This is a genomic window from Planktothrix pseudagardhii (assembly GCF_904830925.1).
Lineage (GTDB): Bacteria > Cyanobacteriota > Cyanobacteriia > Cyanobacteriales > Microcoleaceae > Planktothrix > Planktothrix tepida.
In genome coordinates this window covers 4,728,132-4,958,817 of the sequence record NZ_LR882967.1, presented here as the reverse complement: position 1 = coordinate 4,958,817, position 230,686 = coordinate 4,728,132, and the positions used below count along the sequence as shown (strand labels likewise).

Here is a 230,686-nt window from a genome sequence, read left to right as displayed (position 1 = left end):
TCAAATAAAGGCGTTAACCAAATTGCAGTTACTCCTAAGTTTTTTAAATAATCAAGTTTATCAATAACTCCTTGTAAATCACCTCCCCAATATTTTCCCCAATCTTGTTGTTGTGAATCATAAAGTTCAGGATTAGGGCCTTCGCTATTATTGGGATCACCGTCATAAAATCGATCTACAACAATAAAATAAATCGTTTCTTGGCGAAATTCAATATCACGGGTATAAAGAAACTCTAAATCAATATCAAATTCCGCCTTATGTTCTTGAACAAGTTCCTGAATTTCACTTTGAGCTTCGAGGCTAGAAACTTCTTCTTTGGGGGATGTGGTTTGGGGAGGAAAGACTGTATTTGACATGGGGATATTAATAGGAACTAGATTAAATAGATGGGTTTGTACCCTATCCTCAGTATTATTGAATCTGAGCGGATTCAACATCTATCCAAAGAAAGAAGAATAAATAGATTGAGGCAAAATTATAGCCATCTTTTGATTTTTATTAGGGAATTTGATTCGCACCTTCATCTATTTTAACTTCTAATTTACCCATCCGTAGGGTGCGTAAGCTCCGCGCACGCACCAAAAACAGCATCGCGAAATATCAATAATATGAATAAAAGTTGTTATTATTAAAATAGCGATCGCTTTTAATTAATATTGGTGCGTGCGCTTGCGCTTACGCACCCTACGGGGTGATTGATATATATAGAGATGGGAGAGTTAAGGAGATTATTTATGCCGAATTATAGACGTTGGAGAGTTAGTAGAGGAACTTATTTCATTACGATTGTCACTTATCAACGTTACCCTTGGTTATGTAGTGAAATTGGAAGGGAAGGATTAAGAAATGCCTTAAATCATGTCCGTCTACACCGTCCCTTTTTCCTAGATGCTATTGTTCTTTTACCTGATCACGTTCATTTTATTTTAACTTTACCGGAAGGAGATTCTAATTATTCGTATCGAATTTTAGAAATAAAAAAATATGTGACTCAAAATTATTCTGAAAAATTGAATTTAAATTTACCTTTAACAAAATCTCGTCAAAAACGAAAGGAAAGTAACCTTTGGCAAACTCGTTTTTGGGAACATACGATCAGGAATGAAGAAGATTTTGCTAACCATTGTAATTATATTCATTATAATCCTGTCAAACATGGTTTATGTGAATCTCCTGAACAATGGCAATTTTCTACTTTTTACCAATTTGTAGAAAAAGGAATTTATCCTCAAGATTGGGGAAAAAATCTTATTCCTGATCTCCCTAATTCGGAAAACTACGAATAACAAACCCCGTAGGGTGCGTAAGCTCCGCGCACGCACCAAAAACAGCATCGCTGAATATCAATAATATGAATAAAAGTTGTTATTATTAAAATAGCGATCGCTTTTAATCAATATTGGTGCGTGCGCTTGCGCTTACGCACCCTACGGGGGATGATGAAGAATTATGATATTTTATGTTAAAGAATCCTGAATTGGAATTTGCACCTCACTATATTTTAAATGTTCAGGGGTCATCGGAGAGTTATAAAATAATCGACGAGGAGAACCGATAATTTCATATTCAGGATGTTGTTTTAACCAATTTTTTAACCGTTGTAAATGGATTTGATAACTTTCCCAAGTATAAGCACCTTGGATACCAATACTCACTACTTTCATTGTTGGGGTATCGGTGACATTGACATCAGATTGTATTTGTTGAGGGGTAATTTCAGGATGAGAATAGAGGAAAGAAACCTCGGCTTGATTGATAGATTCAGACTCCTGTAAATACCGAGCTTCTACAGGGGTTGTCATGGAAATATTGTTGCTACTAATATGTTGAAATAGGGGATTAAATGCCCTGCGAGTGGCTTGAGTTAAATCCCCTTGATGTAAATAGGTTACCCCTCGATAAGCGGGATATTGTTTAACTTCAATCACTCCAACAGGAGTGGGTTGTGGAAATCCGTCTGGTAAAGAAGCCATAATCTCAAAGCAGGTGGGAAGAACCCACCTCAAAACAACAATTTAAGCTGAAAGTTTCATTAATAAACTTGCTACTTTTGCCCCTAAATTTTCAACATCCTGCTGTTGTTGGGAATCTTTCAAATTGCCATCTTCATTAAAGGTTTCAAACGCCTTAGAAATTGAACGTTGTTCAGGAATAACTAACACCCCAATACTTTCTAAAATTGCCCGAACATGAACTAATCCCCGCATTCCTCCAAACCCTCCAGGAGATGCACTCATAAGGGCTGCAACTTTATTGTTAAAACAGGCTAATCCGGGTAAATTAGGTTCAGGACGAGACGCCCAATCAATGGCATTTTTTAATAACGGTGTAATTGAACTATTATACTCAGGACAGGCAATTAATAAGCCTTGGTGAGCTAACATTAAATCTTTAAATTCACGAACAGTTGCGGGAATTCCTTGTTGCGCTTCTAAATCTTCATCAAATAAGGGCATCGGTAAATTCCGCAAATCAATATAAGTCACTTCTGCCCCGGCTGCTTTTGCCCCGGCTGCGGCAATTTGAACTAACTTTTTATTCACAGAGGTTTCCTTAGCACTACCAGCAAACGCGAGAATTTTGGGGGGATTTGCCATGATTTTATCCTCATCAGTTCTGGGTTTTATTGTAAATGAAAGTCGGGGAATTTGTCGAACTTGTCGTCTGAAAAATCGGACAAAAATCCGATAATTGTTGCAAACTGGTTAAGGTGATTTCGGGTTTATCTCGATACATCGTCACCTGTCCACTGACATAAATATAGCCGCGTCCTAACCCGGTATACCGTTTATTAATTAAATAAACCAGGGGAGCATATTTTTCATCGGTGGCCTCAGGAATCCATAATTTCAAATTGTGGTCTTTTGTTCCCGTATGAATAATAGCACTATTCCCGATCCATTTGGTAATTCCATCTTGTAAATCACAGAAAATAGTTACCCATTGTTGTTTCATGGCGGCGAGTAAAATTTTAGGATAATCTAAACGCACGGATAACACACCATTGGGTTGTCCATAGCGACGAAAATCATCTACAATTGAAGCTCTTAATGACCACCAAGGCATTAAAATTGTATAGTTTCTAAACCCACTGTGTTCATTGGTTTGAGGATTCCAAATCATGCGATTATAAGCTTGGGCTTCGGCTTCAGCTTCCATCATTTCTTGATGATATAAGCGAGAATGTCCATATTTAATATAATAAGGACTCCACCCTTCCTTAATTAATTTTAAATTAAAGTTTTCTCCATATTTATGAACATAACAAATTAATCGTCCGTGATGATCTCGATATTTTTCTAAACAGACTTCTGCGGGTTCATTGCCATCAAATTCAATATCAACTTGGGTTAAAAAACCATGTTCATTTGTAAAATATTGTTGTGCCATTTCTGCCGCAGCAATTCCGGCATTAGTTCGAGGTTTAGAATCATGGTTGAGTATTTCTTCTGTATCCACACAATCGAGTCTTAAAAATTCCCGCTTATCATTGAGTAACACTTTGATAGTGTCCCCATCTACGACTCTTGTGACTTGTAAGTTTTTAATTCGAGTTCCCACAATATTTAATTTTCCTTTGAGTTATAAATGATACAATTTATCTTGACACTAGAATTAATAGCTTTGATTATAATACCATAGAGGATAACAGAGAATAGACAGAAGCTTATTAATTAAAATATAAGGATTGTGGTGATTTAGATCATTATTGCTACTTTCATTGACAACAAGAGCATCAACGCCATCATGAGGCTTGGTATTAAGATGGCGTTCCTCTACTCTTAACTTTTTTGATTTGTGAAAAATAACTGTAAGGGTTGGGAGACCCAACCCCTACAATAAAATATTACGACCTATTTAGAAGTGCTATAATAACTCATCCTGGCTTTAATTGTTAATAAATTTCTCAAAAATATCGCCAAATTCTTTCCGAACATAAGTTTTATGAGCTTGTTCCAACCACTGAAAAGCATACTGGTTAATGGCTTTAAATTGTTCTTCTAAAGCGGAGGCAGTTGTCGAACGGTTAACGGCGTTTGTTGCTGTATTTAAGCTAGTTTTAGCATATTCATAATGAATCGCATTTTCCTGTTGAATTTCCGAAATTTTAATTAATGCTTTATACAAGTCTTTAAGCTTTTCAATAAAAGTTTTTCCAACATCAATAGAATAGGAATGTTCACCCATAGTAAATTTGATTTCAATGTCCATATCCAAAGTTCCTGCTGTTTCTAGCTTCACATTTTTAATGATATGGTGACTGTAACTAAAACGGTGCAACAAGCGTTTTTTGCTAACGGCAGAAGTGCCATCAAGATGAATCAAAGCGCGATTAGTAAAGCAATATTCATCGGTTTTTGACTTAATTAGAAAATAGATTTTTTCCCCTTCTTCATGGATGACATAATCATCGGTATCTACTTTGTCATAGTCTTTGGGTTGGATGACAGCACCAATATCACTTAAACCCAAAACATCCGCCGCAATATTTTTGAACATATATTTGCCTTTGCGATCGCATGAATAACATTAACTTAATTATATCCGACATTCCCCATTTCCAAAAAGTAACGTACTGTGCTACAGAAATTTCGCTAAATCTATAGTATAAATACTTAGAGTGCGATCGCATTCTATCAAGTTTTTCCCTAACTTTCAAGATATAATATTAATCAATTCAGTTAGACAAGGAGATTTTTCTTATGGCACTGATGACAATAAAAGATTTAGAAAATTTACAAGCAACTCTCTCCGAATCTGGACAGGATTACCAATTAGAACTTGAAAATGGTAAAATTATCGTTATGGGGCCATCAGATATTATCTCTAGCGAAATAGGTGTCCGTTTAATTGCTTTTCTTTTCGCTTGGGTTGAACCTCGTCGCTTAGGGCGAATATTTGACTCCGCAGGGGGTTTTATCATGCCCGATACTAACTTAAAAGCACCCGATGTTTCTTTTGTTCGTGCATCTCGTCTACAACAAAGTGTCCGCTATTTTGCCGAATTAGTTCCTGATTTAGTTGTAGAAATTAAATCTCAAAGTGATCGAGTTAAAACACTAGAAAAAAAACTCAAAAAGTTTTTAGAATTAGGTGCAATTGTGGGAATTTTAATTGACCCTGATGAATTGACTGTTACTGTCTATCGACTAACAGGAGAACCCATTATATTAGCAAACGAAGATATTTTAACTTTACCCGAACTATTTCCATGTTGGGAATTATCAATTTCTAACCTATGGCCGCCTATTTTTACAGAAACAGAAGTTTATGATTAATTGATTTTTGATAAAATCCTAATTGATTAAAATTGCATCCTGAACAATGTTAAATTATTTCAACTTGCGAAAAACGGGAACTCGATGGGAATTTGAAAGAGAGGAAACCTTAGAGGATTTTCTATTTACTCGTTTACAACCTGTTTTCAGTTTAACTGTTTTACATCGTCAATATATTGTACAGGGTCAACGGTGTGATTTATTGGCGGTTGATGCTGATCAACGATTGGTCATATTAGAATTAAAAAATGTTGAAGATCGGGGAATTGTTCAACAGTTAACTCGTTATTATGATGCGGTATTACAAGAAAAACCTTATGCTCAAATCGTTGATTATTATAAACCTGTTCACTTAATAGCGATCGCACCTTCATTTCATCGAGATAATTTAACGGATCGAAAGTATCATAAACTAGAGTTTCAGTTTTTACAGTTTGCAGTTATTCAAAACGCTGATCACTTTTATTTGAATTTAAAAGATATTGATACTCAAACTCTATCATCGGTTGAAGTTCCGTATCAAGAACCCAATTTTTCTGACATCCCTAGTCCATCTCAAAACTTTTTTAAGCTGATTAAAAATAGTGATGAACAGCAAAAAAATAAAATCTTAGAAATTCGGCAAAAGTTACTAAGTTTTGATAAAAGAATGCAGGAATTTTCCAGCGCAGGAAGTATTTTATATGGAAATGGGAATGGTAAAACCAGTAAATATTGTGCTGAATTTTGCCGTCTTCCTCAAGGAGATATAATCTTGTTTTTGTGGATTCCTTTAAAATGTGGAGAAAGCGATAGAATCAGTCGAGGTAGAATTTGGACAGATTGGGATGAAAAAGCATTAATTGAGGGTTATGTTGCGAGGGGTATGGGGACTGAGATTAATCAAAGAAAAAGATTAATAAAAAACTTATTTGAAAAAATCAAGGATGGATATGAGTCTCAAGAAAATAGATTTTTAAGTTATTTTTCCTATAATAATAGATATATTCAGCTACAATGTTCTCGAAAATATACCCATAATTATGTTAAGCAAACTGATATGATTCGCAAAAAAATTATAATTTTTAAACCTGTTACTTATGAAGAAATGAAACTCATTGAACTTGATATTAAAATAATTAAAGAAAAGACAGGTATAGAAAGAGAATTAGAGAAATCTCCTTATAAATCTCTGAACTCTTTAATTGATTTAGCTTTAGAAAAATGGTTGGCTAGAATTTAGAAGATAACCAATAAAATTATTGATTCTGATACTCTTGACTTGATTGTACTGAGGTTTTAGGTTCTAAAATGTGCACCGTTAATAAACACCTCAAACACATTAAAGCAGTAGCCCATTATCCTACAAAAAATCCCAGGTTAACCTAGAAATATAGCAATATTAACACTGATAACTGATAACTAATTACCCACCACCGCGCAATATTTATAATACACTCCGATGAAAATACGCTCTAATTAATTATAATCCCCAACGAGAGGTTCTATTAAATCAATAATTTGCTCAAATTGAAATTGACGCACCAGTTTAGTCAAGCTTTTAGCGAAAGCAGCTTCGGTTTGGGGAATTTCTGGGATTAATCTCATGATTTGCTGATCATCTGCTTCAAGAACTGCTTGATATAATCTCAGCACCCATTCTTGGGGCATTACTTGAAATTGTTCTGTAGTGAGTCGAGGTAATTGATTAATTATTCCTGCTGTTTGACTATTTCCATTTGTCATATCTTCATAAATATATTTGACTCCTAAATGCTTTGTTAATACCTCAAAAATGGTAGATTCTTTAAAGGGTTTACGCATAAAATCGTCACAGCCAGCAGACAGAGTAATCGCTTTTTCTTCTTCTAAGACACTGGCAGTTAAAGCAATAATCGCGGTAGCATTACCTTGAGTAGTGGATTTAATTTCTTTTGTGGCTTCATAACCATCCATAACAGGCATTCTCATATCCATAAAGATTAAATGAGGTTGCCATTGTTCCCAAATTGCGATCGCTTCAATTCCATTACTCGCTTGTTTCATCTCAAACCCTAAAGGGGAAAGTAATTTTATTAATAATTGGCAATTAATGGGTTTATCATCTACCGTCAATATTTTGTAAGTCGGTTGTTCGGGTGCTAGTGCTAATACCCGTTGGGGATTAATTCGTTCAATTTTAGTTGATTCTTGACCTAATTTTACGTTAATCGAAAATTGAAAAGTTGTCCCTTTCCCTAATTCACTCTCTACCGTAATATCTCCCCCCATTAACTGCACAAATTGACGACTAATTACTAATCCTAATCCGGTTCCTTCTTGGGCTTCTCGTCCTGATTCTGTTTGCGAAAATGCCTCAAATAAGTTAGTTAATTCTGCTTCAGAAATTCCTTTTCCTGTGTCGCTTATTTGAAAATTTAAACTCTGATTTTGATTGTCTTTATTTTCCAGGCTATCAACCCTTAAAATGACTTCACCTTTTGATGTAAATTTAATCGCATTCCCTAATAAATTTAATAAAACTTGACGTAATTTTACGCCATCAGCATAAATATAACGAGGTAGATTTTCTCCCCGCACAAAAATTAATTCTAATCCTCCATTAAACGCTCTTAAATGTAACATATCTTCCAAATCATCTAACAATTGATATAGGTCAAAATCCTTTTGATTCAGAGTAGTTTTTTGAGCTTCAATTTTAGAAAAATCCAAAATATTATTAATTAAGTTTAATAAATATTCCCCACTACGCTGAATAATTGCCGCATTTTCATATTGTTCAGTAGGTAAATTTTGGGTGCGTAACATTAACTGAGAAAAACCAATAATTGCATTTAGAGGACTCCGTAATTCATGGCTCATATTGGCAATAAAAGCACTTTTAGCTTGATTAGCAACTTCTGCTTTTTCTTTAGCAATAACTAATTCTTCGGTTCTTTGTTCAACTTTTTGCTCCAGGGTTTCTGCATAGTTACGCACATCAGCAACCATTAAATTGAAAGTTTCTGCAAGTTGACCTAATTCGTCTTTACGTTTTAGATCTATTGTTACATTATAATTTTGAGACTGTACTTTTTGAGCGGCGATTTGTAGCTGTTTAATCGGATACCCTAAATAACGAGCCAAGAGAATCGAAAGTAAGATTGAGAGGATAAAAGTAATAGTAATTATGCTGACACAGATATATTGTAACTTTCTGACTTCGTCTTGTTTACTTCCTGCTAGATAATCTAAGCCAAGAACCGCAATGGTTTGACCCTGTTGATCCTTAATGGGAACAGCACCAGTAATAGAAGTATAAAAACTATCTGTAGAATAATCTTCAGTAACCTGTATTTCACCTGTTTTAAAAGCGAGAGCAAAGACTGGAATATCGGAAACATAAAGATTGCCAATTGGGTTCCCTGGCCAATTCTTCCCGTCTGGATCAGGATGAGGTGCGACCAGAATTTTGAGAAATTTGCGATCAGGTGACTCTGGAATTGGAACCATAATATAAGGTACAATCGAATCGGGAGTGGCTGAATATCTTGGCTGTGGATAAAAGTCTTTTAACGGTGTTACTTTATTTAGACTGGCATAGAGAATTTTTCTCATAATTTGAGAGAGACGTATAAATTCTTTTGTAGACTGAAATTTACGAATATTTTCAGACGTTAGACTATTCATTGTGCCGCCAGGTGGTAATTTTTGCAGATCTACCATAGAAAATTGAGCTTGGTTGTTAATCTCTGTTTTTAGCTTGACGATCATTTCCCGATCTTCTTTGCTAAATAAAAAATTACTGTTACTGCCAACAGCTTTAAGTTGTCCTGCAATTTGACGCTTCACTAAATCAGAAGTAATTGAATAAAAATAGTATAGACTGGCTGTGCTAATTCCCGTAGTTAGTAATGTAATTAAAATGCCTAATTTTAGGCCAAAGGAAATACGCATTTTTAAATTTATAAAGGCACTCATTCTATTAATTGAAATGCTCAGTCAAGCTCATCCTACAATTATAAAAAATCCCAGGTTAACCTGGGAACATAGCAATATTAACACTGTTGGTGCGAAACGTTCCTGTCAAAGTCTAGGGATAAACCCCAAACGTAAGCAGGGAGATAGGTGTAGACAATTGATAGAAGGGCATTCAAACCCAACAATAAATCCAATCAAAACCTGTCTTAACTTTGGAAATGTGACCCTAAAGGAAGGTCAATCTCGGAGTCAATGGTGCGGCTTTCCGAACAATAAAGTACGGTAGCCCATTCCAAAGAGATACGGCAATTCCCACAGTGTCAGACTGATTATCAAAACACTGAAGCTGGGAGTAAAGGGGAATCGGATATAAGTCAAATACCTAAGTAATTTCTCTAGCCAATTGCCCAAGAATAACGAAAGTGAACATCCGACTTGAACCGTCGTTATAATAAAGTAGCGAAATTGACTTGATTACGCTGCGTTCAAAAGAACAAAGGGAAAAGATGGAAGTTTCAACGATACTTCTATAAAAGGTAAGTATTTCAGTTCAACACTTACTAAGACTCCCAAAAGTACCTCGGCGGATAGGATGATTCTAAAGGCAATAAACCCATTTCCAAGGAACGTTAAAACCCCTCGTATACTCCTACAGAGGTCGAATACTGTTAGGTAGCTACAAATCTAAAGCGTATGTTATGAGGGCGAGAGATGGATTCTGAAGCTAATGCTTAAACGTAATGTTTAAGATATGCCCATGGAGTCCGGTTTAGTTGTTAGGTAAGGTTTTAATTAGCAGTTAAAACGGTGAAAACGAGTATAACCAAGACTACGACTGCATGGAATACTATCAATTGGGCGAAAGTTCAACGGGTAGTATTTAAGCTGCAAAAGAGAATTTACCAGGCATCATTATCGGGACAAAATGCAAAAGCTCGGAAGCTCCAAAAACTTCTAGTCAAGTCATATTACGCCAAACTCTTAGCAATTAGAAGGGTAACTCAAGATAATCAAGGCAAGAAGACATCCGGGATAGATGGGGTTAAATCCATCACACCCAAACAACGATTAGAACTTGCCCAAAACTTGAATAAATACCAAAAGGCAAAACCACTCCGAAGGAAATGGATACCCAAACCCAACGGTGAGGAAAGACCTCTAGGAATTCCAACTATAAACGACAGAGTAAGGCAAGCCTTGGTGAAATCTGCATTAGAGCCACAATGGGAAGCCAGATTTGAGGGTGAAAGCTACGGGTTTAGACCCGGACGCTCTGCCCATGACGCAATGTCACGAGTCTTCCATAGCATCAAACAAGGGGAATATTACATCCTAGATGCTGACATCTCAAAATGCTTCGACCAGATTAATCATGATTACCTACTGTCCAAAATTGATTGTCCATCAATAATAAAAGCCCAAATCAGACAATGGTTGAAAGCTGGAGTAATGGACAACGGCATATTTGAGGCAACCGAGGCAGGTACACCACAAGGAGGTGTTATCAGTCCTCTACTCGCTAACATCGCACTGGATGGAATGATTAGACTAATTGAACATAAATTTCCAAAAAAGAAATACCGTGTTCAAGCCCTAGTCATTAGATATGCCGATGATTTCATCGTGGTAAGTCCACAATTAGAAATTATTCAACAGTGCATGATTGAAATCGAAGAATGGTTAAAACCTATCGGATTAGAACTGAAACCAGCCAAAACCCGAATTTGCCACACATTAAGAGAAATCGAAATAAACGGCGAAAAGGTAAAACCAGGATTCGACTTTCTAGGCTGGAACTTCCGGCAATATCCAGTTGGTAAACACCATTCTAGTAAAACCGGAAGTCAAAAACCCAAATTATTAGGTTTTAAAACCTTAATCAAACCTAGTAAGAAATCAATCAAAGCTCACTCGGATAAGGTGAAGGAAGTAATTAAAACCCACAAAACTGCACCCCAACACGCATTAATCAAAAACCTAAACCCAGTCATAAGAGGATGGTGTAACTACCATTCCAAAGTTGTTTCCAAAGAAACATTCTCCTCATTAGACTATGTTACATGGCAAAGATTAAGAGCATGGACAGTCAGCCGATGCGGTAAAGCAAGTTACAAAAAACTGAAAAACTACTTCAGAAAAAACGAGAATAGGGCATGGAGTTTTGAAACCAAAGACGGGTATAAACTACTAACCCATGCAGAAATACCTATCACCCGCCATGTAACTGTAAGACCTGACGCATCACCTTATGATGGAAACTGGACTTACTGGAGTACAAGAAAAGGAACATCTTTTGATGTACCTAAAAGAGTAGCAACTTTGCTCAAAAAGCAAAAAGGTAAATGTAACTTCTGTGGACAATATTTTACCCCAGAAGATGTTGTAGAAATCGACCATATTCATCCTACATCTTTAGGCGGGAAAAACGAATATAAGAACCTGCAACTATTACATCGCCATTGTCACGATATCAAAACGGCAACTGATGGGTCTTACAACTCAATCATAAACCAGATGTTCTGATGATAACAGTCAACTAGACTAGGAGCCGTGTGCGGTGAAAGTCGCAAGCACGGTTCTGAATGGGAGGTGAGGGTTGTAAAGCCCTCATCGACCCCTAATACTGATAACTGATAACTGATAACTGTCTACGCCCCACCGCGCAATTTTTCTAATACACTCCGATCTTGTAACGTAGAGGTATCTCCGGTAATTTCCTGACCCGATGCCAACGATCGCAATAACCGCCGCATAATCTTCCCAGACCGGGTTTTAGGCAAATCATCCGTAAACCGAATTTCCCCAGGACGAGCTAAAGCGCCAATTTCGCTGACAACGTGCTTCTTGAGTTCCTTGGCTAACTCATCAGAGGCTTCTTTCCCTTCCTCCAAAGTCACAAACGCCACAATATCCTCACCCTTAATTTCATCGGGTTTCCCCACCACCGCAGCCTCAGCCACCGCCGGATGGGAGACTAACGCTGACTCAATTTCCATCGTCCCTAAACGGTGTCCCGACACATTGATCACGTCATCCACCCGACCCATGACCCAGAAATAACCATCTCGGTCTTGATGGGCTCCATCCCCTGCAAAATAAAGGTTTCCGCCATCTTTCGGTTTCAAATATTCCCAATAGGTGCGGCGGAAGCGATCGGGATCACCATACACCGTCCGCATCATTCCCGGCCAGGGATAACGCACCACCAAATACCCCCCACTGTCATCGGTGACGGGGTTTCCTTCCGTATCCACAATATCCGTTAAAATTCCAGGGAAGGGTAAAGTTGCTGAACCGGGTTTAGTCGAAGTGGCTCCGGGTAAGGGTGTAATCATAAACCCACCCGTTTCCGTTTGCCACCAAGTATCCACAATGGGGCAATTGCCGTTTCCAATCACGCGATGATACCACATCCAAGCTTCCGGGTTAATGGGTTCTCCAACGGTTCCTAACAGGCGCAGAGACGATAAATTACGGGACTTGGGATGATGTTCGCCCATCTTCATAAACGCCCGAATAGCGGTTGGTGCGGTATAGAAAATCGTCACCCCGTATTTTTCCACCACATCCCAGAAACAACCGGGGTTAGAATTACGGGGAGCTCCTTCATACATTACCGTTGTCGCCCCATTGGATAACGGCCCATACACAATATAACTATGTCCGGTGATCCAACCGACATCGGCCGTACACCAATAAACATCCGTATCCTGTAAGTCAAATGCCCATTTATTCGTGATGTGGGTGTAGAGGTTATATCCCCCTGTGGTGTGGACAACGCCCTTGGGTTTCCCGGTCGTCCCACTGGTGTAGAGGATGAACAGCATATCCTCACTATCCATCGGTTCGGCGGGACAGTCGGCGGATACTCCCTGTCTGAGATCATGCCACCAATGATCTCGTCCCGGTTCCATATTAATTTTTTGGGCGGTTCTCTGCACGACTAAAACGTTCTCAACGTTCTTCGCCCCTGCGTCAATGGCTTTATCCACTTGTTCTTTGAGGGGGACAATGGCATCTTTGCGCCAACCTCCATCGGCCGTAATCACCAGTTTAGCTTCTGCATCGACTAAGCGATCTTTTAAGGCTTCAGCACTAAACCCGCCAAAAACAACGGTATGGGGGGCTCCAATTCGCGCACAAGCTAACATGGCGATGGCTGCTTCGGGTATCATGGGCATATAAATGCCAATGCGATCGCCTTTTTTAACCCCTAACTGTTTGAGAACGTTAGCCATTTGGCACACTTCCCGATGCAGTTGCAGGTAAGTTAACGTGCGAGAGTCACCCGGTTCCCCTTCCCAAATTAAGGCGGCTTTATTTTTCCGCCAGGTTGTTAAGTGGCGATCTAAACAATTGTAAGAAATATTAATTTTGCCATTAACAAACCACTTAGCAAAGGGTGGCTGCCAGTCTAACACTTGATCCCATTTTTGAAACCAATGCAGTTCTGTTTCCGCTAATTCTGCCCAGAACGCTTCCGGGTTGGCTTTGGCTTTTTCATAGAGTTGTTTATACTCTTCTAAGCTTTTAATATGAGCATTCTGGGAAAACTCTGGTGTCGGTGCAAATAACCGATTTTCTTGCAAAATGGATTCTATCGTTGGTTGTGACATAATCAGTAATCAGTAATCAGTTATCAGTTATCAGTGTAAGAGTTAAGAGTTAAGGGTTAAGAATGGGCTTGATAATTCTTAACTTTACTGATTACTGATTAAGCTGTGTAGACATTTATAGCCTATAATTTAGTAAGCAAGGACGCTGGCACTACTTATATATAAAGATTTTTGAATCAGAAATTTAGATGCTTAACCGCTTACTGATTACTGTTTACTGATTACTAATTATGGAAATGATTGGTCAACTGTTAGATCGAAGATATCGAATTGTACAAGTCTTAAGTTCGGGAGCCTTTGGACAAACCTATCTGGCTGCGGATACCCGTCGTCCCGGTCATCCCCAATGTGTGGTTAAACAATTACGTCCGCCGAGTAATAATTCTAATGTCTTAAAAACGGCGTTGCGGTTATTTCGTCAAGAAGCAGAAATCCTAGAACGGTTGGGACGACATGATCAAATTCCCCAATTATTAGCTTATTTTGAAGATCATAATCAATTTTATTTGATTGAAGAATTTGTCAGTGGGCATCCGTTGATGAAGGAGTTAGTTCCGGGAAATCCTTGGTCAGAAGAACGAGTGATTTTATTAATTGAAGATATTTTAGAAATTTTGGTTTTTGTTCATGAAAACGAAGTGATTCATCGAGATGTTAATCCTTCTAATTTAATTCGCCGTAAATCTGATGATAAATTAGTTTTAATTGATTTTGGTTCGGTCAAAGAAGCCAGTACCCGACTTGCGGATGGAAATGGACAAGCGTTGCGAACCATAGCCACCGGAACGCCTTCTTATATGCCCATTGAACAGTTCCAAGGTCATCCCCAATATAATAGTGATATTTATGCTGTGGGTATGATTGCCATTCAAGCGATTACTGGGTTAGAAGCGTCTGATTTACCCAAATTACAAGATCCGAGCTTATCGAATAACGGAGAATTAAGTTGGCGAAATTATGCCAAAGTCAGTCCAGGATTAGCCCATGTGATTGATAAAATGGTTCATCCTTATTATAGCAAACGTTATGCAACGGTGATTGATGTTTTAGATGATTTAAGAAAAGCCACAGGACGTTCAGGGTTTAATATTAATAAGTTAAAAAATTTTCCCATCTATCAAGAGGAAAAACCACCGATTGAATGGGGTAAAATTATAGCGATCACGACCACGGGCTTAGTCGGTTTAATCGTGATTTTTGGAGTAGTGCAAGTTGCCAATCGTCCCGATCCAATTAAGGCGGAAAATGCCTTTAAAAAAGGGGTGGAAAAAGCAGAAAATGGAGATTCTAAAGGGGCAATTCGATTTTTTAATCAAGCGATCAAACTTAATCCTAGTAATCCCGAATTTTATCATAAACGGGCTAATGCCTACTATGACTTGAACGAATTTGATCAAGCTTTAGCAGATTATAGCAAAGCGATTGAACTCAATCCTAACTATACAAATGCCTACTTCAATCGAGGTTTAACCCGTTATGATCTCAAGGATTTATCGGGAGCTTTAGCAGATTTTAATCAAGTCATTAAACAACAACCTCAAGATGGAGATGCTTTCTATAAAAGAGGTTTAGTTTATTATGAGATGGAAGATTATGAAAATGCCATCCAAGATTATAATACGGTTTTAAAACTGCAACCTGAACAAGCAAAAGCTTATCGCGCCAGAGGAACTGCACGGGTAAAATCTGGGGATTTACAAGGAGGAATGGCTGATTATACCCAAGCTATTCAGATCGAACCTAAAAACCCGATTGGATATTATGATCGAGGTCGATCAAGATTTCATTTAGGAGATTATCAAGGCGCTTTAGGAGATTATAATACCGTCTTACAACTCGATCCCAATAATGCCGAAGCCTACGCTAATCGCTGTAGCGTTTATATTAATTTATGGAACTATAATCAAGCGATTACAGACTGTACTGAAGCCATTAACCGCAGTCCTAATGAAGTGGCTTATAATAACCGTTGTATTGCCTACTTAAACCTCAAAGATTATTCAAAAGCTATCGAAGATTGCTCAAAAGCAATTGAACTGACCGGGAATGATTATAAAGCTTATAGTAATCGAGGATTAGCTCATTTTGCGGCTCAAGATTATGAAGGATCAATTGCTGATTATACCAGCGGTATTAATATTAATCCGAATGATGCTGAAGCTTATGGAAATCGCGCTCAAGTTTATGTTAAAATGAAAAATTATGATCAAGCGATCGCCGATTATGCTCAAGCCATTCGTCTGAAACCTAATTATGCAGGCGCCTATTATGGTCGGGGATTAGTTCGGGTTGAAATTGGGGATAAAAGCGGTGCAATTAGCGATTTTGAACAGGCGGGAAAACTCTATTTGGAACAAGGCTTAACCGGGGGTTATAAAGATGCCCAGTTCCAAATGAAAAAATTAGAATAAGGGTGTTCGTCGAGTTTATCGACCAATCCGATTTTTAAAACCAGAGGCTTTAAATTGTTTGAGTTGTAAAGGTGGTTCCAGGTTAGAGGGAATTGAAATTCTAAATTCAAAATCACTAATCCCTGGAGGAACAGTATCAATGCTTCCTAAACGTCCTCGATTTTGCATTACGGGATTATTGGTTGCATCATAAATCCGACCAAAAATATCAGCATCGACAACGACTTTCCCCGATGTATTATTAGCTTTTCCCGTAATAATAAAACAGTAAGCATCTTGACTTGAACCACTGGAAACCGCACCTTCTGCCAATTCAGGGGGACAATCTTTATAACTTAAATCTTGGAGTTGAATGGGAATCAAAGCCCAAGCGGGAGGAGTCCAAAAGCTGGTAATTAAGAACCAGAAACAGGCGCCAACAATAACCGATAAAGTTCTGAATTTCATAGACTATAAAAAGGGCGATCAAACCCAAAATTGACGTAAAGGTTGAGTCTTTTTAGGACTCTAAATAGTGCTGTAGAGACTGACGCATGATTTCAACAGGAACAGGTTGCTGTAACCACAATTGTAAAGCGGCGGCTCCCTGCTGTATTAACATGGGTAGTCCATTTAAAATCATCGCACCTCTAGCGGCGGCTAAATTTAAAAATTCAGTCGTTCGAGGAATATAAATTAAATCATAGGCGATCGCACCCAATTTAATCTTGTCCATCACCGATGCTTCAACGGGAGACTCCTCAACGTGGGGATACATTCCCACGGGGGTCGTATTCACCAGTAAGTCGGTTTGAGGAAGTAAGCTGGATAATTGATCCCAAGGACAGGTTTTAACGCTAATTGCTAAGGGAGAGGTGATCCAACTGTGTTGAAAAGTCGCTAATTTCTGAGGGTCACGACCCACAATATAAATTTCCGTTATCCCTAATTCTGCACATCCAGCCACAACCGCCCTCGCCGCCCCGCCATAGCCAAGAATGACTGCAACTTTATCATTCCACTGTTGATGATACACTTCTAAGGGCGTAAGAAACCCTACAACATCGGTATTTGTACCACTCCAACCGTTATGAGTACACCAAACCGTATTCACCGCGCCCACGGATTGGGCCAAGGTTGTCACCTCGGATAAAAAGGGTAAAATTGCCTGTTTGTGAGGAATTGTCACATTAAATCCTTGTACACCAATGGCGGCAAATCCTTCAAGAGCGGTTTTTAAATTAGGGGGAGAAATGGCAAAAGGAAGGTAAACATAATCTACACCCAAATGGGCGATCGCCGCATTCTGCATCACCGGAGAAAGCGAATGTTCAATGGGATAACCAATCACCCCTAATAGTTTCGTAGTTCCTTTAATCATCATAAATATTCATTCGCTCCCCTGAACTGTGAATTATTAACGCTAGATCCGTTATAAAGATGTGGGTGTAATTCAGTTAGAGAATATTCCATTCATGAGGTTAGCGAAGTGAAGCGGACGAGGGGACTCGAACCCACCAACTAAGCTACAACCCCTATAACTGCGTTACTTAGAGTTGCTCAATACCAAACCCCGGTTAAAGGATGAGCAAATAATGAGTAACGGTACATACAACCAATTAAGCGATCTAATCACATTCTACAACCGCAAAAGGAAGGAATGTCCTAGAGGGGTGAGTCTGAAGCTACACGATAACAGACTATTATTCCTTCAGTTCATAGATCCTTCTACTAGCAAGAGAACAAGTAGAGCTTGTGATGTTCAATTCACCGAAAAGGGCATCCTAGAGGCTGTTGATAAAGCCTACCAAGTGTCAGAAGCATTAAAACGGTTTACCACGTCATCTGACTTTTGGGATTGGTATGGAGTAGAGATAATAGATAAAAATATTATTGAGAACGATCTCGTAACTTATCGGGAGATATTCAAGCAAATAGAGGATAACTTTTTCAAAGGTAGACACCGTAACACAGGAAGAAAACGAGAGAGAGATATTAATAAACCAGGAGGGGCATCAGATATCGCAAGTTTTAGAAGACAGTATGGTGTTATTTTTGATATGTTCCCAAACTGGGACACATACCCAACTTGGGAAGAGTTAAAAAATATCTGGTTTACTTTAGAGCAAGGAACTAAAAGTTTTAAAGATGCTAAAACCACGATGTTAGCAATAGCTGAATTAACCCCTAACAACACTAAACTACTTAAGCAGATAAAAAGCGTTAATGCTACTCAAACTAAGTTTAAAGAAAAGCAATCAATAAGTTTAGATGAGTTTTTAAGCTGGTACAAAGAAGCGTATAGCAGTATTGAATTTTTAGACAGGGAAGATAGAAAACTAAGTAAAAAATCATGGCTATGGGTTTCTGCTATGTGTGTTTTATACGGGTTAAGACCGAGTGAAGTAACAGCTATTAAAAACTTAGATAAACCGTATACAAAAGATGGAGTAACGATACATCCAATAACTGATAGCGTTAATAACCCAGAATGTACAATTGTAGTCGGTGAGTTTACTTATTTTGGTACGTCAACTAAAACAGGTTTTAGAGTTATTAATCCAGTACCCTTAAAGCATTTATGGGAAGAATTAAGAATCAGAGATCCGTTACTGCCAATTTATAATCCCAAACCTGACAGTAAACCTGAAACTATAGCTTCTGGCTTTGATCATCTATATGATATGAGAATGAAAAGTTATAAATGTCCGATAACACAAAAATATGCTTTTAGACATTTATATAATCAGTTATTAGAAATGTGCGGAATAAACACATCGATTAGAAGTCGATTAATGGGTCATTCAGAAACCACTAACCAAGGTACATACAAAAAGCGTAGAAACTTAAAAACTGAGTTAGATATTATTAACAGCACAATAAAAAAACAACCGTTAACTTTAGACATCGTTAAAACTCAACTTGAATCATCTGGCTTTGATTTAAATGATCCATCGGTTAAGGCAATGTTAAAAATCATCTACCAGTTAGATGATTAACCTAATTAATACTCTATCAGTGTAACGGTGATTCAAGAGGGGTTAGGTTCCCTTTATAAAAATAACCCACCGAATACCGTGACAAGTTAATCGCGAAAATGACGGGTTATGTGGATAACGGGGTTACTTTAAGCGCATTAGAAGAAATGCAGAAAGACCCCCCTGATGAATCTACCGCAGCGATCTATTTAGGGTTACTAGAAGAATCAGAACGGATGTTGTTTGAGGTGTTAGTAGCGCAATGAATAAACCTACCGGAATTGTTGATTACCTGTTACCTTGGTTTATTCCGTTATTCTGCCTTTTTTTGGGCTGGTTTTTTCTAGCAGGTTGGTTTATCAACAAAGTTGCTGAAATAGAAATTAACCCTACAACAGCCATTATTAAATGGTTAATTGATTAAGCTAGATTAAGTTATCAGTTATCAGTGTAACACTCATTCATTAAGGGTTTACACAAATGTTAGGATTCTTTAAAGGTGATGATTTTAACGGGGGTAATATCGCTCCTGTAGACGGTAAACACTCAAACTTAGACGCTAATTCTGTACATTCTAAATCTGCTCAAAACGCTATTACTCCAGATTCTCCTGGTAGCTGGAAAAGTTATCGCGCTGTACCCGTTGTAGAAGAAGCACGCGCGTTTACCGAGGAAGAGGCTGACGCATTAACTGAGTTAGAAAAAGATACCCGACGTAAACGTAAAGCCAGTAAAAAAGCTTACGATAAACTGCAAAAAATCGGTAATCATCAAACAGCAATTAATCGCCATCATGAAACCTACCGACGAAATGAGGGACGCAATGAACGCCGAATTCAAGGGTATAAAAGCACTAGCGCAAAATACCTTCATTCCTTACGACCTGAGTATGCTCAACTCGGACAAAGCTTGCAAAAAGCAGAACAGTTGGCAGACCAAGCTATTAACAGTTTGATGAGTCAATTGTAGTCTTTTCTATTTTTATTCAATGAATTTTATTGAATAGATTTAGAAATTATAAACCCGTCCTCTTAGACTCAGGACGGGTAAGGGTAATCCATTAGATATCATGAAGGATTGTAACATGACCGTAGTACAAATTGAGCGACAAAAGATTGACTTTTTACTACCAATAAACATTCCGATACCTGAGTACCGTATCGGTCAACTGGTAGAAGCTTATGCTTTAGCAGATTGGTCTAACCCTAACGTGTATGCTTGGTTCCCTGGACGGGTAACGGGTATGGCTTACGCTACCGATAACAGACCTGAACCTGTTTGGGAGTATCAAGTAAAGTTTCTCAACTCATCATCTGACGTTGACAAATGGTTTATAGACAGTGAACTCTGGCTACTAGAGGATTGTTAAGGTGATTCAGTTTTATCGCATTACCGGGTTCCTTTTATTAGTAGCTAGTACCGCAAGCCTAATCAGTTTACTAGCGTTATTAGTTAACCAATTGAAGGAACCTTTTTTTGTTCTTTCTCTTATTATCTCAATCGGTTTAGGTGTTACGGGTACAGCTATCTATTATCGTAAAACCGATGATAAAGAATGGGTTTTAGGTTTACTTTTTCTTGTTGGTTTAGCGACTGCTTTATTAGTAGGGGGGTTAATTCAATGGGTTACTCAGTAATCAATCCTTCTACCAACATAGAAGCGATAAAACAGAACTGGAAATTAAACCACATTATTAACTTATTCCTGTTAACAACCTCACTCCCTTTCTGGTTTTTTACCCCGTTCCTTACCCGTGATGTAAACGCTAACAATTGGCATAAGTTTTTTAGGTTCAGTTCTATTACCTACGCGATAGTCGCAAGCGGTACGTCACTCTACCTAACGACTCAACTCGGTAAACTAAAACCCAAAATTGATGCAATCAATAAACGTGAACAAGCTGAATTTAAACACAGTTTAGCGAGTGATCTATTTTTAGCTCAAAGCACGAATACCGCTATCGCACAATATCTGATTGCTGATAGGGCTACTTCCCTGACTTCTGACACCGGAAATAACCCGGAAGTGACACTATCAGAGGATACTACCGCTTACGGTGAGGAAATTTCCGATACTTCCCATAACCCGGAAATCACTACTACCACACTTCCCGTAAACGGTAGTAAGTCGGAAACTGGGTTAAGCGTAGAAGCGGCGGAAATGTTTGAAATCGTGATAGACGCATTGGAGGATGGATACTCAGATACAAAAATAATCCAGGAATTAATGGGATATAAAGGGAGAAGTTACTCAAAAGGGAAAAATGTATTAAATGAAATTAAACGTTTTATTGATTTAGAGGATTAATCGTTTTTTACTAAAACCCGTTAATTAGTTTTTTATTAAAATCCGTTAACGGGTTATTCCCTCAAAAAATACCGTAATTACCAGATGAATAATTTAAACCTGGTAATGGGTAGGGTTAACAAGAGTGTAGTAGGAAACCTTAAAGGTTTCGTTTATCTTTCCGTAAGTTTCCGTCCTGTACCAAAAGCAGAAATTAAAACGGAAACCCTAGGGTTTACCTGTTCAAAAATAAATATTTTTCTTGTTGAAATTTTCTCGATAGGTATGCTATTTTCAGAGAGTAGATTCTACAAACGCAAAAAGAGGCAACCCCGTTAAAGTTACCTCTCAGAATGTCCAATCAAGGGACTATCTTTGCTCTCATTGACCAATCAAAACCCGTAATCTGCCAAAGCTGCTAGTATCAGCACTATAAGTTAGTTTTGAGTCTAGCGATAAACGATAAAAAAGTTAAAAATAATAGTAAACACTAAAAAGGAGTGATCTCTTATGGATTAACTATACTACATAGCCACAGAAGACGCAACTCTTCAGTTAGAAGCTCATCCGATAAGCATCAAAACAAAAAAACTATGACCCGGCAAGGTCATAGCATCAAAAAAAACATTCTTTTAATTAATTAAAATACAGTATAACACTGATTTCGCTAGACGTGGAAAGTTTAAAGCGTCAAAAAAATCTAACCCGTGTCCCATCTGCAACAACACAACGGGACACTGCAAGTATATCCCCTTAGATGACATTATTTTCTGTCATAACTTTGATATTGATGTCAGTGGCTATAAATTCGTCAAGAAGACACACGATAATCACTGGAGTATCTTTGTACCTGAAGGCAGTTTTAACGCGACTCCTGACACGGAAACTGTACGCTTAAGAGCAGAACGCGAGTTAGAACGGAAACGACTGAGAGAACAGAAGCAAGCGTTAAGCTTGACCGACTCAGAACGCCACATTGAGCATACAAAGCTTATTGATCAGTTATCTCTAAATTTTGAGGATAACAACGACTTAAAGCGACGCGGTTTAACTGATGAGCAAATTAAAAAAGAACCGTTTAGAAGTGTTAAGCAATGGCAGAAATTAAAAGAGTATGTCAATCCTAACCTTGCTGGTGTAAATGTTTCCGGCAAGGGTTCAACTAACTTTCATGATGGGTTACTGTGTTTTACTAAAAACCCGAAAGGTGAAATAACGGGTTATCAGATACGGGTAACTGATAAGGGTAGTAATAGTAGATATGTTTGGGCAACGTCTAAAGCTAACGATAACAGGGGAATAGATGCAACGGTACACCTAAAAGAAACAGGGGAATTACCGTTAACTTGTGAATTTATCAATCCAGAAGATAAAGACTTAAAGCTGTGTGAAGGTATCCTTAAGCCTAAAGTTGCAGCATATCGTCATAACCAAAACTATTTAGGAGCATCAGGGGGAAACTTTACAGCTAGTCCTGAAACTTTTGCAAGTTACGTTAACGCTTTTAGTCCTGAGAGAATTATCCTGTGTCCTGACAAGGGAAGCTTAAACAATCCACAAGTTTTAAACAACTGGAGAAAAACTAGAGACTTTTTAGTTAACTTAGGGTATGACGTATACGTTGAGATATGGGAAAATGCGGATAATTATGATGTAGATGAATACCCAGAAGGGAGTCTTACTAAGATTGTCTCTTATACAGAATGGGACACTGATTACAAGATAACTGCTGACATCTCAAGCGGAAATAATGAAAAGTTTAATGAGTGGTTATCACAGAAAGGGTTTACTCCAAACATAACAATTAATCAACAATACTTAACTAACCCTTTACTGGAATTACCTTGGAAAGATGGAGATACTTATTTTATTAAGTCTGGGTTAGGAACTGCTAAAACTACTTGGTTAATTGACAGACTAAAATGTTTATCACAGCGAAAATTTGCACTTGGTAAAATTAATAACTTACTTTTTCAGTTTATCGCTAAAACTGACGGTGATTTCTGTCATTATCAAGAGCATGATGGACGTTTATTAAGGAAAGATGTACACACTAATTTTGCGCTGTGTATTAACTCACTGATTCACTTTGACCCAGAAGACTTTGATGATTCTATTATCATCATAGATGAGGTTATGAGCGTCTTAAAACAGCTTTATAGTCCTTTTTTGGGGTCAAGACGAAACGCTGTTATTAGATTATTTGAAGAAGCTATAAGGCGCGCTGCGATAGTGTTTTGCTTAGATGGGACACTGGCAAATAACGCGGTTGAATTCATTAAAGAACTTAGGGGTAAAGATAAAAAGTATTATTCAGTCTTGAATGAACATAAATCTAACCCTTTTAACATTACTATCTTGCAGACTACAGACACAAATAGCGGTAAGATTTTAATGAATGAAATGTCAGGAGTATTTAAACGGATATTAAGCCACGATAAACCCGTTTTTGTTACAGCTACATCTCAAAAGAACTGCGAAACTTTAGATAGAATGGCTACAGGTAAAGGCAAAAAAGTAATAAGACTAGATAGTACAACGTCTCCTGATGAGTGTATGAAAAGATTTTTGTCTAATCCTAGTGAGTATATTGAGCTAGAGAAACCAGACTTAGTAATAATTTCCCCTAGCGGTGGTGAGGGTTTAGATATCTCAATCAAAGGTTATTTTGAAGCCGGATATCATATCGGAAATTTTCTTGATGCTGACGCTAACTTTCAGATGATAGCAAGGCTTAGAGATCCCAGCGTACCGCGTTATCTATGGGTATCTCATAAAAGCTTTATTGTAGATAATAAAGATACAGAATCATGGCGTGACATAATGTTAGATTCATTTCACAATCTCCGTGATGATTTAGGTACTTTAAGCTGTGACGACGCTGTAAAAGCATATCAGGAGATGGTAGTTGATTATATAGAGTCTCCACACTCAAGACTAGAACCTAAACTTAACTGGATATCAGAATTTGAGACAAATCACCTTAGAGACTGTTTAATTTTAATGCTACAAAAAGCAGGGCATAAGGTTAAATTTGGAGAGATTAATAACTGTAAAGAAACTAAGCAGGAAATCAAGGAAACTAAAGAAGCTATTATTCAAGAGGAAATTACAGAAATATTTAATTCTGAAGATATACCTGATACAGTCGGTAAACGTTGGGAAAACAACAGCCAGGGGTTGACAAAAGAGCAACGCTGTCAACTTAAAAAGTGGAAATATAAACGAATATTACCCGGTATAGCTGATACGCAACACTGGAATATTTTATTGATAGAGATGCTAGTTAAAAAACCTCAAATATTATCAGCTTTAACTTTAGGGCATTTCCTTAATAACCCTGATAAAGCACGGCTAAACACTGAACAAAGGTTACTCAAACTTCTGGAGAAAGAGGATATTGTCTATTTAGACAGTAAACCCAGTTATTACCAGAAGGTTAACTTTTTACGGGAGATTAGATTCGTGGAATTGATAACTAAGGATAGTGGGTTGATTAATCCAGATGATGAACTGATAAATTTTATTCATCAGGAATGCAAGAAACCAAAGGCCAGACGGCTAGGTTTCTCATCATCAGGCAATGACAAGGTAAAAACGATTAACAAACTACTAAAAGCTATCGGGTTGAGTTGGGAACGTAAACAGTTGAGAGATAAGGGTGATGTTTTGACACGGTATCAGGTTCTACCGTTAAGCGACTTAGAACAAGCCCTAACGGACGCGATAGAGCGACGGATTAACGAAAGGATAACTGAAGCGACTAAACAGGTTAACGGTGAGAATGAGTACCCGGATTTTGCATCCGAACGGGTAGACATAGATGAACCGACAGAACCCACTGAAAGTGTCACAGATGTTTCTGATTATTTCTATAAGGAAGAATCTAAAACAAGTGTGACAGCCACACCTCCCACTGGTAGCAAGATAGAGCTATCTTTACCCATCGATTTTTACTTTAAAAATTCTCTAGTGTTTGACCGGGTTAATGGCAAGAGTTGGGAGATTGTAGAGTATGTCCAGATACACGGTAATCACTATGTTGACCTTAAGGGTAAGTCAGGGGACAAGGCAACAATACCCTTAGACTGGATTCTGTATTGTTGTGACTGTATCCAGTAACTACAAAAAACCCACTGATTTAACGTCAGTGGGGTGAGTGATTCAGTTTAGTGTTCTTTTAGGGTCAGCCTTTGGCTAGTATCTCCAGTACCTTTTTAATTTCCGCTTTAATCGCGCCCCCTTTATTGGCGGGTAGGGTTAACGATTGAGTCAACATTTTTATGGCAGTGTCCAATTCAACAGTAGAGCGATCATTCTCCCCTTTGTCCAATTTATGAGCATAGGCTAGGACATCATCTGCTATCGGTTCAGGTAGACGGTAAACTTTCACAGGTTTATTGACCCATTTTGGTTGGCTTAACCCTTCAGTATTAGGATTATAGTTAGACATATAATTATTCCCTGTTTAGTGTTAACTATTTTATCAGTGTAACACTGATTCAGTATAAAAAGCTATTTAGTCTATTTTTCTGCTTTGTGATTCCTATTTCTATTGAATAGAATCTATTCAATAGATTTTTTTATTACCTATCCTTTAACATCTCAAACTTATCTGTAACCAGTCCAGCCTTACCCTTACTGTGTACCCATACCAGATACTCAATCGTTTCTGACATACCATTGCCGTACTGACTCAAATACTCTCGTGTAGACTTGCTTAAGCTTAATGTAGTCCTTACCTTCTCCTCATCCCCTACATAGCGCTTAACCCTACCCTTCTCTAAGTTCTCAAGCTTGTTCATATTTTTTACCGTTCCTCTAAAAGTTTTGCTTACCTCCCATTGTACATACAACGGGAAGATAACTTTAAAGTTTACGGATTGAGGAGAAAATTTTTACTGCCGACAAAAAGTAAAGTTTGTTTCCAGATGTACATACAAAGGGAAGTAAACCTAGAAGTTGACAGGCACGGGTAAAAGTTCACCCTAAGATATGAAATATCACCTATTGACGGATTATAAGCAAAAGTTAGGCGATCGCTCTAATAACTATAAGTATTATCTATATAACTATATAAGTAAAATACTCAACGAACCCACTATGCTTAATAGGTATTGAGCAACAGATGAGTAATTCAGTGGTAGGATGTAGCGTTACTAAGGTGAACGTCAGGCGGTGAGAGAATCCCAGTGAAGCGGACGAGGGGACTCGAACCCCTGACGTTCACCTTGGGAAGGTGACATTCTACCACTGAATTACGCCCGCAGCTTTTTTTCAGACTATATTTGATTATAACTCAATTTTCCGTATTTTCAATACCCCTCATGGAGAAAAAGCCAAAAGCGGTAGAATGGTTTTCCCTCAGTGAGCATCGACTCTCAGTGTTAGATAACTTTTAGTTATATAGTTTTTTTTTAATGTTAAACGATAATTTTATTGATTTATATCTATAATAGAAAAGAGAGAAACGTTGCAAAGCTTTTATTTCATAACCCTAATGACTCAAGGAGGGATAGACTCTTGATGCAGGCAACCTTACATCAACTGAAAGTATTTGAGGCCGTGGCGCGTCATAGTAGCTTTACGAAGGCTGCCGAAGAAATGATGATTACACAGCCAACGGTTTCAACTCAAGTTAAACAACTCACTCAAACCATTGGTTTACCATTATTTGAACAAATTGGCAAGCAACTGTATCTGACTGAAGCCGGAGAAGCATTGCTATCTACTTGTCAAGATATTTTTGAACGGTTGGATAATTTAGAAATGCAAGTGGCTTCATTAAAAGGAACAAAACAAGGTCGCTTGCGGTTAGGAGTCGTCTCAACGGCTAAATATTTCGTCCCCAGAGTGTTAGGGCATTTTTGTCAACAATATCCAGGGATTGATATTGCTTTACAGGTGACTAATCATGCTACCTTAATTCAACGAATGCAAGACAATCAAGATGATTTGTATATCCTGAGTCAACCTCCTGAAGATTTAGCATTATCCAGTCAACCGTTTTTAGATAATCCCTTAGTTGTTGTATCCCGACAAGATCATCCTTTAGCGGGAGAAAAGAATATTCCGATTAAATCTTTAGCGGGAGAACCCTTTATTATGCGAGAACAAGGTTCAGGAACACGACAATCGGTTCAAAAGCTATTTGAACGGTATAAAGTTGGGGTAAAAGTTCGTTTAGAATTAGGGAGTAATGAAGCCATTAAACAAGCGATAGCAGGAGGTTTAGGGCTTTCAGTTCTGTCTCAACATACTCTGATTGCAGAACAGTTAATGGGGGAACTGACTATTTTAGATGTACAACATTTTCCGATTCATCTGCGGTGGTATGTGACTCATTTAGAAGGAAAACAACTGTCTATTATTGCAGAAACTTTTTTAAAATTTTTATTAGAAAATAGTAATCATGTTCCCTTATTAGGAACCCTGGCTTTACAGAATGGAACGTTGCTCGGAAATCATCATGGAGATTTAGTTAAAATGGGATGAAATCAGTTAGAGTTCGGAAAGAAAATGACATTTTAATTCATCTAAAGATCCCCTGTATCGGCGAGGTTTTCTCGCCCTTAAATGCTTTAAATTTTCCTAAGATTAAAACCCCGGTTTCTTGAAGAAACTGGGGTTTTAGGGTGTAGTCAAAATTATTTATTCATCATCATGGGCAAACCGACGATAGAGGAAATCTAGGGCATAATTTCTGAGGTTATAATATTCAGGATCTTCCATAATTTGAGTGCGATCGCGAGGACGTTCAAAGGGAATTTCTAAGATTTCTCCAATGGTTGCCGAGGGGCCGTTTGTCATCATCACTAAGCGATCAGCCAGGAATAATGCCTCATCAATATCATGGGTAATCATCAATACTGTACAGCGATGATCATTCCATATTTTTAACAATTCTTCCTGCAATTCTTCTTTGGTAATAGCATCCAACGCCCCAAAGGGTTCATCTAAAATTAACACTTCAGGACGAATGGCTAAGGCCCGTGCGATCGCAGCCCGTTGTTTCATCCCTCCCGAAATTTGAGGGGGTTTTTTCTCGGCCGCTTCTGATAATCCCACCATAGCTAAATGATCACGAACAATGGCATTTTTTTCAACTTGTGACTTACTGGGATGAACCGCATTAACCGCCAAATAAACATTTTCAAATACCGTCCGCCAAGGTAATAAGGCATAGTTTTGAAACACCACCATGCGGTCTGGCCCTGGTTTTAAAATCGGTTTTGAGCGTAATGTCACCTGACCATCGGAAGGAGTATTAAACCCAGAAACCATATTTAATAACGTAGACTTTCCGCACCCGGAATGTCCGATCACGCAAATAAATTCCCCTTCATTAATCGTGAGATTAACATCTTTTAAAACCGTGTACGGCCCTTTAGAAGTCGGATAAACCTTAGAAACGTGATCAAACACTAAATAAGGCTGATTTTTGACTTTTGATGTTTTAGTAAATTTTTTACCAAAGGTAGAACCCACATTTTTAACAGTAGTCATGGTTAATTTTTCCTTATTTTTAAATGGTATTTGTAGAGACGTGCCACGGCGCGTCTCTATTGGTTGAATTAAGCAACTTTAATCCGGGGATAATCTAAGACAATTTCTGTCACCGTAAAATCCCGTTTAATCTTCAAATTATTGAGATAACCAATGGGATCTTCAGTATCAAATTTTGTGCCATCAAATAATTGAATAGCGCTGCGACTATAACTAATTTCAGAAAGTCCTAATTCACGGGCGGCGGTACTAAAAGCCCCCACTGCACATAAACGTTCTAAAATTTCCACCCAGTTGCGGGGGAAGGGAGTATGCCCCCAACGAGCCATTTGAACCATGTGCCACAGTTGTTCAGTGCGGCTGGGACGGTTGACGCCTTCGCCAAAAAATTGATGATGGGCATATTGACGCATGGGTTGATCCAGATTGCAAGCCACATCATTGGGGTCAGCCAACTGAATATATTCGGCGCGAGTACCGAGATAAGTCCGTTGGGCTAAAATTTCCCGAATTTCATCGGCATTTTCCGGGTCAGCACAATAAGCAGACGCCTCTAACAGCGATTTCACTAAGGCAATATGGGTATTGGGATAGGCTGCTGCCCAGTCTTCCCGCACCCCTAAGACTTTTCCAGGGTGTCCCGGCCAAATTTCTAAGTCCGTCGCCACGGTAAACCCGACGTCCTCCATCATCGCCCGCAGGTTCCAAGGTTCCCCAACGCAGAACCCATCAATAGTGCCACCTTGTAAGTCCACCACCATCTGGGCGGGGGGAATGGGTAACAGTTCCACATCATGGTCTGGGTCAATACCACCCGAAGCCAACCAATAGCGGAGTAACAGGTTGTGCATGGAACTAGGATGGACTACCCCCATGCGATGTTGCTGTCCAGGGGATTGTAATAACATTTTTTTGAAGTCTGCCAAGGTGTAAATGCCTTGGTCATAGAAGCGACGGGCGAGGGTAATGGCGTTGCCGTTACGGGTCATGGTGAGGGATGTAATCACCGTTGTGGGTTTGGTGTCATCCCCCCCTAACGTCATCCACAGAGGCATCCCAGAGGGCATCTGAGCCGCGTCTAAATAGCCTCCGGCAATGCCATCACTAATGCCGCGCCAACTGCTTTCCCGCACCAGATGAACTTCATCTAAACCGTGTTTTTCAAAAAATCCTAATTCTTTAGCAACGGCGAGGGGGGCGCAGGCGGTGAGGGGAACAAAACCCAGTTCTAAATTAATTTTTTCTAAGCCATGACGGGCAATGACTTTATTCTTTTTAGCCCGCATTTTTTTGATCAGTTTTTGTTGATTGAGAAAATAAATCATTTCACTTCGCAACCGATAGTAACTGGGGTGTTCTACGACTTGCATCCGTTGACGGGGACGAGGAATATCGACATCTAAAATTTGTCCGATTTTTGATTCTGGGCCGTTAGTTAACATCACAATTCGGTCGGATAATAAAACCGCTTCATCGACATCGTGTGTCACCATTAAGGCACTGATTTGATTATCTTGGCAAATCTTCATTAATTGTTCTTGAAGATTACCCCGGGTTAAGGCGTCTAAGGCTCCAAAGGGTTCATCTAATAAGAGTAATTTCGGGCGTAAAGCTAGAGCACGAGCGATCGCAACCCGTTGTTTCATTCCCCCAGATAATTGAGCCGGATATTTATCAACAGCATGACGTAAGCCGACTAAATCAATATGGCTTTCGATGATACTTGTCCGTTCTGCTAACGGTAATCCCTTCATTACGGAATCTACTGCTAAAGCAATATTTTCTCGCACGGTTCGCCAGGGTAATAAGGAATAGTTTTGAAACACCACCATCCGATCTGGCCCTGGTTTGGTGATTTTTTGACCTTCAATGGTAACAATTCCTTCTGAGGGTAAATCTAACCCGGCTACCATATTTAATAAGGTGGATTTTCCGCAACCTGAGTGTCCAATTAAGGAAACAAATTCACCTTTTTTAATTTGTAAATCAATGCCTTTGAGGGCTATATATTGACCGCCTCCGGCTAAAGGAAAGACTTTATCAATTTGTTCAACTTCGATTAAAGGTTTTGCCATGATGTTAACTCCTAAGTAATTATTTTGGAATGGTGCGTGCGCTGGGCTGACGCACCCTACGGCTGTTATTTACTTTCTTTCACCGGGAACAATTAATTGTTGAATGTAACCAATGCCTCGGTCTAAAATTAAACCTACTGCACCGATATAAACGACGGCTAAGAGAATGTCACTGATGTAGTTTTGTTGGTAAGCATCCCAGATAAAGAAACCAATTCCGACGATACCAGACATCACGATTTCGGCTGCAATAATGGCTAACCAAGCTAAACCGATGGCAATTCTTAATCCGGTAAAAATGTAAGGTAAAGCAGAGGGAAACAGAATATTTAAGTAATATTCTTTGCGAGATAATTGCAACACACGAGCAACGTTATTGTAATCATCAGGAATTTGTTTAACACCTTCTTTGGTATTAATTAAAATTGGCCAAACAGAAGTAATAAAAATCACGAAAATAGCGGCGGGTTGGTTTTGTTGAAAGGCAACTAAGGCAATAGGAACCCAGGCTAAAGGTGCAACCATTCGTAAAAACTGGAATAACGGATCTAATGCTTTATCTAATATGGGGTTTGTTCCGACTAAAATACCTACGCTAATCCCAACAATGGCAGCAATTGAATAGCCTTGAGCTACCCGTCCTAAACTGGCTAAGGTTTGCCAAAATAAGCCTTTATCTAATCCTCCTCGGTCATAAAAAGGATACATTAATAAAATGCGAGTTTGTTCATTTGTAACCACACTCAACGGCCCAGGCAAACGGGTAATTCCTGATAGAGATAAAAGTTGCCAAACTATCAAAAAACCCAGGGTTCCTATTAAAGGAAGAATAATATTTTGTGCATTCTTTTTCCAAAATTCACCGAGGTTATCAGCAAAGCTATTTCCATTTGCTCTTCTTTTGGCTACGCTTGTCATTTTGTTACAACTCCTTGAAAGTTTTTCAGTCTACAATAAGAATGGGGAAGGTTTACTTTTCAAGAATTAAGAATCATCTATAATTCCTATAGATTTATTCTTAATTCTGAAGTTTTCACTATACTTTTTTGATAGTTAAACTTTGAAGATAAGCTTCAGGATTTGCTGGATCAAAGGTAATTCCATCAAAGAATTTTTCAACCCCTCTTGAAGTTGAAGTGGGAATATCAGCTGTAAATCCAGCTTCTTGAGCCGCTTCCCGCCAAATATCTTCGCGGTTTACCTTATCAACAATAGCTTTAGCTTGGGCAATATCTTGAATTTGACCTTGATGGAAACCCCAACGAATGCTTTCAGTTAAAAACCATAAATCATGGCTTTTATAGGGATAGGAAACATTACCAATGGGATCTTTCCAATATAACGGGCCTTTATTAAAGTCTTGAATGGCGGGTTTTCCATCTCCCATCTGATAGTTTCCTTGGAATGGAGGGGTAATTACATCTTTGGGAATATTAAAATAATTCCGCCCAGAAACAATCGTCACTAATTCGGCTCGATTTTCTGGTTTATCACACCATTGTTGGGCTTCCATTATCCCTTTTAATAGAGCTTTTGTTGCTTTGGGATGTTTATCAACCCAGTCAGCACGAATGGCTAAATATTCTTCAGGATGAAACGGCCAAACTTCGGTGGTTAAACAGGACATAAACCCGATATTATCGCTAACAATTCGATAAGGCCAGGGGTCTCCTGTACTAAAGGCATCCATTGTTCCATTTCGCATTCCCTGAACCGTTTCTGCGGGAGGAACTGCGATCAAATCAATATCAACATCGGGGTCTATTCCACCCGCCGCCAACCAATAACGAATCCAAAAATCTTGGTTAGCATTGGGGAAAGTATAAGCAGCTTTAAATTTGCGTCCACTGGTACTTGGAAAACTGCGAATATATTCGGCTGCTCCTTTAATATCTAAGCCTATTCCTTTCCCTAAATGGGTATTAGAAATAGCAACACCATTACCATTTGTTACTAATTGAGCTAAGACATACATGGGAACCTTTTTGCCCCCGGTAATAATGCCTTCTGTCATTAAATGGGGCATCGGCATTTGCCATTGTCCGCCATCAATTCCACCCCCACTTGACCCAATGGTAACGTTATCCCGTGCTGAAGCCCAGTTTGCTTGTTTGGAAATTTCAACATCACTCATTCCATACTTAGCAAAAAAGCCTTTTTCCTTAGCAATAATTAATGGAGCAGCTTCGACAATAGGAATAAAACCCAGTTTAATTTTGGTAACTTCTGGAGCTTGTTCCGGGCTAATATTTGCCACAGGAACTGCTGTTGTTGCGGGTGAACTTCCCGTATTAGCAGTGGGTTCGGGTGGGTTGCCTAAACATCCTTTTAAAAAGATGGTACTAGCGGCAGAAACTCCGGCTGTAATTAAAAATTTTCTGCGAGAATAATTGTTTGAAAATTGAGACATAGACCCTCCTAACAACCTGCTTTTAAAACAATAGGTTGCTACTTACAAAATAGGTTTTGTAGTAGTTAAATCATTGAACACAAGGGATCTAGCTTGTCCTGAAAGGCAATCAGCTAGATTAAACATCACCTTACCGTTAAGGTGACTTTGGCTAGAGCCGAATTAATTAAGAAGTCGTGTTAAGACTGTTCTTATCTATAAAGATAACAGCTTTTTCCCAATATGTCACTACCTTTTAGTGTTAAATTTTTATTTTTTCTTAAATATAGTGATCAAGTTTAGCTTATCATTCATCACTTTCTTTGACTAAAATTTATGGCTTTAATAATTTTTGCTTATTAAATATGGCAATTTGAGGCGAAATCGGCGACTAAAACAATAATTTTGTTGTTTAAGTTAACTCAAAACCACTGGATCACAAACATTGATAAGAAACAATACTCAATAAACTTGACATAGAAAACAGTCTATGAAGATAAGACGGGAAGATAGAGCAGGGGGAGTCGGGGAAGCAGGGGAAGCAGGGGAAGCAGGGGGAGCAGAGGGAGTAGAAGAAGTCGGGGAAGTCGGGGAAGTCGGGGAAGTGGAGGGACGTTAGCTCTACCCTCGCTCAATGATTTTGAACCGCAAACTCACTGATAACTGATAACTGATAACTGATAACTGATTATCAAAGCAGACCCAACTTTTGTAACGCGACTTCTGCGGCTCTTTTCTCCGCATCCTGTTTTCGGCGTCCTTTTCCATAACCATATACTTTGTCCCTAACCCGAACTTCAGTCTGAAATTCCTTAGCGTGATCTGGCCCAGATTCTCCGACGACATAATATTTTGGGTTTTCACCGTATTCCGCTAAGGCCCATTGTTGAAAACGGTTTTTACAATCAATTAAGGTTTGGGGTGTTGTTTCTGCTTGGGGAAAGACAATTTCATTCGCAACCGCCGAAAATAAAGGATGAATAAAATCTCGAACTGCATCAATATTTGTATCTAAATAATAAGCACCAATATAAGCTTCAAAGGCATCACTCAGTAACGCTGGGTTAGTGCGTCCCCCATCTCGAATGGCTCCTTTTCCTAACCGTAATAATTCCCCTAAATTAAATTGAATCGCAAATTTAGCAAGTTGTTTTTCATCGACTAACGCTGACCGTAAGCGCGTCATATTCGCTTCACTCATTTTGGTCATGTCTTCGGGATAACGTTTTTTAAATAGCAATTCTCCCACTAAAAATCCTAAGACCGCATCCCCTAAAAATTCTAATCGTTCATTATCTTCTCCAGCATTAGGGTGTTCATTAATATAGGAACGATGGGTGAGAGCTTGTAGTCGTAATTGTTCGTTTTTGATTTCGGGTAATTTTGTCATCATTATATAGGAATCCGTATAAGATTTGTGATTCAATATTGTAGGGGTTTGGAAACCCAACCCAACCACAAAAACGGTTGGGAATGACATTACCCCTACAATAAAATATTACAACCTTGGTGCGGATTTCTATATCGGATGATAGCGATCGCTATTTTTCTACATTCATACTAAAGTTAACTCTCCATTGCAATTTTTTTGAATAATTCCCTCCTGAATTACTGCATCTACAAATTTACCGAAATTATAAACAATCTTTCCATCAGGTTTGCAATATGAGATTTTTTTGTAGCCAGAAAGCCGAGGATGGTTTTTAATGAAATTACCAATTAAAGCAAGAGTCGCTTTTTTCCCTTTCGCTTGAACGGTTTTAATTAAGTCAATTAAGTATTTTTTAGCTTCTTCGTAAGGAAGAATAGTAGAGGAATCTAGTTGTTCTGGAGTTGCCTGATCGATTGCAACAGAGGCGATTACTTCCTCGATATTATAGGTTTTATCAACAGCTTCTTTCAATGCTTGACTAACATTATTACCATAAATCAATATTACTTTTATCCCTAACTCTTGTAACCATTTAACACAGGGTAGATAGTCTTTATCTCCTGTTATTAAAATCACGATTCTAATGCTCCTGTCTGAAATTATATCATTTTTGCAAACTTCCATCATTTTAATATCAACTGCATTTTTTTCTGGGGAAGGAACATTAAAACAATCAAAATTCTCATTAGCGATAGCCTTCTCCAATTGTTCATTTTCTTTCCGCCAGTAGGCAAAAGCTTTCTGAATTAATCTATCACCTTTTTGATTTAACCATTGATTCAAAAGTTTGATTTTTTCAGGAGAAATCCGAACATTTTGAACATCCCAATAAATTGCCAAGCGAGGTTTCATAATACCTTCTTATTTTTTAATAAGTGGATGCCTAGCATTCATAAAGTTTGTAATTCTATACCCTTCAGACCCTTAGTTTATGTGACATAAAGTATATTATTTCCAAGTCCAAAATAGAACTCGAAAACTGATCCTGTCAGCACCAGAGCTAATGTATTGAATTAAAACCTTAAGTTGAGAGTGGTTTTGGCTAAAGTCTCACGTACCGGAATCAGGGAGTACACAAGATATCAATACAAGTAAGATAGAAGTAAAATACTCAACTATTAAACATTGCAACTATTACTGATATCCTAGCTGCATTGTTATCTTGTATATTCCTTGATTCCGGTACGTGAGACAGAAGTCAATTTTCTGCTCAACCTATTGCTAGGTGACTCTACTATAATCAAGCCGTCTGAGAATGTCAAGTCTTTTGTGCCAAAGCTTAAACTCCAACAGAGTCACGACTTCTCCGTTGGAGTCTAAAAACTTGTTACACAGGTAGAGTGGGCAAAAACTAGGCTTAATCTTAAGAAAAACCCAGTTTTTGAGCACTATTTCAAACAGAAGCTTTTTTTAAACACCCAAGTTTGATCTCAATTGAGATTAAACTTTATGGAACCAGATTATGAGTTTTCTTCATTATCTTGATTATTTTGTTCATTATCATTATCTTTTTTATGGCTATTTTTACCTCCTTTACGACCAATAGCAGCCATGTGTTCGCGATCTTGGCTGACTGCTTTACCACCTTTGTGACCCGCTTCTCTGGCCTCTTCAGGAGTAAATTCATGAGCGCGTCCTGACTCATGGGCTGCTTTACCGCCTTTGCTGGCTATCTCCCGTTGTTTTTCTTCATCCATGGAAGCAAATCCACGTTTTTCTGTCGCCATGATTTTCTCCTTATCTTTTCTTGATTGGCTAAACACTACTGTATCTCTCTGATTAAGGTTTACCTTCTACCAGAAGACAGAGTTAACTTCTTCCACTAATAAACTGAAAGATAGAATAATTTAACCGTCAACTTATTCCTTAGTCAACGTCCAATAATCCCTAGAAATTGGCTCTGATCACAAAATTTATCAAATTTGTGATAAATCCTCCATTTCCCTCACTAAAACAGCCAATTCTTACACTCCGTCAAGGTTAGCCCAAAATACTGATAAAAGGATTGAGATTAATCCGAGAGTTTCTACTATTAATTATAGCATTACTCAATTAATTTGTGTATAAGGTTGCCCCGATTGAATCACTAGGCAATTGATCCCAGGCTTTATCGCTTTGAAACCTCCTTAACAATATCACTCTTTTATCTAGGGTATTTTTATATTTTAAAGTATATCAATAAATCGAGATTTTCAGTTAAATATTGCCGAAAGTCAGTCGGAAATCAATAAATAATTGTATAAAATAAATCTTTCATTTTTTCCTTTCCGACTTGAGCAAATAATTCATCAATAGAACTCGCATCTGCAATTAAATTTCCTTTTTCTAATGCCACCCATCTCCCCCGATAATGTTGGCGATGTTGAATCACCCAATTAAGATTTAAGGGTGTATCAGGATTGGGAGCAAGTTGATGAAATGGCAAATTTCGAGAAGCTAAAATTCGAGCATAGCGTTGAATTTTTGCATGATTAGGGTAATCTTGACTCGCTTGGGCACAGAGGGTTTTTGCTTGATTAAAATTCCCTTGACTTAATGCCCAATCAATAGCTCGAATGACTTCTTCGGGTGTATCAGAATTCATACTGTTGACTGTTGATTGTTGACGCTTGACCCTTGGTTGTTGACCAACAACCAAAATCCTCTTTATCCCCTTGTCCCCTCATCCTCAATCTTGCTTTCTGACCTCTGTATCCAATCTTGCCACAAATCAGGACGACGCTCACGAGTGCGCTGAAGTTGCTGTTGTTTTCGCCATTGCTCAATTTTCTGATGATTTCCTGATAATAAAACATCAGGAACTCGCATTCCTCGAAACTCCGCAGGTCGAGTATAGTGAGGGTAATCCAGTAACCCATCTTCAAAGCTTTCTGCTTTGAGAGACTCCTGTTTTCCAACCGTTCCCGGTAATAATCGTACAACTCCATTAATCAGTGCCATTGCTGGAATTTCGCCTCCAGTCAGGACAAAATCTCCTAAAGAAACTTCACGGGTCACTAAGGACAAAATGCGTTCATCGATACCTTCATAATGCCCACAAATTAAAACAATCTGATCAAAATTTAAAGCTAAATTGCGGAATAACCCTTGGTGCATTTTTTCCCCTTGGGGCGTTAAGAAAATCACTTCTCGACGGGGAAGTTGGGATAAGGATTCAACAGCTGCATAAATTGGTTCAGGTTTCAAGACCATTCCCACACCACCCCCATAGGACTCATCATCCACCCGGCGATGCTTATCCGATGCAAAATCACGGGGATTAACTAAATGGACATCAGCAATTTGCTTTGCTAAAGCTTTACCCAAAAGACCTGAATTCAGGGGAGAGGCAAAAAAGTCGGGAAATAGAGTAATAATGTCAAAACGCACAGTATTTAAGATTTACGAGTGGATCATCTGACCCTAAAAAAATTTTAAGCAAAAACTTGCACAGGAGATGTCATGCTATATGATAGTCCATAAACTTAAATATTTCTTAATTCGTATCAAAATATACTAAAATGGATCAGCTTTTTTTGATTGGACAAAGCGACCTAAATCGGTTTTCTCGAAATTTCCCTATCCAATCAGGGGGAGTTTAGGCAAAGCCGAGCAACTCGGTTATCCCGGTTAAAAACCCGTTTCTCTGCTCCTGTTGGAGGAGAACACTCACCCCAGAAACAACTGGGGTTGAGGATGAGATCCGGTTGTTTCTGTCTCTACAGGGAGGTCAGAAACAGTCCTATGGGATATCAGGGGAAACCCTAGCCGAGGGTCGCTGGCCTAAGTTACAGATTAATTCAAAAAGATCTGTACTCATTGTAGCCAAATCGAACAACTGTTGGTAACAAGCCGTAGGTGGTGACAAATGCCCCTAATCTTGAACTTATTCTCATGACTAGGAGATACACTATGCAGCAGTTGACATCTCAAGCCCTTGAACAAATGATTCCCCAACAAACTAAAACCTCTATTCTCATTATTGGTGGAGCAGAAGACAAAGTTCATGGACGTGAGATTCTGCAAACTTTTTTTCATCGGGCTGGTGCTTCCAATGCCAACCTAGCCATCATTCCTTCTGCCTCCCGCGAACCCGCCATTCAAGGAGAAAGATATCAAAAAATCTTTGAGGAAATGGGGGCAAAATCCATTGAAATTTTTGATATTCGGGAACGTCATCATTGTGAAGATCCCAAATGGCACGCTTACTTGGAAGCCTGTACTGGGGTATTCATGACAGGCGGTGATCAACTCCGGCTTTATAGTTTATTAGCCGATACCCTGCTGATGGAGAAAATTCGCATTGCCGCCCGACAAGGCCAAATGGCTTTAGCCGGAACCAGTGCGGGGGCTGCCGTTATGGGTCATCACATGATTGCTGGGGGAGGAAGTGGCGAATCTCCTAACCGTTCTCTGGTGGACATGGCAACCGGCTTAGATATTTTACCTGAATTGCTGGTTGATCAACACTTCCACAACCGCAATCGCATGGCACGACTGATCAGTGCGATCGCAGCCCATCCCGATAAAATTGGCATTGGCATTGATGAAGATACCTGTGCCTTATTTGAAGCCGAAGGTTTATTGCGGGTGGTGGGGAAAGGAACTGTTACGATTGTGGATACCCACGAAATGTCCTACACCAATCTGGTGAATGCGGGAGCGACTGATCCCCTGAGTGTATTCAATCTTCGGGTACATATTTTGTCCTATGGCGATCAGTATAACTTCCATTCCCGGCGTCCGAGTTCTACCCCTAGTGTGTAAACCGTGGACATCGGAATCTGGCTGTGGGAGGTTGCCCAGGTTTTTCCCGGTGATTACGATAAGGGAATCCTAACTGAAGCCATTGAGGATTGAAGGTGAGGGAATAGCCTAGGGGAGTCAGGACAGAAAATTTCTGCCCTTGAACAATTCCTAGGAGCCGGGTTGAAGGTGTTGCTAAACCCTTTGATTGGGGCATCTCTACGGCTCATCAAGCTCCCTGCTTTATTTGATTTTGAGGGTTCAGCTTTCAAAAATTGTAAATCCCCACTGGCCAAACCTCCCAGCATTCAAGGGTTTTAAAAAAACTGTTCACTGCAAACAGTTTCCAAATCACCTTAGCTTGAAATTGAATAAAGCGGACTATTACCCTGGAACATTCCTGCATCACGGACTCACACGGATATGAAAATTCTTAAAATACAAACCTTAAGAGGCCCTAACTACTGGAGCATCCGACGTCATCACCTGATTGTCATGCGCCTAGATTTAGAAGAATTAACTGAACGCTATAGTTGCGATATTCCAGGTTTCTATGAAGGCTTAACGTCTGTTCTCCCTAGTTTAATTGAACATCACTGTTCACCGGGAGTCCGAGGGGGGTTTCTCAGCCGCGTAGAACGGGGGACGTTAATGGGGCATATTATTGAACACGTTGCCCTGGAACTCCAACAGTTAGCGGGAATGACCGCCGGATTTGGTCGCACCCGTGAAACCTCCAGTCCAGGGATTTTTCAAGTCGCCTTTGAGTATGATAACGAACACGCCGGACGTTATGCAGGAAGAGCCGCTGTCCGCCTATGCCAAAGTATTGTGGATACGGGAACCTATCCGGCCGAAGAACTCACCCAGGATATTGAAGATCTCAAGGAATTAAAAGCCCAAGCCTCCCTTGGCCCTAGTACAGAAGCCATTGTTAAAGAAGCGGAAGCGCGTGATATTCCCTGGCAGCAACTGAATGCTCGATTTATGATTCAGTTTGGCTATGGATGTTATCAAAAACGAATTCAAGCCACTCTGAGTAATCAAACCGGAGTATTAGCAGTGGAGTTGGCCTGTGATAAAGAAGGCACGAAACAAATTCTACGGGATGCGGGGGTTCCGGTTCCTAGGGGAACAGTAATTCGCTATTTTGATGAACTGCAAGATGCCATTGATGAAGTCGGGGGCTATCCCATTGCCATTAAGCCCCTCGATGGCAACCATGGCCGGGGGATTACCCTTGATATTACCAAATGGGAAACGGCTGCTGCTGCCTACGATGAAGCCAGTAATGCCTCTAAAACCCACAGTGTGATTTTGGAACGCTTCTATACGGGTCGAGATCATCGGGTGTTAGTCGTGAATGGCAAAATGGTCGCCGTAGCAGAACGAGTTCCAGCCCATGTGATCGGCGATGGTCAATTAACGATTGAACAGTTAATCGAGAAAACTAACAAAGATCCCCGTCGAGGCGATGGCCATGATAACGTCCTCACCCGGATTGTTGTGGATAAAACCGTGCTGTCCATGGTCACGGAGAAAGGCTATACCCTGGAAACGGTATTACCGGCTGGGGAAGTTTGTTTTCTGCGGGCTACCGCTAACTTGAGTACGGGCGGGAGTGCCATTGACCGTACCGATGAAGTTCACCCGGAAAATGCTTGGTTATTTGCTCGCATTGCCAAAATTATCGGTCTGGATATTGCCGGAATTGATGTGGTGACACCGGATATTTCCAAACCGTTGCGGGAAGTGGACGGGGTGATTGTGGAAGTTAACGCCGCACCGGGATTTCGGATGCACGTCGCCCCCAGTGAAGGTTTACCTCGGAATGTGGCCGGGGCGGTGATGGATATGTTATTTCCCCCCGGTCAACCCAGCCGTGTCCCGATTTTAGCCGTAACGGGAACCAATGGGAAAACCACCACTACCCGTTTACTCGCCCACATTATGAAGCAAACGGGGTTAGCTGTGGGTTATACCACCACTGATGGTATTTATATTGGCGATCATTTAGCCGAACCCGGAGACAATACTGGCCCCCAAAGTGCCCAACTGATTCTGCGTGATCCAACGGTAGAAGTGGCTGTCCTCGAATGTGCACGGGGGGGAATTCTCCGGGCGGGTTTAGGGTTCGATACCTGCGATGTTGGGGTGGTGTTGAATGTGTCGGCGGATCATTTGGGATTGGGGGATATTGATACCATCGAACAAATGGCAAAAGTCAAAAGCGTGGTGGCTGAGGTGGTGATGCCGAAAGGCTATGCGGTGCTGAACGCTGATGATCCGTTAGTGGTACAAATGGCTGAACGGGTCAAAGCCCAAGTTGCTTATTTCACCATGAATCCTGAGAATGAAATTGTCCTCAGACACACGGAATCAGGGGGATTAGCTGCGGTTTATGAAAATGGCTATTTGTCGATTTTAAAAGGGGATTGGACGCTGAGAATTGAGCAGGCGGTGAATGTTCCGATCACGATGAAGGGTCGGGCTCCGTTTATGATTGCCAATGCCTTAGCAGCTTGTTTAGCTGCTTTTGCTCAAGGGGTTAAAATAGAGCATATTCGGGCGGGTTTGTCAACCTTTGTGGCTTCGACATCCCAAACCCCAGGACGAATGAATTTATTTAATATGGGTAGCTATCACGCCTTGATTGATTATGCCCATAATCCTGCCAGTTATGAAGCATTAGGGGCTTTTGTGAAAAATTGGCCAGGGCATCGGATTGGGGTCATTGGTGGCCCTGGCGATCGCCGAGATGAGGATTTTGTGGCTTTGGGTCAACTCTCGGCGGATATTTTTGATGAGATTATTGTGAAGGAGGATGATGATACTCGTGGCCGAGAACGGGGTTCGGCGGCGGAATTAATTAGTAAGGGTCTTCAGCAGGTCTTAGGACGAGTTCCAGAACCTCGGATTCGCTATGAAATGATTTTGAATGAAACCGAAGCGATTAATACGGCATTAGACCGGGCTGGGGCGGGTTCGTTAGTGGTGATTTTACCCGAAAGTGTAAATCGCGCTATTCAATTAATTGAGTCCCGGAATCCGATTAAGGAATCAAACAACAATTCCCATTCGCCGAGCTTGAATTCCTCAACAGCCAGTTTAAAACCTTCTCAAGTTTAATTAGATTATCCCTAAAACCCCCGTAGAGACGAGCCATGGCGCGTCTCTACAGTAACGATTTGAGGGGTTAAAATTAATTTTCTTCTAATGCCTTTAACAACATTTCTCCCATTTCCTGACACCCGACTAATTTCATGCCCTCAGACATAATATCCCCGGTACGATATCCCTGATCTAATACTTTTAAAACAGCATTTTCCAACAGATTCGCCGCAACGGGTTGATCTAAACCATAGCGTAACATCATGGCAGCACTGAGGACTTGGGCGAGGGGGTTGGCTTTATCCTGACCCGCAATATCCGGTGCTGAACCATGGACGGGTTCAAAGACCCCAGGGCCAGACTCCCCTAAACTGGCTGAAGGTAACATTCCGATACTTCCCGTTAACATTGCCGCCGCATCGGAGAGAATATCGCCAAATAAGTTCCCCGTGACAATCGTATCAAACTGTTTGGGGGCGCGAACTAACTGCATGGCAGCGTTGTCAACATATAAATGAGATAATTCGACATCGGGGTATTCTGAGGCGAGGAGGGTAATGCGATCACGCCATAACTGAGAGACATCTAAGACATTCGCCTTATCTACAGAACAAAGTCTACCTCGACGCTTCTGGGCGGTTTCAAACCCCACACGACCAATCCGATCAATCTCGGATTCCGTATAGGCCATTGTATTAACGCCGCGTTTCTCCCCGGTTTCCGTCTGAAAAATTCCCTTGGGTTGTCCAAAATAAATTCCCCCGGTCAGTTCACGGACAACCATAATATCCACCCCTTCTACCACTTCTTTTTTTAAAGAAGAGGCATCAATTAAATGGGGTAAAATTGTCGCGGGGCGCAAATTCGCAAATAATTTTAATCCAGCGCGTAACCCCAATAACCCGGTTTCAGGTCGTTGATGACGGGGTAAATTGTCCCACTTGTAGCCGCCAATGGCCGCCAATAGTACCGCATCACTCTTGAGACACTGTTCTAAGGTTTCTGCTGGAAGGGGTTCCCCAGTGGCATCTATCGCCGCTCCCCCCATCAACGCTTGATGAAAATCGAAAGTAATGCTGAGTTGTTTTCCAACGACTTTTAACGCATCGACAGCCACCGCTATAATTTCAGGGCCGATGCCATCGCCTGGAAGAAGAGTAATGCGGTAGTTTTGACTCATATAGCTCGATAGTAACAAAAAAGATTAGTTAGACGATGTTGAGCATTGTCAGCGATCGCCCAACCTTTAAATATAGCATTCTTAGGTCAAAAAGTCCGAAATTGGGTTTAAACTAAGATTATAGGAAATCAATCCCTTTGGGGGCAAAGATTTGAGCTTTTAGCCCATTAGGGAATTAAAACAGATGAAAGAGGACACGGGCATGGAATATCACAAAATTTTAGTGGCAATTGATCGCACTCCCCAAGCAGAGTATGTCTTTCACCAAGGCTTACAACTGGCTAAACTGTATCAAAGTCAGTTAAAAGTCTTTCATTCTATTACTGTATCACCGATGATTTTAGGTTCCCCTGGAGATTTATATGGTCAACGGTTAAACCAGGTGGCACAAATTCAACATGAATTAATTGAACAGGAAATTAATGAAGTGGCAGGATGGTTATCAACCTTTGTCAATTATGCTGCACAGCAAGGAATTTCCATTGAAACCGAATATCAAATCGGAGAACCGGGATATTGGATACGAGAAATTACGAAAAAATGGGAGGCTGATTTAATCGTAATTGGTAGGCGTAACCGTTCAGAATTAGCCGAATTATTTTTAGGAAGTGTCAGTAATTATACGGTGCATCACATTAAATGTTCTGTATTAGTTGTACAGCAACCCGATGATTAGGCAGACGGGTTGTGGGGTGGGTTGAAAAGGATAGTAAAAACAGCAATAATAGAGCAGCAGTCAACCGTTGATTGTAAAAAGCTGGGATTGTTTTATTTTTGGGATAAAAACAGTTTATAGGCTGGGTTTTTATTCTCATCCCAATAGCGATAACCTAAACCGTCTAAAAATGCTTGCCATTCTGCCATTTCTTCAGGGGGAACCTGCATTCCTACCACAATTCTTCCATAGTCTGCGCCATTATTGCGATAGTGAAATAAACTAATATTCCAGTTTGGACTCATGGAACAAACAAACTTCATTAACGCCCCTGGACGTTCAGGAAATTCAAACCGATAGAGTAATTCATGATGGGCTAAACCCGACCGTCCTCCGACCATGTGTCGCAGATGTAATTTAGTTAATTCATCATCGGTTAAATCAATTGTTTTAAATCCATTTTCCTCAAAATTCTTGATCATTTCTGCTGCATCAGCCCGATTTTTAATCTGCATTCCGACAAAAATATGGGCTTCTTTTTCATCGGCAATTCGATAGTTAAATTCGGTTAAATTGCGTTTACCAATACATTCACAAAACTTGCGTAAACTGCCAGGTTCTTCAGGAATTGTCACGGCAAAAATAGCCTCTCGACGTTCTCCAAATTCCGCACGTTCGGCTACAAATCGTAAGCGATCAAAATTCATATTCGCCCCGCAAGCAACAGCAATTAAGGTTTCTCCTTGAATTTGTTCTCGTTCAACATAAGCCTTTGCTCCCGCAATTGCTAAGGCTCCAGCAGGTTCTAAAATTGAACGAGTATCTTCAAAAACATCTTTAATTGCCGCACAAGTATCATCTGTATCTACTAATATAATTTCATCCACATATTCTTGACATAAACGGAAGGTTTCTTCCCCCACTTCTCGCACGGCTACCCCATCCGCAAATAACCCGACTTGTGATAACTTAATTCGATGTCCGGCTTTGAGAGATTGTGACATAGCATCGGCATCAACGGGTTCAACTCCGATGATTTTAATTTCAGGACGTAATCGTTTAATATAAGCGGCAATTCCTGAGATTAATCCCCCCCCACCAATGGCAACAAAAATAGCATGAATGGGTTGTTGATATTGGCGTAAAATTTCCATGCCAATTGTACCTTGTCCGGCAATCACATGGGGGTCATCAAAAGGGTGAATAAAGGTTAATCCTTTTTCAGCTTCTAATTGACGGGCATAAGCACAAGCTTCATCAAAGGTATCGCCATATAAAACGACTTCCCCCCCTCTTGCTTTGACGGCATTTACTTTAACTTGAGGGGTGGTTACAGGCATCACAATAATTGCTTTTGTTCCTAATTGAGACGCACCGAGGGCAACACCTTGGGCATGATTTCCGGCTGATGCGGCAATCACTCCCTGCTTTAATAAATCGGGAGGAAGATGAGCCATTTTGTTATAAGCTCCCCGCAATTTGAAGGAAAAGACAGACTGCATATCTTCTCGCTTTAAGAGTAATTTATTATTCAGACGGGCGGAGAGGTTAGGAGCGTATTCTAGGGGTGTTTCTTGGGCAACATCGTAAACACGGGCGGTGAGAATTTGTACTAAGTAGTCGCAAAGCATGGAGTTGAACCAAGGCAAGGGGTGACACAGGTTTATTTTACAGGATTTGGGTCACTATTTCTTATTTTAATAAAAATGGGCGATCACTTAATTTAAAATTTTGCTAAAGGAATGCGGATTTCTAATTTTAATAGAGTAGGATATTAAGTAACAATTTAGAGGGTTGAGACTCTGATTTATGGATAAATCTATTGTGCAGTTAGTGGATGAACTTCCCGCCGATAATATTACGGTGAAAGTCTTGAAGGCTATTGATTATTTAATGCCGGGACAGTGGACAAATTTAGTCGGATTTGAGAATAGTATCCGTACTATTACAGGGGAAACCGATACTCAAATCATCCAAAAAATTCGAGATCGGGCTGTTGTTTTATATCATGATCCAAAATCGGGTTATCAATCAGCCGTTCAATTATATCAAACCATTGATACGGCTGATGTAGCAATGGCAACAGCAGCTTTAGCCAATAAAGTTGGAGAAAAAATCAGCTTTCTGTCTATTTTAAGCAGTATTACGCCTAAACCTGAAGTTACCCAAAGCTTTGATTTAGTCTTAAAAATTGCGGTTGAGATTATTGCGTTTTGTAAGTTAAATGGCATTCCTCAACCCAACCCTCAAGAATTTGTTAAAGCCCTGAATAATAATTATCAAGATGCTGCATTAATGCGGATGGTGGCTTTAGTTTGTTTAGATGGAATGTTGCCATTAGGCCCTAACTTCTTGAGTAAAATCCATCAAACGATTGCTCAATCTGATACCACTATTTTAACCCAGAATCCAGTCTTTTCAGCCTTGAGTAATTTTATTCCAGGGGGGACACCTTCGGATAAATTGGGTTTTATAACCCAAGGGTTTGATGCAGTTCAGGGTTGGATTAATAATTTAGTGGCTAAAACGGGAATCACCCCCCAATCTATTTTTAATGCTTTGGGAAATTCTATCCAAATTGCGGATGATAATTTAGATTTTGTGGCTGCTTTTATTGATCAAAGCACAAATTATTATCAACATACAGGGATTCAAACCGTTGCGCGTAAAGTAATTTTACAAGCTCAAGAGTCTGTAAAATCGGAATTACCCGCAGCAACTTTACCGATTAATTCTAATCCAGTATCGGGTTCTGTTTCTTCGGGTTCGACTCAATATAAAGTCGGTCAAACGGTAGAAGTTTGGGATGAAGAGGATGAAGATTGGTATGAATCTACAATCCAAAAAGTCAAAGAAAACGAGTATTATATTCATTATGTTGGTTATGGTTCATCGGATGATGAATGGGTGAATGAAGATGAGGTTCGTGTTCGAGATCATCGGACAACGGATGATAATGGATATGGGCTGGGTCAAAAGGTGAAAGTTTGGGATGATGAGGAGGAAGAATGGTATTCCGCTATTATTGAAAAAATTGAAGGAGATCAATATTATGTTCATTATATTGGTTATGATTCTTCCTATAGTGAATGGGTAGACTCAGATGAAATCAGTTAACTCATAGTTGAGAATTTGACACAGTAACAATACTAATACAACCCGCCCGGGCGGGTTTAATTTTATTCTATTAAACTTTTTGATAATCATTCATTCAATTTTAAGCAGTAACATTTTTTATAAGTCACTATCAGAAAAAGCCCTAGTATTAGTTTTTACAGGAACAACGAGCGGGCGACCACTAACCGTATCAATTTTGAAATTAACTATTGTACTACCAGAAGGACAACAGGAAGCGTCAGAATCTCGATAACGATCAAATTTTACTATGAATGTCTTTTCTGTTAATAATTTAAAATCTCTAAAAGCTCCATCAAGGCGATATATAATAGTTGTTGGTGATCCGGTTCCAGCAAAAATACCGTTATGGAATACAAATATTTGAGATTCTGCTAAACGGCATTTTATATCTGTTTGTGATATTGCTAGAAATAGTGTTGTTTTGCCATTAGTTCTTTTATAGTTTAATAGTTTCCAACCTGCTTGTGTAATAAGACGTTCAGTAGTATTACGAGGAGGTTGAATCATCTTTTGACAATTTTCTGGAATGGGATATAATTTGGTTTTAGGAATATTAACCCCAGGTTTATTCCAATTTTGGGGGGTGGTTTGATCTAACCACATTTGGCGTTGACCCAATGCGGGAATAGCCAGACTGAATACAAGAGTTAAAGTTAATCCTAATTTATGGATCATTTTAGTTTGCATAAATATAAATAATTTCTTTACTAAAAATTTTTATTACTAATACAAACTTGCCTCAGTTTCTCTAAAATATCAATAGTCATGGGCTGATATTTTGTAAATAATTATTACACAATATAAGCAGTTTCTCAAAAATAAAGATAAAGATGAGTATTATCGTTCAAATTTTAATATTTTAAATCAATTGCAGTTATAAGTAATTAAAGAATTTTTAGCCTTTATGAGAACCTATAATCAAGGTTAATCGGGGCGGGTTTAGGTAGATGTTTTATGGATATTATCAATTTTTGTGAACCCGCCCCTACGAGGATTAATTATAATAATTGTTGAGCAAAAGCGATCGCTTCTTCAATGGTTGTGATTTTACCTTCAATTTGTCCTAACTGAATCTCTAATAAAAGTTCTCCAATTTTAGGACTCGGACGTAAATTTAAGGCTTCCATTAATTCATTCCCTGTTAATAACAGTTGGGGATGGGCGACGGGATCATTGGGGTTTAGATAACGATTCATTAAAGGAGAAATACTTTCTAAGGAAAATCCATCGGCTATTGCACTTACAATTAACGCTGAAAATAATAATCCTAAATTTTGGAATAAAAAATATTGTTCTCTTAGAGATAGCTCTCTGGTTTTTAACAACTTTAATTGAGATAAACCTTTTAAAATCGCTAAAGTGCTTTTTAATTCTAATTTACTCAATTTTAACCCTAATAATTCTGTTTCTGCTAAAGTAATATCCTGATTTAACAAACAAGTTAATTTTGCGATCGCTAAACGGGATATTTTTAAGGTATAGCTCAATTCTTGAGATAATTCAAGTAAAACTTGAGGGTAAATTTCTCCTACTTTTATTGCAGATATATCTATTTGAGATAATCGTTTAAACTGCTGGTCTGCACCCTTAAAATAAGGAGAAAGTAAACCAACTTCCCAAGCTTGTTGTATCAAAGGTGTTGCATTGGGGGTATTTAATAAATAAACTAACTCGGTGCGAATGCGTTCGACTGCAACCCGACTTAACAACGGTGCAAATTCTTGAATAGTAGCTTGGGTTTGATCCTCGATTTTAAATCCTAATTGGGCAGCTTGACGATATCCTCTTAATAATCGTAATGGATCATCTTGCAAATTTTCTGGAGAAATCATTTTAATTAAACGCCGTTGTAAATCTTCTTGACCCTTGTTAAGATCAATAAAGGTTTGGGTAAATGGATCAAAAGCGATCGCATTAACTGTAAAGTCTCGTCGGCGTAAATCCTGTTCTAAACTATTTCCTTGGGCTTGAGCAAAGTCAACTGTTACTTGGTCAAAGACAACCCGTGCAATATGCCGTTGAGCATCCAACAAAACGAACCCAGCCTGATACTGTTCAGCCAGAGTTCGCGCTGTTTTGACCGCATCTTGTAAGAGGACAAAATCTAAATCTAAAATGGGTGTTGTACGACCCATTAACCCGTCTCGAACTGCACCCCCAACCAAATAGGCAGGTTGAGGTAAATCATTCAGTTCAAACGGCCAAGTGGCAGGAGAGAAGACATCGGCTAAAGCTTCAGGCATTGCAACAAAAATCAATGAGATTGTCAAGCAGGTTAAGGCCTACCTACGCTAAATTAGCATCAAAGGGATGGACAAGTTTCACCCTTGGCAATCACCGAGGAATAGAATCATGTGTATTTGTGTGAATTGTCATTATGTTGATCGCTGTACCACCTACCACGCCGTAGAAACCCAGCATCAAGAACGCCATTTGACCGAAAACCCCACCTTTGAACCCACCGAACCCACCATTAACGTCAATATCCGCACCCCTAACGACTATGAAATTGAAATGGAATGGGATGTAGTCGGATGTTTGAGTTTTAAAGAAGAAAACGGTAAATGGGCGAAATTAAGACCCGGGGAGTTAGTTCCGACTTAAACAGTTATCAAGTATCCGCATTATCAGTTATCAGTAGAGACGTGCCATGGCACGTCTGTACCAGTTATCAGTTAATGGTTGAGTTTTAACTGTTAGCTTTGTTAGTTTTTAATAAAACTCTTCCCATTCGTAATTCGTAATTCGTAATTCGTAATTCCCTGTTCCCTTCTATAAAAAATGAGTTATTGTTTTAATCCGAATTGTTCTAATCCGCAGAATTCTAGTGATGCTAAATTTTGTCAAAATTGTGGATCTAAATTATTGTTGAGTTCTGTTTCTAATGAAGCTGAGTCTGTTGTTTATCGAGGGATTCAATTAATTGGACAGGGGGGATTTGGTCGGACATTTTTAGTGGTTGATGAAAGTCAACCCTTAACACCTTATTGTGTGATTAAACAATTTTTTCCCCAAGGGAGTAATGCGAGGAAAGCCACAGAATTATTTGAGCAAGAAGCTAAACAATTAAAAATCTTGGGGCAACATCCCCAAATTCCCACAGAGTTAGGTTATTTTGAACAAGACGGCTATCAATATTTAGTTCAAGAATTTATTGAAGGAAAAAATTTAGCTCAAGAATTGCAAAAAAAAGGGGTATTTACTGAAGAAAAAATATGGTTTATTTTAAAAGATTTGTTGCCAATTTTGCAGTTTGTTCATGAAAATAAAGTCATCCATCGAGATATTAAACCCGAAAATATTATTCGTCGGTTTAATACGAAAAAACCGATTGGAAATTTAGTTTTAGTAGATTTTGGGGCTGCTAAATTAGTCACCGGGGGAATGTTGCCTAAAACGGGAACCATGATTGGGAGTGCTGCTTATACAGCCCCAGAACAATTAATGGGAAAAGCCGTTTTTTCCAGTGATTTATATAGTTTAGGAGTGACTTGTATTCATTTACTGACTAATGTTCCTCCCTTTGATTTATTTGATAGTGCAGAAGGAAATTGGGTTTGGCGAGATTATTTAAAAGCACCTGTCAGTGATGAATTAGGATATATTTTAGATAAAATGTTGCAGGGTGCAACCCGTAATCGTTACAATTCGGCGGCAGCAATTTTACGCCACATTAATCCTAAACCGGATTATGTTCCAGTAATGCCGGGATTAACAATCAATCCTGAAACGGGATTTAAACCCTTACCAGAACAGCCTCAATTCATTCAGCCTTCTCCTTCTATTCCGAATATTTCTGATGTTTCTGAACCTGCGGTTTCTGAAGAAAAAGTTCCTGAATTACCCCCACCAAGACTCTTAAATAAAATCAACCTAATTTCAGGAATTCTTCAAAAGCGTTTAGAGCCCTATGGGATTATTCAGGTGAGCGTCAATCAAAACCATATCAATCAGTTAACGATTGTTTTAAATCGAGATAAAAATCGCTCTGTAAAATATAAAGAGTTAGTTCCAATTATCGGATATGAATTAACCTATTGCCAAATCAATAATCTTGAGAAAGTCAAACTTTTAGGGCGAGTGAATAATCAAAATGTTCCTGAATGGACATCTTTGTTAAAACTAGATCGAAAGACAAAAATTAGAAATCAAATGATCCGATTTCAGAATCATAAGTTTCTTTGGAAGTTGTTTCAATTGACAACTCGAACGTTTTGGAGCCAGCAAATTAAAAAGAAAGAATTCTGGCTTGATCTGTTAATGGTTGCCATGATTATCTTTATCTTTAGCGATAAAATTATTATCTTAAAACCCATCATGGCTTTAGTGATTGCGGGAGGATTTTGGGGTGTTAAACATCAAGTCACTCACACCAATACTCTGCAACTGAATCAACTGTTTGCAACGATTACCACTCTATTTTTAATGTTTGGCTGGTTAAATTTAAGGATTTGGGCGGACGGAATGTTTGGTATAATCCTAGCGGGCTTGTTTATTTCCATGCCCATCTTTTTTTCCCGCAATCCTTCTTAATTAGATTCTGTGCAACCGATTTCCTCTCAACCCGTTTATGGTTTAGCCATTCACACCAGTAGTCCTGACCTGGGATTAGCCATTAGTAACTTTCAAGACGTTCAGCGCAGTCAATCCTGGGCAATAGGACGGGATTTATCCACCCATCTGCATCACTATTTATTAGAGTTTATTCAACCCCAAACTTGGTTAGATTTAGGATGGATTACAGTAGCTAAAGGCCCAGGAAGTTTTACTGGAACTCGAATCGGAGTCGTCACCGCCCGCACCTTAGCTCAACAGTTAAATATTCCAGTTTTTGCCATTTCTAGTTTAGCGGCGATCGCTTGGAAAGAACAACTTCAACGCAGACAAAATCAGGATGAAAACTTAGTGATTGCATTAGAAATGCGAGCACAACGAGGTCAACTTTTTGTGGCAATTTATGGTCAAAATCCAGAAACCAATTTCGGCTTAGTTCCCCTTTTAGCGGATAGCGTCATGTCCTCTCAACAGTGGGAACAAACCATAGCGTCTTGGCAAACTCCCTATCATCGGGTAAAGGTAGAAGCAGGATTAGGAGAAACCGCCATGCAATTATTAGAATTAGGATATTTAGACTGGAAATTGGGAAAGCATTCTCACTGGTCAGAAGCATTGCCTTATTATGGACAGCATCCTGTAGAATTCTAAGAGAATTCTCATTTTAACCCTCCCTTAAATAAAAGCCTGTTTTAAATAACTTCTTATGAACAAATGACAATTTACTGTTAAAGTTAAGCCAGAGTGTTTTTAACATCAGAGTTCATTGATTAGCTAATCAGGCTATTATTTGATGGGTCTATAGATTGTATCCTGAAATTTCCCTTGTTAAGGGAAATAGGGACTTGTGATGTGTAATCAGATGTTATTGAGTTTGTCTTCTATGATTTCTATGCCTGATTTATTTTTGAATTTAGGAGCAGCAGATGTATTGGCTCAAACGGCATCTTCGGCTTCAATCGGTTCCGACATTAATCTATTAGAGGCATTTTTTTTAGGATTAATTCAAGGAGTAACAGAATTTTTACCCATTAGCAGTACCGCCCATTTAAAAGTCATTCCAGTCATGTTAGGTTGGGGAGATCCCGGTATTGAATTTACAGCCATTATTCAGTTAGGCAGTATTGCGGCAGTGGTGTGGTTTTTTTGGCAGGATTTAGTTCAAGTTGTCCTGGGATCATGGCGAGCGATTCAAAAAAAGGATTATGAGTCTGTAGACTTTCGTTTAGCGTTAGGGATTGCATTAGGAACGATTCCAATTGTCTTTTTTGGATTGTTAATTAAACTGTTGATTCCTGATTATGATAACTCTCCTTTGCGAAGTCTGGAAACGATTGCATTCGCCTCGATTGGGATGTCCATTTTATTGGGATTGGCTGAAAAAATAGGCAAACGACAACGGAATTTTGAACACCTTAAAGTTCGAGATGGAATATTAATGGGTTTGGCTGAAGCTTTAGCTTTAATTCCTGGGGTATCTCGATCAGGATCAACCATTACGGCTGGATTATTTATGGGGTTAGAACGGGCAACGGCTGCTCGTTTTTCCTTTTTATTAGGAATTCCAGCAATTACTTTAGCGGGAATCGTGGAATTAAGAATGGTATTTGCAACTGGTATCAGGAATTCAGACCTGATTCCCATCGGTGTTGGTTTAATTTCCGCCGCTATTTTTTCCTATTTATCAATTGCTTGGTTAATTCGTTATTTACAAAAACAAAGTACCTGGATTTTTGTTTGGTATCGTCTCGCCTTTGGAGTCATGATTTTAGTGGCTGTGTGGGGAGGTGCGTTAAAGAATATTTAGACTACAATCTTGTAGTAGAGTAGAGACGTGCCATGGCGCGTCTCTACGGAGTCTATGATTGTTAATGTTTAATTCCTCCTATGATTCGACCTGCTAAAATTACAACCGTATTACCCGATTCTATTGCTGAAGAAATTGGCTTTGAACCCGGAGATGCGATTGTTTCGATTAACGGACAACCACCTCGTGATTTAATTGATTATCAATTTTTATGTGCTGATGAAGTTTTAGAATTAGAAGTTTTAGATCGATTTGGGAAAACCCATCAACTTGAAATTGAAAAAGACTATGATCAAGATTTAGGCTTAGAGTTTGAATCCGCTTTATTTGATGGATTAATACAATGCAATAATCGCTGTCCGTTTTGTTTTATTGATCAACAACCCCCCGGAAAACGAGAAACCCTCTACTTAAAAGATGACGATTATCGCTTGAGCTTTTTGTATGGTTCCTATTTAACCTTAACCAATTTATCTCAACGGGAATGGGATAGAATTGCACAAATGCGTCTTTCTCCGTTGTATGTTTCTGTTCACGCCACCGAACCTCCAGTTAGAATTCGCTTATTAAAAAATCCCCGTGCGGGTCAAATCTTAGATCAGTTAAAATGGTTTAAAAAGAACCGTTTACAAATTCATGCTCAAGTGGTGGTTTGTCCAGGAATTAATGATGGCAAATACCTCGAACAAACCCTTTTAGATTTAGCTCAATTCCATCGCGGTAGAATCCCGACTGTTGCTTCCGTCGCGGTGGTTCCCGTGGGGTTAACTCGGTTTCGTCCCCCGGAAGATGAATTAATCCCAGTTACGCCTGAAAAAGCTCAAGAAATTATTACTCAAGTTCAGAATTTACAACAAAAATTTCAACAAGAATTCGGTTCAACTTGTGTTTGGATTGCGGATGAACTCTTTTTAATTGCGGGTGCAGAATTACCGCCTGAATCCCATTATCAAGATTATCCTCAAATTGGTAATGGGGTAGGTTCTATTCGCAAATTTATTAAAGAATTTGAACAAACTGTCAAACAACACCCGATTCAATCTTGTTCAACTCCCCGCCAGTTTACTTGGGTGGTGGGAAATGCCGTTGAAAAAGCCTTTCAACCCTTGTTAAACTCCTTAAATGACATTTCAGGGCTAACGGTGAATTTGGTGGCTTTAGCGAGTCAATATTGGGGTCAAGAAATTACGGTTACAGGTCTATTAACCGGACAAGATTTGCTGCAAGGATTAAAAGGAAAATCATTAGGAGATGGAATTTTATTACCATCGGTGATGTTAAAACAAGGAGAACCTGTGTTTTTGGATGATATGACCGTAGCAGAACTCGCAGAACAACTGGAGACAGAAATTTTTCCAGTGAGTCATGTTGAAGAATTAATCTCTATTGCGTTGCAGGATTAATTTTAATCGTAACAGAAGTGGTGTAGATCACTGAATTCTTATTCCATAATAAAGGAAGATTCACGATCAAGCCCATTTTTGTTTCAAAGGGGGTCAGGAGACAATGGTAGTTTCACAAGAAGTTACAATTCATACGACGAGACTGAAAGAACAAAGTCAAAGACATCAGCTTTTAACAGATACCGCTTTACGGATTCGATCTTCTTTAAGTTTAGATCTAATTTTAAAGACAACGGTGACAGAAGTTCGGCAATTGTTAGAATGCGATCGCGTGATCATTGAAAAATTTGAAGCCGATGGCTATCGAAGAGTCATTGTTGAATCTGTAGAAAACCCCCAATACTCACTTCTCGATGCAGGGGTCATCTATCACAATTCTGATTCAGATTTAGCTGTTGAAATTCGATTTGAAAACCAGCTATGGGGTAGATTAATTGCTCAGAATTTTAGGATCATTCAGCCATGGGAACCCGAAGAAACAGAATTTTTAGAAAGTTTATCGGTTCATGTTGCTTTGGGAATTGAACACGCGACGTTACTAGAGCAAGTGCAACAAGCTAATCGAGAATTAGAAGCAAAAGTCCTAGAACGAACGGCTGAATTAGAACAAACCAATGAACGATTAACGCAAGAATTAGAGCGCAGTCAAGAAACCCAAACGGCTTTAAAACACCAACAAGAAATTCTGAATAGTTTTTATAATTCTTCTCCAATAATGATGGGTGTCGTTGAACTATTTGAAACCGATGTTTTACATCTTTCAGTCAATTTAGCAACGGCTCAATTCTTAGGAAAAAAAAATGAGGAAATTCACCATAAATTTGTTAGTCAATTAGGTATAAATCACCCTTTGCTTCAACATTGGATGAATCATTATCGAGAAAGTCAAGATTTAGGAAAACCCGTCAAATTTGAGTGTCAATATGATCAACCTGATGGGAAAAAGAAATGGTTATCAGCAACGGTGTCTTATATTGGTTTATCGGAAAATGATCGTCCTCGGTTTTCCTATATTGTTGAAGATATTAGCGATCGCAAATATTATGAAGAATCCCTAAGACGATATGAACGCATTGTTGAAGCCACTGGGGATGCCATTTGTTTAGTGGATCAGAACTATATTTATCAAGTGGCTAATCCCGCTTACTTGAAATTGGTAAATCGACCCTTAGAAAAGGTGATTGGTCATTCTGTTTCTGAGGTTTTAGGGACTAATTTTTTTGAGCAAACCATTAAACCTTCTCTGGATCAATGTTTAATCGGGGAAGCCATTCAAGATGATTTATGGGTGGATATTGATCCTGTTAAAAAACGATATTTGAGGCGTACCTATACCCCCTATTTAGATGAACAGAAAACGATTTGTGGAATTGTTGGCAGTATTCAAGATTTAACGGATCTCAAAGAAGCCGAAAATGCACTGAAACACAATGAAGAACTATTTGCTTTAACAGTGCAACACGCTCCTGATGTCTTTGTAATTTATGATTCAGAACGTCGATTTGAGTATGTCAATCAACGAACATCCGAATGCACCCAAATTCCCATTGAAAACTTTATCGGTCGTCGAGATGAAGATATTTACCCCCCGGAAGTTTATTCTAAATATCTGCCCTTACTTGATCATGCAATTGCGACCAAAACCGTACAAATTGGAGAATTTACATTGCAAATGGAGGGACTAGAACCTTATATCGTGATTATCAAATACGTTCCCCTTTTAGATGATAACGGAGAGGTTCAACAAATTTTAGGTATGACCTTTGATATTGGCGATCGCAAACGCATGGAAGAAACTCTACGTCAACGAGAAGAACAGTTAAAAGCCGTTGCTGATAATATTCCAGGCGCAATTTTTACCTATATTAAACGCCCCGATGGTTCTGGTTTTTTGGAATATATTAGTGATGGTTGCTTTGAAGTCTTTGGCTTGACCGCCTTGGAATTAATGAACAATTATAAACTTTTAGAACCCGGGTTTCATCTCGAAGATCTCCAGGGACATCGAATAGCAATTTTAAACAGTGCAGCCACCCTTACCCCCCTGTTTTATGAGTTACGATATCAAATGCCCAATGGGGATATAAAATGGATTGCAGAAGCTTCCCGTCCTGAATATCGAGACAATGGAGATATTGCTTGGCGAGGGGTGATTTTAGATGTGAGCGATCGCAAAAAAACCGAATTAGAATTAAATGAAACCAGCGATCGCTTAAATTTCCTGCTCAATTATTCTCCCATTGTTATTTTAAGTTGCAAACCCGAAACCAATTATCCGATTACTTTTATCAGTGAGAATGTTAAAGAAATTGTCGGTTTTGAACCTCAAATTTTTTTAGAAAATTCGAGCTTCTGGATTCAACAGATTCATCCTGATGATGTAGAGTGGGTTTTAACCAACTTAGCGACAAAATTTACCGAGGATTATTATGTTCATGAATATCGGTGGTTGAAAGCAGATGGAACGTATAGCTGGTTTTTAACACAGTTAAGGAAAATTCGAGATGACGCGGGGAATGTCGTGGAAATGTTGGGATATTTAGTTGAAATTAGCGATCGCAAAAGCTTAGAGCAAGAATTAGCCACATTACTCGAACAAGAAACCCGTCGGAGTCAAGAACTAACCCAAAAAAATATAGCTCTCGAACAAGCTCGACAGGAAGCAGAAATGGCAAACCAAGCTAAAAGTGAATTTCTGGCTAATATGAGTCATGAAATTCGTACACCCATGAATGCCATTTTAGGATTTACAGATTTACTACAATCTGTTGTTCATGAACCGAGATCTGTCTCTTATTTAAACGCTGTAATCACCGCTAGTCGAACTCTACTCGCCTTAATTAACGATATTCTTGATTTGTCTAAAATTGAGGCGGGGAAACTGGAACTCGATTATGGCCCCGTTAACTTACGGGTGCTGATTCAGGAAATTCAAAACATTTTTAACCATAAAGCCACAGAAAAAGGGTTAGTTTTACACATCCAAATTGAAGATAATGTCCCCGAATTGATTTATATTGATGAGATACGATTACGTCAAATTTTATTTAACGTTGTCGGTAATGCTCTTAAGTTCACGGAAAAGGGATATATTAGCGTTTCTGCACGAACTCAAACCTATTGTGCCTGCAATAGCGAAAAAGTTTGGTTAGAAATTGCGATTGAAGATACAGGAATTGGGATTGCACCCCATCAGCAGACTCGTATTTTTGAAGCCTTCGTTCAAAGTGCCGGACAAAGTAATCGTAAGTATGGAGGCACCGGTTTAGGATTGGCGATTACTCAACGCTTAACTCAAATGATGGGGGGGATTATATTGCTTCAAAGCCAATTGCGACGAGGCAGTATTTTTACCTTTGTATTTCCCGACATTGCTCAGGCTAAAAATCCGATCTCGGTCAAATTAAATTCTGGTCAAGATCGAAATCTCAACCAATTTCAAGCTAGTACAATTTTGGTTGTTGATGATGTTCAATCTAACCGAGAATTAATTCAAGGATACTTTGCCGGAACTCATCATTTATTATTTCTAGCAGAGAATGGAAAACAAGCAATTCAGATGGCAAATATTCATCAACCCGATTTAATTCTTCTGGATTTACGGATGCCGGAGATGGACGGAAAAATGGTGGCTCAATTTCTCAAACAAGATGAAAAAACTCGACAGATTCCGATTGTGATTTTGACCGCATCTTGTCAAAGTGAAGAACAAGCAAAAGTTCAATCACTCTGTCAAGGATTCTTGCGAAAGCCGGTCAGTTTGCCACAATTAGTCAGAGAAATGAAGCGACATTTAATATGCCAAAACTCTTCTAAAAATACCGAGATTGACAGAGAAAGTCCGCAAGAAAAACTAGGAGTTTCTCCTGTTTCATTCCTCAGTTCTGATGCGTGTACAGAACTCCTGTTTAAACTTCAACAAGAAGAAGAACAGGTTTGGAATACGTTGCGAAAAACATTAAGAACCAGAGATTTACAACATTTTGTTCAACGTCTGGCTGCCTGGGGGCAACAGTATCAATATCAACCTTTATTAGATTATATACAAACTTTAGAAACTCAATTAGAAGCGTTTGATTGGAATACAATTCCTCAAACTATTGAGGATTTTCCTCAGATTGGAGAAAGGTTAAAACTTTACTGCAAAGAAGGACTTTGATTTATGCAACTCAAAACATTTATTCCTGAAAATTTTCTGATTTTAATTGTTGATGATATTACTCAAAATCTGAAATTAGTCGGACAAATGCTTGGCGAAGTTGGATATAATACCACCTTTGCAACCAGTGGTTTTCAAGCGTTAAATCGACTAAAAAATAATCAAACGGATTTAATTTTATTGGATTTAATGATGCCTGAAATGGATGGATTAGAGGTTTGTCAAGTCATAAAAAATAATCCCCAGTTTCAAGACATTCCGATTATTTTCCTCACCGCTAGTCATGAAGAAGAGAGTTTAGTCAATGCCTTTGAGATGGGGGCTGTTGATTTTATTACGAAACCTTTTATCAAAACTGAATTGTTAGCACGGGTCAAAACTCATTTAACCCTAAAACATACAACCGATATCTTAAAAAACACTTTGTTACAACTCGAACAATTATCTCAACTGGATTCCCTGACTCAAATCTTAAATCGTCGCAGTTTTTTTAAAGTGGCTGAAGTCGAATTTAATCGATCAATTCAACAGGGAAAAATATTTTCTTTATTGATATTAGATTTAGATCATTTTAAACAAATTAATGATCAGTATGGTCATCTCATGGGCGATCGCGCTTTAATCACCTTTACATCAGTAATTAGGAATTACCTCAGAGAAGGTGATTATTTTGGACGCTATGGGGGAGAAGAATTTGTGATTTTATTATTAGATACTAATCTCGAAGATGCAGTTAAAATTGCCCAAGATATTTGTAGTTTAATTGCTGATTTATCTATCCCAACGGAGAAAGAGAATTTACAAATGACGGTAAGTATTGGAATCGCTATTTCTGAACCCCAGGATACCCGCATTGAGGATATTCTTTCTAGGGCAGATCAATCCCTATACCAAGCAAAAGCTCAAGGAAGAAATACTTGTTTTGCTGATTCATTAAAACCGGGTTAACTCTCTTTTCTTTTAATCAGCTTAAAACCGGAATTACTTCTTTTCCAAATACTTGAATAAACTGTTTTTGCTCTCGATTGACGTTATGTAAAATAATCTCATTAAACCCTAGTTCTATATCTTGTTTTAACCAGCTAATATGTTGTTGAAGATCGGAGGAAATGCGGACATTGTTTTCAACTTCTTCTAAGGTGACAAATTTTCCCATCGCATCAAATTGTTCAGGATTTTTTAAATCTGATAAAACCAGACTTTGAAAAATATTATTTCGCCATTGATCAAACGCTCCTTGTTTAGCAATGGTTTCATTAGCATGATAGGATAACTGCACTTTTAAAATCATGGGTTTTCCCTCTCCTCCTCCTCGATAAAAGGCATCAACCACTTCTTTTAATTGTTCAGGGGGACGAGATGTAGTAATTAACCCATCAGCCCAACTTCCTAACCATTCGGCGGTTTTAGCGGTAATTGCAGCGCCAATTATTAAGGGATTAATTTCAGGACGGGTATAGAGTTTTGCTTCTTCAATTGTTACTAAACCTCGATGGGTCACAGTTTCGCCAGCCCATAAAGCTCGAATAATATCAACACATTCTTTTAAACGAGTATTGCGATCGCTTTTAGACGGCCATTTATCCCCTGTTATATGTTCATTTAAAGCTTGACCACTGCCTACGGTTAACCAAAATCGATTCGGAAAAAGTTCCGCTAAAGTTGCAGCAGCTTGGGCAATAATTGCCGGATGATATCGTTGACCTGGGGCGCAAACAATTCGATAGGATAAATTCGGTGTGGCTTGCATTGCCGCCCCTAACCAAGACCAAGCAAATCCACTTTGTCCTTGCTTTTCACTCCAAGGATAAAAATGATCGGAAGATAAGGATAAATCAAACCCCGCTTGTTCAGCTTTTTGAACATAATTTAACAATTCACTGGGTTTAAATTGTTCGTGGGACGCATGATAACCAATCTTAACCATGATCAACTTTCCTCTTAACAAAAAAATCCCTTAAAGATTGATAATTTTTACTATAGTTCTACCCATTACAATTAAGATACTTCTCAATTCAGCCAACTCATTTCCTGTTCCCTAATTAACGATAGGAATAAGCAACGGTACTGAGTAAAGCGTTTTCCGACTGTCGAGAATCGAGGCGAGTATGTTGGACAACAATCGGAACATCCGACTCAAATACACTGGCATAATCTGTATTACGGGGAATAGGTTCAGGGTCGGTTAAATCGTTAAATCGTAGGTGTTTTGTTCGTCTTGCGGGAACCGTCACACAATAGGGGCCAACGGGTTCACGATCGCTAAAATAAATGGTAATTTTCACAGAGGCATCTTGATCAGATGTATTTAAAATACAAGCTGTTTCATGACTGGTAAATTGAGGTTCTGGGCCGTTACTATAGTCAGGAATATAGCCTTCAGCGATCGCCCAACGAACACTTCCAATGGGTAAATTATCTCCAATTTGTAAAACCATACTTTATTTTTCCTTAATAATTAAAGCCTAATATTTCATTAAAATCGAATGATTTATCTCGCTTTAATAGGAGTTAATCATATTTTAAAATTACTTTCTTCACCCTTAAGATGGAAATCAAAAATCAATATTAAAAACCCAGCTTTTTGTAGAAACTGGGTTTATAAAATGATGGGTTTGAATACCATAAAATCTAAGGAATTTTATCGAGCATAAGGTCTACCCACTCCGGGTTGTACTGTAGGGCTTGCATAGGGTTTATGAACACCGACGGATGAGCCAACCAAAGTTGAAATTAATCCTAACAAAGAGCCAAAGGAAAATGCCCAACTCGCTTTAGCTGCATTCGAGGCTATATCTTGAGCCTGCTGTGCTGAGACATTGGGAGCCCTCGCCGGAACATTCACACCGCCTTCTTGAACTTGATTAATCACTTCTCCCGCATTGGACGCAACAATGCCAAAAATACCGGATACTCCACTCGAAAGTAACCAAGCACTAATGGCTAAGGTTGTAGCCCACAAAATAGCACCATTCAAGAGGGCGGTGGTACGATTCATTGGCCCACAAACACGAGCCATTAACCAACCCCCAACAAACAAAGCAATTAATAAACTAATAATTGACCAAATCCCAACGGCTGTTCCCGTATCTCCCGCATTAGAACGAGGTGCGCCGGAGTTGGCAAGTCCAGTTAAACCAATAGCCGCACCAATTCCACTCAGTATTAATTGAGTTCCAATGGCAATAACTAAACCTGCAAAAATGGGCCCCCAACGGACACGATCATGATAGTCTGTTCCCACAGCAACGGGATGATCAATAATTCGGCCGGATTCATCAGTGTATGCCATTTTTTTTAGCTTCTCCTAAAATTAAAAAGTCTGAAGGGTTGAAGTTTATGTAAGAAATGCCTGATTAACAGCATTTGTTGATTCGGTATTTTTCAGCCAATAATCAACGTGCTTATACATTAACCTTTGGACAGAGAACTCATCGTCTAGCAAAAGTTATATTATTAATTGTGTTTCGGGTTTCTTTCTCTAACTTAAGGAAGAGTTTTAATCAAATTTAATTTATAATTCTAATTTTATAACTTGGGATAGATGTTTTTTTATAAGATATAAATAAATTAAGTATTCTGAGAATTTCATAAAATTCTTTCAGGTTTAGAGATCTTTAAATGGGGAGAGGCGGGAGTCTATCTTTATGAAGTTATTAAATCTAGCTTCAGTCAGATACCGTGCAAATAGCAGATATAAATAGGAAAACATCATGGCTAATCGAACTCACCCATCTAAAGGGAAAAAAAATCAACTGCCTCACAATCAAAACTTAATTCAAGAGATTAAAGATGAGATTGAATTGAATCAAGATGAAGAACCGACATTAGCAGAATTAGCAAGCATTGAGGAGGAAATCGGTTTAATAGAAATTCCCGTAGATCCCGAAGAACTCAATACGGTCATGATTGATGATACGGATGATAATTGGGATACCAATGATGATGATGTAATTGATGAAAGTGATGCTCCAGAAATGATTAGTGATTTACCCCCAGAAATTACCCAATCATTAGGGACAGGACTACAAGGACAACCTACTGACCGTGCGGGTAGACGCGCTCATTTAAGCCAAAGTGATCAATTTAATCAAGCCAGTGCAGTTTTAACAGGTGGAGATATTGATGCTAATTTTGAACAAGCCAATGCTGTTGGGGATGAAGCCGTTGGCGGGACGGTCGCCACACCGGATCAAGATATTGTAGAGGAAATTGCAGCCGCAGTGGGTTTAGAAATGCGTGATCGCTCTTCCCTTCGGACAACAGAATTTTTAGAAAAACGAGATGAGCAACGCTGGGAATTAGATCCGACTTCTTCTGAGGATTATGAAGAACGGGAAAACGAAAGTTTGTAGTCTCAATTGATAGGGGAGAACAAAGCCTCTAAAAAAATCCCATTCCGTCACGAATTTAACAGTTTTTAGAATTATCTCTCTCCCAAGCAAATACGGTTTCTTAGGAGAGGGATAAAATGGTTATTATCAATATAGAATTTTATACAAACTGATATAGAATTTTAAAGAAAACACTCAAATGATATTCAGCATCACTCTGTTCTGAATAAAATTTTCCTATCTCTAATAGCAGTTGATCTCTGTAAACTTCTGGTGAACGACTCCAATCAGGAGGCGGGTCGATTTTACGCCAAAAGTTTTTAGCTTTTATTAGACTTAATAGCACATAAATTAATTCATTTTTGTGGCTGACATCTACCGTAGAGTTAAATTCCTGAATCCAAGAGATTTTTAATTGATTAACATCAGTACAGTTTAAACCCTGACAATAGTTAATTCTTTGGCAGGAAGTTATTAGATGATTGTTTAAATCAGAATCTTGATTAATTAATTCAGCCATATCTTTATAGATATCTGTCAGTAAAAGATTGTTTCCTTTATAAATGGGAATGGGAAGCCTGAAACAACTATCAAAGGTTTCTTGCAATTCAGGTATAATAAAATAGGATTCTTTATGAATTAAACCTGTTACCCAAATTCGATGCTTAGGTGCATTTTGCTGATTAACCTTTAAACCTTGATAAAGGTCATAAAAAATGGTTTCGGTATCTGGAAATTGGTAATTATGACCAATCTCTTTAGATTGAAGGTCTAAATCAACAATAGAAAATAGTTTTGTAGGGTCTAAATAGGAGTTAATCGGATCTTGTTTATGTAAATCTAATAAACTAAAATAAGTATTAATCACATCTTGGCGATCGCCACAATTAAAAAATTCAGGTCGGTATTGACTCCATCCTTGAGGGACACAAGCTTTATAAAAGTTCGCATCAGGCATCTGCTCCATTTTACTATAGCTTTGTGGTGAAGATCTGCCCTCAAGTTTAGGAATATCCCCTTCACAGAGAATGACAATTTTATTTTTAATTCTGCGAGATTGAAGAATCGTTTCACAATGTTTTTGTAATCCCTCTGGGTTCAGACTCATGTTTCTCAATATTAATCTTTATTTTTAATTAATTTGGGTTCAATTTCTTTAACGTGAGCAGGGGTTAAGGCTTGGCATAATTCGTAAGAGTGGGTTGCTAAAATATATTGGTTACTGGGTTCCCATTGTTCTAAGTCAGAAATAATTTGATATTGCCAATCTGGATGTAATGCTATTTCAATTTCATCCATTAAAACAATAGCATCTTTAATTTCATAATATTTAAGTAAAGCATAAATTGTTAGGCGTTTTAATTCACCATGGCTCAGATCTTCAGGATTCAGTTTGATAATTTTTCCATTCTTTTGCAACTCAAAAGTCACGCCTTCAAAATCTTCAGTAAGATTAATTTTTTTATCAATTAAGACTTGGTTGAGTTCTTGGAGTAAACTTTTATAATGATTACCATAGTGACCTGTTTTGATAGCTTCTCTAAAGTCTTGATCTCGGACAAATTTAAAATAGTCGATTAAAACCTCAACTGCTAAAAAATCATAAGTAAAAAAGTTATTAAGTTTTGATTTTGCTGAATTTAATTCTGAATAATAATCAGGATTATCGTGATCAGTCTGTCTAAATAAAAGTTTTCTAGTAGTTGGAGGAAGAAATAAGAAAACTTGTGTTGATGGAGCAACCATAAATATTTTTTCCGAAATTTTACTTAAAGAAAAATTTTGTAATTTTTGTTCTAAAATACTGATAGAATCTTTTTTTTTGTTTTCTGTTGATTCATTTTTTAAATTATTGTTTATATTGCTAATATTATTAGTTTCACAAACAAAAATTGCATTTGGTGGATAGTGACTATTTATAAAATAAATATCATCTTCTCGATATTTAAAAATTGGTATAACGTTATTTTGATCATCAGACTCATAAGTACCTTGCTCTACAGTTTTATAAGTGCCTCCTCGCTCTACAATATTTGATAGAGTCAATACCCTATATCGTCTACACCTAAAAATTAACCTTATCATATTACCATTGTCATCAACGTCTATTTCTGCTAAAGTTCTACTTTCAGAACCTTCAGGAATTTTAAAATCTAATAATAAATTTTTTAAAAAATCAAATTGCTCAGGATTTCCTGAACAATGTAATAATACAAAAATTAATTGCAACAGTGTACTTTTCCCCCCTCCATTCTGGCTTCCTAGGGGAAAAATTTTAGGAAAAAAATCTTTTTCAAAGGTAATATCGACTTGATTTAAAGCCCGAAAATTTGGAACTTGAACTCGGACTAAGTGCATACTAGACTCCTGATTGTGTGGAGTTAAAACGATACCTTAATAAAATATAGAATATAACATTGCGATCGCTAACCCCCCAAACTCAGAAACCCTATTTCTCAGCTAGTTTAAAGGGATAAAATCAAAATCTTTGTTTAGAAACCCAGTTTCCGGGGAAGTACAAACCCTGGGTAGGGACAAAAGGCTTGTGACTATTTTTTGCCAAAGCTGCGATCTCAGACAATCCAAGTGTTCCTATAATATTAACAATTGAAACAAACATCCCAAGAAAGCAATAAATCCGCGTTAGGGAACACAGATAAGATTATGAGCAGAATAGAAACCCGCACAGAACCGATGGTCTTGAACATGGGGCCACACCATCCCTCCATGCACGGGGTCTTGCGGTTAATTGTGACCCTGGATGGGGAAGATGTGGTGGACTGTGAACCCGTCATTGGGTATCTGCATCGCGGTATGGAAAAAATCGCCGAAAATCGTACCGTTGTGATGTACGTTCCCTATGTTAGCCGTTGGGACTATGCGGCGGGAATGTTCAACGAAGCGGTAACGGTTAATGCTCCAGAACGATTAGCCGGAGTCACCGTCCCCAAACGGGCTCAATATATTCGGGTGATTATGCTGGAACTCAACCGCATCGCTAATCACTTGTTATGGCTTGGGCCGTTCTTGGCTGACGTCGGAGCCCAAACCCCATTCTTCTATATTTTCCGAGAACGGGAATTAATCTATGACCTCTGGGAAGCCGCCACGGGATACCGGATGGTCAATAATAACTATTTCCGCATTGGGGGGGTAGCGGCAGATTTACCCTATGGTTGGGTGGATAAATGTCGAGATTTCTGCGATTATTTCGCCCCCAAAATTGATGAATATGAACGCTTAATTACCAATAACCCGATTTTCCGACGTCGAATTGAAGGGTTAGGAACCATTACCCGTGAACAGGCGATTAACTGGGGGTTATCTGGCCCAATGTTACGCGCCTCTGGGGTGAAGTGGGATTTACGCAAAGTTGACCATTATGAATGTTATGACGAGTTAGACTGGGATGTCCAGTGGGACACGGGGGGAGATTGTTTCGCTCGTTATATCGTTCGGATTCGGGAAATGCGGGAATCAGTGAAAATCCTGTATCAAGCCTTAGAGGCTCTCCCTGGTGGCTCCTACGAGAATTTAGAAGCAAAACGGATGATGGAGGGGCCAAAATCCGAATGGAATGGCTTTGATTATCAATTTATTGGTAAGAAAATTGCCCCAACCTTCAAAATCCCCAAAGGGGAACATTATGTACGGATTGAAAGTGGAAAAGGGGAACTCGGCATTTATATCATTGGGGATGATAATGTGTTTCCCTGGCGGTTCAAAATTCGGGCGGCGGATTTCTGTAATTTACCCATTCTCTCGGAATTAGTTCGCGGAGAAAAAGTGGCTGACTTAGTAGCCATTCTCGGTAGTATCGATATTATCATGGGTTCCGTTGACCGTTAGAGCTTGATAGGTAGAAATGGGATTTGGGGCGAGGTATTCTTGTCCCTATCCTAAAAACAGAATTACTCTCAAATCGCTGCATCTCGTCAAAAAATTTACAAAAATTTATAAAAATAAAATTCCAAAAGTATTGTTGTATACTAAATACTAGATTGAAAATAACAGTTGTGTTGAAAAAAACGAGTCCGTTTACAGAATAATTTTTAAGGGTGATCTTCATCGAATTGCTCACAACTCAAGTTGAAATCGTCTCAATAGTCTTGATTCTTTTCAAAAGTAACTAACTTTTAAAAAGAAAATATTAGGTATTATGAAGTTAGAGGCTATCACTATGAAAAGCAATGAAATTGTTGAACGCTATCTTCGGGGAGAACGAGATTTCAGAGGGTTAGATTTAACGGCGGAAAATTTAATTGGAGTTACCCTCAATCAAGCTAATTTCTCAACTTCACGTTTAAAAGATGCTTCTCTGGCGAGAGCTTATTTAGAACGTTGTTTTTTAATGGATGTTAACTTAAATGGAGCGTTTTTATATGGAACAAATTTAAGTTTTTCTAAATTAAAAGGCAGCTATTTAATTGAAGCTGATTTAACCAAAGCTAACTTACAAGGAGCGCAATTAAATGGAGTCGATTTAACGAATGCGAAACTGAGTGGAGCTATCCTATTATCGGTTAATTTATTTCGGGCGAATTTAACTGGGGTCAATTTATGTGGGGCAAATCTCAACGGAATTAACCTGCGGTCTGCCAATTTAGAAAGAGCCAATTTAAACTGGACAAATTTAAGTGGTGCTAGATTAAGTGGGGCAAATTTAAAAGGAGCGCAACTCAATGGTGTTAAACTCAATGGCGCGTTTCTGAATGGCTTGCAATTAGAAGGCGTTGATTTTAGTGGGTTAGACCTGAATGACGCTAAAATGAGTGGCGCAAAATTGGCGGGTGCTAACTTAGGAATGAAAAAGTAATAACTTGATGGGCTTCAGGTATAATGAAGTATAGGCACTGATGGCAGATTTTACAAAAATTGAGAGAACCGGGCAACGGATTTTTCGATTAAACTACACAACTTAACTTAAAACCTATGTTTTATTCTAGTTCAATTGAGGAAGAAATGAAAAAGTTTTATAACTCTTTATCAGAAAAGGATAAAAGAAGATATGCAGCGATAGAGGCTCAAAAACTGGGATGGGGAGGAATTAGTTATATCATCAAACTGTTGGGTTGTACTCGAAACACAATCGTCCGAGGAATAAAAGAGTTAAAAGAACTGGATGAACAGACTATTAATGATGTAAGAATTAGAAAAAAAGGAGGAGGAAGAAAAAGTATTTTTTCCACCCAAATTGGAATAGATGAAGCCTTTTTAGAAGTGTTAAAGTCCCGCACAGCCGGAGATCCTATGAACGAGTCAATTAAATGGACTAATTTAACCCACAAAGAAATTGCTTTGGGACTTAAGGAAGCCGGATTTAATATCAGTCCTCCCACCGTAAAGAAACTCTTAAAAAAGCATGGGTATGTCAAGCGAAAAGCACAAAAAAAGCAAACTACAGGAATTAATAAAGACCGAAATGCTCAATTTGAAAATATTGCTAGACTCGATACCCTGTATAGAGAAGCCGGTAATCCTATTATTAGTTTTGACACTAAAAAGAAAGAAGTTTTAGGGAATTTATATCGTCCAGGTACTCTGTATACAACTGAGCCTGTTACTACTTGGGATCATGATTTTTGGAGCTTAGGTCATGGAAAAGTCATTCCCCATGGCATTTACGATACTCAAAAAAACCGAGGATATGTAACATTAGGTAACAGTAAAGATACCAGTGAATTTGCTTGTAATGCTCTTAAACATTGGTGGAATCATTATGGAAAAGCTCTCTATCCTCATGCCAATTCGATTTTAGCTAAGTGTGATGGGGGTGGCAGTAATAATGCTAATCATTATATTTTTAAACAAGATTTACAAAAGTTAGTGGATGAAATTGGAATTGAGATCAGAATTGCTCATTACCCTCCCTATACATCTAAATATAATCCCATTGAACATCGACTTTTTCCTCATCTAACTCGAGCTTGTCAAGGAGTGATTTTTACCAGTCTTGGTTTGGTCAAAACTCTCATGGAAAAAACTCGTACTAATACAGGGCTATCTGTCGTTGTTAATGTCGTTGATCAGGTCTATCAAACGGGTCGGAAGGTAACTGATCATTTCAAAAAAACTCTGAAAATTGTTTTTGATGAATATTTACCCAAATGGAACTATCGAGCCGTACCTCAACTCACTCATTAATCCATTTATTGATTTTTCATTCCTTATTTGTGGGGGGCTAATTTAGATGGGACTTGTTTAAAAGGGGCAAATTTAACAGGTGCAAGTTTGCGAAATGCTAAACTCAATGGGGCTGATTTACAAGATACCATTTTATGCGGTGCAACCCTGCCAAATGGTCGAATTTATTAACTCTTTAGCCCTATTTTGATGCGGAATAAGCCTACAAAGCTACTGTTAATTCAATCCAAAAATAGGCGATTAAAAGCGTTATTAAAGTAACAGGAACACCAAACTTTAAATGGTCTATAAATGTAATTTTATAACGCAATTTAGCAGCAGATTCTACTATAATTAAATTCGCAACGGAACCAAATAATGTTAGATTTCCGGCTAAGGTAGATGCTGCTGCTAACATTAACCAAGATTTCGTATCCTGGGGGTTAATTAAAGGCTGCATCATTAACACCGCCGGAACATTAGAAATTAAATTAGAAAGAATTACGGTTACTCCTAACAGTCCGGCGGTAGTTTCCGCAAAGGGTGTAAAAATTTGTAGCAGATTTAAGCGTTCGGTGGCGGCGGTGAGAATAAATAAACCCGAAAACATCACTAATAAATCCCAATCCACTTGTTTTAAGATTTTTTCGGGTTTAATGCGACGAGTCATCAATAATAAAGCAGCGGCCGTTAATGCCGAAATTCCTAATGGATATCCCGCTATAAAAGCAACAAATAATCCACTGGTAATCACAACGGTTTTGATTAATAAAGGTCTAACCATTTTCACCCGAATTCGGGGAGGAATCACAAGCGGTTTTAAGGAACGAACATCAGGATAAAATAACCACAATAAGGCAATTTGTACCATTAACCCCAAAATCGCAACGGGAGTTAAGACTTGGGCAAATTCTAAAAAGGGAATTTGGGAAAAAGAACCGATTAAAATATTCTGAGGATTCCCGTTAATTGTTGCTACAGAACCAATATTAGTCGCCGCTCCTAAAGCAAGTAAATAAGGAATAGGATTCAGGCGTAGAGTTTGAATTAAACTCAAAATTAAAGGGGTAAATACTAAGGCTATTGTATCATTTAAAAATAAAGCAGACAACAACCCACAGCTAAAAGTTAAAACAACTAATAATCCAAATGGAGTATGAGTAATCCGAATTAAACGATTGAGAAATAATTGGAAAAAACCGGAATAAGCTAAATTAGCATTAACGACCATCATACTTAATAAAAAGATAATCGTATTGGCATCAATGGCTTGCCAAGCTTCTTCTAAAGTTAAAATACCTAAAGTAACTAAAAAAGCTGAACCAACTAAAGAAATTGTCGCTCGGTTCATCCGAAGACCAGGGATTATTCCTAATGCTAATCCTAGATAAGTTAAAGCTAAAACTAAATATTGAATCCCAAAAATAAACTTCACATTTCCTTTCACTAATAGTGTTAAATTTTAAAATATAGAAACATTAAATAAATTGATGATTATCCCCATTATGCAGATAAAAATCCAGAAAATAATAAGGTTTCATAGTGAATAAATCCCCAATAAATTAAGGTTTAAATTCCGAGGATTGAGGCAATTTCCGAAATAAGGATTTTTTCCAGATAAAAATTGCGATCGCACCCAAACAAAACAACCCCATTAACCCAGCTAACGGATTTTGATCAATTCCGGTAATCGCCTCAGAAACTGTGTCAGAATAATCAATCAGTTTCCCCACATTAATCATATAATAACCCCAAACTAACCCCCCATGCAACCCCATCGGTAAACCCAACCAACCAGACGGACTTAACTTTAAACGAGGTGAAGAAGCCGGAAACCAAGCTAGTTTAGAGATAACTAAGATTGAGCCTAATAACACTAACCCTGGAAATTGTAAGGCTGTTCTTTGAATTTCGGATAACGGTTTAATAAAATGTAAACTTGCAAAGATTAAACTATTAATCACTAATGCTATTTTCGGTGAATAATCTCGGTTTAATTCATCCAGTAACCATCCTCTAAAAAATAATTCCTCTGCAAACCCCACTCCAAAAGCGACTAAAAACCCTTCTAAACTAATTCTAAAAAAATTAGGGTTTGGAGATTGCCATTGTACCCAACCGAATAGGGATTCTATGAAAAATAATCCTATTAAACTGATTAATCCTAATCCTAATCCTTTAAAATAATTTTGATAATTTTTAGAATTAAAGACTAACCCATAACGAGTTAAGGGGTGAGATTCTTGATAAATTGCTTTGACCCAAAAGTGAATTAAAATCAGAAACTCGACATAGAGAAAAATTAATGTAATAATACTAACAAAATTGCGATCGCTCACCCATAAATAAAAAGGTGCTGCCAAGGGGAGCCAAAGCAACACCAACATTAGGAGAAAAATAATAATTCTCAGAAAAGCAGGATAATTTCTTAAAAATTCAAGATGGTATTTCAAACCTATTGTCCTATCATTGAGGAAGTTTATTCATCGGGTTCAATCGTGCTGATGAGTCCATGAGTTTTTAAGGTTTCGCAATAAAATTCTGCGTGTTCTTGAGCACAAGTAATCACCAACGCTAGGCCATTGGTATGGGCTTCCATCATAATACTCACCGCCTGGGGTTGAGTCAAACTCGGAACCGTTTTCATCAACACCTGAACAACATACTCCATCGAATTAAAATCATCATTATGCAGCAAAACCCGATAACGGGGTGCAAGTTTACGAACAGTCTCACTCTTTTGTACGGTCTCAACAGACACAGTTTTTTCTCCTTTTTGAACAAATGGAAAGGGATTAGGATTAGTAAAATCAATAAATTATTAGACTTTATACAGTTTAATGAATCCTTGCGGGAGCGACAAGGTTGTTGAGAGTTGACCGTTAACCCGACATCTCAAACCGGGACACGATAACATATTAGAAGCCCCAGGGCTGTTTCATTTTCTCTGAAAATTTCTATGACCTAATCCCCCAGACCCCTTCCCTTGCAGGGAAGGGGGAGTAATTAATATTTTTAAATCTAACTTCTTATTTAAGAGTAACAAAAATTCTCCCCTCTTCATGGGGTCGAGGGGCTGGGGGAGTGTGTCAAACGAGATTAGATTTATTGAAACCGAGAAAGCCTACAAATTAGATTAAACTAATTCTGTCCGCAGAAACGAGAGTGTCAATAATTCACAAAATCATCTTTGAGCAGCAATTCCTGAGCAATCTAACGCTGTTGGTTTAACAAAGGACGAACAATCCAATACCCAGCACCAAAAGCAACGACAACAATCACCACAATCGACACAATTAACCAAAATCCACTCAGTTCAGAACGCTGAGATTTAGACAGGGGGCGTAACCGAGCTTCCGGTTGTTCTGTAAAAAAGGGTTCTGCGACTTCTGGTATTAAAGGTTGTTGTTGAGGAGGCTGGGGAAAGGGAAAATTCGGTTCAGGAGCTTGGGGTTGGGAGGTAACGCCAGGGGCGATGTCGAGAAACGGAGAAGTCGCAGCCGTCCCAGAACTACTCACTGGGGATGAAACATCCAAATTGAAAGAATGAGATCCTGGGGGTGTAAAGGAAGATTTTTTTCCTTGACCTACATTTTGAGCTTTATTAATCGCTTGGTGCAACTGAATTGCGGCTTGAACCACGTTTTCCAGTTCTTGACGAAGCTGGTGATTTTGTTGTGTTAACTGGTGATTTTGGGTTTTGAGGGCTTCTAATTGAGATTGAACCGTTTGTAACTCAGCCGTGACTTCTCGATAGATAGAAATCGGAATAGATGGAGAGTAGTTACTCGATGCCACTGACGGAGTAGGGCTGGAGGTGTCAGCATTTTGCATAGGGCGGGTGATCAAGGGTGAACATCAATTGGGAACTGATAAAATTAACCTGGTGGGTCAGGTTAGTTTGTTATGTTTCAGGATACCTGTCATTAGAACGCTTTGAACCAATTTCTTTAAGAAATTTCAGAAAAACTTCCGTTCTATTCACTAAACTTTAAAGAGTCCCTGTTGAATCTCAATTCCATGAGCCACTCTTACACTGAAACTCCAGAATCTCCCGCCACAAGTCCAGAAGCATTAAAGTATGGTGAACGGGAAATTGCCGAAGGACAATTGATTACCTTCCCAAATCCCAGAATTGGCCGTCGCTATGAGGTTCAAATTACCTTACCCGAATTTACCTGCAAATGTCCGTTTTCCGGTTATCCCGATTTTGCCACGATTTATTTAACTTATGTTCCTAACGAACGAGTTGTGGAATTAAAATCCATTAAACTGTATATCAATAGTTACCGAGATCGCTATATTTCCCACGAAGAATCGATTAATCAAATTTTAGATGACTTTGTAACTGCTGCTGACCCCCTAGAAGTCAGAATTAAAGGAGATTTTAACCCGCGCGGTAATGTTCATACCGTTGTTGAAGTCCAGCATCTGAGAGTCAACCCAGAATCCTAGTATAGCTGTTCCTGATTAGACCCCAGGGCCGTGAAATTCCTGTTCGTAATTCGTAATTCGTAATTCGTAATTCGTAATTCCCTGTTCCCTGTTCCCTGTTCCCTGTTCCCTGTTCCCTGTTCCCTGTTCCCTGTTCCCTCCCCTTGTGGGAATTTAAACTCCCATGATATAATTGTAGGCTGTGTCGAATTTAGGCGAATCCATGCCCAAACTCAAAACTCGTAAATCCGCAGCCAGACGTTTTAGAGTCACCGGCAGTGGAAAAATTGTACGTCGTCGGGCTTATAAAAGCCATTTATTACAACATAAAAGCCCTGCTCGCAAACGTCATCTGTCTAATATGGCTTTAGTGAGTGAGACTCAAGAAGACAACGTGCGTTTGATGCTGCCCTATTTGTAAGCCTCTAAGCAAATTTTAATTAAAGGAAACGTAAAATGACCCGAGTTAAACGCGGTAATGTTGCTCGCAAACGCCGCCAAAAAATACTGAAACTTGCCAAAGGATTCCGGGGGTGTCAGTCTACCAACTTCCGCACCGCGAATCAGAGAGTTATGCAGGCGTTGAAAAATGCCTATCGAGATCGTCGGAACCGCAAACGGGACTTTAGACGGTTGTGGATTACTCGGATTAATGCAGCGGCTCGAATTAACGGTATCAGCTATAGTCAGTTAGTTGGCAATATGAAAAAAGCCAATATCTTAATCAATCGCAAAATGTTAGCCCAACTCGCCGTTTTAGATCCTGAAACCTTTGGGAAAGTGGTTGATCTGGCCAAAAGCGGAGCAAAGTAGTTTTAATAAATTAAAACAGACTGTCATAGCAGTTGCGCCGGGGGTGTTAGGACATAGACTGATGCTAAAACCTAAACTTATATCCCTCTTTTCCTTTCTGTTCCCTGTTCCCTGTTCCCTGTTCCCTGCTATAAACGAAATAGACAGATTGCCAATTATCGGCTAAGGTGAAGGATCGATTGCATTTGATCCTTCTCCTTTGTGTTTCAAGCTAATTAAAATTTTACAGTTTCAATCATGGATACTAATCTTCCCATTGCCTATCTATTACTTTTAGTGGTGTTACTTTCCGGGGCCATTGTTTTCCTGATTCGTCAAATTCTGAAAACTCGTCGTACAGAAATCACCCTCTTTGATCTGCAAACTAAATTAGCAAAAGAACCGGGAACTGCACAAGAATACTATCAATTAGGAAGTATTTATAACGATAAAAAGCTCTATTCCCAAGCCGTAACCCAATTACAAAAAGCCTTAAAAGCTGGGGAAGAGGAAGATCCCCAAAATTTAGCCATGATTTATAATGCTTTAGGATATGCTCATCTAGCTAAAGAACAATATGATATTGCCATTCGCCAATATAAAGAAGCCTTAAAATTAAATCCCATTTATCCCACTGCTTCTAATAATTTGGGTTATGCTTATGAGAAGAAAAAACTAACCAGCCAAGCCTTAGAAGCTTATGAGCAAACCCTAAAAATTGATCCCAATAATCAAACCGCAAAACGTCGGGCTGAATCTCTACGCAAACGGGTTGGTATTCCCACAGAAGTCGCTTAATCAGTGATAACTGATCAGTGATCAGTTATCAATTGACAGCTTTTAGTCAAATCGAGAAAACTATTAGAATAGGATTGAGAAATCTTTAGGTTTGGGTTCCTTCGGCAGTAATCACTTATAAACTGATAACTGATAACTGATAACTGATAACTGATAACTGTTATGGCAAATTTTCCCCAACCTGCCCATCCGAAAACGGCTTTACTTTTGATCAATCCCCATGCGCGCAAAACCCAAAAGAATTTATCGCAAGTGGTTTATCAACTTCAAGCCTTAGATTTTGATATTATTCAAGAGTCGCCTGAACATCCGCAAGAGTTTACCTCAACCATTCAACGATATAAAGATCAAGTAGATTTTGTGATTGTCGGAGGGGGAGATGGAACCCTCAATGCGGCGGTGGATGGGTTGGTAGAAACCGGTTTACCCCTAGCAATAGTCCCTTTAGGAACGGCCAATGACTTAGCCCGTACTCTAAAAATTCCCGCCTCTGTGACCGAAGCGTGTCAAATCATTGCCTGTGGACATCAACAAAAGATTGATTTAGGCTGGGTGAATGGTAAACACTTCTTTAATGTGGCCAGTTTAGGATTGAGTGTAAAGATTACTCGTAAACTGACCAAAAAATCTAAAAAGCACTGGGGGGCCTTAGCTTATGTATGGGCTGCAATTCAAGCTACGCTAACGGCTCGACCTTTTCGTGCTTTAATTGAAGTAGATAGTCAAATACAACGGGTCAAAACTTTACAAATTGCCGTTGGGAATGGCAAATATTATGGGGGCGGAATGTCCATTGCCCATGATGCCACGATTGATGATCAACGTTTAGACCTTTACAGTTTAGAAATCAAACATTGGTGGCAAATTCTCTGGGTGTGGTTAACCCTGAGAACAGGAAAACATCGGGAAGAATTAGGAGTCAGAACCGTGTCTGGCTCAGACTTTCAAATTTATACCAGTAAACCCTACCCGATTAACACCGATGGGGAAATTACCACCTGGACACCCGCTCATTTTCGAGTTATTCCCCAAGCTTTAACCGTTTTAGTACCCCAACCGAAGTAAAAATGGGATGGGATACCCGGTAAAAATACTGATATAGAAAACAAAATTTTCAAATCTTAACTCTACATTCAACCATTTGTCAAGATTTAATTCACTAGATTAAGAGAGTTGTAATTGTTGTGACATCTTGTGTTTTTTTCCGTCAAATTTGAGTAAACTCGGTTATTCTTGAAATTTAAAGAAAGTATTAAGCCTCCTGATGACGGAGAAAGACTACTTTCTGGCTCACGCAGAATAACAGCGTTTTTTTCTGTATAAAAACCGACAAAACTGCATCCATCGGAGGTTTTATGACTCCTACAATGCTTCGTCAACTTTGGTCACTGGTCGAAAAGACCCAAGCATCCACTCTGGTTACTCTTGATGATGCGAGTCTTGTCCAGTGTTTACTGAAACAGTTCAATAAAGAAGCTTCTATCAACGGAAATGAAGCTGATCTCTTAACGGATTATATTTGCTCTCGCATTTCTTTGATTCGGGATATGGCGGAAGCACGCTTATCTGGAGAGGCTTCAGCTTAAAATCCATTTGTTGTGTATTTTTCGGTTCGGGGAAATTTAAGGTCATCCCCTGAGTTGGAGGAAAACCATGATGATCTTAACCCGCTACCCGATTGAATTTTGCTCAAAAAATTGCAGGGAAAATTCCCACATTAAGGTAAGCTTAAAGTGTTTGAGGTAACTCCTGGGGAGCTAATAACCTCAACACCTTTAGAACTCTAAACTTACCTAATCTATACACGAGCAATATAAAACTATGCACAAATGCGGTTCTTTGCTAGTAGCAACACTCTTGTTAGTGGCATCCCTAACAGCCTGTGAATCATCCAATACTACTAGCACTAATACAACTTCACCAGGGGGAAACTCAACACCTGCTAGTAATTCGGGAACAGGTCAAAGTCGCCTTGATATTGTCAAGCAACGTGGAAAGCTGATCTGTGGTGTTGATGGTAAAATCCCCGGATTTAGCTTTGTGAATGAAAGTGGCCAATATTCCGGCTTAGATGTGGATGTGTGTAAAGCCGTAGCTGCGGCTGTTTTGGGTGATCCTAATGCTGTGGAATTTCGCAATTTGGATTCTACAGAACGATTTGAAGCGTTAAAAGCGGGAGAAGTGGATATGCTCTCTCGCAATACCACCTGGACGATTAGCCGGGATACCTCCGTTGGCTTGGAATTTGCCCCGACAACCTTTTACGATGGTCAGGGGATGATGGTTCGTCAAGATAGTGGGATTACCAAATTAGAAGATTTTCAAGGAAAAGCGGTTTGTGTAGAAGCAGGAACCACAACGGAACTGAATTTAACCGATGCGATGCGTCAACGGGGTATCCAGTTTGAAACCGTTACCTTTCAACAAGCTGATCCCGCTTATGCTGCTTATGCTGAAGGTCGTTGTCAAGGAATGACGTCTGACAAATCTCAACTGGTCGCTCGTCGCAGTACCCTCCCTAATCCCAATGAGCATATTCTGCTGGATGTTACGATGTCGAAAGAACCTCTTGGCCCTGTAACAGTCAATAATGATTCTACTTGGTTTGATGTCGTTAAATGGACAACCTTTGCGTTATTTGAAGCGGAAGAATTAGGGGTGAAGCAAGCCAATGTTGATCAACTTAAAACCAGTGATAATCCTAATATTAAACGATTCTTGGGAACAGAAGGCGACCTGGGAAAAGGGATGGGATTAAGTAATGATTTTGCGGCTAATGCGATTAAAGCCGTTGGGAATTATGGTGAAGTGTATGAACGCAACCTCGGTGAAGGTTCACAATTTAAGCTTCCCCGTGGACAAAATGCCCTGTGGACAAATGGCGGTTTAATGTATTCTCCGCCTTTCCGTTAAAATCAGTTATCAGGGAACAGGGAACAGGGAATAGGGAATAGTTTACTGATAACTGATAACTGATAACTGATAACTGATAACTGATAACTGATAACTGATAACTGATATGACAACCAACAGAGATCAGAAAATCCCCCTTTGGCGAGATGACCGATTTTGGCGCATTGCCTTACAAATTTTAGTGATTGTGATTGTAGTTAGCCTATTCGCTCTTTTAGGCGGAAATCTAACTCGAAATCTTAGACAAACAGGAAACAATTTTGGCTTTGATTTTTTAAATACATCGGCAGGATTTAATATTCTCGATAGTTTAATTCCCTATACTCCCACTGATCCCTATAGTCGCGTTTTATTCGCGGGATTATTGAATTCTCTGCGGGTGATGTTTTTTGGAATTATCCTCACAACATTATTGGGAATTGCTGTTGGTGTTGCCCGTTTTTCTGATAATTGGCTATTGCGTCAGTTATCATTAATTTATGTTGAAATTGTCCGCAATACTCCCCTTTTATTACAGCTAGTATTTTGGTATGGAATTTTTGTCCAATTTCCACTGATTAAAGAAAGTTTAAACATTTTAAATTCAATTTATTTGTCTAAACAAGGAATTTTTATCCCTTGGCCGTCAGGAATTCAAGGGATAATTGGGTTAGGAATTTTAGTGATTTGTGCGATCGCTGCTTTCATTGTGTCCAAAAGAAGAACCAAGGTGATGGTAGAAAGAGGAGAATCTGGACAACCTCAATTGATTACTTTGGGAATCATTGGAATCATTGCCTTATTAACATTAACAGTCGGATTAAATTGGCAACTTCCAATGTTTAATCCTACCACCAATACGATTGAAGGAGGATTAAGACTCACCATTGAATTTACAACACTTCTAGTAAGTTTGGTCGTGTATACAGCCGCTTATATTGCTGAAATTGTGCGGGCGGGAATTCAATCTGTTCCTAAAGGTCAATGGGAAGCCGCCCGATCTTTAGGGTTAAAATCAGGTTTAGTCATGCAGTTAGTCGTATTTCCTCAAGCGTTACGGGTAATTATTCCACCGTTAAATAGTCAGTATTTAAACTTAGCAAAAAACTCTAGTTTAGCGGTCGCCGTTGCTTATGCGGATGTCTATAATGTTGCCAATACTACCTTTAATCAGACCGGAAGGGCGATTGAAGTCATGTTAATTATTATGGCAACTTATCTCACCATTAATCTATTTATTTCTTTGGGAATGAATCAATTAAACCGCAGTGTTCAATTACGAGAAAGATAAATTAAGGTTTCAACTGTCAACCATTAACATCTATTCTTAACCATGACTTCTGTACCATCAACACCATCATCTCAGCAACCGCCTCAGATCGCCGTATTAAGCGCAAAGGAATGGTTACAAAAGAATCTATTTAATACTTGGTATAATACCCTGATTACCTTGGGAATTAGTGCCTTATTATTGTTCATGTTAACAAGGTTTATTTCATGGGCATTTACCCTGGCTAAATGGAGTGTAATTCCTGCGAATTTGCCTTTGTTTTTTGTGGGAAGATTTCCCGGTGATCAATATTGGCGTTTATGGGTAATGTTAGGGATAATTTCTGTTCTTTCGGGTATTACCTGGGGATTTTTAGCCCGAAATTCAAGACTTTTATTTAGTAAAAATATCTTGGTTATTTTGGGATTTGTTGGAATTCTGGCAGTTATTACTCCAGTTCCCATTATTTTCCGTTTCCTCCTGATAGGAATGCTATTATTATTAGTAGCAGGAGCTTGGGGCGGTAAAATCATAGGAAATACTTACCCAAAGTTAGGCAAGTGGTTGCCTTTTTCGTGGTTTTTATTATTAATAATTTGTATTTGGTTTATTGGAGGTGGGCTCGGATTAAAAGTCGTCCAAACCAACCTGTGGGGAGGGCTGATGTTAACCTTATTGATGTCAATTGTTAGTATTTTACTATCTTTTCCTATTGGTATATTATTAGCATTAGGGCGACAAAGTAGTTTACCGATTATTCGTATCTTATCAACTATTTATATTGAAATTATTCGGGGATTACCCTTAATTACAATTTTATTTATGGGACAAGTTTTACTTCCATTATTCCTCCCCGAAGGCTCACGACCCGACCGCATTTTACGCGCTATTATTGGATTAACAATGTTTAGTTCAGCTTATTTAGCTGAAAACATCCGAGGCGGGTTACAAGCCATTCCCAGAGGTCAAACAGAAGCGGCTAAAGCATTAGGATTAAATACACCCTTAACGGTTAGTTTAATTATCTTACCCCAAGCCTTAAAAGTTTCTATTCCTTCGATTGTGGGACAGTTTATTAGTTTATTCCAAGATACAACGTTATTGTCAATTGTGGGATTAGTGGAATTATTGGGAATGAGTCGATCTATTTTAGCAAATCCCAAGTTTCTCGGACGCTACTTAGAAGTTTACCTATTTATTGGAATTCTTTACTGGGTTTTTTGTTATGCGATGTCTGTTGCAAGTCAAAAATTAGAAAAAGAGTTGAATACGGAGCATCGATAAAGAGAGAGTGGCAAAGAGAAGGGGTACAGAGGAAAATTATTCAAACCCTATACTCACTCTTATTCTTACCAGTCAACGCCTCTCTGTGTTACACCGCATTTAAAAATCAGTTAGTGTGAAGTGATTGTACTAGGTTGCATGATCAACTCTTGTTCCTGTTGGCGCTCACCGAAGATTGTAATATTACAACTTCCAGGATGGGGAAAGCACTTGGCGTATCCAGGTCGTTAGCAGCACTTGAGGAGAAAACAAACTTAAACTTTCGCGAGGCTCAATAGCATTCAATTCCCATAAACCAATGGATTTATCAGAATGTTCTCCTGTATCATCACTGGGATCGCTAATGATACTCAGAGGAGTTCCACAGTTATAGGGTGGTAAACAAAGATTGAGCGGTCGCCAGGAGCCAGCTGCTACATCAATGTTGACCTTCACTTTCGGGTAGGTTGTTGATAAAAGATAAGTAGATCCACTGCGTTGAAATTGCTTTAAGGCTGAACACCCATACAGCAATGGCAAATGTACCATGCAATCGCGACAAATAATTAGATCTACTTTTGGCAAATCGTCTTTCGTAATATCTCCCGGCTTGAACTCAATGGTATCTGTGCTGTATTTTTCTTGATTGTGTTGAATAATATCTGAAACTATATCAATACCCAAGTAGTTGATTTTATCAAGTTGAACACGGCGCATCCAGTTAAAGTCACCGCAGGGAGCATCCAGAATAGATGTAACCTTCAATGCCTTAAATAAATCTGGCAATGCAGATCTAATTGAAGTTGTACAATAGACATCTCCAAAATAGAAAAAAGGAGGGGTAAAAAGATGATAAAATTAAATTTTACCCCGGATTAGAGATGAGTAAATTAAGAGACTATCTGGACAAGAATCCCCAGCAAGCAAAAAGGCTATTAGGGATGGAATATGAACAGATGATAGAACTCATTCAAGCTGCGGAGTTATTAGAAGAAGAAAAACGACAGGAAAAAGAAAAAACTAAAATCAGGTTGATTAAAGCAGGTGGGGGTCGTCGGCAGAAATTATCTGTGGAGGAACAAATCTTACTGACTCTAATTTATCTGCATCAAATGCCGACATTTCAAATGTTAGGGTTACAGTTTGAAGTCAGTGAATCAACAGCGAATGATATTTTCCATAACTGGATAAAAATCTTGAGAGAATTACTACCAGCGAGTTTGCTAGAGCAAGTAAAAAAAAACGAGAGTGATTGGGAGTGGGTAGAAAAAATTCTGGTGGAATTTGAGTTAGTAGTAGATAGCTATGAACAGCCCAGGGAAAGACCAACAGACAATGAAGAGCAGAAAAAATATTACTCAGGAAAGAAAAAGACACATACCTTTAAAAATCAAGTCATTGTCATGCCAAATGGAAAAGAAATAGTGGATGTAGCTGTGGGTTATACCGGAGCAACAAGTGATCTGAAATTGTGGAGAGAAAGAAGCCAGGAATTGGGGAATAATCAAAAATACAGAGGGGATAAAGCTTATGTAGGAGAAACAGCAATTAATACACCGTATAAGAAACCGAGGAATCAAGAGATGTCGGCGGAAAAGCGAGAAGAAAATCGGTTAAAAGCCCAACAAAGGATTGTAGTTGAACATTTAATAAGACTGATAAAAATTTATCGAGTTGCTTCAGAAAGATTTCGGTTAAAGAGGCAAAATTATGAAGCAGTAATCTTGACAGTATGTGGATTAATAAGATGGCGAATAGGAGCGATTGTATTACCATCTAAGAATTGCCCAGAATTCTTTTGAGAAATAATTGTATATCAGAGATAAAATTCATTAGTTATTATTAATGTGACTGAAAAAGCCTATGAATCCGTTACTTTTGGAGAAGCCGGCACAGGAGTGCTAGAGATTCCAAAAGTAGCGATAGAGGGCATTTGGAGATTTTCGGAGATGTCTAATCTATTTCAGATCCTCTGCCAGACTTTGATTCTGAACTTTGCCATAAATTGGATTGGCTGATATAAGTAAAAATTTGTTTCATTTGCTTGCAACGGTTATTGAATAATTAAGCGACGATTTGTTAGCCTAAGTGCTTGGCTGGTTTGCTCACCAGAAAAACGTGGGAAGGCTGAAAGCCTCGTCTCTTTAGAGTGAGTAGGGAATGTAATTTGTTAAATTATTATCTTATCAGGAATTATTAGTTTCTATTCAATTAATTTCCCTAACGAGTAGGGAATATCAGAACTTACTTTGCTGTTTCCCTTTATGTTAGATTTAGACCCGAACTGGATTTAAAATTATCTCCATCTTCCTTCCCTGGGATTTGATATGAGACTTAGACTCCTAAAAACTGTCCCCAGGATGGGAAGGCTATAGAGAGCGTACAATAGATGACAAACTTAATTGCCTGACCACTAACCCCAAATTAAAGCCATGACACAAACACAACCCACTACCAACTCAGTTCAAGCGACAGCAGAAGATTATGCCATTCTGGCGACCGATGTGCATAAGTGGTATAGCAATAATTTCCATGTTCTCAGGGGAGTTAGCCTTTCCGTCAGACGGGGGGAAGTTGTGGTGATTATGGGGCCATCGGGTTCGGGAAAATCGACTTTTATTCGCACTTTTAATGCGTTAGAAGAATTTCAACAGGGTAGTATTGTTATTGATGGAATTAATTTATCCCATGATTTGAAAAATATTGAAGAAATTCGTAAAGAAGTGGGAATGGTATTTCAACAGTTTAATTTATTTCCCCATTTAAGTATTTTACAAAATGTGACGTTAGCTCCCATCTGGGTACGGCGTTGGCCACAAGCAAAAGCGGAAGCAGTGGCATTACAATTATTAGAACGGGTGGGAATTTTAGAACAAGCCAAAAAATATCCCGGTCAATTATCTGGGGGTCAACAACAACGAGTTGCGATCGCTAGAGCATTAGCAATGCAACCTAAAATTATGTTATTTGATGAACCTACTTCTGCTTTAGACCCGGAAATGGTACGAGAAGTTTTAGACGTGATGCGAACCTTAGCTGACTCCGGGATGACGATGGTTTGTGTCACCCATGAAGTCGGATTTGCAAGAGAAGTAGCGGATCGAATTGTATTAATGGCCGATGGAATATTAGTAGAAGAAGGAACCCCAGAAGAATTTTTTAATAATCCTCAAGAAGAACGGACTCAAAAATTTCTGTCTCAAATTCTTTAAATGTAGGGAACAGGGAACACTTCGACAGGCTCAGTGCTTCGCAGGGAACAGGGAACAGTTTAATTAGGAATAGGAAATGAGTTTGCTGTTCCCTGTTCAAGTTCAATGAACTATTGATTGGGTTGGGTATAGTTAGCCAGACAACTTGTAATAGCACCCTGAATCGCTGAATCTTGCATAATTTGTTCTTCTGTTAAAACTGCTAAAGACTTCAATTTTTCATCGGGAAGCTGGAGCAAATTTGTCAGGGTACAACGACAATACTGTTCACCTTTTGTCGGATCAAGACCCGATTGATTAATTCCTTGCAAACAGCCTTTCATGTATTCGCTACTAAAGGCTTGTGCTTCCTCATTCGTTAACGATAACGCTGGATAAGCAGGAATGAAAAAACCAGCACCTAGCACTAACACAATTAGAGGCTGGAAACAACGTAAATAAAAAGAACTCAACATTGAGATGAATAATTTTAGAGGTGGATTAGACAATCGCTTTCAATTTTAGAAGTTTTTGCTGGAATTAGTGGAAACCAGAATTTGAAATCGTTATTTATCCTTGTCCGAGAATATTATTGTCAACGGAGACAAACTGAAGTTGTGTAGGTGCAACCCCTTTAACTAACCCTAAAATATTTCCCGTATTGGCTATTGTAATCACCGTTACAGATGCCGTCTCAATTTGAAAATCCAGGGTTCTGATGTCACCCGGAGGGAAGGGGCCACTACTCTGATAATCTCGCAGATCTCCATAGGTTAGCGTTTGTTGGGTTAAGACAATATCATTAACCGTTAACCCTGCGGTTAACCCAATTACATCGCCTTGGGCTGCATTGTAATCGAGAATAAAGTCAGAAGTAATCGTGTCCAGATTTTCAATCCCACTGCAACCACAGTCTTCAGCCGGGGAAGTTGCGGTCTCTTTTCGTAAAACAAATACATCTTTTCCGTCACCTCCCCAGAGACGGTCAACCCCCAGATCACCCACTAGGGTATCATTTCCCGCTTCTCCAACTAACGCATCGTTTCCTTGACCGCCTCGCAGAAAATCATTCCCTTCATTTCCATAGAGATAATCATCGCCTAAATTACCGTTAAGCCAATCATTACCCGCACCGCCATACAGGATATCAAAATCCTGACCTCCCCGCAGGGTATCATCTCCCCCTTGGCCATCGAGGGTATCTTGACCTTGATTTCCGACTATGCGTTCTGAGTCGATAGACCCTCGAACAGAATCATTTCCACCCAAAGCAGCTAAACCGTTAGGATATTTGGAGATAGCGACAGGATTAACCCCTAAGACCCCCGGTGCAATTTCAACACTATCGTCATTTTCCGTTAATAAAAATAATCCCGATAGTAGATCAGATGGGGTTAGGGGTTGGGAAATTACCGTCATATTACTCGATTGTCCTGTAGTTGTATGATCCTCTCCTGCGTGTCTGGGTTGGGGGAGATTAACAGATTGTGATATCGGTTCCATAAAATTGTTGTACCTTAGAGAATTAATATCTATAGAATTCCCAACAATCCAAAGAGTTCCAACAGAGGATTAAAATAAAGTTTAAAATTAATTCAATGGATTAACATTGAAGTTGTAATAAAGAGGCTATTGAATCATGAGTTATGATTATGATTTGTTTGTGATTGGTGCAGGTTCGGGTGGATTAGCCTCTTCAAAACGGGCAGCATCTTATGGGGCAAAAGTTGCGATCGCAGAACATGATTTAGTCGGTGGGACTTGTGTAATTCGCGGTTGTGTGCCTAAAAAATTGATGGTTTATGCGTCTCAATTTTCCGATATGTATCAATATGCTCAAGGTTATGGATGGGGAGAAGTTGAACCCACATTTAATTGGAATAAATTAATTACGGCTGTTGATACAGAAGTTAAACGCTTAAGTCAACTGCATATTAGTTTTTTGGAAAAAGCTGGAGTTGAATTAATTTCTGGCTATGCTAAATTTATTGATGCTCATACCGTAGAAGTGGGCGAGAAAACAATTACAGCCGATAAAATTTTAATTGCTGTAGGTGGAGAAGCTGTTAAACCCAATCTTCCCGGAATTGAACATAGTATTACCTCCCGTGAAATGTTTTTACTTCCTGAACAGCCGAAACGGTTTGCAGTTTGGGGAGGGGGTTATATTGGAGTAGAATTTGCTAATATTCTCAAAGGATTAGGTAGTGAAGTTACCCAAATTATTCGCCGAGATTTAATTTTACATGGCTTTGATGAAGATATTCGCAGCAATATTCAAGCGGGAATGGCAAATCATGGGATTAATTTTATAACCCAAAAATTTATTGAAAAAATTGAAAAAAATGAAGAGGAATTAAAGGTATTTTTGAATGGAGATGACACAGAACCCTTAACGGTTGATGCGCTGCTTTGCGCTACAGGTCGTAAACCGAATTTAGCGGGATTAATGTTAGAAAATGCTGGAGTTGAAGTGAATGGAAAAGGAGCTATTCAAGTCAGTCTTGATAGTCGCACAAATCAGCCTAATATTTTTGCGGTGGGAGATTGTACCGACCGGATGAATTTAACCCCCGTTGCGATCGCAGAAGGACGAGCGTTTGCGGATACAGAATTCGGTCATCAACCTCGATTTATTACCCATGAAAATATTGCCACGGCTGTATTTTCTAACCCAGAAGGAGCAACGGTTGGATTAACAGAAACCCAAGCACGAGAAAAATTTGGTGATAATATTAAATGTTATACCGCTCGGTTTCGCCCGATGTTTCATAGTTTCACAGGCTCAGAAGAAAAGGTCTTCATTAAATTAATTGTTGAAATCAATACGGATCTGGTTTTAGGCGCTCACATGGTGGGAAAAGATGCCGCAGAACTCATTCAAGGAATTGCGATCGCTGTTAGTATGGGAGCAACTAAAAAAGACTTTGATAACACAATGGGAATTCACCCCACCAGTGGCGAAGAATTTGTAACACTTAGATAATCAGTTATCAAGTATCCGCATCATCAGTTATCAGTTATCAGTTGTTCAGTCTCTAAATGCTCGATTTTAAAATTGTGACATCGTTGATATTACTAGAGTGCGTGACTAGGAATTAACGTGCTCTTCTTTTTTTAGATATATCGTAAGTTTTGTTAAATATTCCTAATGGGTGAAGCATTCAGCCGTTGAATCGGCTTATAATAGGAATCAGATAACTATCAGGTGTAGGTTTTGGGTGGCAGCTATTGGAGGTTGACACTCCCTAGCCTGAAGGCGTAGGGATTCTTGGTTCAACGAAACCACTTAATCAAAGTACCTTGCAGTGCTTTAATTAGAGGTGGGATTCTCCCCAAGCGTAAATTCGGGTATGCCCTACCCTATTCGCAGTTACGCGAGTTCTTTTTTCTTACTTGAAACTAATCGTTTCAAAAACTGTTCGTCTAGCTCCCATGAATCTTTTACCCACTGCTGGGACAAACTAGAACTGTGCAGTAGAACCGCCTAGATTCAATTGTCAAGGTGAGCGTGTTTTGCTGTTAAGCAACTAGGTTTTTAGACAGGTTTTTTACCTTTCCTGCTATGGGAAATAGTAGCACGATCAGATGTCAATAGACAACCCACCAATATAAAGCCTAACTAGAAGTTAGGGGTTTTAAACCCATTCTCTTGATAAAGTTATGAAAATCCTATCCACAGCAATGTTTGGAACCGCCACAGTGCTTCTACTCGGTTTTGGAGTCACGACTCCAGCCTATTCTCAGAACCCTAATGATCTTAAACAATTATTAGAAACCCGGTTTTGTCAAGGGTGTGATTTGAGAGGAGCTAATTTAAGCGGTGCTCATTTGATTGGTGTAGATTTACGAGATGCTAATCTCGCAGGTGCAAATTTAGCCAATGCGAATTTAGAAGGTGCAGATTTAAAAGGTGCAAATCTCAAGGAAGCGAATTTAAAAGGTGCATTCTTAAATCAAGTTGAATTTAATGATGCTAACCTTAGTGGGGCTAATTTAACCCATGCAAATTTAGTTCAAGCTCAATTAAATGGTGCAAATCTATTAAATGCTGATTTAACCGGATCTGAATTTGCAATTCCTACCCTACAAAGTGCTGAACTTCCTAGAGGTTTCGCCGATGATTTAGGAACACCTGAAATGAGTGCAGGGAATAATTCTCGGTTAACTTTCCCTGTAGGGGGGCCAGAATTAGATGAACCATTTGAATATAGCCAAGAATATCTGGATCAAACGGTTAATCCCACTTTAAACCCATCACAACCAATTGATTCTGATCCTTTTTTACGCCAAACAACTACCTTTAATGATGGTATGAGAGGAGATGTGAATCCATCAGGAGCAGGTGTGTTAAAACTTGATTTTTAGCTTTCATCTATGAGCAGTATTTCTGTTCTCGTTAAACCCAAATTACTCATATCAGGGAAGAGAATTTAATCATTTTCTTCCCTGTTTTAGCTTCAGTCTTATATTATAATGAATCTGAGTACGGTATAAATTAACAGCAGACGGATGAAGAATTTTATCGATTTATTTTCTGGCGCAGGGGGAATGTCCTGTGGATTAGAAATGGTAGGAATGAACTGTTTATTAGGAATTGATTTTGATAAATCTTCTTTAGATACCTTTCAAGCTAATCATCCTACTTCTCAAACAATTTTAGGAGATTTGCGGGAAATTACAGTTGAATTAATTCAAGAAAAAATAGGTGATCAAACAGTAGATTTAATTTGCGGTGGGCCGCCTTGTCAGGGATTTTCAACCATTGGGACTAATGATAAACAAGATCATCGCAATTTTCTATTTTTTGAATTTTTGCGGATGGTCAAAGCGTTTAAACCTAATTTTATTATTTTAGAAAACGTTACAGGTTTATTAGCAAAACGCAATGAAAGTACATTAGCATTGATGATTAGCAGTTTTAACCAATTGGGTTATACTGTAGATGTTAAGGTATTATCAGCCCATCATTATGGTGTTCCTCAAGCCAGACGACGAACAATTTTATTAGGAAATCGTTTCGGAGTTAATAACATTTATCCTGAAAAAAAATTTAAAGATTCCGAAAAAGATCCTGATTCTTTACCCTTACCTCGAACTGTTGAATGGGCTTTTAATACCTTATTAGAGTTTGAAGATCAAACCTTTAACCATGATTTGAAAACGGCTCAAATTAAAAATGAATTAGAGCAAAAAAGAATTCATTATATCCCAGAAGGTAAAGGAATTCGTTATGAACGAGATCAGTTAGCCTATCTTCCTCCTTCATTATGGTATGATATAGATTGGAAAAATATTCGAGAAGAACGGTTTAGAGAAACAAAATTAAAGCGTTTAGATCGTTACTCCCATTCGGGTACAATTAATACGAGTAAAACGACTTATTATCATCCCACAGAAGATCGTTATCTGACTCCTAGAGAAGCAGCAGCTATCCAATCTTTCCCACCTAATTATATTTTTTATGGGACATTATCTCAACAATGGCGACAAATTGGGAATGCAGTCCCTCCGTTATTAGCTGCATCCATTGGAACGGGAATTTTAAAGTTAGATAACTTGAAAAATAATTTAGAAAAATCTTATTCTTTACCGGATTTTAAAACGGTTCGTTCTGATGCGTTTAATTATAGATTTAAGGAAACAAAAACCGAACAACAGCACTAAATTCGGGTAATAACGGTGATGTAATTGCGTCTGTTTCTAATAAAGTTGCAACTTGAACTAATTGTGCTTGTTCTCGACGATAAATTTCCACTTGTTTAGTGAAATAATTAACAATCCAATATTCTTGAACTCCTGTAATAGAATAAAGTTTTAATTTAGCTTGTTTATCTCGGCGTTCATTTTGTTTTCCGGGGGATAAAACCTCAACGACTAATTCAGGTGCACCTGTTAAATGTCCGGCTTCATCTTCAATTTGTTCAAGTCGTTCATGACTAACCCAAACGACATCAGGAATAACGCTATCAAATTCGGAAAAAATTAAACCCGGAGCAAAAATTGTTACACCTAAATTATTCGACTCCGACCAAGTATCAAGTAATGTAGAAATCTTAACGCAAGCCTGTTGATGGCGACGATGGGGAGAGCGAGTCATAAACAGTTCTCCATCGAGAATTTCATAACGTATCCAGTCATTTTCCGGTAGTCCCTCAACATCGTAAATTGTCCAACGTACTTGTTCAATAGTTTGGCTCATCATGACCCCCTTTTTGGGTTTGATAATTGTAATTATAGTAAAAAATTGTGCGTGTGTTAACACTTACGCAACCTACAGGTTAATACATCATAAATTCGGGACTTCCTAAAATTAATGCACCTCTTAAATTCGGGTCAGTTTTTTCTAAAACAGAACGAGTTTGAGGTGAGAAATTATTCTCTAATGTGGAGGCTAAAAATTCTGCATCAATGGGTTTTCCATCGTGTAATAATCCTCTGGATAAAGGAACGGATAAACTACTCCGACGCACCATTGCATCAGGATTTAACCAAGCAGATTGAATGTTTTTATAGCCATCAGGAGACGGACAACCATATAAAGGCATTCCTAATTGATTGAGGATACCATCTAAGGGTTCAAAATTGGTGACAGTTCCAACTACTCGCATAATAGAAACAATATATCGATAAGGAGTTTTAAATTTAGTCTGATAAATATTAGGCTTCCAAAATTCATCACTTTTAAATAAAGTTTGCAGAACAGTTGCAATATTACCCTCACTGTCTAAAAAGGTTTTAGCAAGAAGTTTAACTAAAGACTCAGGAGGATTATCACTGACAAAATTTTGAGCTAATTTATAACTAATATGTTGAGCCGTAGAAGGATGTTGTGCTAGAATATTCAGGGCTTCTTCCCCTTCATTAATACCACTTCCTTTAATCGAATATCCTAAAAACACTTTATTAGTAAAATCATGACGAGCTTCTTCAAAATAAAATCCGGCTTTGGTTGAAGTTTTTTCAATGGGTTGGAAGAGTCCCCAGCCTGTTAAAATCTTCGCTAACGCAATAATATCGTTTTGAGTGTAACCTCCATTAACTCCTAATGTATGTAACTCTAATAATTCACGAGCATAATTTTCATTTAAACCTTGAAATTGCCCCTTTGCACCCGGACTTCCTGGTGCAGTATTTCGCCAATTATCTAAATAAACTAACATCGCGGGATGTTTAGCAGTAGCTCCTAATAATTGTCTAAATTTCCCTAAAGCATAAGGTCGAATAGCGTGTTGTTCATAAGAACTAAAAAACTGTCGGGTAAAGTTATCTTTTGCTGCAAATACATTAAAATGGTTATACCAAAACTCAACCATCACTTCTTCCAATTGACGCGGACTTGCAAAGGCTCTTAACAAACGTCCGCGTTTTGCTTGCTGCATAATTTTTTGATTAAAACTTTGCTTAATTTTATCCATCGATTTGTTATCTAAACCTAGAGTTTTGGCTTGTTCTACGGTTTGCTTTTCTGCTAAAATTACCTCGCCGGGTTGCCAAACTAATGTATTTAAAGGGTTCAATCTATCGTTTAAATCGGCTGGATAGGAAATTGTTTGGGATTGAAGTTGAGTCTTAATATAAGTTTCAATCCCCATCTGTTGTATCTGTTGAAGTTGTCCAGGGGTAATTCCAAAACTGACGCGGTTTATTAAATGAAAAAGTTTAGGATCGCTCATAATAGTTAATCATTATTTAAACGAGATCTTGAAACCAACCCTGATTAATTCGTAATTCGTAATTCGTAATTCGTAATTCTCTATTGCTGATATTGAGCTTCAATAATAAACTCTAACATTTGACCTTGAGAACTGCCAAATTTTAACTGCATTCCTGATATTAATGGAATTTCTTGATGATGAATTCGTTGCCATTGTTGAGCATTAAAAACTAACGTTCCATAACGGGAAAAATCCCTTAAAAAATAATTCGGTTGTGTTTTCCCATCCGAGCTATGACGACAAAAAATTTCAGCGTGCTTGGAAGAAACCCATTGTTCAGAAACAATCACATCATTTCCTTCTCCTCGTCCCACCCGGACTAACCCCGTATCAACGGGCCAAGCTTGTACCGGGGTATTTCCCACTGAACTCATTAACCGTAACCATGCTCTAGGAATATCCCCAAACCCTGTTACCGCCGTATTTGGCATTTCTGTCTTAATTTGTTCTAACGGCTGCACTAACACCCCGTCAAATTCCGGGTGCATATACAATATCGGTAACGTCCAGGCGGGTTGATTGAATTTATATAAAGCTAACAACTGCTGACGGGCTACCGCAACAGCTTGATCTACCGGAAGCCGTTCTCCTAAAGCTCTCGCAAAAGCCTGAATAAAGCTTAACGCCTCTGCGTCAGTAATAGAGTCCCGCATTCCCAACACTGCCGGAACTCCATGATGGATTAAAACCTTTGCTAAACTACTACTAGGAATTGCTTGAAATAGAGAATTAGAAGCGGTTGAGACGGCTTCCACCGCAGGTTGAGCACTCCAACAGGTATTAAACACCGCTAAAACAATGCCACATCGGACTAAGACCTGGGCGAGTTCGGTGCCATTAACGGTGGTATCAGGACGTAAAAATAATAACCCCCCATCGGGGGCAGGAACGCCATGTCCGGCATAAAATAAAACGTTATAGCGATCGGTTTCTAACTCGGCAATTAAGTGTTCAACAGTAGGTTGAATTAAGGTTTTGATTCCACAGGAAACCTGGGTATCGATTTGATTTCCTGGAGGAGCAAGACTACACTGTTCAAAGGCTTTGCTTAATGCGATCGCTTCTTCTTCTAATTTTAGTTTTAACAGGTAAGATGCCTGTTCCACAACACCAGTGTCAATTTGATTTTCTCCTAAGATTAATAAAATATTTAACCCTTGGGCTGCTACCCGTTGAGGCAGAGGGTTAACATCAAAGGTGGTGCGACTAAACCACAGATTTTGACTCAGGGAAATGGCAGGTTGACCGGCTTGGGGTTGCATCGTTTCCCAAGGAATGGGAATTAAATCAGCATCTCTTAAATCTAAACGGATTCGTAACGGTTGATCCTGTCCAATGGCAATGCCTTGACTTCGATGTAAACTGGCTTGAATTGACCCTTGAAATAACCATTGCCAGAGATTAATTCCTAATTGTTGCATTAAACGGGTGCTATAACTCAATTGTCGCCCTGAGTCAGAGGTGGCAATTAAGGCTAAATTCCTGGTTGGTGGAGAACACAGACGATTGGGAATACTATGGGGTGAGAACAGTTCTAGCCAAGCTTGCCATGTTTGGGAAAGGGGGTCTGGCCAGCTACTATCATGGTGAACATATCCATTCCAATCAGGAGATTGTACCACCCAAGTTGCAAAATGGTTAGCAACGGAGGTACTCATCCGGGCGATGGCAATACTTAAGCAAGGAGTTTCTGACGGCAACATTCAACTTATAGCAAGGAATAGGGAACCCGGAAAAACCATTGATCCTTTAGGTTTTATCATCAATTCATGTTCTAACAGTTCTAGGGACTGGTATATCACGCAGTTTTGTTGCTATAAACAGGGATTTTCTGCTAGTTTATCCTGTTTTTAGCACTTGCGATCAGTTGTCTAAGCAATGTACCCCAATTAACGGTAATCTAAGTTAACGTTACAACTTAGAAAGCAAAATTTCTGTTCCACAGAGAATTATTCTACAAGAAATGGGGTACAACAATTGAACTTAGCCATTGACAATACCGAAAACCAGCAAGGAGTTAAAGGCATGAATTTTGATGTCTTATCCGGTCAAAGTTTCCCCTTGGGGGCTACCGTTTATCCCAAGGGGGTGAATTTTTGCGTTTTTTCTAAAAATTGTCTTGCTATAGAATTATTATTGTTTGATAGCCCGGATGCGGCTGAACCCACTCATATTATTCCCTTTGATCCCAAACGAAATAAAACCTTTTATTATTGGCATATTTTTGTTTCGGGAATTAAACCCGGACAAATTTATGGCTATCGAGTTTATGGCTTATTTGAACCGGAATTAGGATATCGATTTGATCCCGACAAACTGTTATTAGATCCCTACGCTACAGCCATTGTTAATACAGAAAATTATAGTCGAGTTGCTGCTTCGGTTCCTGGGAATAATTTCGCCCAAGCTTTAAAAGGCGTTGTGGTTGATAATAGCACCTATGATTGGGAAGGAGATAAACCTTTAGAATTACCTTACTCTCAAACGATTATTTATGAACTTCATGTCGGTGGTTTTACCCGCAATCCTAATTCAGGAATTTCTCCTGAAAAACGGGGAACTTATGGTGGATTAATTGAAAAAATACCTTATTTAAAAGATTTAGGAATTACAGCCGTTGAATTATTACCGATTCATCAATTTGATGAACAGGATGCAGTTCCTCCTCGTAATAATTATTGGGGATATAGTACCATTTCATTTTTTGCCCCCCATCGCCAATATAGTTCTCGTCGGGATGCCTTTGGCCCCTTAGATGAATTTCGAGACATGGTGAAAGCACTGCATCAAGCGGGAATTGAAGTTATTTTAGATGTCGTTTATAACCATACGGCTGAGGGAAATGAAGACGGGCCGACGTTATCCTTTCGAGGATTAGATAACAGTATGTATTATATTTTAGAAAAAGAGAATCCTGCTTTTTATAGTAATTATAGTGGCTGTGGCAATACGATTAAAGCCAATCATGAAATTTCAGGACGATTAATTATTGATAGTCTGCGATATTGGGTTTCAGAAATGCACGTCGATGGATTTCGCTTTGATTTAGCTTCGATTTTATCACGAGATAAAGAAGGAAATCCCATTGATGATGCTCCGATTTTATGGATTATTAAATCTGACCCCGTATTAGCCGGAGCTAAATTAATTGTTGAAGCTTGGGATGCAGGGGGATTATATCAAGTTGGGTCTTTAGCAGGCGATCGCTTTGGAGAATGGAATGGACAATTTAGAGATGATGTCCGCCGTTTTGTTAAAGGAGATGAAGAACAAGTTGAAAAGTTAGCCTATCGGATTATGGGGAGTCCCGATATTTATCCCCATCCTGATCGAGAAGTGCATTGTAGCGTTAATTTTGTCACCTGTCATGATGGCTTTACTTTAAATGATTTAGTGTGTTATAATGAAAAACATAATGAAGCTAATGGCGAAAAAAATAAAGACGGTTCCGACTGTAATTTTAGCTGGAATTGTGGGGTTGAGGGGCCAACCGATGACTTATATATTCAAGCGTTACGCCTACAACAAATTAAAAACCTTTGGGTGATCTTATTACTTTCTCAAGGAACCCCAATGTTATTAATGGGGGATGAAGTTTGCCGCACCCAATTCGGAAATAATAACGCCTACTGTCAAGATAATGAATTAGGATGGTTTGATTGGAGTGATGTGGGCAAACATCCTGATGTTTTGCGGTTTGTAAAGAGTTTAATCCGCTTTAAAAAAGAACTTCATCTTTTTCAATTAGATGATGTTTTAGAAGTGGATATTGAGAGCGATTTGCCTCATATTATGTGGCATGGGGTTCGCATCGGGAAACCGGATTTAAACGAAAACTCTCGCAGTATTGCTTGTAGTTTATATCATCCCGAAAAAGGCGAACATCTACATATTATGTTAAATGCCTATTGGGAACCCTTAAAATTTCAAATTCCTCCTCTGTCTAAAAATGAACGTTGGCATCGTCTCGTTGACACCGCTTTAGTCGTTCCCAACGATATTAGTAGTTTAAATGCGGCGTCTCCCATTTCGGGAAAATACTATCATGTTAGTCCTCGTTCTGCCGTTGTTTTAATGGCTCAATCGTTGATATGAAGTATCCCACGCTGATCACGTCAAACGTGGGATACTGGTTACAGAAGAAACTAAAGTCCTGGGGGGAAAGGTTCTTGGCAAAGACTGTGAATTTCCTTGATCCGTTCAAATAGCCAAGGGTAATCCTCTCGATACTCTGGGATCAAGGCTAAGGGGCTCAGAAGTGCCGCAGCCGTTATATCAGCGATACTGATTTGATCCCCGACTAAATAAGGCTGATGTTTCCAAACAGCTAAGACTTCAAAGGCTCTTTGTAAGCGGGTTTTAGCCAGTTCAACCGTAGCTGAATTAATCTGATATTGCCAACGGACAACTTGAATGACCAATTGACTCGATAGGGAGGGATCAATAACTTTCCCGTCCCCAGAACGAAACTGTTAGAGTCGATAGAAGCGTTACCACTTCTACCTCTCCTTCAGAACCGTGCGTGAGACTTTCACCTCACACGGCTCCTTGATAATTCCACCTTTGTTATAGGTACGATTCAAAACGGGTTATTGTCATGATTCTTGATTAAAGAACCGTCGTGGGCCGTTTTTATGTCGTGACAATGTTTGTGTAGAAGTTGCAGATTATCATAAGTGTCTTTTCCACCTAATGATGTTGGTTTAATATGATCAACCTCTACAATGTCTGTACTTGTGAAATACAGACCACAGTCAGGACAAATACCCTTTTGTTTCTTGATTAATTTAGAAACCCTGTTAGGAGTTTCAGGATATTTGCCTCTTCGTTTACTCCAATAAGTCCAGTTGCCATCATACGGACTAGCTTCGCTTTTAACCTTTGTATGCCTTACGATTGGCGTACTAGCGTGAGTGATTAATTCTAATCCGTCTTCTGTACTGAAACACCAATTTTTGTTGCCTACTGTTCTCCAGTATTTATCTTTATTGATGTCCCCTTTTCCCCTTGTTCTTGCCCATGTTCTCAACTTATCATAAGTTAGATGATCAACTTGTGAGAAAGTTTTTTTACTAGCAACTGTTGAGTAATAGTTTGACCACCCTTTAATTATTGGGTTTAGCTTACTAATTAAAGTAGCTTGTGGGGCGGTCGTATAAGTATCTATTACTTCAGCTATCTTGATAAGATGAGTTTTGATTTTGGTTTTTGAGGGTGTGATTATTGTTTTAAAACCTAGTGGAATTCCTTTGGAATTATTGGCACTTCTGTAGTTACCTACTTCGTGTTGTTGTATATGGAATCCTAAAAAATTAAACCCAACTTTTCCGTCAATTTCATTGAGGGTGTGGGTTATTTTTGTTTTACTGGGTTTTAATTCCAATCCCATATCACTCAACCATTCAGCGATTATCTCTTGACACTTTCTGACAACGTTTACATCCTCATGGATGATCACAAAGTCATCAGCGTAACGGATTAAACTAAGGGCATTACGGTTATTTTGTTTATGTCCTTTTAGAGTTTCTGCATATTGCTTGACTCTTTCTTCCATACCATGTAAGGCAATATTTGCAAGTAGAGGTGAAATCACCCCCCCTTGTGGTGTTCCCTCATGGGCAGGAAAAAGTTGTTTTCCGACGCAGTACCCTGCTTTGAGCCACACTTGAATTTGACGGCTTAAAGTGGGGTATGTATGTATTTTGGAGATTAACACTTGATGGTCTATACGATCAAAGCATTTTGAGATATCAGCATCAAGCACATATTTGGCTTTTTGATGGATGCTATTGAATATTGCTTCGATTGCATCGTGGCAGGAACGTCCTGGTCTGAAACCGTAACTGTTAGGTTCAAATTTAGCCTCCCATTCGGGTTCTAATGCTAGTTTGACTAACGCTTGTAATGCACGGTCGTCTATTGTGGGTATTCCCAATGGACGAGTTTCAGTTGTTCCCGGTTTGGGTATCATTACTCTACGAGTAGGTTTAACCTTACCTGTTAACTTTAATCGTCCTACAAGGCTCATCCGTTGTTTTGGGGTCAGAGATTTAACTCCGTCCACTCCTGCGGTATTTTTGCCTTGATTGTCCTGTGTTACCCGACGTACAGCGATACATTTTGCTGACCAAGACCTAATCAGGGTCTTCTGAAGTTTGCGAACTGCTTTAACATCGCCTCGTTCACTCGCTCGAAATATGCGCTTTTGCAACTTGAAAGTCACCCGTTCTAGCTTGCGCCAGTTGATGTCTTTCCACTCCACCGTCTGATTTTTGTTCAGCGTTTTAGATTTATTCATTGCTACTTGTTCTATTTCTTTGGAATTACCGAGTATCTGTCAGCATATCCCTTGCATTACCAAGGGCATTCGCTTTTGATACCATCCCTCCCCTAATTACCATTCGTTAGCTACTTACTGGTTATCGACCTTTTACCAGAGATAATTAGGGGTTACTTCGTTCCGATTACACATTTGTTTGAAGTCTTTAGCGTGATGCTATCCACCGGGTTTATTGGGCGGTGCTTATAAGTCGGATTATCAACCGCTTATGCCCTAATCCTTGCCTTTTGGCTTGGTGTTTATCAAGTTTTATCTTGAATTTAGCCCATTACACCATTTCTGTTAACGATGGTTCAAACGCATCTTTGCTTTCGCTACACATGGACTTCTTGCTCGATAGTTACCAGATTTGGCTACCAGTAGTTCTACCTTTTAACCCCGCTTTAGTCTGTTAGTTGCTACTTAAGCAGACTAGGGGTTATGCTTTCACCTCAGCACTTGAGGGATGGGACTTAATTCACAGAATTTCACCCATAAATGTAATTAGTTATCTCTAACTACCTAGGTAGCTAGGCTAACCGTCCCATAAGCTTTTTGGCTTATTTTAGGTTAAACGAATCGCACGATAATAAACAAATCGAGTCGCCGTTCCAATACTTTCATCTAACCAATCTTCTAATAGCGCAGCTTGGGTCTGTTGCTGAAGATCACTGAGAAATAAAGGAGGTTGAGGATAATGGTGTTCTAAATACTTAAAAATTTGAGTAGAATCTGCAATAGCCTGGGGTTGACCCTCTAATTGAGGCAATAAAACGGGAACCGTTGTCAGTCCCGTTAAAGGTTTTAGTTTGAGAGTATGAAGGCCAGGGGTGAGATTTTCCACTTGATAAGAAATCCCTTTGTAGCCCAAGGCTAAACGAGCCTTCCGACAGTAATGGGATGTACTAAACTGCAACAGGAGCATAAAAAAATAAAACTGATCAACGATTAATAGGGGAAACTGCAATTTAACAATATTTTGGGGTTTTTTCGTGATTAGATAGTTACTAAGTCAGTTTAAAAATAAAAGGTTAGAGGGTTCTGTTGGACATAATTCCTACCGAGCCTGACCCCTGTTTCCATTGCCCCACACTGAAAGCTGAAGTCAAGGTAGGTAAATTGTATGGCTGTTGCGTTTAAATCCACTTCTTCTCCTCAACGCAGACCTTCTCGTCCCGTTCATCTTCCTTCCACTCAAAATAAAGTTGTTTCCTTTGACCAAGCTCGGAAAAAACGGGTGACAACTCGCGTAACAAATTCTGCACCGTTGGTTGAGCCTATGTCTCCCCCACCCACACCAACCGTCGTCAAAGTGTTGCCCAAGCCGAAGCCACAACCCTTATGGTTAAGCTCTATGATTGCTTTACAACGGGCTTCATCTGTTGTCACATCTTTAATTATTGGCTCAACTTTAACGGTTTATGGTTTAACGGTTTATGGGGAGTCGAGTTGGACACAAGAATATCCGAGATTAGAACAATTGCGTGCTACCGAACAACAACTCCAAGCCGCTCAAGAAGTCTTAAAAAATGAAATAGCCATCCAAGCTGATCAACCAACAACAGGGCTTGTCATTCCCCAACCCGGTGATATGATCTACGTTGAACCCGCAGCCCCCCGTCCCGAACTATCTCCCGCCACCACTCCCCCCTCAGAACTCCAGCCTTCTGCTAACTCATTCGTCAACAAACCTTTAGGATATTAAGGTTAACCATTAACACAAAACCCATAACCAAATTCATCTCTTTCTCCCCCCCTCCTCCCCCCTAGTCCCCCTATCCCCCTGTCCCCTAGTCCCCTAGTCCCCTTGTCCCCCAGTCCCCCCGTCCCCAGTCCCCCAGTCCCCCCGTCCCCAGTCCCCCAGTCCCCCAGTCCCCCAGTCCCCCCGTCCCCTTGCCTACGACTCTATGGCTTCTTCAGACTACTCCTCAAGTTCCCGTTCTCAACGACGTGTTTCTTCTCCTGCTCAACCGGGGGGGAATAAATCAGCTATGGGGCGGAAAAAAACCACCGTTGGGGGTCAACGGCGAAAGTCTACATCACGGAATACCGTGACCGTTGCGCCATCAATGGTGTCTCCAAAGCGAGGGAGAACCTCCAAACCCTATCCTCGGCAGTGCGATCGCAACCGTTTAATATTAGTTTGGTTCATTATATTAGGTGGAATTTTCGGCCTAGCCCTTAATTTATTTCGTTTACAAATTGGTCAAGACTCTTCCTTTCTCAGAGAAAAAGCCAAAGCACAACAAGAACAACGAATTTTACCTTTTGTTCCTCGCCGTCCCATTACGGATAAAAACGGAAATATTCTGGCTTTAGATCAGCGAGTTTATACCCTTTATGCTCATCCCAAACTCTTTAAACAATCTCCAACGGAAATTGCTGAAAAGTTAGCTCCTGTGTTGGTCAGAGAAGATTTAACAACGCCCAATGCTAACGAACTTGTTCAACTGTTTAGTACCTCACCGAGTGGAATTAAAGTTGCAGATTTTATTCCAGAAGAAGTCTCAAACCGCATTCAAAATTTAGGGTTTGATGGATTAGAATTGCTGGAAAATCGTCAACGACTTTATCCTCAACAGGATATTACCGCCGATGTCGTGGGTTATGTCAATCCAGAAGGAAAAGGTCAAGCCGGAATTGAATACAGTCAGGAAAGTTTATTAGAACGTGTCATGCCCTCCTTATCCTTTCAACGGGCTGCAAATGGAGCTTGGGTTCCTGAACAAATTGCGACCGGATTTATTCCCGTTGATGATTTACAATTACGGCTAACCATTGACACTTCTTTACAACGAATTGCGCGTAAAGCACTGCAAAAAAACGTTCAAGAATATAAAGCCAAACGGGGAACAGTCATTGTCATGGATGCCCGCGATGGCTCAGTATTAACCCTTGTAAATGAACCCTCTTATAACCCCAATCAATATTATAAATTTGACTTAGAACGCTTTAAAAATTGGGCTTTAACAGACCTTTATGAACCCGGTTCAACCTTTAAACCGATTAACGTTGCCTTAGCTTTAGAAGCAGGAGTGATTCAACCCGATACGGTGGTTAATGATGAAGGGAATATTCAAGTCGGAGGCTGGCCAATTCAAAATGCTGACGGTTCTGCTAGAGGGGCCATTAATATTACCGATGTGGTGAAATATTCTAGCAACGTCGGTATGGTTAGGATTATGCAACGCCTGGAGCCAGAGGTGTTTTATGAAGGCTTAAAACGATTAGGTTTAGGAACAACTCTAGGAATTGATTTACCCTTTGCTGCCTCTAGTACCCTAAAAACAAAAGAACAATTTGTCTCCGCCTCCATTGAACCCGCAACAACCGCTTTTGGTCAAGGTTTTTCTATTACTCCGATTCAGTTAGCTCAACTTCATAGTGTTTTAGCCAATGGCGGTAAATTGGTAACTCCCCACGTTGTTCAAGGGTTATATAACAGTAAAGGTCAACTGTATTGGAAACTTCCCCTTCCTGAACCTAAACAAGTGTTTTCTGATAAAACCACCAATGCTGTTTTAAAAATGATGGAAAGTGTGGTTAAAGAAGGCGGAACCGGGACAAGAGCCGCAATTGAAGGCTATCGAATTGGGGGAAAAACCGGGACGGCTCAAAAAGCATCTCCCGATGGTGGTTATTCCTCTAATGCTTTAATTACCAGTTTTGTTGGGATTTTAAGTGTTGACCATCCTCGTTATGTGGTTGTCGCGGTGGTGGATGAACCCCTCGAAGGTCGCGCCGGAGGAATTGTTGCCGCACCCATTGTTAAATCGGTGATGGAAGGGTTAATTCATTTGGAAAAAGTTCCACCCTCTGAAATTCCCTCAGATTCTTAGAAGAGGGGACAAGGGGACAAGGGGAGAGGGAGAGAGGGATAAGGGGACAAGGGGAGAGGGATAAGGGGATAAGGGGATAAGGGGAGTGTCCTGGTCTTTGGTTGCTAACAGTCAACTGTCAAGAATCAATACCCTTCTGGTTCTGAGTTCGTGGATGAATATAGAAGAAAAAAATCTTAGCTGAGGAAGAAAAGGGATAATCTTGGGTTAAATTAAGATCCAGGAGTGAGTTGCCACTGGGTGAAATCTGTCTTTACCCAGCCATCAAAAACTCAGGGCGAGGCGACACGACTCAATGAAAACACGCTCTGTTTCAACTGATAAGGGTTTAGGAGGGCTGCTGTGCCAACAAACCAAGACCAAAAGATCTTTGCTATCTTCATGGAAGAAGCTGAGGAGCGTCTTGAAACCCTGCAAACGGGGCTAACAGAGCTACCTGCAATTATGGCTGATGCAGACCGGGAGGGTGTAACGGCCATCTATCGGGCTGCCCACTCCATTAAAGGAGCCGCCGCGATGTTGATGGACAAGATGCCCAGTCTCACCAGCATTAATAAGGTGTCCAAGCGCTTAGAAGATTGTTTTAAGATGGTGAAGGACACGCCACTTAAAATTGATGCCACAACCCAAACCCTCTATACTAAAGGGTTTGAAGTGCTGAAAAATTTAATTGATCGCGCAGCAAGTCCAGCAGGGCTTTCCGAAGAAATGGGGGAGAAAATTCTACAAGCGTCCCTTCCCCTTTATGATAAGTTGGAAAATAACTTAAAAGGCTTGATGAGTGGTAAAGCATCCCCAGCAACAGCCCCAGCAGCACCCGCGACCGGAACACCTGGGGTTGCTAATGCTGTTAATCAAGTCATGACGGTTCTTAAACCGATGTTGCAGGGATTTAAACAAGCAGAATCCCCAGAATCTCGTAAACAATTGGCGGGTTTGTGCGCTCGATTAACGAAAATTGGAGTCGGAATTGAACCTTGGCAAACCTTAGTTAAAACGGCTCATGGTGCGATCGCTAATCCTAAAAATTCTTTTAAAGTTTTAGCGAATCCCATTATTAACGAGTTAAAGCAAGGAGCCGAACTCTTACAAGCTGGAAAAGCAAACACAATTGCTCCGAGTGCAGCGTTATCAACCTTAGGGGGAGCTAAAGCAACCGCTAAACCTGCCTCTGGAGAAATTACAATTCCGGCTGATCCGAAAGAGGTGGTTAAAGTTCTCTTGAAAACGTTTAATAAACAACAATTACAAGCGATCGCTCAATTGTTAATTAAACACGTTAAATCTTAAAAAGCACTCTTTTAGACTATTCCATTTGGGGATATTCTTCCCATAAGGAAGTTGTAGAGCGCAAACTTAAATAATTACCATTTCCTAAAATAAGATGGTCTAAAAGTGGAATGGATAAAAATTGCGCTCCTTGCAAGAGTTGACGAGTTAAATTAATATCTTCTGCACTGGGTTCTACATTCCCCGATGGATGATTATGAGCCAAAATTGCCCGTGTTGCGCCACTTTTGAGCACTTCTCGAAAAATATCACGGGGATGGGCGATGGTTTCCGTTGCACTACCAATGGTAATCACTTGAGTTCCTAAAAGGCGATGTTTGACATCTAACAACAACACCGCAAATCGTTCCTGGGGTTGCCACATTAAATCATGACTTAACGCATCCGCCGCCGCTTGGGGAGTCTCAATGATAGCTAAATCGGGCGGTTTAGACTGAAAAACTCGCTTTCCTAACTCCACCGCCGCTAAAATAGTGGTGGCTTTGGCTGTCCCGATGCCATGAATTTGAGTTAATTCGTGAACCCCAATATCTCGCAATACCGACAAGGGATCTCGCTGATGCTGACTTAACTGGTTTAACACATATTGTCCTAAACCCACCGCAGATAATTTTCCTTTTCCCTGACCCGTTCCCAACAGAATTGCAATCAATTCAGCCGTTGCTAAATTTCTGGAGCCAATGGCCATTAGTCGTTCACGGGGACGCTCATCACTGGGCAAATCAGCAATTCTGAGGCTATAGGTCATTTGGGCAGCACCCCACCAACGCAAAATGTATGGTATTAAATATTACTAAATTTTTTCCATAAGTTCAAGGTGAATCCACCTTAAAATTCCCTACTTTAAGCCTTTTTTTTCAAATAAGTCTCCGCAATTCTAACTCGCGCTTGTAACAAAAGTGAAGTGTCCAATACCAACAAGGCGGAACGCTTTTGGGGTGGGTCTTCTGACTGCTATTATTGATCAAAGTGAAAGCTTCAAAGGATTTCGACGACCTCAACAGAATCACCGACTTGAATTGTCCCGGTATTTCGAGGAATCATATTAAAACCAAACATGACTCCGCGCGGCTGTTGTCGAAAGGTTGCTAAGGTTTTCAACGGTTCTTTTAATTCATTGCGTTCCCCACTTTTTTGATTGGTTGTTGTCACAATACAACGGCTACAAGGTTTGACTAAATCAAAATAAACCTCTCCAATTAAAATTGTTTTCCAATTATCTTCAATAAAGGGTTGATTGGTATCGATCACAATATTAGGTCTAAATCGATTCATGGGAATTTCTTGTGATGATGTTGAATAGGTTTCTTTGAGTTTCCGATTCAATTCTGCTAAAGAAGCCGTATTCGTTAATAAACAAGGATAACCATCGGCAAAACTGACCTGATTATTAGGATTAACGGCATAATTTGGATCAACAGGTCGGATAAAATCAGGAGATTGTCGCATTAATCGAAAATAAGGTTGTTCATCTTGTTTTAAAGCATTTTGTAGCCAATCTGCAACGGCATCTCCTTGATCAATTGCAACGGTTTGATCCCGCCAAACTTGTACCGTTTTGGAGGTTCCTGTTAATGTCGGTTGCAGTTTAAACGGTTCAATTTCTTGATTGTCAACGGACAATTCAATCTCATTCTCTAATTGTTGAACTCGAATTTTAGTTAATTGGGGATAAGTTCTCTGGGTAACAAACTGACCGGATTCATCAACCCACATAAATTCTCGATCCCCTGCTAACCCCTTCAGCGTAACTTCAGCTTGGTTCAAAGGAATTTTGCCACAGGATTTAATCGGATAGATAAAAAGTTCAACCAGATTCATCAATGAGATCTCCATAATAATCTAATCGCTATTTTAGGACTAACTCATCTATCATTCAAGAGACTATATAGTACAACTTTTTGATTCCAAAATTATTGTAAGGGCGAGGTTACCTCGCCCCTACCTTGAAATCGCAGTATTTGGGGGATTAATAAATGGAATATTATTTTTTTTAAAAGCGAATAGGAAACCAAAAAATATTACTATTTTATGTTCCCTATTCTAAGCTTACTGTTCCCTGTTCCCTATTCCCTTGAAATGAGCTTTTATTGATAAGCGTCCATTGGCAAACAAGAACAAACAAAATTGCGATCGCCAAAAGCATTATCAATACGTCCCACAGACGGCCAGAATTTATGTTCTTTTGTCCAGGGTGCAGGATAGGCTGCTTGTTCACGGGAATAGGGATGATTCCATTCACCACAAATTAACGATGCTGCGGTATGGGGAGCATTTTTTAAAACGTTATTTGTGGTATCCATAACCCCGGATTCAATTTCAGAAATCTCCGCACGAATAGCAATCATGGCATCACAAAATCGATCTAATTCTGCTTTAGATTCGCTTTCAGTAGGTTCTACCATCATCGTTCCTGCCACAGGCCAAGAAACCGTTGGCGCATGAAATCCATAATCCATTAAACGCTTGGCAATATCATCAACTTCAATGGCTGCGGATTTCTTCACAGAACGCAAATCTAAAATACATTCATGGGCAACAAATCCATGATTTCCTTTGTACAAAATTGGGTAATATTCATCTAAACGACGGGCAATATAATTAGCATTTAAAATTGCCACTTTTGTCGCTTCTGTTAATCCTTTTGCCCCCATCATGGCAATATACATCCAAGAAATCACCAGAATACTCGCACTCCCCCAAGGCGCGGCGGAAACAGCCCCAATGCGATCATTTCCTTCTAATTCCACCACCGCATGACCAGGGAGGAAGGGAACCAAATGAGATGCAACCCCAATTGGCCCCATCCCTGGCCCACCGCCCCCATGAGGAATACAGAAGGTTTTATGTAGGTTCAGGTGACACACATCCGCCCCAAAATCCCCTGGACGACATAACCCGACTTGGGCGTTCATATTTGCCCCATCCATATAAACTTGTCCGCCATTAGCATGAATGATATTACAAATCTCTTGAATTCCGGTTTCAAATACCCCGTGAGTTGAGGGATAAGTTATCATTAATGCTGCTAAATTATCTCGATGTTTTTCAGCTTTTGCTTGCAAGTCAGCAATATCAATATTGCCTTGGTCATCACACACAACCGGAACAACTTTAAACCCACACATCACAGCACTCGCAGGGTTTGTTCCATGAGCAGATTCAGGAATTAAACAAATATTCCGGTGAAGTTCCCCTCGATTTTCATGATATTGACGAATTACTAATAATCCGGCATATTCTCCTTGAGAACCTGCATTCGGTTGTAATGAAATCCCTGCAAATCCTGTAATTTCAGCCAACCAATTTTCTAACTGTTCAAACAGAATTTGATAACCTTGGGTTTGGGATTTTGGGGCGAAAGGATGGAGTTTTCCAAATTCTGGCCAAGTCACCGGAATCATTTCGGCGGTTGCGTTTAATTTCATCGTACAGGAACCTAAAGGAATCATCGAGGTATTTAACGATAAATCCTTGGTTTCCAAGCGATGAATATAGCGTAAAAGTTCCGTTTCTGAATGGTAACTGTTAAAAACCGGATGGGTTAAATAGGCAGATTTACGAGTAAAAGGGGTAAGATTATCTGAGGCTTTTAATACCTCTTCAACGTTAAAAGGTAACTCAGATCCCCGAAAGATTGACCACAAATCAATCACATCTTGAATAGTTGTGGTTTCATCTAAACTAATCCCAACAGTTTGCTCATCAATCACTCGCAGATTAATTTCTTTAGCTTCGGCTGCTGACAGAATTTCCGTTAAAGATTTTCCCCCTAATTCTACTTTTATTGTATCAAAAAAGGGTTCTGTTCCCATTGAATAGCCTAAACGTTTTAACCCTTCTGCTAAGGTTAAGGTTAACTGATGAATATTTTGGGCAATTTGTTGAAGTCCAGACGGCCCATGATAGACTGCATATAAACTTGCAATCACCGCTAATAAAACTTGGGCCGTACAAATATTACTGGTGGCTTTATCACGGCGAATATGTTGTTCACGGGTTTGTAAAGCTAACCGTAACGCCGGGTTTCCTTGGGAATCTTTAGAAACACCGACCATCCGCCCTGGAACGTTGCGTTTATACGTTTCTTTCGTGGCAAAATAAGCCGCATGGGGGCCACCATAACCCAAGGGAACCCCTAACCGTTGGGTACTTCCGACTGCAATATCTGCTCCGAATTCCCCAGGTGGAGTTAACAGCGTTAAACTTAAAATATCCGCCGCCACTGTAACTAAAGCATTGTGTTGATGGGCGGTTTCAATAAAATTACGATAGTCATAAATTGACCCATCACTCGCTGGATATTGCAGTAAACATCCAAAAATAGGAGTATTAAAATCAAACGTGCGGTGATCTCCAATAATAATATCAATGCCTAATGGAATTGCACGGGTTTTGACGACATCAAGGGTTTGAGGATGGCAATCTTTTGAGACAAAAAATCCGTTAGCTTTGCTTTTAGAAACGGCATAACTCAAACTCATGGCTTCCGCAGCCGCCGTTCCTTCATCTAATAAAGAAGCGTTAGCAATTTCTAATCCGGTTAAGTCAATAATCAGGGTTTGAAAGTTTAGTAAAGCTTCTAAACGACCTTGGGCAATTTCCGCTTGATAGGGAGTATAAGCCGTATACCAACCGGGATTCTCTAATATATTGCGTTGAATCACACCCGGAGTGATACAATCAGAATAACCCATACCGATAAAAGAACGATAAACTTTATTTTGAGAAGCGATCGCTTTTAATTGATTCAGGGCTGCATATTCACTGAAAGCTTCGGGTAATTTTAAGCTTTGATTGAGGCGAATCGTTGAGGGAATCGTTTGATCAATTAAATCCTCTAAACTAGAAACCCCCAATAATTCTAACATTTGTTGAATTTCATCAGCATTGGGGCCTAAATGCCGTTGAACAAATCCCTCTTGTCCCGTAGTTTGTGGATATTTTCCGTTATCCGTAGCAGCAGAAGATGACATCGTTTCAGTCTGGGTGTTTGCTGGGGAAGTAATCTCTAACATGAAACTCCGAATGAGGGTTGACGGTTAATAAACAACCAGATATGAGGGTTGATACCCGGTGGAAAAATTCTGTAAACCTTTGATACAATCAGATTCTCGGGTTCAGCTTGAACCGAATCTCAATTAACAACTGTTTACATTATCTTAAAAATAGTTTACCAAAAGTTGAGATAGGGTGTAGCGAAATCGTGACTTGTATCGCACCTCACCTCTAGGAAGGTTAACGGTTAGCCCGTAATAGGTTGTCATAATTTACAACTGACCTAAAACAGCCAGAAGTATTATCTGGTATTCCCTATTCGTAATTCGTAATTCGTAATTCGTAATTCCCTATTCCCTGTTCCCTTTAAGATGATGAATATTATTGAAATTCTCAAACAAGATTATCAACAATTTCCCGATAACCAAAGTTATCAGATTTATGCGGATAACGTTTATTTTAAAGACCCCATGAATCAATTTAATGGGTTAGAACGCTATCAACAAATGATGGGATTTATGAAAACTTGGTTTTGGGATATTCAACTGGATTTACATAGTATTACTCAAACTGAGAATTTAATAGAAACCCGTTGGACACTGAGTTGGACAACTCCCCTCCCCTGGAAACCCAGAATTTCTATCCCTGGACGGAGTGAACTCAAATTAAACCCCAATAACCTGATTGAAAGCCATATCGACTATTGGGACTGTTCGCGCTTGGACGTAGTGAAACAGCTATTCTTGCTAAAAACCCGCTAAAGTTAAAGAATGTAAACAAATTTTAAGCTTAAAATCGTATGCGCGTAATCTTAATGACGGGTAAAGGTGGCGTAGGTAAAACCTCCGTTGCGGCTGCAACAGGGTTGCGCTGTGCGGAGTTGGGGCATAAAACCCTGGTGTTGAGTACCGACCCCGCCCACTCCCTCGCCGATAGCTTTGATATGGAGTTAGGACACGAACCCCGTCAAGTCCGACCCAACCTTTGGGGGGCTGAACTGGACGCTTTAATGGAACTCGAAGGCAATTGGGGGGCGGTGAAACGCTATATTAGTCAAGTATTACAGGCGCGAGGACTCGATGGAGTACAGGCGGAAGAATTAGCCATTTTACCGGGGATGGATGAAATTTTCGGTTTGGTGCGGATGAAGCGCCATTATGACGAGGGAGATTTTGAGATCTTAATTATTGATTCTGCCCCAACGGGAACGGCGTTGAGATTGTTAAGTTTACCGGAAGTGGGCGGTTGGTATATGAGAAAATTTTACAAACCGTTACAAGGAATGTCGGTGGCGTTGCGTCCTCTGTTTGAACCGATTTTTAAACCGTTAACGGGGTTTTCCTTACCCGATAAAGAAGTCATGGACGCCCCTTATGAATTTTATGAAAAAATTGAAGCCTTAGAAAAGGTGTTAACCGATAATATGCAAACCTCAGTGCGTTTAGTAACGAACCCTGAAAAAATGGTAATTAAGGAATCTTTACGCGCCCATGCCTATTTAAGTTTGTATAATGTTTCGACAGATTTAGTCATTGCAAATCGAATTATTCCTGAAGAAGTCACCGATCCCTTTTTCAAAAAATGGAAAGAAAATCAACAACAATATCGTCAAGAAATTCATGATAATTTTACCCCCTTACCTGTTAAGGAAGTTCCCTTATTTTCTCAGGAGTTATGTGGATTTGAAGCGTTAGAACGGTTAAAAGAGACGTTATATGCAGATGAAGATCCCAGCCAAGTTTATTATAAAGAAAATACTGTTCGAGTCGTGGAGGATAAAAATCAATATACCTTAGAATTGTATTTACCCGGAATTCCCAAAGAACAAATTCAACTGAATAAAACGGGGGATGAACTTAATATTAGAATTGGTAATCATCGCCGGAATTTAGTGTTACCCCAAACCTTGGCTATGTTGCAACCTTCTGGGGCAAAAATGGAAGATGATTATTTGAGAATTCGGTTTTCGGATGGGGTGAAAGCGTAAATTTTAGGAATCCTGTTTCTTAGATAATCAGTAGGTGGACGCAATTATGCGTAAAAGGTAAAACGCTATAAATTTCTCTGTCTAAGGAATTGATGTTTACAGGTTTAACCTTTATTCGTGACCACCTACTGACCTTTGCCAAATCAAAATGAGATATCATAGAAAATAGGGTATCCTAAAATTAAACTACAACTTTAATAGATTAGATATTAAAACTGGCTTATGATTTCTGAATTTCCAGAACACCTAGAGGAAGAAAAACCAGAGTTAACCGAACCGATTGTTAAACCTCATAGACAATCTAATCCCCCATCGTTAACCGAAACTTACATACGATCTAATCGCTCATGGTTAACCGAAACTTATATACGCTCTAATCGCCTATCTCCTTCTAACGTGATTGTTGACGAGGATCTTGAACTAGATGCTAGAAAAGGATTGTCTGAAACTGAAGCATCTAATGCTTTAGATATAGCTAAATACTTGATTACCCTGGCTTCTCCTGAAGAAGAAGATTTAATGACTAATCTAAGACTTCAGAAATTGCTTTACTATGCTCAAGGTTTTCATTTAGCTCTATTTGGGAAACGCCTATTTTCTGAAAAAATAGAAGCTTGGCAATATGGGCCTGTTGTGCCTGATGTTTACCGAATATACAAGCAATATGGATCAAATCCTCTTCCACAGCCTGACGATTTTAATATAGATCAATATAGTCAAGAAACACAAGAATTACTAGATGAAGTTTATGAAGTCTATGGACAATATACGGCTCCAATACTCAAGCGTTTTACTGATCAAGAACCCCCCTATAAAGAAACTGATGTTAATGAAGAGATAGCCCTTGATTTGATGAAGGCATATTTTGAGACTCAAGTGGTGAAGTAGTCATGGCAAAGATGAAGGGTAAAGACCCTAAAAAAGGAAAACGTATTGCTCCACCTCCACCTTTGCCAAGTACCCCAAATTACGATTTAGAACCTCCTGTTTTCTGTTTGCGATATCTTGATAAAACACACGGCTTAGATAGTTGTGATCAAGATGAAAAAGCAGCTTTGGTATCTACATTTTACAAACTCAGTCAGTTATCTTGGAGGGAACTTCGTCGCGCACCTCGTCATGGACTTGGGTATGAAATCATTGATCGTAAGAGTTTTCGTGTTACTATTCCCAAACATATTACAGAAGATGTAAATCTGATCGCATTCCGATTTAGTGGTTTAAAACCAATGGTCGGTTATAGGGATGAAGCAATTTTTCGGATTATATGGCTAGATAAATCTTTTAAAGTGTACGATCACGGAAGTTAAGGAATAGAAATCTTTTCTTAACTCTACAAATTGCCAGGAAAAAAGTCTCAGTTGATAGATTTTTAGGAATAACGAAAATGGAAGACGATTATTTAAAAATTAAGTTTGCGTCTGAGGTAAAAGTTTAACGAGATCAGGTGCGTGCGCGATCGCTTACGCACCCTACTTTTATGTTTTTTTAATAAAGGGTTCAAAAACAGATACTAATTCCGGTTGACTCACCACTAATGTTGGATAGGATTGAGTGCCATAATTTCGTCCAATTTCTAAGGGAAAAGGTTCGGGAGACAGAGGACACCAAACCGCCCCTGCTGCTTTAACAATGACCCAACTTCCGGCGATATCCCAAATTTTAGGAGTGGCTTCAACTCCCCCTAAAGTTGCACCTGCGGCGACAGTGAGGAAGTTATAAGCCGCCATGCCTAACATCCGAATTTTACACGGAATTTGAGGAGCGATCGCAATACTTCGAGAACAGAGGTTAAAAAAGTGATTAGAACTTAACGCATCGGAACTGGCGTGAATGGGTTGACCATTTAAAAATGCTCCTTGGGTGCCTGTTAAACTTGATGAGCCGAACCAAAACCCGTGAAAGGTTTGGTTTAAAGGAGGTAAATGAATCAAACCAAAAACCGGATTTCCTTGATACAGTAATCCTAAAGAAACCCCCCAAATGGGAATCCCTCTGGCGAAATTCGTTGTCCCATCTAAAGGATCAATCACCCAACACCAGTCTGTATTCGGAAAAATATGTTCCGCTTCTTCACTGAGAACCCCGTGTTCGGGAAATGTGGTGGCGATACGGGTGCGAATTTCAAGATCGGCCCATTGGTCAGACCGGGTGACTAAACTCCCATCGGCTTTTTCATCAGCTTGGACTGTGCCAAAATCGAGGATTAACTGTTGTCCAACATCGTTAGCCGTTGTTGTTGCAAAGTTCAAAATTTGATTCCAGAAATTACTCATGATTTCCTAAAGTAATGTCAAAATAAAAAACAATCCAGATAAAAACTATTTCAGTTAAACCGCTTATGCTGTTGAAATCGACCACTCGCCATATCCATATTTATACGGCGGAAATTCAGAATGAAGAGTTAGTGGACAGCGAACAAGTCCTCACCTTGGATGTTGATCCCGACAATGAATTTAACTGGAATGAGAAAGCTTTGCAACAAGTCTATCGGAAATTTGACGAGTTAGTCGAAACGTTCAATGGCGAAGACCTCACCGAATATAATTTACGTCGGATTGGATCAGATTTAGAGCATTTGGTGCGATCACTGATCCAAGCGGGTGAAATTAGCTATAACCTCAACTCGCGTACTGTGAACTATAGTATGGGATTACCTAGGGTTCAGTAGTGAATGTGGGGTGGAGGGTGTAGGGTGGAGGGTGTAAGCAAAAGAAGAGTGTAGGGGTGGGTTCTAAACTGGATGATCAGGATCAACACCTGAAGGATCGGGTTGCTGATTGGGTATAGGAGATTGTTTTTGCGATCGCTGACGTTGTAAAAATTGTTTCATGGACAATTGACGGTTGGTCATGAATCGATTCCAAGAACCCGGAAAAAACTGATCCATCGTTTCAATTAATGCCCAAACCTCCAAATTAATCATTTGGTAGTAGTGACCGTGAGACTGTTTCAATTCAGTTAGCCGTTCATTAATTTCCAAATACGGTAAGAATTTAGGGTCATTGGACGGGTTAGGGGGAGAATGACTCATGAGGTGAGTAGCCTTAAATGATGTTGTTGATTCCCAATCGGTGCTAATTTTTAGCTTCTTCCGCACTCGTACCCCAAGTCTGACCCGTGATTGGCGGTGTAGGTAGTTCACAATCGGGCATCTACTGCACATCTATTGTGATTCTCTGTTGTCACCTCGTACCGATGGGGTAGAGAGTAACGCTGATCTGTTAGTTGACACTCTCACCGTCAATCGCCAAGCGATGTGACGGGAGATTCTTTGTTCAACGAATCGACTTGCCCCAACAGGATTGCTCCCGTTAAAGTAGAGGTCAATTCTCCCAAAGCGTTTATCGGTTCTAAACCGAAGGTTCCGGTATGTCCTGCCGTACTTAATCCAATTCTTAAAATGTTTTTTGCAGCATTTTCATCCCTATCTAACTGACATCCACAATTACAAACGTGGGTTCTTGTTGATAGGGATTTTTTGACGATTTTTCCGCAATTTGAACAGTTTTGGCTTGTATATTGAGGAGGAACAGCGATAGTAGCCTTGCCGTACTTTCTCCCAAAATATTCTAACCAAATACGGAATTGATACCAAGCTGCATCATTAATTGACTTAGCCAGACAATGATTTTTAACTAAGTTCTTAATCCTTAAATCTTCGTAGGCGACCAAATCGTTAGATTGGATGACGGAGTAAGCTGTTAAGCATCTAAATAGGGTATAATGAAAAACCAAGTTTAGAAAAATCAATCAAAAGATGCCTGCTAAAAATCATTTAAATGAAAAGCAAGTAGAGAAACTACAGAAAAGATTGAAAGAGGAAGAAAATGGACAAATCCGAGAAAGAATCTTGATTTTATTATTGCTAAATGATGGTAAAAAGCAAAGTGAAATTGCCAAGTTTTTGGGCTGCTCATTAAACAAAGTATGTTATTGGTGTGTACATGGAGACCCTGACAAATTAGAAAGCCTAAAAGATGAAAGAATGAAAGGAAATTATAGAAAAGCCACAGACAAATATATAGAGATATTATTAGAAACAGTAGAAAAAGAACCGGAAGAATTAGGATATGAATTTGGGAGATGGACAGGAGAAAGATTGGCAACTTATTTAGAACAAATCACAGGAATCAAATTAAGTAGTTCACAAGTGAGAAAGATATTAAAGGAAAAAAAGTATGTTTATTTGTGGGCAAAGTATAGCTTAGAAGAGAAAAGAGATCCAGAAAAAAGAAAATTATTTAAAGATAAAATAGAAGAATATTTGAAAATAGCAAAAGAAAGTCCAGAACAATTACAGGTATGGTTTTGGGATGAAAGTGGATTTAATTTAAGAGTGATAAAAAGAAAGAATTGGTGTAAAAAAGGGAAGAGGAAACAGATTAGAGGAGACAGGAGGAAAGGAAGAGTTAATGTGATGGGAGGATTGAGGTACTCGGATAAAAAAAGATTTGTAGAATTTCTGGATAAAGGAAATGCAGATAATTTTTATCAAGTGTTAAAAAGTTTTTATCAAGAGCTAATTTATGAATGGGTATTAGCGGGAAATCAAGCAGAAGAATTTGTAGAAAAAGGAGCTAAGATCCTGATTATTCTTGACAATGCAAGTTTTCACAAAAAAGAAGAGTACCTAGAAAAAATTAAAGCAGAAATGCCGAATGTCTATTTAGAATTTCTTCCAGCATATAGTCCAGATTATAATTTAATTGAATTAGTCTGGCATTCAGCTAAAGAATATATAGCTCATCGACTCTTTAAATCAGTTGATGAGCTAGAGTGTTTATTACATCAGCTTTTAAATGAAGGACAGTTATCTATTAAATGGGGACGTAAACTTAAAAACAAAGGTAATGCTATAATCACAGTTTAAATACACAACAGCTTATGCAACAAGCTTGCTAAACTCTTTTCGTTGCCGACTGATTTTTAGATGAGCCTTAGATAATCGCTGTCTGGCTTTTTTGCGGTTATTAGACCCTTTCTGTTTACGAAAAAGTTGTCTTTGTAACCGCTTAATTTTCTTCTCTTTTTTTCTTAAGAATTTGGGGTTATCTACTTTATTACCTTGATCATCGGTGTAGAAAGCAGATAATCCTACATCTAAACCGATTGTTTTATTAGTTGGTTCAGATTGAATCTTAACGTCAATTGAGAGTAGAAATTGGCAATAGTAACCATCTGCACGTCTAACTAATCGAACTCGTTTAATTTGTTCCGGTTGATAGAAATGCAGATCATAACTTCCCACTAAACGCAACCGCCCAATTCCTTTCTTATCAGTAAAGGTAATGGCTTTACGAGTTTCTAAATTCAATTGCCATCCGGTTGTTTTATATTCAACCGAACGGCAATTTTTCTTGAATTTAGGGAAGCCTTTTTTACCCGGAACTTTCCGCTTGCAATTATCGTAGAATCGAGCGATAGCTGACCATGCTCTCTCTGCACTAGATTGTCTAGCTTGAGAATTCAGTTCATTAGCGAATTTAAAGTCATGAGCTAATACACGGCAATATTTGTTCAAATCGTACTTATTAACCCCTTTGTTATCCATCCAATATCTTAAACATTTGTTTTGGACGAATTGGGCTGTACGAATCGCTTCATCTATTGCCTTGCGTTGTTGCAATGCGGCTCTAACTTTAAATTCTAAAACCAACATTTATGCTACCTATCTCGACCTAAATCTAAGTTAGCACAAGTTTTCTGTTTTGTGCCAACTGTTTCTATATCGTGCTACGCTAGTTTTGTTGCTCGGTTTTTCATCTCACCGTTAACCTGGCGGTGTAACGGGAGTCTTCAAACCGAGATCCTAGATAACAAGAAACGCAATCCTGTTGTAGCGTAGAAACATCATGATCAGAGTCAAGGCACGCTGTTAGGCGAGTCTTTACGAAGCCAACCTCCTAGAGGTAAATTATTCCAATTTTAGACGATGATCGTTGAGTGGCAACAGAGGCGTGAGGAAACCAAATGCAAAATGCTGTGGCAAAACACTATCTGTGGGCTGTAGGTGAAGGGATCGAAGCAGTACCTTCGGGAACGCTGATCGCCGAGCGCTACCTCCTCAAAAGCAGCAAAATTGTGGTTGATACTCGACCCGAACTGCTGCCGGAAATACCAAGCGAGATTTCTGATCAAATTGCCCCCTATCTCAAATTATTTTCCTATCGGTTGCACATTCCGCAGGTATATGGAATTATTTCGCCCACGAAAGGAGCCAAGAATAAATCCATCCTCCTGTTAGAAAAAGGGCCAATTGCACCCCATGGGGAGACTTTAATGCCAACGTTAACGGCCCTGTGGCCGGATGCGAGTGCTATGCGTCAACTCAATTGGTTGTGGCAAATAGCTCAACTCTGGCAACCTTTTAGCCGTCAGGCTGTCGCTTCGAGTTTACTAGAGGCTGATTTACTGCGGGTTCAGGGGCCTTTTGTGCGGCTATTGCAATTAAACTTAGATGGACACAATATTTCTCTAACGCAGTTGGGTTATTTTTGGCAACAGTGGGTTCCGACCGCACACCCCCGGATTCAAAAATTCCTCCAACAACTCACCCATCAAATGCTTACGGGAGAGTTACGCACCTCAACTCAATTGATTCAGCAATTGGATCAAGCTCTCTCGATCTGTGGACGAGGGTATCATCGACGGATTGAAATTGCGACCGGAACAGATGCTGGCCCCACTCGTTCTCACAATGAAGATGCTTGTTATCCCAGTGCACAAACCTCCATCCGAGTCCCCTTAACGGAACCTGCATTGGCTGTTGTTTGTGATGGCATTGGCGGACAGGATGGCGGAGAAGTCGCTTCTTCCATGGCAATTGATGTTTTACGTCAACAGGTGGAACAAATGCCCCTGCATCAAGCCAATTGGGATCCTTTATCTTTAGTTCCTAAATTAAAACGGGCAACTTGTATTGCTAATGATGTCATTTGTCAACGCAATGATGATGAAAACCGTCAGGGTCGCGAACGCATGGGAACCACGCTGGTAATGGCGCTGGCTCATGTTCATGAAATTTATTTAACCCATTTAGGGGATAGTCGCGCCTATTGGGTGAGCTCTAGTGGTTGTCATCAAGTGACGGTGGATGATGATGTGGCTTCTCGACAGGTGCGTTTAGGTTGTGCACTTTATCGAGATGCTCTCCAACAAGGGGCTTCTGGAGCGTTAATTCAAGCGTTAGGGATTACCTCATCGGTGACACTGCATCCCACAGTACAACGTTTTCCCCTGGATGAAGATTGTGTATTTTTATTATGTTCTGATGGGTTAAGCGATCGCGATCGGGTTGAACAATATTGGGAAACGGAAATTTTACCGATTTTGCATCGAGAAGCCGATTTAGGGACAATTCGCGATCGCTTGATTGAGATTGCTAATACTCAAAACGGCCATGATAATGTCACGATTGCTTTATTATTTATTGAAATTGTTCCCAAGGATGATAACGAATCTTTAAAGGAAGTGTCTGTGGCGCCTGTGGTTCCTTTAAACGATGGGTTGGGTGATGATTCTTCCGATACCAATGATGCGGATGATTCATCGATGGAAACAGAAATTGCCCGCGCTCGACAGACAAAACCTGCGATGTCTAGGGTTTGGTTCCTATCCTTGGGAATTGCTATTTTATTGGGAATTTTAGGCGCTTTGCTGTATGGGTTAGGTTTGTTTAACCCCAATAACCCCGAAGCTCAACTCACAACTCCATCCCCCACTAGCAGCCCATCTCCTTCTCCAACACCCCCTCCTTTACCGGCTCCGATTAGTACCTTAAAATTACAATCTTTTATTCAACTGGGAACTCCTACAGCCAATTCAACCCCGATCATTCTCCTTCAAGAATTTGGGAAACCGGCTCTCAAAGGAAATGTACCACCGGGAACAGTCTTTCAGGTTCAACAAAAACAATCTACTCCTGAAGCCGGAATTTGGATAGAAGTCAAAATTTGTTCCCTTCCTAATTCTACAAATGGACAACCTCTGGATGGGAACTCCCCTGAAGTTGATTCAACGGTTATACCCCCTAACCCTGGGGAACCTCTGGATACAACAACTGCTCCCCCTCTAAAAGTGGGAGATCTGGGCTGGTTAAAGGAACAAGATGTGAATAACCATTTGATTCCTAACTTTACCCCTAGTGCAAAACAGAAGGGACAGTGTACATTAGCACCGTAATCAGTTATCAGTTATCAGTTATCAGTTATCAGTTATCAGCGACTGTCCATTGTCCATTGTCCATTGTCCATTGTCCATTGTCCATTCTCTATTAACTGATTACTGCTTATGGCAACTGAACCAAAATTTATATTAGATTTAGTCACGGCTTTGGGGTCGGCGACTGTAGGGGGGTTTTTAGCCAATCGTTTGCGTCAACCTGTACTGTTAGGTTATTTATTAAGCGGTTTAATCATTGGGCCGTTTGGTTTAAAGTTAATTAAAGATGTCCCTCAAATTCAGTCTTTAGCTGAAGTGGGTGTCGCTTTTTTGTTATTTGCTCTAGGCGTAGAATTTTCTATTGCTGAACTGAAACGAGTTAAAGATATTGCCTTAAAAGGAAGTTTATTACAAATTGGTTTAACAACGGGTGCAATTGCACTCATTTCTTTAATATTCGGATGGACAAAGACACCCATAGAGGGAATATTTTTAGGATTTTTACTCTCTTTATCCTCTACGGCTGTTGTTCTTAAAACGTTAACAGAACGGGGAGAAACGAATACCACTCATGGTCAAGTCATGTTAGCAATTTTAATTGCTCAAGACTTGGCATTAGGACTAATGTTAGCAATTCTTCCCGCCTTAAGTCAACCGGGATCGGCGTTAGGAATAGCCCTATTACAAGCAGGGTTAAAAGGGGTTATTTTTATTGCTTTTGCTATTTTTGCTGGAATTTGGTTAGTACCGCCATTAATCAAAACCATTGCAGCAACGGAAAGTTCAGAGTTATTTTTATTATCGGTAATTGCTTTATGTTTAGGAGTGGCATTACTCACTGATGCTTTAGGATTATCGATTGAAATGGGGGCCTTTATTGCTGGATTAATGATTGCTGAAGTTGATTATTCTGATCAAGCATTAGCGAAAGTTTTGCCCTTGCGAGATACCTTTGCCAGTCTATTTTTTATCTCGATAGGAATGTTAATTGAACCGTTAGTAATTTTAGATAACTTTGGATTGATTATTTCGTTAGTTTTAATTGTCATGTTAGGAAAAGCCTTAATTGTAGCTCCGATTATTTTAGGGTTTGGCTATTCCTTTAAAACCGCAATTATTGCCAGTTTAGGATTAAATCAAATCGGAGAATTTTCTTTTGTTTTAGCTCAAGAAGGCTTAGATTTAGGGATATTAGGAGAAAAAAAATATTTATTAATTATAGGAACAACAGCAATTACATTAGTCTTAACTCCGGTATTATTGAAAGCCGCGCCTCAGTTAGCGGATCAAATTGCAGCGTTACCCGGAATTAGTAGTTTTTTAAAGAAATTTCGAGATGTGAAAGCCATCGCCCTTCCCGAAACTTTACAAAATCATGTCGTGGTTGCAGGTTATGGACGGGTAGGACAGGTGTTAGTAAATATGTTAAGAAATCAAGGACAAACGGTGTTAGTGATTGAAAATAGTGAAGCTGCAATTCAAAAATTAAGACTACAACAAATCCCCTATATTTTTGGTGATGCTGACTCAGATTTAGTCTTAGAAAAAGTTCATTTAGAACGGGCTAAAGCTTTGGCTGTCGCCCTTCCTGACCCCGCCAGTACCCGAATTTTATTACAACGGGCGTTATCCCTCGCCCCCGATTTAAAAATTGTGGTTCGCGCCCATGAAAATATGGAAGTGGAAATTTTAACTCAATTAGGGGCCTGGGAAGTGGTACAACCGGAATTTGAAGCCGCCTTAGAAATTGGGGCGAATTTATTAGCGGTATTAGGGAAAAATACGGATGTAATTCAATCCGTTATTCGGTCAATTCGTACCGGACGTTATCGTAGTGTTCTCCCTGAAAAAATCACGAATTTAGAATTAAGAGCATTACAGGAAGCAACGGAAAATTTAAACACAAATTGGGTCGGAATTCACCCGGATTCTCCTTTAGTGGGGTTAACCTTAGCTAAAGCAAATATTCGTCATCTCACTGGGGTAACAATTATGGAAATTGAACGGGAAAACGAAAGGTTAAATTATCCAACACCAGATACTGAATTTCAAGTCAATGATCGAGTTTTAGCTGTGGGTTCAAAGGATGAAATTGATCTATTTAAAACCTTAATGGGTCAAGCTTCTTGGTTAAGTCGAGATAAAATTCGTTGGGTTCCTTTAGAGGAAACGTCTCCGTTAGTGGGTTTATCGTTAACACCTGAAGAGTTAACCAATAATTCAACGGGAATTATTGCTATTAGACGACAAGGAAACCTTTATAAATCGGTCAATAAACCCTTTAAGTTAAAAGAGGGGGATGTTTTATTATTACAAACGCCCTTAGAAGATGTGGAAAAATTGATGCAAGAACGCTCAGTCAGTTCCGTTTAAATTTGTTAAAATAAAAGCGATCGCTGATTAATAATATTATTATGAGTCCTGTTCAAACCCAACTCCCAACTGATACCTGGGTAACAGCAACCTGGGAAGAATACCTCGCTGCATTGGATAATCCCGCCTATGCTAAAGCCAGAGGTTACTATTTTAATGGACGCATGAGGTTAGAAATGTCACCCCTTGGAAACCCCCATTCTCGTGATCACGCCACCATTATTGCAGCCCTTTATCTATTTGCTGCATTGCGGAATATTGATTTAGATGCTCATGATAACTGCACCTACCGTAAACGAGGGTTTGATGACGCACAACCGGATGCTTCTTTTTATATGGGTGAAAATGCAGAAATCATTCCTTGGGAAACTACAATTATTGATTTAGATCAGTTTCCTGCGCCTGATTTAGTGATAGAGGTTGCCTATTCTTCTTTAGCAGATGATCAAGGGGAAAAACGGTTACTTTATGAATCTTTAGGGGTAAAAGAATATTGGATTATTGATGTACAAGCCGTTAAAATTATTGCATTTAAGGTTGAGAATAGAGGTAGTTATAGAATTGAACAATCGCAAGTTTTACCAGGGTTAGAGATGGGAATATTAGAAGAAGCATTTCGTCGCAGTCGTCAAACGAATCATGGGAAAGTTAGTGCTTGGTTGTTATCGCAATTTCAGGGTTAATTTTTGTGAAAAATATTAAAATATTGTAGGGTGGGTGAGAACATGAAGCTTTGAAGCTAGTCGCTAATTTTATTAACTCACCCATCCTAAAAGTTAGAAACTTACTAAAAATGGCAATTGATAATTTAGGCAAAGAATCAATTATTGAATTTGGATTGCAAAAAATTCTAAAAATATATGAACATATTTATGATGAATTATATGACTGGTATTATGCTTGGTATGAAGATATTTTATTTGATTATATTTATTTTAAATTCGATCTGGACTTGTTTAGAATCCCCAGAAACTATGTATCCAATATAGTAGATATAGAATATGAAACGAGTTATTTTGACTTTAGGATATTAGACTGGCTTAAAACAAATTGGACTAAATTGGTTCAATCAAGATTTTATAACTTTATAGATCATTGTGAAATTAAAATAGATTTAGTTGTTTTTGTATTTGTTTATTTTAAAAAGATTTATGATTTTGATTTTAATAGTAATTTAGACATATTTAAAGAAGTATATATACGTCTATTCCAAGAATTGGATATAGAGATTTATTCTGTAATAGAATTAATTAATTTTAAATTGGGAATAAATGAAATAGACCCAGGAAAAGATTACGAAGACAATCAATTATTAGATATTATTAATAATAATATTGTTGATTTAATTATTTTACAAACTAGAAAAATATCTGAATGTTTAGAATTGGTTTTTGGAGGAAAATATTATTTAGATAAATCAATGGAAGAAACACTAAAAATAGAAATTGATCATAGCTTTTTGGAAAATGAATTTGATGATTTTGAAAGAGAGAATACAGAATTTTATGAACAAGAAATAAAAATAAAACAAATTTTAGATAATTGGGAGGAAGTAGAAATTGATGAGTCATTGTTAGCGGCTAGAAAATTGGCTTACTATTTTGATGGTCAAATTATTGACTTATTAGAATATAATGATAAAATTTTTTTTACAGGAGACAAAAAAAATATGCAATCTAAAAATTTACCCGCATTCAGTTATGATTCTGTACTTCCTAAGTATTTATTTTCTAGTCAAACTTTTGAAATTATAGAGCAGTTATCTATTAAGTACAATCAAGGTTTGTCATCATTCCTTAGTTTTACTCAAAAAAACAATGAGAAAATAGAGGAATTTATTGAACAACCTTTTAATCAACTGTGTTGTGCTGTTTTTAATAAACTTCCTAGAATAATAACTTCCCGTTATACACAGCCAAAATGGTATCAAGCAGAATTAAAGCAAGCATTAGGGGTTGATAATATTTTATATATCAAGCTTAATCAAAATTCTTTATCTTTTGGTGTTGACAAAAATAAGCAGAGAGATTTACTTTTCAATAACTTAATTAATAGAGAAACTTCATGGGAGTTAGGGAATTGTGTTGATTTAGAATCTTTATTTTCCTTATCTCATCATGAAATAGTTATTAGCAAAAATGATTTAATAAATTACTCAACTAATAAAATTATTAATTTAATTGAAGAAAAATTTAGAAATCACCATAACTTGATTAAATCTGACTTATTGATTAAATATAACTTACACGAATGTTCTAAAGAAACAGGAATTGATGAAGCTGAACTTCAGAGATGGGTAAACAATATTAACCGTAAAGGACAAATTATTTTACAAGGGCCACCGGGAACCGGAAAAACCTTTATTGCAAAAAAATTAGCTGAACATTTCACTAGAGGTAGAGATGGTTTTTCAGAAATCATTCAATTTCATCCTTCCTATAGTTATGAAGACTTTATTCAAGGAATACGTCCTCAAACTGAAAACGGACAATTAACTTATGATCTCGTCCCTGGTCGGTTTTTAGAATTTTGCCAAAAAGCCGAATCTTATGATGATATTTGTGTTTTAATTATTGATGAAATTAATCGAGCAAATTTATCAAATGTGTTTGGGGAGTTAATGTATTTATTAGAATATCGAGATCAAGAAATTAATTTAGCGGGTAGTAATGAACCCTTTAAGATTCCTGAAAATGTTAGAATTATTGGGACAATGAACACAGCAGATCGTTCTAAGCTGTTGTGTATTTAAACTGTGATTATAGCATTACCTTTGTTTTTAAGTTTACGTCCCCATTTAATAGATAACTGTCCTTCATTTAAAAGCTGATGTAATAAACACTCTAGCTCATCAACTGATTTAAAGAGTCGATGAGCTATATATTCTTTAGCTGAATGCCAGACTAATTCAATTAAATTATAATCTGGACTATATGCTGGAAGAAATTCTAAATAGACATTCGGCATTTCTGCTTTAATTTTTTCTAGGTACTCTTCTTTTTTGTGAAAACTTGCATTGTCAAGAATAATCAGGATCTTAGCTCCTTTTTCTACAAATTCTTCTGCTTGATTTCCCGCTAATACCCATTCATAAATTAGCTCTTGATAAAAACTTTTTAACACTTGATAAAAATTATCTGCATTTCCTTTATCCAGAAATTCTACAAATCTTTTTTTATCCGAGTACCTCAATCCTCCCATCACATTAACTCTTCCTTTCCTCCTGTCTCCTCTAATCTGTTTCCTCTTCCCTTTTTTACACCAATTCTTTCTTTTTATCACTCTTAAATTAAATCCACTTTCATCCCAAAACCATACCTGTAATTGTTCTGGACTTTCTTTTGCTATTTTCAAATATTCTTCTATTTTATCTTTAAATAATTTTCTTTTTTCTGGATCTCTTTTCTCTTCTAAGCTATACTTTGCCCACAAATAAACATACTTTTTTTCCTTTAATATCTTTCTCACTTGTGAACTACTTAATTTGATTCCTGTGATTTGTTCTAAATAAGTTGCCAATCTTTCTCCTGTCCATCTCCCAAATTCATATCCTAATTCTTCCGGTTCTTTTTCTACTGTTTCTAATAATATCTCTATATATTTGTCTGTGGCTTTTCTATAATTTCCTTTCATTCTTTCATCTTTTAGGCTTTCTAATTTGTCAGGGTCTCCATGTACACACCAATAACATACTTTGTTTAATGAGCAGCCCAAAAACTTGGCAATTTCACTTTGCTTTTTACCATCATTTAGCAATAATAAAATCAAGATTCTTTCTCGGATTTGTCCATTTTCTTCCTCTTTCAATCTTTTCTGTAGTTTCTCTACTTGCTTTTCATTTAAATGATTTTTAGCAGGCATCTTTTGATTGATTTTTCTAAACTTGGTTTTTCATTATACCCTATTTAGATGCTTAACAGCTTAGCAATTTTTTGAATAGGAGTGATGCGGTCAAACCATTTAGGAGTAATATCGCTTGATGATCCTCTTTGTAATCCCATACTAGGAGTAACAACAATAGTGATTAAATCTGGGTTTTGTTTTCGGAAAGTTGAAAGAACTCCGTCTACATGCATAGGCCCGCCATCAGGATGTCCTGCGGGTCTTCTTTGTATTTCCTCAAAAAAATTCACTAATCGCTCTAAAATTTTGCCATTTACCCCATAAAAATGGGCCGTTTGTATGTCCTTTACCCAAGGTTTTAAACTAACCATCGGCTCGGTTTTAATATTCTTATCCTGGTCAAGAAAATGACCAAAATAAACTAACGCCCAATCTATTTGTTGTAGTTCCTCAAGTAGTCTAGCTTCGTTTTCCTCGAAGTATTTAGAGATAGCTAAGTCATCTTCCAAAATTAAAACCCGGTTACATTGGCGTTCCTTCGCTTGCTTCAAGATATGATAGTGACTTAAAAGACAGCCCCTGGCTCCGATGCTAGGAAAAGATTCTGCACTTTCTGGTTTGATAGCGGGAAAGATTTCAACTTTTTCGGATGTGAGGGGTATATTCATCTTAATCAATTCCCTCTTCATTTGCTCTAGTCTATCCTTTCTTTCCGGTAGGTTAATTACATAAACATGATCAAAAAAATCGATAAGTTGCATAGGTGTAATCCTGTTTTATATTTGATATGTATTTTAACTTCAATCAAAGCAATTACCATAATAAGTTTAGCAGCGATCGCCACTATTTCGTTGCGATTATCCCAAAACTATGCCCAGACAGGGATTCCGTGAGTTGACATGGAGTCGTTTTCGTTATTCCTCCCAAACTAATTGAGATTACACTACATCAAGAATTCTGGTAAGTGTGTGAGAATACTGCAATCTCACCTTTTCTTTAGAAAATGATTTAGAACAATCTGGTCAAAGGTTTCTAAAAGCATTATTGAACCCTGAGTAGCGTCTACTAAATACAGATAAAAAAAACGCTTAAAGTTTGCCAAAAGCACCCCAAATTAAACCCGAAATCATTCCCCAAATACTACCAATTCCAGCCGATACAATAATTGAACCTATTAATAGAGAAGTTGTACCTGTTGTTGAGGAAGTATCTAAAACATTAGCAAAAGTTGTTGCTCCCAAAACCCCTAATCCTGCGCCAGAAATTGCCCCTAAAAAATTCCCCCAAATTGCACCGATAAAAGCCCCCCTTCGTCCTGATAAATGCAGGGATAAGGGTAAACTAGGGGCACCTCCAATCATTCCAAATATCCCCCCAGCTAAAGTACCACCAATAGTTCCAACACCCGCCGCCACAATAGTAGTAGCAATTATTCTGAGGGTAATTTCCCAGGAAGATGATGTTGAATTAAGATTAGGTTGTATCGCTTCAAATTGCTGCCAACCAACAGCTAAAATTCCTAATCCCATTCCGCCTAATGTTCCTAAATATGACCCCCAAACTCCTCCCACAAAAGCACCTCGTCTTCCCCACAACCGCCCAATATTAGGGAGGGATAAAGGAGGTTTAAATAAATGCCAAATAGCACCCCAAACCATGCCCATTACAGCCCCCCACATTAAGGTTTTACCAATCAAGGGTTCCTGTTCCATAACACCAAAGATTAATCCAGCAATGACCGCCGCAATAAAAATCCCTGACCATCCCCCCAAAATTAATGCAATTCCTCGATTTATTCCCCCAGGGGGAGGCAAATACACACTAATAACCACCCCTAAAAAACTCCCCCACATTGCGCCTACGATTAAACCGCCTAAAATTCCTTGTTTCCCATCTACAAAAGCAAAAATTAGCGCAATAATTGCGGATAAAACTGAGGTTCCCCAGAGTCCCCCTAACACAATTCCTGCCAATAAACTTCCGAATAAATTTTGTAGGTGTAAATGAGGAATTTGGGACAAAACTAATGATTTTTTAGCCGTTGGTGAGGGAACACTAGAACGATTTATCGGTGAAAATAAAGGACGCTGAACTGGAGCGGGTTTCGTGTTTAAGACTCGTTTTCGTTTGCGTTTGAGGGGTTGTAAATGTTGTTTTTGGGTAACGGCTTGACGGGAAGGAAAGGGATCTCGTCCTCCTAATTTTTCCGTGCGATCGCACCAAGGACAATCGTTTAAATGATTTCCATACCGATGTTCTAATTGTTGACTACAGGTAATTAAATTCGCTTCAGCTTCCTTTAATACCATTAACCAAGTTTTAGCATCGGGTCGAGCTTGAGGATTATTAAATCCGGCTTCAAAACATTGAATAAATAATTCCCGTATTTTTGGATATAATAATTCAAACGGTGGTGCAAAAGGCATCGGTTGATAGGGAACCTGCCTTGTCCCATAGACAAAATGACCCGCTCTCACCCTAGACTCAATGGCTGGAGGGTCGCCACTTCCTTGATAAACCCCAGAAAAGGGGTGTGTTCCTTCCATCAGGAGGAGAAAGATTAACACCGCCAGTCCAAACCGATCTTGTTCTGGGGTGCGGTTTAACTCCCGAAAGGCTTGTCCTTGGAGTTCTGGGGGGGTAAATTCAGCTTTACCGACGGGACAGCGATAAATCAACCCCGTATCGGGATCTCGAACTTGGAAAGAGTCGGTATCAACAAGGGTAACTAAGGCGGTATCACTCACTAAAATATTAGATTCATTAACATCCCCAATCACATATCCACTACTATGTAAATCGGCAAAGGACGCAACTAAATTACGGGCGGTGCGATGGAGATATAAATAATTAAATAAAGGCTTTTGTTGGCGGCGACTTTTCGGGGTATAGAAAATATGAATGGGGGTAGCTTTGCTGACACGCGGCATTAAATAACCCAGGATTTGCCGTTTATGATCGGTGGTATGCAGCAGGTCAATGGGCCATGCGATCGCCGTCATTCCTGGGGAAACCATCGCCGTTGCGGGGGGATAGTTATACATGACGGTGAGTTTATCAGCGTCTTCGTCAGTAGGTTTATGGTAGATTTTGGCAACTAAATTCGGATCTTCTAAAACCCTATAGATGCGTCCTTCTCCCCCACTCCCTAGCGGGGTGCGGGTATCAAGGGTAATGGTTTGTCCGTTGAACTGGCGTTGCAGCCGCATAGCAAGTTAGGGGTTGAACCGTTGCACCTGTTGAATGGTACTTAAAGCATAGCGCGTTGAGGAACAGGGCAGATTAAAGCATTTGCACTCTTTCTCTGACGGGTAGCCCTTGATTAAACCGTTAAAGAAGAGTTGGCCATCGGTATTTTGCAAAATAATGTAAACTTACAAATATTTCAGTTAAGGTAGTTTAATTAATCTTAACTTGCCTTGAAAGGCTGGTTGGTGACTCAAAACGGTATACCCCCTGAACAAGAAGGATTCAATTCCCTAAACTCAGGCTAATATCAACCGCGTTCTTCCGACGAGTTAGGTTAAATACTTTTCTCCTAGAATTTTAAAGCCAAATTTTGGGGAGAAAAAACAACTGCCTGATCGTCGGTAGAACTTAACCAGGGAAATAACCGTTGTCCGACATTAAGCTTTAAACTTAATGAGTTCAGTGGTAAAAGCGACATCCCAGAATAAAAAAAATTATTGAATTCAGACTCGGAGACATAATGAGATCAATTGTTCGTTTGGGCGCGGTATTGGGAATTGTGGGCAGCACATTCTTGCTGAGTCCTGACCCGACATTGCGTTGGTTTGCTTCTCTTCCTATGGGAACTCAACCCGCTTATGCACTGCCCGAAAACCAAATTCTGGAGAAACTCCGCTCCATTCCGGTATTTACCATTACCGATACACAGGGAGCTCCTTTAGTCGCTACTGTACCCCAAGCTGATAATAAAAAAGCGTCCGTTGCGGGTGTGTTTATTAGTCGCAATGATGCTGTTGCGTTTGTGGATAACTTAAAAACTCGTAATCCTCAGTTGGCTTCCACTGTCCAAGTTACAACGGTTTCCCTCGGTGAAGTTTATCGCATGAGTCAGCAAGCTCAAGGAAATCAAGACGACATTCAGTTTGCTTATGTCCCGGTGCAAAAACAGGTGGATTTAGCCAAGTCTGTTCTACAAGAAAATGGACAATCAGTTAACGAGTTTAACGGTGTTCCTTTGTTTATTGCTAAGGGGGGGCCAGATCAAGGCTACCTCACGATTCAAAATGGGAATGAACAGGTGATTCCGATCTTCTTTAATAAAGAGGATCTACAAAATATGTTGACTCAATTTAAAACGCAACAACCTGATTTAATCTCCAGTATTAAAATTGATGTGGTCAATTTAGAAGGGTTGTTAGATGCGTTAAAACGGGATAATGATCAATTTTTAAACCGAATTGTACTCATTCCGCCTCGTGAAACCTTAGAGTATTTGAAACAAAATCAACCCCAAAGTCAGCCCCGTCGTTAATTAACTTGATCATTAGGAACCGGGGATAATGCAGGAAACCATATCAGGGTGGCGACTGGGACAATGGTTAGAGGACGCAAAGGCAGAATGTCTCGTCCTTGGAATTTCTGCTCATGAAGTTCATTGGTTTCTCCAAGAGTTAACGGGTTTGGATCGGTTGACTCTGCGTTTACAAACCTTCAAACAGCAACCCTCTGTTCCTCTCCAGGTTCCTTGGTCAGAATTGACTCAACTTTGGCAACGACGCCTCACCGAAAGCATCCCCGTTCAATATCTCGTGGGAGTCGCTCATTGGCGTCAGTTTACCTTAAAGGTGTCTCCTGCTGTTCTAATTCCCCGTCCTGAAACAGAGTTAATCATTGATTTAGCTCAATCTGCGGCTGAAAATCTGGATCAGGATGGGATTTGGGCGGATTTGGGAACGGGAAGCGGTGCGATCGCTTTGGGTTTAGCTGAGAGTTTCCCCCAAGCTGAAATTCATGCGGTGGATACCAGTTTAGAGGCTTTAGCGATCGCTCAATATAACGCTGAAACCACAGGGTTTGCTGACCGTATCCAATTCCATCACGGATCATGGTGGCAACCCCTAGAGTTTTTACAAGGACAACTGACGGGAATGGTCTCTAACCCCCCTTATATCCCCTCTAACCTCATTGCGACCCTACAACCGGAAGTTGCCCACCATGAACCCACCTTAGCCTTAGATGGCGGTGCTGATGGATTAGATTGTATTCGCGATTTAGTGGAAACAGCCCCCCGTTATTTGCGCTCAGGGGGCCTTTGGATTGTGGAAATGATGGCCGGACAAGGAGAAGCCGTTGCAGGACTCTTACAGGCCCAGGGAAGCTATTCTGGGATTAAAATTATTCCCGACTTGGCAGGATTCGACCGTTTTGTTATAGCTTATTTGAAATAATTGTCCTAAGCCTCATAACTGATAACTGATAACTGATAACTGATAACTGAATTTATGGTTCAAGTTTCTATTGATGCGTTAATTGATGTGGCGATTTCGGGTAATAGGGTGGTTAGTTTCCCGACAGATACTGTACCTGCTTTAGCGACACGTCCTGATCAAGCTGAGTTGATTTTTAAGACTAAAAAACGCAGTCAAGATAAACCGTTAATTTTAATGGGAGCTACACCGGAAGCATTATGGCCCTATGTGAAGGGAACAGTAGAAGAATTATTAATTTGGCAACAAATTGCTCAATACTATTGGCCTGGGGCGTTAACTTTAGTGTTACCTGCTTCTGAAAAAGTTTACCCAGCGATGAACCCTATCGATCCCTCTACGATTGGTATCCGGGTTCCCAATTGTGCGATCGCTCAACATATTTTATCCCGCACGGGCCCAATGGCAACCACCAGTGCCAATTTATCAGGACAACCCCCATTATTAACACTGGCAGAAATTAATACTCAATTTCCTGATGTTGTCACATTGTTTTCCTCAGAATTTGATACAACCCTCACCGCTTCCACTATCCCTTCAACAGTAGCGAAATGGCAAGGGAATAGTTGGAAAATCTTACGACAAGGAGCTATTAATTTATAGAGTAAAAATGGAGATTAAAAATCAATTTTTTGTTAAATTAAATGATCTGTTCCATAATAACTGATAACTGATAACTGATAACTGATAACTGACAACTGTTCCCTGTTCCCTATTCCCTGCTATATCATGATCCTGATATGGCTAACTTTATAGAGTGAGTGAGACTAGGCAGATGGGTTGGAGCGAATTTGTATATTTAGGGTTGGGGTTGGGGTTAGGGGTCGTCCTAGCTCGGCTATTGGGGGGGAAAGGGAAACAATCATCTGAGTCCCTCACCACCGATGACTCCGCCAAAACGAGCAATGATGAACAACAGGTGCAAGCCCTCTCTTATCAATTAAAACAAACTCAACTCGCTTATCAAATGGCGGCGGAGATGAGTTTATTTAAAGCGGGATTTTTGGCTCGGACATCCCATGAGTTGCGCTCGCCTCTCAATAGTATGATTGGCTCATTACAACTGATTTTAGGGGATCTGTGTGAAAGTCCAGAAGAGGAGCAAGAATTTATTCAACACGCTCATGCTTCTGCTTTGAAAATAGTGGCATTATTAGATCAAGTGATTTTTGTGGCTAAAACAGAATATGGCACAGAAACAATGGATATTCATGCGATTCAGTTAGCTAAAGTCCTGGATGAAGTGGAAGATTTAACCTGTATGCAGGCGGCAAATCGCAGTATTCGATTAAAAATCGAACCCCCGAATGAAGATATTTATGTTTTAGCCGATTTACCCCGACTGCGACAAGTTTTAGTAAGTTTAGTAGATACTGCCATTGCTCAAATGAGTGAGGGAAGTGTAAAGGTTTCTGTCCATCCGTCTCCAGAAACAGGATTTATTCATATTTGGGTTGAAGATCAACGTCCCATTAGTGCTTGGAGTGAGTCTTGGGATTTATTAAAATCAACATTAGAAAAGGATCAAACCCCTATCGATGAAATGACATTATCCCCAGGAATGCGGTTGTTAATGAATCAAACCTTATTAAGTTTAATGAATGGACGTTTAGAAGTTTTAGCAATTCCTTCAGAGGGAGAAGAGTCTAATTTTAATCGGACTCAATGTTCGATTCCTATGGTTAAATAAGTCAGTTACTCAAGTTTTCAATATTTACATAATTCCCTAAATATTCTTGATTTTTGTTGAAATCTTGTATATTATAGCATAGGGAACAGGGAACACTTCGACAGGTATTACAGTGAGCGTGTCGAACTGCTCAGTGCAAAGCAGGGAACAGGAAACAGAGAATAGGGAATAGAAAGAAATAGGTTTGAGCATTAGTGTTTGTTCTAAGTGCCAGACGTGACTGTTATAAATCCTTAAATTGTTATATTACAACCTCATAGCAATTCCTATTGTCAGCCCGAATTAGAGTCAGAAAACTTGGACAAAATTTAGGGGTTAAAATTATTGGAATGTTTATTGTTTTTAAGCATTCCCACTCTAGTTTTGCCTGATTTCCTCAAAAATTCAGTATTTTAACACAGAAATTATGATGCTCAAACCATTGTAAAACAACTTTATCCTAGAGATAAACCAATGGCACACAGAAACCATGATTTTGCGCTCAATTTTTATCAAACTCTGCAAGGGACTGAAGGAAACCTTTTCTTTTCTCCCTACAGCATTTGTACTGCATTTGCGATGACCTATGCGGGTGCGCGAGGACAGACAGAACAACAAATTGCTCAAGTCTTCGGCTTTTCTCAAGGAGAAGATTTTCATGCCGCATTTTCTGGCTTAGAAAGACCATTAAAGGCAGGACAACAAAGCAATGATGTTTTGTTCCTGAGTGCTAATTCTCTATTTCCCCAAATTAAATATCCTTTCCTAGAAAGCTTTTTAGCTTTATTAGAAAAATATTATCAAGTCAAAATTACCCCTGTTGATTATTATAATGATTTCCAGGCTGCACGAAACACAATTAATCAATGGGTTGCCGAACAAACTCAACATAAAATTAATGAATTAATTCCGCCAAATGCTCTAACTGAGCTAACACGATTGGTACTGGTTAATGCTGTTTATTTTAAAGGAAGTTGGGCGAATCCATTTGACAGAGATGGAACAGAAACCAAACCCTTTTGGCTAACATCAGACCGTGAGATTCCAGTTCCGATGATGAATATAACAGGACAATTCAACTATGCTCAAACTGAAGAAGTTCAGGTTCTTGAGTTACCTTACAGGGGTAATAATTTCTCAATGATGATTCTGTTACCTAGAGAAAGAAATGGATTGATGGAACTGGAAAAAAACTTGAGTCTTAACAATCTTTATCAGTGGATACAGCCAATGTATACACAACAGGTTGAAGTTTCTTTACCCCGCTTTGAGATAAATTTTAAATCAGAACTTAGTAACACCTTAGCTCAGATGGGGGTTACAGATGCGTTTGATGAGAATAAAGCTAATTTTTCGGGGATGGATGGTCGAGAACACTGGTTGTATATTAAAAATGTGTTTCATCAAGCTTGTATTGAGGTAAATGAAGAGGGGAGTGAAGCCACCGCAGCAACAGCAGTTCAGATAGAAGCCAGGTGTTTGCCTCCCTCGTTTAACGCTAATCATCCCTTTATTTTTTTAATCTCTGAAAACAACACTGGGAATATTGTGTTTTTGGGTCGATTGGTGAACCCAGAAATCTAGGGATTATTAAAGATGAGTTGCCTCTGGATATCAGAGAATGGGATTGTCCCAATCGGGTTTAGAAGTCACCAAGCCCATACTGTACTGCAAGGTCAGTGTGGGGAGTTCACACTTAATTGTGGTAAAGATCTAAAAATCGAGTACCATAATCCCAACTCCAAACCTGCTATTCCATGGGAATTCCCCAAAAATGCAGAGGTAAGAGTTTTCTGAAACTGTTAAAAAATGTAAAGTAATAGCAACCGTAGCGTCGATTAGTAACCCGTTTGTAGTAGAGCAGTAGAGACTCATGACGACCATTGCGATTGATCAAGTTAACAAAATTGTCTGGAACCACCACCAAGACCCCTTTGAAGTGCTAGGGGCTCACCAAATTGAACAAGATGGTAAAACGGTGTGGGCAGTCCGAGCTTATTTACCCAATGCAGAGGCGGCATGGGTTCTCTTGCCTGAACAACGACAGGAATACCCGATGGAGTCGGTACATAACCCCCATTTCTTTGAATGTGTCATTGATACTCCCGAACTCGCTAACTATCAACTGCGAATTAAAGAAGGTGAACATGAACGGGTCGCTTATGATCCTTATGCGTTTCGTTCTCCTCAATTTACCGACTTTGATATTCACCTGTTTACCGAAGGCAACCATCACCGCATTTATGAAAAATTAGGTGCTCATTTAATGAGCGTCAATAATGTATCGGGGGTTTATTTTGCGGTTTGGGCTCCCAATGCGCGCAACGTTTCCATTATTGGAGATTTTAACTATTGGGATGGACGCAAACACCAAATGCGGAAGTTAAGCAATGGGGTTTGGGAACTGTTTATCCCTGGGTTGGGAGTCGGAGAACACTACAAATATGAAATTAAAAACTGGGAAGGACACATCTATGAAAAAACCGATCCCTACGGGTTTTATCAAGAAGTACGTCCCAAAACCGCCTCAATTGTTGCTAATTTAGATAGTTACGAATGGCAGGATCAAGATTGGCTCGAACAACGACGCCACACCGATCCTTTAAAATCCCCGGTTTCTGTTTATGAATGTCATTTAGGGTCTTGGAACCGCGCGCCCTTCGATCAACCCCATGTCCTCCCTGATGGAACCGTTGAAGCGGCTGTACAAGCCACTGAGCTTGATCCAGGCGGTCGTTTTTTAACCTATCGGGAACTGGCGGAACAGTTAATTCCCTATGTTAAGGATTTAGGGTTTACCCATATTGAATTATTACCCATTGCCGAACATCCCTTTGATGGGTCTTGGGGATATCAAGTCACGGGATATTATGCCCCCACGTCTCGGTTTGGCAGTCCCGAAGATTTCATGTATTTTGTCGATCAATGCCATTTGAATGGTATTGGGGTAATTGTTGACTGGGTTCCGGGGCATTTCCCCAAAGACGGACATGGTTTACCCTTCTTTGACGGGACTCACCTTTATGAACACGCTGACCCCCGCAAAGGCGAACATAAGGAATGGGGAACTTTAGTCTTTAACTATGGTCGTAACGAAGTTCGGAATTTCCTGGTGGCTAACGCCCTATTTTGGTATGACAAATATCATATCGATGGAATTCGGGTAGATGCAGTCGCTTCCATGTTGTATCTGAACTATTTACGTCCCGATGGTCAATGGGTGGCGAACCAATATGGCGGTTGTGAACATATTGAAGCGGCGGACTTTTTGCGCCAAACCAACCATGTTTTATTTAGTTATTATCCAGGAACTTTATCCATTGCGGAAGAATCTACCTCATGGCCGATGGTGTCTTGGCCGACTTATGTAGGGGGGTTAGGGTTTAACTTGAAATGGAACATGGGATGGATGCACGATATGTTGGATTATTTCAGCATGGATCCTTGGTTCCGTCAGTTCCATCAAAATAACGTTACCTTTAGTATTTGGTATCACCACAGCGAAAACTTCATGTTGGCGTTATCCCATGATGAAGTGGTGCATTGTAAGAGCAATATTACTAACAAAATGCCGGGAGATGATTGGCAAAAATTTGCTAACGTCCGATGTTTGTTTACCTATATGTTTACTCACCCCGGTAAGAAAACTTTGTTCATGGGAATGGAGTTTGGTCAGCGTCAGGAGTGGAATGCTTGGGGAACCTTGGAATGGGAATTAATGCAATATCCAGCCCACCAAGGCATTAAACGGTTATTCCAAGCGTTGAATGAATTGTATCGCAGTGAACCTGCATTATATGAACAGGATTTTGCAGAAGCGGGGTTCCAATGGATTGATTGTACTGATAACCGTCATAGCGTAGTGTCGTTTATTCGTCGGGCAAAAGATCCTGAAGAATTTGTCGTTGTGGTCTGTAATTTTACCCCTCAACCCCATAGTCATTATCGCATTGGTGTGCCTGAACCTGGATTTTATACCGAATTATTTAATAGTGATTCGGGTGAATTTGGTGGCAGTAATATGGGGAATTTAGGTGGAAAATGGACTGATGAATGGTGGTTCCATAATTATTCCCATTCGTTGGATTTATGTTTACCTCCTTTAGGGGTTCTGGTTCTCAAATTAGACCGCCCGAAAACAGAAGCTGCACTACAAGCTGATGCGGTAGAAGTAGAATCCATAGAAGCCTAGGGTATTCTATTAACGTCGCTGTACAGAAAACAGCGATCGCTATTGTTAAAAAAATGGCGATCGCTGTTCATCAATAGTAACGAAATTAAGATATTATAAGGGGTAACTCAAATAACAATAAACTTGCTTTTGTTTGGGCAAAATGCTAAAAATTGAGGAATCAAAATCATGTTTTATTGGTTAAGTACATCGCTACGATGCTGAGGATCACTGGCTACTGACATTACTTCAGCAATCAACTCTTCCGCAATTTCAAAATCCTGAAGTGTTAGCTCTAAATTTTCAGCAATGGCATCAAAATGTTCGCCTTTTAAACCTTGCTCTTCTACCAAATGTTTGTGCGCTTCACGCATTGCCCGTCCATCATACTGAGGTGTTCCCCCAAAGGCATAAGTTAAAAATGCTCGTTGATGGCTTTTTTGTTTGACCATATCCATGCCATTAAAGAAGTGCTTGATCCGATTATCCTGCAACACACGATCATAAAAATTATCAACAGCCAGTTTAACAGTTTCAGCACCACCAAGCTTTTCATATAAAGTTGACATAGCTTGTTTGTCCTCAAATTTTGACATACTTATCTTAACTTAAATTTCATATTAAATCAAGACTTCGGACAGTTTTTAAACAACTCAAGTATTGATGGTATTATTAAATAGAAAAAATACCCCTAAAAAATAATCAGGAACGAATCATGCGAGAAGCCAGAAATGTTTTAGGTGGCGAATTAGAATTGTGTTGCTCTGATCCGATAACCGGATTTTATCGGGATGGGTTTTGTTATACTGGAGGACAAGATTTCGGCGTTCATGTGATTTGTGCCCAAGTTACCGCAGAGTTTCTGGAATTTACCAAAGCCCAAGGAAACGACCTCAGTACCCCAGTTCCCGCCTTTGGCTTTCCAGGGTTGAAACCCGGTGATCGTTGGTGTTTGTGTGCCTCTCGTTGGCAAGAAGCGATGGATGCAGGTGTTGCACCTCCTGTTGTGTTAGAAGCCACTCACGCGAGAGCCTTAGAAGTCGTTTCTCTCAAGGAGTTAAAACAATATGCCGTTCAGGGTTAACTGAAAACGATATAGTAAGAAATTGAAATTCTTAACTGTTTTTGAGATCCTATGTTCACCGTAGACATTATTGTTAAATACACAGCCATCCCGTTGTCCATTCAAAAAAAATCTGCCGAAGATGCAGAAGCCGTTTACAGTCACATTTTAGAGGTCTTACGGGGAGGAACGCCTCAAATCTTAGAATTTACCTGTGATAAGATGACCGAGAAAAAACTAGCAATTCTCAGCAGTGAAATTTCTGCGGTGCAAATTTCGGACAAATTGGGGGGAAATGCCGCCGGAAGAACGCCTGGGTTTGTTGGTTTAACCGCAGAGTAAAGGAAATCACAACAAGCATGGAATCTTCCAGTCCAGCGATACGGGTACAAGACCTATGCTTTAGTTGGCCAAGCGGGGCACAGGTGTTAAAATCCTGTTCCCTAGATGTCCCCCCAGGAGAATTTTGGATGCTTTTGGGGACAAATGGAAGCGGAAAGTCAACCTTATTACGATTATTAGCCGGATTATTAAAGTCTCAGTCGGGGGAAATTCAAACCCAAGGACGGGTGGGGTTTGTGTTTCAAAATCCTGATCATCAGTTAGTGATGCCAACGGTGGGGGCGGATGTTGCCTTTGGATTAGTTGAGGATCAATTACCTTGGATAGAAGTGAAACAACGGGTAGAAGATGCTTTAGCTGCGGTTAAATTATTAGAGTTACAACGTCGCCCCATTTATGCCTTAAGTGGAGGACAAAAACAACGCATTGCGATCGCAGGTGCATTAGCGAGACATTGTGAAGTTTTACTCTTAGATGAACCCACGGCTTTACTAGATCCTGATAGTCAAAATGATTTAGTGATTGAAGTTCAACGGTTAGTCAAAACCAGAGGAATAACAGCATTATGGGTCACTCATCGTTTAGAGGAATTAAATTATAGTGATGGCGCGTTTCTATTAGAAAATGGTGAAGTGGTTGGTCAAGGTGATCCAGAACCCTTAAAACAGCGATTAACTCAACAACAAAAATAAATCAAGTTTAATATAGCAAGTCTAAATGAATTGTATATTCATAATGATCAAGATTATTAACCTTTTTTTCATCAACCACCGGAACGATTATCTGCTATTATCTTGTTGATTTGAGGCTTGCACTTGAATTCAGGATTAAAATACACTCGCTATAGCATATTAACTATTCAATTCTTCTCCATTTTGTTAATCTTAACGACCCATATCAGGGAATTTTGAACTATGACAAGCCCTACTGTAGGTAGAGACACCGATCAATCTCAATCTCCTTCATCCTGGCCAGAGGTTTCATCCAAGCCTGTACCCTTTTGGGTTCGGCGTTGGGGGGCGTTTGTGGCGGAGGTTTCCTTAGTTGCGGTCAGTGGGTTAATTCCCTTTACCCTGGGCGTTGTCTCCAACCGCAGTGATCAACCCGTCCCTCTGAATCCCGTTGTGCGGGTGACATCCCAAACCGTTGCGGCGACTTTAGGAATTCCAGTCCGTGATCGCAGTCCCAAAGTAGCCCCCTTAACGAATCTATTGTGGTCGGGTGCATTACTTTTACCCCTGGTTGTGGGAGGGTGGCAACTTTATCTATTAGCCAAACGGGGTCAAACCTTACCTAAATTGTGGTTTGGGGTACAAGTGATTAATCCGAATGGTTTTCCCCCAGGATGGGGACGGGCACTCCGTCGAGAATTAATCGGACGTTGGGGAATTCCATTCGCCATTGCTTATGGTCTTTGGCAAGTCACGGGGGCTTATCCCAATTTATTAATTTTAGGGGCTTTATCCGGTGCCACTTTATTAGGAGATGCGTTAATCGCCAAACGATTTCAAGGTCGAACTGGACATGATTTATTAGCAGGAACTTCCGTACAAGAAGCCCCCCCTATTTTAGTGTTTAATCCCTTTACTAATTATGATTGGGTCGCAGAAGATGATGCGGTTCATGCCCTTGTTCTCACCCCAGAAACCCCAAAATCGGAGTTTAATTTATGGGCGTGGATGCGTCAACATCCGGGGTTAACTTTAATTATTGTCAGTAGTGCTAGTATGGCAGCAGTATTAGGAACCTTTGTCGGGACTCAAATTTATATTCAAAATCAAGCCAATCGTCGAGAATTTCAACAACAAGATAACGAAGTTTTTCTGGCTTTAGTCAGTAAATTATCCCCTAACGCTTCTACGGATGTTGCTCAAAAACGGGGGGCAATTTTAGCGTTAGGTGCGATTAAAGATCCCCGTGCAATTCCCTTATTAGTGGATTTATTAGCTCAGGAACAAAACCCCGTCTTAATTGATGTTATCCAACAAGCATTAGTCAGTACAGGCCCCAAAGCTTTACCGGATTTAAGAAAATTAAATCAAGCTCTAAAAAATGATTTAGATTCGATGCAATTTGGGGCAGAAAATCAAGAAAAACTTTTAACGGGGCGACGACAACAAGCCACCCAAAGGGCGATCGCTAAAATTCTAAAAGTTTATGGCGGTTTTGTTTATAATGTTGATTTAAGTCGCATTGATTTAGGACAAAATACAACCCCACCCGTTCAATTTACTTTAGTTTTAGAACAAACTGATTTATCGGGAATTAACTTTAAAAATACCAGCCTGACAAAAGCCAGCTTGAAAAATAGTCGGTTTGCGAGTGCGGGTGAAGATGGACGGCTAGGAACCTTTGATGATTGGATTTCAGATTTAAGTGGGGCTGATTTAACGGAAGCTGATTTAACAGGTGCTTTTTTAAGTAATACGCTGTTAAAATACAGCAACTTTTTAAAAGCAAATCTTAATAAAGCTAATTTATCGGAAGCTGATTTAACGGGAGCTAATTTCAGCAGTGCTAAATTATTAGGAGCAAATTTCCAACAAGGGAATTTGACGGATACAAAATTTACAGGTGCGGAATTATCCAGCGCTAATTTCTCGAAGGGGAATTTAAAGTTAGCTCGGTTCAGTGAAGCTAAAGCTCCGGGTGCTAATTTCCAATTTAGCAATTTAAGACAAGCTAACTTCAAAAATGCTGACCTATCGGCGGTTAATTTTATGGGAGCAAATTTGCAAGAAGCCGACTTAACCTCCGCTAAACTTACCGGATCTAACTTCAAAAATGCCCGCTTGCAAGATGCTAATCTAAAAAATACTAATTTAAGCTTCGTTAATTTTCAAGGAGCCAAATTAGACGGAACCAATTTTAAAGGTGCAATCTTTGTTTCTCCTCAACAAAATAAATCTGATCAATTTATTTCTAAACCCGACGAAACTGCTCAATCAAACCGTCTCAAAAATGTAGATTTTAGCAACGCAATTAATGTGGATGAGAAGCAAATTAATTACATTTGCGCTCAAGGTGGTATTCACCCCGACTGTCCACCGCCACAAGGTAAGAAATAGGGAAGCAGGGGACGCAGGGGGAGAAGGGGAAACAGGGGAAGAAGAGAAGTTCCTTGACACTCCGCACTCCGCACTCCGCACTCCGCACTCCGCACTCCGCACTCCGCACTCCGCACTCCGCACCCCGCACTCCGCACTCCGCACTCCGCACTCCGCACCCGACACCTGTTAACAGTCAACGGTCAATCCCCTTCAGTGGTAAGCTAAGGATTGGCCTAAAAACTGTTTTAAACTTTTAGTAACGATGACCGAATCGACCCAAATTCCCTATCTGTTGCGTGCTGCTCGTGGTGAAAAACTAGCTCGTCCCCCCGTGTGGATGATGCGACAGGCGGGTCGCTATATGAAAGCATATGTGCGATTCGTTTAACCTAAAATAAGCCCAAAAGCTTATGGGACGGTTAACCCAGTTGTTTAAACTGGTGATAACTGATTACATTTGTGGGTGAGTAAGGAAATATTACAAAAATCTTGAAGAGTAACGAAATGTTACGAAATTTAGAGATAAGTAATAAAAATTTACAAGTCCCATCCCTCAAGTGCTGAGGTGAAAGCATAACCCCTAGTTTGTTTGGGTAGCAACCAACAGGCTAAAGCGGGGTTAAAAGGTAGAACTACTGGTAGCCAAATCTGGTAACTATCGAGCAAGAAGTCCATGCGTAGCAAAAGCAAAGATGTGTCCGAACCATCGTTATCATTAATGGTGTAATGGCTAAATCAAGATAAAAACTTGATTAACACCAAGCCAAAAGGCAAGGATAGGGCATAAGCGATTATATGAACGACTTATAAGCACCGCCCAATAAACCCGGTGGAGAGCATCACGCTAAAGACTTCAAACAAATGTGTAATCGGAACGAAGTAACCCCTAATTATCTCTGGTAAAAGGTCGATAACCAGTAAGTAGCTAACGAATGATAGTTAGGGGAGGGATGGTATCAAAAGCGAAGGCCTTGTTGTAATGACAAGGATATGCTGACAGATACTCGGTAATTCCAAAGAAATAGAACAAGTAGCAATGAATATATCTAAAACGCTGAATAAAAATCAGACGGTGGAATGGAAAGACATCAACTGGCGCCAGCTAGAGAAGGTGACTTTTAAGTTGCAAAAGAGAATATTTCAAGCGAGTTCTCGAGGCGATGTTAAAGCAGTTCGCAAACTTCAAAAGACCCTGATTAATTCCTGGTCAGCTAAATGTATTGCTGTACGTCGGGTAACACAAGATAATCAAGGTAAAAATACCGCAGGTGTGGATGGAATCAAATCTCTAACACCAAAACAACGGATGAACCTTGTAGGACGACTAAAGTTGACAGGTAAGGTTAAGCCTACTCGTAGAGACGTGCCATGGCGCGTCTGTACTAACATACCTAAACCGGGAACAACCGAAACTCGCCCATTGGGAATACCCACAATAGACGACAGAGCATTACAAGCGTTAGTCAAACTAGCATTAGAACCCGAATGGGAGGCTAAATTCGAGCCAAACAGTTATGGTTTCAGACCAGGACGTTCCTGTCACGATGCAATACAAGCAATATTTGACAGTATTAAGCAAAAAGCCAAATATGTGCTAGATGCTGATATCTCAAAATGCTTTGACCGCATCAACCACAAAGCGTTAATCTCAAAAATACACACATACCCTACATTAAGCCGAACAATTAAAACATGGCTTAAGGCAGGGTATATGGACGGAAAAAAACTTTTTCCTACTCATGAGAGTACACCACAAGCAGGGGTTATATCACCTTTACTTGCAAATATTGCCCTACATGGTCTGGAAGAAAGAGTTAAGCAATACGCAGAAACTCTGAAAGGAAATAAACGAAATAATCGTCAAGCCTTTAGTTTAATCCGATATGCAGATGACTTTGTGATAATCCATGAGGATTTAAACGTCATCAAAAAGTGTCAAGAAATAATCGCGGACTGGTTAAGTGATATGGGACTGGAATTAAAACCCAGTAAAACAAAATTAACCCATACCCTCAATGAAATTGATGGAAATGTTGGGTTTGAGTTTCTAGGATTCCATATACAACAGCATAAGGTAGGCAACTACCGGGCTGCATCAATTGGATATTCCAAACTAGGTTTTAAAACACTAATCACACCCTCAAAAGCCCAAATCAAAACTCATCTTGTCAAAATAGCTGAGATAATAGATACTCATAAAACCGCACCTCAAGCTGCTTTAATTAGTAAGCTGAATCCGATTATTAGAGGATGGTCAAACTATTACTCAACAGTTGTTAGTAAAGAAACCTTTAACAAGGTTGACTCACTAATATATAACAAATTGAGAGCCTGGGCAAGAACGAGGGGAAAAGGGAGCATCAATAAAAACAAATACTGGAGAACAGTAGGTGACAGAAATTGGTGTTTCAGTACAGAAAACGGATTAGAATTACTGACCCATAACAGTACGCCAATCGTCAGGTATATTAAAGTTAAGGGTAAAGCTAGTCCGTTTGATGGAAACTGGACTTATTGGAGTAAACGAAGAGGTGAATATCCAGAAACACCCACAAGGGTCTCAAAATTAATTAAGAAACAAAAGGGTATTTGTTCTCACTGTGGTTTGTATTTCACAAGTACAGACATTGTAGAAGTTGATCATATTCAACCCAAATCATTAGGTGGAAAAGACACTTATGATAACCTTCAACTTTTACACAAACATTGTCACGACACAAAAACGGCTAATGATGGTTCTTTAATCAAGAATCACAATCATAAAACCGTTTTGAATCGTACCTATAACAAAGGTGGAATTATCAAGGAGCCGTGTGAGGTGAAAGTCTCATGCACGGTTCTGAAGGAGAGGTTAAGAAGGTAACTTCCTAATCGACTCTAACCGTGATCTACGGGAAAAATACCCTTCCTTCCGTGAACGCTCCGAAAAAACGGAGATCGCCGTTGAAATTTCCCTGCAACCCTTCCGTGCTTTTCAACCGGATGGCGTGATTTTATTTTCTGATATTCTAACGCCTCTGCCTGGAATTGGCATTAATTTCGATATTATCGAAAGCAAAGGGCCAATTATTGAGTCACCCATTTGCAGTTTAGAACAAGTTGAAAAACTGCATCCCATTGAACCGGAAGAAAGCTTATCTTTTATTCGGGAAATTTTGCAAACGTTACGACAGGAAGTGGGAAATCAAGCTGCTGTTTTAGGGTTTGTAGGCGCTCCTTGGACGTTGGCGGCTTATGCCATTGAAGGAAAGAGTTCTAAAGATTATGCTGTGATTAAAAAAATGGCATTTTCTGAACCTGCAATTTTGCATAAATTCTTAGAAAAAATTGCAGATGCGATCGCTGTTTATGTGCGTTATCAAATTGATTCTGGCGCACAAGTGATTCAAATGTTTGATTCTTGGGCGGGTCAATTAAGCCCTCAAGATTATGAAGTTTTCGCCCTTCCGTATCAAAAACGAGTGGTTGATCAAGTCAAACAAACCCATCCTGATACGCCTTTAATTCTTTATATTAATGGAAGTTCGGGATTATTAGAACGAATGGCTAAAACCGGGTTTGATTTTGTCAGTGTTGACTGGATGGTTGATATGGCGGATGCGCGTCAACGGATGGGTCAAAATATTGGGGTTCAAGGAAATCTTGATCCTTGTATTTTATTTGGCTCAAAAGAGATGATTCGCGATCGCATTTTAGATACCATTAAAAAAGCCGGAAATCAAGGTCATATCCTGAATTTAGGGCATGGTGTCCTCCAAAAAACCCCCGAAGAAAACGTTGCCTATTTCTTTGAAACGGCAAAACAAGCGGATCAATTATTGAGCGTTCACGCTTAAATTTGTTGTTTTGCTTCCGCGTATCAAGGGCGGGAAAACCCCGCCCCTACCCGTAAAAAAAGTACAAACGAAGGAAAAAGAATCGTTGATTACTGAAATCATCACTACGTTTTATGAAAAAGCGAATTTTTATTACAGGTGCGAGTGGTTGTATTGGTCATTATCTTGTAGAAAAATTAATTCAAAATACCGAACATGAATTATTTTTATTAGTTAGAAATCCTGATAAATTAGGTTTTAATTATAACAGTCGTCCCGATATTCATATTCTTCAAGGTAATTTAAGAGATATCAATCAATTTAAAGATTTATTATCTACTGTTAATATAGCCATTTTAATTGCTACGGCTTGGGGGGGATATCAAGAGGTTTTAGAGATTAATGTTAAGGCTAATTTAGAATTAGTTAAATTATTAAATCCTGAGATTTGTGAGCAGATATTATATTTTTCAACGGCTAGTATTTTAGATCAAAATAATAATTTATTACCTGAAGCGGGAGAAATTGGAACGGATTATATTAGGACAAAATATGAATGTTTACAGGAATTATTAAAAATAGCTTCTAGTTTACCTCCATTAAGGATATTATTTCCGACTTTAGTATTAGGAGGAGAGGAGAATAAACCCTATTCCCATTTATCAGGAGGTATTTCTGATGTGGTTAAATGGATTAATTTAATTCGATGGTTTCAAGCGGATGCGAGTTTCCATTTTATTCACGCTGCTGATATTGCAACAGTGGTATATTATTTAGTGAATCATCCTCCGATTTACCCGGAAACAGAACAATTTGTTTTAGGAAATCCAGAAATTACCTTAAATAAAGCTGTAGAAACGGCTTGTCAATATTATAACAAACGAATTTATTTCCGTTTGAATTTATCTCCGAGTTTAGCCAACTTTTTTATCTGGCTATTTAAAATACAAATGGCAGATTGGGATCGATTTTGTCTTAATTATCGTCATTTTACCTATCAAAATCCAGTTCACCCTGGGGTCTATGATTTACCCGGCTATTGTGCAACCTTTACGGATGTTTTAAAATTAAGTTAAGTTAAAAATTAGATGGGTTTGGATGGGTAAAAATAGGATATAATTGTATTAAACAGGAGATTCAACGATGTTAGGGAGTAAACTGGAAACGTTACTTAATTCCGAAGAAAACTTACAAGGTTCAGAGGTTCGCTACATTACGGATAAGGTGACTTGGCAATATTATGAAACATTATTAACTCAATTAGAAGATAGTTTAGAGTTTCGTTTAACTTATTTAGATGGTATTTTAGAAGTTATGTCCCCCAGTCGCAATCATGAAAGTATTAAAACCCGAATTGGGGATTTATTACTGATTTATTTTTTAGAAACAAATACAGAATATTATCCCACAGGTTCGATGACCTTACGAAACCCAGAACAACGGGGGGGAACTGAACCGGATGAAAGTTATTGTATTGGAACTAATAAAGAAATTCCTGATTTAGCGATAGAAGTTATCATTACCAGTGGGGGAATTAATCGCTTAGACGTTTATCAAAGATTGGGAGTGCGAGAAGTTTGGTTTTGGCAAAATAATCAGTTTCAAGTTTATCATTTTCGGGCTGAAACGATAGAACAATTTCAGCAAACATCAGGCTATGAATTAATTAACAATAGCGAACTTCTTCCCTCTCTCAATTTAACTGTATTGGCGGAATTTGTACAACATCCTAATCCTTTAGTTGCTGCAAAATCTTTCCGTCAAACCTTAAATCAGTAGAGACGCGCCTTAAATCAGTAGAGACGCGCCATGGCGCGTCTCTACGGGGGGAAAAGATGAATTTACTGCTGACTCAATTCAAATTTTAATAACGTTTTACCGTGAATCACGGCGGCAATGGTAACAATGTCGTCTTGGATTTGATAAATGATTCGGTAGGTGTAAGCAAATTGTTCACGGATGGTTTCGTCGCCAAATTCTTGAACAATAATTCCCGCTTCAGGAGATAATCTCAAGTTCCGTGTAACTTCAATGATTCTCTGGACAACCGCCGCCGCATAAGAAATTGAATCTCGTGCAATGTAAGCAGCAATTGCATCAATATCATCAATGGCTTGAGGCGACCAAACTACTTGATAACCCATTTACTTAATAAACCTTCTGCTTCCTCTTGTATGAGATTCCTGGTCGTTTCGTGAATCGTAAGCCCATGACGGACTTTTTCGATTACATAAAGATGGTATTGCACATCTTCCAGAGAACAATCATCCGGTAGGTTCTTCAACAAAGATTCTACTTCCTTTTTGGTTGTACTCATAATCTTTTTGGGTTTTTTTTATAGTTATTATAGTTTTCAATAACTGAAGCACCCGAAATAAGCGGTTAACCCCGACTTCATCAAGGGATGAGGGGGCTACAATAAAACATAAATTATATTTCCTGATGGGAATTGTCCCCAGAAGGTCGAATGCTTCAGTCATGATTTCAAATCCAGCGTATAGTCATGCCAGACCGATAATATCAGATTTCTAGGTCTGGTTCTCGCTCTGCATCTTGATCAGATTCAGAAATTGCTGTAATTAGAAATAGCCTGTTGCATCCGTGTCATCACATCTTCAACAGGAATAGCGCCTAATTCTCCATTAGCACGAGTTCTAATATTCAAGCAATTGGACTCAACTTCCTTAGCCCCGACAACGGCCATGACCGGAATTTTATCCTTCTCAGCATTGCGAATTAATTTCCCTAAGCGTTCATTACTGGCATCCGCTTCGGCACGAACGCCAACAGACCGTAATTTCAGGGCAATTTCTTGGGCAAAGGGTAAGAAATCTTGACTGACGGGTAAGAGCCGGAACTGGACTGGGGCTAACCATAACGGGAAATCCCCGGCATATTCCTCTATTAATATTCCCACTAATCGTTCCAGAGAGCCAAAGGGCGCACGGTGTATCATCACCGGACGTTGACGACTGCCATCTTCGGCTACATATTCTAAGTCAAAACGTTCGGGTAAATTGTAGTCCACCTGAACTGTTCCCAACTGCCATTCCCGGTCTAAGGCATCTTGGAAAATAAAGTCTAATTTGGGGCCATAAAATGCAGCTTCTCCAATTCCCTCAAAATAGTTCATTCCCAAGGTTTCCACCGCCCGACGAATGGCTGATTCGGATTTATCCCAAACCTCATCCGACCCGATATATTTGTCAGAATTCGGGTCACGGAAACTTAATCTCGCTTTAAAGTTCTTGAGTTGTAGACTTCTAAATACAGAGAGAATCAAATCCACAACTTTGATAAATTCATCTTCCAACTGTTCAGGAGTGACGAATAAATGGGAGTCATCGACGGTAAACCCTCGAACACGAGTTAACCCCCCTAATTCTCCTGATTGTTCATAACGATAGACTGTCCCAAACTCCGCTAACCGCATGGGAAGTTCTCGATAGGAACGTAATTCACTCTTATAGATTTGGATATGAAAAGGACAGTTCATCGGTTTAAGGACAAACCCTTGTTCCTTTTCCTCCGCTTCGCTGTCCTCAGCCATCATCGGAAACATATCTTCTTTATACTTCTGCCAATGTCCCGATGTTTTAAATAAATCGACTCGACCAATATGGGGAGTCGTGACACCCAAATAACCCCGCTTGATTTGTTCTTGTTTGAGGAAATCCTCTAAGGTACTACGTAATAAAGTTCCTTTCGGTGTCCATAAGGGTAATCCTGGCCCGACTAAATCAGAAAAAATAAATAATCCTAACTCTTTTCCTAAGCGGCGATGGTCACGTCGGAGGGCTTCTTCCTTCCGGCGTTTATATTCCGCTAATTGTTCGGGAGTTTCCCACGCTGTCCCATAAATCCGTTGCAGTTGAGCTTTGGTTTCATCTCCTCGCCAATAAGCCCCGGCTACACTTTCAAGTTCAATGGCATTATGGTCAATCTCAGAGGTATTTTCAACGTGGGGCCCTGCACACAAATCCCACCATTGATCTCCTAAATGATATAAGGTAATGGGTTCCTGTAAGCCTTCGAGGATTTCCAGTTTATAAGGTTCTCCAAGTTTCTGAATTCGTGCTTGGGCGTCTTCCCGACTGACTTCTTCTCGAATTACCGGAAGTTTACGCTTGATAATCTTAACCATTTCTTTGTGAATGGCTTTCAAATCCTTCTCAGTAAAGGGTTCAGGACTATCAAAGTCATAATAAAACCCATTTTCAATCCAAGGGCCAATGGTAACTTGTGCCTTGGGAAACAGTTTTTGTACTGCCATTGCCATAACGTGGGAAGCAGTATGGCGAATCCGCTTTAAGGCTTCAGATTCACTGGTTTTTGGCAAATGGACTTTTTTCTCTAATGGCTCTTGAGAACCATCGGACTCTGCTATAGACATCGATTAAGATTACAACTCTACAATAAAAGTTTCTTGATTCAATTGTACAGAAGATAGGAGTTGTTGACGGTTGACGGTTGACCGATGACTGAAATTGAACAGGCAAGATGCCTGTTCCACATAACTCCTAAAACTTTCGTTAAGAAAAATATTAAGAATTGTAAAGAGTGTTAATATTGTTTTAAGTCAAGTCTTCATCAAACAATCCATGATCAGTCCCAACTTGCCCGAAGAATCAGACCTCCTCAAAGCGATATTAGAACCGTTGCTGGAGGATTTGGAATACTGGTTTCAACGGTCACAGCATCTTTTAGAAACTGAAGAGATGTCCTTTTTAACTCCGTCACAACAGTCTGACCTCCTGTACCGGGTTACAGAAGTGCAACGAGAGGTGAGAGTTGCTAAAACGTTGTTTCAGGCAACGGGGGGACAAGTTGGAATTGAAATGGCAGTATTAATACCTTGGCATCAACTTTTAACGGAATGTTGGCAAGTTGCCACGCGATTTCGCATCGAACAGGCTAACCCAGCTAAAAATTAAGTTTAAAGGCTGAATACCAGGAAAAACAAGTTTGATTGGGACAAATGCAATTTTTATTTTCGGTGAATTAATCCGAATCAATCCGATAAATAGTTTACAGAAGTTTCTCCCCTTAAGCTCTATCCTCAGTAGAACATTGATTATTCTAGTTCAATAAAAAGGTTTGACTCCTGGCTAGAATATGTCAAAATTAGGGACAGGAACTTCTCAACGGACTCCGGCTAAACCTTTAAGATAAAAATCCTTTCTGACATAAAAATGGTGTTCGATTAACCGAAAACCCCCTACCCTTAAGGAGATAACAATGCTACACTTAGTTTACATTCTGGCTTTTACCGTTATAGCGTTTCTGGCTGTTCGTAATTTAATTCATAGTCTTTTAACCGTAGGAATGGAATCCCAAAAGCTTCCAGATTCTCGCAATTATGGCGGGTCAATGAACTCAGGACGGATGCAAAAAATTCTCCATCCAGAACTGCTGGATGAAGCCGGAAATTTAATTAATGAACCGTTGTTAGTCATGCGTTCCTTGTCGGTTCAAGATGCTCGAAATCAATTAGATAATTTATATAAATCTTCTCCGGGTTCAATCGATGATATTCGGGATGAAGATTAGAAAAAATAAAGAACTTTAGAATTAAGAATAGGGTTGACAATTGATTATAAATCGTGAAAATTTTACAAAAACTTATCATTGTTAGCCTGGAAAAACAATCTATTTTTACACAATTTAATTCCCCCTATTAATGGAATGAAAATCAAGGGGGGATTTTTTAATCAGGCAATGGGATGAAAGTGACTTCTAATCGGTTAAAATTTAGAAGGGAATAGACAACTCTGACTTGTTTGCCTCTAGTTCCCCTGGGCATATACCTTGCGATGCTTCAATTTTCTGATCGATTAAGCTTAAATATTGTTATTCAACTATAATTTTTAGTTAAATTAGGGATTATCAGCTTGCGATTCTATCTATGTTGTTAAATAAAAAAGATACATCGATAGTGACCTTAACGTTATTGTTATCAATAGCGACAAGTCCCGTTGCCTGGGCAGCCTCTCGATGGCCTTCTAATACCAGTGTAGCGGATTCTACTACGCTTTCAGAGTCGTCCTTGCTATCCTCAAAACAAGTTAGGAAGCTTAATATTGAGCGACAACCCTTGAGTAGTCAGGATGAATGGGATGTCAAGCTGAAACCTATGTCAAAATCTGAGGTAGCCCTGAGTTCTCAACAACCCATCCTGTTGAGCCAGCTTGATTCGTCTCCACTTCCACCTAGAACAAAAAAGAATAGTGTCGTTAGCCAATCTTCCCAAGTGCAGCAAGCAACGGTTCCTGCAACGGAAGGAGAAATCCCAAGTTGGTTATGGTGGTTACTACCGATGATTCCGGTTTTAGGATTTTGGCTGGGGTTACAATTTAAAACTCAACGTTCTAAGTCTGGGGATAAACAATCTAAGGAGTCTATTACTCCTGTATTATCTACAGAATCTGATATTTCTAGGAAGCAACATCAGACTCCTTCTAGTCCAGTATTAGTGGGAGGAATGGAGTTAAACGAGTCTACAACAGAATCCCTGAAAACCTCCTTTTCTCCTATTGTTTCTTCTGTTTCTACTCCTCGTACTGTTCTTAAAAAACATAATCAGACTGAAAAAGAATTTGCTTCTATGGAAGATAGGGCAATTCAGCAAGTTGCAGAAGCGGTATTAATTGCAGAAATTGATGAGAGTGAAGCTGAAGCCGTAATCGCAGAATTTTTGACGACAAAAGCACCCATTGAGAAACTAACAGAGTCGGAACTCTTGGTTTCCCCAATATTAGAAACAGAACCCAATATCCCAACAGAACCTGCTATTGTAGAATCGGATATTGAGGAAGAACCTTCAATAATTGCAACGGTTGGTGAGGAATTAATAGAACCAGAATTATCAGTTTTTGAAATAGTAGAAACTGAACCGAATATCCCCACTGAATCTACTATTGTAGAATCGGATATTGAGGAAGAACCTCCAATAATTGCAACGGTTGATGAGGAGTTAATAGAACCAGAATTATCAGTTTTTGAAATAGTAGAAACTGAACCGAATATCCCCACTGAATCTACTATTGTAAAATCGGATATTGAGGAAGAACCTCCAATAATTGCAACGGTTGATGAGGAGTTAATAGAACCAGAATTATCAGTTTTTGAAATAGTAGAAACTGAGTCTGATATCCCCACTGAACCAGCTATTGTAGAATCGGATATTGAGGAAGAACCTCCAACAATTGCAACGGTTGATGAGGATTTAATCAAACCGGAATTATCGGTTTCCCCAATATTAGAAACAGAACCTAATATTGCAACAGAATCAGATATTGTAGAATCAGATATTGAGGAAGAACTTCCAACAATTGCAACGGTTGATGAGGATTTAATCAAACCGGAATTATCGGTTTCCCCAATATTAGAAACAGAACCTAATATTGCAACAGAATCAGATATTGTAGAATCAGATATTGAGGAAGAACTTCCAACAATTGCAACGGTTGATGAGGATTTAATCAAACCGGAATTATCGGTTTCCCCAATATTAGAAACAGAACCTAATATTGCAACAGAATCAGATATTGTAGAATCAGATATTGAGGAAGAACTTCCAACAATTGCAACGGTTGATGAGGATTTAGTTAAACCGGAACTGTTGATTCCTAAATTATTAGAAACAGAACCTAATATTGCAACAGAACCCGCTATTGTAGAACCGGATATTGAGGAAGAACCTCCAACAATTGCAACGGTTGATGAGGAGTTAATAGAACCAGAATTATCGGTTTCTGAACTCGCAAAAACTGAACCCGAAGAAATAGAATTAGGAGTAGCCCATCAAGATGTTCGTTCAGAAGCGGATGTAGCAGCCACTAAATTTAACCTCGGAAAAGAGATTACATTTGAACCCTCTCTTGCAGATGTAGACCAAGGACTCCCAGCATTACCCGATGGTTATGGCCAGAGTCAGATTTTCCTGCTTCCCCGTGACCCCAATTGGGCCTATGCCTATTGGGATATTCCCAACGAACATAAAGAATATTTACGTCAGCAAGGCGGAATTTATCTGCTGCTGCGGGTTTATGATGTTACTGCTATTGATATGGACACTCAGCCACCCTTGTCCATGCAAGAATATGAATGTGATGAGATAACGCGAGAATGGTATATTCCTATTTCCATGAGCGATCGCGATTATATTGCGGAATTGGGTTATCTGACGAGAGATGGACGTTGGTTAGTCCTGGTTCGATCTAATCATATTCGCATTCCCCCCATTTATCCGACGGACTGGGAAAATGATCAATTCATTAATGTTCCTTGGAACAAAGACCTCAGAGGAAAAACCCAGTTTAGACTCTAAAACTCTCATCATTTGGGACATTGAACAAGCTGTTAGCGGAAGCTGACAGCTAATTTTTTCTATTAAAGACGGGGAGGAATGCTAAACCTGCTAAACTTGCTACTAAAATGGGTAAATCTAACTCCATCAGCATCAAAGTCAAGACAAGCCGTTCATCCCAATTTTACTGAACGAAGACACCCTAGATGAGTATCTCGACCTCGGTACTAACAGAATTGGTGCAGTTCCTGCCCAGTTTAAAGCCCCAAATTTATTTTAAATCCTCTTTAACGGCTCTATCTCATGCGATGGAGGATCAAGTTTTGGCGGGATCTGACCAACCTCTGGTAATTGCGACCTTTCAACAGGAACGATTTTATCGTCAAGAAGCTCACCGTTACCGCAGAATTTCTGAAATCACACCCCAAGTCTATGTGATGGCGGCTTCAGAAACAGCCTTTACAAACTCTTCTGACCATCATGAAACAGTGGCGTTTAACCCAGAAGATCAACTGCGTCAAGAATGGAATTTATTGGTTTTAGGACAATATTATTCAACCTGTTTAGTCTGTATTGAACGAGAAGATTTAGTTCAAAATTCCCAGATGCCAGAACAGTTATTAATGGATCAAGCTCGTCCCTTTGAAGGGATTTGGACATCAGATCGTCAAGTCTGTATTAAAGTTGCAGAATTGCTGTTTGAACGCATTTTACATTACCGCCCTGAATTAACAGAAAAGGTAGAACAAGGGTTTAGTAGTTTTGGGATTCGTTTAGGAACTCGAAAAGGCAAAAAAACAACAACTCGGAGCAAATCTAATTCGATTTCTCAAGATTGTTCTTCTCTTAATGATCCCTTTGCTTATCGTTTAGTGACTTATTTACAAGCGGGTCAACATAAACTGTTACGGGTCTATCGTTCCTTAGCCGCTAAAGAACGAAAGGAACGTTTAGTTAATTCGATTACCGCTACTATTCGGCAATCTTTGAATCCTCAAGAAGTGATCAAAGTGGCAACCCAAGAATTAGGGGAAGCAATGGGAGCTTGTCGTTGTTTAATTTATCGCTGCAAAGCAACAGATAATTCCGTTAAAATTTCAAATGAATATTTATGTAATAATATGATTTCTCTGATAGGAAAAACCTGGATTTTGCGAGAAAATCCTTTATTTCAAGAAGTTGTTAAAGGGCAAGAACGAATTTATATTAATGACATCAATAAAAATAATTTTACCAAAATCAATCAAGCTAATGAAGCTGCCGAAAAAACGCTATTAGTTTTAACAAAGTCCGAAGAAGCTTTAACAAAGATTGCTCAAAAATGGCAAATTAAAGGCTGGTTAATGATTCCAATTTTATACCAGGGTCAACTTTTAGGCATGGTGGAACTGCACCAATGTAATTGTAATCGTTCTTTATGGCAAGAAGATGATTTATCGATGGTAGATGCGATTGCAACGCAATTGGGAGCCGCTATTATTCAAGCAGAAACCTATGCAAATTTAGAAGACTTAAATCAACAATTAGAAGCTTTAGAACGTACCCGCAGTAATTTAATTGCCATTACCGGACATGAATTAAGAACACCTTTATCGACGATTTTAGTGTGTTTAGAAACCTTAAATCAAGAGCCGGATATGCCTGTAGAAATGCGAAAAGTTATGTTAGATACGGCTTTAGAGGATGCTGAACGCTTAAGAAAATTAGTACAAGATTTTTTAAAATTATCCCATTTAGAAAGCGGTCGAGTCGATTGGAATCCTGAATCATTACGATTGAAAGAATGTATTGATTTAGCCATTAGCGGCATTCGTACCCATCATGTAGCCCATGAAGTCCCTGGAATTGAAACCCAAGTTCCCTCAGATTTACCTTTAGTTCAAGCCGATGGCGAATGGTTAGTAGAATTACTGTCTAAACTATTAGATAATGCCTGTAAATTTACAAATCCTGATGGGAAAGTCACGATTAGTGCTCAATGTAATAGCGATCAAATGGTCGAAGTCACAATTTCCGACACGGGACGGGGAATCGAACCGAATCGACTAGACGCGGTATTTGAGCGTTTTTATCAAGAAGAAGGTTCTCTACGTCGTAGTGTGGGTGGAACAGGCTTAGGATTAGCGATCGGCAAACAAATTGTTAATGGTTGGGGAGGGGAAATTTGGGCAGATTCCCCTGGGAAAAATCAAGGAAGTCAGTTCCATTTCACCATTCCTTATATTGAAAACAATGATTGATAGCCATTCATTTAACACAATCGAATCACTCTGAGTCCTGAAGGACTCGCTACAATAGTGACCCCAAAAAATGGGTACAAGCCCCGTCCTTATAGGGCGGCTTTTTTATGTTAGACTATTTGGCTTAGAGGTTCCACGTCAAATGATGATTTTGGAGTTCAAGGCACAAGGGAAAACAACTCAATACGCAGCGGTTGAGTCTATGAATGAAGAATCCCCTCGCCTTTAGGTAGGGGAGTGTCAATCAGTGTGATAAAACATGAGATCCTAGAAAGAGTCAACGATGGTCAATTGAGTTAAAATCCTATGGCAAATCAAGCAACAGTTGTAATTACGGGAGCGTCTTCGGGCGTTGGTTTGCAAGCCGCTAGAGCCTTAGCCCAAAAGGGTTGGTATGTGGTTATGGCGTGTCGGGATTTAGCTAAAGCTGAACAGGCTGCTCAATCTCTGGGAATGTCCCCCGACAGCTATAAAATTCTTCCCATAGATTTAGGATCTTTAGCCAGTGTAAAACAGTTTGTTGCGGATTTCCGGTCTTTGGGTCGTTCCCTGGATGCGTTAGTCTGCAATGCGGCGATTTATATGCCTTTAATTAAAGAGCCTTTATGGAGTCCAGAGGGGTATGAATTAACCGTAGCCACCAACCATTTAGGACATTTCTACCTCTGCAATGTCATGTTAGAGGACATGAAACGCTCTTCCTATCCTGATCGCAGAATGGTGATTTTAGGAACTGTTACCCACAACCCTGATGAGTTAGGAGGGAAAATTCCTCCCCGCCCCGATTTAGGAAATCTTGAAGGGTTTGAACAAGGTTTCAAAGATCCGATCACAATGATTGATGGTAAAAAATTTGAACCTGTTAAAGCTTATAAAGATAGTAAGGTTTGTAATGTTTTAACGATGCGAGAATTACATCGCCGTTATCATGAGTCTACCGGAATTACGTTTACTTCTTTGTATCCGGGTTGTGTAGCAACAACGGCTTTATTCCGCAACCATTATCCCCTATTTCAGAAGATTTTCCCCATCTTTCAAAAATACATTACTGGGGGATTTGTTACCGAAGAATTATCGGGCGATCGCGTAGCCATGGTTGTCGCTGATCCTGAATATAAACAGTCGGGAGTCTATTGGAGTTGGGGAAATCGACAAAAGAAAGATCGCAAATCTTTTGTGCAGAAAGTCTCTCCCCAAGCCAGTGATGATCAAAAAGCTCAAAAAATGTGGGATTTAAGCGCTAAATTAGTGGGATTAGCGTATTAAAACCTGAGTTGGATTGTTAGCTGTTCTTAGTAGATAGTTAACAATCCGCTTAGTTGAGAAATATCTAATAGAGGTTATGTTCAGTCAACAACAAACTTCTCAGAATATAGATTTGTGGCAATTAGTTGTCACTAGAGAATGGGATTATATCCAAAGCCGTCAAGCCTTTCTGAACAGTTGTACAGACAGAGTAGAAATGCTGCAAAAAGCATTACAAAATCCTAGAGAAAGAGGGACTGCATTGCGATTGCTTTTTTACCTTACTTTACCAGAACGTCAGCATTTATTCAATGATTTGGTGGCTTTAGCTAGTGTTTCTCATTCGGATATTGAACTCTGCCGAGAAGTTTTCTTTCTTTGCCAAAAAGTTGGTTGTTGAACAATATTGAAAACGCTGCTGAAGAGGTGTTAGCTGATGGTACAGATGAAGAATATAGACGGTTGTTAGAACTGTATATTAATATTGACGATCACCTCACTGAAAGGCTAGTTAAACGAGCTTTAAGTCATGAGGATGAAGATATTAGGGAAGCAGGAGAGGATTTCCAAAAATATCTAAAGCTAAAAAGGTTTAACAGATCAATTGAAAATAACACCTAAAAAAATTAACGTTCTAAAGTTCTGTTTTTAACATTAATTTTGCTCCATAATTCTTCTTTAATTCGATTCAAAATAGAAGTTTCATCTAAGGTTTCTAAAATATGTTGAACAACAGCTTTCGGCCCTTCTTCTCCCCAGGATGCACCATTAGCTAAATAAGCTTTTGTTACCTGTCCAATGGCATAACAAGAGACTCCTGCGATCGCAGCTTGGGGAATGGCGACGGATAAATAGGGAACTAAGGATAATCCCCCGGTTACGGGTGCGGTTAATCCCAATACACTTTTTAACGAACTTAAGCCAAAATTTGCTACCAATTCACTGGCTGTAATTCCTCCCATACTTAAGGCAATTTTTTGTAATAATTCAACTGCACCTTGTTGAGTCATGGAAATTCCATAGAGTTTAGATAAGGTTAAAATGAGAACCACATCAATCATCGCCCCACTTAATAAATCAATCATCATCAGGGGATTTAAGGCGATCGCAATGGATTTTGTCATCACTCCATTCCAAATCACTCGGTTAGCACTTTGTTCCCGAATTTCCATTTTTCGCTGCACTAATTTTTCATTCACATCTCCCGCATATAACATTGTATTTAAAGCGACTAAAGATTTCCCTTCCCGATCCAAAACCTCTAAAATTTTTAGCTTTAATTCTTCAATTTGAGGTTCTCCCCTCGTTAATTGAGCACTTAAACTTCCATCAGGACGACGAATCGCTTTCGCCACTAAAGGAGAAGCGGCTGCCATTACAATTTCATTAGGAGATAATAATTCTTTGACTCGTTCATCGCGAATTTTTTCATAAATTGCTTGTCGGTCAGCTTCTGGATATTGATCAATTTTATTAAACACTAATAATATCGGTTTTCCCGCTTCCCGCAATTGAGAAAGGGCATCATATTCAACTTGAGTAATATCTCCCGCAATCACAAATAATAATAAATCCGCTTGTTGTGCCACCTGACGAGCAATTTGTTCACGGGTTTCGCCATCAACTTCATCAATTCCTGGAGTATCAATCAGTTCAATTTGAGAAATCCGATAGGAAACCGCCGGAATGGGAGATGCAGAATTTTCAGTGACTTGCCATTCCTGCATTTGGGTGGTTTGAGTGACACCATGAATGGGGCCAGTAATAAACACCTCTTGACCTAATAAAGCGTTCAAAACCGAAGATTTCCCCCGTCCCACCATGCCAAAAACGGCAATTTGTACAGAGGTACGGTCTAATTTATCCATCATCCTCTGCAACCCCCCAATATCGGGTTCTAAACCCTCTCGTTCTGTGGGGGTTAAGTCCAGATGCTCAACAATCTCGCGTAAGGCATCTTGAGCGTGGCGTAAATTTAATTCCGCTTGCAGGTCAGTAAAACTCAGCAGCGTTGTATTCAGTTCATCATCCAGATTCATTTTTTGTTAGATAGCAGGGAACACCGAACAGGGAACACCGAACAGGTAGGAAAAAAATTCTCTGCGCGCGGTTTCAGCATCAGTTGATGCCCTAACGACCCAGGCGCGACTGTTATTGTCAATTACTCTTTCTATTTTGCCAAATTAATAACGGGTCTTACCATTGGCAAAACCCGTAATTGATGGAATTAAATTTCTGTTCTAATAAGAATTATTGCGATAGCCTCCCCGTGACTGTCGCTTACCGCCACCGCCTTCATTCTCTTCACGCGGTCTTGCTTTGTTGACTCGCAGATGACGCCCCATCCATTCTGCTCCATCGAGAGCCTCAATTGCAGTGTTTTCGTCTGCTTCATTCACCATTTCTACAAAGCCAAAACCACGAGATTTCCCAGTTTCTCTATCTTGAGGAACAGTGGCTCGTCTGACTTTACCGTATTCTTGAAAAACTTGCTCTAGGTCTCCAGAGGTAACCTCATAGGCTAAGTTACCGACATAAATCGACATGGAATAACTCCAACCTTAAACTCGGACAAAATTCAATTTCGGCAACATACCCGTCCCTACAGAAGCTTATCAAATTAAGATTTCTGTAACTTCAAACAATGTACATAACCGAATTTGATTAACGATCCATATTATAACATAGAATCGTCAATTGAGTTTAGTCGCGATCAATACAATTAGGGTTTTTAAAGCTTATTGGATGAACGATAAATCAACTCCTCCAAAGTTAGCACTTAAGGCAACATTCAAATTTTCTAAGACTTTTACTAACCAGAGCACTCCATCTTGGGAACAAGACTCGTAATGATTAAATAAAATAGCAAACCGTTTTTCCAGGTAAGGTTTGACTTTTCGACAGATTAATACAATTTTGAGTAATAACCCAACGGTCATGGTAGGCCCGACATTAGCAATCAAATCAATAAAGACAAAATGATTGGGTTTCTGTGGACTCTCAACCACTAGAAAATTTAACATTTGGTTACAAGTTCGCAGCAAGAGAAACTCACTAAATTTTTCGTCATCACTGTGGGGAATGGTATTTTGTAATAATTTATATAATTTGTCGTTAAACTGGTTACGGATGTAGGATGAATCAATTGATGTTGGCGTGATATATTCATACAAACTCTCTTTAAAAGAGCGAAAAGATTGATTGGGTTGAGTTTGAGCAATAAAGTTTTGAGCTAAATCTCGATAGCTTTGTGATCCTTCTACTTTTCCAACAAATTGTTTGAGGGCTACAAACAGTTCTCGATTATTTAAAAGAGTGGGGTTAGGAATGGGGGAAGCAAATTTTTTAGCTTCTTCTACAGAAGTTCGACGGGCGATAGTGGCGAGTCGAATTTGATGGGCGGCATATTGAGATAAATCGAGTTCAAATTTGCGTTGTTTTTGCGCTTGAATTTGTTGAATCATCTGTTGATGTTCATAAGAACTATCCTCACTTAATAAACAATGTTTATAAAGATAGGGATAGCGAGGAATTAATATTCTTAAAGGTTCGGAAGATTGAGCTTTATAATCTAATTCAGTTGGCTGATTAATAACGGCTGCAAAGCGTTTTAAAGCTAAATATTGATCACTTTTTGTAAATTCATAGACTAAATCTCCCAATTGACGAACTGTTTTAGAGTAGGAGTAAACTTTACGGATTTTGGGAATCGAGTCATCAAAAAGTTGAATTAATTTATTAATCGCGGCTTTGCGTTGAGGAGACGTATGCCAACGATTAATTAAAATATAACAACAGCGATTCAGAATATGATTAAAATCTTGAGCTTCTAATTTAGAGATGACTAATTTATTTAAGGCTCTGGAGATTTCTACATCAGGATACCCCGATCCTTCAATAAATAATAAATTAAGTCGCTCTATCAGTTGATACGGCTCATCTATTTCGACCCGACTGAGTAAGTGATCATAAATCGTCTGTTCCTCTAGGGCCGTAGCTCGATGTAAAGAATTAACTAAATTGTTGTTCATTTTTGATTACCCATCTGCTCAATTTGAGTTGTCTTGTCTGGTGAAATCCCTTCATATTCTTCAGTGGCTATCTTGACTTCATTCTAGGGATTTTAATTCCCTCGATTTTTGCGGTAACAATGCCTCTTAAGATTAGGGATAACTCCTATTGGGAAGAATGACCAGAAAAATGTTTATCCGTTGTCTGAATTCCCATCCCTCATGGACAGATCTGAAAGTTAACGCCTAAACTTAAAAGTTAAAAAGACACAATAGAATTGTGGCACACGAACAAGAGAAAGTTCTAGTATTGAGTATAATAAAATTCACCGAGGCAAACTTTGAAACCAATAATTCCACTGAAAAGCCTACAGAAACGATGTGACTTCATTGATAAGATTCGACTTTGCAACTTTTTCGCCTTCAATCCTCCTCACGAAACAGAAGCAAGTTGATCTGAAAATCAAGCTGATTCAGTTTTTCATGGCTTTCAGTCTTAGAAGGACTTGAAGATTATGCACCCTGGAAAAATCTGTCCTCGATAACAGGCAATCCTGATAGCCCATTCAAAACTAATATCAACATTTTGTTCAAAAGTCTCTTAGCAAAGAAACCACTGCTTGGAGTTGTTTCGATTAAAAATAGACTTTTGTATTAGTCCGGTATTATGTCCAAATTAAGGCTGAAATCATACTCCATTTCGCTCAAAATGGCTATAAAATCAGTGATGTTTTATAATACCATAACAGGCTGACACTCTCTGCACAATTAGTACGGAGATTGTGGATTCTAAGAGTCCACTTAAAAGATAGGTTTGCCGTTCAGGCGAGAGAGGTTTCCCGTCGCTGCCTGTTCACCTCAGGGGAGAGATTACCCAGGGTAAGCCCTACCCGGAGCCTGCTCAAGTCAGGACGGGGCTTTAAACTCTTTTTTTGGGTAATCAATAATGATCAATCAATTTTATTTATAGAGTCAGAGAATGTCTAATCTCATCACTATCGGCCAGCTTGCTAAAATTGTAGCGATTAATGAACCCTTTAACTGTGATTTCCCTGATTCCACCCCCGTGATTGGGATCACAACTGATACCCGCAGTCTTCAACCCGGAGAAGTATTTTTAGCATTACAGGGGGAACAATTTAATGGCCATCATTTTGTAGAACAGGCCCTTAACCAAGGGGCGATCGCGGCAATTGTTACACCGGATTTTGCCGAAACTCACCCGAATTTACCGCTTTTAGCTGTTACCAATTCCTTAAAAGCGTATCAAGAGATTGGCCGATGGTGGCGAGAGCAATTCCAAATTCCGATCATCGGGGTGACAGGTTCGGTGGGGAAAACCACAACCAAAGAGTTAATTGCATCGGTATTAGGAACTCAAGGCAAAGTCTTAAAAACTCAAGCCAACTACAATAATGAAATTGGCGTTCCTAAAACCTTATTACAACTCACGGCTGATCATGAGTTTGCGGTGATTGAAATGGCCATGAGAGGAAAAGGACAAATTGCTGAATTAACCCAGATTGCACAACCGACCATTGGATTGATTACCAATGTAGGAACCGCTCATATTGGACTGTTAGGGTCAGAACAAGCCATTGCTGAGGCGAAATGTGAACTGTTAGCAGAAATGCCTAAAACCAGTGTGGCGATTTTAAATCAGGATCAACCCCGTTTGATGAATACCGCAGCAACGGTTTGGTCTGGAACCACAATTACCTATGGGTTGGAAGGGGGAGATCTGCGAGGAGAATTAATCGACTCCCAAACCCTACGAGTTGAGGGAGTGAATTTGCCTTTACCTTTACCGGGTATTCATAACGCCTCTAATTTTTTAGCAGCATTGGCTGTATTGAGGGGAATTTATGGTTGGGATATGTCCCCAGAAACCTTGTATGCACCGTTTCTGCAAGGGATCGCGGTTCAGTTACCCGATGGACGAGCAAAACGCTATGAATGGGGAGAAGATATTGTTATTTTAGATGAAACCTATAATGCGGGCTTGGAATCGATGTTGGCTGCATTACGGTTACTGGCGGATACACCGGGAAAACGCCATATTGCTGTGTTGGGAACGATGAAAGAGTTAGGAGAGCGATCGCTAGAATTCCATGAACAGGTGGGGCGCAAGGCACGGGAACTCAATTTAGATGGATTATTTATTTTAGCCGAATTTGAAGAAGCAAATGCTTTAGCAACCGGAGCCGGAGGTTTACCGTTGGTGGAAATTGTGGATTTGCAAGCGTCGGATGCTCACCCACAAATGGCACAACGGTTAAAAGAGTTTATCCAACCAGGTGATCGGATTTTATTTAAAGCGTCTCATTCGGTGCAACTGAATCGAGTTGTAGAATTGTTATAACAGGCAATAGGTAATCAGAATTAAAACAGTGCGATGCTACGCGATCGCATAAATTGAACATCTGTTCTGGAACGCCCTGAACTTAAGCTGAGATTCAGGAAAGATAGGAAAATATTAAGTTTTATTTGCCTAAGACAATAAAGGCTGAAACTTTTCCCTATAGTGGATTCAATCAAAGCTGGTCACTTCAAATGCAAGGGATAGGTGTAAAATAGCTCAAAAACCTTGTCTGAGTTTGCAAACTCATGACTCTTTACAAATCATCCGCTTTTAGATAGATGAATGAACCTAGAACCTTCAGTTAGGGTTAGTGAGAAGTTCTCTCATGGAGTCTAACCGTATGGTTGCCACAAACAATGCCAAGGTTATTAGTGATCTGGAGTACGATTTGTTGGCTGTTTTGAAAAACAAAACAGAAGCCATTGAAATTTATAAAACCTATATGCAAGATGCCCAAGAGATGGATTCTCAGCCTTGTGTTCAATTGTTTGAAAAGTTGCAACAAGAAGAAATGAGACAAGCTGAAGAAGTCCGCCACCATCTTCAGGAAGTGATGCAGAAGGGCAAAATGTAATCCATTAAGAACATTACCACTTTCTTAACAATTAATCATCAGTTATCCGTTATTAGTTATTACAAATTGTAGTGCATAAAATCTTAAAAATTTATATTCCATTCTTTAATGTTTGCTACAAAAACTGATCAGATGGCTAATAACTTCTTTTTTCCACCCCCTATACCCTATTTTCTTTTTCCTTCTGTTCCCTGTTCCCTGTTCCCTGTTCCCTTTTGTAGCATTCTGTTCGAGATTTCATATTAGTTTCTAAGGATTGACTTTGATTTGAGTTTTCGATGGTAATGGATATTATTTTTAACAGTAGATAAAGTTGCTTTTTGAGCTTTATAGGCTTGCCATTGAGTCAACAATTGATACAAAACAACAGTTAATAGTAATTCATAGGAAAGGGATACAAGATGACTGGGATGAAACCATCCTAGGGAATAATGAACCCCTGGAAACAAGAGAATTGGGGATTTAAAAAACTGATCTAAAAAGGGTAAAAACAATTTAATTCCTCGCCCTTCTGCAAAAAAATCTAAAATTAAATGGGAACTATAAAGAATTAAGGTAAATCGGAATAATTGTTGATAGGATATTTTCCAAATTTTACTGGCAACCCAACTGATAATTAAACTAAAACCCAGGGTAAAGATTAAACTATGGGAAATTCCTCGATGAAACTCTATTCCTGTTAAAATTTGGGGCATAAAATCAAAATCTGCACAGGTTGCTATAAAAACTGGATATAAAATATTCAGATCAAAACGGCGAAATGGATAGGATTTGGGGATGATATGGGAAGGTAAATATTTGCCGAGAAAATATCCAGCCGTTGCATGAAATAAAGGAGAGGGCATAATTGCTAATAGACGAATTGATCCTGATCACCATCATCTTGAAAATCCTAAAATTCCTTGATTTTGGAGATTAACCTAGACTAACTCTATTATGACAATTTTTTTTAAAGTTGCAACAAAACCCGGTTTCTGTATAAAAGCCTTGAGTTGACTGGATGAACAAAAGCTAGAAACCGGGTTTTTCCCATCTAAGCTAACACTAAATTAGGTGTTAATGGTGAACCACATTCCGAACAACATTTATGATTTGCTGGATTTAGCGTTCCGCAACTCGGACACCCTAACGCCTTACCATTGGTTTCTACAATTGCAGGTTTTAAACCCATCATATCATCATTACTGTGACCGGGAGCTACCATTGGGAAACAATCTTCATTCCGAGTTACCCGCACATCTAATAACATCGGGCCATCATAAGCCAACAATTCAGTAATGGCACCTTTTAACTCTTCCCGTCGAGAAATATTCAAAGAGCGAATATTATAAACATCGGCTAATTTTGCAAAATTGGGACTGCCTTTTTCTAAGTTTGTGGCTTCATAACGATCATCATAAAATAAATGTTGCCACTGTCGTACCATTCCCAACCAACCATTATTTAAAATAATCGCTTTCAGCCCAATATTATATTGAGCAATGGTTCCCAATTCCTGCATATTCATTTGGAAACTTCCATCCCCACTAATACAAATGACTTGTTCATGGGGTAAAGCCATTTTTGCACCCACCGCCGCCGGAATTCCATATCCCATTGTGCCTAAACCGCCACTAGAAATCCATCGACGCGGCCCCGTTTTCAGAAATTGAGCCGACCACATTTGATGTTGTCCGACATCCGTTGTATAGAAAGCATGGGGAGCTTGACGAGACACTTCTACAATCACTTCTTGGGGGGAAATGCCTTGTTCTGGGTGAGGGATTTCTAAGGGATATTCTAAGCGCAATTGGCTTAAATGTTGACACCAAGCTTGTGTTTTTTCGGGGTTAATACTATCGCCTAATTCATGAACATGACGCAACAAATCAATTAAAACTTGACGCACATCTCCAACAATGGGAACATCGGGTGTGCGGGTTTTTCCAACTTCTGCTGGATCAATATCAATATGAATCACTTTAGCATTTTTCGCAAAGTCATTGCCTTGACCCGCCACGCGGTCATCAAACCTTACTCCTAAAGCAATTAATAAATCACATTCTGTTACAGCAAAATTGGCATAAGCTGTGCCGTGCATTCCCAACATTCCTAAAGATAAAGGATGATTTTCATCAAAAGCGCCTTTTCCCATTAAAGTTGTTGTCACCGGAATTTGAAAGCGTTCAGCCAGTTCGTGAATTTCCGCATGGGCACTGCTAGTTATAGCACCTCCGCCTACATATAATATGGGTTTTTCTGCTTCTTGAATTAACTTTAACGCTTGATGAATTTGGCGAGGGTTTCCTTTAATAGTGGGTCGATATCCAATGAGTTTCACTTGACCGGGTTCAACGGGTTGATAATCAATTTTAGCAATACCAACATCCTTGGGAATATCAATTAAAATTGGCCCCGGTCGGCCACTATTTGCTAAATAAAAAGCTTCGGCTACAATGCGAGGAATATCAGCCGGATTTCGCACTAAATAAGAATGTTTAACAATGGGTAAGGTAATGCCATAAATATCAATTTCTTGAAACGCATCACTTCCTAAAGAACTGCGTGGGACTTGTCCGGTAATGGCGACCATCGGTACAGAGTCTAAGTAGGCCGTTGCTAACCCGGTGACGAGGTTGGTAGCTCCTGGGCCAGAGGTGGCTAAACAAACGCCGACTTTACCCGTTGCTCTGGCATAACCATCGGCGGCGTGGGCGGCACCTTGTTCGTGGCGCACCAGAATATGTTGTAAATCTCCCGCCTGTTCGGCTCGATAAATTTCATCATAAAGGGGTAAATTTGCCCCCCCTGGATAGCCAAAAATATGCTTAACGCCATGACGTTTAAGGCTATCAATTAAGGCAAAGGCTCCCGATACTTGTTGCTGAGTTTTCATCTTGTTCTCCTGAGATTCAAAAAATTTTGCTGAGAAATTCAATTTCTGGGCAAGAGGGTCATTTTAGGGCTGGCTATTGTTTAATTTGTCTTAATCTTAAAATAACAATTCAATTTCCGCTCTTGTCGAAATATTTTTGCATTTCCAGTTTAAATAGAGATGTTTCTATTTGTATATTAGAGCAACTTTATCCAATAAAAACTATATTTTTTATTAAGTTTCAGAAAATTAAAATATTCTAAAAAATGGGTTCTGTTCAGCACTATTTGATTATACTCAGTAGATCTCACCCAGAAACCCATTTTCTATCTCTTCAATGAATTAACTCACCGTAACAACGGATACAGATTGTTCCTGTTGTTGCAGTAGTAACCCATATTCTAGTCCTTCCACAACGGCTTGATAAGACGCATCAATAATATTAGTAGAAACCCCTACCGTTGTCCAACGTTGCTGACCGTTACTCGACTCGACTAAAACACGAGTTTTCGCGGATGTTCCTGAACCTCCATCAAGAATTCTAACTTTATAATCCCGCAATTGGAATTCAGCAATCATCGGATAAAAATTCATCAAGGCTTTTCTTAAAGCGGCATCTAAGGCTGACACCGGGCCATTTCCCTCGGCGGCTTCTAAAATATCTTGACCATTGATGGTAACTTTTACCGTTGCTAAAGCATGGCAAATTTCATCACTAGATTTATCACAATGGACTTGAAACCCTTTTAAGGTAAAAAAGGTTTTCCGTGTTCCTAATGCTTCTCGCATTAATAAATCAAAACTCGCTTCCGCCGCTTCAAATTGATAGCCTTGATTTTCTAAATCCTTTAATTGTTGTAAAATTTTGCGGCTGGTGGGATTATTTCGATCTAAATCAATACCAAAGGTTCTGGCTTTTGCTAAAACATTACTTAATCCCGCTTGATCTGAAACGACAATGCGCCGTTGATTTCCAATTGCTTCTGGGGGAAGATGTTCATAAGTTAAGGGATTTTTTTGTACCGCCGAAACATGAATTCCTCCCTTATGGGAAAAGGCAGATAATCCTACAAACGGCGCATGATCATCTGGGGCTAAATTGGCAACTTCACTGACAAATCGACTAACTTCAGTGAGTTTTTTAATAGCTTCATCTCCAATACAATTATAGCCTAATTTTAATTGTAAATTGGGAATTAAAGTACAAAGATTGGCATTTCCACAACGTTCGCCATAGCCATTAATAGTTCCCTGTACCATATTAACGCCTTCTAATACGGCTGCGATCACATTCCCAACGGCCGTTCCTGAATCGTTATGAGTATGAATTCCAAATTGTAGAGGAAAAGGGGTTTCTAAGCCTTTGAGAGCTTGAATTACTTCTTGGACAATTTGAGTAATTTCATGGGGTAATGTCCCACCATTCGTATCACAAAAAACCAACCATTCAGCCCCAGCTTTTGCTGCCGTTTTCAAGGTTTCTAGGGCATAATTTGGATTAGCTTTATACCCATCAAACCAATGTTCTGCATCATAAATTACCCGTCTTCCTTGACTGCGAAAAAATTTAATGGTATCCTCAATCATGGCGAGATTTTCGGTTAAAGTTGTTTGCAATCCTTCGGTAACGTGCAAATCCCACGATTTCCCAAATAACGTTACCCAAAGGGTTCCCGCCGATAAAATGGCTTTTAAATTATCATCTTCTTCCGCATGGCTATTCGGTCGTCGAGTCGAGCAAAAAGCAACAACTTCAGAATGCACTAACGGTTGTTCTTGTAACTTCCAAAAAAATTGAACATCTTTAGGATTCGCACCGGGCCATCCTCCTTCAATAAAGGGAATTCCTAAACTATCTAATTGACGCGCAATTCGCAATTTATCATCCAAAGATAAGGATAATCCTTCTCGTTGTGCGCCGTCTCTTAAGGTTGTATCGTAGATCCAAAGCGGTTGAGTCATGGCTTGTAAATTTAACAGTTAACAATAATTTTGATCACCCGCAAATCAAGATGAGATCGATGAATGATCGAGATGCAGATGTCAGCATTCCATCACATTGTTATTGTGGCGTTCTGCTCTCTAACTGCTACATTATTATAAATCTGTTAGCTATATTTTCCTTTTTAACTCTTATTTTACTTTTAAAAGTCTAGTTTTGATCTTGAAAAAAAGTAACAATTCAGTTAAGAATCATTGCATAACTTTTATTAAGGGAAAAATGGTACAAATTCAAGCTCAAGGAAAAACCATCACTTGCGAACCGGGTGCGAATCTGCGGAAAGTCTTATTAGAGAATGGCGTTGATCTCTACAATGGTCAAGCTTCCCTGATAAACTGTCATGGATTTGGTACCTGTGGGACGTGTTGCGTCGAAATTGAAGGGGAAGTCTCTGAACCCCAAGGGAAAGAGAAAATTCGTCTTTCTCTTCCTCCCCATTCCTCCAAGAACCAGCGCCGTTTAGCGTGTCAGGTTAAAGTTTTGGGGGATATCAAAGTTAAGAAATATGACGGGTTCTGGGGTCAGGGTTCGCAAACCACCTGGACTCCATAATTAAAAAAATAAAAATGGGGTTTCTTGATTATTCCAGAAACCCCATATAACTTTTCATAATCTATTACCCGAAAAAAGTAATTGAATAAAAAAATTGACCCCAAAATCTGTCTAAGGATGACTGGGAAATTTAGCCCCCATCTGCGGAATGTGGGATATAAACAACAAAGACACAAAGAAAAGATTTCAACCTTCTTTTTTGTGTCTTTGTGATTCTTTGATTAATGCAGATAGGTATAACGGCGCAAACTGCGTTCGTAGTTTTGTAATAAGAGTTGAGATTCCTCTAAACTAATGCGATTATGCTCCAATGCTTGTTCAGTTTGGCGACGAATACTTTCGATTAAATCTTCTGTATCATATTGAACATAACCTAAGACTTCGTGCATGGTATCCCCTCTAATTACAGATTCAATTTGATACCCTTGGGGGGTGAGTTTAATATGAACAACATTGGTATCCCCAAATAAATTATGGAGATTTCCCATAATTTCTTGGTAAGCACCAGCTAAAAACATTCCTAAATAATAGGGTTGTTTTTCATTGGGATTTTGAGCAGAATTTGAGGGATGTTCTAAAGGATGTAATTCTAAAACATATTTGACATCGCGTAGATCAATAAACTGATCAATTTTGCCATCACTATCACAGGTTAAATCCGCTAAAGTTGCCCGTTTTGTCGGTTCTTCATCTAATCGATGAATCGGTAGAATGGGGAATAATTGATCAATAGCCCAGGTATCCGGCGCTGATTTAAAAACCGAAAGATTGACATAATAAATCGAAGCCATAATCTTTTCTAAGTCTTCTAATTCATCGGGAATATAATCAGAATTTCTGACGATTTCTAAGATTTTTCGACAACAAGCCCAATGGAGTTTTTCCGCTTTAGCGCGATCACTTAACCTTAAATAACCAAAATTAAATAAACTAATGGCTTCTCCTTTAAATTGGGTTGCATCATGATACGCTTCTTGATAGTTATCTTCATTAATAGATTGATAAGTATCATCCAAATTTCTTAAAATTAGATGATCTTTTTCGGAAATAGTCGGAGGTTCTCCCATGGGGATATCACTGGTTCCTAAAACATCAAAAACTAATACCGATTGATGGGATGCGATCGCTCGTCCACTTTCACTAATTAATGTAGGAACTGGTAATTTTCGCTCCTCACAAGCTTCTTTAACCTCCGCAACTACATCATTGGCATAATTCTGCATATTATAGTTTTTAGAGGCATGGAAATTAGTTTTAGAGCCATCATAATCAACCCCTAAACCACCCCCCACATCCAAATATTTCATGTTTGCCCCTAATTGAGCTAATTCTACATAAATTTGGCTGGCTTCTTGTAGGGCATCTTTCAGGACGCTAATGGAAGAAATTTGAGAACCAATATGAAAATGTAACAGTTGCAAACTGTCTAACATTTCAGCTTTTTTCAACTTTTCAACAACTTCCATAATTTCAGGAATCGTTAACCCAAATTTAGCGCGATCGCCCGTTGATCCTCCCCAACGTCCCACGCCTCTTGTACTTAATTTAGCCCGAACTCCCACAATCGGACGAATCCCTAATTGTTGACTCGCCACCATGACTAAATCGACTTCTTCAATTTGTTCTAAAACAATAATCGCCGTTTGTCCCAGCCGTTGCGCTAAAAGGGCGGTATTAATATATTCTTGGTCTTTATAACCATTACAAATTAACAAGGAATCGGGATTTTTTAATAACGCTAAAGCAATTAATAATTCTGGCTTTGAACCCGCTTCTAAACCAAAATGATAGGGTTGACCAAACCGGACTAAATCTTCTAGTAAATGCCGTTCTTGATTACATTTAACCGGATAAACCCCCCGATAAACCCCTGGATAACTATAACGAGCGATCGCTTTAGCAAAACAAGCATTTAATCGTTCAATTCTATCTTCGAGAATATCAGGAAACCGAATTAATAACGGTAACTCAATATTGCGACTTTTTAAAGATTCGACTAATTTTAATAAATCTAAAGATCCCCCTCGGTTGGCTTTGGGAGAAACCGTAATATGACCTGCGGCATTAATGGAAAAATAAGGATCACCCCACCCTTGAATGCGATAGAGTTTTTCACTGTCTTCAATTGTCCAGGTTTTTTGAGGTTTTCCGTTGGGGGAGTCCGTCGAAACCTGGGGTGTTTGTGTTGTGGGGGTAAGTGCGTTGACGTCCATATTTTCTATCCTTGCCGTTGAGCAACCATCAGACAGTTTAACGGGTTAAGTTAAGAATGACTAGCAATCTGTCACCTGGGATACGGTAATCTAAATTGTGAACTTTAATGACAACTAAGGAGATTCCCTTGGAACGGACATTTCTTGCGATTAAACCCGATGGCGTTCAGCGTGGACTCGTGGGCGAAATTATTCGGCGTTTTGAAACCAAAGGGTTTACCCTAGTCGGTTTGAAACTGCTCATCCCCTCTCAGGAATTAGCAGAAAAACACTATGCAGTCCACAAAGAAAGACCCTTTTTCAAGGATTTAGTGTCTTTTATTACCTCTGGCCCAATTGTGGCAATGGTCTGGGAAGGAGATGGTGTGGTAGCTTCTGCGCGTAAAATGATCGGCGCGACGAACCCGTTAAACGCTGAACCCGGAACCATTCGGGGAGATTTTGGAATCAATATTGGTCGCAATATTATTCATGGTTCTGATGCCATTGAAACCGCACAAAACGAAATCAGCTTATGGTTTAGTGATGCCGAATTAGCCAATTGGGAACCCACGATTAAACCTTGGTTAGTTGAGTAATTTTTAGGGTGTTAGCGGTTAACAATTGAGAGTTAACCGTTAACGATTAAGAATTACTCGGAGAATCAGTCACTCGTTGGGAAAATCCCCAAGCAAATAAACTCAAGGTCAGGACAACCATTAACCATTCCGGTGGGACTAACGCTGAATCAATTACTCGTAGTAATAATCGTAATCCCACTAAACCAACCGTTAAATATCCGGCTGTTTCTAAATAGACATATTCTTTTAGCCACTGAATAAATAAACTTGCCATAAATCGCAGAATAATAATCCCTACCGTTGCCCCGGTAATCACTAACCACGCTCGATCTGAAATAGCGATCGCAGCAGTCACACTATCGAGAGAAAAGGCTAAATCTGTAATAGCAATCAGGACTAGGACTTGTCCAAAAGAATGATAACGGACGGTTTCTTCTGAATTTTCTTCCTGATTTTTCTTGGTAAAATATCGAAAAACTAACCAGAGTAAATATAACGCTCCTAATAGCTCAAACTGCCAATATTTAATTACCCAAGTAGCCGTAATAATCAAAATAATCCGTAAAATAAATGCTAAAAATAACCCAATATTTAGAGCTTTATTTTGAAGCTTGCTATCTTCTAAACCACAGGAAATAGAAGCTAAAGCAATGGCATTATCCGCAGACAATACGGCTTCTAGGGCAACTAAAATAGGCAATAATACAAGAAGATTTAACTCTAAATTCCGAGAAAATTCAAAAACGTGATCAAGGTCTAACATTAACGATTGATGATTCCTAATAGTGTCCTAATTTCAAATTATAGAGGATAAAGGATTGACACTCCGCACTCTTCCCCCGACACCCCCCGTTTGTCCCCGCTTGTCCCCGCACTCTTCCCTCATACCCCGCCCCCCTGTTCTTGGCTTTTTCAACTTTTTGTTACAATGCTCTTCCCAAAATGCCCAAATTAGTTGACATTGGTGAACGATTATCTCAATTTGTCAGCACCCCGCTCTAAAGAGACGGGGCTATGCGCGGAGCGCAGGCTTCGCCAACATGCCTCTAACTTTGGATAGCTGACCAGCTATAGTCTTAATTGACTACGTTATCGGCAAGTGTTAAAGACCCACCAATGGATGCGAAGCTAGTCCGTTGCTCTGGAACTTAAAAGTTAAACAGTTTTACGAGGGGTAAGACAGTGCTTTTGAGATAGTTACCGACCGATAACATTGGCGAAGCTAACATTACCCTAGTAATAGGAGTGGGAGAAATCCCAAAAAAACCGGGAATCGGCAAATCAAACAATTTGTGTCGGTTCCCAATCCAATATTCACGGGGAATTTATCCCCTGAGTCGTGTTTCCTCTGTTGTCTAAAGAGGCGCTCGTTTACACACTCCCATCCTACTTTTATGAAGGAGCTATTCAAAAATGACAGATACTCAGGTGTTTATTGCCCTAGTTATTGCCTTGATTCCTGGAATTTTAGCCTTCCGTTTGGCTACAGAACTGTATAAATAGAAATTTGGAACTTACTGGTGAGAATTCACTGGTAACGGGTCACTTCCTCAAGCTGTCTCGACAGAAAATGTTAAGAGTGCAGACAATGACTATCCGAATGGGATAGAGTATTGTGTGTTAACTCGGTCAAACTGTCGAGACGGTTTTTTTATGGGAATCCGAATTCGATGTTATAGCAGGGAACAGGGAACAGGGAATAGGGAACAGGCAGGAAAAGAGTTTTCTGCGAACAGTTTTAGCATCAGTCTATGTCCTAACTGCCTTGGCGACTGCTGTAATTTTTAAGTTGTTTTCGGGAAACCTAAAATTTACTCCGACCGTTGCTGATCTCAATTGTTACCCGAATCAAAAGATCATGTCTGCGACTCGACCTATTCCCCAAACGATTCCATCTGCTTCTCCCTTTCGTCGTCCCCGTACCCGTCGAATTTCTCAGCAACGACGCACCCAGCAGAACCGACGCCTATTGACGGTGGAAACAACAGTTAAGTTAGGGGTAAATTTAATTTTATCGGCTTTTTCTATATCAGCCTTAATTCAGATGTTACCCCACCATCGTTCAGTCTCGGAAAAAGTTCAGGATATTCGGGCTGAGGTGAAAATGACCGAAGAACGAGTAGCCAAAGAAAGGGAAGAATTCAGTCGCTATTTTGATCCCCAGCAAACTCAAAGTATTATGCAGGAACAAGGCAACCGAATTGATCCGAGTCAAAAGCCGATTATTTGGATAGAACCCAGCCCCAAAGAAGCCGCAGAAGTGCCGGATGATTCTGCAACAACCTATGCAGGTTTAGAATAAAAATTACGGGTATAAATTAAGGAATTTGACGCAAATCTAAGGTTAAGGGATATTCAGGATTAAGATGTAAAGGCGGAATTTTCATCAATCCTGATGTATGCCCCATTTCCATAAATCGTTCTAACATTCGGCCTTCAGCTTCTCGATGATTAACGGGAAATTGTTGATAGATTTTCCCGTCGGGAGGGTTAACAAAATAAGTACAGCCCCCAATAGAACGCTCTGCCCAAGTATCAACAATATCAAAAATTAAAGGATTATGGGGCTCAAGATCGGGATGTAAAATTGAGGCATATCGTCGCGCCCGAAATCGCACCGCCCCCACATATTCCCCTAGATTTCCAGTAGATTTTAACGGAATGGCACGACCTTGACAAGTGACAATATATCGAGCCGAATAACTGTCAAAATTTGGGGAATTTCCTAACGCATTCGTTAATTTAACTTGCAATCTTTCCATGGAAGAATCCACATAACGGGCTGTATTTCCCGATGCAGTTTCTTCCCCTAAAACGTGCCAAGGTTCAATGGCATGACGCAGTTCTAGTTCAATTCCTTCTTTAATAATTTCTCCATAACGGGGAAACCGAAATTCAAAAAATGGGGCAAACCAATCAAAATCAAAATCATAACCAATAATTTGTAAATCCCTTAAAATCGCTTTTAAATCTTCTCCTAAATAATACGGTAACATAAATCGATCATGTAGAGTAGTTCCCAAACGAATTAATGGATAATGATAGGGTTTTTCCCAAAACCAACTCACTAACGCCCGAATTAATAACAATTGTAATAAGCTCATTTGGGGGTGAGGAGGCATCGCAAAGGCTCGAAATTCTAATAATCCCAATTGATTTCTATGATTTTCAATGGGGTACAATTTGTCAATACAAAAAGCAGAACGGTGAGTATTACCCGTAATATCAATTAATAAATTCCTTAATAATCTATCGACTAATTCAGGAGAAATATTTGCATTATAATTTAATTTTTGGAACGCGATTTCTAAATCATATAAACTCTCATGTCTGGCTTCATCTACCCTGGGTGATTGACTGGTTGGCCCAACAAATAAATCAGCGAATAAAAATGTTAAACAAGGGTGATTTTGCCAATAAGTAATTAAACTTCTTAATAAATCAGGACGGCGTAATAATGGACTATCATAAACCGTTTTTCCACCAATGGTAACATGGGCACCACCCCCCGTTGGAATCCGTCGTCCATCTAAGAGATATTTTTCCGTTCCTAAACGGCATAATCTCGCTTCTTCATATAACGTTGTGGTAATTTCAACTAATTCTTTCCAATTAGAAGCGGGATGAATATTAACTTCAATCACGCCGGGGTCTGGAGTAATTTGAAACCCAATAATCCCGCTATTCGCTGGGGGTGTATATCCTTCTAAAATAACGGGATATTGAACCTGGGCGGCTGTATTTTCAATCGTGGCGACTAAATCTACAAAACTTCGCGCCGAGCTTACAGGAGGTAAAAAAACGTGAATTTTTCCCTGTCTTGCTTCTACACTTAAAGCTACTCGAATAGAATTAATGGGAGATTCTAAAGGTTCAGAACTGGGAACAATGGGGGGATGAGTTAAGGGGAGAACCGCTTCTTGTTCAAGTTCATCTGCGTGCCAATTTAAAGAGCTTAAAGGTAAACGAAACCCAATGGGAGAATTTCCGGTTAATAGTTCAATTTTATTGGAGTTAGGCAACCGCCAACGACAACTACTCCAGCGAATTGCGTTATTTTTAACGATTGATAAAATCGGTAAGGTATATCCAGCAATGGTATTAGAGTTAGGTTCATACGCCTGAATAATACACTCGGATTTTACGCCTAAATTTTTAACTAAAGCTTCAATAAACGTTAAAACATCTTGTTGAATATAACCATAATCTTGCTCCTCTTGGGCATAGAGTTCGGGATTTCGCCATAAGGGAATTCCATCTTTTCGCCAATAACACCCTAACGCCCAACGGGGTAGTGCTTCCCCCGGATACCATTTGCCTAATCCATAATGAAGTAATCCCCCCTTTTGAGTAAATTTATCTTGTAAACGGGTGAGCAATTTTCCAGCCAGTTGACGTTTTTCTTCTCCGAGTGCTGCAATTCGCCATTGGGGAGATTCAAAATCATCAATAGAAACAAAAGTCGGTTCTCCTCCCATAGTTAAACCCACATTTAAACGCTGTAAATCAGCTTCAACTTTTTCCCCTAAATCATGAATATTTTGCCATTGTTCTTCTGTATAAGGTTTTGTTACCCTAGGAATTTCATGATAACGAGAAACCGTGACAAAAAAGTCTAATTTTGACTCAGCAGGTTCAAAGGTTCCGTAAACGGGACGAGCTTCTAAGGGGTCAGCAACACAAACTAAGGGAATATGACCTTCTGCTACCATTAAACCCGATGTGGGGTCAAGTCCAAGCCAACCCGCACCAGGTAAATAAACCTCCGCCCAAGCGTGTAAATCAGCATTATCATTCGATGGCCCAGGTTGCCCATCCAGAGGGGGAATATCATTACTCAGTTGGATTAAATATCCCGAAACAAATCGCGCTGCTAATCCATAATGGCGTAAAATTTGTACGAATAACCAAGCTGTATCTCGACAGGAACCGATTTTTTTCTCCAGGGTTTCTTCACAGGTTTGAATTCCGGGTTCAAATCTAACTTTATATTCAATTATTTCCGCTAATTTTCGATTCAAATCTAGTAAAAAATCAAGGGTATAAACATTATTTTTATGATTAATTTTAACCCACTGAGTTAATAATTCTCCTGCTTCCCGAATTTCTAAAAAAGGAATTAATTCTTGAGCCAGACGAGGTTGATATTGAAAGGGATAGTTTGAAGCATCGGGTTCAATAAAAAAATTGAAGGGATTAATAGGCTGAATTTTAGCTATTAAATCCACTTCAATTTTTAAAGAATCAGTGCTTTGAGGAAAGTTAACTCTAGCCAAAAAATTTCCATCATGATCTTGTAACCATGTTAGTTGATGGTCAGAGGGGGCAATCTTGAGAGCATAACTCAAAATTGGTGTCCGGCAATGGGGAGAGGGGCGCAACCCAATCGTATGAGGCCCTAGAATCACAGAACGTTCAAACTGATAGCAAATCTGGTGGTTTAAACTAACTTTAATAGACATTTTCTTGACTGATGACTGATGGCTTATAACTGATGTCCACAACTGGAGCAAAATCGGTCTTCGGGTTTGACCGATGTTCCACATTGGCTGCAAAACTTCTGTTTATTGGGTGCAGATGCCCCCATTCGCAGTTCCATATTCCCCATTCGCATTTCCATCGGGTTCATGCTCATCTGCATATCTCCCATTTTTAGGTTCATGGGTTCTAGGGGTTTCATCGGTTCCATCGGACTCAGGGTCATCGGAGTCATCGGTTCCATCGAACTCATGGGTTTCAGGGGTTTCATCACTTCTATTCCTGGCATCGGGGACACAGGTAAACTGGTGACTTCATGCACAGGTAGTTGTTCAGAGTTGTTCATCGAGGGGGTTCCACTGATGACACTGACACTACTTCCTTGAATTTGTAAGGTTTTTTCCCCTTGCTCGGATAGGATTTTGAGCATCATACCATAAGGAGTTTGGAACACCTGGGGAGGTGAACTCCAAACTCCGGTCGCAAAACTGCTACTGGCTTGTTGCTGTTGTCCTGGACTACTACTAATCAAGGTGACAACGGTTTGCACACCCTGATTTTCTAAATAAACTCTTTGACCCGCCCCTAGTTCGCATACATACGCCATAGGAAGGCTCCTTTGTCAAGTTATTGTTCTACTGTGCATTGTAGGACTGTGTTTTGCAAAGGAGAAAGGTTCTTAACAATTGTATTAGAAATGACCCCAGCCAAAGGTTATTGATAGGTGTATTCTTCACCGCTACAAACTTTTTGTGCGGCATCTACAGATTCAGTGCCATCTTGAAAGATAGCTCGAAAGTCATAGTCACAATCTTCTCGGCCATCATTTATGTTGATAGTTATACTCTCGCCAGGGTTAAGAACATCAGCACCAAGAATATCATTTTCCCAATCTGATGTACTGGGAGGAGAGGCATAAAAGTGGGTCATCACTTTATCAGTTCCATTGATCAATTTAATCGTTACAGCCCCTGGTTGTGCCATCGCTTTTGAAGATATTAAGCTAATTCCGGGGCTAAATACGGCTGTTGCTAGTAACAAGATAGAAAGGGATTTATTTTTCCTCAATAGACTAATCATGACTGACTCCTCACCAAAAACTAGAATTGGTATAAAATTATATTTATCATGATGAATAGTTTTGTCAAGAGGGGGAATTTATTTCAAGAAAGTTTAAAATTAAAGACGATCCACTCCTTATCTACAAAGGCGATCACTCCTCCTGGAAACGGATCAGTTTGGCTGCAATTGGGGGCTGAAATTAAAGCTTTTAATTTTTCAATATGTTCAAAGTTAGGAGTTTTTGACATAACCTGTTGTAAAATTTTTCGACTGACTCGACGTTGTAAAGCTTCATGGGTTTGACGTAAGATCAATCGATTTATTTTTAAGGGTTTTTGACTTTCCTTTTCAAAGACTACAACCTGCTGAAAAAGGGTTTCTGTTAATGAGTCTAAATAGTCAACTTCTGCTCGTAATAATTCGGCTGTTTGGGCGAGATGGGATTCAACTTGAGGATTAAAATGAGTTTGTAAATACGGTAAAAGTTCTTGACGAATTCGGTTGCGCGCATAATGTAAATCTTCGTTGGTAGTATCAACCCAAATTTTTAAGTGATGTTCTTGACAAAACTGCCCGGTTTGTTCACGAGAAATCTCTAATAAGGGACGCACTAACTGAATAGAAGCCGTTAAATCTGGCTTAAGAATAGGAGATTCTAAGTGTAGAGAACGTTGCCAAGTTAAAGCTTGTAAACCATCGGAACCACTACCCCGGATTAAATTATAAAGTAAGGTTTCCGCGCGATCGCTTTTTGTATGACCTGTAACAATAACTGGATAATGATATTCTTCGGCAATTTCAGCCAAAACTTGATAACGCCATTGCCGAGCCGTTGCCTCACTATTAGGAATTTCCGTCGCCACCCTTCGATAAAACGGTAATTGCCAAGACTCGGCAAGGTGTGCGATATAGTCCCCATTAGCACCGGAGTCAGACCGCCAACGATGGTCACAGTAAACCACCCCTAATTCCCATCCCCACTTCGGTTGCAGGTCTAACAACAATTTCAGTAAACACACAGAATCTTGACCCCCCGATACCGCCACCAACAGCCGTTGAGACTGAGGTAACAGTTGACGATCTCGTAAAGTTTGGTGAAGTTGGCTGTGTAAAAAAGTCCAAATTAAAGAATTTGACATTAGTTTAAAAATTGACACTTCCTCGTCAAGCTGACGCTGTTCAAATTCTCTTTAGTCATAAAAGAAGGATAGAATCTTTAGCTTATTGATGAAATCGTTTATTTCATTTATTAGGCTCATTTTTTTTACCACTTTTGGGGGATGCCCGCTAACTTTACATTGATTATTATAACTCCTTGGGTATAGGTATATAGGGGAAGCTTATGCAATTAAATCAAGAATTGGAGTTAAATCAAACGAACCCTGTTGAGAGCATACTTTTTCAAACTTCATCCCCATTATCCGTTTCTAACAATAAAACGCATCTTAATATATTATTTCTGATTCCTCACCCTTTTTATGAAGATCGAGGCTCTCCCATTGCCGATGATATGCTTCTAAAAGTTTTATCAGAACGGGGAGACAAAATTGATGTTGTTGCCTATCCTGAAGGGCAAAATGTAACTTATAGTAATACAACCTTATATCGCACCACCAAATTTCCAGGATGTAGCAATGTTCGACCCGGGTTTTCTTGGAAAAAGTTAGTTTATGATGTTTTGATGCTATTTAAAGTTTTACAACTAACATTTCAGAAAAAATATGATTTAATTCATGCCATTGAAGAAACCGTTTTCATTGCCCTCCTGATTAAATTCCTCTTTAAAACCCCCTATATTTATGACATGGATTCTTCTGTAGCCCAACAGATGATCGAAAAATATCCAAAATTATCTCCCTTGAAATCAGTTTTCAATACCTTTGAAGGATTAGCCGTTAAACACGCACAAGCGGTTGTCCCAGTGTGTCAAGCTTTAGCAAATGATATTGCTGAGTATAAGCCACAAAAAGTCGTTCTGCTTCCCGATGTTTCTTTGTTGAAATCAAATCCCAATCAACTCACTGAAGATTTGAAACAGAATTTAAACATTAATCATCTACTGATGATGTATGTGGGGAATTTAGAAAGCTATCAAGGCATTGATTTATTGCTCGATAGCTTTGCGCTGACCCTTAAACAAACTCAAAAAGCAGATTTAGTCATTGTTGGGGGAGAACCAGAAGACGTTGAATTCTATCAACAAAAAGCTCAACAACTCGGTATTGATCATAACGTTCATTTCCTGGGTAAAAAACCTGCTAGCGAACTCGATATCTATCTTTCCCAAGCCGATATTTTAGTTTCTCCCCGCACCAAAGGGAAGAATACACCGATGAAAATTTATTCCTACCTCGATAGTGGAAAAGCCGTTTTAGCCACCGATTTATTTACCCATACTCAAGTTTTAAATCCTGAAGTTGCTCAACTCGCAATACCCGAACCTGAAGCATTTGCTCAAGGGATGGTGAATTTAATTACCAATGAAACCTTGAGAACAAAACTCGGTGAAGCAGGAAAAGCTTTAGTTCACGAAAAATATAGTTATAGTGCATTCCGTCAACAATCAAATCGCCTTTATAATGAATTGACACAGGAACTCTTGCCAAACTCCGTGTCAGTCGGATATAACCAGGAGTAACTTGTCACGGTTTCAGTTTCCTATCATTAGGTTATGAAAAGAAATTTAACAGCCTTGACCGAAAATAATTATGATCTTTTAATTATTGGAGGAGGCATTTATGGAGCGTGTATCGCTTGGGATGCCAGCTTGCGGGGGCTATCAGTTGCTTTAGTCGAAAAAGCAGATTTTGGAGGGGCGACTTCTGCTAATAGCTTAAAAATTATTCATGGTGGTTTGCGCTATTTGCAAAAAGCCGACTTTAAGCGAATGCGAGAATCAATAAAAGAACGCACCACATTAATGCGAATTGCACCGCATTTAATCCATCCTTTACCCGTTTTAGTACCTACCTACGGACACGGAACAAAGGGGAGAGAAGCACTGACTCTGGGAATGTTCATTAATGATATTATCAGTAGCGATCGCAATCAACTCAACGATCCCCAAAAACATATCCCCAATGGTCGAATTATTTCTCAAGCTGAATGTCAAGAATTGCTTCCTAATATTCCTGAAGCTGGACTAACTGGGGGAGCAATTTTTTGTGATGCTCAAGTTTACAATTCAGAACGTTTAACCCTATCGTTTCTCAAGTCTGCTGAACAACAAGGAGCAACTTTAGCTAACTATGTAGAAGTCACCGGATTTTTATTCACAGAAAATCGAGTAACTGGGGTTAAAGTTAAAGACGAATTAACCGCATCAGAACTAGAGATTCGCGCGAAAACCGTTGTTAATACCAGTGGCCCTTGGCTGAATCAAATTCTCAATTTTTTACCCCAAAAATCACCGCTACCGCCCCTGAATTTGGCAAAAGCGATGAATTTAATCACTCGGCCTTTATTTAATACCTATGCCGTTGGTCTTTCCGGTGCAAAATGTCAATTACCTAACGGTTCAGTTCAGAAAAGTCGTTTCTTTTTTATTGCCCCTTGGCGCGGTAAATCTATGATTGGAACCTGGTACAGTGTTTACGATCAAGATCCCAATCAGTTTAAAATTACAGAAGCAGAAATTCAAGAGTTTATTAGCGAAATTAATCAAGTCTATCCCGCCGCAAAATTACAGCGAGAAGACATTTCATTTGTGCATGGGGGACTGCTTCCTAGAATTGGAATTGATGCCAAAACAGGAGAACCCAAATTAGCAGATCAATATCAACTCCGAGATCATACTCAAGATGGATGTCCAGGATTAATTTCCGTGCTAGGTGTAAAATATACAACCGCTAGAGATGTGGCTCAAAAAGCTATTGATTTTGTGTTTAAAACTTGGGATCAATACCCCCCTGAATCTAAATCAGCGATTACACCAATTGACGGCGGAAAAATCGAAAGTTTTAATAATTTTTTACACCAAGCTATCTTAGAGGGAAAAACTCAAGGATTAACAGAAAGTCAAATTCATCGATTAGTTTATAACTATGGTTCTAGTTATCCTAATGTGTTAAACTATCTCAAGGATTCCCCAGATTCTCAAGGAATTCTGAATGAGACAGAATTGATTAAAGCAGAAGTGCTTCATGCCATTCATGAGGAAATGGCACAAAAATTAAGTGATGTTGTTTTTCGTCGGACAGAATTGGGAAGTGCAGGAGATATCTCTCAGGAAACCCTTAATATTTGTGCTAAAACAATGGGTGAAGCTTTGGGATGGAGTCAAACCCGAATTGAGGAGGAACTCAAAGATATTAATTTGAGTAATGGAATACAATCTTTAGCGATCACTTAATATTTTTCTAAAGTATAAACGATAGCCAAGAAAAAAATGAACCTTCTTAAAACTCAAGCTTTTACCCAAAATAGTCAGAAGATATGGATTGATGCTCATGTTCATATCCATGACTGTTTTCCCCTCGATCAACTGCTGAACTCAGCTTTAAAAAACTTTCAACAGGTTTCCCAAATAGAATCCCCAACTTCTCTACTTTTTTTAACAGAAATTCAAGGAATAAATCAGTTTAAAAAGCTTCTAATTTATGCAGAATCTCAACCCAATAATATTGCAGGATGGACATTTCATAAAACTCAAGAGATCTTTTCAATAGAAGCTAAAAATCAACAAAATCAAAGTATTTTTATTATTGCAGGTCGCCAAATCGTGACCGCCGAAAAATTAGAAGTTCTGGCTTTAATTACAGACAAAACCGTTGAGGATGGTTTACCCATAGAAACAACTTTAACTGAAATTCAAGACAGAGGAGGAATTCCAGTTCTGCCTTGGGGTGTTGGAAAATGGATCGGGAAACGAGGAAAATTACTGAATCATTTATTAAATTCTGATCAAATTCCCTTACTATTTTTAGGAGATAATTCTGGTCGTCCTGTCTTCTGGTTACGACCTCCCTATTTTAAACTAGCCGAACAGAAAGGATGGCAAGTTTTACCCGGAACTGATCCCTTATCCTTAGCAACACAAGCATCTCGACCCGGAAGTTTTGGCTTTAATATCGAGGGAGAATTTAACCCCAAAAAACCCGGAAATAGCATCAAGCAAATTTTACTTAATTCTCAGACAAAAATTCAACCCTATGGCCGTTTAGAAAATCCTGTACGGTTTATTCAAAATCAGTTAGCAATTCGTTCTCATTCATCAGCAAAAATGCCACCCCAAGAACAAACTATCGTTTCAACAAATGGCTTTCCTGAAACTGCCGATATTGAAACCTCCTCAGACGGCTACGCCTCACGTTTTGCGGGAGAATTGGGACAATGGTTACTGAAAGTTCAAGAAGAAGCTACCTTAAAACTGTTAGCAGCCTATCCCCAAGCAACGGTATTAGATGTGGGAGGCGGACACGGACAAATAACAAAACCCCTGATTGAAAATGGTTATCAAGTCACGGTTTTAGGAAGCGATGAAATCTGTAAAAACCGCATTCAAACCCTCATTGATGCCAATTTATGTTCCTTCAAAGTGGGTAATGTTCTGGACTTACCCTATCCTGATAATGCCTTTGATGTGGTGATTAGTTATCGATTTTTAGCTCATGTTACCCAGTGGCAAAAATTTCTTAGTGAACTTAGCCGCGTTGCTAAAAAAGCCGTCATTATTGACTATCCCACCCTACGGAGTGTTAATTCCATTGCCCCCTATTTATTTAAATTTAAAAAAGGTTTAGAAGGCAATACTCGAACCTATATTACCTATGATGAATCAGAATTGGTAGACTTTTTTAAATCCTTGGGATTAAAACAAACGGAACGTTATCCCCAATTTTTTATCCCGATGGTGCTGCATCGTGCGTTAAAATCACCTACAGTCTCATCTGTTTTAGAACAGCCCTTTCGAGTGTCTGGGTTAACTTATCTTTTAGGTTCACCCGTCATTGCTAAATTTATCAAAAGTTGAATTTTTGATTGTCCTATAGGGGAAAAATAATGGAAGAGTCTAGCTATAAACTACCACCTGGTTCTCGCGTTTTAGTCACTGGGGGAACTGGATTTACAGGTTCAGTATTGTTACGAAAATTAGTCAATCAAGGAGTGAGTGTTGTGGCAATTGCCCGCCCTACTTCCAACCTCAAACCCTTCGAGGGAATGCCCATTGAATGGTTACAGGGTGACGTTTTTGATCCTGACTTGGTTAATCAAGCCATCCAAAATGTTAATTATATTTTTCACATGGTTACACCCTTTCGGGAAGCCAAATCTCCTGATCAGGGATATTATAATGTTCATGTTCTGAGTACCCAACTGTTAGCAAAAGCAGCGTTAAAACAACCAGATTTTAAGCGCTTTGTTCATGTTTCTACGATTGGAGTTCATGGTCATATTGAAAATCCCCCAGGAGATGAAAATGCCCCTTTCGATCCAGGGGATATTTATCAGCAAAGCAAATTAGAAGGAGAAATTTGGATTAAAGAATTTGGTCAAACTGAAGGATTACCCGTCACCGTTGTTCGACCTGCTGGAATTTATGGCCCCGGAGAGAGACGACTCTTAAAAATCTATAAATGGGTTGCTAAAAAGTGGGTTCCTGTGATTGGAAATGCTCAGAATTTACTGCATTTTATTCATGTTGATGATTTAACAGACTTCTTTATTTTAACCGCCCTACATCCCCGTGCCGTTGGAGAAGTCTTTATTTGTGGTAGTCCCCAAGCCATGACCTTCCAAAATATGGTTAATTTAATTGGGGATTATTATGGCGTTTCTCCTAAATTTATTAAATTTCCAGCCGCTCCAGTTTTTGCCATTGGAGATCTATTTGAGATGATTTTCCGACCCTTGGGAATTGAACCTCCCATCTATCGGCGACGGCTGGCTTTTTATACCAAAGATCGCTCCTTTAATACGTCTAAAATGAAAAATCTATTAGACTTTGTACCTCGTCATTCAGACGAAGAAGGATTAAAAGAACTGGCTCAATGGTATCTCGACCAAGGTTGGATTACCCTCAAAAATACTTAAACCTATTCTTGAACAATAAATTATGGTCGCCCCTGAAGAAAAACAAAAAATTAATAAAGTTCCCCTTTCGGAACAACTCAATCAAAGTCAATCCTCGGCTTTAAAACGCTATCAAGAAAAGGCCGTTGGCACAACAAAGTTTTTGCCGTTTCTGACCTATGAACTTGCCTTATTACTGGGCAGTAACCTCCCCGGCAGTCTCGGTTATATCACCCGTAAACTGCTTTATCATTCTCTGTTTAAACAGGCTGGAAAAAGCTTGATTTTAGGGCAAGGCGTTGTGTTACGTCATCCCAACAAAATAACACTCGGAAATCGGGTTGCCATTGATGATTATGTGCTCTTAGATGCCAGTGGTTCAGGGAATGAGGGAATAACTCTAGGAGATGATGTGATTATTTCCCGAAATTGTGTGATTCAAGGCAAAACGGGGGGAGTTACCATCGGAAATAAAACCGATATTGGATGCAATACTGTGATTACATCAGGGGCTGGAATTATGATAGGTCGTTCCGTTTTAATTGCAGCTAATTGTTATATTGGTGGCGGACGCTATATTACAGACCGTTTGGATATTCCGATGATCGAACAAGGAGTTTATACTAAAGGTGCGGTGGCGATTGAGGATGATGTTTGGTTAGGGGCAGGTTCAACGGTTTTAGATGGGGTAAAAATTGGCAAAGGTTGTATTGTCGGGGCGGGTGCAGTGGTTACAAAAGATTTACCAGAATATGCGATCGCCACTGGAGTTCCCGCTAAAATTATAAAAACCCGATAAGATCTAGGGCTGGTGATATTCAAGGGATTTTTAATCTCAACTATAATAGGAATCTGGTCTTACTATCTGGTTGAAATCGGCAGGCTTAAAGGTAGGAATACTCTTGCCTACCGACTTAGATAAAATCTTTAACGGTTTGCGACTGATAATTGATGGGCTGGCTAATACCTTATTCTGATTCCCCATTTCCCATTAAATCAAGGGGAATACAAAACGTCAAGCTAGATTGACACTTAACCGCAACAATTTTGTCAGAGATTATTTGAACAAATCGGCTCGATACATGATTAATTGGTGTATTGAACACCAGATTGGAACGGTAATTGTTGGCGTTAATCCCGGTATTAAACAAGAAATCAATATCGGAGCTAAAAACAATCAGAATTTTGTTCAAATTCCCTATTGGAGTTTGAGACAAAAACTCAAAAACTTGTGTGAACGATATGGATTGAAATATCAGGAACAGGAAGAATCTTACACCAGTAAGGCAAGTTTCTTGGATGGTGATCATATTCCCGTCTACAATCCTGACCCGTCCCAAAAATATCAATTTTCTGGAAAACGGGTTAAACGTGGATTGTATTGTTCTCAACAAGGACATTTGATTAATGCTGATTGTAATGGCGCTGCCAATATCGGAAAGAAAAGTAGCCACAATGGTTTTGCCGGAGTGGGTAGGGGTTGTTTGACTCAGCCTTTAAGAGTGAAAATCTCTTAAGAATCCCCGTCTCTTCAGAGCGGGGAGTGTCAATGGGCATTTATTGGGTCAGTGATGTTCCTAAAAATTGTTTGGGTTGCATGAGGAAGAGGATTGTAATTAAGCTGATCCCTATCAGTCCGATCCCAATAACAGGAGATAAACCCATCAACAAAAAAGAAGGACTCATAGTTAAAATCAAAGAGCAGATCACAATGATTGCCAGACGTGTTGTAGAGCGTTGATACCCCTCCCGAATCATAATAGTGAACCCGGCACTGCACAAAATAATCTCACTCATTAAGGTGGCAAAAGCGGCTCCTGCTGCGCCCCACTGAGGAATGAGGAGGGTATTGAGAAAAATGTTTATACTGGCTGTTAAAAATAGCATTCGGGGTAAAAAATGCTCCCGGCCCGTTGCTTGTAAAAAATTTTGAGTAAAAACACCAAACATACTCACACTCAAACTCGAAAGCAGAATTCTTAGAGAAGCAACAGAACCTGAATATTTCGCGCCATAAAGCACTTCTACTAAAGTTCCCTGCATAGAGATAGCAACTAAGAGAATGGGCAAAACTCCCACTAATAAAAGGCGTGTGGCTTTGTAGATTTGTTCTGGAACTCGGTGAGGTTCACTGACGTGATAACGAGCTAGGCGCGTAAAGATGACATAAAAAATCACACGCGGTAATGCAGAAAAAATTTCTAAAATCCGATAAGAGGCACTATAAAGTCCCGCTTGGTCATCGAAACCCATGCCTTTAATCATGACTAAATCAACCTGGTAGTAGAGAACCCAGAGAAGACCCGACATGGCAAAGGGATAAGCTATTTTCAGGGAGGCTAGACCTGTGTTGAAGTTCAAGCTAGACCAAAGATTGACCTTACGGTTGAGGAAGTAAAGCAGTCCTAAGATGTCTAAAAAACGGACAATTACGATTGTGCCAACGACAAATACTAAATTGTGAGTTAAAAACAGAACTGCTGTGGAAATGAGAACAACAGCAGAACGTTCGATGGCGACCGAAATACTTTCTGCTCTAAACCATCCCATCCCCTTGAGAGTTCCCCGCAGCGTCAATTTGGCAGCACGGGCTATTTCTGAGAAAACGGCTAAATAACAAACGATTAATCCATTCCCTTCATAACCTAAGACTAATGCTAAAGGCAGTAACAGCAAGAGGACGGGGATAGAAGTTAAACCCTCCAACAGTAGAAAACGAATGGTGTATTTAGGCCCTTCAACAGGATTCGCTGCGACTTCACGGTTAATCAGGGTGGGGAAACCAAATTGAATAAATAGGGAGAGAATCGCAGCCAGGGCGATCGCAGCCGCAAAAACTCCATATTCTGCTGGCCCCAGAACACGAGCGATCGCAATATAAAATACAAAGGTTAAAGCAAGAGTGGCTTCTCCTAAGAAAGCATAGAGGTAAGACCAATCTAAGCGGCGAAGTTGGTTCACAAAAAAATTTAATTGCATAAAAAGTTCACAACTTACTATAGCAACTCTTGGATTTGTAGACAAACCTCTAGCTTAATTAAATTCATGAAGCTTTTATTATAAAGTAATTTCTTCTCCCTGTTCTGTAAAAATGACATCATTAATTTGCCAGTCAGGATTACTGGTAATCGTTTGGCGTAAACTCCCAAATAACGCTAATTGTTCACAACTCGATAAAGAATTGAACGTCCGTTCAGCTGTTGTGGGAACCCGAAAATCAATCGTGACAATTTGTTGATTTTTATCAACATTTATGCGATAATTTAAGGGAAAATCAGAACTGCTTTGTTGTTCTAAAACCTCAGAAATCGCCGTTTCTAAGGCTTGTTCTTTAGGAACCGTAATTTGACGAGGAATTAACTCAGAACATTGATTATCGACCTGATAAATAGTCACTGGAACCGTGTTAGCTGGGGAAAGAGCTTGTTTTTGAGGTTCAGGTGGGGTTGAAGGAGAAATTGTGGCTTCAGGAGAGACTTGCGGTTGAGTTGGGGTGTCAACGGGAGGAGTACCACAACTGCTTAAGCTAAGAATAGTAACGCCAACGAGACAACGGGTCAAAAACTGTTGGATACGGTTCATGGTTCAAAGGAGATTCTGGAAGTAACTGTTACTTTATTATTCAAGTCTTCCGATTCCTATTCCGTTTTGAGCAATCACCCCGTATGATTAAACGTTGGATCAAAATCCTCATCATTTTGGATTGACAATGGCTACTGCTCCCTGGACTCGCCGTCATATTTTATCCCTAGCTGATTTTACGGCGACGGAATATAACACAATTTTGCAAACAGCAACAAGCTTTCAAGAAGTGTTAGGTCGTCGTACCAAAAAAGTTCCGGCTTTACAAGGTCAGGTGGTGGCAAATTTATTTTTTGAACCTTCAACTCGGACTCGGAATAGTTTTGAACTCGCGGCTAAACGACTCTCCGCAGATACATTAAATTTTGCGCCGGGAACCTCTTCTCTAACGAAAGGCGAAACAATTCTTGATACTGCTAAAACCTATTTAGCAATGGGAACGGATATGATGGTAATTCGTCATAAAGAAGCTGGAGTTCCCTTTGCGATCGCGGCTGAATTAGACCGTTTAAATGCTAAAGTTGCAGTGTTAAATGCCGGAGATGGTCAACACGAACATCCGTCTCAAGCGTTATTAGATTTATTCACAATTTGCCGAACTCTGGATTCTGATCAACCTAAAATTGAATTATTACAAGGTAAAAAAATAGCGATTGTGGGAGATATTTTACATTCTAGGGTAGCCCGTTCTAATATTTGGAGTTTAACCGCAACGGAAGCAGAATTACATTTAGCAGCACCTCCAACGTTATTACCCGAACTGTTTGCAGAATTTGGCAAAAATCGCCCCGGAAAATTATTTTTACATTGGAATTTAGAACCCGCTTTAGAAAATGCAGATTTTGTCATGACGTTACGGTTACAAAAGGAACGAATGACCGCCCATTTATTACCCAGTTTACGCGAATATCATCAATTATTTGGCATCACCCATGAACAGTTAAAATCCTGTAAACCGGATGTTAAAATATTGCATCCTGGGCCAGTTAATCGAGGGGTAGAATTAAGTTCAGAATTAATGGATGATCCAGAATTGAGTTTAATTTCTCAACAAGTGACCAGTGGAATAGCCGTGAGAATGGCACTGTTATATTTAATTGGAGGGGGGAAATTAAATTAAACTGAAGCTGGTAAATATTCCCTATTGTCGTGAACTTTCATAAGCCGATTCTATGATTTGTAATAACTCCAAAATGTCAAAGGGTTTAGAAATAAAATGGGTAATTCCCATAGATAAAGCCAGTTCTTTTAGATCACCGTAACCTGTGGCTAATACCACTGTTTGTTTAATTCCTGCTAATTGAAGTTGTTGATAAGCTGTTGTGTATTTAAACTGTGATTATAGCATTACCTTTGTTTTTAAGTTTACGTCCCCATTTAATAGATAACTGTCCTTCATTTAAAAGCTGATGTAATAAACACTCTAGCTCATCAACTGATTTAAAGAGTCGATGAGCTATATATTCTTTAGCTGAATGCCAGACTAATTCAATTAAATTATAATCTGGACTATATGCTGGAAGAAATTCTAAATAGACATTCGGCATTTCTGCTTTAATTTTTTCTAGGTACTCTTCTTTTTTGTGAAAACTTGCATTGTCAAGAATAATCAGGATCTTAGCTCCTTTTTCTACAAATTCTTCTGCTTGATTTCCCGCTAATACCCATTCATAAATTAGCTCTTGATAAAAACTTTTTAACACTTGATAAAAATTATCTGCATTTCCTTTATCCAGAAATTCTACAAATCTTTTTTTATCCGAGTACCTCAATCCTCCCATCACATTAACTCTTCCTTTCCTCCTGTCTCCTCTAATCTGTTTCCTCTTCCCTTTTTTACACCAATTCTTTCTTTTTATCACTCTTAAATTAAATCCACTTTCATCCCAAAACCATACCTGTAATTGTTCTGGACTTTCTTTTGCTATTTTCAAATATTCTTCTATTTTATCTTTAAATAATTTTCTTTTTTCTGGATCTCTTTTCTCTTCTAAGCTATACTTTGCCCACAAATAAACATACTTTTTTTCCTTTAATATCTTTCTCACTTGTGAACTACTTAATTTGATTCCTGTGATTTGTTCTAAATAAGTTGCCAATCTTTCTCCTGTCCATCTCCCAAATTCATATCCTAATTCTTCCGGTTCTTTTTCTACTGTTTCTAATAATATCTCTATATATTTGTCTGTGGCTTTTCTATAATTTCCTTTCATTCTTTCATCTTTTAGGCTTTCTAATTTGTCAGGGTCTCCATGTACACACCAATAACATACTTTGTTTAATGAGCAGCCCAAAAACTTGGCAATTTCACTTTGCTTTTTACCATCATTTAGCAATAATAAAATCAAGATTCTTTCTCGGATTTGTCCATTTTCTTCCTCTTTCAATCTTTTCTGCAGTTTCTCTACTTGCTTTTCATTTAAATGATTTTTAGCAGGCATCTTTTGATTGATTTTTCTAAACTTGGTTTTTCATTATACCCTATTTAGATGCTTAACAGCTTAGTTCAATTGAATCTTCAGCCTGTCTTACCAATTGCATCGCGTAGTCTAGGCGGTTAACCGCTACCATCCGCGATACCACTTCAAGTTTTAAACGGGCTGCATGATGGGCTTGAATGATATCCTGACGCAAATCTTCCAAGGGCTGATATTCATCAGGATTAGACTTTAATACACGACGAACATCTTTTTCTAAATTAGCGCTCAATAAGTCCGCTTCAACGCCGTGAGAGGCACAGAGCAATATCTCTTTGAGCCTTTGTCCAGCATCCTGACGACGCATAGAGATACTGAGCACACCAATAATTTCCTGTTTGTCATTCCGCAAAGGAATTCCTTGACAAGTGAATGGATGAAACCCCTCAATAAAATGCTCGGCGCTAATAATTTCTACATAATCGGCTTCTGCTAGGGGTGTACCAATTCCATTTGCACCTGCGACCGATTCGGATAACCAAGAACCTGGTTCTGGAAAAGCTTCTGTCCCGTGTACAGTCTGCTGGTCACCGACAACATCCAGTAACAAAGCTTGGTTATCACTCAACATAACAGCATGACGCTCTGTACCCGCCGCCTGTGACAGCATACGGATGTAAGGTTTAGCCAGTTGCATCAAATCACTATTTTTCGTGATTAGATGTTCGGTATCTGAACGGGATAGTTTTTCCGCTTGGAGCGCATAGGGGTTAGCGCCTTGCAAATGTGAACGCTCCCAAGCTCGATAAATTTTTGAGCGCAACATCCGAGACGGAATAGCTCCAGTGGATTTGTAGATGCGTCCGGCTTCTAAGACATCATGGTGGGAAGCTTTCATTTCTGTTAGTTCATCCTTTTGATTAAAGGTTAACTCACTTCCTGCACGACTCAATTACGGCTAACCTAGACGGTTTTCGTCTGCAACCATCATAAACCTAATCCTACTCATCTTTACCTATTGCCTATTATCCATTACTTTGTGATCCCATTAACGAACGGGAACAAAATCATAACCAAATCCTGAACGATTTCCCGGTTCAACCTTGACTAATTGTAAGGGTTGATTGCGATCGCCGGACGGTAAAAAACGAATTATTCCCGTTGCTCCTTCGGGCGTAAAATCTGAGGCGGAAAGTGTTTCTTGAACCCCGGTTCTAGTGGGATTTTTACTAATGGCAATCATTAACGCTTTGGCTGCATCATAAGCTGTTGCAGTCCGCCAGTTCACATCTCCTCCCCACAATTGATTTGCGGCTTGAGCAAATTCAGAATTAGGGTTGGCTAAAATATGCCAAGGAATGGCAATCACCATCCCCATTGTATCACTTCCCACCTTCAACGTTTCCGGTCGATATAAACTATCTCCCCCTAATAAAGGTAACTGTTTGCGATTACTTCGTACCACTTGTAAGGCTTGTTCAATGGTTGAAGAATCAGGGGTTAAAACAATAGCTTCTGCTCCTTGTTGACGGGCTTGTTCTAAAGCTTGAGTTGGATTCAAGTTGGGTTTAGCGATATCAAAAACCGTGACGACTTCGCCCCCATCCCCATTTAATGCGGTTGTAAATTCCGTTTGTAAAGAGTTACTATAATCATTAGCACTATTAAAAAAGACAACCGCTTTTTTTAAGTTTAATGTATTTAAAAGATATCGCGCTAAGGTACTTCCCGCAAAGCGATCGCTGGGAACAGTTCTAAAAATAAAGTCTCCTGCATTAGAAATAGCTGTGGAGGTACTGGTGGGAGAAATCAAGACTAATTTTCCCGCTTCATAAATGGGTGCTGCTGCTAAGGTGGCGTTACTCCCAAAATGACCAATTACCCCTAGAATTTCAGAATTATTGACTAATTTTTTAGCCACTTCTGAAGCCATTTCGGGGCTATTATCATCATTAACAATAATTATCTTGAATAAATTTCCGTTTAATCCCACTCCTTGGTTAACTTCTGTTTGAGCTTGAGCAACGCCTCTTAAAATTTCTTGGGCGGTATTGACTGAAGTTCCAATGGGAATTGAGACTGCTATCGTATAATAGGATTGATTATTTTGCAAAATTTGAGCATTATTTCTATAAATTAATGCTTCAGGATCATTTTTATTTTGTTGTAAAGCTGCATTAAACTGTTGAACAGCTTCCTGATATTGACCCGCAGCTAAAGCAGTCGTACCTCCTTGTTTGAGAGCTAAATCTCCTGATGGAATTAAAACTTTTTCTCCTTGACTGATGCGAGTTTCAATAGTTTGATTAGGAGCGGAAGTTGAGGGAGAGTTTCCAGAGGGGGATGGAGGGGAATTTTGATTGAGTAGGTAAGGAGAAGAAGACTTAAAAAATAAAAAATAACCTCCGCCTAATAATGCTCCTGTAATTACAAGGGCTAAGACAAAGATTAGAGATTCATTTTTTTGAGACATTGGATTTTAAAAGGGTATAATTTTTTGAAATTAAAGCTTATTTTATATTTTAACATCTTTAGGAATTTTTAACCCCTACAGAAAGCGAGGCTTAATAGATTTTAATAAATCCCAATTCTTCGATTAAATCTTGACCTTGAGAAGTTAACAAAAGTTGACTGTAGGCTTCTCCTGCTTGTTGATCTATAGGGTTATTCTGTTTAACAATAATAAATAAACGTCGGGTTAGAGGGTAGTCTCCTGTTCTAAAGACCACAGGATTAATTTGATTGCGTTGTTGAGGACAAGCTTCAGAAGGAATTAACGGGTCTTGATACGGTTGAACTAACGTATCAGGTGTTAAACCAATAGCGATAGGTTTAATAGTACATTGTGCGACCACTTCCGGCGCAGACGCATAATAAATTCCCCCCGGATGATTAGCAATTGCTCTTAAGGCTTCTGTAGTCGTCGGAATCAATTTTACGGATTTTCCTAATTTTTCTCCTCCTAATACATTGAGGATAAAAAAATCTGTTGTTCCCCCGGATTCTTGAGGACGAGAATAAGCAACAATCGGAATATTTTCGCCTCCGAGTTGATTCCAATTATCAACTTTACTCGTATAAATTTGCTTTAATTGATTAATCGTTAACCCTGGAATCTTTAAATTAGGATTAACAGCCACCACAATTCCATCAATAGCAATCGGAATTTCTGTTAAATTTAATCCCCGTTGTCTAGCTTGTTGATATTCTAATTCTAGTAATGGGCGGGAAGATTCAGCAAAAGTAATTTGATTTTCAATTAATAATTTAATTCCACTCCCTGAACCAGGAGATTGACTAGGTTTTTGGAAATATTTTAATTTAAATTGAGGAAAAACAGTTTGAATTTCTGAATTAATAACTTTACGCAGTGGTGCAAAAGTGGTACTTCCCCCATAAGTAAAAAGTCCGTTAGGAACATTAGGAACTTCAGCAAAGGTTTTAAAATGTGTTGCTGAAGATTGAACGGGTGGCGAGTTGGGGGTAGGGAAAGCAGAAGGAGAGGAATTAGAATTAAACAGGGTTGATAAACTCATATTGCGGCTAAACCACCACAGTCCCCCGCTTATTAATCCACCGCTAATCAGTAAGGCTAAGATTAAAGTTGTAGCATCATTTTTTTGAGCCATAAATTTAATGAATTTTCGGTATTAAGGAAAATTTTATCACTTTTGGGGTTCTCCTATACTTATGGTGATCAGTAAAGCTGATATAAAAAGGCAAGCTAGTAGCTTTTCACGCATCATCTCAAAATTTTTGAAGCCATAGCTTTGACGAATAATTAATTTGATTTCGATAATTAACCAACAACGTTAATCAGGAGAATCTATCTGAGCAGAACATAGAGCTAAGGCTAAAGTTGAACCAGAGGAGTTGACCCGCATCAAATTGATTACCTAATCAATATTATAGAAAATGTAGTAAATGCGACATTTAATTTGATAATCGACAAATCCAGAAAGCCCTGAAGGGCTGACTACATTTTATTAGGAAGGTAAGGTATAAATAACACCTAAATATTCTCGGTAACTGCAAATGCGATCGTCTTGAATATCAAAGACAATGGCGGCTTGATTTTGGTAGGGTTGACCCCACATTTCCCCATCTGAACTGACTTCAAAAATCACCGTTGTTTGATTATGGGTTATCCGTTGTAACGTTAACATTAAACTCTTTTTAAACACACATTCACTGGCATAATTTAAGAACTTGGCTAACGTTGTTTTTCCTTGATGTAAGCCTTTGTAGGAGCCCGCAGGAAAAGAAAAGGTACAATCTTCCATCACCATTTCTAAAAAAGGTTCCCACTGTCCAGTCGCTAAACCTTGCTGAAGTCGAGCAAACCCTTGTTGAGCAACGGCTAAGATTGAAGACGATCCAGATTCCATAAATCCTCCTTAATTTTTATAATTAGAACTATGTTCTTGTAAACGTTGAGCAAGATCGGGATTATAAATTCTGAGATAATTCCAGTAATTTTCAAACACCGATTTTACATAACCTTGGGTTTCAGGATAGGGGATTTTAACTACAAATTCATCAGGGTCTTGAAAACCAAATCGTTTCAGCCAATCTGAAACCGCACCTGGCCCAGCATTGTAACTGGCGACGGCTAACATCGAATTATTGTTATATTCACGATGGGTAAAATCCAGATAATAGGTTCCCAAATTAATATTATCATTGACGTTTTCTAAGGAATAATCCTTCAATTTAATTTGTTTAGCAACATCCGCCCCCGTTTCTGGCATCACCTGCATTAATCCCGTCGCGCCAACAACGGATTTAATTTGAGGCATAAATCGGGATTCTTGACGAATTAAAGCCGTTACTAAAACTGGATTTAATTGCCGTTCTTTTGACCAGTTGACAATGGTTTCTAAATAGGGAAAAGGATATAATGCTTCCCAATAAGCGGGTCTTTGTTTTAAGTCTAAATATTGTGATCGCTCTTGGGGATCATCTCGCCGATTTAAACTCGATAACATCCAAATTCCATCTAAATTATCCCCCACTCCCATTCGCATTAACCCATCGGTATATTGTTCAGAAACCGAAGGCTGCATAGGGTTTTTAAACTCCGTTTGCCATAGCGTCCAAGCATCTTGATTTTGTCCTAACGCATACAGTTCTTGTAAGGTTTTAGAACCTGCTGGAGGCACTTCTCGAATCTCAGGATGTTCAACATGGGGAGAGAGGGGTCGAACGGTGGTAAAATCTCCCACAGGCCATCCTAAATGAACCGCAGAACGCCAAGCATAATAAGAGGAAGGATAACGTACAATTAAATATTCATAAGCTTTTTTTGCCTCTTGAGAATTGCCGATTTTCTCTGCCCATTTCCCCACCCAAAATGTTGCTTCTGGGGCAAATTCACTATCGGGATTCTTCAACGAAACTTGTTTAGCCCAGTCGGATGCTACTTGTAAATTCCCGGCTTTTACTGCTTGTTGGGCGAGTTCCCAACGCAATTGGGCGGCGGCTTCAGATTCACTATATTGGCTGAGTAATTGTTGACGAGTTTCTGAAGCAGATTTTTCCGATCGCATTTGATCTAAGAGTTTAGATTTATCTAATAAAGCCTCGGCTGCATGGCGAGGAAATTGAGTAATCACTCGATCTAAATAAACTAAAGCTTCTTTTTGATCGGAAAGACGCGATAATCTTAATAAACCAAATCCGGCATCTTCTCCTTGGGGATCAATCTCATTGGGAAAGGTATTGATTAATTGTTTATAAGCAATTCGAGAATCAGGAATTTTATCATCTAACCATAAGCCTCTGGCATAACGATAGAGATTTTTAGGGGTTTTTGGGGCTTTGGAATAGGCGATCGCGGCTTTCCCATAATCTTGTTTTTCCCAATAACCAAAAGCTATAATTTCCCATTGTTCCGGTGTGAGTTGATTGCCAAATTTTGCCTTTAATTGTTCTAAATAAGTTCCATAGTCTTTTAAATATAATCCATGTTGGGCAATTAATAATAATAAATCCGGTTGGTTCGGATTTTGTTTCAGGCGACTTTGAGCAATTTCTAGGGTGCGGGGATGACTGGGAAATTTTGCGATCGCTTGATCCCAATATTGAGGATTCGTTTTTCCCAAAGCAAATAACGCTTCTACGACAACAGGTTGATCACCATAATTCGCTAACAGTTCCTGCCAAGTTTTTTCAGCTTTTTCCGACTCTCCCATTTGTTCATAAGCTTGCGCCCGTTTAACTAAAATCTGACCCGCCAATAAAGGATAATCTTTTTCTAATCCTTCTAATAATTTGAGTGCCGTTTCCGGGTTTTCCTTTAAAGAATCGCTGGCTAATAAATATCGCGCCCGACTGGTTTCTAGGGAATCATTTTTAGTTTTGGCGATCGCTTCTAATTCGGGTTGACGTTGAGAAACAGGCAATAAAGCCAGTTTTAAAACTTCCGATTCAGGAATTTGTGAAACGGAAGCCGGACTTTGCTGGAATGATTTTTTCCACTCTTGAAATTGAGTGAGGGGGAAAAATACACCCACCAACAAAGCCCCAGACGCGATCGCTGGCAAAATCCAAACTTTCGAGATTCGTCGCTTAATCATGATGGATGTTTAAAAAGAACAGAGCGGAAAAATAGACAGAGCAATTCTGATTTTAACTTACTTGATTTCCCGATAGCAGGATTCTCGCTGTCTTCTCACTCGCTGACGAGGGGGGTTTCCCCACCCTGACAACTCCTGTTATAGTAGCGATTCGCTCCAGAGAATGGCAAAATTGAAAGGGTTTGGCTTTTATTCGCCATATTACCTGCACATCTAATACAGTTGTAGGGGTTCGGTTTTTAGGAGGTTGTGCCAATTCCATGAATATTCAAGAGATTTTTGCCAAGGGTGGGCCAGCAATGTGGCCTTTGCTGATTTTATCCATCTTATCGATGACTGTGGTTGTAGAACGCATTTGGTTTTGGATTACCACCCTCACCAAAGAAAAGCAAATCGTCAACCGAGTGATTGATTCGGCGCGGCGAGGACAATGGGGAAAAGCCCATCAAATTGCTAAACAATCCAGCAATCAACCCATGGGACGGTTTCTCTATGCACCCCTGCGGTTACAGTCTCCAGACCCGGAGTTATTTCGCTTGGCCTTAGAAGCCGCAGCCGATGAAGAATTAGCCTTCATGCGTCGGGGAGACAAAGTTTTTGAGGCGGTGATTGCCATGGCCCCACTATTGGGACTCTTGGGAACCGTATTAGGGTTAATTAACTCCTTGGGTTCAATTCGCTTAGGAGATATTGGCACTTCATCCGCTTCAGATGTGACCTTGGGAATTGCGGAAGCGTTAATTTCAACCGCAACAGGATTAATTGTTGCCATTTTGAGTTTGGCTTTTTATCGATTGTTTCAGGGTTTAATGTTTGGTCAAGCTAAAATCTTCCGCAAAGCGGGAAATGAATTAGAACTGCTGTATCGTCAGAATTGGCCCTATGCCAAATCTCAGTTACAAATTCCTGAAACTGAAGAGGAAGAAGAACAGGAAGTAGAAACAGATGAACCGATTTTCAAACATTTGTTCGTAGACCGAGACAATAATCATAATGCTTCGGTAGAACCCGAAAAAATCATTAAACCGGGAGAACCGTCTGAGGTTTTGGATGAGGAAGAAGATAAAAAATAAATGGTTTTAACAGCTAATACTGCCCTTTTTTCCGAAAAAAACAAGACATTAATCACAAAATTTTATGAAAATTAGAACCGATTCAAGCGTTGATGAAGCCAGAATAGAATTAATTCCCTTAATTGACGTGGTGTTTTGCATTCTCACGTTCTTTATTTTGGCTTCCTTACAATTAACTCGTCAACAAGCGATTAATGTGGATTTACCCAAAGCCAGTACCGGGGAAACCCAAATGCAAAAAATGTTAATTGTGGGGATTGATACGGCTGGACAAACTTATATTGAGCAACAACCTGTTAATCAAGATCAATTAGACCGAACCTTATTACGATTTCGTCGTTGGAATCCCAGTGGATTAATTGTATTATATGCGCCGAAAGAAGCCCGTTACAACGATGTTGTTCGGGTTTTAGATCGTTTGAGGGCGATTGGTGGGGAACGGGTCGCCCTAGCCACGTTACCAAGCTCTCAGGAAATTCAACCGCCCACAAACCCCTTAAATCCTAGTGTAACTCCTCCTGCCAATCCGTCTAATATTCAGCCTCCCTTTGCCCCGACAACGCCCAATTCTGGCGATGCTTTACCTCCCCTTGCGCCCACCTTACCGAACGCGCCTAATAGTCTTCCGTCTCAGGATAGTCCAGCCTTAACTCCTTCTATCCCCCCATCGGATAACGTCAACCCCTTTGTCCCTCAAATTCCTCCGGCTAATAATACCCTTCCCTCTGAAAATCAAGGACAACGGAGTTTTTAATTCAATATATTCACCTGTCCTTACGGGTAGATTTTGAGCAAGATTCAGAAGTCAAATTTATGATTAACACCCTAACTTTCTGGGTGGTTGCTATAACTTGAAGTCATGGTTTTTGCTAAAGTCACTAACGGCAAACCCGGAGGATAAATTCCTTCTTCTTTAATACTGCGAATACTCGCTTCGGAAATGGGAACTTTCAGATAATTTGCCACAGATCGTACCACATCCCCCCGATCAATCATACCTGCTACGGCTCCAGCCGGAGATAATACGGTAATCCGGCGGAGTTCTTTCTCTTCCATAGCATTAATAACTTCAACTAATGAGGCTTTTTCCGATACGGTAATCAGTTCATTCAGAGGTTGAATAATTTGATGTAATTTCTGAATATCCCATTGACTTCGCTCAATGATTCGCAGTGCATCCACCGACACTAACCCTCGATAGCGACCATTAGAGGCGGCAAAATATACAGGAACAACATCAACCCCAATTAAATACTCATCCGCAAATTGACGTAAGGTTAAATCAGCATCTACCACTCGAAATTCACGGGTCATTGTATCGACGGCTTTAATCTTAACTAAGGCTTCTTGTAAATCCGTGAGGCGATTATAGGAACCCGCATTTTGTAACACAAACCAGCCAATTAAAGCAATCCATAATCCACCATAACTTTTAGCAAATAAAACCGCCGATAAGCCCAAGGAAATTGCTAAAATTCCTAAAAATTGACCTGTTTTTGCTGCCCAACGGACTCCGGTAAACCGATCTCCTGTGAGTTTCCAGATTATTGCTTTGAGGACTTGTCCGCCATCGAGGGGCAACCCTGGAATTAAATTAAAGATGCCTAAAACTAAGTTAATTCTCGCTAATTCTTGAATCAGGGAATAAATTAAACTTGAAGTGGGTAAAAATTGGACAACCAGATTGAGAATAAAAAATAAGCTAAAACTCACCATAGGGCCAGCGATCGCCACTTGAAACGCTTGACCCGGTGTTTTGGATTCTTCATCAATGGAAGCAACCCCTCCGAAGAGAAAAAGGGTAATCGAATTCACTCGAATTCCTTGGGATTGAGCCACTAAACTATGGCCAAGTTCATGTAAGAGCACTGAAGCAAATAACAACAATGCAATCGCTAACCCAGCAATCCAAGATAAAGTCGGCCCCCATTGAGAATAATCTTGGCGATTGGCGACTGTAAATAATAAAACAATCACAAACCAAGACGAATCAACAAAGAGTGGAATTCCAAATAAAGATCCAATCCGCCAACCTGCCTGCATGAGATGCCTTTGACTCCGTTTATTTCACTCTGCTCGATAAGGTGGGTTTAGCCTCCCTATTAATAGTGTATCAAGAACCTCAAGCTCTTGAAGTTATTGTTAATAACGCGAATCGCGCAAGCTGTTAATTCTTGAGCCTGCGCTTAATTCGCATGGGCAGGTTAGAAGGTTGAACCGAGGATAACAGAGAAAATCCCAGAACGGTTAAATTTCCTGATTCTTTTTAACTTTGCTTGGGAAATGGCGATCACAGCACTCCAGCGTTACCTAATGCTAAAATCACCCCAGCCCCTAAAATATGTCCAAAGCTTGCCGTTGCCAATAATTCAGGAACTCCAAACCCCGTAAACATCCGAGGTAAACCGGGTAAATTTGGCCCCTTGCCCCGATTTTCTTTAGAAATGGCGTAGAAACCGATGAAAATCGCTAACAAGTTACAGGCAATCATAACAATTGCCACGCTGGGAGACCAATTAACGGTGGTGGGAACTGCCCCTTTTACCGACATGAGTAGGGAAGTGTAAATCAAGTTTCTATCTCCTGATGAATTGACAAATTTGTTAATTGCAAGGAATGGACTGAATCTTTTCCTAATCGTTAGCCGTTGAGGAATGACCGTCTTTAACTCCCAGGATTATAGAAATCTGATTGTAAAAACTTCTAATTTGTTGAAAAAGTTAATATTTCATGTAAAATTTTGATACGAATTGCCACCAGGAATCAGACCGTAAACTCAACAGCAAAAGGATGAATGCGAATTAAAATTTGTGGAATTACCCAACCGGATCAAGGGTCTGCGATCGCTCAACTGGGTGTTACTGTGTTAGGGTTTATCTGTGTGCCTTCTTCCCCTCGTTATGTCACATCCGCACAAATTCGCAACATTTTAAAGGATTTACCGAACGCGGTTCAAACGATTGGGGTTTTTGCTAATGCCAGTTTAGAGCAAATTCATCAAACCGTGATGGAAACGGGATTAACGGGTGTACAACTCCATGGTCATGAATCCCCCGATTTTTGCGATCGCCTACGTCAAATATTACCCCAAATAGAATTAATCAAAGCATTCCGCATTCAATCTCAAGCAACCTTACTCCAAACCCAAAATTATTTTAACTTTATTGATACCCTCTTATTAGATGCCTATCACCCTCAACAGTTAGGGGGTACAGGTCACACTTTAGATTGGCAAAGTTTACAACAATTTTCTCCCCCTTGTTCTTGGTTTCTCGCCGGAGGATTAACCCCTGATAATATTCAGGACGCATTACAACAGTTAAAACCGGATGGGATTGATCTTTCAAGTGGTGTTGAACGTTCTCCCGGTGATAAAGATTTAGCTAAAGTTCGTCAATTATTGAAAGCTATTGAAATGAGTTCATTAAGATTAAAAACTCCTAATATTGCGTAAAATTATATCTTAAAACGTGTTAACAAACAATTTAAATTTTTATTAGTAGAGGATTTTATATTACTTCTATGGCTTCAAATTCTTCCCCAGTTCAATTAATTCCTGATCCCGATGGTTCCCTGCGATTATTAGCAAGTGATACCTCCGAATATATTACCTTATTTCAGGGAGAACTAACAAACTATCCCGATGGACTTTGGAGTTTAGCTGGAGACGATCAAATTACCGGAAGTATCGATAATGAAAATATCTTTGCTAATCAAGGTCAAGATAGCATTTATGGCGGAGAGGGAAATGATCAAGTCTTTGGTGGTCAACAAAATGATCAGATTTTTGGAGAAGCCGGAGATGATTTTCTCCGAGGAGATATGGACAATGATGTTATTGATGGTGGAAGCGGAACTGATCAATTATATGGGGGTAAAGGAGACGATCAAATTTTCGGTCAAGCCGGGAAAGATATTCTATCGGGGGATTTAGGCATTGATACCTTAACAGGAGGGGAAGGCGGTGATATTTTTATTCTCAGAACCGATGAAGCCAACTCCAACCCACAGCAAGTTGATGTGATTGCAGACTTTGAATGGTTTAGCCAAAATGATAAAATTGCATTAACAGATGGGCTAACCAATGCTGATTTAAACTATCAACAATTAATGGATTATGAAGGCGATGGTTTAGTGAACGATACCGTTATTGTCCTCGTTCAAACTCAGGAAATCTTGGGTGTGGTTTTAAATGTTGATGACTTTGCATTAGATGGCGTTTTTCTCGCCGCCAACTCCCTCAATTTCTTGTAAACTCACCCCCTCTTTCTCCAGCCTATCCCTGAATTTCCTCTTGTCCAGATGCTTCCTCTAAACCCATGACGGGAGACTCTTTCTGTAAGTGTTCCATAACAGATTTGAGAGAACTTCGGGGAATATAGGGCCACCCACCTTTGGATTCAATCTCTCGCAATAAATGATAAAGTTGCTGACGATTATCGGGTAAAGATTGTTGAAAGAGACTATCTCGAATGTCTTGGTGTAACTGTTCTAAAATTCTAAGTATTGCCAAAAGCTCCAGACTATTTCCTTCCGCCGTCTTCGCTAATGTCCAAACCTCATCCGCTAAGGATTCAAGCTGAGTTAACGACGCTGATAAATGCAATTGAGTGTGACTATCCATAATCAATTAAAACGTTCTTCTCTCCATAAATTGGCAGACCCCCACTTCAAGATTGCGATCGCCAAATCAACTTAAGTAGTTTAACTGATCTCCTGTTCCCTGTCTCCAGTCTTCTTCCCCCAGATACCACCGCGCTTTTGCTTCCGAGTGAACGAATTTGTACTTGTGGTAAAAAAAGAGTCACAAGCCGTGTAAAATCTCTATTGGGTTATGTTTCAGCTACCCAATAGCTCCCTGATTCAACGTGACTAACCCCGTTGAAGCAAAAGTCCTTATGTCTTTAGACCGAGGAGTTTGAGAACGCACCCCTAGAAGTGTTCCCATTTGTGGCTTTGTCGCCGAAAACGATTTCAACGCCACAATCCTAATTTCACATATCAATTTTGGATATTGAGGTTGACAATGAGATATCGCGCTTTGGTTGCTGCACTGTTAGCAATCTGTTTAACTGTAATCACTGCTTGTTCTGATGGCCCACAAGCCAAAGATCCTAAGTTACTGACCTATGATGATATTAGAAATACAGGATTAGCTGTAAACTGTCCGACCTTACCGGAAACAGCACGAGGTTCTATTCCTCTTGATCCGAAAAAGTCTTATACTCTGAGTGGTCTGTGTCTGCAACCCACCAACTATTTTGTGAAAGAAGAACCCAGCAATAAACGCAAAGAAGCCGAATTTGTTCCGGGTCGTCTTTTAACTCGTTTCACTTATAGCTTAGATCAAATCAGTGGTAATCTTCTGATTGGTTCCGATGGAAAACTAACCTTTCAAGAAAAAGATGGAATTGATTTCCAACCCATTACGGTTTTATTACCCGGTGGTGAGGAAGTTCCTTTCCTGTTTACCGTTAAAGGTTTAGTCGCAAGCTCTAAAAATGCAGTCAGCAGTATCAATACCTCTACGGATTTAAGTGGAGATTTTAACGTTCCCTCCTATCGAGGTGCTAACTTCTTAGATCCCAAAGCTCGTGGGGTGGCTTCTGGCTATGATAATGCTGTGGCTTTACCCGCAACCGCCGATGAAGAAGGTTTAAAATCGGCTAATGTCAAGTTGGCGGATACAAAGGTCAAAGCGGGTCGTATTTCCTTACAAGTTTCTAAAATTGATGGCGAAACTGGAGAAGTTGCTGGCATTTTTGAAAGTGAACAGCCTTCTGATGACGACTTAGGCGCCAAAGAAGCCTTGGCTGTCAAAGTTCGGGGTGTGTTCTATGGTCGCATTGAATCTGCCGTCTAAGCTAACCTATCCATAAATTGATCTCTTCATGAGAGACTTTGAGGTTGGAAGACAGGGGGATTGACGGTTATCTATTTCCCGTTCATCGTTGACCATCCCTTGACAATGGCTTGACGGTTAACGGGTCAGGGGTAACACTTTAACCCTCTATCTTCCGACACCCAGACCCTATACCCCACCATCATCAGCTTTCCTGAATGAGGAGTCGCGGTTAGGGGGTCTATTGACGATTGAGTCAATCCATTAATTTGTATAAAAATCTTGTGTCAACCCCAGAAGTAGAGCTAAAATAGTATATTGTTCCCCTTAATCTGTATAAATTGATTCAAGCTAGGCTTCCAGGGTACTTCCCAAAAGTCCTCGTTTAGTGCACAGCCTCGACCCCATATTGACTGTAGTATCTAGGTTAAGCGTTCTGTCTTTCCCAGGTACTCCCCTCTAACCTCACCTCCCATATTAAGCCGAGTGTGGTCAAGATTGATACTGAACTCATTAGCCAGCCCTACCAACGCAGGATCTTGTCATGCCTACTCAAGTCATCAACTATCCCAGAAGCGAAAGTTTGGAACTGTTACGCCAATATCAACAGTTTCCTTCTAAGGATGTCCGTAACCGGATTGTCCAGTTAAATATTGGATTAGTGCGTAAGGAGGTACATCATTGGGTAAACCAGTGTACCGAAAGTTATGAAGACTTACTTCAGGTCGGGTGCATCGGCTTGATTCGGGCCATAGAAAGATTTGATTTGTCTAAAGGTCATGCCTTTAGTTCCTTTGCAATTCCCTATATTCGGGGTGAAATTCAACACTACTTAAGAGACAAAAGCCCCTCGGTTCGAGTTCCCCGTCAATGGTTGACCCTGCAACGGCAATCCTTGAAGGTGATTCAACAACTCCATTTAGAACTCAAACGGCCCCCCACCGATGCCGAAGTCGCCGAAGTATTGGGGATTTCGGTAGAAGAATGGAACGAAGTTAAACTCGCTAACCGCAATCGTTCTTTACTGAGTTTAGATGCTCCCATTCAAGATGAAGAAGAAGGGACAACTTGTTTAGGGGAATTAGTTCCCGATAGTCGCTATCGTAGTTTTCAGTTAGCTCAAGAAGATCAAATTCGGTTACAGCAAGCTTTAGCTAAATTAGAAGACGGAACCCGAAAAGTGTTGGAATTTGTGTTCCTCTATGATTTAACCCAAAAAGAAACCGCAGAACGTTTGGGAATTAGTTCCGTAACAGTTTCTCGTCGGGTGAAAAAAGGCTTAAGTTCCTTACAAAAACTCATGGCGGGTGGCGAGTAGCCCTGCCCTGATGATCCGAGTCTTCCCATCCCTAAAATTTCAGAAACACTAAAATAAAGACACCCTGATTTTAATTGGGGCATAACTGTTAAAAGGGATTGGGCTTGTGGATTTAATTCAAGATCGGCTACTGACAACGATGGCAATCTACCAAAATCAGGTGGATTACCTAGAAATTCGGTTACAACAAAGTGAATCAACGGCTATTGCCTATCGAGGTTCCCAACTCGATGCGGTAAACCGAAATTTTTCCCTGGCTGGAGGAATTCGAGCTTGCCAGAAGGGAGGATGGAGTTTTGTGACTTTTAATGGTTTAGATGAGTTAAATAACCGTGTTGAGGAAGCAATTTCTCAAGCTCATTTAGTCGGGGAAGAAACCACCCAACTCGCCCTTGTTGAAGGGATTATTGATCAAGTTAATGTGGAATTGAAACGTGATCCCAGGGGAATTTCGCTCCAAGAAAAACGTCAACTGATTGAAAATTATAACCAATTGCTGTTAGATTTTGATCCTCGAATTCAAACAACCACTGTAAGTTATACCGATCAATTTAGTCAGACTTATTTTGTCAATTCCCTAGGAAGTTGTATTATCCAAGAACGGTTAGATGTTAATGGTCGGTTTGGGGCGATCGCGAGAGGAGAAGGAAATATTATTCGTCAAGGATTTGAATCCGTTGCTTCTCGGTGTGATTATAACGTGCTTCAGGGCATTGAAGATCGGGTGCAAAGTGCAGCAGAACGAGCAATTCGGCAGTTAGAAGCCAAACCTGTTAAAGGGGGTCAATATACTGTTGTTTTAGATCCCTATTTAGCTGGGGTGTTTATTCATGAAGCCTTTGGTCATTTATCGGAAGCTGATTTTGTCTATGAAAATCCCCGAATGCAGGAATTATTAGAATTGGGAAAACCGATGGGAATTGAACAATTAACGGTGGTTGATGATGCCACCATTCCCAACCTTCCCGGTTCAATTTGTTATGATGATGAAGGGGTTCAAGCTCAACGCAAATATTTAATTAAAGATGGAATACTAACTCAACGGTTGCATAATTTGGAAACAGCCGGAAAAATGAAAGAAAAGCCAACAGGAAATGCTAGAGCTTTAAGTGCAACCTATCCCCCGATTGTGCGAATGACAAATACGGCGATTGAAGCAGGCGATCACACCTTTGAAGAAGTCATTAAGGATATTGAAGAGGGAGTTTATGCCGTTAGAATGTTGGGAGGACAAACGAACGGGGAAATGTTTACGTTCGCCGCCGCCGAAGGCTATATGATCCGCAACGGTGAAATCGCTGAACCCGTGAGTGATGTTACCCTCAGTGGCAATGTGTTTCAAACCCTCAAAGATATTGAAGGGATAGGAAATGACTTACTGTACACCAATGGTGGCTGTGGGAAAGGGGGACAAATGCCCTTACCCGTCAGTGTTGGGGGGCCTCATATTCGGATCAAAAATGTAGTGGTCGGGGGTCGTTAATTAGACAGTAACTAGAAAGCCTGGTGATGTGATTCAACCAGGCTTTGGGGAAATTTTTAATCATATATTCTTCTAGGGCTAAGGTTAACACGACTGGGTTTCACCACTGCCTAGCTGAATGCAGGTATTATTTGACAGAATATCTTTCTAAATTTAGCCTAAATTTGGCGCATTTCGGCTTCGAGAAGACGGATCAGATTTTCATCTCCATTCGTTCTAGCAACTTCCAGGCGATGTTCTAATCTTTTTTGGATGTTAGCCCGGTGGACATCGGAGAGTTTAACTGAATTTCTGCGTGAGTTTTTGTTCAACATGGACTTTTTTTAATAATCTTTTGTGCTTACTCCTCTATTATATCCCCCCTTTCGCAAAATTTGGATGACATTGCTGCAAAATCTTAAAATTTTGTAACGTAAGCTACAGCTTTATTTAAAAAATCTGTATCGAGTATTTCTACTTACGACTTTTAGCTTCTTCCACACTCGTGCCCCACGACTGACCCGATTAGGGCGGTGTAGGTAGTTCACGCTGATTGATTGGGTAGTCTCAGCTTGCTCTCGGCTCTTGTATTAGAATACAACACACAAACCTCAACCCGTGTTCCTGACTGACGGTTGAGGAGGATAATGGCTGAAATGGATTAAACGGGACTGGGCGGACTTGAACCGCCGACCTAGCGCTTCAGATTTGTGTGAGTTTCCCCACTCTCTGGACTATCCCTTCACCCTAGGCTGACGCTGCCTGTAGGTGGTGGCCGTTATGTCTAAAGAATAAAATCAATTATTCTGTAGAACCAGTCTCTGCACCTTCTTTCCTCCATAAGAGGTAAAGCTTGGCTCAAGATTACCTTATCTGTTCCCAGACTTAGGCTTCCTTGAATTTGACCACATTCACTCACGAGGTTTCCCCACATGGTGCCCGATTGTTCAGGAGGCGCTTGCTCTATCCACCTGAGCCACAGCCCCAAATTGACACTATTTCCATAGTAGCATGATTTTATACAAACACCTTGATCAATTTTCAGGGTCTGCTGGGTGAATTCGTTAAATCTTGAATGACAGATTGTAATCCTGATACAACATTCGATGATATTCAACCTATTCCTTAATTTTTAAGTCCCTTTTGTCGTTTTTGGCTGAGGAAAATAATCATTTTTTGATCTTCATCTTTAATATGATCAATCAGCCAATGGGTCAAAAAATGAGAGACGTTGATGCTAAGTTCTGAACTAGATTCTGTTTTTTCCTGTTGATTAAACTGTTCCACTTGTTCCCGCAGCCGTTGATGTTTAGCTTTATGTTCCGAATAGCCCGGATAGCCATAGTGGAGCATAAATTGTTCTTCTGTCTCAAAATGAATAGTTGTGTAATTCCTTAAACTCTTGAGGGTTCGTTGGATTAATTCTTCTGCTCGTCCTGCCAGCATTGCAGTATTAAGTGCATTAATCGCATGGAAGAGGCTTTTATGTTGATCATCAATCAAAGTATAACCCGTTTCATATTTGGAATGCCAACGAGCAATCTCAAACTGGGAAGAAAGTGTAGCCGAGGAATGAGTAGAATCTGAATGAGGCTTAAACCAACAGCCGTGACAGCAAAATCTAATCATTTTTCGATCTTCATCTTTGATGTGATGAATTAACCAATCTGTTAAAAAATGGGAGACTTCAATGGTTAACTGAGATAGGTTATTGTGATTTTTCTGTTCAAATTTCAAAACTTGAGTTTTGAGAGCTTCATGCTTAATCCGATGTTGTTCATAACCCGGATAGTTGTGACGAAGCATGAATTCTTCTTCAGTATCAAAATGAACAGTCGTGTAGTCTTTTAAACTCTCCAGGGTTTTTTGTAGTAACGCTTCACCCTGTCCCTCTAACATGGCATTATTCAGGGAATTGATGATACTAAATAGACTTTGATGTTGTTCATCAACAAGGTCATCCCCTGTTTCATATTCGGGTAGCCATTGCGCGAGTGTAATCCCCATAAAATCAACTCCTGAATAGTCTGGAAGAAATTTAAAAATAATTCAGGGCCTTTAGCCTTAATTGAGTCTATACCTCTATAGTACAGGATTATCAAAAAATCAACATTATTAAGAATCTTTAAGTGAATGCGATCGCCCGAAAAACTCCTGCTCAAATTTCCCCTACAACCCTAACAAACCAGAGGATTAGCACTGGCGCAATTGATCAAGACTCGCTATATAATAGGATTTAACAATAACTGGAGATAAAATTATGATCAAAATTATTAAACAATTAACACTTGTTTTTTGCGCTATTTTTCTGTTAAGTGGCTGTGTTCGATATGATGTAGGAGTAGAATTTCAGGATCAAACCCACGGTCAAATTGTTCAAAAGATTCAATTAGGAGAACAATTGACCAGCTTTAGCCATGACGTCGTAGATGAATGGATATCTACGATGGAACAACGAGTTAAACAGTTAAAAGGGAAAACCAAACGACTCTCTAAACAAGAAATTTTAGTGACAATTCCTTTCTATAATGGTCAGGATTTAGAGAAAAAATTTAATCAATTCTTTAATCCTGCCGAATTTAAATCTAAAAAATCTAAGAAACAATCTCATATCGAACTTCCTCAATTTTCTTCAGATTTTAACGTTAAACAAAATAATTTTATTTTTGCCTTACGCAATCATCTCAGCTTAGAATTAGATTTGCGATCGCTTTCTCTACTCTCCACCTCAGATAACGTATTAATCAGTTCAGGCAACTTATTAGAACTGCAATTTGTATTAACAACGCCTTGGGGTGCAACGGTGATTAATCCAGTCAGTCTTTCTGACCCATCGGGTGAACCGTTGTTAGTCAATGTTGAGTCTAATGGAAAACAGGTTATCTGGACACTCAAACCCGGAGAAATTAATCACCTCGAAGCCATGTTCTGGGTTCCGAGTCCGATTGGAATTGGAAGCGTTTTAATTATTCTCGTAACGGCTTTAGGAATTTACCTGAAATCGAGTACCTACCCCAAGATTAAAACAGAGAAACCTTTGATTCCGACGAAGGTTTAACCCGATTCAAAAGTCCCAAAAACCCTTAAAATTAAAACAGGTTTTTACGACTGATATATCCCCCTTTCAAGACTGCCAATATTCTCATGGCATCACTCCGCCCTTAGCTTGTCTTGACGGGGCATCGGTACAAACTCAACATTCCCCTGAACGGAGAAAATACTCATGCGCGCGCTGAATTTTTTGTTTATTTTTATTATCTGTTTAGGATTAGTTTTGTTTAGTTTACAAAACACTAATCTGGCCACCGTTCAACTCATCGAAGGAGTAGAAGTACAAGCCCCCATTGCGATTGAATTAATAATTGCTACCGGATTTGGTGCATTTTTAGCTTGGATTTTTAGTTTATGGTCAAGATTGCAACGCACCCTTGCTAACCGGGAAGCATCCCGTCAACTGCGACAACAAGAAAAACGAATTCAAGAGTTAGAAACGAATCTGCAAAAACAACTCAATGATTATCAAAACTCCTTAGAAACTCAACAAAAAACATTGATTCCCACCGTTGAAGTTTTAACCCATACTCCTGAAGTCCTTTCAAAGGAACAACCCGCCGACGGTGTTGTCGGGTAAGAAACGAAAGTTTTGGTTTACAATAGGTAGGCATTAAGTGAACTACTGAGTTTTGTACCTTCAGTGATTTCAGGCGATTCTATTCTTTCGAGTCCTGATCCGCTCTCTAACTTTCCCTTGGCCGTTGCCACCCCTCAAGATGCCTTAACGGCTCTATCCGAGGGAATTGCACTCCTAATTGACTTGGCGCAGAGGGGAGAAATTGATCCTTGGGATGTTCAGGTGATTGATGTCATTGATCGTTATCTCAGTAAACTGACACCCCCAGAGGAATCAACCTCTAGCAATAATTTTACCGAGTTGTCCCAGTCCGGCCAAGCCTTTTTGTATGCCTCTATGCTCGTCTTGCTCAAGGCAGATAGTTTGATGGCAACGGAAATAGACCCGAATGCGACCTTACCCGAAGCAGAAGAGTTCCTCGAACCAGAAGAGGAAGGCAATGGCATTCAACGGCCCCAACAACTGGAACGACAACTGAAACGACGGGCCGTTGCTAAAATTCCCCAAAAACGGCGAGTCACGTTGTCAGAACTGATTGAACAGTTGCAACTGATGGCTGCTACCATTGCAGCCCAAAAAGCTCGCCCCCGCCCCCGTCCCAGTACCGCCAAAACCAGATCAACAACCGCACGGGCGATCGCTGAGTTGGCCCACCAGGAAAACTTAGTGGAAATGGCGGCGCAAGTTGAACGACTTTTGAATCTCGAAGGAGCACAACAGAGTCAGGAATGGTTTGAGCTTGACCAGCTATTAGCCCTGTGGTTACAGACGAAGCCACCGCAACCCCCCCCCGTTTCGGAAGAAAACCCGGTTCACTTAAGTCCAAATCATGATCGGGTGGGGGTGTTTTGGGCCTTATTATTATTATCGGCTCAATCTAAAGTCGAGCTAGTCCAAGAGGAATTTTATCAAGACCTTAAAATTCGCTCTCTGACTGAGCTATCACCAAACTCTTAAATCCTTTTAACGACAACTTTTCAGGAATCTCACGGATCAATCCTAATAAACCTTGATAGGCTATTAATTGATCAGGATTTCCTAGATCAGATTGTAATATGAAGTCATGCTTCTAGGACAGTGTTGCATAAACAAAAAGCCAACTGATTTTGATCCATGAGTTGTATCTCATTTGATAACTTTAAACATAGCTTAGGGTTGAGGAAGTGAACATGAAAGCCATGATTTTGGCCGCTGGAAAAGGAACTCGTATCCGTCCCATTACTTATACGATCCCGAAACCTTTAATTCCTATTCTGCAAAAACCAGTAATGGAATTTTTGGTGGAATTACTGCGAATGCACGGGTTTGACCAAATTATGGTCAATGTTAGCCACTTAGCAGATGAAATTGAAAACTATTTTCGAGATGGTCAACGGTTTGGGGTTCAAATTTCTTATTCCTTTGAAGGAAGAATTGAGGAGGGAAATTTAATCGGACAAGCCTTGGGTTCAGCCGGAGGGATGAAACGAATTCAAGATTTTAATCCCTTTTTTGATGATACCTTTGTGGTTTTGTGTGGGGATGCGTTAATTGATTTAGACTTAGCAGAAGCGGTGAGGTGGCATCGAGAAAAAGGTTCTATTGCCACCATTGTTATGAAATCTGTTCCTCAAGATCAAGTTTCTAGTTATGGGGTTGTTGTTACGGACAAAACGGGTCGTGTTAAAGCTTTTCAAGAAAAACCTTCCGTAGAAGAAGCTCTCAGCACAGATATTAATACGGGGATTTATATTTTTGAACCAGAGATTTTTAAATATATTCCATCCGGGTGTGAGTATGATATTGGTAGCCAATTATTTCCCCATTTAGTCGATATTGGTGCACCTTTTTATGGCATTTCTATGGATTTTGAATGGGTGGATATTGGCAAAGTGCCCGACTATTGGCAAGCGATTCGCAGTGTGTTATTAGGATATATTAAAAACGTTTCGATTCCCGGTCATCAGGTGTATCCAGGGATCTATACGGGGTTAAATGTGGCTGTCAACTGGGATCAAGTCAATATCCAAGGCCCGGTTTATATTGGAGGGATGACTCGTATTGAAGATGGAGCAACGATTATTGGCCCGACGATGATTGGCCCTAACTGCTGGATTTGCAACGATGCTTATGTAGACAATAGCGTGATTTTTGAATATTCTCGTTTAGGCCCAGGAGTGCGTTTAGTCGATAAATTGGTATTTGGGCGCTATTGTGTAGATAAACTCGGTGCTTCCATTGATGTCCAAGCAGCGGCCCTTGATTGGTTAATTACAGATACTCGTCAAGTGTTTAATTCAGATTCTTCTGAACGACAAGCCATCGTCGATTTATTGGGTAATTCTTAATCTAAGCGGTGTCGGTGTCCGGTATTCGGTATCCGTCACCCGTCGCCTTTCTCCTTATTAATACTCAACAAAAACTGCTGATGTCTTCTTTGATTTGTGATCAATCTAAGTTTATTGTTGCTGAACCGGGTGCATCTTACTCTCAAGATAATTCCCGTGATTCTGTTTGGGGTTCAGAACGATTTGTTGAAGTATTAGTTGATGTTCCTTATAGTTTTAACTCAGAAGATCAAGAGGAACAAAAGTTATTTATTTATCGAGTTCCTTCAGATTTAAGGGTAAAGCCTGGAGATATCGTTAGTGTTCCCTTTGGAACTCAACAATTAGGAGGAATTGCAATTCAGTTGCTTGAACAACTGTCTCCTGATTTACCCGAACATCGAGTCAAAGCAGTTGAAGATATTATTTGTAACGGTTTCTTCCCTTCAACCTATTGGCAACTCTTACAACAGGTTTCTAATTATTATCAAACCCCTTTAATTTCAGTGATTCGGACGGCTTTACCCCCTGGGTTATTAGGAAGAAGTCAACGTCGCATTCGTTTAACCTCTGAACCTATCCCCAAGGATGCTCAATTATTTTTAAATCCGCCTGCTGCTTCTATTTTAAATCTTTTAAAATCTTCAGAAACCGGAGATTTTACTTGGAAATATTTAAAACAAAATGTGATTAATCCTCAACGAGGATTAAAAGATTTATTACAACGAAACTGGGTGGAAAGTTATTTAGAACCTCCTAGTCCCCCTCGTCCAAAATTAAAACAAGCGGTTACATTAGTTGATGATATTATCCCCTTAGATTTAACTCCCCGCCAACAGGAAGTTTTAACGGTTGTGATTAAAGTTCTCAAACAACAGGGAGGAGAACTTTGGTTCAATGACTTAATTAAAATTTGTAGTACCAGTTCTAGCTTATTAAAAAATTTAGCAGAAAAAGGCTGTATTGTTATCACTGAAAGAGAAATTTTAAGACAAAATCAAGGAATTTTTCAAACTTCCGATCAGCCTAAAGTTTTAAATCAATATCAAACGGAATCTTTACAAACCATTAACTCTTTATCCGGTTATGCTCAAGTTTTATTACACGGGGTTACAGGGTCAGGAAAAACCGAAGTTTATTTACAAGCGATCGCACCTATTCTAACTCAAGGGAAATCTGCATTAGTCTTAGTTCCTGAAATTGGCTTAACCCCCCAATTAACCGACCGATTTCGCGCTCGTTTTTGCGATCAAGTTTTCGTCTATCATAGTGCTCTTTCCGATGGAGAACGTTATGATACCTGGCGCAATATGACCTTGGGTTTACCTCAAATTATTATCGGAACTCGTTCAGCAATATTCGCCCCCTTACCGAAATTAGGATTAATTATTTTAGACGAAGAACATGATAGCAGTTTCAAACAAGATCAACCTTCTCCCTGTTACCATGCTCGAAAAGTAGCGCAATGGCGGGCGGAATTAGAAAATTGTCCTTTAATATTAGGATCAGCAACTCCATCCTTAGAAAGCTGGTTAGAAATTAAACACAAAACCCAACAAAATCGGTTTTATTTATCCCTTCCTGAACGCATTCAAGCCCGACCCCTTCCCCCCATCAAAATCGTTGATATGCGTCAAGAATTGCGTCAAGGAAATCGATCTATTTTTAGTTATGATTTACAAACCGCCTTACACCAACTCAAAAAAACTCGCCAACAAGGAATCTTATTTATCCATCGTCGGGGACACAGTACCTTTGTTTCCTGTCGCAGTTGTGGTTATGTGATGGAATGTCCCCATTGTGATGTGTCATTAGCGTATCATCATGAACATCCCGATGCAGCCCAACTGTTAAGATGTCATTATTGTAATTATAGTCAATTGTATCCCCAACGTTGTCCTGATTGTGACTCTCCCTATTTTAAACATTTTGGCAGTGGAACTCAACGGGTAACAGAAGAATTAAACCGCTTATTCCCTGAGTTAAAATGTATTCGATTTGATAGTGATACCACCTCTCGAAAAAATGCTCACCGCACTCTATTAACTCAATTTGCAAATGGAGAAGCCGATCTATTAGTGGGAACCCAAATGTTAACCAAAGGGTTAGATTTAGCCTCCGTTAGTTTAGTCGGAATTGTATCCGCCGATGGGTTATTACATTTATCAGATTATCGCGCTAGTGAACGCGCCTTTCAAACCTTAGTCCAAGTCGCAGGACGAGCAGGAAGAGGAAATGATCCAGGGCGAGTGATTTTACAAACCTACACCCCCGAACATCCGGTGATTCAAGCGGTACAACGTCATGATTATAAATCCTTTGTCGCCACCGAATTACAACAGCGACAGGAATTAAATTATCCGCCTTATGGTCGTTTAATTCTATTACGGTTAAGTAGTTTTAATCAGCAAGATGTTGAAGAAACTGCTCAAAAATTAGCAGAATTTTTATTAGAAAATAATCTTAATTCTGATTTTGAATTATTAGGCCCTGCTCCTGCTCCTATTCTTCGAGTTGCAAATCGTTATCGCTGGCAAATTTTAATTAAAACTTCTCAAGAATCTTCTATTATTTTACCTAAATTCTCTGAGTTTAATTCCAGTTCTGTTTATATTACCATTGATATTGATCCTCTGCATTTGTAGGATAAGCGTAAGCCATCAATTTTATTTGATTAAAGCCGAATTACCCTAGCTTCATTAATATTTTCTATTAAATCATTAATTGATACTAATTTACCGATAATTTTCTTGTTTTCATTGTCTATAACTTTTGATGAGAATTGATTAAGATTGTCTTTCAGCCAATTTCGCGTTTCTGGTAGAGGTAAGAGATAAAGCAAACGAGAATTAACAAAATAATAAAATAGCCAATCAGCTTGAGAACTCATAAAAGCTCCTGAAGGATTGGTTTCAAAGAAGAAATTTTCTGTTGTATTGCATGAATCAGGTGTGATCTTGATTTTAAAAGTTCCTTTATTCGTGGTCAATAATAAATCGATTTTTTGTGCTTGATATTCAGGTTGTGTTTCAACAATTTGTAAATCTGACGTTTGAGGTAAATTTTTTAACCAATTCAGCACGTCATCAATTGCTTGTTTAAAAATAGCCGATTCCTGACTTTCTACTCTTTCGATTTTAGGTTCTATTTTAGACTTCTTGACTATTTCGATTTTAGGCTTCTTGATTGTTTCTAAGTTTGAAACTTTTTCTTCTACAGCATTATCGCTGGGTAGATAATATTGTACTGCATCTGATATTGCTTGTACTTGTTGAAGATTAAGACGCACAGGTGTATCTTGTATTAGCTGCATTAATGCTATACTTCCTTGTACTACAGGAACAGAACATTGATTAGTCCCTATCCATTTGGTTAAGGTAAATACAACAGGTGCTGTTATGAAATCTGATGGTAAATCAGCAACTTGTTTGTGAATCCATTCAGTAAAAACCTGCTGATGATATCGACTTTGTTCACTAGGACTTTTAGATAGAGGAACCCAGTGTTTCCCATCTCGCATTTTCCATTGATCTTTGTAAGCACTATATGATCCTTTCCAAGCTTTAACCTCGATTAAAAAAACACCTTGAGTACCGATAATTAAGTGATCAATTTCTGTGAACCTCCCAGAAGATGCAGGAATTATCGCATTGCTAAACATAACCCAGCTATCTGGTAAAGATTTTAATAGGAATGAAATGATTGTTTCCCCTAATTTTCCTTTAAATTGATTTTTAAACTGCTTTATATCAAAGAAAAATCCGGCAAATTCACCTATAAAATTATTATTGAAATTGCTTTTTATAGATTGTTTAAATTCATCTCGATTCGCAGAATTTTTTTCATTAACTTGCTCCGAGAACTTTTTTTGAAGTACACTTGATTGTTGTAAATATTTCATAAATTTAGATTGTAATAGTTAATAATTATGGTTATTTAGCAAAAACTATGCTAAAGTGTTAGTTGAAATGCCAATTGAGTCAATATCGACGTTGAAAATTTTTAAAATTTCTAAACCCATAAGCTGAACATTTAATCAATTTTACCTTATTATTAATGCCTTCCACTACCCCACTGCTTGTTCTGTGATCAAAATCTGCAATATAATCTCATCCAACCAATGCCTAATCATCTTCTGAGTTTTGGGAAAATACTTTTGAGATTGTAATAGTTCAGAGGGTGACAACAGAGCTAAAATTAAGGAGCCGTGTGAGGGGAAACTTTCAAGCACGGTTTTCCAGAGGAGTCGCAGAAGTGACTCTCCAACTTAGTTGACCAGCATTTTGCACCGAAGGTAGAAACGCTATGACTGATCCCACAGTGGCTTTAACTCAACTCAAAGTCGCCGAGAAACGGGAATATGTAGTTTATATTCCCTACTATGATGAAAAGAAACGTAAATATTTACCTTATTCGATTAGCCTTTATAAAGAAAAAAGTTTAGAAGGTGCTCGCAATATTGATGGCGGAGATGGCATTCCTTTTGTAGCAACTTGGAACGTCTCTTCTTTACCTGCGGATTTAACCCGTTGTCGGGTTCAGTTTGATGGCAATGCCGATCTCAGTTATGAGGTGATCCTGTGCAACCATGAGTTTATTAAATATTTAATTGAAGTTTTGCAAAATTTTAGCCGGACTCGGACGATTGATTTTTCTCAGGAGTTTTACAAACGGCTCTTGCATTTGGATCATTAATATTGGTTGTTGTTATCTGTTAGGCGTGGAAACCTCTGTTGTTGGGGTTGCGTTCACTAAGTCGTGATCAGTTCAATCAGCAGGTGAGTTTCCTCCCTAAAACAGACCCACCCCCGTTGTTCTATTCATCAATGTTAATCTGTTGACCAATTAAAACCCCTCCTCGCCATTAAAAAATTAAAAAATCAAGAAAACCCCAAAGTTTAAGGAATGGGGTTAAGGATTCACCCTACAATAGAAAAGCTATTGTTCAACTATCTCAATTTCCTTTACAAAGGCTCCTTGCTCTAGTATTTGAAGAGTTTAGACCGCCAAAGGAAAATGTCATCATTTGTTGAATTTAATGAGATTAAATTGAGGAGTAAATTGCGTGGCTGAATCCGTCAAGTATTTATTAATCGGGTCAACAGAGCCTTATACCGGGAAATCGACAATTGCCTTGGGTATGGCTCATCTGTTTCAGGGTAAAGGCTTAGACATTGCTTACGGTAAGCCTTTAGCCACCGATTGGAGTGATGGAGATGAAAAGAACGATGCTGACCTTCAGTTCGTTGCTCAAACGTTAAAATTGTCTGAGGGACAACTTCGATTCCCTATTTTGACTTTGGATGAAACAACCATTCATCGGCGTTTGCTGGGTGAAGATCGGGCTAACTATAGTCAAGCCCTCATGTCCTATCGGCAAAAATCCTCGGCGGATTTAATTTTTCTTGAAGGGCCACGAACCTTGCAAGAGGGACTGTTATTTAATTTATCTGTACCTCAAATGGCCGAGCAATTGGATGCTTGCGTTCTGTTGGTCGCTCGTTTACATTCTCATCTGGCTGTGGATGATTTGCTCTTAGCTCAACAACGTTTAGGCGATCGCTTATTAGGTATTGTTATTAATGATGTTCCCCCGGAAGAACTAGAAATTACAACCACTCAAATGCAACCGTTTTTGGAAGTGCAGGGAATTCCTGTCTTTGGGGTTATACCGAGAAATCCAATTTTACGCAGTGTAACGGTTAAAGAATTAGTCAACCAGTTGAAGGCGCAGGTACTTTGCTGTAAGGAACGCTTAGACTTGATGGTCGAAAGTCTCAGTGTCGGGGCGATGAATGTGAGTTCCGCCATGAAATATTTTGATAAATCTAGCAATATGGCTGTTGTCACCGGAGGCGATCGCACCGATATTCAATTGGCGGCTTTAGAAAAATCTACCCATTGTTTAATCCTCACGGGTCAACTTCCCCCCGCACCGATGGTATTAAGTCGGGCTGAAGATTTAGAAGTTCCGGTTTTATCGGTTGATCTCGATACATTAGCAACGGTAGAAATTATTGATCGCGCGTTTGGTCATGTTCGCCTCCATGAACCGATTAAAGTAGAATCAGTGAATCAACTGATGAAAGAACATTTTCATCTGGATCGCTTTATTCAACGGTTAGGAATTTCTTTTCCCGTATCCGTGATGAATTAAGATTATGAGCAAGGTGGGTGAGGTGATTGTAGGGACGTTGTACACAGCGTCTCTACCAAGCAAGAAACAATTGATCAATATCTTTTCAAAAGATTGTACTGCTTTAAAATTGGAATATCGGTTAAAAGATATACCCAATGACTCACTGTTTAGATGTATCTGCCTAGTTTTGCTCGATTTAGCCAGATAATAACTTTAGCAGGTCGATAAATTTTAGCAATAAAAGGAGCTTGATTTCCTTGAGTTATTTTCTCTATTTTATCAATTGCATTAACAAAAATAGTAATTACATCTTGACGAGAAAGATTACCTGATACCAGAATAAAAACTCGTGCCTGAGACTGGGCAATTTGTTCAACTTCTAAAATATTTCTACTAATGTTGTCATCTTTCGTTAGTACCACCCATCCCCGTTGACTAACAATAGGTAGCCATTCTGTATCAGGAGAATCAGGAGGAAAATGGTTATGATGAAATTCAATTTTAACCCCTAATGATTGTAAGGCATCACCCAGAGATTTTCCTAACGCACGATCTATAAAATAGGTGTAATGATATAGTGCTACGCATTACGGTTAGGACATTTTTAAACCCTGAAACCCTTTCAATTCTTACTGTTCCCTGTTCTCTGTTCCCTGTTCCCTGTTCCCTTGCGCGTAGCGCTATAGGTCATGCTACCCGTAATTTGGACTCGAATAAAATTGCTGTTTTTATCTGTAAAATAGTACAGTTATAGTCTGAGGCAATTTCTTCTAGGGAGTCCCCTGCATCGTAAAGTTCAGTTACAATTTTTGTAGGAACTCCTGTTTTAGAAATTGTAGGTTTTCCAAAGGAGATATTAGGATCAATCGTTATTATTTTTTCGGGGGAGTCTTCCCCATAAGCTTCAATAAAAGGGAAGAGTCTAGCAGCAATGTTTTCCTCATCCCATTCTATACGGTTAAGAAGATGGTTTAAGACTTGTTTCATGGCTAATTGTCCAGAACGAGACGCATTAATTAAATGTTCGACTTGTTCGATAAAAAGGTCAACGCCATCGCTACTAAATTTTTTGAGAACTAAGGGATGTTCGGTTTTAAATTGTTCACTGATATAGTCAAGAGCAAGTCTGACTTTATCAAGGGGAATATTATGAACGGTACGAATAACTCTCAACACATGGGCTTCTATTAGGTTAGTAAAAGAGAGTTGAGAATAGTCGGGATCTGGACGTTGGATCAGGGGTCTAAAGTCTTTGTGTCCTGTTTTTGTTGGGTAAGAGCGTCCTTTTATCCAAGTTCTAAGAGTCGATACTGGTATATTAAGATATCGGGCAGCATCTACTGTTGAATAAATCGGAACATGATAGGGATATTTTGGGCGGGATATTTTGCTCATTATTAATTTTTAAATACGAGATAGGAAAAGGCTAGAACCCTGATCATAAAAGTGTTCTCAGTAGCTAGGATATAGAGTTTTAATGCAGAACCGATAATCCCCTCCTATCACTCTTTATTCTGATTATTTTTTAACTTCAAATTCACGCGATTTCGATGAATGACCGCTTCAGCAGAATTGGGTTGCATTTCTAAGGCGACACCATAGGAACGATTCGCATCCTGATAACAATTCATTTGTTCAAAGGTCATTCCTCGACGAATCCAAGCTTGATAATAGTCGGGTTTCTGTTGAATAATTTTGTCATAAACATTTAACGCATCTTGATAGCGTTGGGCTGATTCTAAGGCTAATCCCCATTTTAACCAAGTAGAATAGGATTCCGGCCAAATTTTTACCGCTTGCTGAAAGGCTTCTGCGGCTTCTGAATACTTTTCAACCTTTTCTAAAGTTTTCCCTAAATGTACCCAGACATCAAAATTATCCGGTTGTACCCGAATCACTTTTTTATAAGCAATAATCGCCTCATCATAGCGTTCTAATTTTTCTAATGCTTCCCCCCGTTGTAAGCCTGCTTTTGTTGCTAAGGCGGTATCTTCTGTGGTCATTTGTACCACTTTATCATAGGCAATTAACGCTTCTTCAAACCGATCTAATTGTTCTAAAGCTTCTCCTCGACAATTCCAAGCATCCAGAAAATCCGGTTGAATTTGCAAGGCATTATCATAGGCAATAATCGCTTCTTGATATTGTTTGAGTTCACACAGGGTTTTGCCTCGACCTAACCAAGCTTCAGGAAAATTAGAGTTTAATTGGGTGGCTTTATCAAAGGATGCGATCGCGGCTTGATATTGTTTTAAGTCTAATAAGGCTTGAGCGCGACTAATCCAAATTGCAGCCGAATCAGGATTAATTTGTAAGGCTTGATTTAAACAAGTTAAGGCGGCTTGATGTTGTTGATGATGCAGTAACGCCATGCCTTTATAAAACCAAACTTCATAATCCTGGGGTTGCAGTTGAATTACCGTATCATAGGACGTAATCGCTTCTGCATATCGCCGTAATTTTTGTAAAGCAATTCCTCGATTAAACCAGGCTTGATAACTCTTGGGTTGCAATTGAATCGCTTGTTCATAAGACGCGATCGCATCGGCATATTTCTGTTGACTTAATAACATTTCACCCCGATTAAACCAAGCTTCATAATTAGCAGGCTGTAATTGAATTGCCCGATCATAAGAAGCCACCGCATCACTATAACGTTCTTCATTCATTAAAGCATTGGCTTGATGATACCAAATCGAAGAAACATTCGGTTTAATTTCAATAGCTCGTTTATAAGAAGCTGCCGCTGCTTTATATTGTAATAATGCTTCTAACGCTAAACCCCGTTCATACCAAGCTTCAAAATTTTCCGGTTCAATAGTAATCGCTTTATCAAAGGAAGCCACCGCTTCTTCACATCGTTCTAATTTAGCTAAAGCAATACCCCGAAACGTCCACGCCCAATAATCTTCTGGTTTAATTTTAATCGCCCGATCATAAGATGCTAAGGCATCTTTATAACGTTTTAATTTCCGCAAACTATTTCCCCGTCTTAACCAGGCAGAATACCAATCGGGTTTATAATTTACCGCTTGATCATATCGTTCAAAGGCAAATTCATAGCGTCCTAATTTATAAAATCGATTGCCTTTATTATATTCAGGCCATGCTTTAAAAACGCCTAAAAATCCTAATTTAGAGGCGGGTTGAGTGGGTGGAGGAGAGTCCACAGGAAACAGGGAGGGGGTTAACTCTTCCGACATGGGCTGTTTGACTCCTGACCAATGAGTGCTAATATCTTCTATCCTACGGTGTCAAGTTGATTTAACAATCCCCCCTATTGTAACCAACGGGGGAATCGACAATCGGAAACGGCTGAATTATCAGAAATCCCGAATTATTTTTTAACCCGACATAGTAGCCAACGCAGAGAGATGGGCGGGTTTTGGATGGGAATAATATCTCGACCCTGTGACCAATGTTCAAACCAATTGGTAGGCGGCCAAGCTTCCGGGGGAAGGTGAGCACGTTCATATTCATAAACTGACTCATCGGATATCAGTTCTAGAGGTAAACTTTTTAAAAGCAGATTAATTTCAGGACGGGTAATCAAGTATGACCATTGAATTTGCCCCATTTCCCGCACTTTATTATTGGGTTCATAGTTGTCATGGGTGATAAACGTATTGAATAAAATTAACCCCCCAGGAACAACCGCATCACAAACTTTTGTTAATAGAGTTTGCACATCTTCTAAGTTGCGAAAATGGGAAATCACTTCCGCAATTAAAGCTAATCGATAATAATTAGCGGGTAAAACTAAAGCCGGGTTGAGAATATTGCTTTGAATCACCCGAATAGGTAAGTTGTTTTCTTTGGCTTCCTTAGCAATAATTTGAGCAAAGTCTGGGGTCAGTTCGACAGCATCTACCGGATGTCCTTTTCGCGCTAAAGGCAGGGTATTGCGACCGACACCCGCCCCAATATCTAAAATGGGACTGCGGGCTGGGTCAGATAAATCGGACGCTACCGCCATTAATTTGGCATCGGGATGTGACCCAAACAACGGCCCTTCACGGGTGGTTAACCAGCGTTGATATTTATTTTCTAAAGAGGCTACTTCCGTTGTCACCGTGATTTTTAATCCACTGGTTAATCCTTGGGTGGGGTCAGGGGGTTCATATTTAAACACTAAACGAGCATGGGGTGAAGCTTGATATCCTTCATTGAGTTTTCGTTCTACAAGCTGACGTAACCCATTCAATTCATCCGGGGTAAAGTTCTGCCCCAATGCGATTAACAAAGCGTTAAACTGACTCATATATTCATCGAGCAAAGCAGGGGCACAAGGAAGCACCAGTTGTCCTCGTGCAGAAGTCAGTCGTTTCACTTTGAGCAAAAGTGCTTTTTCAATTAGATTTTGATCATTGACTGTAATCGGTTGATTCACGGCTACCACGAATACAATATCCTCTTAATGCTGTATAGTAACTTGCCCTGTTGCTCTAATGTATCAGGAAAAGCAAAGAAATCAACAGACTTGTTAACGATGTATTCAAAAAATCTACGGTTTTAAGAACTTAGGAGTCTAATATTTTTATGTGCTTTTCAGCAACGGCAAGTTTTACCGCCAGTCTCTCCTTATCAGTATTAGGAATTGCGACACTAACACAAACGACCTCGAAAAATCAGCTTTTATTAGCTTCTTTTCCGTTATTAAGTAGGTAGGCGAGAAAATCGACAAGTATGTAACGAAAAGTTAACTGGGTTGTTGCTGCGAGTGAAATTTCATCCGTTGTGTGCTGTAGTTTCCTCTTTCTCCCCTAGCTTGAATACCATTCATTACCGCATAGGCCAGGTCTAATTCATCCTCAAATGTTTGTCCTGATAGTTCATCTTTTTTGAGATGTTGCCACTCTAATTCAATCGGATTCATTTCCGAACAATATTTAGGCAAATAGAAAATATACAAACCCATACTTTCCCATTTTGGCCAGAGTTTTTTGACTTCATGGCATTGATGTATGGGGCTATTATCTTGGACAATGACTCTCATCCGTCCGGCTTTTTCAGCCTCTGCTGCTTCTTGTTCCATCATTTGGATATAACACTGGCGATTGACACCTCCAATCACCAAGCCGTAAACAAAACTGATTTGCTGTTGCAAAAACCCAATAATGCTTAATCTTCGACCCCGACGACGAGTTTGTTCTAAACGTTTTTGTTCCCCTCTAAAATAATAGGTATACCCCGGTTCACTCCACAGACAAAAACCCGATTCATCTAAATACTTTAAGTCAATTTCTCCGGTGGCGGCTGATAATTCCAACATTTCTAAATCCGCCTGTTTCTGCGCGCGGACTATCGGGTCTTGCTTTCCTTTGTGGCTGTTTCTGGCTCGCTTCCAATTCACCCCCTTTTTTTGAGCACCCGTCTTAATCTATCGGGACTCAATTTAACTGACCGTTCTTGTTCTAATTTTTGGGCTAATTGCTCAGAGTTGTATGTCCGGGGTTCTCTTCTGAGACATTCTTCTAAAAATACTAAGTCCTCTTCTTTCCACTTGGCTTTTCCCCCGCGACCGGGTTTTTCCCATAACCCTTCTAGTCCTAACTTTTCCCATTTGTGCAACACTTCTCTAACTGTCTGTGCTGTCCAATTAAAATAAGCTGCTATTTTTTCCACGTACCAACCTTGTGAGTTTAATCGAATCACTTCGGCTCGGTCTTTAACTTTCTGTGGCACATCTGCTGTTCTGAGCTTGAACAGGGTTTTGTCTTGCTCACGAGTTAGAAATACCCTTAAACGAGCACCCATATTTTCATGACCTCGGTAGATTTCTTCTCTCTCTTCATTTATCTTTACATACTTTCGTTTCTTCCTGCCTACCTACTTATTTGCAACTCAGCAATTTTTGGAGGGAATGGTCTGGTTAAATTTGGATCATCAATCATCTCTTCTCTATTTTATAGGAGCTTATGGTTTTTTAGGCTTTGCTACAGGAATTTGGTTAATTTTATGCCCGGTTTCTGTGTATTTATTAGAAAACAATCCGCTTCGCAAAAAAGTAATTTTAACCTTGGCTATCATTGGATTAAGTTTAGCAATTTATCTTCTGAGTTGCGTGATTAGAGAAGGGGTTTTAGCTACTAATTATTCAGGAAATTTGTTATATAACCTTAATTTGCTATATGATCTTAAATTTATTTCTTTCTATGATGTTTGTAAATATTTATATTTGCTAGTAATTAGTGTTCCTTTTTTGATATCAAGCCAAAGGTTATTAGTAATATTTGGCATTGTGGTCATTCTTTCTTTTATTTTGGCGGATAGCTTTTATCAAACTACTTTTATTTCAGTGTGGTGCTTCTTTGCCGCCGCTCTTAGTAGTAGTTTATGGATCATCTTTTTTGACTGGAAAACACATAGCCCAGAACTTAAAAATTAAGACAATACTGACAGTTTTTTCGCCCCATTTTACAAAATTGGAGAGTCAAATTGAGTCGCCAATTTTGTAAAATGAAAACCCCCTGCTTTTTAAGGGGGATTTAGGGACATCTGATCAAAGCTGTAATCAGGGCTTTTTGGCGTTAAGTTAAAACGGATGGAGCTCCTCGCCCTAAAACGATCTTAATTCTATCCTAGGTTTAATCCTGATTAACTCGGAGAAATTTATTGATTCAATACCGATAAAACCGTATCATGAATAATGCCATTACTAACTAAAATCCCCCGATTATCTAACATTTTAGGATTAGAGGCAAAATCTAAAGGTTTACCAAACATATCACTGACTCTTCCTCCCGCTTCTTCAACAACAATTGCCCCCGCCGCGTGATCCCAAATATTTTCTCGATAATTAGGAGTTTTAGGAGAAGGAAGTCGCAAATATAACGCCGCTTTTCCAGAAGCAACCGCCCCATATTTTGCTTGAGAATCCATTTTAATTGCTGGGGCAATAATTCCTACTGCTTTTGCTACAGCATCCTGACGATCAATATCTCCATGACTGGCTTCAACACTGCCCACAAACCGAAGATTTTCTACATCATTTGCCTGCACAACTTGAATCGGAATTTCTTCACCCGTTGCCAAAATTATCATCGTTGCGCCTTGTCCTCGCACCGCAACAAATAAAGCTCCCGGTTCATGATTTTCCACCGGATAAGCCGGACATCCCATCACCCCAACTTTGACTTCCCCGTCTTCAATTAAAGCTAAAGCAATGGCATATTGATCTTGTCTTAAAAATCCTTTTGTTCCATCAATGGGATCTAATGTCCAAAAGCGGTTTCCAACTTTTCCATTCCCTTTATTAATCCAATCTGTAACCTGTTCTGAGGTGGCATCAGGAATAATTTCCTGTACATATTGGGTAATTTTTGCTAAATTTTCTGCCATTTCTGGAGTTTGCAATTCCGTTGCATCTTCTTCCCCGACAACGGGATCATGAGGAAATACTTCTGCGATGGCTTTACAAATAATTGCTTGAGAACCATAATCGGCAACCGTCACCGGACTTTTATCACTTTTCTCCATTGCTGGTGGGATATTCCGACGCACTTTTTCACATAGTTTCCCAGCCGCTAATGTAGCTGCAATTGCAATTTGCTTTTCTTGTTCGTAAGACATAAAAACTCCCATTAGAGGCGACTTACTACGGATTCTATTATTTTAAACAATAAAACGTTAAAGCACAATTTCCATAGATTTTTTCCCGACAAATTTCTAACCCCATAATGGGTTGAATTTGCCAACGATGGGGATGATGCTCAACCGCAATTTCTCCATCCGCAGACAGAAGTTGATATTGGGCGATCGCCTCTAAGGTGGGTTGATAAAGATTACTATCATAGGGTGGATCAAAATAAATACAATCAAATTGTTGCCCAGATAAAGTTTTTAACTTTCCTAAAATATCCCCTCGAATGACTTGAAACTGTTGGGAAGAATCGGCAATTTTTTGCCAATTTTCTTGAATCACTTGACAAGCTTTTCTATGTTGTTCTATCCCAATCACAACTGATGCTCCCCGGCCTAATGCTTCGGCTCCCATTGAACCACTACCCGTACATAAATCTAACCAGCGACAGCCTTCTATTTGACCCTGCCAAATATTAAAAACTGCTTCTCTAACCCGCGCTAATGTGGGACGTGTTTCTTCCCCTGGTAAAGTTTTAATTAAGCGATTTCCTGAGATTCTTAAACTCAAAAATAAAGTCCTCCACTGAATAAAATCGGAGAGTCTACCTTCAAACTATGTTTTAACCGCCCGGTGTGATGAAGACCCCAAAAATAGCTGTTTTTTAACCTAAAATTATTAACTAATCTAATAAATCTAGTTAAATAATTTTAAATTTCAAAACAATCGTCGGTTTACAATTCTTAATAAAAGCAAAATTAATGAGAATTATTTTTATTAAGGGGACGACTTGACAAGGTTTGGAGCAAATGTTAGCATTTTAGTAGATAGACTAAATTGTTATTCTTGTATCTTAGCTCCAAAAAATCAGCCCGAACAGCCATTCTATCGTTAAAAATTAATTCAAGCCTTCAAAAATCCCCTAAAATCAACTAACCTCGCGCACAGCTTCAATTCCCCCCTTAGCGACCCCTCCTTGACAAAAAAGCAAAAATGTGATAACAAACTCGAAAGTTATCGAACTGACGGGGAAGGAGTTAGAAGTCAGAACTTGAATTTTCCCCTATCTTATCCCAACAGTCCAAACCCATCTAACTACCATTACCTTCTCGACCATAGGCTTGCCAAGCCAGATCAACTAAGGCATCGACTAAGGCCACCGCCACAACTGCACTACCCTTGCGTCCGTCAATGCGGACATGGGGAACCATCGAATCATTTAAACGGGACTTGGCGACATCAGCCCCGACAAAACCTGAAGGAGTCGCAATTACTAAAGCGGGTTTAATCTCATCCGCTTCAATTAAATCGACAATGGCAGAAAGGGCTGTTTGTTCTTGACCAATAACAAAAATCGCTTCAGGATAGCGCTTTGCTAAGGTTTCAATCCCCCAAGCCGAGCGGGTTTTTTCCCGTTGGGGTCGTGTTACCGCCTCCATCGAACAATAAACAGGATTAGCAAAGGTTGAAAGAATGCGGGGAGTAATCCCCACCTGTACCATGGGCACATCAACAACAATCGTTGTCCGAGCCGCTAAAGCCGCCGCCCCCCCTTGTAACGCTTGGTCAGAAAAACGAACTAAACTTTTATATTCAAAATCCGCCGTCGAATAAATCACTCGACGAACAATTTCGTATTCGGCTGGCGAAAATACATGATCGCCAATTTCGTCATCAATAATTCCTAAACTCTGGGCATCGGTAATATGCCATTCCATTGTGACTCGCCGATTGTTAGCTTCTTCAGTTCTGTGGCTAAGGAAAATTGACTTAGCACAACCAGATTACAACTTATTCAGTGTATCAGGTTGTTGGCGTTGTGACGAGAAATAGGGTGTAGGAGTAAGGTCGTGCCAGCGTCCGCGCACCTTGACAATCAACCGTCAACCGCCAACGGTCAAAGCCCTTAAGCTTCTGGGGAGGAGGAGTGATTGAACACCGGAGTCAGAAAAGCCACTAAGAAACCAATCAGGAAGCCAGAAATATTGCGAACAAGGGGAAGCCATTCCTGGGTACGAGAAACAACAGGGCCAATTCCAAAGGCAATGAATAAAATCCCCCACAAAGGAGAGAAAATTAACGCCCATTGCCATGCAATCACTTGTCCGGGTTTGCGGGGAATACTGGCGATACCACAAATCACTCCACCGAGAGCCGAGGTAATTAAGGTTAAAATCCACTGTTCTTGAGGAAGTCCGGGAACAACTCGACAGCCACCTTGAACTAAACAGCCTTGAATCGTATCAATGGATTGGAGTACCGATTGGTCTTCTCCATTTTCTCGAATAAAATATTGATTTCCGAAGCGGGTTTGTAATTCTACCCAAAATGTCCGAGACAGAAACGGGTAAACCTGACGACCGACGCTAAAGTTGAGAATATTCCCACCCCGTTCATCGGCGACTAATAAAACGCTTTTATCATCCAGTCCCCAATAGTCTTTAACGGCGCGCCCTGGGGTTTGGTCAAATTGAGTTAAGACTCTCAGTTTCCATCCTGTTTGGGTTTCAAACTCTTCTATATCTTTTGCTAATAGGTTTTCCTGAACGTCGGTCAGAATTCCGGCGAGGTCAATAACGGGGGTTTGAATTTTAGGCAGTAAATCAGGATTATTAAACGCATGAGCAACGGGTGCAAATGCCCAAGTCGAAAACACTAGAGCAAATACAGCAAGAGAGAGAAGCAATCTGTGCAGCCAATTCTGTTGCATGGAAGTTCCTATCAATGTCTATAAATGTAAGCAATATGGGTTTTTTGTTAACCCGGAGATCATCCGACTCTCATATTTCTTTACAATTTTTAACTTTATCACAAAATCGGCAATCAGGATTACAGTTTCTGGGGTTGTCATACCGTTCAAAGCCCTACTCCTAGGAGATTGAGGGAAATTAAGGGAAAAGATATAGTGCTACCCATTACAGTTAGGACATTTCTAAATCCAGCAAAAGGATTCATTGCTGACTGTTCGGTGTTCGGTGTTGCCTCACTGGGTTCAGGGATTTTATCAAGAACAAAAAACAGTAGAGATATTGAATTTAAACTTCATATCTCTACTGGGGGGATGAGGGTTATTAGAATTTGTTCCAGTAATGCCTGGGCTGATCTTTAATATTAATCTCGTGGAGGTCTACCCGTATCTTGAATGATTTCCTGACCTTCCTCTCTAGCTTGGCGGCACAGAGAAGGTAAAAGCTGTTGTTGGGATGTAGTATTCAGAATAGGACAGGGAGACTCTACAGAAAAACTCGACCGAATAAACTCCGAAGCTTTCGCTGGCGTAGAGGTTATCATTGATGACAGGGTTACGGTTAAAATTAGCAGACTTTTGTGTAACATCATTGACTCCTTCTGGGATGATTAAAGTGTTAATCCGCCTTGTAAACCCGTGAATTATTGAACTCAAATAAGGGTTTCAGTCAACTTAAAAGGTTTAATTTAGAGGGGGGTATTGGCGGATTTAATTGCT

196 protein-coding genes, 1 tRNA gene and 6 pseudogenes (1 of these 203 running past the window's edge) are annotated in these 230,686 nt (G+C 39.4%); 109 read left to right on the top strand and 94 right to left on the bottom strand.

Features of this window, described 5'->3' with window-relative positions; genetic code table 11:
* Nucleotides 1-359, bottom strand: the 5' end (the start) of a protein-coding gene (locus NMK36_RS21370; protein ID WP_254174575.1) for an alpha-amylase family glycosyl hydrolase. It extends 1,597 nt beyond the left edge of the window; the window shows 359 of its 1,956 coding nt (coding positions 1-359); it begins with the start codon at nt 357-359; its stop codon lies beyond the left edge, outside the window.
* A 378-nt stretch (nt 360-737) separates the two neighbouring features.
* Between NMK36_RS21370 and NMK36_RS21365 the strand changes: the two genes are divergently transcribed.
* A complete protein-coding gene (locus NMK36_RS21365; protein ID WP_254174574.1) occupies nt 738-1,289 on the top strand; it encodes an REP-associated tyrosine transposase in 552 nt (183 codons plus the stop codon).
* A 171-nt stretch (nt 1,290-1,460) separates the two neighbouring features.
* Here the strand turns inward: NMK36_RS21365 and NMK36_RS21360 are convergent, their stop codons facing one another.
* From NMK36_RS21360 to NMK36_RS21345, 4 genes are all read right to left on the bottom strand, one after another.
* A complete protein-coding gene (locus NMK36_RS21360; RefSeq protein WP_199314039.1) occupies nt 1,461-1,976 on the bottom strand; it encodes a heme-binding protein in 516 nt (171 codons plus the stop codon).
* 42 nt (nt 1,977-2,018) lie between these two features.
* On the bottom strand, nt 2,019-2,600 hold the full coding sequence (locus tag NMK36_RS21355; RefSeq protein ID WP_254174573.1) for an NADPH-dependent FMN reductase: 582 nt from the start codon (nt 2,598-2,600) through the stop codon (nt 2,019-2,021).
* A gap of 13 nt (nt 2,601-2,613) precedes the next feature.
* Nucleotides 2,614-3,564 (bottom strand): thermonuclease family protein, encoded by a 951-nt coding sequence (locus NMK36_RS21350; RefSeq protein ID WP_190517203.1) that lies wholly within the window; start codon nt 3,562-3,564, stop codon nt 2,614-2,616.
* A 327-nt stretch (nt 3,565-3,891) separates the two neighbouring features.
* The gene (locus NMK36_RS21345) at nt 3,892-4,503 is read right to left on the bottom strand and encodes a PH domain-containing protein (protein WP_254174572.1); all 612 of its coding nucleotides are present in this window, start codon (nt 4,501-4,503) and stop codon (nt 3,892-3,894) included.
* Nucleotides 4,504-4,706: 203 nt separating this feature from the next.
* Here NMK36_RS21345 and NMK36_RS21340 point away from each other — a divergent pair, with 203 nt between their 5' ends.
* Complete coding sequence (locus tag NMK36_RS21340) at nt 4,707-5,282, top strand: Uma2 family endonuclease (RefSeq protein ID WP_254174571.1); 576 nt, start codon at nt 4,707-4,709, stop codon at nt 5,280-5,282.
* A gap of 46 nt (nt 5,283-5,328) precedes the next feature.
* Nucleotides 5,329-6,504 (top strand): endonuclease NucS domain-containing protein, encoded by a 1,176-nt coding sequence (locus tag NMK36_RS21335; protein WP_254174570.1) that lies wholly within the window; start codon nt 5,329-5,331, stop codon nt 6,502-6,504.
* A 236-nt stretch (nt 6,505-6,740) separates the two neighbouring features.
* Here the strand turns inward: NMK36_RS21335 and NMK36_RS21330 are convergent, their stop codons facing one another.
* A complete protein-coding gene (locus NMK36_RS21330) occupies nt 6,741-9,221 on the bottom strand; it encodes an ATP-binding protein (RefSeq protein ID WP_254174569.1) in 2,481 nt (826 codons plus the stop codon).
* 807 nt (nt 9,222-10,028) lie between these two features.
* Between NMK36_RS21330 and ltrA (NMK36_RS21325) the strand changes: the two genes are divergently transcribed.
* Nucleotides 10,029-11,744: a group II intron reverse transcriptase/maturase gene (ltrA, locus tag NMK36_RS21325; protein WP_367997175.1), complete on the top strand. Its 1,716-nt coding sequence runs from the start codon at nt 10,029-10,031 to the stop codon at nt 11,742-11,744.
* Nucleotides 11,745-11,869: 125 nt separating this feature from the next.
* Here ltrA (NMK36_RS21325) and acs read toward each other — a convergent pair whose 3' ends face one another.
* Nucleotides 11,870-13,837: an acetate--CoA ligase gene (gene acs, locus NMK36_RS21320; protein WP_254174568.1), complete on the bottom strand. Its 1,968-nt coding sequence runs from the start codon at nt 13,835-13,837 to the stop codon at nt 11,870-11,872.
* A gap of 230 nt (nt 13,838-14,067) precedes the next feature.
* On the opposite strand from acs, the gene NMK36_RS21315 reads away from it, so the two are divergent.
* The gene (locus tag NMK36_RS21315) at nt 14,068-16,248 is read left to right on the top strand and encodes a serine/threonine-protein kinase (protein WP_083579966.1); all 2,181 of its coding nucleotides are present in this window, start codon (nt 14,068-14,070) and stop codon (nt 16,246-16,248) included.
* 15 nt (nt 16,249-16,263) lie between these two features.
* Here the strand turns inward: NMK36_RS21315 and NMK36_RS21310 are convergent, their stop codons facing one another.
* Nucleotides 16,264-16,695 (bottom strand): hypothetical protein, encoded by a 432-nt coding sequence (locus NMK36_RS21310; protein WP_072718759.1) that lies wholly within the window; start codon nt 16,693-16,695, stop codon nt 16,264-16,266.
* A 52-nt stretch (nt 16,696-16,747) separates the two neighbouring features.
* The gene (locus tag NMK36_RS21305) at nt 16,748-17,608 is read right to left on the bottom strand and encodes a shikimate dehydrogenase (RefSeq protein WP_254175215.1); all 861 of its coding nucleotides are present in this window, start codon (nt 17,606-17,608) and stop codon (nt 16,748-16,750) included.
* Nucleotides 17,609-17,822: 214 nt separating this feature from the next.
* Between NMK36_RS21305 and NMK36_RS21300 the strand changes: the two genes are divergently transcribed.
* From NMK36_RS21300 to NMK36_RS21265, 8 genes are all read left to right on the top strand, one after another.
* On the top strand, nt 17,823-19,226 hold the full coding sequence (locus NMK36_RS21300; RefSeq protein WP_254174567.1) for a recombinase: 1,404 nt from the start codon (nt 17,823-17,825) through the stop codon (nt 19,224-19,226).
* Nucleotides 19,227-19,324: 98 nt separating this feature from the next.
* Complete coding sequence (locus NMK36_RS21295) at nt 19,325-19,471, top strand: hypothetical protein (protein ID WP_254174566.1); 147 nt, start codon at nt 19,325-19,327, stop codon at nt 19,469-19,471.
* A complete protein-coding gene (locus NMK36_RS21290; protein ID WP_254174565.1) occupies nt 19,468-19,629 on the top strand; it encodes a hypothetical protein in 162 nt (53 codons plus the stop codon). The genes NMK36_RS21295 and NMK36_RS21290 overlap by 4 nt, the downstream gene beginning before the upstream one ends.
* A 56-nt stretch (nt 19,630-19,685) precedes the next feature.
* The gene (locus tag NMK36_RS21285) at nt 19,686-20,174 is read left to right on the top strand and encodes a hypothetical protein (protein WP_254174564.1); all 489 of its coding nucleotides are present in this window, start codon (nt 19,686-19,688) and stop codon (nt 20,172-20,174) included.
* 115 nt (nt 20,175-20,289) lie between these two features.
* Entirely contained in the window at nt 20,290-20,574 is a 285-nt protein-coding gene (locus tag NMK36_RS21280) for a hypothetical protein (RefSeq protein ID WP_254174563.1), read from the top strand.
* 1 nt (nt 20,575) lies between these two features.
* Nucleotides 20,576-20,842: a hypothetical protein gene (locus NMK36_RS21275; protein ID WP_254174562.1), complete on the top strand. Its 267-nt coding sequence runs from the start codon at nt 20,576-20,578 to the stop codon at nt 20,840-20,842.
* Nucleotides 20,827-21,513, top strand: coding sequence for a hypothetical protein (locus NMK36_RS21270; RefSeq protein ID WP_254174561.1), 687 nt, complete (start codon nt 20,827-20,829; stop codon nt 21,511-21,513). The genes NMK36_RS21275 and NMK36_RS21270 overlap by 16 nt, the downstream gene beginning before the upstream one ends.
* Before the next feature lie 933 nt (nt 21,514-22,446).
* Nucleotides 22,447-25,614, top strand: coding sequence for a plasmid replication protein, CyRepA1 family (locus tag NMK36_RS21265; protein WP_254174560.1), 3,168 nt, complete (start codon nt 22,447-22,449; stop codon nt 25,612-25,614).
* Between the two features lie 64 nt (nt 25,615-25,678).
* Here NMK36_RS21265 and NMK36_RS21260 read toward each other — a convergent pair whose 3' ends face one another.
* A complete protein-coding gene (locus NMK36_RS21260) occupies nt 25,679-25,945 on the bottom strand; it encodes a hypothetical protein (RefSeq protein ID WP_254174559.1) in 267 nt (88 codons plus the stop codon).
* Nucleotides 25,946-26,688: 743 nt separating this feature from the next.
* Nucleotides 26,689-26,760: transfer RNA gene (locus tag NMK36_RS21255), tRNA-Gly, on the bottom strand.
* A gap of 255 nt (nt 26,761-27,015) precedes the next feature.
* On the opposite strand from NMK36_RS21255, the gene NMK36_RS21250 reads away from it, so the two are divergent.
* A complete protein-coding gene (locus NMK36_RS21250; RefSeq protein WP_072718563.1) occupies nt 27,016-27,987 on the top strand; it encodes a LysR family transcriptional regulator in 972 nt (323 codons plus the stop codon).
* Between the two features lie 156 nt (nt 27,988-28,143).
* On the opposite strand, the gene NMK36_RS21245 is transcribed toward NMK36_RS21250, so the two are convergent.
* The 4 genes from NMK36_RS21245 to NMK36_RS21230 form a co-directional block, all read right to left on the bottom strand.
* On the bottom strand, nt 28,144-28,998 hold the full coding sequence (locus NMK36_RS21245; protein WP_254174558.1) for a nitrate ABC transporter ATP-binding protein: 855 nt from the start codon (nt 28,996-28,998) through the stop codon (nt 28,144-28,146).
* Between the two features lie 68 nt (nt 28,999-29,066).
* Nucleotides 29,067-31,073 carry an ABC transporter ATP-binding/substrate-binding protein gene (locus NMK36_RS21240; RefSeq protein ID WP_254174557.1) on the bottom strand — a complete coding sequence of 669 codons (2,007 nt, stop codon included), beginning with the start codon at nt 31,071-31,073 and terminating at the stop codon, nt 29,067-29,069.
* A 69-nt stretch (nt 31,074-31,142) separates the two neighbouring features.
* On the bottom strand, nt 31,143-31,991 hold the full coding sequence (gene ntrB, locus NMK36_RS21235; RefSeq protein ID WP_072718566.1) for a nitrate ABC transporter permease: 849 nt from the start codon (nt 31,989-31,991) through the stop codon (nt 31,143-31,145).
* A gap of 118 nt (nt 31,992-32,109) precedes the next feature.
* Complete coding sequence (locus NMK36_RS21230; RefSeq protein ID WP_072718567.1) at nt 32,110-33,483, bottom strand: CmpA/NrtA family ABC transporter substrate-binding protein; 1,374 nt, start codon at nt 33,481-33,483, stop codon at nt 32,110-32,112.
* A gap of 469 nt (nt 33,484-33,952) precedes the next feature.
* Between NMK36_RS21230 and NMK36_RS28855 the strand changes: the two genes are divergently transcribed.
* Nucleotides 33,953-34,081 (top strand): hypothetical protein, encoded by a 129-nt coding sequence (locus NMK36_RS28855; protein WP_302184675.1) that lies wholly within the window; start codon nt 33,953-33,955, stop codon nt 34,079-34,081.
* A gap of 72 nt (nt 34,082-34,153) precedes the next feature.
* On the opposite strand, the gene rnc is transcribed toward NMK36_RS28855, so the two are convergent.
* The 5 genes from rnc to trmD all read right to left on the bottom strand — a co-directional run bounded on the left by rnc (nt 34,154) and on the right by trmD (nt 38,263).
* Nucleotides 34,154-34,855 carry a ribonuclease III gene (gene rnc, locus NMK36_RS21225; RefSeq protein ID WP_367400268.1) on the bottom strand — a complete coding sequence of 234 codons (702 nt, stop codon included), beginning with the start codon at nt 34,853-34,855 and terminating at the stop codon, nt 34,154-34,156.
* 162 nt (nt 34,856-35,017) lie between these two features.
* On the bottom strand, nt 35,018-35,746 hold the full coding sequence (locus tag NMK36_RS21220) for an NYN domain-containing protein (protein WP_254174556.1): 729 nt from the start codon (nt 35,744-35,746) through the stop codon (nt 35,018-35,020).
* A gap of 608 nt (nt 35,747-36,354) precedes the next feature.
* Nucleotides 36,355-36,621, bottom strand: a complete 267-nt coding sequence (locus NMK36_RS21215) for a KGG domain-containing protein (RefSeq protein WP_254174555.1) — start codon at nt 36,619-36,621, stop codon at nt 36,355-36,357.
* A gap of 497 nt (nt 36,622-37,118) precedes the next feature.
* Nucleotides 37,119-37,478: a hypothetical protein gene (locus NMK36_RS21210; protein ID WP_072718747.1), complete on the bottom strand. Its 360-nt coding sequence runs from the start codon at nt 37,476-37,478 to the stop codon at nt 37,119-37,121.
* Between the two features lie 62 nt (nt 37,479-37,540).
* On the bottom strand, nt 37,541-38,263 hold the full coding sequence (gene trmD, locus NMK36_RS21205; RefSeq protein ID WP_072718570.1) for a tRNA (guanosine(37)-N1)-methyltransferase TrmD: 723 nt from the start codon (nt 38,261-38,263) through the stop codon (nt 37,541-37,543).
* A gap of 522 nt (nt 38,264-38,785) precedes the next feature.
* Between trmD and NMK36_RS21200 the strand changes: the two genes are divergently transcribed.
* Both NMK36_RS21200 and cphA read left to right on the top strand, forming a co-directional pair.
* On the top strand, nt 38,786-39,640 hold the full coding sequence (locus NMK36_RS21200; RefSeq protein WP_072718571.1) for a cyanophycinase: 855 nt from the start codon (nt 38,786-38,788) through the stop codon (nt 39,638-39,640).
* 402 nt (nt 39,641-40,042) lie between these two features.
* Nucleotides 40,043-42,748, top strand: a complete 2,706-nt coding sequence (gene cphA / locus NMK36_RS21195; RefSeq protein WP_254174554.1) for a cyanophycin synthetase — start codon at nt 40,043-40,045, stop codon at nt 42,746-42,748.
* A 73-nt stretch (nt 42,749-42,821) separates the two neighbouring features.
* On the opposite strand, the gene leuB is transcribed toward cphA, so the two are convergent.
* Nucleotides 42,822-43,910, bottom strand: a complete 1,089-nt coding sequence (gene leuB / locus NMK36_RS21190) for a 3-isopropylmalate dehydrogenase (RefSeq protein WP_072718574.1) — start codon at nt 43,908-43,910, stop codon at nt 42,822-42,824.
* Between the two features lie 184 nt (nt 43,911-44,094).
* Between leuB and NMK36_RS21185 the strand changes: the two genes are divergently transcribed.
* Nucleotides 44,095-44,586: a universal stress protein gene (locus NMK36_RS21185; RefSeq protein WP_245824207.1), complete on the top strand. Its 492-nt coding sequence runs from the start codon at nt 44,095-44,097 to the stop codon at nt 44,584-44,586.
* Nucleotides 44,587-44,678: 92 nt separating this feature from the next.
* Here the strand turns inward: NMK36_RS21185 and ilvA are convergent, their stop codons facing one another.
* On the bottom strand, nt 44,679-46,196 hold the full coding sequence (gene ilvA, locus NMK36_RS21180) for a threonine ammonia-lyase, biosynthetic (protein ID WP_072718576.1): 1,518 nt from the start codon (nt 46,194-46,196) through the stop codon (nt 44,679-44,681).
* A 178-nt stretch (nt 46,197-46,374) separates the two neighbouring features.
* Here ilvA and NMK36_RS21175 point away from each other — a divergent pair, with 178 nt between their 5' ends.
* Nucleotides 46,375-47,682 (top strand): hypothetical protein, encoded by a 1,308-nt coding sequence (locus NMK36_RS21175; RefSeq protein WP_072718577.1) that lies wholly within the window; start codon nt 46,375-46,377, stop codon nt 47,680-47,682.
* Nucleotides 47,683-47,799: 117 nt separating this feature from the next.
* Here the strand turns inward: NMK36_RS21175 and NMK36_RS21170 are convergent, their stop codons facing one another.
* Entirely contained in the window at nt 47,800-48,390 is a 591-nt protein-coding gene (locus NMK36_RS21170; protein WP_254174553.1) for an LppP/LprE family lipoprotein, read from the bottom strand.
* Nucleotides 48,391-48,701: 311 nt separating this feature from the next.
* Nucleotides 48,702-49,946 (bottom strand): CCA tRNA nucleotidyltransferase, encoded by a 1,245-nt coding sequence (locus tag NMK36_RS21165; protein ID WP_254174552.1) that lies wholly within the window; start codon nt 49,944-49,946, stop codon nt 48,702-48,704.
* A gap of 109 nt (nt 49,947-50,055) precedes the next feature.
* Here NMK36_RS21165 and NMK36_RS21160 point away from each other — a divergent pair, with 109 nt between their 5' ends.
* The 7 genes from NMK36_RS21160 to NMK36_RS21130 all read left to right on the top strand — a co-directional run bounded on the left by NMK36_RS21160 (nt 50,056) and on the right by NMK36_RS21130 (nt 60,574).
* Nucleotides 50,056-50,307, top strand: coding sequence for a Ycf34 family protein (locus tag NMK36_RS21160; protein WP_072718580.1), 252 nt, complete (start codon nt 50,056-50,058; stop codon nt 50,305-50,307).
* A gap of 177 nt (nt 50,308-50,484) precedes the next feature.
* Nucleotides 50,485-52,236, top strand: coding sequence for a serine/threonine-protein kinase (locus tag NMK36_RS21155; protein WP_254174551.1), 1,752 nt, complete (start codon nt 50,485-50,487; stop codon nt 52,234-52,236).
* A gap of 9 nt (nt 52,237-52,245) precedes the next feature.
* Nucleotides 52,246-52,908 carry a tRNA (adenosine(37)-N6)-threonylcarbamoyltransferase complex dimerization subunit type 1 TsaB gene (tsaB, locus tag NMK36_RS21150; RefSeq protein ID WP_072718582.1) on the top strand — a complete coding sequence of 221 codons (663 nt, stop codon included), beginning with the start codon at nt 52,246-52,248 and terminating at the stop codon, nt 52,906-52,908.
* A gap of 232 nt (nt 52,909-53,140) precedes the next feature.
* Nucleotides 53,141-54,064 (top strand): undecaprenyl-diphosphate phosphatase, encoded by a 924-nt coding sequence (locus tag NMK36_RS21145; RefSeq protein ID WP_437126712.1) that lies wholly within the window; start codon nt 53,141-53,143, stop codon nt 54,062-54,064.
* 80 nt (nt 54,065-54,144) lie between these two features.
* Nucleotides 54,145-55,467: a TIGR03279 family radical SAM protein gene (locus tag NMK36_RS21140; protein ID WP_072718583.1), complete on the top strand. Its 1,323-nt coding sequence runs from the start codon at nt 54,145-54,147 to the stop codon at nt 55,465-55,467.
* 103 nt (nt 55,468-55,570) lie between these two features.
* The gene (locus NMK36_RS21135) at nt 55,571-59,626 is read left to right on the top strand and encodes a PAS domain S-box protein (RefSeq protein ID WP_254174550.1); all 4,056 of its coding nucleotides are present in this window, start codon (nt 55,571-55,573) and stop codon (nt 59,624-59,626) included.
* 3 nt (nt 59,627-59,629) lie between these two features.
* Nucleotides 59,630-60,574: a diguanylate cyclase gene (locus NMK36_RS21130; RefSeq protein ID WP_254174549.1), complete on the top strand. Its 945-nt coding sequence runs from the start codon at nt 59,630-59,632 to the stop codon at nt 60,572-60,574.
* A gap of 16 nt (nt 60,575-60,590) precedes the next feature.
* Here NMK36_RS21130 and NMK36_RS21125 read toward each other — a convergent pair whose 3' ends face one another.
* From NMK36_RS21125 to NMK36_RS21115, 3 genes are all read right to left on the bottom strand, one after another.
* The gene (locus NMK36_RS21125; RefSeq protein ID WP_072718586.1) at nt 60,591-61,553 is read right to left on the bottom strand and encodes a TIGR03885 family FMN-dependent LLM class oxidoreductase; all 963 of its coding nucleotides are present in this window, start codon (nt 61,551-61,553) and stop codon (nt 60,591-60,593) included.
* A gap of 115 nt (nt 61,554-61,668) precedes the next feature.
* Nucleotides 61,669-62,064 (bottom strand): sensory rhodopsin transducer, encoded by a 396-nt coding sequence (locus NMK36_RS21120; RefSeq protein WP_072718587.1) that lies wholly within the window; start codon nt 62,062-62,064, stop codon nt 61,669-61,671.
* Nucleotides 62,065-62,267: 203 nt separating this feature from the next.
* Nucleotides 62,268-62,918, bottom strand: coding sequence for a hypothetical protein (locus tag NMK36_RS21115; protein WP_254174548.1), 651 nt, complete (start codon nt 62,916-62,918; stop codon nt 62,268-62,270).
* A gap of 421 nt (nt 62,919-63,339) precedes the next feature.
* On the opposite strand from NMK36_RS21115, the gene NMK36_RS21110 reads away from it, so the two are divergent.
* The gene (locus NMK36_RS21110) at nt 63,340-63,981 is read left to right on the top strand and encodes a DUF6335 family protein (protein WP_254174547.1); all 642 of its coding nucleotides are present in this window, start codon (nt 63,340-63,342) and stop codon (nt 63,979-63,981) included.
* 139 nt (nt 63,982-64,120) lie between these two features.
* Here the strand turns inward: NMK36_RS21110 and NMK36_RS21105 are convergent, their stop codons facing one another.
* Nucleotides 64,121-65,068 carry a hypothetical protein gene (locus NMK36_RS21105; RefSeq protein ID WP_254174546.1) on the bottom strand — a complete coding sequence of 316 codons (948 nt, stop codon included), beginning with the start codon at nt 65,066-65,068 and terminating at the stop codon, nt 64,121-64,123.
* An 11-nt stretch (nt 65,069-65,079) separates the two neighbouring features.
* Nucleotides 65,080-66,318: an AAA family ATPase gene (locus NMK36_RS21100; RefSeq protein ID WP_254174545.1), complete on the bottom strand. Its 1,239-nt coding sequence runs from the start codon at nt 66,316-66,318 to the stop codon at nt 65,080-65,082.
* A 306-nt stretch (nt 66,319-66,624) separates the two neighbouring features.
* On the opposite strand from NMK36_RS21100, the gene NMK36_RS21095 reads away from it, so the two are divergent.
* From NMK36_RS21095 to NMK36_RS21080, 4 genes and pseudogenes are all read left to right on the top strand, one after another.
* A complete protein-coding gene (locus NMK36_RS21095; RefSeq protein WP_072718591.1) occupies nt 66,625-67,809 on the top strand; it encodes an NAD(P)H-quinone oxidoreductase subunit H in 1,185 nt (394 codons plus the stop codon).
* 331 nt (nt 67,810-68,140) lie between these two features.
* Nucleotides 68,141-68,761, top strand: a pseudogene (locus tag NMK36_RS21090) (pentapeptide repeat-containing protein); the annotation flags it as partial.
* Nucleotides 68,762-68,892: 131 nt separating this feature from the next.
* Nucleotides 68,893-70,104: an ISAzo13 family transposase gene (locus NMK36_RS21085; protein ID WP_072721577.1), complete on the top strand. Its 1,212-nt coding sequence runs from the start codon at nt 68,893-68,895 to the stop codon at nt 70,102-70,104.
* Between the two features lie 27 nt (nt 70,105-70,131).
* Entirely contained in the window at nt 70,132-70,275 is a 144-nt protein-coding gene (locus NMK36_RS21080; protein WP_254174543.1) for a pentapeptide repeat-containing protein, read from the top strand.
* Between the two features lie 31 nt (nt 70,276-70,306).
* On the opposite strand, the gene NMK36_RS21075 is transcribed toward NMK36_RS21080, so the two are convergent.
* The 4 genes from NMK36_RS21075 to NMK36_RS21060 form a co-directional block, all read right to left on the bottom strand.
* Nucleotides 70,307-71,518, bottom strand: a complete 1,212-nt coding sequence (locus tag NMK36_RS21075) for an anion transporter (protein ID WP_072718593.1) — start codon at nt 71,516-71,518, stop codon at nt 70,307-70,309.
* 127 nt (nt 71,519-71,645) lie between these two features.
* Nucleotides 71,646-72,470, bottom strand: coding sequence for a CPBP family intramembrane glutamic endopeptidase (locus tag NMK36_RS21070; RefSeq protein WP_254174542.1), 825 nt, complete (start codon nt 72,468-72,470; stop codon nt 71,646-71,648).
* A gap of 92 nt (nt 72,471-72,562) precedes the next feature.
* On the bottom strand, nt 72,563-72,844 hold the full coding sequence (gene clpS / locus NMK36_RS21065) for an ATP-dependent Clp protease adapter ClpS (protein ID WP_072718595.1): 282 nt from the start codon (nt 72,842-72,844) through the stop codon (nt 72,563-72,565).
* Nucleotides 72,845-73,296: 452 nt separating this feature from the next.
* Nucleotides 73,297-73,917, bottom strand: a complete 621-nt coding sequence (locus NMK36_RS21060; RefSeq protein WP_072718596.1) for a hypothetical protein — start codon at nt 73,915-73,917, stop codon at nt 73,297-73,299.
* 186 nt (nt 73,918-74,103) lie between these two features.
* On the opposite strand from NMK36_RS21060, the gene queF reads away from it, so the two are divergent.
* The 9 genes from queF (at nt 74,104) to NMK36_RS21015 (ending at nt 81,553) form a co-directional block, all read left to right on the top strand.
* Entirely contained in the window at nt 74,104-74,538 is a 435-nt protein-coding gene (queF, locus tag NMK36_RS21055) for a preQ(1) synthase (protein WP_072718597.1), read from the top strand.
* A gap of 202 nt (nt 74,539-74,740) precedes the next feature.
* Nucleotides 74,741-74,938, top strand: a complete 198-nt coding sequence (gene rpmI / locus NMK36_RS21050) for a 50S ribosomal protein L35 (protein WP_072718598.1) — start codon at nt 74,741-74,743, stop codon at nt 74,936-74,938.
* A 35-nt stretch (nt 74,939-74,973) separates the two neighbouring features.
* Nucleotides 74,974-75,330, top strand: a complete 357-nt coding sequence (gene rplT / locus NMK36_RS21045; protein WP_072718599.1) for a 50S ribosomal protein L20 — start codon at nt 74,974-74,976, stop codon at nt 75,328-75,330.
* Nucleotides 75,331-75,567: 237 nt separating this feature from the next.
* Nucleotides 75,568-76,107 carry a tetratricopeptide repeat protein gene (locus NMK36_RS21040; protein WP_072718600.1) on the top strand — a complete coding sequence of 180 codons (540 nt, stop codon included), beginning with the start codon at nt 75,568-75,570 and terminating at the stop codon, nt 76,105-76,107.
* A 162-nt stretch (nt 76,108-76,269) separates the two neighbouring features.
* A complete protein-coding gene (locus NMK36_RS21035) occupies nt 76,270-77,172 on the top strand; it encodes a lipid kinase (RefSeq protein ID WP_072718601.1) in 903 nt (300 codons plus the stop codon).
* A 290-nt stretch (nt 77,173-77,462) separates the two neighbouring features.
* Nucleotides 77,463-77,693 carry a hypothetical protein gene (locus NMK36_RS21030; RefSeq protein WP_072718602.1) on the top strand — a complete coding sequence of 77 codons (231 nt, stop codon included), beginning with the start codon at nt 77,463-77,465 and terminating at the stop codon, nt 77,691-77,693.
* Nucleotides 77,694-77,928: 235 nt separating this feature from the next.
* The gene (locus NMK36_RS21025; RefSeq protein ID WP_254174541.1) at nt 77,929-79,020 is read left to right on the top strand and encodes an amino acid ABC transporter substrate-binding protein; all 1,092 of its coding nucleotides are present in this window, start codon (nt 77,929-77,931) and stop codon (nt 79,018-79,020) included.
* Between the two features lie 106 nt (nt 79,021-79,126).
* Complete coding sequence (locus tag NMK36_RS21020; protein WP_254174540.1) at nt 79,127-80,290, top strand: amino acid ABC transporter permease; 1,164 nt, start codon at nt 79,127-79,129, stop codon at nt 80,288-80,290.
* Between the two features lie 42 nt (nt 80,291-80,332).
* Nucleotides 80,333-81,553, top strand: coding sequence for an amino acid ABC transporter permease (locus NMK36_RS21015; RefSeq protein WP_072718605.1), 1,221 nt, complete (start codon nt 80,333-80,335; stop codon nt 81,551-81,553).
* 183 nt (nt 81,554-81,736) lie between these two features.
* On the opposite strand, the gene NMK36_RS21010 is transcribed toward NMK36_RS21015, so the two are convergent.
* Nucleotides 81,737-82,318 carry a class I SAM-dependent methyltransferase gene (locus NMK36_RS21010; RefSeq protein ID WP_254174539.1) on the bottom strand — a complete coding sequence of 194 codons (582 nt, stop codon included), beginning with the start codon at nt 82,316-82,318 and terminating at the stop codon, nt 81,737-81,739.
* Nucleotides 82,319-82,413: 95 nt separating this feature from the next.
* On the opposite strand from NMK36_RS21010, the gene NMK36_RS21005 reads away from it, so the two are divergent.
* Complete coding sequence (locus NMK36_RS21005) at nt 82,414-83,334, top strand: IS5/IS1182 family transposase (RefSeq protein ID WP_072717485.1); 921 nt, start codon at nt 82,414-82,416, stop codon at nt 83,332-83,334.
* A gap of 630 nt (nt 83,335-83,964) precedes the next feature.
* Nucleotides 83,965-84,744, top strand: a complete 780-nt coding sequence (locus NMK36_RS21000; protein ID WP_072718607.1) for an amino acid ABC transporter ATP-binding protein — start codon at nt 83,965-83,967, stop codon at nt 84,742-84,744.
* Between the two features lie 110 nt (nt 84,745-84,854).
* On the opposite strand, the gene NMK36_RS20995 is transcribed toward NMK36_RS21000, so the two are convergent.
* Both NMK36_RS20995 and NMK36_RS20990 read right to left on the bottom strand, forming a co-directional pair.
* Nucleotides 84,855-85,199 carry a hypothetical protein gene (locus NMK36_RS20995; protein ID WP_254174538.1) on the bottom strand — a complete coding sequence of 115 codons (345 nt, stop codon included), beginning with the start codon at nt 85,197-85,199 and terminating at the stop codon, nt 84,855-84,857.
* A 94-nt stretch (nt 85,200-85,293) separates the two neighbouring features.
* Complete coding sequence (locus tag NMK36_RS20990; protein ID WP_072718609.1) at nt 85,294-86,226, bottom strand: calcium-binding protein; 933 nt, start codon at nt 86,224-86,226, stop codon at nt 85,294-85,296.
* Between the two features lie 136 nt (nt 86,227-86,362).
* Between NMK36_RS20990 and gor the strand changes: the two genes are divergently transcribed.
* From gor to NMK36_RS20975, 3 genes are all read left to right on the top strand, one after another.
* Nucleotides 86,363-87,709: a glutathione-disulfide reductase gene (gor, locus tag NMK36_RS20985; protein WP_072718610.1), complete on the top strand. Its 1,347-nt coding sequence runs from the start codon at nt 86,363-86,365 to the stop codon at nt 87,707-87,709.
* 677 nt (nt 87,710-88,386) lie between these two features.
* On the top strand, nt 88,387-89,091 hold the full coding sequence (locus NMK36_RS20980) for a pentapeptide repeat-containing protein (RefSeq protein WP_072718611.1): 705 nt from the start codon (nt 88,387-88,389) through the stop codon (nt 89,089-89,091).
* A 144-nt stretch (nt 89,092-89,235) separates the two neighbouring features.
* Nucleotides 89,236-90,390 carry a DNA cytosine methyltransferase gene (locus tag NMK36_RS20975; RefSeq protein ID WP_072718612.1) on the top strand — a complete coding sequence of 385 codons (1,155 nt, stop codon included), beginning with the start codon at nt 89,236-89,238 and terminating at the stop codon, nt 90,388-90,390.
* Here NMK36_RS20975 and NMK36_RS20970 read toward each other — a convergent pair.
* The 3 genes from NMK36_RS20970 to NMK36_RS20960 form a co-directional block, all read right to left on the bottom strand.
* Nucleotides 90,359-90,925, bottom strand: coding sequence for a Uma2 family endonuclease (locus NMK36_RS20970; protein WP_072718613.1), 567 nt, complete (start codon nt 90,923-90,925; stop codon nt 90,359-90,361). The two genes, NMK36_RS20975 and NMK36_RS20970, sit on opposite strands and share 32 nt — an antisense overlap.
* 79 nt (nt 90,926-91,004) lie before the next feature.
* Nucleotides 91,005-92,399, bottom strand: a complete 1,395-nt coding sequence (locus tag NMK36_RS20965) for a DUF1800 domain-containing protein (protein WP_072718614.1) — start codon at nt 92,397-92,399, stop codon at nt 91,005-91,007.
* A gap of 80 nt (nt 92,400-92,479) precedes the next feature.
* Nucleotides 92,480-94,144: a CHAT domain-containing protein gene (locus NMK36_RS20960; RefSeq protein WP_254174537.1), complete on the bottom strand. Its 1,665-nt coding sequence runs from the start codon at nt 94,142-94,144 to the stop codon at nt 92,480-92,482.
* Between the two features lie 322 nt (nt 94,145-94,466).
* On the opposite strand from NMK36_RS20960, the gene glgX reads away from it, so the two are divergent.
* Nucleotides 94,467-96,536 carry a glycogen debranching protein GlgX gene (gene glgX / locus NMK36_RS20955; protein WP_072718750.1) on the top strand — a complete coding sequence of 690 codons (2,070 nt, stop codon included), beginning with the start codon at nt 94,467-94,469 and terminating at the stop codon, nt 96,534-96,536.
* A 50-nt stretch (nt 96,537-96,586) separates the two neighbouring features.
* Here the strand turns inward: glgX and NMK36_RS20950 are convergent, their stop codons facing one another.
* The 3 genes and pseudogenes from NMK36_RS20950 to NMK36_RS20940 form a co-directional block, all read right to left on the bottom strand.
* Nucleotides 96,587-96,862, bottom strand: coding sequence for a glutathione S-transferase C-terminal domain-containing protein (locus NMK36_RS20950; protein ID WP_254174536.1), 276 nt, complete (start codon nt 96,860-96,862; stop codon nt 96,587-96,589).
* A 78-nt stretch (nt 96,863-96,940) separates the two neighbouring features.
* Nucleotides 96,941-98,739 (bottom strand): annotated as a pseudogene (ltrA, locus tag NMK36_RS20945) (group II intron reverse transcriptase/maturase).
* A gap of 586 nt (nt 98,740-99,325) precedes the next feature.
* Nucleotides 99,326-99,685 carry a glutathione S-transferase N-terminal domain-containing protein gene (locus NMK36_RS20940; protein ID WP_254174535.1) on the bottom strand — a complete coding sequence of 120 codons (360 nt, stop codon included), beginning with the start codon at nt 99,683-99,685 and terminating at the stop codon, nt 99,326-99,328.
* 198 nt (nt 99,686-99,883) lie between these two features.
* Between NMK36_RS20940 and NMK36_RS20935 the strand changes: the two genes are divergently transcribed.
* From NMK36_RS20935 to NMK36_RS20925, 3 genes are all read left to right on the top strand, one after another.
* On the top strand, nt 99,884-100,465 hold the full coding sequence (locus NMK36_RS20935; protein WP_254174534.1) for a hypothetical protein: 582 nt from the start codon (nt 99,884-99,886) through the stop codon (nt 100,463-100,465).
* A gap of 202 nt (nt 100,466-100,667) precedes the next feature.
* Nucleotides 100,668-102,599 carry a peptidoglycan D,D-transpeptidase FtsI family protein gene (locus NMK36_RS20930; protein WP_254174533.1) on the top strand — a complete coding sequence of 644 codons (1,932 nt, stop codon included), beginning with the start codon at nt 100,668-100,670 and terminating at the stop codon, nt 102,597-102,599.
* 342 nt (nt 102,600-102,941) lie between these two features.
* Nucleotides 102,942-103,889 carry an Hpt domain-containing protein gene (locus NMK36_RS20925; protein WP_254174532.1) on the top strand — a complete coding sequence of 316 codons (948 nt, stop codon included), beginning with the start codon at nt 102,942-102,944 and terminating at the stop codon, nt 103,887-103,889.
* Nucleotides 103,890-103,905: 16 nt separating this feature from the next.
* Here NMK36_RS20925 and radC read toward each other — a convergent pair whose 3' ends face one another.
* From radC to gcvP, 3 genes are all read right to left on the bottom strand, one after another.
* The gene (gene radC, locus NMK36_RS20920; RefSeq protein WP_072718751.1) at nt 103,906-104,637 is read right to left on the bottom strand and encodes a RadC family protein; all 732 of its coding nucleotides are present in this window, start codon (nt 104,635-104,637) and stop codon (nt 103,906-103,908) included.
* 230 nt (nt 104,638-104,867) lie between these two features.
* Complete coding sequence (locus NMK36_RS20915) at nt 104,868-105,710, bottom strand: MOSC domain-containing protein (protein ID WP_072718618.1); 843 nt, start codon at nt 105,708-105,710, stop codon at nt 104,868-104,870.
* 266 nt (nt 105,711-105,976) lie between these two features.
* The gene (gene gcvP / locus NMK36_RS20910; protein ID WP_438822830.1) at nt 105,977-108,907 is read right to left on the bottom strand and encodes an aminomethyl-transferring glycine dehydrogenase; all 2,931 of its coding nucleotides are present in this window, start codon (nt 108,905-108,907) and stop codon (nt 105,977-105,979) included.
* Nucleotides 108,908-109,261: 354 nt separating this feature from the next.
* Here gcvP and NMK36_RS20905 point away from each other — a divergent pair, with 354 nt between their 5' ends.
* The 4 genes from NMK36_RS20905 to NMK36_RS20890 all read left to right on the top strand — a co-directional run bounded on the left by NMK36_RS20905 (nt 109,262) and on the right by NMK36_RS20890 (nt 112,184).
* Nucleotides 109,262-109,648: a DUF2358 domain-containing protein gene (locus NMK36_RS20905; protein WP_072718753.1), complete on the top strand. Its 387-nt coding sequence runs from the start codon at nt 109,262-109,264 to the stop codon at nt 109,646-109,648.
* Nucleotides 109,649-109,686: 38 nt separating this feature from the next.
* Nucleotides 109,687-110,874, top strand: a complete 1,188-nt coding sequence (locus NMK36_RS20900; RefSeq protein WP_072718619.1) for a TRC40/GET3/ArsA family transport-energizing ATPase — start codon at nt 109,687-109,689, stop codon at nt 110,872-110,874.
* Between the two features lie 222 nt (nt 110,875-111,096).
* Complete coding sequence (locus NMK36_RS20895) at nt 111,097-111,762, top strand: Panacea domain-containing protein (RefSeq protein WP_245824211.1); 666 nt, start codon at nt 111,097-111,099, stop codon at nt 111,760-111,762.
* 2 nt (nt 111,763-111,764) lie between these two features.
* The gene (locus tag NMK36_RS20890) at nt 111,765-112,184 is read left to right on the top strand and encodes a hypothetical protein (protein WP_072718620.1); all 420 of its coding nucleotides are present in this window, start codon (nt 111,765-111,767) and stop codon (nt 112,182-112,184) included.
* A gap of 168 nt (nt 112,185-112,352) precedes the next feature.
* Here the strand turns inward: NMK36_RS20890 and NMK36_RS20885 are convergent, their stop codons facing one another.
* Nucleotides 112,353-113,150, bottom strand: coding sequence for an inositol monophosphatase family protein (locus NMK36_RS20885; RefSeq protein ID WP_072718621.1), 798 nt, complete (start codon nt 113,148-113,150; stop codon nt 112,353-112,355).
* Between the two features lie 65 nt (nt 113,151-113,215).
* Between NMK36_RS20885 and NMK36_RS20880 the strand changes: the two genes are divergently transcribed.
* Entirely contained in the window at nt 113,216-113,545 is a 330-nt protein-coding gene (locus tag NMK36_RS20880; protein WP_072718622.1) for an NAD(P)H-quinone oxidoreductase subunit M, read from the top strand.
* A gap of 63 nt (nt 113,546-113,608) precedes the next feature.
* Here NMK36_RS20880 and NMK36_RS20875 read toward each other — a convergent pair whose 3' ends face one another.
* Both NMK36_RS20875 and NMK36_RS20870 read right to left on the bottom strand, forming a co-directional pair.
* Complete coding sequence (locus NMK36_RS20875) at nt 113,609-113,908, bottom strand: hypothetical protein (protein ID WP_072718623.1); 300 nt, start codon at nt 113,906-113,908, stop codon at nt 113,609-113,611.
* Between the two features lie 209 nt (nt 113,909-114,117).
* Nucleotides 114,118-114,576: pseudogene (locus NMK36_RS20870) on the bottom strand (RNA-guided endonuclease InsQ/TnpB family protein); the annotation flags it as partial.
* A 58-nt stretch (nt 114,577-114,634) separates the two neighbouring features.
* Between NMK36_RS20870 and NMK36_RS20865 the strand changes: the two are divergent.
* The gene (locus tag NMK36_RS20865) at nt 114,635-115,747 is read left to right on the top strand and encodes an IS630 family transposase (protein ID WP_254172743.1); all 1,113 of its coding nucleotides are present in this window, start codon (nt 114,635-114,637) and stop codon (nt 115,745-115,747) included.
* A 15-nt stretch (nt 115,748-115,762) separates the two neighbouring features.
* On the opposite strand, the pseudogene NMK36_RS20860 reads toward NMK36_RS20865, so the two are convergent.
* Nucleotides 115,763-116,536: pseudogene (locus NMK36_RS20860) on the bottom strand (RNA-guided endonuclease InsQ/TnpB family protein); the annotation flags it as partial.
* Nucleotides 116,537-116,847: 311 nt separating this feature from the next.
* Between NMK36_RS20860 and NMK36_RS20855 the strand changes: the two are divergent.
* The 4 genes from NMK36_RS20855 to NMK36_RS20840 all read left to right on the top strand — a co-directional run bounded on the left by NMK36_RS20855 (nt 116,848) and on the right by NMK36_RS20840 (nt 124,162).
* On the top strand, nt 116,848-119,058 hold the full coding sequence (locus tag NMK36_RS20855; RefSeq protein ID WP_254174530.1) for a PP2C family protein-serine/threonine phosphatase: 2,211 nt from the start codon (nt 116,848-116,850) through the stop codon (nt 119,056-119,058).
* A 108-nt stretch (nt 119,059-119,166) separates the two neighbouring features.
* Entirely contained in the window at nt 119,167-121,410 is a 2,244-nt protein-coding gene (locus NMK36_RS20850) for a cation:proton antiporter domain-containing protein (protein WP_072718626.1), read from the top strand.
* 41 nt (nt 121,411-121,451) lie between these two features.
* On the top strand, nt 121,452-122,093 hold the full coding sequence (locus NMK36_RS20845) for a Uma2 family endonuclease (RefSeq protein ID WP_072718627.1): 642 nt from the start codon (nt 121,452-121,454) through the stop codon (nt 122,091-122,093).
* A 110-nt stretch (nt 122,094-122,203) separates the two neighbouring features.
* Complete coding sequence (locus tag NMK36_RS20840; RefSeq protein WP_254174529.1) at nt 122,204-124,162, top strand: McrB family protein; 1,959 nt, start codon at nt 122,204-122,206, stop codon at nt 124,160-124,162.
* Here the strand turns inward: NMK36_RS20840 and NMK36_RS20835 are convergent.
* The 3 genes from NMK36_RS20835 to NMK36_RS20825 all read right to left on the bottom strand — a co-directional run bounded on the left by NMK36_RS20835 (nt 124,159) and on the right by NMK36_RS20825 (nt 128,462).
* Nucleotides 124,159-125,271: an IS630 family transposase gene (locus NMK36_RS20835; protein ID WP_254172743.1), complete on the bottom strand. Its 1,113-nt coding sequence runs from the start codon at nt 125,269-125,271 to the stop codon at nt 124,159-124,161. The two genes, NMK36_RS20840 and NMK36_RS20835, sit on opposite strands and share 4 nt — an antisense overlap.
* 44 nt (nt 125,272-125,315) lie before the next feature.
* Complete coding sequence (locus tag NMK36_RS20830) at nt 125,316-126,014, bottom strand: glycosyltransferase family 25 protein (RefSeq protein WP_254174528.1); 699 nt, start codon at nt 126,012-126,014, stop codon at nt 125,316-125,318.
* Nucleotides 126,015-126,341: 327 nt separating this feature from the next.
* Entirely contained in the window at nt 126,342-128,462 is a 2,121-nt protein-coding gene (locus tag NMK36_RS20825; protein WP_254174527.1) for a DNA-binding protein, read from the bottom strand.
* A 500-nt stretch (nt 128,463-128,962) separates the two neighbouring features.
* On the opposite strand from NMK36_RS20825, the gene NMK36_RS20820 reads away from it, so the two are divergent.
* The 6 genes from NMK36_RS20820 (at nt 128,963) to glgB (ending at nt 136,570) form a co-directional block, all read left to right on the top strand.
* Nucleotides 128,963-129,754 carry a Tic22 family protein gene (locus tag NMK36_RS20820; RefSeq protein WP_254174526.1) on the top strand — a complete coding sequence of 264 codons (792 nt, stop codon included), beginning with the start codon at nt 128,963-128,965 and terminating at the stop codon, nt 129,752-129,754.
* A 28-nt stretch (nt 129,755-129,782) separates the two neighbouring features.
* Nucleotides 129,783-130,670: a peptide chain release factor N(5)-glutamine methyltransferase gene (prmC, locus tag NMK36_RS20815; RefSeq protein WP_254174525.1), complete on the top strand. Its 888-nt coding sequence runs from the start codon at nt 129,783-129,785 to the stop codon at nt 130,668-130,670.
* Between the two features lie 54 nt (nt 130,671-130,724).
* Nucleotides 130,725-131,312, top strand: coding sequence for an L-threonylcarbamoyladenylate synthase (locus NMK36_RS20810; protein ID WP_072720042.1), 588 nt, complete (start codon nt 130,725-130,727; stop codon nt 131,310-131,312).
* A gap of 172 nt (nt 131,313-131,484) precedes the next feature.
* Nucleotides 131,485-132,399, top strand: a complete 915-nt coding sequence (locus NMK36_RS20805; protein ID WP_072720041.1) for a sensor histidine kinase — start codon at nt 131,485-131,487, stop codon at nt 132,397-132,399.
* Between the two features lie 453 nt (nt 132,400-132,852).
* Nucleotides 132,853-133,962 carry a serpin family protein gene (locus NMK36_RS20800; RefSeq protein ID WP_083580061.1) on the top strand — a complete coding sequence of 370 codons (1,110 nt, stop codon included), beginning with the start codon at nt 132,853-132,855 and terminating at the stop codon, nt 133,960-133,962.
* 289 nt (nt 133,963-134,251) lie between these two features.
* The gene (glgB, locus tag NMK36_RS20795; RefSeq protein WP_072720040.1) at nt 134,252-136,570 is read left to right on the top strand and encodes a 1,4-alpha-glucan branching enzyme; all 2,319 of its coding nucleotides are present in this window, start codon (nt 134,252-134,254) and stop codon (nt 136,568-136,570) included.
* A 173-nt stretch (nt 136,571-136,743) separates the two neighbouring features.
* Here the strand turns inward: glgB and NMK36_RS20790 are convergent, their stop codons facing one another.
* A complete protein-coding gene (locus NMK36_RS20790; RefSeq protein WP_072720039.1) occupies nt 136,744-137,118 on the bottom strand; it encodes a group I truncated hemoglobin in 375 nt (124 codons plus the stop codon).
* Between the two features lie 146 nt (nt 137,119-137,264).
* Between NMK36_RS20790 and NMK36_RS20785 the strand changes: the two genes are divergently transcribed.
* The 9 genes and pseudogenes from NMK36_RS20785 (at nt 137,265) to NMK36_RS20745 (ending at nt 146,598) form a co-directional block, all read left to right on the top strand.
* The gene (locus NMK36_RS20785; protein WP_072720038.1) at nt 137,265-137,633 is read left to right on the top strand and encodes a DUF2237 family protein; all 369 of its coding nucleotides are present in this window, start codon (nt 137,265-137,267) and stop codon (nt 137,631-137,633) included.
* A 51-nt stretch (nt 137,634-137,684) separates the two neighbouring features.
* Nucleotides 137,685-137,954 (top strand): hypothetical protein, encoded by a 270-nt coding sequence (locus tag NMK36_RS20780; protein WP_072720037.1) that lies wholly within the window; start codon nt 137,685-137,687, stop codon nt 137,952-137,954.
* Nucleotides 137,955-137,971: 17 nt separating this feature from the next.
* On the top strand, nt 137,972-138,646 hold the full coding sequence (locus tag NMK36_RS20775) for an energy-coupling factor ABC transporter ATP-binding protein (protein WP_072720036.1): 675 nt from the start codon (nt 137,972-137,974) through the stop codon (nt 138,644-138,646).
* 222 nt (nt 138,647-138,868) lie between these two features.
* A complete protein-coding gene (locus NMK36_RS20770; RefSeq protein WP_254174524.1) occupies nt 138,869-141,022 on the top strand; it encodes a pentapeptide repeat-containing protein in 2,154 nt (717 codons plus the stop codon).
* Nucleotides 141,023-141,266: 244 nt separating this feature from the next.
* A pseudogene (locus NMK36_RS20765) lies at nt 141,267-141,377 on the top strand (uroporphyrinogen decarboxylase family protein); the annotation flags it as partial.
* Nucleotides 141,378-142,040: 663 nt separating this feature from the next.
* Nucleotides 142,041-143,867 (top strand): group II intron reverse transcriptase/maturase, encoded by a 1,827-nt coding sequence (ltrA, locus tag NMK36_RS20760; protein WP_254174523.1) that lies wholly within the window; start codon nt 142,041-142,043, stop codon nt 143,865-143,867.
* 7 nt (nt 143,868-143,874) lie between these two features.
* Nucleotides 143,875-144,840 carry a uroporphyrinogen decarboxylase gene (gene hemE, locus NMK36_RS20755; protein WP_254175214.1) on the top strand — a complete coding sequence of 322 codons (966 nt, stop codon included), beginning with the start codon at nt 143,875-143,877 and terminating at the stop codon, nt 144,838-144,840.
* 113 nt (nt 144,841-144,953) lie between these two features.
* Complete coding sequence (locus NMK36_RS20750; RefSeq protein WP_254174522.1) at nt 144,954-145,895, top strand: NAD-dependent epimerase/dehydratase family protein; 942 nt, start codon at nt 144,954-144,956, stop codon at nt 145,893-145,895.
* Between the two features lie 67 nt (nt 145,896-145,962).
* The gene (locus NMK36_RS20745; protein ID WP_254174521.1) at nt 145,963-146,598 is read left to right on the top strand and encodes a Uma2 family endonuclease; all 636 of its coding nucleotides are present in this window, start codon (nt 145,963-145,965) and stop codon (nt 146,596-146,598) included.
* A 62-nt stretch (nt 146,599-146,660) separates the two neighbouring features.
* On the opposite strand, the gene NMK36_RS20740 is transcribed toward NMK36_RS20745, so the two are convergent.
* The 3 genes from NMK36_RS20740 to thrS form a co-directional block, all read right to left on the bottom strand.
* The gene (locus tag NMK36_RS20740; protein WP_072720031.1) at nt 146,661-146,963 is read right to left on the bottom strand and encodes a type II toxin-antitoxin system RelE/ParE family toxin; all 303 of its coding nucleotides are present in this window, start codon (nt 146,961-146,963) and stop codon (nt 146,661-146,663) included.
* Between the two features lie 120 nt (nt 146,964-147,083).
* On the bottom strand, nt 147,084-147,299 hold the full coding sequence (locus NMK36_RS20735; RefSeq protein WP_186440385.1) for a hypothetical protein: 216 nt from the start codon (nt 147,297-147,299) through the stop codon (nt 147,084-147,086).
* Nucleotides 147,300-147,382: 83 nt separating this feature from the next.
* Nucleotides 147,383-149,212, bottom strand: a complete 1,830-nt coding sequence (gene thrS, locus NMK36_RS20730) for a threonine--tRNA ligase (protein ID WP_072720029.1) — start codon at nt 149,210-149,212, stop codon at nt 147,383-147,385.
* Between the two features lie 208 nt (nt 149,213-149,420).
* On the opposite strand from thrS, the gene NMK36_RS20725 reads away from it, so the two are divergent.
* The 7 genes from NMK36_RS20725 to NMK36_RS20695 all read left to right on the top strand — a co-directional run bounded on the left by NMK36_RS20725 (nt 149,421) and on the right by NMK36_RS20695 (nt 157,233).
* Entirely contained in the window at nt 149,421-149,753 is a 333-nt protein-coding gene (locus NMK36_RS20725) for a DUF2605 domain-containing protein (RefSeq protein ID WP_072720028.1), read from the top strand.
* Nucleotides 149,754-150,057: 304 nt separating this feature from the next.
* A complete protein-coding gene (locus NMK36_RS20720) occupies nt 150,058-150,369 on the top strand; it encodes a DUF2973 domain-containing protein (RefSeq protein ID WP_072720027.1) in 312 nt (103 codons plus the stop codon).
* 355 nt (nt 150,370-150,724) lie between these two features.
* Nucleotides 150,725-153,148 (top strand): DUF4912 domain-containing protein, encoded by a 2,424-nt coding sequence (locus NMK36_RS20715; RefSeq protein WP_254174520.1) that lies wholly within the window; start codon nt 150,725-150,727, stop codon nt 153,146-153,148.
* Nucleotides 153,149-153,333: 185 nt separating this feature from the next.
* Complete coding sequence (locus NMK36_RS20710) at nt 153,334-155,367, top strand: DICT sensory domain-containing protein (protein WP_254174519.1); 2,034 nt, start codon at nt 153,334-153,336, stop codon at nt 155,365-155,367.
* Nucleotides 155,368-155,673: 306 nt separating this feature from the next.
* Nucleotides 155,674-156,633: a protochlorophyllide reductase gene (locus NMK36_RS20705; protein WP_072720024.1), complete on the top strand. Its 960-nt coding sequence runs from the start codon at nt 155,674-155,676 to the stop codon at nt 156,631-156,633.
* A 76-nt stretch (nt 156,634-156,709) separates the two neighbouring features.
* Nucleotides 156,710-157,012 carry a hypothetical protein gene (locus tag NMK36_RS20700; protein ID WP_254174518.1) on the top strand — a complete coding sequence of 101 codons (303 nt, stop codon included), beginning with the start codon at nt 156,710-156,712 and terminating at the stop codon, nt 157,010-157,012.
* Complete coding sequence (locus tag NMK36_RS20695) at nt 157,009-157,233, top strand: hypothetical protein (RefSeq protein WP_254174517.1); 225 nt, start codon at nt 157,009-157,011, stop codon at nt 157,231-157,233. The genes NMK36_RS20700 and NMK36_RS20695 overlap by 4 nt, the downstream gene beginning before the upstream one ends.
* 5 nt (nt 157,234-157,238) lie before the next feature.
* Here NMK36_RS20695 and NMK36_RS20690 read toward each other — a convergent pair whose 3' ends face one another.
* From NMK36_RS20690 to NMK36_RS20680, 3 genes are all read right to left on the bottom strand, one after another.
* Nucleotides 157,239-158,651: a GTP-binding protein gene (locus NMK36_RS20690; RefSeq protein ID WP_072720022.1), complete on the bottom strand. Its 1,413-nt coding sequence runs from the start codon at nt 158,649-158,651 to the stop codon at nt 157,239-157,241.
* Between the two features lie 201 nt (nt 158,652-158,852).
* Entirely contained in the window at nt 158,853-159,158 is a 306-nt protein-coding gene (locus NMK36_RS20685; RefSeq protein WP_072720021.1) for an RNA recognition motif domain-containing protein, read from the bottom strand.
* Between the two features lie 192 nt (nt 159,159-159,350).
* A complete protein-coding gene (locus NMK36_RS20680; protein WP_072720020.1) occupies nt 159,351-160,643 on the bottom strand; it encodes a hypothetical protein in 1,293 nt (430 codons plus the stop codon).
* Nucleotides 160,644-161,601: 958 nt separating this feature from the next.
* On the opposite strand from NMK36_RS20680, the gene NMK36_RS20675 reads away from it, so the two are divergent.
* Nucleotides 161,602-162,984 carry a UDP-N-acetylmuramoyl-tripeptide--D-alanyl-D-alanine ligase gene (locus NMK36_RS20675; protein ID WP_072720019.1) on the top strand — a complete coding sequence of 461 codons (1,383 nt, stop codon included), beginning with the start codon at nt 161,602-161,604 and terminating at the stop codon, nt 162,982-162,984.
* A gap of 340 nt (nt 162,985-163,324) precedes the next feature.
* Nucleotides 163,325-163,558 (top strand): hypothetical protein, encoded by a 234-nt coding sequence (locus tag NMK36_RS20670; protein ID WP_072720018.1) that lies wholly within the window; start codon nt 163,325-163,327, stop codon nt 163,556-163,558.
* A gap of 242 nt (nt 163,559-163,800) precedes the next feature.
* Here the strand turns inward: NMK36_RS20670 and NMK36_RS20665 are convergent, their stop codons facing one another.
* From NMK36_RS20665 to cimA, 3 genes are all read right to left on the bottom strand, one after another.
* Complete coding sequence (locus tag NMK36_RS20665; protein ID WP_072720017.1) at nt 163,801-164,403, bottom strand: metal-dependent hydrolase; 603 nt, start codon at nt 164,401-164,403, stop codon at nt 163,801-163,803.
* Between the two features lie 188 nt (nt 164,404-164,591).
* Entirely contained in the window at nt 164,592-166,475 is a 1,884-nt protein-coding gene (gene ilvB / locus NMK36_RS20660; RefSeq protein WP_281250334.1) for a biosynthetic-type acetolactate synthase large subunit, read from the bottom strand.
* Nucleotides 166,476-166,754: 279 nt separating this feature from the next.
* Nucleotides 166,755-168,374, bottom strand: coding sequence for a citramalate synthase (cimA, locus tag NMK36_RS20655; RefSeq protein WP_254174516.1), 1,620 nt, complete (start codon nt 168,372-168,374; stop codon nt 166,755-166,757).
* A gap of 259 nt (nt 168,375-168,633) precedes the next feature.
* On the opposite strand from cimA, the gene NMK36_RS20650 reads away from it, so the two are divergent.
* Nucleotides 168,634-168,966 carry a 2Fe-2S iron-sulfur cluster-binding protein gene (locus tag NMK36_RS20650; RefSeq protein WP_072718761.1) on the top strand — a complete coding sequence of 111 codons (333 nt, stop codon included), beginning with the start codon at nt 168,634-168,636 and terminating at the stop codon, nt 168,964-168,966.
* Nucleotides 168,967-169,187: 221 nt separating this feature from the next.
* Here the strand turns inward: NMK36_RS20650 and speA are convergent, their stop codons facing one another.
* Nucleotides 169,188-171,179, bottom strand: coding sequence for a biosynthetic arginine decarboxylase (gene speA / locus NMK36_RS20645; RefSeq protein WP_072718762.1), 1,992 nt, complete (start codon nt 171,177-171,179; stop codon nt 169,188-169,190).
* A 128-nt stretch (nt 171,180-171,307) separates the two neighbouring features.
* Here speA and ndk point away from each other — a divergent pair, with 128 nt between their 5' ends.
* The gene (ndk, locus tag NMK36_RS20640) at nt 171,308-171,757 is read left to right on the top strand and encodes a nucleoside-diphosphate kinase (RefSeq protein ID WP_072718764.1); all 450 of its coding nucleotides are present in this window, start codon (nt 171,308-171,310) and stop codon (nt 171,755-171,757) included.
* Between the two features lie 46 nt (nt 171,758-171,803).
* Here ndk and NMK36_RS20635 read toward each other — a convergent pair whose 3' ends face one another.
* Nucleotides 171,804-172,502 (bottom strand): TerC family protein, encoded by a 699-nt coding sequence (locus NMK36_RS20635; protein ID WP_072718763.1) that lies wholly within the window; start codon nt 172,500-172,502, stop codon nt 171,804-171,806.
* A gap of 650 nt (nt 172,503-173,152) precedes the next feature.
* Between NMK36_RS20635 and psaM the strand changes: the two genes are divergently transcribed.
* Both psaM and NMK36_RS20625 read left to right on the top strand, forming a co-directional pair.
* Nucleotides 173,153-173,242: a photosystem I reaction center subunit XII gene (gene psaM / locus NMK36_RS20630; protein ID WP_072720015.1), complete on the top strand. Its 90-nt coding sequence runs from the start codon at nt 173,153-173,155 to the stop codon at nt 173,240-173,242.
* Between the two features lie 355 nt (nt 173,243-173,597).
* Nucleotides 173,598-174,041: a hypothetical protein gene (locus NMK36_RS20625; RefSeq protein ID WP_072720014.1), complete on the top strand. Its 444-nt coding sequence runs from the start codon at nt 173,598-173,600 to the stop codon at nt 174,039-174,041.
* 16 nt (nt 174,042-174,057) lie between these two features.
* On the opposite strand, the gene NMK36_RS20620 is transcribed toward NMK36_RS20625, so the two are convergent.
* The 4 genes from NMK36_RS20620 to tilS form a co-directional block, all read right to left on the bottom strand.
* Nucleotides 174,058-177,201 carry a DUF2126 domain-containing protein gene (locus tag NMK36_RS20620; protein ID WP_254174515.1) on the bottom strand — a complete coding sequence of 1,048 codons (3,144 nt, stop codon included), beginning with the start codon at nt 177,199-177,201 and terminating at the stop codon, nt 174,058-174,060.
* A 23-nt stretch (nt 177,202-177,224) separates the two neighbouring features.
* Nucleotides 177,225-177,824, bottom strand: coding sequence for a zinc ribbon domain-containing protein (locus tag NMK36_RS20615; RefSeq protein WP_072720012.1), 600 nt, complete (start codon nt 177,822-177,824; stop codon nt 177,225-177,227).
* Between the two features lie 107 nt (nt 177,825-177,931).
* Nucleotides 177,932-178,297 (bottom strand): hypothetical protein, encoded by a 366-nt coding sequence (locus NMK36_RS20610; RefSeq protein WP_072720011.1) that lies wholly within the window; start codon nt 178,295-178,297, stop codon nt 177,932-177,934.
* 83 nt (nt 178,298-178,380) lie between these two features.
* Nucleotides 178,381-179,418, bottom strand: a complete 1,038-nt coding sequence (gene tilS, locus NMK36_RS20605) for a tRNA lysidine(34) synthetase TilS (RefSeq protein WP_072720010.1) — start codon at nt 179,416-179,418, stop codon at nt 178,381-178,383.
* 203 nt (nt 179,419-179,621) lie between these two features.
* Here tilS and NMK36_RS20600 point away from each other — a divergent pair, with 203 nt between their 5' ends.
* The 6 genes from NMK36_RS20600 (at nt 179,622) to NMK36_RS20575 (ending at nt 186,807) form a co-directional block, all read left to right on the top strand.
* Nucleotides 179,622-180,917 (top strand): glycosyltransferase, encoded by a 1,296-nt coding sequence (locus tag NMK36_RS20600; RefSeq protein WP_083580059.1) that lies wholly within the window; start codon nt 179,622-179,624, stop codon nt 180,915-180,917.
* A 33-nt stretch (nt 180,918-180,950) separates the two neighbouring features.
* The gene (locus NMK36_RS20595; protein WP_072720009.1) at nt 180,951-182,630 is read left to right on the top strand and encodes a glycerol-3-phosphate dehydrogenase/oxidase; all 1,680 of its coding nucleotides are present in this window, start codon (nt 180,951-180,953) and stop codon (nt 182,628-182,630) included.
* A 36-nt stretch (nt 182,631-182,666) separates the two neighbouring features.
* Nucleotides 182,667-184,250 (top strand): class I SAM-dependent methyltransferase, encoded by a 1,584-nt coding sequence (locus NMK36_RS20590; RefSeq protein ID WP_245824271.1) that lies wholly within the window; start codon nt 182,667-182,669, stop codon nt 184,248-184,250.
* A 29-nt stretch (nt 184,251-184,279) separates the two neighbouring features.
* Nucleotides 184,280-185,311, top strand: a complete 1,032-nt coding sequence (locus tag NMK36_RS20585) for an NAD-dependent epimerase/dehydratase family protein (RefSeq protein WP_254174514.1) — start codon at nt 184,280-184,282, stop codon at nt 185,309-185,311.
* A 22-nt stretch (nt 185,312-185,333) separates the two neighbouring features.
* Nucleotides 185,334-186,089 carry an acyltransferase gene (locus NMK36_RS20580; RefSeq protein ID WP_072720007.1) on the top strand — a complete coding sequence of 252 codons (756 nt, stop codon included), beginning with the start codon at nt 185,334-185,336 and terminating at the stop codon, nt 186,087-186,089.
* A 226-nt stretch (nt 186,090-186,315) separates the two neighbouring features.
* Nucleotides 186,316-186,807, top strand: a complete 492-nt coding sequence (locus tag NMK36_RS20575) for a transposase (RefSeq protein WP_281250333.1) — start codon at nt 186,316-186,318, stop codon at nt 186,805-186,807.
* Nucleotides 186,808-186,847: 40 nt separating this feature from the next.
* On the opposite strand, the gene NMK36_RS20570 is transcribed toward NMK36_RS20575, so the two are convergent.
* Nucleotides 186,848-188,269, bottom strand: coding sequence for an oligosaccharide flippase family protein (locus tag NMK36_RS20570; protein WP_072720006.1), 1,422 nt, complete (start codon nt 188,267-188,269; stop codon nt 186,848-186,850).
* Between the two features lie 78 nt (nt 188,270-188,347).
* Nucleotides 188,348-188,872 carry a GerMN domain-containing protein gene (locus NMK36_RS20565; RefSeq protein ID WP_072720005.1) on the bottom strand — a complete coding sequence of 175 codons (525 nt, stop codon included), beginning with the start codon at nt 188,870-188,872 and terminating at the stop codon, nt 188,348-188,350.
* 127 nt (nt 188,873-188,999) lie between these two features.
* Between NMK36_RS20565 and NMK36_RS20560 the strand changes: the two genes are divergently transcribed.
* Complete coding sequence (locus NMK36_RS20560; RefSeq protein WP_072720105.1) at nt 189,000-189,992, top strand: aspartate carbamoyltransferase catalytic subunit; 993 nt, start codon at nt 189,000-189,002, stop codon at nt 189,990-189,992.
* A gap of 21 nt (nt 189,993-190,013) precedes the next feature.
* Here the strand turns inward: NMK36_RS20560 and NMK36_RS20555 are convergent, their stop codons facing one another.
* The 7 genes from NMK36_RS20555 to NMK36_RS20525 all read right to left on the bottom strand — a co-directional run bounded on the left by NMK36_RS20555 (nt 190,014) and on the right by NMK36_RS20525 (nt 197,867).
* Nucleotides 190,014-190,151, bottom strand: coding sequence for a hypothetical protein (locus tag NMK36_RS20555; RefSeq protein ID WP_254174513.1), 138 nt, complete (start codon nt 190,149-190,151; stop codon nt 190,014-190,016).
* 49 nt (nt 190,152-190,200) lie between these two features.
* Nucleotides 190,201-191,313 (bottom strand): IS630 family transposase, encoded by a 1,113-nt coding sequence (locus NMK36_RS20550; protein WP_254172743.1) that lies wholly within the window; start codon nt 191,311-191,313, stop codon nt 190,201-190,203.
* A gap of 52 nt (nt 191,314-191,365) precedes the next feature.
* Nucleotides 191,366-192,187: a GAF domain-containing protein gene (locus NMK36_RS20545; protein ID WP_254174512.1), complete on the bottom strand. Its 822-nt coding sequence runs from the start codon at nt 192,185-192,187 to the stop codon at nt 191,366-191,368.
* Between the two features lie 150 nt (nt 192,188-192,337).
* Nucleotides 192,338-193,762 carry an ABC transporter substrate-binding protein gene (locus NMK36_RS20540; protein WP_072720003.1) on the bottom strand — a complete coding sequence of 475 codons (1,425 nt, stop codon included), beginning with the start codon at nt 193,760-193,762 and terminating at the stop codon, nt 192,338-192,340.
* A gap of 91 nt (nt 193,763-193,853) precedes the next feature.
* Nucleotides 193,854-194,918 carry a PstS family phosphate ABC transporter substrate-binding protein gene (locus NMK36_RS20535; protein WP_254174511.1) on the bottom strand — a complete coding sequence of 355 codons (1,065 nt, stop codon included), beginning with the start codon at nt 194,916-194,918 and terminating at the stop codon, nt 193,854-193,856.
* A gap of 357 nt (nt 194,919-195,275) precedes the next feature.
* A complete protein-coding gene (locus tag NMK36_RS20530; RefSeq protein ID WP_072720001.1) occupies nt 195,276-195,677 on the bottom strand; it encodes a nuclear transport factor 2 family protein in 402 nt (133 codons plus the stop codon).
* A gap of 9 nt (nt 195,678-195,686) precedes the next feature.
* Nucleotides 195,687-197,867 carry a transglycosylase SLT domain-containing protein gene (locus NMK36_RS20525; protein ID WP_072720000.1) on the bottom strand — a complete coding sequence of 727 codons (2,181 nt, stop codon included), beginning with the start codon at nt 197,865-197,867 and terminating at the stop codon, nt 195,687-195,689.
* Between the two features lie 260 nt (nt 197,868-198,127).
* On the opposite strand from NMK36_RS20525, the gene NMK36_RS20520 reads away from it, so the two are divergent.
* Both NMK36_RS20520 and NMK36_RS20515 read left to right on the top strand, forming a co-directional pair.
* Nucleotides 198,128-198,940, top strand: coding sequence for a MotA/TolQ/ExbB proton channel family protein (locus NMK36_RS20520; protein WP_254174510.1), 813 nt, complete (start codon nt 198,128-198,130; stop codon nt 198,938-198,940).
* A gap of 64 nt (nt 198,941-199,004) precedes the next feature.
* The gene (locus NMK36_RS20515) at nt 199,005-199,694 is read left to right on the top strand and encodes a biopolymer transporter ExbD (protein ID WP_072719997.1); all 690 of its coding nucleotides are present in this window, start codon (nt 199,005-199,007) and stop codon (nt 199,692-199,694) included.
* Nucleotides 199,695-199,765: 71 nt separating this feature from the next.
* Here the strand turns inward: NMK36_RS20515 and NMK36_RS20510 are convergent, their stop codons facing one another.
* Nucleotides 199,766-200,983: a site-2 protease family protein gene (locus tag NMK36_RS20510; RefSeq protein ID WP_254174509.1), complete on the bottom strand. Its 1,218-nt coding sequence runs from the start codon at nt 200,981-200,983 to the stop codon at nt 199,766-199,768.
* Between the two features lie 247 nt (nt 200,984-201,230).
* The gene (psaK, locus tag NMK36_RS20505) at nt 201,231-201,512 is read right to left on the bottom strand and encodes a photosystem I reaction center subunit PsaK (RefSeq protein WP_072719995.1); all 282 of its coding nucleotides are present in this window, start codon (nt 201,510-201,512) and stop codon (nt 201,231-201,233) included.
* A 222-nt stretch (nt 201,513-201,734) separates the two neighbouring features.
* Between psaK and NMK36_RS20500 the strand changes: the two genes are divergently transcribed.
* Together NMK36_RS20500 and NMK36_RS20495 are read left to right on the top strand one after the other, a co-directional pair.
* The gene (locus tag NMK36_RS20500; RefSeq protein ID WP_072719994.1) at nt 201,735-202,394 is read left to right on the top strand and encodes a phosphoribosylanthranilate isomerase; all 660 of its coding nucleotides are present in this window, start codon (nt 201,735-201,737) and stop codon (nt 202,392-202,394) included.
* A 68-nt stretch (nt 202,395-202,462) separates the two neighbouring features.
* The gene (locus NMK36_RS20495; protein WP_072719993.1) at nt 202,463-203,194 is read left to right on the top strand and encodes a calcium-binding protein; all 732 of its coding nucleotides are present in this window, start codon (nt 202,463-202,465) and stop codon (nt 203,192-203,194) included.
* 22 nt (nt 203,195-203,216) lie between these two features.
* On the opposite strand, the gene NMK36_RS20490 is transcribed toward NMK36_RS20495, so the two are convergent.
* On the bottom strand, nt 203,217-203,564 hold the full coding sequence (locus NMK36_RS20490; protein WP_072719992.1) for a hypothetical protein: 348 nt from the start codon (nt 203,562-203,564) through the stop codon (nt 203,217-203,219).
* Between the two features lie 402 nt (nt 203,565-203,966).
* Here NMK36_RS20490 and NMK36_RS20485 point away from each other — a divergent pair, with 402 nt between their 5' ends.
* The 3 genes from NMK36_RS20485 (at nt 203,967) to NMK36_RS20475 (ending at nt 207,583) form a co-directional block, all read left to right on the top strand.
* Nucleotides 203,967-204,803: a photosystem II manganese-stabilizing polypeptide gene (locus tag NMK36_RS20485; protein WP_072719991.1), complete on the top strand. Its 837-nt coding sequence runs from the start codon at nt 203,967-203,969 to the stop codon at nt 204,801-204,803.
* A gap of 523 nt (nt 204,804-205,326) precedes the next feature.
* Nucleotides 205,327-206,100, top strand: coding sequence for an RNA polymerase sigma factor SigF (locus tag NMK36_RS20480; RefSeq protein ID WP_072719990.1), 774 nt, complete (start codon nt 205,327-205,329; stop codon nt 206,098-206,100).
* Nucleotides 206,101-206,239: 139 nt separating this feature from the next.
* Nucleotides 206,240-207,583 carry a TldD/PmbA family protein gene (locus tag NMK36_RS20475; RefSeq protein ID WP_438822843.1) on the top strand — a complete coding sequence of 448 codons (1,344 nt, stop codon included), beginning with the start codon at nt 206,240-206,242 and terminating at the stop codon, nt 207,581-207,583.
* Between the two features lie 158 nt (nt 207,584-207,741).
* On the opposite strand, the gene pirA is transcribed toward NMK36_RS20475, so the two are convergent.
* Both pirA and NMK36_RS20465 read right to left on the bottom strand, forming a co-directional pair.
* Nucleotides 207,742-207,894, bottom strand: a complete 153-nt coding sequence (gene pirA / locus NMK36_RS20470) for an arginine synthesis PII-interacting regulator PirA (RefSeq protein WP_437126747.1) — start codon at nt 207,892-207,894, stop codon at nt 207,742-207,744.
* A gap of 793 nt (nt 207,895-208,687) precedes the next feature.
* Complete coding sequence (locus NMK36_RS20465; RefSeq protein ID WP_186440383.1) at nt 208,688-209,569, bottom strand: bacteriohemerythrin; 882 nt, start codon at nt 209,567-209,569, stop codon at nt 208,688-208,690.
* A 253-nt stretch (nt 209,570-209,822) separates the two neighbouring features.
* On the opposite strand from NMK36_RS20465, the gene NMK36_RS20460 reads away from it, so the two are divergent.
* From NMK36_RS20460 to priA, 5 genes are all read left to right on the top strand, one after another.
* A complete protein-coding gene (locus tag NMK36_RS20460; protein WP_072719988.1) occupies nt 209,823-210,620 on the top strand; it encodes a DUF3153 domain-containing protein in 798 nt (265 codons plus the stop codon).
* A gap of 165 nt (nt 210,621-210,785) precedes the next feature.
* Nucleotides 210,786-211,193 carry a LapA family protein gene (locus NMK36_RS20455; protein WP_072719987.1) on the top strand — a complete coding sequence of 136 codons (408 nt, stop codon included), beginning with the start codon at nt 210,786-210,788 and terminating at the stop codon, nt 211,191-211,193.
* A 117-nt stretch (nt 211,194-211,310) separates the two neighbouring features.
* Nucleotides 211,311-212,150: a segregation/condensation protein A gene (locus tag NMK36_RS20450; protein ID WP_072720101.1), complete on the top strand. Its 840-nt coding sequence runs from the start codon at nt 211,311-211,313 to the stop codon at nt 212,148-212,150.
* Between the two features lie 212 nt (nt 212,151-212,362).
* The gene (locus tag NMK36_RS20445) at nt 212,363-213,520 is read left to right on the top strand and encodes a sugar phosphate nucleotidyltransferase (protein ID WP_072719986.1); all 1,158 of its coding nucleotides are present in this window, start codon (nt 212,363-212,365) and stop codon (nt 213,518-213,520) included.
* A gap of 80 nt (nt 213,521-213,600) precedes the next feature.
* Entirely contained in the window at nt 213,601-216,144 is a 2,544-nt protein-coding gene (gene priA / locus NMK36_RS20440) for a primosomal protein N' (protein ID WP_072720100.1), read from the top strand.
* Nucleotides 216,145-216,173: 29 nt separating this feature from the next.
* On the opposite strand, the gene NMK36_RS20435 is transcribed toward priA, so the two are convergent.
* Together NMK36_RS20435 and NMK36_RS29155 are read right to left on the bottom strand one after the other, a co-directional pair.
* Nucleotides 216,174-217,400 carry a nuclease-related domain-containing protein gene (locus NMK36_RS20435; RefSeq protein ID WP_254174508.1) on the bottom strand — a complete coding sequence of 409 codons (1,227 nt, stop codon included), beginning with the start codon at nt 217,398-217,400 and terminating at the stop codon, nt 216,174-216,176.
* A 79-nt stretch (nt 217,401-217,479) separates the two neighbouring features.
* Nucleotides 217,480-217,578 (bottom strand): annotated as a pseudogene (locus NMK36_RS29155) (transposase); the annotation flags it as partial.
* Nucleotides 217,579-217,804: 226 nt separating this feature from the next.
* Here NMK36_RS29155 and ebsA point away from each other — a divergent pair.
* Together ebsA and NMK36_RS20420 are read left to right on the top strand one after the other, a co-directional pair.
* Nucleotides 217,805-218,194, top strand: a complete 390-nt coding sequence (gene ebsA, locus NMK36_RS20425) for a type IV pilus biogenesis protein EbsA (RefSeq protein ID WP_186440382.1) — start codon at nt 217,805-217,807, stop codon at nt 218,192-218,194.
* 370 nt (nt 218,195-218,564) lie between these two features.
* Nucleotides 218,565-219,656 carry a phosphotransacetylase family protein gene (locus tag NMK36_RS20420; protein WP_072719983.1) on the top strand — a complete coding sequence of 364 codons (1,092 nt, stop codon included), beginning with the start codon at nt 218,565-218,567 and terminating at the stop codon, nt 219,654-219,656.
* Nucleotides 219,657-219,805: 149 nt separating this feature from the next.
* Here NMK36_RS20420 and NMK36_RS20415 read toward each other — a convergent pair whose 3' ends face one another.
* The 5 genes from NMK36_RS20415 to NMK36_RS20395 all read right to left on the bottom strand — a co-directional run bounded on the left by NMK36_RS20415 (nt 219,806) and on the right by NMK36_RS20395 (nt 225,395).
* Complete coding sequence (locus NMK36_RS20415) at nt 219,806-220,195, bottom strand: hypothetical protein (RefSeq protein ID WP_072719982.1); 390 nt, start codon at nt 220,193-220,195, stop codon at nt 219,806-219,808.
* A gap of 130 nt (nt 220,196-220,325) precedes the next feature.
* Nucleotides 220,326-221,033 carry a DUF433 domain-containing protein gene (locus NMK36_RS20410; protein WP_072719981.1) on the bottom strand — a complete coding sequence of 236 codons (708 nt, stop codon included), beginning with the start codon at nt 221,031-221,033 and terminating at the stop codon, nt 220,326-220,328.
* Nucleotides 221,034-221,140: 107 nt separating this feature from the next.
* Nucleotides 221,141-222,841: a tetratricopeptide repeat protein gene (locus tag NMK36_RS20405; RefSeq protein WP_254174507.1), complete on the bottom strand. Its 1,701-nt coding sequence runs from the start codon at nt 222,839-222,841 to the stop codon at nt 221,141-221,143.
* Between the two features lie 134 nt (nt 222,842-222,975).
* The gene (locus tag NMK36_RS20400) at nt 222,976-224,037 is read right to left on the bottom strand and encodes a class I SAM-dependent methyltransferase (protein ID WP_139295084.1); all 1,062 of its coding nucleotides are present in this window, start codon (nt 224,035-224,037) and stop codon (nt 222,976-222,978) included.
* 300 nt (nt 224,038-224,337) lie between these two features.
* A protein-coding gene (locus tag NMK36_RS20395) for an IS630 family transposase (RefSeq protein WP_254172945.1) occupies nt 224,338-225,395 on the bottom strand; the annotation gives its coding sequence in 2 pieces (ribosomal slippage) (nt 224,338-225,000 and nt 225,003-225,395; 1,056 coding nt in all).
* 106 nt (nt 225,396-225,501) lie between these two features.
* Here NMK36_RS20395 and NMK36_RS20390 point away from each other — a divergent pair.
* Nucleotides 225,502-226,026, top strand: a complete 525-nt coding sequence (locus NMK36_RS20390; RefSeq protein WP_254174506.1) for a DUF6629 family protein — start codon at nt 225,502-225,504, stop codon at nt 226,024-226,026.
* A 224-nt stretch (nt 226,027-226,250) separates the two neighbouring features.
* Here the strand turns inward: NMK36_RS20390 and NMK36_RS20385 are convergent, their stop codons facing one another.
* From NMK36_RS20385 to NMK36_RS20365, 5 genes are all read right to left on the bottom strand, one after another.
* On the bottom strand, nt 226,251-227,210 hold the full coding sequence (locus NMK36_RS20385; RefSeq protein ID WP_072719978.1) for a 3'(2'),5'-bisphosphate nucleotidase: 960 nt from the start codon (nt 227,208-227,210) through the stop codon (nt 226,251-226,253).
* Between the two features lie 37 nt (nt 227,211-227,247).
* Nucleotides 227,248-227,790 (bottom strand): 16S rRNA (guanine(966)-N(2))-methyltransferase RsmD, encoded by a 543-nt coding sequence (gene rsmD, locus NMK36_RS20380; RefSeq protein WP_254174505.1) that lies wholly within the window; start codon nt 227,788-227,790, stop codon nt 227,248-227,250.
* Between the two features lie 521 nt (nt 227,791-228,311).
* Nucleotides 228,312-228,938 carry a precorrin-8X methylmutase gene (locus NMK36_RS20375; RefSeq protein ID WP_072719976.1) on the bottom strand — a complete coding sequence of 209 codons (627 nt, stop codon included), beginning with the start codon at nt 228,936-228,938 and terminating at the stop codon, nt 228,312-228,314.
* Between the two features lie 188 nt (nt 228,939-229,126).
* The gene (locus NMK36_RS20370; RefSeq protein WP_072719975.1) at nt 229,127-229,930 is read right to left on the bottom strand and encodes a TPM domain-containing protein; all 804 of its coding nucleotides are present in this window, start codon (nt 229,928-229,930) and stop codon (nt 229,127-229,129) included.
* Nucleotides 229,931-230,331: 401 nt separating this feature from the next.
* A complete protein-coding gene (locus tag NMK36_RS20365) occupies nt 230,332-230,511 on the bottom strand; it encodes a hypothetical protein (RefSeq protein ID WP_139295082.1) in 180 nt (59 codons plus the stop codon).
* Nucleotides 230,512-230,686 lie beyond the last annotated feature (175 nt).

Bases quoted from the DNA above. Each gene is read 5' to 3' on its own strand.
- NMK36_RS21365 (WP_254174574.1), top strand. From the start codon at position 738: ATGCCGAATTATAGACGTTGGAGAGTTAGTAGAGGAACTTATTTCATT.
- NMK36_RS21360 (WP_199314039.1), bottom strand. From the start codon at position 1,976: ATGGCTTCTTTACCAGACGGATTTCCACAACCCACTCCTGTTGGAGTG.
- NMK36_RS21355 (WP_254174573.1), bottom strand. From the start codon at position 2,600: ATGGCAAATCCCCCCAAAATTCTCGCGTTTGCTGGTAGTGCTAAGGAA.
- NMK36_RS21345 (WP_254174572.1), bottom strand. From the start codon at position 4,503: ATGTTCAAAAATATTGCGGCGGATGTTTTGGGTTTAAGTGATATTGGT.
- NMK36_RS21340 (WP_254174571.1), top strand. From the start codon at position 4,707: ATGGCACTGATGACAATAAAAGATTTAGAAAATTTACAAGCAACTCTC.
- NMK36_RS21335 (WP_254174570.1), top strand. From the start codon at position 5,329: ATGTTAAATTATTTCAACTTGCGAAAAACGGGAACTCGATGGGAATTT.
- NMK36_RS21330 (WP_254174569.1), bottom strand. From the start codon at position 9,221: ATGAGTGCCTTTATAAATTTAAAAATGCGTATTTCCTTTGGCCTAAAA.
- acs (WP_254174568.1), bottom strand. From the start codon at position 13,837: ATGTCACAACCAACGATAGAATCCATTTTGCAAGAAAATCGGTTATTT.
- NMK36_RS21315 (WP_083579966.1), top strand. From the start codon at position 14,068: ATGGAAATGATTGGTCAACTGTTAGATCGAAGATATCGAATTGTACAA.
- NMK36_RS21310 (WP_072718759.1), bottom strand. From the start codon at position 16,695: ATGAAATTCAGAACTTTATCGGTTATTGTTGGCGCCTGTTTCTGGTTC.
- NMK36_RS21305 (WP_254175215.1), bottom strand. From the start codon at position 17,608: ATGATTAAAGGAACTACGAAACTATTAGGGGTGATTGGTTATCCCATT.
- NMK36_RS21300 (WP_254174567.1), top strand. From the start codon at position 17,823: ATGAGTAACGGTACATACAACCAATTAAGCGATCTAATCACATTCTAC.
- NMK36_RS21295 (WP_254174566.1), top strand. From the start codon at position 19,325: ATGACGGGTTATGTGGATAACGGGGTTACTTTAAGCGCATTAGAAGAA.
- NMK36_RS21290 (WP_254174565.1), top strand. From the start codon at position 19,468: ATGAATAAACCTACCGGAATTGTTGATTACCTGTTACCTTGGTTTATT.
- NMK36_RS21285 (WP_254174564.1), top strand. From the start codon at position 19,686: ATGTTAGGATTCTTTAAAGGTGATGATTTTAACGGGGGTAATATCGCT.
- NMK36_RS21280 (WP_254174563.1), top strand. From the start codon at position 20,290: ATGACCGTAGTACAAATTGAGCGACAAAAGATTGACTTTTTACTACCA.
- NMK36_RS21270 (WP_254174561.1), top strand. From the start codon at position 20,827: ATGGGTTACTCAGTAATCAATCCTTCTACCAACATAGAAGCGATAAAA.
- NMK36_RS21260 (WP_254174559.1), bottom strand. From the start codon at position 25,945: ATGTCTAACTATAATCCTAATACTGAAGGGTTAAGCCAACCAAAATGG.
- NMK36_RS21245 (WP_254174558.1), bottom strand. From the start codon at position 28,998: ATGACTACTGTTAAAAATGTGGGTTCTACCTTTGGTAAAAAATTTACT.
- NMK36_RS21240 (WP_254174557.1), bottom strand. From the start codon at position 31,073: ATGGCAAAACCTTTAATCGAAGTTGAACAAATTGATAAAGTCTTTCCT.
- ntrB (WP_072718566.1), bottom strand. From the start codon at position 31,991: ATGACAAGCGTAGCCAAAAGAAGAGCAAATGGAAATAGCTTTGCTGAT.
- NMK36_RS21230 (WP_072718567.1), bottom strand. From the start codon at position 33,483: ATGTCTCAATTTTCAAACAATTATTCTCGCAGAAAATTTTTAATTACA.
- NMK36_RS28855 (WP_302184675.1), top strand. From the start codon at position 33,953: ATGAAGATAAGACGGGAAGATAGAGCAGGGGGAGTCGGGGAAGCAGGG.
- rnc (WP_367400268.1), bottom strand. From the start codon at position 34,855: ATGATGACAAAATTACCCGAAATCAAAAACGAACAATTACGACTACAA.
- NMK36_RS21220 (WP_254174556.1), bottom strand. From the start codon at position 35,746: ATGAAACCTCGCTTGGCAATTTATTGGGATGTTCAAAATGTTCGGATT.
- NMK36_RS21215 (WP_254174555.1), bottom strand. From the start codon at position 36,621: ATGGCGACAGAAAAACGTGGATTTGCTTCCATGGATGAAGAAAAACAA.
- NMK36_RS21210 (WP_072718747.1), bottom strand. From the start codon at position 37,478: ATGAATTCTGATACACCCGAAGAAGTCATTCGAGCTATTGATTGGGCA.
- NMK36_RS21200 (WP_072718571.1), top strand. From the start codon at position 38,786: ATGCAGCAGTTGACATCTCAAGCCCTTGAACAAATGATTCCCCAACAA.
- cphA (WP_254174554.1), top strand. From the start codon at position 40,043: ATGAAAATTCTTAAAATACAAACCTTAAGAGGCCCTAACTACTGGAGC.
- leuB (WP_072718574.1), bottom strand. From the start codon at position 43,910: ATGAGTCAAAACTACCGCATTACTCTTCTTCCAGGCGATGGCATCGGC.
- NMK36_RS21185 (WP_245824207.1), top strand. From the start codon at position 44,095: ATGAAAGAGGACACGGGCATGGAATATCACAAAATTTTAGTGGCAATT.
- ilvA (WP_072718576.1), bottom strand. From the start codon at position 46,196: ATGCTTTGCGACTACTTAGTACAAATTCTCACCGCCCGTGTTTACGAT.
- NMK36_RS21175 (WP_072718577.1), top strand. From the start codon at position 46,375: ATGGATAAATCTATTGTGCAGTTAGTGGATGAACTTCCCGCCGATAAT.
- NMK36_RS21170 (WP_254174553.1), bottom strand. From the start codon at position 48,390: ATGCAAACTAAAATGATCCATAAATTAGGATTAACTTTAACTCTTGTA.
- NMK36_RS21165 (WP_254174552.1), bottom strand. From the start codon at position 49,946: ATGCCTGAAGCTTTAGCCGATGTCTTCTCTCCTGCCACTTGGCCGTTT.
- NMK36_RS21160 (WP_072718580.1), top strand. From the start codon at position 50,056: ATGTGTATTTGTGTGAATTGTCATTATGTTGATCGCTGTACCACCTAC.
- NMK36_RS21155 (WP_254174551.1), top strand. From the start codon at position 50,485: ATGAGTTATTGTTTTAATCCGAATTGTTCTAATCCGCAGAATTCTAGT.
- NMK36_RS21145 (WP_437126712.1), top strand. From the start codon at position 53,141: ATGATTTCTATGCCTGATTTATTTTTGAATTTAGGAGCAGCAGATGTA.
- NMK36_RS21140 (WP_072718583.1), top strand. From the start codon at position 54,145: ATGATTCGACCTGCTAAAATTACAACCGTATTACCCGATTCTATTGCT.
- NMK36_RS21135 (WP_254174550.1), top strand. From the start codon at position 55,571: ATGGTAGTTTCACAAGAAGTTACAATTCATACGACGAGACTGAAAGAA.
- NMK36_RS21130 (WP_254174549.1), top strand. From the start codon at position 59,630: ATGCAACTCAAAACATTTATTCCTGAAAATTTTCTGATTTTAATTGTT.
- NMK36_RS21125 (WP_072718586.1), bottom strand. From the start codon at position 61,553: ATGGTTAAGATTGGTTATCATGCGTCCCACGAACAATTTAAACCCAGT.
- NMK36_RS21120 (WP_072718587.1), bottom strand. From the start codon at position 62,064: ATGGTTTTACAAATTGGAGATAATTTACCCATTGGAAGTGTTCGTTGG.
- NMK36_RS21115 (WP_254174548.1), bottom strand. From the start codon at position 62,918: ATGGCATACACTGATGAATCCGGCCGAATTATTGATCATCCCGTTGCT.
- NMK36_RS21110 (WP_254174547.1), top strand. From the start codon at position 63,340: ATGGCTAATCGAACTCACCCATCTAAAGGGAAAAAAAATCAACTGCCT.
- NMK36_RS21105 (WP_254174546.1), bottom strand. From the start codon at position 65,068: ATGAGTCTGAACCCAGAGGGATTACAAAAACATTGTGAAACGATTCTT.
- NMK36_RS21100 (WP_254174545.1), bottom strand. From the start codon at position 66,318: ATGCACTTAGTCCGAGTTCAAGTTCCAAATTTTCGGGCTTTAAATCAA.
- NMK36_RS21095 (WP_072718591.1), top strand. From the start codon at position 66,625: ATGAGCAGAATAGAAACCCGCACAGAACCGATGGTCTTGAACATGGGG.
- NMK36_RS21085 (WP_072721577.1), top strand. From the start codon at position 68,893: ATGTTTTATTCTAGTTCAATTGAGGAAGAAATGAAAAAGTTTTATAAC.
- NMK36_RS21070 (WP_254174542.1), bottom strand. From the start codon at position 72,470: ATGTTGGTGTTGCTTTGGCTCCCCTTGGCAGCACCTTTTTATTTATGG.
- NMK36_RS21060 (WP_072718596.1), bottom strand. From the start codon at position 73,917: ATGCAAAATGCTGACACCTCCAGCCCTACTCCGTCAGTGGCATCGAGT.
- queF (WP_072718597.1), top strand. From the start codon at position 74,104: ATGAGCCACTCTTACACTGAAACTCCAGAATCTCCCGCCACAAGTCCA.
- rpmI (WP_072718598.1), top strand. From the start codon at position 74,741: ATGCCCAAACTCAAAACTCGTAAATCCGCAGCCAGACGTTTTAGAGTC.
- rplT (WP_072718599.1), top strand. From the start codon at position 74,974: ATGACCCGAGTTAAACGCGGTAATGTTGCTCGCAAACGCCGCCAAAAA.
- NMK36_RS21040 (WP_072718600.1), top strand. From the start codon at position 75,568: ATGGATACTAATCTTCCCATTGCCTATCTATTACTTTTAGTGGTGTTA.
- NMK36_RS21035 (WP_072718601.1), top strand. From the start codon at position 76,270: ATGGCAAATTTTCCCCAACCTGCCCATCCGAAAACGGCTTTACTTTTG.
- NMK36_RS21030 (WP_072718602.1), top strand. From the start codon at position 77,463: ATGACTCCTACAATGCTTCGTCAACTTTGGTCACTGGTCGAAAAGACC.
- NMK36_RS21025 (WP_254174541.1), top strand. From the start codon at position 77,929: ATGCACAAATGCGGTTCTTTGCTAGTAGCAACACTCTTGTTAGTGGCA.
- NMK36_RS21020 (WP_254174540.1), top strand. From the start codon at position 79,127: ATGACAACCAACAGAGATCAGAAAATCCCCCTTTGGCGAGATGACCGA.
- NMK36_RS21015 (WP_072718605.1), top strand. From the start codon at position 80,333: ATGACTTCTGTACCATCAACACCATCATCTCAGCAACCGCCTCAGATC.
- NMK36_RS21005 (WP_072717485.1), top strand. From the start codon at position 82,414: ATGAGTAAATTAAGAGACTATCTGGACAAGAATCCCCAGCAAGCAAAA.
- NMK36_RS21000 (WP_072718607.1), top strand. From the start codon at position 83,965: ATGACACAAACACAACCCACTACCAACTCAGTTCAAGCGACAGCAGAA.
- NMK36_RS20995 (WP_254174538.1), bottom strand. From the start codon at position 85,199: ATGTTGAGTTCTTTTTATTTACGTTGTTTCCAGCCTCTAATTGTGTTA.
- NMK36_RS20990 (WP_072718609.1), bottom strand. From the start codon at position 86,226: ATGGAACCGATATCACAATCTGTTAATCTCCCCCAACCCAGACACGCA.
- gor (WP_072718610.1), top strand. From the start codon at position 86,363: ATGAGTTATGATTATGATTTGTTTGTGATTGGTGCAGGTTCGGGTGGA.
- NMK36_RS20980 (WP_072718611.1), top strand. From the start codon at position 88,387: ATGAAAATCCTATCCACAGCAATGTTTGGAACCGCCACAGTGCTTCTA.
- NMK36_RS20975 (WP_072718612.1), top strand. From the start codon at position 89,236: ATGAAGAATTTTATCGATTTATTTTCTGGCGCAGGGGGAATGTCCTGT.
- NMK36_RS20970 (WP_072718613.1), bottom strand. From the start codon at position 90,925: ATGAGCCAAACTATTGAACAAGTACGTTGGACAATTTACGATGTTGAG.
- NMK36_RS20965 (WP_072718614.1), bottom strand. From the start codon at position 92,399: ATGAGCGATCCTAAACTTTTTCATTTAATAAACCGCGTCAGTTTTGGA.
- NMK36_RS20960 (WP_254174537.1), bottom strand. From the start codon at position 94,144: ATGTTGCCGTCAGAAACTCCTTGCTTAAGTATTGCCATCGCCCGGATG.
- glgX (WP_072718750.1), top strand. From the start codon at position 94,467: ATGAATTTTGATGTCTTATCCGGTCAAAGTTTCCCCTTGGGGGCTACC.
- NMK36_RS20940 (WP_254174535.1), bottom strand. From the start codon at position 99,685: ATGCTCCTGTTGCAGTTTAGTACATCCCATTACTGTCGGAAGGCTCGT.
- NMK36_RS20935 (WP_254174534.1), top strand. From the start codon at position 99,884: ATGGCTGTTGCGTTTAAATCCACTTCTTCTCCTCAACGCAGACCTTCT.
- NMK36_RS20930 (WP_254174533.1), top strand. From the start codon at position 100,668: ATGGCTTCTTCAGACTACTCCTCAAGTTCCCGTTCTCAACGACGTGTT.
- radC (WP_072718751.1), bottom strand. From the start codon at position 104,637: ATGACCTATAGCCTCAGAATTGCTGATTTGCCCAGTGATGAGCGTCCC.
- NMK36_RS20915 (WP_072718618.1), bottom strand. From the start codon at position 105,710: ATGAATCTGGTTGAACTTTTTATCTATCCGATTAAATCCTGTGGCAAA.
- gcvP (WP_438822830.1), bottom strand. From the start codon at position 108,907: ATGTTAGAGATTACTTCCCCAGCAAACACCCAGACTGAAACGATGTCA.
- NMK36_RS20905 (WP_072718753.1), top strand. From the start codon at position 109,262: ATGAATATTATTGAAATTCTCAAACAAGATTATCAACAATTTCCCGAT.
- NMK36_RS20900 (WP_072718619.1), top strand. From the start codon at position 109,687: ATGCGCGTAATCTTAATGACGGGTAAAGGTGGCGTAGGTAAAACCTCC.
- NMK36_RS20895 (WP_245824211.1), top strand. From the start codon at position 111,097: ATGATTTCTGAATTTCCAGAACACCTAGAGGAAGAAAAACCAGAGTTA.
- NMK36_RS20890 (WP_072718620.1), top strand. From the start codon at position 111,765: ATGGCAAAGATGAAGGGTAAAGACCCTAAAAAAGGAAAACGTATTGCT.
- NMK36_RS20885 (WP_072718621.1), bottom strand. From the start codon at position 113,150: ATGAGTAATTTCTGGAATCAAATTTTGAACTTTGCAACAACAACGGCT.
- NMK36_RS20880 (WP_072718622.1), top strand. From the start codon at position 113,216: ATGCTGTTGAAATCGACCACTCGCCATATCCATATTTATACGGCGGAA.
- NMK36_RS20875 (WP_072718623.1), bottom strand. From the start codon at position 113,908: ATGAGTCATTCTCCCCCTAACCCGTCCAATGACCCTAAATTCTTACCG.
- NMK36_RS20865 (WP_254172743.1), top strand. From the start codon at position 114,635: ATGCCTGCTAAAAATCATTTAAATGAAAAGCAAGTAGAGAAACTACAG.
- NMK36_RS20855 (WP_254174530.1), top strand. From the start codon at position 116,848: ATGCAAAATGCTGTGGCAAAACACTATCTGTGGGCTGTAGGTGAAGGG.
- NMK36_RS20850 (WP_072718626.1), top strand. From the start codon at position 119,167: ATGGCAACTGAACCAAAATTTATATTAGATTTAGTCACGGCTTTGGGG.
- NMK36_RS20845 (WP_072718627.1), top strand. From the start codon at position 121,452: ATGAGTCCTGTTCAAACCCAACTCCCAACTGATACCTGGGTAACAGCA.
- NMK36_RS20840 (WP_254174529.1), top strand. From the start codon at position 122,204: ATGGCAATTGATAATTTAGGCAAAGAATCAATTATTGAATTTGGATTG.
- NMK36_RS20835 (WP_254172743.1), bottom strand. From the start codon at position 125,271: ATGCCTGCTAAAAATCATTTAAATGAAAAGCAAGTAGAGAAACTACAG.
- NMK36_RS20830 (WP_254174528.1), bottom strand. From the start codon at position 126,014: ATGCAACTTATCGATTTTTTTGATCATGTTTATGTAATTAACCTACCG.
- NMK36_RS20825 (WP_254174527.1), bottom strand. From the start codon at position 128,462: ATGCGGCTGCAACGCCAGTTCAACGGACAAACCATTACCCTTGATACC.
- NMK36_RS20820 (WP_254174526.1), top strand. From the start codon at position 128,963: ATGAGATCAATTGTTCGTTTGGGCGCGGTATTGGGAATTGTGGGCAGC.
- prmC (WP_254174525.1), top strand. From the start codon at position 129,783: ATGCAGGAAACCATATCAGGGTGGCGACTGGGACAATGGTTAGAGGAC.
- NMK36_RS20810 (WP_072720042.1), top strand. From the start codon at position 130,725: ATGGTTCAAGTTTCTATTGATGCGTTAATTGATGTGGCGATTTCGGGT.
- NMK36_RS20805 (WP_072720041.1), top strand. From the start codon at position 131,485: ATGGGTTGGAGCGAATTTGTATATTTAGGGTTGGGGTTGGGGTTAGGG.
- NMK36_RS20800 (WP_083580061.1), top strand. From the start codon at position 132,853: ATGGCACACAGAAACCATGATTTTGCGCTCAATTTTTATCAAACTCTG.
- glgB (WP_072720040.1), top strand. From the start codon at position 134,252: ATGACGACCATTGCGATTGATCAAGTTAACAAAATTGTCTGGAACCAC.
- NMK36_RS20790 (WP_072720039.1), bottom strand. From the start codon at position 137,118: ATGTCAACTTTATATGAAAAGCTTGGTGGTGCTGAAACTGTTAAACTG.
- NMK36_RS20785 (WP_072720038.1), top strand. From the start codon at position 137,265: ATGCGAGAAGCCAGAAATGTTTTAGGTGGCGAATTAGAATTGTGTTGC.
- NMK36_RS20780 (WP_072720037.1), top strand. From the start codon at position 137,685: ATGTTCACCGTAGACATTATTGTTAAATACACAGCCATCCCGTTGTCC.
- NMK36_RS20775 (WP_072720036.1), top strand. From the start codon at position 137,972: ATGGAATCTTCCAGTCCAGCGATACGGGTACAAGACCTATGCTTTAGT.
- NMK36_RS20770 (WP_254174524.1), top strand. From the start codon at position 138,869: ATGACAAGCCCTACTGTAGGTAGAGACACCGATCAATCTCAATCTCCT.
- ltrA (WP_254174523.1), top strand. From the start codon at position 142,041: ATGAATATATCTAAAACGCTGAATAAAAATCAGACGGTGGAATGGAAA.
- NMK36_RS20750 (WP_254174522.1), top strand. From the start codon at position 144,954: ATGAAAAAGCGAATTTTTATTACAGGTGCGAGTGGTTGTATTGGTCAT.
- NMK36_RS20745 (WP_254174521.1), top strand. From the start codon at position 145,963: ATGTTAGGGAGTAAACTGGAAACGTTACTTAATTCCGAAGAAAACTTA.
- NMK36_RS20740 (WP_072720031.1), bottom strand. From the start codon at position 146,963: ATGGGTTATCAAGTAGTTTGGTCGCCTCAAGCCATTGATGATATTGAT.
- NMK36_RS20735 (WP_186440385.1), bottom strand. From the start codon at position 147,299: ATGACTGAAGCATTCGACCTTCTGGGGACAATTCCCATCAGGAAATAT.
- thrS (WP_072720029.1), bottom strand. From the start codon at position 149,212: ATGTCTATAGCAGAGTCCGATGGTTCTCAAGAGCCATTAGAGAAAAAA.
- NMK36_RS20725 (WP_072720028.1), top strand. From the start codon at position 149,421: ATGATCAGTCCCAACTTGCCCGAAGAATCAGACCTCCTCAAAGCGATA.
- NMK36_RS20720 (WP_072720027.1), top strand. From the start codon at position 150,058: ATGCTACACTTAGTTTACATTCTGGCTTTTACCGTTATAGCGTTTCTG.
- NMK36_RS20715 (WP_254174520.1), top strand. From the start codon at position 150,725: ATGTTGTTAAATAAAAAAGATACATCGATAGTGACCTTAACGTTATTG.
- NMK36_RS20710 (WP_254174519.1), top strand. From the start codon at position 153,334: ATGAGTATCTCGACCTCGGTACTAACAGAATTGGTGCAGTTCCTGCCC.
- NMK36_RS20705 (WP_072720024.1), top strand. From the start codon at position 155,674: ATGGCAAATCAAGCAACAGTTGTAATTACGGGAGCGTCTTCGGGCGTT.
- NMK36_RS20700 (WP_254174518.1), top strand. From the start codon at position 156,710: ATGTTCAGTCAACAACAAACTTCTCAGAATATAGATTTGTGGCAATTA.
- NMK36_RS20690 (WP_072720022.1), bottom strand. From the start codon at position 158,651: ATGAATCTGGATGATGAACTGAATACAACGCTGCTGAGTTTTACTGAC.
- NMK36_RS20685 (WP_072720021.1), bottom strand. From the start codon at position 159,158: ATGTCGATTTATGTCGGTAACTTAGCCTATGAGGTTACCTCTGGAGAC.
- NMK36_RS20680 (WP_072720020.1), bottom strand. From the start codon at position 160,643: ATGAACAACAATTTAGTTAATTCTTTACATCGAGCTACGGCCCTAGAG.
- NMK36_RS20675 (WP_072720019.1), top strand. From the start codon at position 161,602: ATGTCTAATCTCATCACTATCGGCCAGCTTGCTAAAATTGTAGCGATT.
- NMK36_RS20670 (WP_072720018.1), top strand. From the start codon at position 163,325: ATGGTTGCCACAAACAATGCCAAGGTTATTAGTGATCTGGAGTACGAT.
- NMK36_RS20665 (WP_072720017.1), bottom strand. From the start codon at position 164,403: ATGCCCTCTCCTTTATTTCATGCAACGGCTGGATATTTTCTCGGCAAA.
- cimA (WP_254174516.1), bottom strand. From the start codon at position 168,374: ATGACTCAACCGCTTTGGATCTACGATACAACCTTAAGAGACGGCGCA.
- NMK36_RS20650 (WP_072718761.1), top strand. From the start codon at position 168,634: ATGGTACAAATTCAAGCTCAAGGAAAAACCATCACTTGCGAACCGGGT.
- speA (WP_072718762.1), bottom strand. From the start codon at position 171,179: ATGGACGTCAACGCACTTACCCCCACAACACAAACACCCCAGGTTTCG.
- NMK36_RS20635 (WP_072718763.1), bottom strand. From the start codon at position 172,502: ATGTTAGACCTTGATCACGTTTTTGAATTTTCTCGGAATTTAGAGTTA.
- psaM (WP_072720015.1), top strand. From the start codon at position 173,153: ATGACAGATACTCAGGTGTTTATTGCCCTAGTTATTGCCTTGATTCCT.
- NMK36_RS20625 (WP_072720014.1), top strand. From the start codon at position 173,598: ATGTCTGCGACTCGACCTATTCCCCAAACGATTCCATCTGCTTCTCCC.
- NMK36_RS20620 (WP_254174515.1), bottom strand. From the start codon at position 177,201: ATGTCTATTAAAGTTAGTTTAAACCACCAGATTTGCTATCAGTTTGAA.
- NMK36_RS20615 (WP_072720012.1), bottom strand. From the start codon at position 177,824: ATGGCGTATGTATGCGAACTAGGGGCGGGTCAAAGAGTTTATTTAGAA.
- NMK36_RS20610 (WP_072720011.1), bottom strand. From the start codon at position 178,297: ATGATTAGTCTATTGAGGAAAAATAAATCCCTTTCTATCTTGTTACTA.
- tilS (WP_072720010.1), bottom strand. From the start codon at position 179,418: ATGTCAAATTCTTTAATTTGGACTTTTTTACACAGCCAACTTCACCAA.
- NMK36_RS20600 (WP_083580059.1), top strand. From the start codon at position 179,622: ATGCAATTAAATCAAGAATTGGAGTTAAATCAAACGAACCCTGTTGAG.
- NMK36_RS20595 (WP_072720009.1), top strand. From the start codon at position 180,951: ATGAAAAGAAATTTAACAGCCTTGACCGAAAATAATTATGATCTTTTA.
- NMK36_RS20590 (WP_245824271.1), top strand. From the start codon at position 182,667: ATGAACCTTCTTAAAACTCAAGCTTTTACCCAAAATAGTCAGAAGATA.
- NMK36_RS20585 (WP_254174514.1), top strand. From the start codon at position 184,280: ATGGAAGAGTCTAGCTATAAACTACCACCTGGTTCTCGCGTTTTAGTC.
- NMK36_RS20580 (WP_072720007.1), top strand. From the start codon at position 185,334: ATGGTCGCCCCTGAAGAAAAACAAAAAATTAATAAAGTTCCCCTTTCG.
- NMK36_RS20570 (WP_072720006.1), bottom strand. From the start codon at position 188,269: ATGCAATTAAATTTTTTTGTGAACCAACTTCGCCGCTTAGATTGGTCT.
- NMK36_RS20565 (WP_072720005.1), bottom strand. From the start codon at position 188,872: ATGAACCGTATCCAACAGTTTTTGACCCGTTGTCTCGTTGGCGTTACT.
- NMK36_RS20560 (WP_072720105.1), top strand. From the start codon at position 189,000: ATGGCTACTGCTCCCTGGACTCGCCGTCATATTTTATCCCTAGCTGAT.
- NMK36_RS20550 (WP_254172743.1), bottom strand. From the start codon at position 191,313: ATGCCTGCTAAAAATCATTTAAATGAAAAGCAAGTAGAGAAACTGCAG.
- NMK36_RS20545 (WP_254174512.1), bottom strand. From the start codon at position 192,187: ATGAAAGCTTCCCACCATGATGTCTTAGAAGCCGGACGCATCTACAAA.
- NMK36_RS20540 (WP_072720003.1), bottom strand. From the start codon at position 193,762: ATGTCTCAAAAAAATGAATCTCTAATCTTTGTCTTAGCCCTTGTAATT.
- NMK36_RS20535 (WP_254174511.1), bottom strand. From the start codon at position 194,918: ATGGCTCAAAAAAATGATGCTACAACTTTAATCTTAGCCTTACTGATT.
- NMK36_RS20530 (WP_072720001.1), bottom strand. From the start codon at position 195,677: ATGGAATCTGGATCGTCTTCAATCTTAGCCGTTGCTCAACAAGGGTTT.
- NMK36_RS20525 (WP_072720000.1), bottom strand. From the start codon at position 197,867: ATGATTAAGCGACGAATCTCGAAAGTTTGGATTTTGCCAGCGATCGCG.
- NMK36_RS20520 (WP_254174510.1), top strand. From the start codon at position 198,128: ATGAATATTCAAGAGATTTTTGCCAAGGGTGGGCCAGCAATGTGGCCT.
- NMK36_RS20515 (WP_072719997.1), top strand. From the start codon at position 199,005: ATGAAAATTAGAACCGATTCAAGCGTTGATGAAGCCAGAATAGAATTA.
- NMK36_RS20510 (WP_254174509.1), bottom strand. From the start codon at position 200,983: ATGCAGGCAGGTTGGCGGATTGGATCTTTATTTGGAATTCCACTCTTT.
- NMK36_RS20500 (WP_072719994.1), top strand. From the start codon at position 201,735: ATGCGAATTAAAATTTGTGGAATTACCCAACCGGATCAAGGGTCTGCG.
- NMK36_RS20495 (WP_072719993.1), top strand. From the start codon at position 202,463: ATGGCTTCAAATTCTTCCCCAGTTCAATTAATTCCTGATCCCGATGGT.
- NMK36_RS20490 (WP_072719992.1), bottom strand. From the start codon at position 203,564: ATGGATAGTCACACTCAATTGCATTTATCAGCGTCGTTAACTCAGCTT.
- NMK36_RS20485 (WP_072719991.1), top strand. From the start codon at position 203,967: ATGAGATATCGCGCTTTGGTTGCTGCACTGTTAGCAATCTGTTTAACT.
- NMK36_RS20480 (WP_072719990.1), top strand. From the start codon at position 205,327: ATGCCTACTCAAGTCATCAACTATCCCAGAAGCGAAAGTTTGGAACTG.
- NMK36_RS20475 (WP_438822843.1), top strand. From the start codon at position 206,240: ATGGCAATCTACCAAAATCAGGTGGATTACCTAGAAATTCGGTTACAA.
- NMK36_RS20465 (WP_186440383.1), bottom strand. From the start codon at position 209,569: ATGGGGATTACACTCGCGCAATGGCTACCCGAATATGAAACAGGGGAT.
- NMK36_RS20460 (WP_072719988.1), top strand. From the start codon at position 209,823: ATGATCAAAATTATTAAACAATTAACACTTGTTTTTTGCGCTATTTTT.
- NMK36_RS20455 (WP_072719987.1), top strand. From the start codon at position 210,786: ATGCGCGCGCTGAATTTTTTGTTTATTTTTATTATCTGTTTAGGATTA.
- NMK36_RS20445 (WP_072719986.1), top strand. From the start codon at position 212,363: ATGAAAGCCATGATTTTGGCCGCTGGAAAAGGAACTCGTATCCGTCCC.
- priA (WP_072720100.1), top strand. From the start codon at position 213,601: ATGTCTTCTTTGATTTGTGATCAATCTAAGTTTATTGTTGCTGAACCG.
- NMK36_RS20435 (WP_254174508.1), bottom strand. From the start codon at position 217,400: ATGAAATATTTACAACAATCAAGTGTACTTCAAAAAAAGTTCTCGGAG.
- ebsA (WP_186440382.1), top strand. From the start codon at position 217,805: ATGACTGATCCCACAGTGGCTTTAACTCAACTCAAAGTCGCCGAGAAA.
- NMK36_RS20410 (WP_072719981.1), bottom strand. From the start codon at position 221,033: ATGAGCAAAATATCCCGCCCAAAATATCCCTATCATGTTCCGATTTAT.
- NMK36_RS20405 (WP_254174507.1), bottom strand. From the start codon at position 222,841: ATGTCGGAAGAGTTAACCCCCTCCCTGTTTCCTGTGGACTCTCCTCCA.
- NMK36_RS20390 (WP_254174506.1), top strand. From the start codon at position 225,502: ATGGTCTGGTTAAATTTGGATCATCAATCATCTCTTCTCTATTTTATA.
- NMK36_RS20385 (WP_072719978.1), bottom strand. From the start codon at position 227,210: ATGTCTTACGAACAAGAAAAGCAAATTGCAATTGCAGCTACATTAGCG.
- NMK36_RS20375 (WP_072719976.1), bottom strand. From the start codon at position 228,938: ATGGAATGGCATATTACCGATGCCCAGAGTTTAGGAATTATTGATGAC.
- NMK36_RS20370 (WP_072719975.1), bottom strand. From the start codon at position 229,930: ATGCAACAGAATTGGCTGCACAGATTGCTTCTCTCTCTTGCTGTATTT.
- NMK36_RS20365 (WP_139295082.1), bottom strand. From the start codon at position 230,511: ATGATAACCTCTACGCCAGCGAAAGCTTCGGAGTTTATTCGGTCGAGT.